Source organism: Marinovum algicola, assembly GCF_900109145.1.
In the GTDB taxonomy this organism is placed as follows: domain Bacteria; phylum Pseudomonadota; class Alphaproteobacteria; order Rhodobacterales; family Rhodobacteraceae; genus Marinovum; species Marinovum algicola.
On the sequence record NZ_FNYY01000003.1, the window covers coordinates 1 to 226,274 of the forward strand.

Consider the following 226,274-nt stretch of genomic DNA (forward strand, 5'->3'; position numbering starts at 1 on the left):
CACACTGATGAACATGTGGACATGGTCACGCGCCACGACGCCCTTGACGATGTGCACGTCGAGTTCTGCGCAGGTTTGGCGGATGATCTCGCGAAGACGTTCCCGCATCGTGCCTTGCAGAACCTTGAACCGATATTTCGTGGCCCAGACGACGTGATACCGATGGTAAAATGTGGTATGGCTGGCTGTAGAATAGCTCATGAGGGCTCCCCCGGGATTTGAGACTTCACCCTTCGGGCGGTCTCAAATCCCGGGGGAGCCCTCATTCGTCAGCTGAAGCGGACCGGCTGGAAGCCGGTGGCTTCGTTCCATTCAATGGATAGTGAAATGACCCCGGCCGAAGGGAGCCGGGGTCGAACTTTCTCAAGGGCCAAACGTGGTGTCGACGATGAATTCGCCGCCGCAAAAAGCGGCGTCAAACCCTTGCGCAGGAGACCAGTAACCTTTGATCCCGCCGCCGCATCCGGTCTTCCGGCCCGCCCTCAAAGAACACGCCGAATACCTGAAAACGACCCGGCATTCAGACCGGGAAGGCGGACACCAAAAGCAACGCTCCATACCAATAACTGCGCACGCCAACGGCTGTGCTGAAATTCGATTTTCGCTCTGCCCAAGTTGGCCTGCGCAGGGCGTAGGTAATGACTGGCGGTCAGGTTTCGAGGGCCGCGAAGTTCCTGGCCCGGTCAGGCGCATCAACTTCGGACGTGCCGCCGTCTGAGGGGCCCATGCTGGCAACGCGAACAGGGTTCACAGAGGTTATGATTGTCGTCTTCGGTGTGCGCATTCGACCTTCCTGGAATATTATGGCGTGTAATTAACAGCTTAGGCTTTCCGGCTACCATCACAGGCGAAGGTCGAACAACCTAGAGAAAACCCTATATTGACGATGCATTGCACCCGCTTGGTGCTGCGAATTAAACCTGTTCTGCGGGCGTTTGCTCGGCCACGATGTAACCGGTGGTGGAAGTTCGGGATTTTCCAGGACCGGCGCTATGCGCCTGCGCATGGCCGGAAACCTGTTTGAAACCTCTGGGCAACGCGACCCCTGCATCTGGCGCGCCAAGGCACCGCAGACCCGGCTCAATGCGAGGTCTGGTCAATGGGGGCCTGCGGCGCGGGGCAGGTGCGATTTTCGGACAACGCGGCCTGCTTTCCATCTTGAAGCCCCCTACGCGGGGCATTAGAAGCAGCGACCAAGGGTGATTAGCTCAGTTGGTAGAGCGCTTCGTTTACACCGAAGATGTCGGGAGTTCGAGTCTCTCATCACCCACCATCCTAACCCTTTGAAACTAAAATAAGCCCTTGCAAGTAGGGGTCTATGCCCGCTTCATGGTTACAACTTTGGCTACAGAAGGTGTTCCGGTGGCAGGCAAGGTTCGTCACCTCATCAACCGTTCCGAACGGTATCATGCGCGGCTGGTGGGTACCAAAGGATCTGCGCAAGATCGTCGGCAAGACGGAGCTGCGCAGCCCCTTGGATGGCGACTACCGGCATGCGCTCAAGTTGCTGTCCGGCGCTGTCGCCCAGCTTCAACACCAGATCGCACTGGCCGAACAGAAGCCCGGGGCAGGGAGGCCGCCGCATTGTTCAGCCAGCCGAGCGTGTCGTCGGTGTTGCCGCTAGGTTTGTATTCCGCGCCAAGCGGGGCGTCATAGCCAAGCCTGCGGGTGACCTCGAACACATGGGCGTAGTTGATCTCACCGTGATCGGGAGCGCCGCGATCCGGGACGGAGGCGAACTGGAAATGGCCGATCCACGGCAGGAGTGTCTCGATCCTGCGGGTGATATCGCCCTCCATCAATTGCACATGGTAGCAGTCGAACATCAGCTTGAGATTGGGCGCCTGCACCGTCTCGATGATCGCCAGCGCCTGGTCGGTCGTCGTCAGGAAATAGCCGGGCGCGTCGTATTTGTTCAGCGGTTCGATCAGGATGGTGATGCCATTCGGGGCGGCGTTTGTGCAGGCATAGGCGAGGTTTTCGGCGAATGTCGCCCGGGCCTCGGCGCCAGAGGCAAAACCCGCCATCACGTGGATGTTGGGGGTGCCGATCGCGGTGGCATAGGCGATGGCCTCGTCGATGGCGGCCCGTGCCTCGACGTCGCGTCCCGGTTTGGCCGACAGCCCGTTGTCACCCGCGCCGACATCGCCGCGCCGAGTGTTGAGGCCCACCATCGGCAGGCCGGTTTCGCGCATGGCGGCCTTCACCTCGTCGACAGGGGTCTCGTAAGGCCAGTGGCATTCCACCGCGTCGAAGCCGGCGGCCTTGGCGGCGCGGATGGCCTCGGGCAGCGGGCGGTCGTTCCAGAGAAAGCCCAAGTTGGCCGAAAACTTCATGCATCCCACTCCACGTCGAATTTCGTGACCAGCGCCTGCACCTGATCCTCGGTCAGACCGCGCGGCTGCATCCCGCGGGTCATCATCGCCAGCCTTGCGGTGTCTTCCAGCTCTTCGATGGCGTTACAGGCGGCCTCGATGTCGCGGCCGGCGACCACCGGGCCGTGGTTGGCCAGCATCACTGCCGTGCGTTTGCCGGCAAGGCCGCGCACCGCGTCGCCCATCGCAGGATCGCCGGGCAGGTAGAAGGGCAGGAGCTTTACCTTGCCGAGCTTCATGATGCCGTAGGGCGTGAGCGGCGGCAGGAAGTTGTCGGGGTCCACATCCGGCATCATCGACAGCGCGACGGAATGGCAGGAGTGCAGGTGCACCACCGCGCCGGCACTGCTGCGGGTGTCGTAAAAGGCGCTGTGCAGCGGCATTTCCTTGGTGGGCTTGTCACCGTCGATATGGCTGCCCGTGGCATCGAAGCGGCTGAGCCGGCCGGGATCGAGCCGGCCGAAACTGGTGCCGGTGGGCGAAACCAAGAGCCCGCCATCCTCGGTCCGGGCCGAGATGTTTCCGGTGCTGCCGCCGGTCAGCCCGCGATCGAACATCGATTTCGCCAGCAGGCAGATCTGCTCGCGCAATTGGCTTTCCGGGGTCATGCGGCCTCCAGTCGGGCCTGGGCGTCGGTAAAGAAGGTCTCGGTGCCGAAGTTGCCGGATTTCAGGGTCAGGGCGATCTGCTGGCCGCCCGACTGGCAATAGGTCCAGGGCACGCCCGGCGCGATCTCGGTGCCGATGTCGAGCTGGCTGACGCCAAGCGCCTTGGTCACCGCGCCCGAAGTCTCGCCCCCGGCGACGATCACCCGCCGCGCGCCGGCATCGCGGGCCGCCACGGCGCAGGCCGAGAGCGTCGCCTCGACGATCTCGCCGGCGCCGGCAACGCCGAGCTTCTCGTGCGCGGCGCGGACGCTGTCGGGATTGGCGGTGGCGTAGATCAGCGGGGCCGTGTCCAGATCCTGGCGCGCCAGCCAATCGAGCGCCTTTTGCGGGCCGTTCTCGGCCAGGGACAACGGGTCGAGCTGGAAGGCGGGGACGCCCCGGCTGATATAATCCGCCACCTGCTTGTTGGTCATGGCCGAGCAGCTGCCCGAGAGCACGATGGTGCCCCGCCCGAGCGTCGGGGCCTCTGCCTTGGGCGCATCCGCCGAGAGCGTACCATCGGCGAGGTAGAGTGCGGGCAAGGGCATGGCCACCGCGCTGCCGCCGGTCATCAAGGGCATGTCGCGGCAGGCCTCGGCGATAACATCGAGATCGGAGTTCGCCACCGCATCGACCACCACATGCGCTACGCCCTGCGTCTTGAGCGCGGCCAGTTCGGCCCGCAGCGCCTTCGGCCCCTGCGCCACGGTCAGCCGGTCGGCCAGACCCACGGCCTTGGTGACCTGCGGCTCCAGCAGGCGCATCAGGTTGCTGTCGCGCATCGGGGTCAGCGGGTGATCCTTCATCGGGCTTTCCGCCAGCGGCTGGCGGCCGACAAAGAGGTTGCCCATGAAGATCGACCGGCCGTTTTCCGGGAAGGCCGGGCAGTAGATCGTCTGGTCGGTGCCCAGATCGGCCATCAGCGCCTCGGCGACCGGGCCGATATTGCCTTCGGAGGTCGAGTCGAAAGTGGAGCAGTATTTCCAGAAAAACCTTTGCGCGCCGGCGGCCTGAAGCCAGCGCAGCGCCGCGCGGGTCTCGGCGAGGGCCTCACCCACCGGTGCAGTCCGCGATTTCAGGGCGATCACCTCGAAGGCGGCGGTGTCGCGGGGCGGGCCCTCGGGCACGCCGATGCGCAGCGAGACGCGGACGCCGGAGCGCGCCAGCAGGCCGGCGATATCAGTGGCGCCGGTGAAATCATCGGCGATGCAGCCAAGAACGGTGGTCATGCGGTCTCTCCCGGAAGTGTGAGCCCGGCGTTGCGGGCATAGACCTTGGCGACGGCGGCGTCATCCTCCTGTCCGTGGCCCATGCCGGCGGCGGCGAGGAATTGTTGCAGCGCGGCGGCGGTGATCGGGGCGCTGAACTGCGCGGTACGGGCGATGTCGAGCACGATGCCCAGATCCTTGGGCCAGATGTTGACCGAGCTGCGCGGGGTGTAATCACCCTCGACCACATGCGGCGCGCGGTTCTCGAGCATCCAGCTGGTGCCGGCGCATTTGCTGATCACCTCGACGAATTTCTCCGGCGTGACACCCTGGGTCATGCCGAAAGTCAGCGCTTCGGCCATGGTGGCGATATGCACCCCGGCGAGCAGCTGGTTGACCGCTTTCATGGCGCTGCCGGCGCCGGCTGTGTCGCCCAGGTCAAAGACCGTCTCGGCGATGCTGTCCAGCACCGGGCGAGCGGCGGCAAAGGCGGCGGGCGTGCCGGAGGCCATGATCGAGAGCTGGCCGTTGGCGGCCTTGGTGGCCCCGCCCGAGATCGGCGCGTCGAGGTAGAGCACGCCTTGGGCTGCGCAGCGGGTGGCCATGTCGCGGGCGAACTCGGGCGGCACGGTGGCGCAGGCCAGGACGACCGCGCCGGGCCGGAGCCGTGGCACGATGCCCGCGTCGCCGAACAGCACGCTTTCGGTCTGGGCGGCGTTCAGCACCACCACCGCAACCGCGTCAAGCGTATCGGCGGCATCGGCCAGGGCGGTCGGTTGGCCGCCCTCGGCCTGAAACCTGGCGATCCGGTCGGCGTCGATGTCGACGCCCCAGACCTTGTGTCCCCCGCGCAATGCCGAGGCGGCCATGCCGAAGCCCATGGAGCCCAGGCCGATGACGGCAACGTTTCGGGTGTCTTTGCTCATCTCAATTTCCTTTCAACCATTCCGGCAGCCAGAGTGCGACCTGCGGGAAGAACAACACGATGGCGAGCGCCACGACCTGAATGCAGATGAAGGGGATCAGCGCGCGGAAGATCTCCGACAGGCTCATGTCCTTGGGGGCGACCGATTTCAGATAGAAGGCGGCCGGGCCGAAGGGCGGCGAGAGGTAGCTCACCTGCATGTTCATCGCAAAGAGGATGCCGAACCAGACCGGATCCATCCCCAGCTTGATGATGATCGGGACGAAGATCGGCATGGTCAGCAGCGCGATGCCGATCCAGTCCATGAAGAGGCCCAGCACCACGAGAATGCCCATCATGATCAACACGATGACAATCGGCGAGGCGCCACTGCCCAGAATGGTGGCTTCGATGAAGCGGTTGCCGCCCATGAGGTTGTAGACACCCACCAGCGCCGCGGCGCCGAGGCCGATCCAGATGATCATGCCGCAGGTCTCCAGCGTCTGCTTCAGGCTGTCGCGGATCAGCGTCCAGGTCACCTCGCGCCGGATCGCGGCCGACAGGAACACGCCGACCACGCCCATGGCCGCGGCCTCGGTCACCGAGGCGATGCCGCCGTAGATCGAGCCCAGAACCGTCACCGCCACGCCGACCGGCAGGATCACGCCGCGCATCTTGCGCAGTTTCTCGGACATCGGAATGTCCAGCTCTGCGTCAGAGATCGGCGGGCCCATTTCCGGGTTCGCGTAGCAGCGGATGAGGATGTAGATGATGTAGAAGGAGGCTAGCATCAGGCCGGGGGTCACCGTGGCGAGGAAGAGGTCGCCGATCGAGACGCTGGCGGTCAGGCCATAGACGATCAGCACGATCGACGGCGGGATCATCGTGCCCAGCGAGCCACCGGCGCAGACGGTGCCGATGGCCAGCGCCCGGTTGTAGCCAAGCCGCAGCATTTGCGGCAGGGCGATCAGGCCCAGCAGGACGATCTCGCCGCCGATGATGCCGGAGATTGCGGCGAGAAAGACCGCCGCCACCAATGTCTGGACGGCGACGCCGCCCTTGATGCGGCCGGCAATGAGGCGCATCGCATCATAGAGATCGCGGGCCATGCCCGAGCGGTCGAGCAGCGAGGCCATGAGCACGAACATCGGAATGGCGACAAGCACGTATTCATTGACGAAGGAATAGATCCGCGACGAGACCAGCGGCACGCCCATCGGCCCGAACCAGGCGATGGTGAAGAGGATCGCGATCAGCCCGGTCACGAAGGCCAGCGGGATGCCGGTCAGGATCAGGATCATGATCGAGCCCACCAGCAGCAGCGACCCGGTCTCGATGCCGAGGTTCCGGCCTTCGCTGAACAGCAGATAGCCGCCGGCCAGAAGCAGGGCAAAGACCAGGCCGATGCCGGCCACGGCGAATTTGCCGGGCGCCTCGCCGGCGCTCTGCCGGAAGCCGGTGCCTTTCCAGGCGGTCCAGATATGCCCCACCGACTGGATCGCCAGCACGATGGCGGTGATCAGAAGCAGCATCTTGATGATCGCCGGCGTGATCGGGTTCCAGGCCGAGCCGGAGCGCTCAAGCCGGATATCGCCCTGGGGGCTCCACCAGGATTTCTCGACCATGGTATAGGCCGCGTAGGCAATCGCCACCGCGAAGAACAGCGTCAGAAGCCCGTTGACCACATCCAGCAGCCGGCGGGTGCCGCCGGAGGTGCCGAAATAGATCAGCCCGATGCGGATGTGCTTGTCGGCGGCAAGGCACTGCATGCCGCCATAGAGGTAACAGGCCGCGATCAGCGCGATCACCGTCTCATGCGCCCAGATCGTGGGCGCGTTGAAGAAATACCGCATGATGATCTCGTAGATCGAGATCACCGTTGCAATGGCAAACAGGAAGCTGAAGGCGGTGCCAACCGTCAGGATGCCGCGATCAAGCGCGTTCTGGGCACCGGCGCTGTCGTCTTCATGGGCGCGTTTGAGCGCCTCGAGCTGCGCTTCGATTTCGGCGTCGGTCATTGCCGCGTCTTGCTGTGCCATTGTCCCCTCCCGGAACGTGAGCTGGATGGTGTCAAAAGAAGGGGCCGTGGCCGGCCCCTTCCGGTCTTGCCGTCAGGTGGCAATCACTCGGCCAGAAGGCCCTTGTCGGTCAGGTAGGCGGTGACGCTCTCATAGGCCTTGCCTGCCATTTCGGAGCGGTCTGCCCATTTGGCCCATTGCGACTTGGCAATGCCGCGGAACTTCGCGCGCTCTTCGTCGGACCAGTCGATCACGGTGATCTCGGGATCGGCCTGTGCCTCGGCCACGGCGGCCTCATTCTGTTCGTCGAGCTGCGTGATCATGTCTTCGGCAAAGACCGAAACCGACTCGTTCAGGATGGTCTGGAGGTCTTCCGGCAGCCCGTCGTAGATCGCCTTGTTCAGGGACACGTCGATCACCGGCATCGAGTGGAAGCCGGGATAGAGCGGATACTTGGCGAATTCATGCATGCCCTGGGCGTGATTGGTCGAGAACACGGTATAGTCGGCCGCGTCGATCACGCCTTTTTCCAGCGCGGTATAGACCTCGGAGCCGGGCAGGTTCACCGGCGAGGCGCCGGCGGCGGCAAAGACTTCCTGCACCATGCCTTCGGGGGCGCGCATCTTGATACCCTTGAGGTCATCGACGCCATAGAGCGGCTTGGTCGAGAGGAAGGCCTCGACCCCGGTGGCCGAGGCGCCCAGGAACTGTAGCCCGTAGGGGTTCACCAGCTCGTTGAACAGCGCCTTGCCGCCGCCGTTTTCCATGTAGTCGAACATCTGCTCGGGCGCCGACCATGCGCCGACGAGGTTGCCCAGCATCGCGAAGGCCGGATCCTTGCCGGAGAAGTACGACGGGTCGGTAATGTGGCCTTGCAGGATGCCGGCGCCCACCGCGTCGAGGGTTTCATTGTGCGCCACCACGGTGCCAACCGGCACGACCGTGATTTCGATGCGTCCGTCGGACAGCTCCTTGACGCGGTCGGCCCAGGCTTCCTCGATCGGAAAGAAGTTGTCGCCGGCCTGTGCCGAGGTCTGGAACGTCCACTGGTACTCCTGCGCCAGAGCCGTGCTGGCCATCAGCGACGTGGCAGCAACGAGGCCGCTCAGAAGTGCGGATTTCAAAGTGTAAGCAGTCATGTTTCCTCCCGTCAGAACCCCTCGGGGCCCTGGTTCTTTGATAGGTGCGATCCTTGTGAGATCGCGGCTCCTCACCGGCGACGATGGCGCCGGTATCAATACCGGTATCGCTACCGGTATTGATACCAGTGCCGCATTCTGCCTATTCTGTCAACGTCCCGACCTCAGGATCGGGAGGCAACAGCATGCGGCGCACCGGTCTGGTCGGCGCGTCACGCTGCCCAACCAGGGCCCGGAGGGCGACAAGGCCATGAAAAAACGAAAGACCTTGGCCGATGTCGCGGCGGCGGCCGGCGTCAGCAAGATGACGGCCTCGCGGGCGTTGCGCGGGGACAAGGACGTGTCGAAGGCCAATATCGACAAGGTGAAACAGGCCGCGCGCGAGATCGGCTACTACGGGAATCACCTCGCGGCCTCGCTGTCGAGCAAGCGCACCGATCTGATCGGGGTGGTGGTGCCGAGCCTGTCGAACACCGTGTTTCCGCAGGTCATGTCGGGGGTGACCGACGCCCTGAAGGGCACGGCGCTGCAACCGGTCTTCGGCGTGACGGATTACGATCCTGAGGCCGAATACACCACCATCCGCAACATGCTGTCATGGCGGCCTGCCGGGCTGATCGTCACCGGGCTCGACCAGCCGGACGAATCGCGGAGATTGCTGGCCGACGCCGGTATACCCATCGTCCAGATCATGGATTGCGATGGCGATCCGGTGGATGCCTGTGTCGGGTTCTCGCAGTCCGGGGCCGGGCACGATATGGCGGCAGCCCTTCTCGCAACGGGCCGACGGCGCTTTGGATATGTCGGGCGCAACCTCGACAAGGATCTCAGGGCGGCCAAGCGGAAGAAAGGCTTCCTCGATGCTTTGCGCAGCCAGGGTCTCGATTTCATCGATGCGATCGACGGGGCTCACCGGGAAGGGGATGAGGTCACGCTACCGGCCATCGCCTGCGGGCGCCGCAAGACGGCCGAACTTCTGGCACGTCAACCTGACCTCGATTGCATCCATTTCTCCAACGACGACCTCGCCTTTGGCGGGTTGTGCCATTGTATCGCCGCAGGCATCGACGTTCCGGGCGAGGTCGCCTTGGCCGGATTCAACGGGTTGGGCCTCCTCGAAGGGTTCCCAGGGAAGATTGCCACGTCCCACACCGCTCGCCGCGCAATCGGCGAGACAGCTGCCAGGGTGATTTTGGAGACAGTCGAAAGCGGTGAAACAGACAGTGGCAAGATCCACATACTGGCCCCAACCATCTCACTCGGAGATTTGGCGGTCGCTGCGAAATGAACGGCCGCAAAGAATTCGGCCTCGCGGGTCCGCGTCGACAGGCCGTGCTGGCCGGCTGGGGCAGGGCAGACCGCTGCTCTTGCGGGGCAGAGCAAAAACCCGAGAAAATCTCGGCCAACCCGCTTGACGTCCCCCGCCGCTTCACTTAATCAGCCCCTCACGCGCGGTTGTAGCTCAGTTGGTTAGAGTACCGGCCTGTCACGCCGGGGGTCGCGGGTTCGAGCCCCGTCAACCGCGCCACTTTCCCTCCTTCATGCCCTGAAGAACATGCCCCAAACGGGGCCGCTGGCGCTGCCTTGGCGCGCCGCGCAAAGAGCCTTCTGTCGCACAGAATATCCGGTAAATGCCGCAGGTTGCGAGGCCGCGAAAAACTTCTGCCGGATCGCGATATTTGCCGTTGACGCCCCCCGCCGCTTCACTTAATCAGCCCCTCACGCGCGGTTGTAGCTCAGTTGGTTAGAGTACCGGCCTGTCACGCCGGGGGTCGCGGGTTCGAGCCCCGTCAACCGCGCCACTTTCTCCTTCGGATGAAAAATACCCCCCCCCTCGGGGGCCCGCGCGCAGAGCGTCGCGCCGCAGCTCAGTACGTATAGCCCATCGCCTCTTCGACCCCGAGGTCGAGCCGTTCGCGCATCCACGCCCGGTCCGCCTCGGGCATCTCGGCGGGGGTCTCCGGCCGGGTCATCACCGCAGGCTTGAACTTGGCGCCCAGGCGCTTGGTCACGGGCTTGTAGGCGGTGTCGGTCGCGGGCAGGGCAAGGCCCGCGCGCAGATCGGCGAGAAACGCCTCGGGCGCCGCCTGAACCGCCTCCATCCGCAGGAAAACGCAGGAGGAATGGCGGATGGCAAAACTCAGCAGCACCGCCATCTTGACCGCCCGCAATTCGAACAGATCGCGGAACATCGCGCCGGTGATCGGATGCCGGTCGGCCTGGAGCGGTTGGCCGCGGAACTCGGGCGCCTCGGCCCAGGGGAAATAGCGCGGCCGGTCGATGCGGCTGTCCCAGGGGGCGCGGATGAAGTCGGAGAACCCCAGCGCCTGAAGCGGCGGCCGGGCGTGCCAGGGCTTGGCATGCATCGACAGCGCCCAGGCATCGGCGGCGCGAAAGGTGCAGACCACGGTGAAATCCGCCGGGATCGCCAGCATCCCCGGCACCCCGTGTTTCCAGCCCAGCACCTCGGAATTGCCGAGCCAGGTGTTGCCGTCGATCAGCCGCTTGACGAAATTCGTCCCCGAGGACCGCTCGCCCATCACCTGAAACCGCTTCGGCGCGCTGCCGCTGTGACGGATGGCCCAGCCTGTGCCGGCCAGATCGGTGAGGATTGTGTCGCGCATGCAGGGCTTTCCGGCTAATCTGTGCAAAAGTGGTAACCGGGCCCAGAGACCCGCGCAAGAGCAGGACAAGTGACATGCAGACAACCGCCGCCGCGCTGACCATGGTGCGTGACGATGCCTTCTTCCTCAAGGCCTGGCTGAGGCACTACGGCGCGGCGCTGGGCCGCGAGAACTGCACCATCATCAACCATGGCCGCGGCGAGGAGGTGGTGCGCCTGGCCGAGGGCTGCAACATCATCGGCATCCCCGGCGACCCGCATCCCAATTTCGACATGAAGCGCTGGCGGCTGCTCAACAATCTGGTGCAGGGGCTGCGCTGCTACTACGACCATGTGATCGTGGGCGATGTCGACGAGCTGGTGGTGGTCGATCCCGCCGCCGGGGTCTCCTTGCTCGACGTCCTGCGCGAGCAGCCGATCCGGCGGGTGCTGACGCCGGTGGGGCTCGAGGTGGTGCACCGGGTGGCGGAAGAGCCCGCGCCGATCGAGGACCATATCCTCGGGCCGCGCCGCCACGTCCGCCTGGCGCCGCATTATTCCAAACCTTGCGTGGTGTCACAGGGCGTCAAGATCGCGCGGGGCGGGCATTTCACCCAGGCCGACAAGCTGCACACGCCGGACGAACTGCTGCTGCTGCACCTGAAGTTCTGCGACTTCGGCAATTACGTCGCGGTGATGAACCACCGCAACGCGGTGACCGAGGCGGTGGGGGCCTCGGTTAAACAGGCCTCGATCGGGCGGCACTGGTTCGCCGAGGCGCGGGGCGAGGACCGGGCGGTGTTCGAGGCCTTCAGCGCCGCGCCGGCCGCGCCCTTCGACCTGACCGGCGTGCGGCGGGGGATGCACCGCAGCTGGAAGCCGCGGGGCGACACCGGGTTCTGGCAGTTCGACCGCGAGGAGAGCGACCGGGTGATGGCGCTGCCGGAGCGGTTTTTGGGGGTGGTTTGAGGGTCCTCTAAAAATTAGTTTGTTGATATTTTCGACTATATCGGAAAAGGGTTGTCAGCCATTTCCAGTCTCATTCTCATGATATGCAATAATTCGGCGGTGCATTGCTAGCATGGCATCCCACCAAATTGGGCCGTTCGCCATGAACTCGGTAGCATAGAGTTTGAGCGCAACCTCATTTGCGATCACGAATTGGGTCAAGTATAGCCCGCCCACTGTATGCACCAAAAAGCCGCCGGGTGGCGCACTCGCAATGCTCCAGGTTTTCCTAGCAATCGACGCGATGAAGTTCCAAGTCCAATCTTCAATTTCTCCAAGCGCGGCGACTCCGGAAGGAGTATTTTCTGATGCAGTTTCGATGTTGACGCGAGCTGGTGCGGTGGCTTGGTCGGAAACGACGCTCGACTTGGTTGCTGCGTTAACGACTCCTACGGCGGCGTCGTATAACCTTTTGGGCTCTGCTCTGCGCCTATGATGAGAAGCCCGTGCTTCGACCTCTCTGGCGCCGGGGTGCCCCAGAAACCAAACTCTGTGGGTCTCAAGAAGATCGCTTAGGCAGGATGCAACACTTGGAGGCAGTTCATCGTTCGGCCTGTCTCTTTTGATCGCATTCTCATGTATTTCTAGAATGGACTCGAGGGTGTTAGCATGGGACCATACTGCACGAGCGCCTATTTCGGGGGCTTCACTGCTGACGACTTGAAGATATCTTTCAACTGCTCTGGGAAGCCTCGGTGCAGCATTACCCGCTAAGTTAGCAATCTGATTGAGATCTTCCGCTTTGGTTCTAATGTGTGAGAGCAACACGTTCTGATCACTATCGTCGCTTGAGCTCATCAGAGGATCAATCAATGATATTGGCGGGTTATCTCCGATGTGAAACTGTGGCCCCTTCTGCAGGAGCTCGGGAGGATCAGGGTCTGCCTTCTCAGAAAGCCAATCTAGCAATGCTTTGGTTCGCGCAGATGGATTCGGAACTTTCGCAATAGCGCTCAATTCCGAATCTTGTTCACACGCGGGTATTCCTTCAAATTGCACGTCTTTCAGCTGTTTCAGGCTAGCAAGGGGTGTCAAATCAGAAATTTTAGTTCCGCGTAGTTCAATGGAATTACATCTTGTTAAAGAAGATACTTCTGGCGGCAACTGTGTGAGATGGAGGAGCGGCTGAAAGCCGCTTCTTGGTTCGCCAGTTTCCAATACGTAAGGGCATAGATTAAGGAAGGGCCACCATTCTCGCTCGGCCCGTGACACAACCTCAGAAGCTAAGTCAAAGGCTTCTTTCTCTTCCGGTGTCATGAAATTCCCCAACAGCAATTAAGACCGTTAAATATCAGGAGGCGTTACATTCACTCTGGATTCTCCGTTAGTCGAACGCAACAGAGCATTATCGCGGACTTATGATTGTCTAGCCGCCCCCAACACCCTGACCCAGCTCCGCATCCCCTTGTGAAAGCTCGTCAGCGCATACTTCTCGTTCGGCGAGTGGATCTGGTCGTCGTCCAGACCAAAGCCGATCAGCATGGCCGGCATGTCGAGGTAGTCGCTGAAATACCCCGCGATCGGGATCGAGCCGCCGCAGCCGGCAAACACCGCCGGGTTGGGCCATTCGTCAGACAGCGCGCCGCGCGCGGCCTCGAAGAGCGGCGAGGTGGTGTCCATCGCCGCCGCCGGAGAGGCGCCATGCGCCTTGAATTCGACGCTGCAATCGGGCGGCAGCTGATCCTCGACATAGGCGCGAAAGGCGGCGCGGATGGCCTGCGGGTCCTGGTTGCCCACCAGACGGAAGCTCACCTTGGCATGGGCCTGGCTCGGCAGCACGGTCTTGAAGCCGGCGCCGGTGTAGCCGCCCCAGATGCCGTTGACGTCGCAGGTCGGCCGCGACCAGATCATCTCGAGCCCGGTGCGGGTGTTCTCGCCCGCCGGCTGCGACAGGCCCACGGCGCCGAGGAAGTCGCGCGCCATCTCGCCCGGATCGCCAAGCGCCGCCCATTGCTCGCGCAGCGCCGCCGGCAGCTCGGGCACGTCGTCGTAGAAGCCGGGCAGGGTGACCCGGCCGGTGTCGTCATGCAGCCCGGCCAGCACCTTGGTCAGCACCCGGATCGGGTTCATCGCGATGCCGCCGAACATGCCGGAATGCAGATCGCGCGACGGCCCGGTGATGGTGACCTCCTCGCCCATCAGCCCGCGCAGCATGGTGGTGATGCAGGGGGTTTCCGGGTCAAACATGCCGGTGTCGCAAATCAGCGCGATGTCGGATTTCAGCTCGGCGGCGTTCTCCTGCATGAAGGGGATGAGCGAGGGCGAGCCGCTTTCCTCTTCGCCCTCGAAGAAGAAGGTGATGCGGCAGGGCAATTGCCCATGCACCGCGATCCAGGCCCGGCAGGCCTCGACAAAGGTCATCAGCTGGCCCTTGTCGTCGCTGGTGCCCCGGCCGCGGATCACTTTTCCTTGAGGCGTGTCCTCGATCTGCGGATCGAACGGGTCCCGGTCCCAGAGCTCGAGCGGGTCGACCGGCTGCACGTCGTAATGGCCGTAGAACAGCAGATGCGGGCCGCCCTCGCCGATATGGCCCACCACCATGGGATGGCCCGGGGTGGGGCGCTTGCTGGCCTCGGCGCCCAGCGATTGCAGGTCGGCCACAAGCCAGTCTGCGGCCTGCTGGCACTGGGCCGCATAGGCCGGATCGGTGGAAATCGACGGGATTCGAAGAAGGTCTTTCAAGCGGTCAGATGCCGCATTGAGGTCATCATCGATTCGGGTCAGAACGGGCGAAATGTCCATCGGCAGGTTTCCTTTTTGCGTCAGACCCTAGCGAAGCGGAAATCCCTGTCCAGTGGGGTTTGACATGGATCAATGCTGCGGCCATGGGTCGCCGCTAGTAGAGGTTGCCAGACGGGATTTCCCGCTGTAAGTATTCAGGAACGTGAATTTGACCGCCTTTCGGGCGATCGGGTTCATACGCAGGGCCCGCGGCCCCACGCAAACGGAGGTGCCCCGGTGAGCCACAATCTGGATTATACCGCGAAACTCGACGCGGCGCTCGGCCGCCTGCACGACGAGGGCCGCTACCGGACCTTTATCGATATCGAACGCAAGCAGGGCCATTTCCCGCATGCCACCTGGCGCAAGCCCGACGGCAGCGAACAGCCGATCACCGTCTGGTGCGGCAACGACTATCTCGGCATGGGCCAGCACCCGGTGGTGCTCGAGGCGATGCACGAGGCGCTGGAGGCCACCGGCGCCGGCTCCGGCGGCACCCGCAACATCTCGGGCACCACGGTCTATCACAAGCGGCTCGAGGCCGAGCTGGCCGATCTGCACGGCAAGGAATCTGCGCTGCTCTTTACCAGCGCCTATATCGCCAATGACGCGACGTTAAGCACGCTGCCCAAGCTGTTTCCCGGTCTGATCATTTACTCGGACGCGCTGAACCATGCCTCGATGATCGAGGGCGTGCGGCGCAACGGCGGGGCCAAGCGCATCTTCCGCCACAACGACGTCGCCCATCTGCGCGAGCTGCTCGAGGCCGACGATCCGGCGGCGCCCAAGCTGATCGCCTTTGAATCGGTCTATTCGATGGACGGCGATTTCGGTCCGATCGAAGAGATCTGCGACCTGGCCGACGAATTCGGCGCGCTGACCTATATCGACGAGGTCCATGCGGTGGGCATGTACGGCCCGCGCGGCGCCGGCGTGGCCGAGCGCGACCGGCTGATGCACCGGCTCGACATCATCAACGGCACCCTGGCCAAGGCTTTTGGCGTGATGGGCGGCTATATCGCGGCCAGTCATAAAATGTGTGACGCCATAAGGTCTTATGCGCCGGGCTTCATCTTCACTACCTCGCTGCCGCCGGCGATTGCCGCCGGCGCCGCAGCCAGTGTGAAACACCTCAAGACCGATCAGGCGCTGCGCGAGCGGCACCAGACCCAGGCGAGCATCCTCAAGCTGCGGCTCAAGGGCATGGGCCTGCCGATCATCGATCACGGCAGCCATATCGTGCCGGTGATTGTCGGAGACCCGGTGCACACCAAGAAATTGTCGGACATGCTGCTCGAGACCTACGGCATCTATGTCCAGCCGATCAACTTCCCGACCGTGCCGCGTGGCACCGAACGGCTGCGGTTCACCCCGTCGCCGGTGCACGGTCCGCGCGAGATGGATGCCTTGGTGGGAGCAATGGACGATCTGTGGTCGCATTGTGCGCTGAATCGTGCCGACCTGAGTGCCTGAGCGGTTTTGACCCTGCCATTATGCGCGCTACATGCTAACCTCGTTACAAGCAAAGGGGCGACACGAATCGTCCTGAACCGTTGGGGAATGGTCAGGGCAACGAAAAACGGGGCAGATCGGCATGATAGGGCGCAAACTGAGGCGCGGCGAGGCGCCGGGCGAGGAAAACGTCGGCCCAAAGGGGTTTGACGACTTCGCATTGCGCCTTGGGGATGTCATGCGGGGCGAACGGGCCACCATGGGCAAATCCCTGCTCGACGTGCAGCGCGAATTGCGGATCAAGGCCTCCTATATCGCCGCGATCGAAAATTGCGATCCCGAAGCTTTTGATACTCCAGGATTCATCGCCGGATACGTGCGCTCCTATGCGCGCTATCTCAACATGGATCCGGATGTCACCTTTCAGAATTTCTGCATCGAAAGCGGCTTTACCACCGCGCATGGCATGTCGGCCGAAGCGTCCAGCCAGCAGCGCAAGCCGGGGCAGAAGCTGCCGCAGAAATCTCCGGCCGAACGGGATCTCTTCACCGATCCGAACATGCCTTTCGCCCCGCGCGGCGAAAGCTTCCTGGCCCAGATCGAACCCGGGGCCGTCGGCTCGATGCTGGTGCTGCTGACGCTGATCGCCGGGATCGGCTATGGCGGCTGGAGCGTGTTGCAGGAAATCCAGCGGGTGCAGCTCACCCCGGTGGATCAGACGCCGATCGCACTGGCCGAGCTCGACCCGCTGGAGGGCGCCGGCCGGATCGCGCCGGAAGAGGACAGCCTCGATCCCGACGAGACCCGCGCCGCCGGCGTGTTCAACCCGCCCTCGGGCGAACCGATGGACCGGCTCTATCGCCCGCAGGCGCTGGATGTGCCGGTGATGATCGCCCGCGACGCGCCGATTTCCACGCTCGATCCGTCACGCGTCGGCAGTTTTGCCAGGGCCTCGCGGGAACGCACCCCCTCGATTGTCACCGCGAGCGCCGCCGCCTCGGGCGATGTGCCGCTGGACAGGGTGATGGATCAGGTCGCCGAACAGGTGGCCGCCACCGCCTTGCCGCAGGTGCTGGAGCCTCCGAAACCCGGTGTGCAGCTGGTTGCCGTCCGCCCGGCCTGGGTGCGGGTGCGCGCCGCCGATGGCAGCGTGCTCTACGAGGCGGTGATGAACGCCGGCGATACCTTCGACGTGCCGCAGGGCGAAGAGCCGGCGACGCTGCGGGTCGGGGCCTCGGGCGCGGTCTATTTCGCCGTCAACGGCCAGACCTACGGCCCCGCCGGGCCGCGCGGCGCCGTGACCTCGAATGTGGCGCTGGCCGCGGCGAGCCTGACCGAGCGCTATCAGCCCGCCGATCCGGCCAGCGATGGCGACCTCGAGCGGATGGTGGCCGAGCTGAACCTGCGTGTCGCCACGCCGACGCCGGAGACCACGGCCGGCGAATAACCTCTGACGCATTGCATTGCCGGCCAGTCTGACTAGGTTGCGGGCAACATGCGTACAGCTTCGGGATACTTTCCATGAGCCTCAATCACGTCCGTCCGTGGCGCAATATCTATCGCCGCAAGAGCCGTCAGATCATGGTCGGCAATGTCGCCGTGGGCGGCGATGCGCCGATCTCTGTGCAGACGATGACCAATACCATCACCACCGACGTCAAGGCCACGCTCGACCAGATCATTCGCGCCGCCGAGGCCGGGGCCGATATCGTCCGGGTCTCGGTACCCGACGAGGCGTCGGCCAAGGCGATGAAGGAAATCTGCCGCGAGAGCCCGGTGCCGATCGTCGCCGACATACACTTCCACTACAAGCGCGGCATCGAAGCCGCCGAGGCCGGCGCGGCCTGTCTGCGGATAAACCCCGGCAATATCGGCTCCGAGGACCGGGTCAAGGAAGTGATCCGCGCGGCCCGCGATCACGATTGCTCGATCCGCATCGGCGTCAACGCCGGCTCGCTGGAAAAGCACCTGCTCGAGAAATACGGTGAACCGACCCCCGACGCCATGGTCGAATCCGGCCTCGATCATATCAAGGTCTTGCAGGACAACGATTTCCACGCGTTCAAGATCTCCTGCAAGGCATCGGATGTCTTCATGGCCGCCGCCGCCTATCAGGCGCTGGCCGAGGCCACCGATGCGCCGATCCACCTCGGCATCACCGAGGCCGGCGGGCTGACCTCGGGCACCATCAAGAGCGCTATCGGTCTCGGCAACCTGCTCTGGATGGGCATCGGCGACACCATCCGCGTCAGCCTCTCGGCCGATCCGGTCGAAGAGGTCAAGGTCGGCTTCGAGATCCTCAAGTCGCTCGGCCTGCGTCACCGCGGCGTGAACATCATTTCCTGCCCCTCCTGCGCCCGTCAGGGCTTCGACGTGATCAAGACGGTCGAAGTGCTGGAGCAGCGGCTGGAACACATCAAGACGCCGATGAGCCTGTCGATCATCGGCTGCGTGGTCAATGGCCCGGGCGAGGCGCTGATGACCGACGTGGGCTTTACCGGCGGCGGTGCCGGCAATGGCATGGTCTATCTCGCCGGCAAGGCCAGCCACAAGATGTCGAACGACCAGATGGTCGAACATATCGTCGAGGAAGTCGAAAAGAAGGCCGCCGAAATCGCGGCCCGCGAAGCCCAGGCGGCGGAATGACCCCGGGGCGCGGATGACAACGCCTGTCTTTCCTCTTGCACGAAATACCTCGGGGGAGGCCAAAGGCCGGGGGCAGAGCCCCCAGAAAAAACCCCGGGACCCGATCCCGCTCCCGCCCCGGACCTGATCCCGCCCCCGCCCCGGACCTGATCCGGGGCCTCCCGTTCCGCCCGGTGTCCCGGGCGCGGCCTCAGCCCTCGGCGCGTTCTTGCGCCACCACCTGGCGCATCGCGTCGAGCGGCAGGTAGCCGCGCAGCAGGCTGTCTTCCAGCACGAAGGTCGGCGTGCCGTTGATCTGAAGCCGCTGCGCCAGGGCGCGGGTCTCGGCGATCCGCTGCGCGACCCTGTCGCTCTCCATCTCCGCCAGAACCGCCTCGGCATCCAGCCCCAGCGTCTCGGCCAGCCGGCGCAGCGCGGTCTCGTTGACCGTGCCGCCAAGCTTGATCAGCGCGTCATGCGCGCTCTCATAAGCCGCGTCCCCGGCCACCTCGAGCACCGCAATGGCGAATTTCGAGCTCTCGAGGCTGTCCGGGCCGAGAATCGGGAACTCCTTGACAATAAAGCGGATATTGCCGTCGCTTTCGATCAGTTCCTTGACCTCTTCATGTGCCTTGCGGCAATAGCCGCAGCGATAGTCGATGAATTCCACCAGCGTGACATCGCCCTCGGGGTTGCCGCCGACATGGCTGAATCCGTCGTCGAAGATGTCACTGCGATTGGCGGCGATCAGGTCGAGATCGCGGTCGCCCCGCGCCGCCTGCTGCCGCCGCTCGAGCTCGTTGACCGCCTCGATGATGACCTGCGGGTTCTCCATCAGATAGGCCCGGACCGCCGCGCCAAAGGCATCACGCTCGGCCTCGGTCATTTCGGTCAGATCGGTGGCCAGCGCGGGCCCGGCACAGGCCAGTGTGGCGGCAAGGGCGGTGGCGGTAAGAAAACGGGTCATTGGCTATCCTGTATGTGCGCGCGCATCAGCGCAGGGTCTTGGTGGCAGAAAGCACATCCTCGGCGCGTCGCCAAGGGCCGGAGCCCCGCGGAAGCAGCCCCTCGGCGCGGGTGGCATGCAGCCTGGCGTCCTTCATCCGGCCTTGCAGCGCATAGCGCTCGGCGGTGACCAGCGAGGCCATGCCGTTCTGGCCGGTCTTGGCATAGGCAACCGCCAGGTCGCGCAGGATGCGCGGATCGCGAAAATCGCGGCTGCGGGCACGCTCCAGCACCTCGAGCGCGGATTTCGCATCCCCCGCCGCCATCTGCGCGCGGCCCAGGCCGCCCAGGATCAGCGCCTCGTTCGGGGCCATGGCGGCGGCCTGGCGATAGACCTGCACCGCCGGGCCGAACTGCCGGCCTTCCAGCAGGATCTGCCCCTTGAGTTCGAGGTAGAGCGCGTCCCGGGGCCGTAGCGCCAGCGCCTGGTCGATGGCCGCAACGGATTTGCGCAGGTCCGAGCTCCGGTGATAGGCCACCGCCTCGCGCATCAGGGCAATATCCTTGCTGACGCTGGCGCCCGCCCGCCGCAGGGTCCAGCCCGGCGCGCGCAGAAAGGCCGAGAGCTTGCCCTGGGCCCGGGCGAACCAATAGGCGGCGCCGGGATCGTCGCGGGCCGCCCCGGCGTTGCCGGCGACAAAGCCCTGGGCGGCGCGCATCCGGTCGCGGGTCAGCGGGTGCGAGCGCATGTAGGGATCCTGCCGGCCGGCGCTCAGGGCCTCCTGGCCGCGAAACAGCTCATGCACCTCGAGCGCGGCGCGCGGGTCGATGCCGGCGCGGACCAGGCTGCGCAGGGCGGTGGCATCGGCCGAGCTTTCCTCGGCGCGGGTATGGGCCAGGAACTGGCGCAGCGCCGCGCTCTGACTGCCGGCGGCGATGCCGGTGGCCACCGAGGGCGCGCCCGAGGCCGCGGCGGCGGCGGCCAGCACCATGCCGAGCCCGGCGGCGGTGCGCGCGGCGCGGGCATTGCCGGCGCGGCGGGCGAGGTGGCCGTTCGAGATATGCGCGGCCTCATGGGCGATGACATATTGCAGCGCCTCGACGCTGCCCAGCTTCATGATCAGGCCGGAGTTCAGGAAGATATGCTGGTTGTCGGCGACAAAGGCATTCAGTGCCGGATCGTCGATCACCAGAATCCGCAGGTTCGCCGGCACGCCGGCCGCCCGAAGCACCGGCGCGGCGATCTGCGCCAGCGCATATTCCACGTCGGCATCCCGGATCAATCCGGCCGCCTTGGCAGGCACGGCCACGAGCACCCAGAGCGCGAGCGTGGCCGCAAAGTGTCTCAGTATCCGCATTGACCTCCCCGTCTCGATCCCGGAAAACCGCCTCCGGGCAGAGCTTGGGAGAATAACATGCGAGACTCAAGGCGGGGGGACGTCGATCCTTTTATTGTGATGGATGTGATGGAGGCCGCGCGCCAGGCCGAGGCCGCCGGCCGCCACATCATCCACATGGAGGTCGGCCAGCCCGGAACGCCAGCACCACATGGCGCGCGCGCCGCCGTGGGTGCGGCAATGCAGAGCGATCCGATGGGCTATACCGTGGCGCTCGGCCTGCCGGCGCTGCGCGCACGGATTGCGCGGCTTTATGCCGATTGGTACGGCGTGACGCTCGATCCGGCGCGGGTGATCGTCACTCCGGGCTCCTCCGGCGCCTTCCTGCTGGCCTTCACCGCGCTCTTCGACGCCGGCGACCGGGTGGCGATCGGCGCGCCGGGCTATCCAAGCTATCGCCAGATCCTCAAGGGGCTGTCGCTGGAACCCATCGATCTCGAAACCCGCCCCGAAAACCGGCTGCAACCGGCCCCCGGGGATTTCGCCGATCTCGATATCCAGGGCCTGCTGGTCGCCTCGCCGGCCAATCCGACCGGGACCATGCTGGACCGGCCGGCGATGGCGGCGCTGATCGCGGCGGCGCAGGCCAAGGGCGCGGCCTTCATCTCGGACGAGATTTACCATGGCATCGAATATGAGGCCAAGGCGGTCACCGCGCTGGAGATCACCGACGACTGCTATGTCATCAACTCCTTTTCAAAGTATTTCAGCATGACCGGCTGGCGCGTCGGCTGGATGGTGGTGCCCGAGGGACATGTGCGCAAGATCGAGCGGCTGGCGCAGAACATGTTCATCTGCGCGCCGCATGTGGCCCAGGTGGCGGCGCTGGCGGCGATGGACTGCGACGACGAATTGCAGGCCAATCTCGCGGTCTATGCCGAGAACCGGCGGTTGATGCTCGACGGGCTGCCCAAGGCTGGGTTCGACCGGATCGCGCCGCCGGACGGCGCGTTCTACGTCTATGCCGACGTCAGCCACATCACCGATGACAGCCTGAGCTTCTGCCGCGAGATCCTCGACGAGGCCGGGGTGGCGGTGACGCCGGGGCTCGATTTCGATCCGGTGCGCGGCGGTGGCACCCTGCGGTTTTCCTATGCCCGCTCGACCGCGGATATCCGCGAGGGGCTGGAACGGCTGGCGCGGTTCATGGCCCGGCGCGGGCTGGCTGCGGGCTGAGCCGGGTGGGGGCGCTGCCCCCGTCGCCTGTGGCGACTCCCCCGAGGGTATTTTCGGCAAGAGGAAAGAGAGGCGGGGCGCGGTGCGGCTGCCGGGGCGCGCGATAGAGGGATGCAGGGGGCGGCGCGCCGTGGTAGATTGTGGCTCGAACGCGGGCGCGAGACCCGTGCAGCAAGGGTCATCGGCATGAGCAGACATCTCCTTTCCGCCTGCGCCTTCGCGCTGGCACTTTTCACCGCGCAAGCCCCGGCGCAGGAATTCGGCGCCCTGGCGCGGATCGATGCCGAGGACAGCGGCATCGCCCGCGGCGGCGATCTGACGCTGGAATTTGCACTCAGCCAGGGCGTGCCCTGGCGCGCCTATACGCTGACCGAGCCGGACCGGCTGATCCTCGACTTTCAGGAGGTGGACTGGACCGGGCTGACCGCAGAGGCCTTTGCGTCCAATCATCTCGCTGCGGTGCGTTTCGGGGCCTTGCGGCCCGGCTGGTCGCGCTTTGTCGCCGAACTGGCGGCGCCACTGGCGGTCAGGACCGCTGCGCTCGAAGTCGATGATGCCACCGCCGCCGCGACCCTGCGGGTGACGCTCGACCGGACCGACCGGGCCGATTTCGACGCCGCCGTCGGTGCCGTTCCAAGCGCGCGATGGGTGCTGCCGGAACCCGCGCTGCGCGCCGAGACGACCGGCGTGCCGGATGTGCTGACCGTGGTGCTCGATCCGGGCCATGGCGGCATCGATCCCGGCGCGCTGCGCGGCGGCTATCGCGAGTCGGATCTGGTGCTGCAACTGGCCCGCGACGTGAAGGAGGCGCTGTTGCGCGCGGGCGGCATCAACGTGGTGATGACCCGCGAAGAGGATCACTTCGTCTCGCTCGAGGCCCGCGTCGCCATCGCCCGCCGTGCCGGGGCGCATCTCTTCATCTCGCTGCATGCCGATGCGCTCGAAGAGGGCGTGGCGCATGGGGCCTCGGTCTACATGCTGTCGGACACCGCGACCGACGAAGCCACCGCCGCACTGGCCGAACGCCATGACCGCAGCGATCTCCTGGCCGGGGTCGACCTGACCGGGTCGGACGATGAAGTGGCCGAAATCCTGATGGATCTGGCGCGGCAGGACAATGGCCCGCGCTCGCATATGCTGGCCAAGGCGATGGTGCGCGCGATCGACGACTCGGTGGGCGAGATCCACAAGCGCCCCTTGCGCGAGGCCGGGTTCTCGGTGCTCAAGGCGGCCGATATTCCCAGCGTGCTGGTCGAGGTCGGCTTTCTCTCGACCGACCGTGACCTGGAGAACCTGCAAGACCCGGAATGGCGGGCGAAAATGGCGCGCGGCATCCGCGACGGCATCCTGGCCTGGTCGCTGGCTGACGCCACGATTGCCCCGCTCCGGCGCAAGTGACGCGACGCAATTGGCTGATTTCCGCAAGAGCGGATCATAACGGGGTTTGTGTTTTGACCGCCCGGGGCATCACGCCTATATAAGCCATCTAAACCAGCAGGAGCGCGTGGTGCTGAGGTTCATCCTTTCTTTCTTTGGTGGCATTTTCACCGTGGTCACCATGGGGGCCGCGGCCATCGCACTGTCGATCGGCGCGGTCTTCTGGGTCTATGGCCGCGATCTGCCCAGCCACGAATCGCTGGCCCAGTACAAGCCGCCGACAATCAGCCGGATCTATTCCGGTGAAGGCCGGATGATCGATGAATTCGCCCAGGAACGCCGGCTTTTCACCCCCGCCGAAGAGATCCCCGACCTGATCAAACAGGCCTTCATCTCGGCCGAGGACAAGAATTTCTACGACCACGCCGGCTATGACGCGCGCGGCATCATCGCCGCCGGTGTCGAGGCGGTGCAATCGCGCGGCCAGAACGTGCGCGGCGCCTCGACCATCACCCAGCAGGTTATGAAGAACTTCCTGCTCTCCGGCGACCGCCGGATCGAGCGCAAGATCAAGGAGATCATCCTCGCCACCCGGCTCGAGGAAACGCTCGACAAGGAGCGCATTCTCGAATTGTACATGAACGAGATCTTCCTCGGCCAGAACTCCTATGGCGTCACCGCCGCCGCCCAGACCTATTTCAACAAGACCCTGGGCCAGCTCGCCCCGCATGAGGCCGCCTTCCTCGCCTCGCTGCCCAAGGCGCCGTCGGATTTCCACCCGGTGCGCCGCAAGGAGCGGCTGCTGGAGCGGCGCAACTTCGTGCTCAAGGAGATGATGGAGAACGGCTATATCACCGAAGCCGTCTATCGCGACGAGGTTGCCCAGCCGCTGCGCTCGGTGCAGAACGGCGATTTCGAGAGCTTCAAGACCGCGCTGCCGCCGCGCGACTATTTCACCGACGAGATCCGCCGCCAGCTCTCCGAGGATTTCGGCGAGGGCGAGTTCTTTTCCGGCGGTCTGACCGTGCGCGCCACCATCGACCCCGAGATGCAGGTGATTGCCGCTCACGCGCTGCAAAGGCAGCTCGAGCTATATGATCGCGGGTTGGGCACCTGGCGCGGCACCGGCAAGAGCATCGATGCCGCCGAGATCGACAATTGGCGCGAGGCGCTGGCCGATGTGCGTGTCGCCCGCGACGTCACGCTCGAGAGCCCCTGGTATCCGGCCGTGGTGCTGGCGGTCGAGGATCAGCAATTGCGCATCGGCATCGAGGGTGTGGCCGAGGACGAGAACGCGCCGCATGTGGTGCCGCGTCAGGACATCGAGTGGCTTCGCGGCAACTTCTTCGACAATTTCGAAGTCGGCGACGTGGTGCATGTGCGCAGGATGACCGAAGGCGACAATGGCGCGGGCGCCTTTATCCGCTGGACCTTGCGGCAGGTGCCGGAAGTGCAGGGCGGCTTCATGGCGATGGACGTCAACACCGGCCGGGTTCTGGCAATGCAGGGCGGCTTTTCCTATCAGAATTCGGTGTTCAACCGCGCCACCCAGGCCCAGCGTCAGCCCGGTTCGTCCTTCAAGCCCTTTGTCTATGCCTCGGCGCTCGACAGCGGTTATACGCCGGCCACCATCATCGTCGACGCGCCGATCGAGATCGACACGCCGCAGGGCGTCTGGCGGCCCAAGAACGCCTCGAACCAGTTCTACGGCCCGACGCCGCTGCGCACCGGCATCGAACGCTCGCGCAACCTGATGACCGTGCGCCTGGCGCAAGAGGTCGGGATGGATGTGGTCGGCAGCTATGCCGAGCGCTTCGGCGTCTATGACCGGCTCAGCCCGGTGCTGGCCAATGCGCTGGGCTCGCAGGAATCGACCCTGTTCAAGATGGTCGCGGCCTATGCGATGTTTGCCAATGGCGGCGAGCGGGTGGAGCCGACACTGGTCGACCGGGTGCAGGATCGCTACGGCAAGACCGTCTATCGCCATGACGCCCGCGATTGCGTCGATTGCGACGACCCCTCGATCGCCGGCAGCCGCGGCCCGCGCATCGTGTCGAACCGCGAGCGGGTGATGGACCCGGTGACCGCCTATCAGCTGACGTCGATGATGCAGGGCGTGGTCGAACGCGGCACCGCCTCGAATTACGTCAACCTGCCGGTGCCCACGGCGGGCAAGACCGGCACCACCAACGACGCCAAGGATGTCTGGTTCGTGGGCTTCACCTCGAACGTGGTGGCCGGCTGCTACATCGGCTACGATCAGCCGCGCAGCCTTGGCCGGGGCGCCTCGGGCGGCGGGTTCTGCGGCCCGGTGTTCCAGCGGTTCATGAGCGAGGCGGTCGAGAAATACGGCGGCGGCAAGTTCCGCGTGCCCGAGGCCTGCCAGTTCATCAATATCGACCGCTTCACCGGGGCACGGCTGGGCGATGGGGCCTCGGGCGCCAATGTGGTCACCGAATGTTTCCGCGAAGGCGAAGAGCCGATCTTTGGCATCACCTTCGACGGCGGTTTTGCCATGGGCTCGAACTTCGAGCAGATCGCCCCGGGCAACAGCAGCAAGCAGGTCACCACCTCGACCGGCAAGAAGGCGGTTGTCGGCCCGAAGGCGAGCTTTGGCACGCTGTCCTCGGGCGGGCTGTATTAAGCGTGGCGGGTCGGCCCTTCGGGGCCGGAACCGCGCAGCGGGTGGCTTGTCCATGTCCCGGGGGCTTGATATCACGCAGGTCTGAAACGCCAGAAGCCGGGAAGAGACATGCGCGCGGAAATCCAGAACAAGGTTGCTGAAATCGAAAAGTCGCTGACGCTTCTCGCGCAGCGGATGGACTATGAGACCGCGCCGCACCGGCTGGAAGAATTCAACGCCATGACCGAGGATCCCGATCTCTGGAACGATCCCGAGAAGGCGCAGAAACTGATGCGCGACCGCCAGATCCTGATGGACAAGGTGGCCACTTACGAAAGCATGAAGCAGGAGCTTTCCGACAATCTCGAACTGATCGAACTGGGCGAGATGGAAGACGATTCCGAGGTGGTCAGCGATGCCGAGAGCGCAATCGTCGCGCTCCGGGACAAGGCGGCGCAGAAAGAGCTCGAGGCGCTGCTCGATGGCGAGGCCGACAGCAACGACACCTTTCTCGAGATCAACGCCGGCGCCGGTGGCACCGAGAGCTGCGACTGGGCCGCGATGCTGGCGCGGATGTATGTGCGCTGGGCCGAGGCGCATGGCTACAAGGTCGAGCTGCAATCCGAGAGCGCGGGCGACGAGGCGGGGATCAAATCCGCCGCCTACAAGATCTCCGGCCACAATGCCTATGGCTGGCTGAAATCGGAATCCGGTGTGCACCGTCTGGTGCGGATCTCGCCCTACGATTCCGCGGCCAAGCGGCACACCTCGTTCAGCTCGGTCTGGGTCTATCCGGTGGTCGACGACAATATCGAGATCGAGGTCAACCCGGCCGACATTCGCATCGATACCTACCGGTCCTCGGGGGCCGGCGGCCAGCACGTCAACACCACCGACTCGGCGGTGCGGATCACCCACAACCCGACCGGCATCGTGGTGACCTCGTCCGAGAAATCGCAGCACCAAAACCGCGACATCGCCATGAAGGCGTTGAAATCGCGCCTGTATCAGCTTGAGCTCGACCGCCGCAACGCCGACATCAACGCCGCGCATGAGGCCAAGGGCGATGCCGGCTGGGGCAACCAGATCCGGTCTTACGTGTTGCAGCCCTACCAGATGGTCAAGGACCTGCGGACCGGGCACGAGACCTCGGACACCAAGGGCGTGCTGGATGGCGATCTCGACGGGTTCATGGCCGCCACCCTGGCGATGGACGTCTCGGGCAAGAGCCGCGCCGAGGCCCAGGGCGAGGATTGACGCCGCAGCTTCCTCTTGCCGGAAATACCCTCGGGGGAGGCCGCAGGCCGGGGGCAGAGCCCCCATCCGCCGCCTGTCCCGGGAGCGCCGCGGGGCGTCTTAAGGCGTTCTGGGGCGCCCAGGCGCGCGGCGGACGGCGCTGAAAATCCCCATCGGAGATCTGCGCCGAGCAGACCGGCGAGGGCCACTCATGCGCTCCTCGCGTCAGTTGCGGCCGTGGCCGGCGAAACGCCCCGCTTCCTCGGCGGCCTTGCGGATCGCCTTGGACTTGTTGACCGTCTCCATGAACTCGGCCTCGGGGTCGCTGTCATAGACGACGCCGCCACCGGCCTGGATATAGAGCTTCTCGTCCTTCACCACCGCCGTGCGCAGCGCGATGCACATGTCCATGTCGCCACCGGCGCTGAAATAGCCGACGCCGCCGGCGTAGACACCGCGTTTCTCCGGCTCCAGCTCGTCGATGATCTCCATCGCCCGCACCTTGGGTGCGCCGGACACCGTGCCGGCGGGCATCCCGGCCAGAAGCGCCGACAGCGCGTCGTGATCCTCGGAGAGCTCGCCCACCACGTTGGACACGATATGCATGACGTGGGAATAGCGCTCGACGATGAATTCCTCGGTCGGGCGGACGGTGCCGATCTTGGACACCCGGCCGGTATCGTTGCGGCCGAGATCGAGCAGCATCAGATGTTCCGCCAGCTCCTTCTTGTCGGCCAGCAGATCGGCCTCGTAGGCGTTGTCCTCTTCCGGCGTCGCGCCGCGCGGGCGGGTGCCGGCGATCGGCCGGATGGTGACCTCGCGGCCAAAGACCCGCACCAGGATCTCGGGGCTGGCGCCGATCACCTGGAAACCGCCGAAGTTGAAATAGAACATGAAAGGCGAGGGGTTGGTGCGCCGGAGCGAGCGATAGAGCGCGAAGGGCGGCAGCGGAAACTCCTGGGTCCAGCGCTGCGAGGGCACCACTTGAAAGATATCGCCGGCGCGGATGTAATCCTTGGCCTTGTCCACTGCCGCCAGATAATCGGATTTGGAAAAGTTCGACACCGGCGCGCCGATCTCGGCGGCCTCGCCGAGATCGCGGCTGTCCGAGGGCAGGGCGCGTTCCAGATCGCGCACCGCATCCATCACCCGTTCCGCCGCCTGGGCATAGGCCGCCCTGGCCGATTGCCCTTCGCGCACCCAGGCCGGCGCCACCACGGTGACCTCGCCCTTCACGCCATCCAGCACCGCAATCACCGAGGGCCGGATCATCACCGCATCAGGCAGGCCCAGCGGGTCGGGATTGACGTCGGGCAGATGTTCGACCAGCCGGATCATGTCATAGCCGAGATAGCCGAAAAGCCCGGCGGCGGCCTGCGGCAGATCGGCGGGCAGGTCGATGTGGCTTTCCTCGATCAGCGCACGCAGCGAGGCCAGCGGATCGGCTTCGACCGGCTCAAAAGCGTCGCGGTCAAACCGGGCCTCGCGGTTGATGCGGGCCTGTTTGTCATGGCACTGCCAGATCACGTCGGGCTTCATGCCGATGATCGAATAGCGGCCGCGCACCTCGCCGCCGGTCACCGATTCCAGCATGAAGGCATCGCGGGCCGCGCCGGTCAGCTTGAGCATCAGCGAGACCGGCGTATCGAGATCGGCGGCCAGCCGGGTATAGACAACCTGGTTCTTGCCCGCCGCATGGCCTTGGGCAAAACCGTCGAAGTCGGGCGTCAGGGCCATCGGCAGCGTCCTTACTGGAAATTGGCGTGAACGGCGTTCAGCGCCTGCTGGTCGATCGAGATGCCGACGCGGGACTGGATGTCGCGGGCCAGCGCTTCGAACATGTCAGCGGCCAGGCTCGCGCCGACCTGTTGCTCGAGCGCCGAGAGGATCACCTGGTTTTCCTCGCTCTCGAAGTCCGGCGGCGTGATCTCGTCGAGCCTGAAGATGATCGCGCGGCCCTGATGCGGCAGGGTCAGCGTGCCGGGGGCGTCGAGTGCAAAGAGCGCTTCGAGCGCGTTGCCCGGCAGATTGGGTAGCTGGCCAGAGCGGGTCTGCCCGGTGACCGTGGTGGGCGCAAGGCCCAGGCCCGCGAAGGTCTTGCCCTCCGCCAGCTCGCCGGCCAAAGCCTCGGCCTGCGCCAGAAGCCGGGTTTCTGTCTCGGTGCGGGTCCAGTCGGCGGCCACCTGGTCGCGCACCTCATCCAGCGGTTGCGGGCTCGGCGGGTTCACGGCGTTGAGGCGCAGGGCAAAGATGCCGCCATCGCCCAGTTCGGCCACCTCGGGGAAATCCTCGGCGCTGACCGTGCCCGCCAGGTCGCGGAAATTGTCGTACCCGGCGATCTCGCTGTCGCTCTGCGGCGTCCAGTCGATCTGGCCCAGCACCATCTCGGTTTCCTGCGCCAGCTCTTCCAGCGTCGCGCCGCCGGCCAAAAGGTCGTCGATATCGGTGATCAGGCTGTCGATCACCCGCCGCGCGCGGTCCTGCACCAGCTGTTCGCGCAGGATCGGCTGCGCCTCCTCGAACGAGGTCTCCTGCGCCGGCAGCACGCCGTTGACGCGGTAGATCGCCGGGCCGAGATCCGAGGCGAAGGGGCCGACAACCGTGTCCACTTCGGCGGCAAAGACCGCATCGGCCGCGTCGCCCAGATCGCCACGGGTGACATCGCCCATGTCGACGTCGGGCAGGGCAAGGCCGCGATCGGTCACTTCGGCCTCGAAGCTGCCGTCGCCGCTTTCGATCCGTGCGATGGCGGCCTCGGCGGCCTCGGTGTCGGGCAGGACCAGCCGCTCGACCAGCCGGCGCTCGACCTGGTTGAAACGGTCGGATTGCGCGTCATAGGCCTTGCGCAGGGTCGCCTCGTCGATCTCGACGGTGTCGATCAGCATGTCGGGGGTGAGCCAAGCATAGGTGATGTCGCGGGTTTCGGGCAGGGTGTAGCGGGCAATGTTGTCCTGATGAAACTGCGCCAGCTCTTCCTCGGTGGGCGCCGGCACCGGCGCATCCAGGGCGCTGTCGTCGAGCGCGGCCCAGGTAAAGCTGCGGGTTTCGCCGACAAAGCCGAGCAGTGTCTCTATATAGGTGTCGGGCATCGGGTTGCCCGAGACAATGGCGGCCTGAAGCAGAGAGCGGGCGGTTTCCTCGCGCAGATCCTGCTCGAATTCGGACTCGTTGAGGCCGGCGTTCTGAAGCGCGAAGCGATAGGTGTCGCGGTCAAAGCTGCCGCCGGCGCCCTGAAAGGCGGAAATGCCCATCAACTCGCGCGCGACCGTCTCGTCGCCGACCGAAACACCAAGGTTCCGGGCTTCGTTGGTGATGGCGGTCGACGTGATCAGCTGGCTCAGCACGCGCTGGGGAATTTGCAGCGCCTGAGCCTGGGCAAAGGTCAGCCCCTGGCCGGTTTCGGCCTGAACGCTGCGGATTTCCTGCTGCAAGGCGCGGGCATAGTCATCCACGCTGATCGGCGTGTCGCCGACGGCGCCGACGCTGCGCACGGTGCCGGTCAGATTGGTCGCGCCAAACCCGGCCAGGCCCACGAAAAGCAGACCCATGAGAATCCAGACCAATGTCTTGGAGATGCTGTTGCCTTTGGCCATGACTGCCCCTGCTGTGTTCGCCTTTATTGCGAGACGTGTCTACGCGCAGGCCGGGGCAGGGGCAAGGGGGCGGCGGGCTGTTCGGTCGCCCTGCGGCGCCGGCCGGCCGCAGGGGCCGCGGGCGGGGCTGTCAGTCCTTGCCGCGATAGGGTTCGACGTATTGCAACGCCATGTCCCAGGGGAAGAAAATCCAGGTATCCTGGCTGACCTCGGTGATGAAGCTGTTGACCTGCGGCCGGCCCATCGGCTTGGCATAGACGGTGGCGATATGGGCGTTCGGCATATGGGTGCGCACCGCCTCGATGGTCTTGCCGGTGTCGACCAGATCGTCGATCACCAGAACCCCGGTGCCATCGCCGACCACATCCATGTCGGGCGACTTGATCACCTTGGGTTCGGTCTGTTCCTGGTGGTTGTAGCTCTTGACCGAGATCGTATCGACCATGCGGATATCAAGCTCGCGCGCGACGATCATCGCCGGTGCCATGCCGCCCCGCGTGATCGCCACCACGGCGCGCCAGGCGCCATCGTCGGGCCCGTGCCCGTCCAGCCGCCAGGCCAGCGCCCGTGCGTCCCGGTGCAACTGATCCCAGCTGACGTGAAAACCCTTTTCATGCGGCAGACGATCGTTCATCTCCGGCCCTCCGTTTTTCTCGCGTCTAGCCCAAAGCCCTGACAAAAGAAAGCTGGCCGTGTCATTTTGTTGCGTCAGCCGGAACGGCCCGGGCTAGCGCCCGAAGATCAGCCGCAGGCCCAGCATCCCGAGCACCAGGGCCGCGATCCGGTCGAACAGATGTTTCAGCCGGAGATAGCCGTCCCGCGCCCGCCGGGTGGAGAGTACGAGCGCAAAACCGGTATAGGCGACCCATTCCACCAGCAGGTGGTTGCCCACGATCAGCGCCTTGTCGGTCAGGCTCAGCGCGGGCGGAAAGATCACCAACAGCACCGCCGAGGCAAAAAGCACCGACTTGGGATTGCCGAGATTGACCAGAAAGCCGGTGCGAAACGCCTGCCGCCCCGGAACGACGGCGGCCTGTGTCAGAGGCTGGCGCGCATCGCGCCACATGCCCCAGGCGATGTACAGCAGATAGAGCGCCCCGGCGATCTTGATCGCCAGATAGGCCCAGGGCACCACCACGAAGACCGCCTCGAGCCCGAGAAGCGCCAGTGCCGTCCAGCCCGCCGCCATCGCGCCCAGCCCCAGCCCGGTGGCAATCCCCGCCCGTGGCCCGGCCACCAACGAGGTGCGCAATGCCAGAAGTAGCGCCGGCCCGGGCGAGGCCAGCGCCGCAAGCAGAGTCAGGTTGAAAGCCAGGAGATGGTCCCAGCCCATGGCTCAGCCCTTGGTGATGTCGGGGGCGTCGACCGCCTTCATGCCGACCACGTGATAGCCGGCATCCACATGCAGGTTCTCGCCGGTCACGCCGGAGCCCAGATCGGACAGCAGGTAGAGCGCCGAGCGGCCGACGTCTTCGGTGGTGACATTCCGGCGCAGCGGCGAATTGTATTCGTTCCACTTCATGATGTAGCGGAAATCACCGATGCCCGAGGCCGCCAGCGTCTTGATCGGGCCGGCCGAGATCGAATTGACCCGGATGCCATCCTTGCCCAGATCTTCGGCCAGGTAGCGCACCGAAGCCTCGAGCGCGGCCTTGGCGACCCCCATGACATTGTAATGCGGCATTACCCGCTCGGCGCCGTAATAGGTGAGGGTCACGGCCGAGCTGCCGGGTTTCATCATCTTTTCGGCGCGCTGCATCACGGCGGTGAAGCTGTAGACCGAAATGTCCATCGACAGGGTGAAATTGGCGCGGCTGGTTTCCACGTAGCGGCCGCGCAGCTCGTTCTTGTCGGAAAAGCCGATGGCGTGGACAATGAAATCCAGTTCGCCCCAGCGCTCCTTGAGCGCGTCGAACAGCCCGTCGATTGACGCCTCGTTGCCGACATCGCAGGGCAGGACGATATCGCTGCCCAATTGCGCCGCCAGCGGGCCGACCCGTTTCAACAGCGCCTCACCCTGGTAGGAAAACGCGAGTTCCGCGCCGGCGTCGGCCAGCGCCTTGGCAATGCCCCAGGCAATCGACTTGTCGTTCGCCAGCCCCATGATAAGGCCGCGTTTGCCGGCCATCAGCGTATTTGACATCTCGCATTCTCCGCTCAAGTGTCTCGAATGTCACGCTTATGGCAAAGAAAGCTAACCATCAAGAGCACGTGCTCTCGAATGCGCCGGCGACGGCATGCAATTAATCCGTTAGACTATCGTGAAAAGGAGCCGCTTATGTCGGAACGCACCGGGATTTTTGCCGGGGAGAGCCCGTTTGAAATTGCCCGCCAATGGTTGGCGGAGGCCGAGCAAACGGAAGCCAACGATCCCAACGCCATCGCGCTTGCCACGGTGGACGCACAAGGCATGCCCAATGCCCGGATGGTGCTGCTCAAGGATATCGAGGAAGGCAGTTTTGTTTTCTACACCAATTACGGGAGCGCCAAGAGCCAGGAAATCGAGGCCACCGGCACCGCCGCCTTCGTGATGCACTGGAAGAGTCTGCGCCGCCAGATCCGCGTGCGCGGCCATGTCACCCGCGAAGACGGGCCGCAGGCGGATGCCTATTACAAGTCGCGCTCGCTCAAGAGCCGGCTGGGGGCCTGGGCCTCGGATCAGTCCAAACCGTTGAAATCGCGCACCGCGCTGATGGCCGAGGTGGCCAAGATCACCGCGCAGAAGGGCAGCGACCCCGAGCGGCCGCCGTTCTGGGGGGGCTGGCGGATCACCCCGGTGGAAATCGAGTTTTGGGCGGACGGGGCGTTCCGCTTGCACGACCGTTTCGTCTGGCGGCGTCAATCAGAAGGAGAAAGCTGGCAGATTTCACGTCTGAACCCCTGAATTTTGCGTATCGTGAAATGCATTATCCCGAAAAATCAGGGATATGGGCTTGCATTTGACGTGGGCTTGGTTGCAAGTGTTAATCGGGATGAGAAAGAACAGAGAGCGTTTTGGAACAAGTAGAACAACAGCCCCGACGGGTTGAAGGCCGGGTAAAATGGTTCGACCCTCTCAAGGGCTTCGGATTTGTGGTTGCCGATGTTGGAGGACCGGACATCCTCCTGCATTCGAACGTGCTGCGCAACTATGGCCAAAGCTCAGTGGCCGATGGTGCGCATGTCGTTGTCGACATTCAGGAAACCCCGCGCGGCATTCAGGCCGTGGCCGTGGTCGAGATACAGCCGCCGGAAGATGACGGCACGCCGCCGCTGGCCGATTTCGAAGTGGTCGATCCCGCGGTGATCGCCGCCGCCGAGCTCGAGCCGGCGCGGGTGAAATGGTTTGACAAGGCAAAAGGCTTTGGCTTTGCCAATGTCTTTGGTAGACCCGAGGATGTGTTCCTGCATGTCGAGGTTCTGCGCCGTTCCGGCCTCTCTGACGTGCAATCTGGTGAAGCTCTGGGTCTGCGCGCCATCGAGGGCAAGCGCGGCCGGATGGCAGTTGAGGTATGTCCATGGGAAAGCGCATTGAAATCCGGTTGATCGCGGCGATCCTCGCCGTTTTCACGCTGACCCAGGCGGCCTTTGCCGCCTGCCAGCCGGGCAAGATCGAACTGGCCACCGAGAAGGGCCGGGTCAGCTTTGATGTTGCCGTCGCCGATGATTTCCAGGAGCGCGGCCGCGGGCTGATGTTCGTCAAGGAAATGGCCGACAGCCAGGGCATGCTGTTCATCTACGGTGTGACCCGCCCGGTGAGCTTCTGGATGAAGAACACCTACATCCCCCTCGACATGATCTTTATCGACAAGCGCGGCGTGGTGAAGAAGGTCCACGCCAACGCTGTGCCGCATGACACCACCAGCATCTCCAGCGACGTTCCGATTCGCAGCGTGCTCGAAATCAACGGCGGCCTGGCCGAGAAGCTGGGGATCGTGCCTGGCACGCTGGTGCGCCACGCCGAATTGCCGCAACAAGGCGCCGCCTGGCCCTGTTGAGCGGGCAGGCGACGCTTTCGGTCTGTTCCGGCGCCTTTGCGCTTTTCATTGTCGCGCGGGCGGATTATGAAGCCCTCGGTTTCGGGGCGTAGCGCAGCCTGGTAGCGCGACGGTTTTGGGTACCGTAGGTCGCAAGTTCGAATCTTGCCGTCCCGACCATCCTCTCATCACACACCAGATATTGTGGTCAGCTTTGCGGCAGACCCCGATCTCTGCCGTGTTTCTGGCGGCGTCCATGTGGCTTTTGCGCACGCGCGCGGGCGCGGAAAATATTTCTGCACATGCGAATAACTTTGCCTCCGAAGCGGCCCGCAGCCGGGGGATAAAATTGCCCTTCGGCACCCGCGCGCCCCGGTAAACATGCCGGAAAACACGAAAAAAAAGTTAACAGAGCCTGTGGGCAATCTTGTGCGTATTTCGGGGCTGAATCGAGGACATGTCGCTGGGCTCATCCGTCAAGGCATTTTTGCCCGCATTAAGTGAAATTTCGATGTTGACGGTCTATGCGCGAATACGTCAGATTGTGGGGGTCGCTAGAGAGCACACAACATGTTGTGGCGGTAGCGGCAAGACGGCAGCAACCTTCAGAACCACGGGCTGGGATGCCCGCCATAGGGCCCGGATGACGGGCCGATGCGCCGCCGGGCGTCTCCTGGCGGTTTGTGGAGCAGGGTTTGCGCAGAAAATTCAGGCGGCACCGCCGCGACGGCCCAGGGCCGGGACCATTGGTTAAGAGGCAAGACACAGATGAAAATCGAAAGACGGTTTACCAAGGCTGGGCAGGATGCCTACGCAGAGATCGATTTCGTGACCACCGCGTCAGAGATCCGCAATCCTGACGGCACCATTGTCTTCCGTCTCGACGATGTCGAAGTGCCGGCCGCCTGGAGCCAGGTGGCCAGCGACGTGATCGCGCAGAAATACTTTCGCAAGGCCGGCGTGCCGACCGAGCTGAAGAAGGTTCGCGAAAGGGATGTGCCCGAGTTCCTCTGGCGGTCGGTCCCCGCCAATGACGACACGCCGCGCACTGGTGAAATCTCGTCCAAACAGGTGTTCGACCGTCTTGCCGGCGCCTGGGCCTACTGGGGCTGGAAGGGCGGCTATTTCACCACCGAGGAGGATGCCCGCGCCTATTACGACGAGATGCGCCACATGCTGGCGACCCAGCGCGCCGCGCCGAACAGCCCGCAGTGGTTCAACACCGGTCTGCACTGGGCCTATGGCATCGACGGTCCGGGGCAGGGCCACTATTACGTCGATTACAAGACCGGCAAGCTAACCAAGTCGAAATCGGCCTACGAGCATCCGCAACCGCACGCCTGTTTCATCCAGTCGGTGGCCGATGACCTGGTCGGCGACGGCGGCATCATGGATCTCTGGGTGCGCGAGGCGCGGCTGTTCAAATACGGCTCCGGCACCGGCACCAACTTCTCGTCGCTGCGCGCCGAAGGTGAAAAGCTCTCTGGCGGCGGCAAGTCCTCGGGCCTCATGGGCTTTCTCAAGATCGGTGACCGGGCGGCCGGCGCCATCAAGTCGGGCGGCACCACGCGCCGCGCCGCCAAGATGGTGATCTGCGACGCCGACCACCCGGACATCGAGGAATTCATCAACTGGAAGGTCAAGGAAGAGCAGAAGGTCGCCTCGATCGTCGCCGGCTCGAAGATGCATGAAAAGATGCTCAACGGCATCTTTGCGGCCATCGGCACATGGGACGGCGCGGTGGAAGACGCCTATGACCCGGCCAAGAACGACGCGCTGAAAACCGCGATCCGCGCCGCCAAGAAGTCGATGATCCCCGAGACCTACGTCAAGCGGGTGCTGGATTATGCCCGCCAGGGCTATTCCTCGATCGAGTTCCCGACCTATGATACCGATTGGGACAGCGAGGCCTATGCCAGCGTTTCGGGCCAGAACTCGAACAATTCGATCCGCGTCACCAACGCCTTTCTCGACGCCGTCAAGAACGGCGAGAAATGGGCGCTGCTGAACCGCACCGACGGCGAGGTTGCCAAGGAAATCGACGCCAAGGAGCTCTGGGAGCAGGTCGGCCACGCGGCCTGGGCCTGTGCCGATCCGGGCATCCAGTACCACGACACCGTCAACCAGTGGCACACCTGCCCCGAGGATGGCGAAATTCGCGGCTCGAACCCCTGTTCCGAGTACATGTTCCTCGACGATACCGCCTGTAACCTGGCGTCGATGAACCTGCTGACATTCTATCAGGACGGCAAGTTCCAGGCCGAGGACTACGTGCATGCCACGCGCCTCTGGACCCTGACTCTGGAAATCTCGGTCACCATGGCGCAATTCCCCTCCAAGGAAATTGCCCAGCTGTCCTATGACTTCCGCACCCTGGGCCTCGGCTATGCCAATATCGGCGGCCTGCTGATGAACATGGGCTACGGCTATGACAGCGACGAGGGCCGGGCGCTCTGTGGCGCGCTGACTGCGATCATGACCGGCGTGGCCTATGCCACCTCGGCCGAGATCGCCGGCGAACTGGGCGCCTTTGCGGGCTACGAGCGCAATGCGCAGCACATGCTGCGTGTCATCCGCAACCACCGCACTGCCGCCTACGGCAAGACCGAAGGCTACGAGGCGCTGGCGATCAACCCGGTGGCGCTGGATCAGGTGAACTGCCCCGAGGCCGGTCTGGTTGAAATGGCCAAGACTGCCTGGGACGAGGCGCTGAGCCTGGGCGAGAAGCACGGCTATCGCAACGCCCAGACCACGGTGATTGCGCCCACCGGCACCATCGGGCTGGTGATGGATTGCGACACCACCGGCATCGAACCGGATTTCGCGCTGGTGAAGTTCAAGAAGCTCGCCGGTGGCGGCTATTTCAAGATCATCAACCGTTCGGTTCCGGCGGCACTGGAGAAGCTCGGATATTCCTCCTCCCAGATTGAAGAGATCATCTCTTATGCCGTCGGTCATGGCAGCCTCGGCAATGCGCCGGGCATCAACCACACCTCGCTGATCGGCCATGGCTTCGGCAGCAAGGAGATCGAGAAGATCGAGGCGGCGCTGGCCTCGGCCTTCGACATCCGCTTTGTCTTCAACCAGTGGACGCTGGGCGAAGCCTTCTGCCAGGACGTGCTGGGCATTCCCGCGGCACGGCTCAATGACCCGACCTTCGATCTGCTGCGGCATCTGGGCTATTCCCGGGCCGAGATCGAGGCCGCCAACGACCACGTCTGCGGCACCATGACGCTGGAAAGCGCGCCGCATCTGAAGTCCGAGCACTACGTGATCTTCGACTGCGCAAACCCCTGCGGCAAGAAGGGCAAGCGCTTCCTCTCGGTCAACAGCCACATCGACATGATGGCGGCGGCGCAGAGCTTTATTTCGGGGGCGATCTCCAAGACCATCAACATGGCCAATGACGCCACCATCGAGGATTGCCAGGCGGCATACGAACGCTCCTGGAAGATGGGCATCAAGGCCAATGCCCTCTACCGCGACGGCTCCAAGCTGAGCCAGCCGCTGGCGGCGGCGCTGGTGGCGGATGACGATGAGGCGGCCGAGGTGCTGGAAAGCGGCTCGCAGAGCGAAAAGGCGCAGGTGCTGGCCGAGAAGGTCGTCGAGAAGATCATCGTCAAGGAGATCATCAAATCTGAGCGCTCCAAGATGCCGGAACGCCGCAAGGGCTATACCCAGAAGGCGATTGTCGGCGGCCACAAGGTCTATCTCCGCACCGGGGAATATGCCGACGGCACGCTGGGCGAGATCTTCATCGACATGCACAAGGAAGGCGCCGGTTTCCGGGCGATGATGAACAACTTCGCCATCGCCGTCTCGGTCGGCCTGCAATACGGCGTGCCGCTGGAGGAATTCGTCGATGCCTTCACCTTCACCAAGTTCGAGCCTGCCGGCATGGTGCAGGGCAACGACTCGATCAAGAATGCCACATCCATCCTCGACTACATCTTCCGCGAGCTGGCGGTGTCCTATCTGGACCGCACCGACCTGGCCCATGTGAAGCCCGAGGGCGCCAGCTTTGACGATCTGGGCCGCGGCGTCGAGGAGGGGCAACCCAACGTCACCGAGGTCAGCGAAAGTGCGGCCACCAAATCGCTGGAAGTGCTGAAACAGATCAGCTCGACCGGCTACCTGCGCAAACGTCTGCCCCAGGAGCTGATCGTGCTCCGGGGCGGGCAGTCGGACGATCCGGTCATGGCCCTCCAGACCCTGGTCCCGGAAGTCCGCACAGGCGGCGGCACCGCCGCGACCACGGTGACGACGACAACGGCTGTAGCCAGCGGCTCCGTGTCGATGGACGCCCGCACCAAGGCCAAGATGCAGGGCTACGAAGGCGACCCCTGCGGCGACTGCGGCAACTACACGCTGGTGCGCAACGGCACCTGCATGAAGTGCAACACCTGCGGCGGGACGTCCGGCTGTAGCTAAAGAGATTGAGGGGTGGGGAGCGGTGCGCCAACACCACTCCCCGGCTCTTCCGGCAAACGGATAGCACGCTGCCGGAGAAACCAATTCGGCCCACTTGGGTCGACGAACTAGGAAGACCATTATTCGGACTGGGGATCAATAGCGTGCTGAGAAGCCCACAGGTTTGCCACCAACAAATGCTCGCAACCTGTGGATAAAGAAAGGTTAGCAAATGGCTGACAAAGACAACTTTTGGACTTCCCCACGCAAAGATGGTCGTTGGGAGGCTCAGCGCGAAGGTAGCCAACGGGCGTCTCGTGTCTTCGATACCCAGAGAGAAGCTTGGGATTATTCTCGGGACAGAGCACGCAACACCGGCGGCGAAGCGCTCTTGCAGGGGCGAAACGGGCAAATCCGTGAGCGCAACACCTACGGGCGCGATCCATATCCTCCCAAGGGATAATTGAGTCACGGGGGCGGGTGCGCTCGCCCCTTGCACAACCAGGCCGCAGGCAAAAAGCATCGAGCGGTGAAATGATGAGCTTGGTTTGTGAAACTGGGGCGCCTCGGCGCCCCATTTTGTTTGGAGTTCAGAGGATTGCCGCGCGAAGCTCACGCATTGCGCTACGGCGTCCGTAGGGTGGGTTTTCAACCCACCATTCCCGCCGCCAAAACACCCACATTTACCCCCGCAGAAAACATACCCACAGCCAAACGCACATTTACCCCATTGAGCAAGCCGCTGAAACGAAACGATTTCCGACATTCTGCCCCGATCGCACACATATCCATCCACAGAATTGTCCCGTCTTTCCACAGCGCCGCGGCCGGCCAATTCCATGCAACCGGCCATAAGGCCTTTTCTTTTCCCGGCCCCCGTGAAATAGGGAAGCGTCAAATGCTGCTACTGAAGAGGACCGCCGAATGGAGATTCGCGAGGCTCTGACATTTGACGATGTGCTGCTGGTTCCGGCTGCGTCCAATGTCCTGCCCAACACTGCCGACACCGCCACCCGGGTAACCCGCTCGATCGCGATGAACATCCCGCTGCTCAGCTCGGCGATGGACACCGTCACCGAAAGCCGCATGGCCATCACCATGGCCCAGGCCGGCGGCATCGGCGTCATTCACAAGAACCTCTCGGTTCAGGCCCAGGCGCGCGAGGTGCGGCGTGTCAAACGGTTCGAGAGCGGCATCGTCTACAACCCGGTGACGCTCAAGGTCGACCAGACTCTGGCCGATGCCAAGGCGCTGGTGGAGCGGTACAATTTCACCGGTTTCCCGGTGGTCGACGACGCCGGACATGTGGTCGGCATCCTGACCAACCGCGACATGCGCTTTGCCTCCAGTGACCAGACCCCGGTCAAGGTGATGATGACCTCGGACAACCTCGCCATGCTGGCCGAACCGGCCGACCTGGAAGAGGCGAAAAGCCTGATGAAGGCGCGGCGGATCGAAAAGCTTCTGGTGCATGACGGCAAGGGCCGGCTGACCGGCTTGCTGACGCTGAAGGACACCGAAAAGGCGGTGCTCAACCCCACCGCCTGCAAGGATGCGCTGGGCCGCCTGCGGGTGGCGGCCGCCACCTCGGTCGGGGATTCGGGGTTTGAACGGACGTCCGAGCTGGTCGATGCCGGTGTGGATATCGTGGTGATCGACACCGCCCACGGCCATTCCGCCGGGGTGATCGATGCCGTGAAGCGCGCCAAGCAGCTCTCGAACGAGGTGCAGGTGATCGCCGGCAATGTCGCCACCGCCGAGGCCACCCGCGCGCTGATCGACGCCGGAGCGGATGCGGTCAAGGTCGGTATCGGGCCGGGCTCGATCTGTACCACGCGGATGGTGGCCGGCGTCGGCGTGCCCCAGCTCACCGCGGTGATGGATTGCGCCAAGGCCGCCGGTGACGTGCCGGTGATCGCCGATGGCGGCATCAAGTTCTCGGGCGATTTCGCCAAGGCGATTGCCGCCGGCGCCTCCTGCGCCATGGTGGGCTCGATGATCGCCGGCACCGATGAAAGCCCGGGCGAGGTCATTCTCTACCAGGGCCGCTCGTTCAAGGCCTATCGCGGCATGGGCAGCCTTGGCGCCATGGCGCGCGGCTCGGCCGACCGCTATTTCCAGAAGGACGCCGCCAGCGACAAGCTGGTGCCCGAAGGCATCGAGGGGCAGGTGGCCTACAAGGGCTCGGCCGGCGCGGTGATCCACCAGCTGGTGGGCGGGCTTCGGGCGGCCATGGGCTATACCGGCTGCGCCACTGTCGAAGAGATGCGGAGCAACTGCAACTTCGTCAAGATCACCGGTGCCGGCCTGCGCGAAAGCCATGTGCACGACGTGCAGATCACCCGCGAGAGCCCGAACTACCGGATCGGCTGATGACACCGGCGGCGCGGATTCAGACGGCGGGTGAGCTGCTTGATGCCGTCCTGGCGGGGCAGGCGGCCGAACAGGCGCTGACCCGCTGGGCCCGGAGCAACCGTTATGCCGGCTCGAAGGACCGCGCCGCGATCCGCGATCTGGTGTTCGACGCGCTGCGCCGCAAACGCTCTTATGCCGCGCTTGGCGGGGCCGAGACCGGTCGCGGCCTGATGCTTGGCGCCCTGCGCGCCTCAGAAACGGCGATCGACGAGGTCTTTACCGGCGCGCGTTTCATGCCCGCCCCGGTGACCGAAGCCGAACGCGCCGCGTTCCGCAGCCCGTCCGAGGCCGAGGCCCGCGACCTGCCGGATTGGCTCTGGCCGGAGTTCGCCCGGTCGCTGGGCGACGCGGCCGAGGCCGAGGCGCGTCTCTTGCGCGAGCGGGCGGAGGTCTTTCTTCGGGTCAACCTGTTGAAATCCAACCTGGATACGGCCCAAGCCCGTCTCGCCGAAGAGGGCATCGCCACCGAGCCTCACGCGGTGTCGCCGACCGCGCTGCGGGTGACAGAGGGCGCGCGCCGGGTGCATCTTTCTGCTGCCTACGGCGACGGTCTGGTGGAATTGCAGGATGCCGCCTCGCAGGCAGTGGTGAATGCGCTGGCGCCGCAGCCCGGTCAGAGCCTGCTTGATTTCTGCGCCGGCGGCGGGGGCAAGGCCCTGGCCATGGCCGCGCAGGCCGGCGGCCCGGTGACCGCCCATGACATTGATCCGGGGCGGATGCGCGACATTCCCGCCCGCGCTGCCCGCGCCGGGGCCGAGATCACCGTGCAACCGGCGCCGCAGGGGGTGTTCGACATCGTGCTTTGCGATGCGCCCTGTTCCGGCAGCGGCAGCTGGCGCCGTGCGCCCGAGGCGAAATGGCGGCTGACCGAGGACCGCCTGGCCGAGCTCTGCACCATGCAGGATGCGGTGCTCGACGCCGCCGCGCCCTTCGTGGCCCCCGGCGGCTGGCTGGCCTATGCCACCTGTTCGCTGCTCGCACCGGAGAATTCCGCGCGCGTCTCGGCCTTTCAAGACCGGCATCCGGGGTGGGTCATGGACTTTGACCGGCAGTTCACGTTGCAGGACGGCGGTGACGGATTCTACCTTGCGCTGTTGAAACGCGGCTGATCCTGTGCTCCACTCAACCTGTGGGTGTTGAAGCGGTGAAATCGGTTAACCCACAATTAAGACTCACCGGGTTTTATGGGGTGAAACGCGACGAGCCTGGAGAGCCGAGTTGGCAGACACGATCAGCGCTGAACCGCCCGACGCGGCGCCCCCCCGGCCGGGGGGCCGCCGGCCGCTGTATCTGGTCGCCGTGTCGGTCGTTCTGATTCTCTTGTCCGGCTTTCTGCCCGCCGGCGTTCCGGCGCTTGGCACACTTGCGCTCGGGGTCGGCATTTTCGTGTCGGCGCTGGCGCTGCATGCCCGCCAGTTGCTGCACAGACGGGGGCAATTGCGGGTCTTGTTGCGGGTGTCGCATTTTCTCGCCGGTGATCCGGCGGTTTCGGTGGTGGCCGATGCCGAGGGCGACATTCACCACATCAACCCCGCCGGCCGCAGCCGGTTTCGCGATGCCGATGTATCGTCGAAGCAGGAAACCGGCGAAGGCGGCAGCGTCGTGGCGCTCTTGCGCGGGCTGATGGCCAATCCGGCCAGCGTTGTCTATCGGTTACAGAAACGGACCGAGGCCCAAGGGGTGGCGAGCGATACGGTCAGCACGCGAAGCGGGCAGGTGGCGCTTTCGGTGCATGACATCGGTGGCGGGTTGCGGCTCTGGCGGATCGAGGAAAACCGCGCGACGGCCACCGAACAGGCCGAAACCGGGCTGCTGCCGCGGCTGACGGTCGGGCGCGGCGGCACGATCCTGTTCATGAATGCCGTCGCCCGCAAACTGATCGGCAAGCGGGTTTCTTCGCTCGACCGGCTGAGCAGCGATCCGCTGGAAAACGGCAAGGTGATCTCGCTCGATACCGCCACCGGGCCGGTGGCGCGGCTGGTCAGCGAGGTGGCGCTCAACGGCGGGCGGCGCGAGCTGTTCTTTCTGCCGCCGCCGGCCGAAAATGAAGGCAGCACCAGCTTCGACCACCTCAGCGTGCCCTTGATGAAAGTGTCGCAGATGGGTGTGGTGACGCGGGCCAATCACGAGGCGCTCAAACTGCTCAACGCCGAAGAGGTCACCGGCAAGAAGCTCTCCGATCTGATGGAGGGACTGGGCCGGCCGGTGACCGACTGGTTGCGCGATGCCGCTGCCGGGCGGGGCCAGAAGCAATCGGAATTCCTGCGCATTTCGCGCCGCGACCGCGAGGTTTTCGTGCAGGTCGTGCTCAACCGCGTGTTCGAGGATGGCGAACCGTCGATCATCGCTGTGCTGAACGACGCCACCGAGCTCAAAACGCTCGAGGCGCAATTCGTGCAGAGCCAGAAGATGCAGGCCATCGGCCAGCTCGCCGGCGGCGTGGCGCATGATTTCAACAACCTGCTGACCGCGATTTCCGGCCATTGCGACCTGCTGCTTCTGCGCCACGATCAGGGCGATCCGAACTACGGCGACCTGGTGCAGATCAACCAGAATGCCAATCGCGCCGCCGCGCTGGTGGGCCAGCTGCTGGCGTTTTCCCGCAAGCAGACGCTCTGCCCCGAGGTGCTCGACCTGCGCGACACGCTGGCCGATCTGACCCATCTGCTCAACCGTCTGGTGGGCGAGCGGGTGGCGCTGGCGCTGGACCACGACCCGGTGTTGCGCACCATCCGGGCCGACAAGCGGCAACTCGAGCAGGTGCTGATGAACCTGGTGGTGAACGCCCGCGATGCCATGCCCGAGGGCGGCGAGATTCGCATCACCACCGAGGGGCTGACCCTGGACGCCCCGCTGAAACGCGACCGGGCGTCGGTGCCGCCCGGCGATTACGTGCTGGTCAAGGTGCAGGACCAGGGGGTCGGCATCGCGCCGGACATGCTGCAAAAGGTGTTCGAGCCGTTTTACACCACCAAGCGCACCGGTGAGGGCACCGGGCTGGGCCTGTCCACGGTCTACGGCATCGTCAAACAGACCGGCGGCTTCATCTTTGTCGATTCGGTGGTCGGCAAGGGCAGCTGCTTTTCGCTTCTGTTCCCGGTCCACAGCGAGAAACCGGCCACCGATGCCGCAAGCCTGGCCCTGGAGGACACCGGCGCCGGCGGCACCGGCCACGACGCGGTGATCCTGCTGGTCGAAGACGAGGCGCCGGTGCGCGCCTTTGCCAGCCGGGCGCTGCGGATGCGCGGCTTCAAGGTGCTCGAGGCGGCCTCGGCCGAGGAAGCGCTCGATCTGCTGCGCGACCCCGAAATCAAGGTGAACGTCTTTGTGACCGATGTGGTGATGCCGGGGCTCGACGGGCCAAGCTGGGTGCGGCAGGCGCTTGAGGACCGGCCGGAGGTCAAGGTGGTCTTTGTTTCGGGATATGCCCAGGAGAGCTTTCACGATGATCAGGCGGCCATCCCCAATTCCACCTTCCTGCCAAAGCCGTTTTCACTGGTCGAGCTGACCGACACGGTCCAGCGGCAATTGCATTGACATCCCGGTATTTCCCGGAAGGTCCGGGCGTCGTGACCGGACATGGCGGGCCGGGCTCAGCCGATCGACTCGTAAAGTGCAAATTCGGCCGCGCATTTGCGCCGCAGCTTGGCCTCGACCCGCGGCGACAGCGTCACCTCCAGGCGCGGCGAGACATTCTCCCGCGGCAGATCGAGCGTGACCGAGAGCCGGTCTTCGAGAAAGCCGATCAGTCGCGCCTGATCTTCGTAGCGAAACAGATGGGTGATCCGGGTGCCGTTCGGCCGCGGTTCGAGGAATTTCGCCTGGCTGCCGACATTGGCAAAGCCGGGACGCGCGCCCTTGCAATACCCCTCGACGAATTCGTCGAAACTCAGGTTTTTGGTGGAATTTGCCTTGCCCGTCATGAACGGCCGTTGCCGATAGCGATACCAGCTCGAGAGCCAGGAAACCGGTTCGCGCATCACCGCGAGAGTTTCCATGTCGGGCGCGCCCATCTTTTCGAACATCGGCCGAAAAAACCGGTTGTAACGATAAACCGGGGCATGTTTCAGATCCGGCGGATTGAGGATCGCCATGTCCGCGCGTGGCGCAAGCGCCTTTTCATAGGCCGATGTTCCGGTCTTGGGTACCGCCAGAAACGCCAGGTTTTCTTTCCAGAACACAAGCACTTGGGTGAACCTCTTCAGTTGGCGGATCAGGGATTTCGGGCAGCATAGGCGGGCGGTTCTGCGGCGTAAACCACTCTTTAAGGATTCTGCGAAACAGTGGGATCGAGCAAAAATCTCTTGAAATGTTCCCGTTTTGGTCGCATCTAGGAACAAGGCAAGAACATTTGGCAGCATTGCCGCTTCCGAGGCGGTGTGAAATAAGGGCCCGAAACGCATGGCAACGGCAGATCTTCTCTCGATGAGCAAAAAGAACAACCCCGACAAGCAAAAGGCGCTCGACAGCGCCCTGGCCCAGATCGAACGCCAGTTCGGCAAGGGGTCGATCATGAAACTCGGCGGCGAGAACCAGTTGCCGGATATCGAGGCCACCTCGACCGGTTCGCTCGGGCTCGATATCGCGCTTGGCATCGGCGGCTTGCCGAAAGGCCGGATCATCGAGATCTACGGCCCCGAATCCTCGGGCAAGACCACGCTGACCCTGCATTGCGTGGCGGAAGAGCAGAAAAAGGGCGGCGTCTGTGCCTTTGTCGATGCCGAACACGCGCTCGACCCGCAATATGCCCGCAAGCTCGGCGTCGATCTCGACGAGCTGCTGATCTCGCAGCCCGACACCGGCGAACAGGCGCTCGAGATTACCGATACCCTGGTGCGCTCCGGCGCGGTCAACATGGTGATCGTCGATTCGGTTGCCGCGCTGACCCCCAAGAGTGAGCTTGAGGGCGACATGGGCGACAGTTCGGTCGGCGTGCATGCCCGGCTGATGAGCCAGGCGATGCGCAAGCTCACCGGGTCGATCGCGCGCTCGAACTGCATGGTGATCTTCATCAACCAGATCCGCATGAAGATCGGCGTGATGTTCGGCAGCCCCGAAACCACGACCGGCGGCAACGCGCTCAAGTTCTACAGCTCGGTGCGTCTCGATATCCGCCGCATCGGCGCGATCAAGGACCGCGACGAGGTGGTCGGCAACGCCACCCGCGTCAAAGTGGTCAAGAACAAGGTCGCGCCGCCGTTCAAGCAGGTGGAATTCGACATCATGTACGGCGAGGGCATCTCGAAGATGGGCGAATTGCTCGATCTCGGGGTCAAGGCCGGCGTGGTCGACAAATCCGGCGCCTGGTTCTCCTATGGCGACGAGCGGATCGGGCAGGGGCGCGAGAATGCCAAGACCTTCCTGCGCGAGAACAAGCGCATGGCGCTGGAGATCGAAGACAAGATCCGCGCCGCCCACGGGCTCGAATTCGACATGCCGCCCGAGGACAAGGACGACGAAGACGTGATGGAGGCCTGAGGCCGCCGGTCCCGCCGGCGGGACCAAGACAACCCGGAACGGGGCGCAGCGCGGGCTGCGCCCCGTTTTGCGTCAGGCCCGTTTTGCGTCAGGCCCGGTTTCGGCCCAACCGGTTATGGACAGTGCCGGGGCGGGGCGATACACCTTCGCCGACCTTGAGAAGAAGATGACCTATGGCCACGCTGAACGACATCCGCTCCACCTTCCTCGATTTCTTTGCCAAGAACGGCCATGAGGTCGTGCCCTCGAGCCCGCTTGTGCCGCGCAATGACCCGACGCTGATGTTCGTCAACTCGGGCATGGTGCAGTTCAAGAACCTCTTCACCGGCGTCGAGACCCGCGACTACAAGCGTGCGACCACCAGCCAGAAATGCGTGCGCGCCGGTGGCAAGCACAATGACCTGGACAATGTCGGCTATACCGCGCGGCACCATACCTTCTTTGAAATGCTGGGAAATTTCAGCTTCGGTGACTATTTCAAAACCGAGGCGATCCCCTATGCCTGGGAGCTGATCACCCGTGATTTCGGCATCGATCCGACCCGGCTCCTGGCCACGGTCTATCACACCGATGACGAGGCCTTCGAGATCTGGAAAAAGGTCGGCGTGCCGGAAGACAGGATCATCCGCATCGCCACCTCCGACAACTTCTGGCAGATGGGTCCGACCGGCCCCTGCGGCCCCTGCACCGAGATCTTCTACGATCACGGCGAACATATCTGGGGTGGACCTCCGGGCAGCCCGGAAGAGGACGGCGACCGGTTCATCGAGATCTGGAACATCGTCTTCATGCAGAACGAGCAGTTCGAGGATGGCTCGATGGTGCCGCTCGACATGCAGTCGATCGACACCGGCATGGGGCTGGAGCGGATCGGCGCGCTGTTGCAGGGCAAACACGACAATTACGACACCGATCTGATGCGCAGCCTGATCGAGGCCAGCGCCGACGTCTCGTCGACCGATCCCGACGGGCCGGGCAATGTGCATCACCGGGTGATCGCCGATCACCTGCGCTCGACCTCCTTCCTGCTGGCCGATGGCGTCATGCCCTCGAACGAGGGCCGCGGTTATGTGCTGCGCCGGATCATGCGCCGGGCCATGCGGCATGCGCATTTGCTGGGCGCCAAGGATCCGATGATGCACCGTCTGGTGCCGGCGCTGGTGCGGCAGATGGGGGCGGCGTACCCCGAACTCGGCCAGGCGCAGGCGCTGATCGAAGAGACCCTGCGGCTGGAAGAGACCCGCTTCAAGGCGACGCTGGACCGCGGGCTGAAACTGCTCGATGACGAGCTCTCGGACCTGCCCGAGGATGCGCGGCTTCCGGGCGAGACGGCTTTCAAGCTTTATGACACCTATGGCTTCCCGCTCGACCTGACACAGGATGCGCTGCGCGAAAAGGGCCGCGAGGTCGACACCTCGGGCTTTGACGCCGCTATGGCCGAACAGAAGGCCAAGGCGCGCGCCGCCTGGGCCGGCTCGGGCGAGACAAAGGATGCCGAGATCTGGTTCGACATCGCCGACAAGCATGCCGCCACCGATTTCCTCGGCTACGATACCGAAGAGGCCGAAGGCCAGGTGCTGGCGCTGGTCAAGGACGGTGCCGAGGTCGGGCAGCTCGAAGCCGGTGAAGAGGGCTGGCTGGTGGTCAACCAGACGCCGTTTTATGCCGAATCCGGCGGCCAGGTCGGCGACAGCGGGCTGTATCTGAAATCCGGGGGCAAGGGCACGATCCGTGACACCCGCAAGATGGCCGGCGGGCTTTTCGCCCATCGGGTGACGCCGCAGGAAGGCACACTGTCCACCGGCGACGCGCTCGAACTCAAGGTCGACAATGCCCGGCGCACGGCGATCCGCGCCAATCACTCGGCGACCCACCTGCTGCACGAGGCGCTGCGCGAGGCGCTTGGCGATCACGTGGCGCAGCGCGGCTCGCTCAATGCCGACGACCGCCTGCGGTTCGACTTCAGCCACACCAAGGCGCTCTCGGCCGAGGAGCTGGCCCGGATCGACCGCGAGGTCAATGCCTTCATTCGGCAGAATGCGCCGGTCGAAACCCGGATCATGACGCCCGATGACGCCCGCGGCCTCGGTGCCCAGGCGCTCTTTGGCGAGAAATACGGGGACGAGGTGCGCGTCGTGTCGATGGGCCGCAAGCCGGGCTCGGGCAAGGGCAGCGACAAGGCAACCTATTCGATCGAGCTCTGCGGCGGCACCCATGTGCGCCAGACCGGCGATATCGGCGCCTTTGTCTGCCTGAGCGACAGCGCGTCTTCTGCCGGCGTGCGCCGGATCGAGGCGCTGACCGGCGAGGCGGCGCTGGATCACCTCAAGGCTCAGGGCGCGCGGCTTTCCGAGGCCGCCAGCCAGCTCAAGACACAGCCCGCCGAGGTGCCCGAGCGAGTGCGGGCGCTGCTGGACGAGCGCAAGGCGCTTCAGGCCGAGGTCGCCAACCTTCGGCGCGAACTGGCGATGTCGGGGGGCGCCACGGGCCCCGAGGCCGCGACCGAAGAGGTCGGTGGCGTGCCTTTCGTGGCGCAGGTGCTTTCGGGGGTGACCGGCAAGGATCTGCCGCCGCTGATCGACGCGCAAAAGGAAAAGCTGGGCTCGGCGGCGATCCTGCTGATCGCCGACACCGGCGGCAAGGCGGCGGTTGCGGCCGGTGTGACACGGGATCTGACCGACAAGGTCTCGGCGGTGGATCTGGTGCGCGCGGCGGTGGCGGAACTCGGCGGCAAGGGCGGCGGCGGCCGGCCCGACATGGCGCAGGGTGGCGGCGCCGACGCAGGGAATGCAACCAAGGCAATCGACGCGGCCAAAGCCGTGCTGGGAGGATAAGATGAGCGCATATTGGATCGCCCATGTGCATGTGACCGACGAAGAGGCCTATGGCCGGTATGCCAAGCTCGCCGGGGCGCCGATTGCCGCCCATGGCGGCGAGTTCCTGGCCCGCGGTGGCGCGCATGAGACGCTCGAAGGCACGGACCGCGCCCGCCACGTGGTGGCCCGGTTCCCCTCGCTTCAGGCGGCACACGAGTGTTACCATTCCGAGGCCTACCAGGAGGCTTTGAGCCATGCCAAGGGCGCTTCGGAACGCGATCTGATCATCGTCGAGGGTGTGTAGGCTGGGTTCCTGAAGCTGCGTAGGGTGGGTTTCTAACCCACCGCCCAAGCCAAGGGGGGTGAGACCAACGAAAACCCGGGGCCGTGAGCCCCGGGTTTTTTCACGACTGCCGTCGCGCGCCGGTGGGTCGCAAACCCACCCTACGCAAAAGGCCGGGCGTCATGCCCGGCCTTTGTTTTGTCACGAGAGACTGGGGCTCACCCCGCCTTCGCCATCCGCTTGCGCTCATGCGGATCGAGGAAGCGTTTGCGCAGCCGCACCGAGGACGGCGTCACTTCGACCAGCTCGTCGTCGTTGATATAGGCAATCGCCTCTTCCAGCGACAGCGTCACCGGGGTGGTCAGTCGCACCGCTTCGTCGGTGCCCGAGGCCCGCACGTTGGTCAGCTTCTTGCCCTTGAGCGGGTTCACTTCGAGGTCGTTCTCGCGCGAATGCTCGCCGATGATCATGCCCTGATAGACCTTGGCCTGGGCGCCGATGAACATCTTGCCGCGATCCTCGAGGTTCCACAGCGCATAGGCCACCGCCTCGCCGTTCTCCATCGAGATCAGCACCCCGGCGCGGCGGCCCGGGATCGGGCCCTTGTGTTCGGTCCAGCCGTGGAACACCCGGTTGAGCACGCCGGTGCCGCGGGTGTCGGTCAGGAATTCGCCGTGATAGCCGATCAGCCCGCGCGAGGGGACATGGGCGATGATCCGGGTCTTGCCGGCGCCGGCGGGGCGCATCTCGGCCAGTTCGCCCTTGCGGGTGCCGGTCAGCTTTTCGATCACCGCGCCGGAATATTCGTCATCGACATCGATGGTGGCCTCTTCGACCGGCTCCATCACCTTGCCGTCGACCTCCTTCATGATCACCTGCGGCCGCGAGATCGACAGCTCGAAGCCTTCGCGGCGCATGTTTTCGATCAGAACGCCCATCTGCAATTCGCCCCGGCCCGACACCTCGAAGGCCTCGCCGCCCGGCGTGTCGGCGATCTTGATCGCGACATTGCTCTCGGCTTCCTTCATCAGCCGCTCGCGGATGACGCGGCTCTGCACCTTCTTGCCGTCGCGGCCCGCCAGCGGGCTGTCGTTGATGCCGAAGGTCACGGTGATGGTCGGCGGGTCGATCGGCTGGGCGTCGAGCGGCTCGTCCACCGCCAGCGCACAGATGGTGTCGGCCACGGTGGCCTTGGACATGCCGGCGATCGAAACGATGTCGCCGGCCTGGGCCTCTTCGATGTCCTGCTGCGCCAGTCCGCGGAAGGCCTGGATCTTGGTGACGCGGAACTGTTCGATCTTCTGACCGATACGGCTCAGCGCCTGCACCGTGGCGCCGACCTTGAGCTTGCCGCTCTCCACCCGGCCGGTCAGGATGCGGCCGACAAAGGGATCGGCGCCCAGCGTGGTGGCCAGCATGCGGAAATCGTCGTCCTGCTTCTTGATCTGCTTCGGCGCCGGCACGTGGTTGACGATCAGGTCGAACAGCGCGGTCAGGTCCTTGCGCGGCCCGTCCAGCTCGTGATCGGCCCAGCCGTTGCGGCCCGAGGCGTACATATGCGGGAAATCCAGCTGGTCGTCGTTGGCATCGAGCGAGGCGAAGAGGTCGAAACATTCATCCAGCGCCCGGTCGGGCTCGGCGTCGGGCTTGTCGACCTTGTTGAGCACCACGATCGGACGCAGCCCCAGGGCCAGCGCCTTGGAGGTCACGAACTTGGTCTGCGGCATCGGGCCTTCGGCGGCATCGACCAGCAGGACAACACCGTCGACCATCGACAGGATGCGCTCGACCTCGCCGCCGAAATCGGCGTGGCCCGGGGTGTCGACGATGTTGATCCGATGCGTCTTCCATTCGACCGAAGTCGGCTTGGCAAAGATCGTGATGCCGCGCTCGCGCTCCAGATCGTTGCTGTCCATGGCGCGTTCTTCCACCGCCTGGTTGGCCCGGAAGGCGCCGGATTGTTTCAGAAGCTCGTCAACGAGAGTCGTCTTGCCATGGTCAACGTGCGCGATAATCGCGATATTGCGAAGGTCCATCGGGGATACCTTTATGTCGGAGTTGCGCGCCACCTATCGCCGCGCGCCCCGAAATGCCAGACCTAATGTGTCGCAGCGCCGGAAAACAGCTGGATCACGGCAATCCCGGCGATGATCATCGCCATCCCGAGGATCGCCGGCAGATCGAGTTTCTGGTGAAACACCAGCGTGCCGATCACCGCGATAAAGACGATGCCCAGCCCGGACCAGAGCGCATAGGCCACGCCGACCGGAATGGTCCTCAGCGTCAGCGCCAGCAGATAGAACGCCAGCGCATAGGCCACCACCACCAGCACCGAGGGCCAGAAGCGCGAGAACTGCTGGCTGGCCTGAAGCGCCGAGGTGCCGACGGTTTCCGCCGCGACGGCGAGGACAAGGGCCAGATAGGCGGGCATGGACGGAACTCCCCTCGAAACTTGTGACGCACCCCTGCTTCTTCTGTTTGAAAATACCGCGGGGTCCGGGGCAGAGCCCCGGTCCGACGTCTCACAAAAGCGCTAGGTCGGCAAGCGGATCGGCAAGCGCCGCCGGATCTCCCGGTCGATCTCGGCCGACAACCGCGCCGGGGCCCGATCCGCCAGGATCATCTCCTTGCGCGCCGTCGCGCGGGCCAGCAGGTCCGGCCGGCCCAGCTCCTCCCATTCCTTGGGCGAGGACCGGTCGCCCAGCGTCGGATAGACGTAATCAGTCTGCATCAGCCCCAGGGTCTGATCGGTGCCCAGGTAGTGTCCCGGTCCTTCGAGACAGACCTCGCGGATCACCTCGACCGAGATATTCTCGTCGGTGACCTCGATACCGCGCACGCAGCGCAGCGCCTGACCGATCAGGTCGTCGCCGAGGATCAGGCTCTCGTGGCAGAACCCCAGAAGCGAGGCATGCATCCCCGCCGCTTCGTAGACCATGTTGAGCCCCGACAGCCCGGCCATGACATTCGAGCACATCTGCTCCCAGCCGGCCTGCATGTCGGGCAGCTTGGCATCTGCGATCCCCGCTGCGGCGCCGCCCGGCAGGTCGTAGAAGCCATGCATCTGTGCGCATCCGGCGGTCAGCAGCGCCTGCTCGCCCGAGCCGCCCGACATCGCGCCGGTGCGAAGATCGCTGACAAAGGGCCAGGTGCCGAAGATCGCCGGATGGCCCGGCCGGATGGCGTTGACATAGACCAGCCCGGCCAGGCATTCCGCCGTGGCCTGCACGATGGCGCCGGCGATCGAGGCCGGGGCGGTGGCGCCGGCCTGACCGGCCGAGAGCAGCAGCACCGGCATGCCGCCGCGGATGCATTCCTCCATCACCAGGCAGCTTTCGGTGGCGAATTTCATCGGCGGCACCACAAAGCAATTGGTGTTCGACACGAAGGGCCGGGCCCGCCAGGCCTCCTCGCCGCCGGCCACCAGGTGCAGCATCTCCAGCGCCGGGCCGACAAAGGCCCCCTCGGTAAAGGAGGTGCCGATGTGTTTGCGGGTGCCGCTGACACAGGCATAGACGGTGTTGATGTCCATCTCGAAGGGATCGGGGATATCGCGCGGCACCATCGGCCGCTGGACAAAGTGGATATTGTCCAGCCTGTCGGCGATCCGTGCGGCATCGTGCAGATCCTGCAATGTGCTGTCGCGATAGCTGCGGCCGTCGACGTCGACCATGTGCACCGCGGCGCCGGCGGTGCCGTAATGCACACGGCTGCCGCCGAGGTGCAGGTCATGCGCCGGATCGCGGCCGCAGAGGGTGATCTCGCGATTGGCGCCGGCGATGGTCTCCTCGATCAGCGCCGGTGGAAAGCGCAGCCTGCCGTCGGCGCCCAGCTCGGCGCCGGCGGCGGTCAGCGCGGCAATGCCGCTGGCCGGCGCATCGGCCAGGCCGACGGTTTCGAGCAGCTCCAACGCGGCCGTGTGGATGCGGCGCATCTGCGCTTCGGTCAGCGGGCGAAAGGCGCCGCCGGTCAGCCCGGGACGGATCGGGCGCAGGTGGTCGGCGAGCTTGGCGGCACGGGCCGCACGGCGCGCGGCGCGACCGCCCATGCGGGCGGATTTCGGGTGTGTCTGGTCGTTCATCTCTGGCTCCGGCGGAAAGGGAAGGGGTCAGGTCTCAGACCCGGCCCGGCCTGCCGCGCGCGGCACGACCCCGGCCTGCGCCGATGGTCCTGCAAGTGATGATATGTAGGCAAACCCTGCCAGTCATCCGCGCGCTCCCGCCAAGTGACCCGAGCTTTGCCTGAGTCGCGCCTGCGGTCTGGCTCGTTTGCGACATCGCGTCGCTTTCGGAACGCGGAGCGGGAGCGCGAAGGCAACGAACCGCCGGCGCGGTTGTTGACCGATCCGCTTTCCGCAATAGTTTCTGAGCGGCAAGCGACCAGGACTCCCCGAAACCCTGCCACATGCCCCGAAGCCTCTGCGATGCGCGCGGCAGGATCTGGCCCGAACCGGAGCAAACGTTTTGATGTCTGTAGGTATTCTACCGGGAAGCTATTGCGGCGCCGCGCCCCTGCCGGCGCAGGCCCTGTCCGCCTGGAATCTCGATCCGCTGCTGCTGGTCGCTCTGCTGATCCTCGGCTTCGCCCTGCGGCGCAGCCCGGCGGGGCTGGCCGGGGTCATGGTGCTGGTGCTGGCCTTCGTCTCGCCGCTCTGTGCGGTTTCGGTGGCGCTGTTTTCGGCGCGGGTGGTGCATCACGTGCTGCTGGTGGCCGTCGCCGCGCCGCTTCTGGCCGCGGCCCTGCCGCGGGCCCGCGCGATGCCGACCGGGCTGGCATTCCTGATCTCGACCGCCGTGCTCTGGGGCTGGCATCAGCCGGCGGCCTACGACCTCGCGCTGGCCGACATGGCGGTCTATTGGGCGATGCAGTTGTCACTCCTCGGCTCTGCGGTCTGGTTCTGGCGCGCGGTGCTGGGCAGCCGCGGCGGCATCGCGGCGGTGCTCTGGTCGCTGGCCGGGCTGATGCAGATGGGCGCGCTCGGCGCGCTGCTGACCTTTGCGCCCGAGCCGCTTTATGCCGCCCATGCGCTGGCGCCGCTCGACTGGGGGCTAACGCCGTTGGCCGATCAGCAGCTTGGCGGGCTGATCATGTGGGTGCCGGCCATGCTGCCCTATCTGGCGATGATCGCGCTGGCCGGGCGGCAGAGCTGGCGCGCCACGGCCGGGCAGGGCGCCGCATGAGCTGGCTGGTCGGGGTGATCCCGCATCTCAAGGCACTGCATCTGGCGATGCTGCTGCTCTGGTGCGCCGGGCTCTTCGCGCTGCCGCTGATGCTGGCGCGGCACGATCCGGCCGTCGGCCAGAGCGACTACACCCGGATGCGGCAGGCGACGCATTTCGCCTATACGCTCTGCGTCACCCCGGCAGCGGTGATCGCCATTGCCTCGGGCACGCTGCTGATCTTCCTGCGCGAGGTCTTTGTCACCTGGATGTTTGCCAAGCTGGTGGCGGTGGCGCTGCTGGTCGGGTTTCACGTCTGGGTCGGCTATGCCGTCGTGGCCGTGGCCGAAACCCGCGGCGTGCCCAAGACACCCAAGCGGCTGGTCGGGGCGACGGTAGTACTGGTGGCCCTGATCGTGGTCATCCTGACGCTGGTTCTGGCCAAGCCCGAGCTGGGCGAGATACCGATGCCCGCCTGGCTGACCGAGCCGCGCGGTCAGCCGCTGCCTTTCGATGTGCCCAGACGATAATCGAAGACGAGTTTCCCGCCATGCCAGCCCGTGACCATCACCACCAGCACGTTGACCCCCGACAGCAGGATGCCATAGGGCAGGATCGCCGCCTCGTAGCCCTGCATCCGATATCCCCAGTTCAGCCCCAGCAGCGACAGCAGCATCACCGCGATGACGAAATGCGTCCAGGCCGGGGCACGGGCGCGGATGCCGGGCACCAGCAGCAATTCGGCGGTGCCGGTCGCCCCGGCGGCCAGGCCGAACAGAAAGGCGGTGCCGGCGGCCCAGACAGCGGCGCGTGCCCAGAACAGCTCGCCCGACCACCAGTACAGCGCGTCAGCGCCGAAGGTGCAGAAGGTGAGGGCCACCGGAAAGGCCACGCTCATCGCGTGGATCGGATGGCCCCAGATGCCGACATTGGTTTCGGTGTCGTCATAGCCCGGCGTCTGGGCGATCGGATCGAGCAGCTGGTCGACGTTGTCTTCGGCGGTTTTTTTCGGCATGCGCATGTCCTCTTGCGATGGGGAACTGCCGGGACAACGCTGCTGGCGCTGTCTGGTTGCGAAAATTCCTTGTCCACGGTGCATCCGGCCGGGCCGGCGGCCGCGGTGATTGCCACCTTGTGGTGGGTTCTGCTGATCGGCGCAACGCTGATCTTCCTGTTCGTGGCCGGGCTGTTTGCCTGGGCCTGGCGCCGTCCGGCCGGCCCCGCCGATGTGCGCCGCTACGTGATCGGGCTGGGGCTGGCCTTTCCGCTGACGGTGCTGGCGGCGCTTCTGGCGTATGGGCTGGTGGTGGGCGAGCGGTTGCTGCCGCGCGCCGCGCCCGAAGTCGTCTCGGTGACCGCCGAGGCGCGGCAATGGGCCTGGCGTTTCGGCTATGACGATGCGCCGGGGCGCGAGACGCAGGGCATCCTGCACATCCCGGCGGGCCGGCCGGTGGATGTGGCGATCACCACGGTGGATGTGGTGCATTCGTTCTGGGTGCCCAGGCTGGCCGGCAAGCTCGACGCGGTGCCGGGCCATGTCAACACGCTGCGGATCGAGGCCTTTGCGCCGGGCCGTTACGCCGGCGTGAGCGCCGAGTTCAGCGGCCCGGGCTATCGTGCGCATAGGTTCGAGGTGATCGCCCATGACGCCCAAGGCTGGCAGGCCTTTCTGACAGGAGAAACACCATGAACGCGCTGCGCCGCCACCGTGCCCTGACGCGCATCTGGGCTTCCGATCCCGGATGGAAAGGTTGGTTCACCACCGTCAACCACACCGACCTTGGCCGCATGTTCCTTGCCACAGCGGCGTTTTTTTTCGTGGTCGGCGGCATTCTGGCGATGCTGATCCGGGCGCAGCTGGCAACGCCGCGCTCGGCCTTTCTCGGACCGGAGCATTACAACCAGATCTTCACCATGCACGGGACGATCATGATGTTCCTCTTCGCGATCCCGTTTTTCGAGGGGCTCGCCGTCTATCTCTTGCCCAAGCTTCTGGGCACCCGTGACCTGGCGTTTCCGCGGCTCACCGCCTACGGCTTCTGGTGCTATGTCTTCGGTGGCGCGATGATGATTTTTGCGCTGCTGGCGGGCATCGCGCCCGACAGCGGCTGGTTCATGTATCCACCGCTGTCCTCGACCCTGGGGGCGCCGGGGATCAACCCGGATTTCTGGCTGATCGGCATCACCTTCGTCGAGATCTCGGCGATCTCGGCGGCGGTCGAGATCACCGTCACCGTGCTGCGCTATCGGGCGCCGGGGATGAGGCTGTCGCAGATGCCGATCTTTGCCTGGTATGCGCTGGTGACGGCGGTGATGATCCTGACCGGCTTTCCGCCGCTGATCCTCGGCTCGATCCTGCTCGAGCTGGAACGCGCCTTCGGCATGCCGTTCTTTCAGGTGGCGGCAGGCGGCGATGCGCTGCTCTGGCAGCATCTGTTCTGGCTCTTCGGCCACCCGGAAGTCTATATCATCTTTCTGCCCGCGGCCGGGGCGATCTCGACCATTCTGCCGGTGATGGCGCGCACCAGGTTGATGGGCTACGGCTGGATCGTGGCGGCGGCGGTCTCGCTGGCGGTTCTAAGCTTCGGGCTCTGGGTGCATCACATGTTCACCACCGGCATTCCGCATATGGGGCTGGCGTTCTTTTCCGCCGCCTCGACGCTGGTGGCGGTTCCGACGGCGGTGCAGATCTTTGCCTGGATTGGCACGCTCGCCACCGGCAGCCCGCGGCTGCATCTGCCGATGCTTTGGCTGCTGGCGTTTTTCGCCACCTTCGTGATCGGCGGGCTGACCGGGGTGATGGTGGCCATCGTGCCCTTCGACTGGCAGGTGCATGACACCTATTTCATCGTCGCCCATCTGCATTATGTGCTGGTTGGCGGCTTCGTCTTTCCGATGCTCGCCGCGCTTTATTACTGGATGCCGCATTTCACCGGCCGGCGGACGTATTTCAAACTGGGCACCACGGCCTTCTGGCTGGTCTTCACGGGCTTTCACGGCACCTTTCTGCTGTTGCACTGGGCCGGGCTGCTGGGCATGCGGCGGCGGATCGACAGTTTCGAGCCGGGGCAGGGCTGGGAGCTGATCAACCTGATCGCTTCGGTCAGCGGCTTTGTCATGGCGATCGGCTTTGCGCTGGTGCTGGTTGACGTGGTGGTCAACGCCATGGTGGCGATCCGCGGCTCGCGCGATCCCTGGGGGGCGGGCACGCTGGAATGGGCCATGCCGACCCCTTCGGCGGCCTATAATTTCGCCAGCCTGCCGCAGGTGAGCTCACGCGATCCGCTGTATGACACGCCCGATCTGCCGGCCCAACTGGCGCGCGGCGAAGGCTATCTGGGCGATCCCGCCCGCAACCGCCGCGAGACGCTGGCGATCGACGTCGCCAGCGCCGAACCGCGCCAAATCGTCGTCTTTCCGGGCAACACCCTCCTGCCGATCTGGATGGCGGCGATCACCGGGCTGTTCTTTCTCGGCATGCTGCTCAAGACCTATTGGCTGGTGCCGATCTCGGCCGTGGGGGTCATCACCTGCGCGCTGATCTGGGTCTGGAGCCTCGGACGTCGCCGGCCCGAAGGCCGTTTGCCGGTCGGGCGCGGGCTGTCGCTGGCCACTGCCGCCGAGGCGGCGGATCCGCCGGGCTGGTGGGGGTCGCTGTTTCTCTTGTTGGCCGATGGCACGTTTTTCGGCGCGCTGCTCTTTGGCTATGCCTTCCTCTGGACCGTGGCGCCGAACTGGCCGCCGCCGGCCTATGCCGAACCGGGGCCGGCGCTGCTCCTTCTGGTGGCGCTCGGCGCCGGCCTGGCGCTTGCCGGGCCGCGAGCGGGGCACTGGGTCGTGGCGGTGGGCAGTCTCTTGCTGGGCGCTGCCGGCATTGCGGCCCTGTTCCTGGTGCCGGACCCTTCGGCCCATGCCTATGACGCCACGGTCTGGGTGCTGGTGGGATACGGGCTGCTGCATCATGCCGTCTGTCTGTTGATGATCGCCGTGGTCGCCGCCCGCCGGCGGGCCGGGCATTCCGCCGCCACCACCCGGGGCGCCGAGCGCGTGTCGCACCTCTGGAGCCGCTACACGGCGCTGACCTCGCTGGTGATCGCGGCGGCAGTGGGGCTGCCGGGGGCGCTGACATGAGCAGTCTTCTGCGCATCGCCCTGCCGCTGACGCTCTGGCTGGCCAGCTTTTCGGCAATCTACGGGCTGCAAGGCCTGCTGTGTTCGAGCCGATGGGCGCTGGCCGGTGACAATCTGCCCGGACGCGGCCTGTTGATTGCCGCCGCCGCGCTGGCGATCCTGCTGCAAGTCGCGCTGATCCTGGCCCTGCGGGCCTCGGTCTGGCCCGAAAGCAACGCTGTGATCCGGCACATCAGCCTGGGATTGGGCGTGGTGGCGCTGGTCTCCACGCTCTGGACGCTGATCCCGGTGGTTGCGGTGTCTCATTGCCTGTGAGAGCCAGTCGCCCGCGTGGCATCGAATGACGCGCGGCCAGGCCGGGGAACTATCGGGATAAGTGTGCACTATCAGGAAGTAAATGGCGGAAAGACAGCCCGCCAAGGCGGCCATGCAATCTTATGCAGGCCCATGCATAGCACACTGAAATTGTTAAACTAATCATAACTTCCTGCGCGCGGCTGTATGCTATCTTGCGCAATCCTATGCACCCAATTACATTGTTTTTGTGGGGTAGGATGTGGGATAGATGAATGCCGAAGGTGACGCCTGAGTTGACCGCGCTGGATGTGAAGCGTCTTGTCCATCCCGGCGGCAATCGAAACGTCCTGTACTCTGTTGGTGGCGTTCCCGGCCTTCACCTGCAACTGACCCCGAAAAGGGGCCGTTCCTGGGTGCTGCGCGCCAAGGTGGGTACGGTACGGCGGGATATCGGCTTGGGTGGCTTCCCGGCTGTGACGTTGGCACAGGCCCGTGAAAGGGCGCGTGAGACACGCGAAAAGATCAGCCAAGGCATCGACCCTATCGAGGAACGCAAGGCCACCAAGGCGGCGTTGGCCGCTGCGCAAAACCGTGGCCTGACCTTCGCAGATGCAACCGACAAATACCTTGAGGCCAAGCTGGACGCGTTCAAGAATGCCAAGCATCGGCAGCAATGGCAGAACACGCTGGCAACCTATGCCAAGCCCGAACTTGGCAATATGCTGGTGCAGGATATCACGGTGCAGGACGTGCTGCGCGTGTTGCAGCCGATATGGACCGACAAGACAGAAACCGCGTCACGCGTCAGGGGGCGGATTGAGGCGGTGTTGTCATGGGCCACAGTGGCCGGGCATCGCACCGGCGACAACCCGGCGCGATGGGCGGGCAATCTGAAAGAACTGTTGCCCGCGCCGTCCAAGGTCGCGAATGAAACCAATCAACCCGCTCTGATGATCGATGATGCACCGCGCTGGTTTGACGCCCTGCGGGCGCGTGACGGTTTCGGCGCGCGGGCGCTGGAATTTCTGGTCCTGACGGCCACCCGGTCGCAAGAGGTTCGCGGCGCGCTCTGGGAGGAAATCGACTTGGACAAGGCGCTATGGATCATCCCGGCGGCGCGCATGAAAATGGACCGCGAACACCGCGTCCCGCTGTCGGCAGAGGCGGTGGCGATGCTGGAAACCTTGCCACGGATGGAAGGGAACCCGTTGGTGTTCCCGGCACCGCGCGGCGGGCAGTTGTCGGACGCGACGCTATCCGCAGCCATGAAGCGGATGCACAAGGCGGAAGTGGACGCGGGCGGCACGGGTTTTGTGGATCGCGCGTCGAAGCGCCCGGCGGTGCCGCATGGGCTACGCAGCACGTTTCGCGATTGGGTGGCCGAACGCACGAACTATCCCGGTGATATGGCAGAAGTCGCATTGGCGCACCGGATCAGCAATGCGGTGGAGGCGTCATATCGGCGCGGTGACATGATCGAGAAGCGACGCAGGATGATGGGGGATTGGGCAGGGTATTTGGTCGAAGCGAAAGCTGCGGTCAATATTGTGAGGGTCGGCTGATGTTTTCACCCGAAGGCTTCTTTCCTTTTGCATCATCTTTGCCATGGATACATGATCGCGCTGACGATTTTTATCGTAATTGTGCGCTGCCATGGGCGACCAAAGAAAAAACTGAATCCAATGTATCGGGAGAACGTAGATTATACCGCGCTGCATCTGCCGGAAGAATGCTTTACACCGCGTGGCTGATTGACGTTATTCTCGCATACCAACCGAAGCCGGTCTTTTTGTCTAGCCCCAACGGAAGGGTGATGCGGGCAGCGCCTGCCTTTTTCCAAGGCAACGACAACCTTTCTATTTACGATTTTGAGTGGCCGCTCTCGGACGACGAACTCAGGCCAATCATTGAGTATAAGAAACCTGAAGAGGCACTAAGCGCCAGGTTTGATTACTATTTCTTGGACCAGTTCTCATGGTGCATTACTCTCCCAGAGGAGGAGAGGTGTTCGCAACTGTATCCGCTGGGAAAGGATTTTTGAGGCTTGTAAAACCTTTCGATGGTTGGTCTGTTTGTTTGAAAGACGAGGATGGGGATGAACTCGAACAGTATTTAGTTTCAATGTTTGATTGGACGGGAAAGCAAAGCAATGAACGGCAGAGGGGCCGCCCGAGGAAACGGGAAACCGCTGCGAAGCTGTACAGATCACTGTACCCCGATGGTCACGAATCGAAGGGTTTGACCTGGTCACAAGTGGCTGATGAAGTTGGGGAAGCCGGGAAAATTTCCGTGGGCGTAGACACTTTGCGGAGAGGGTTGGCTGAGATATAGGCCGCAAAACACAACGCATTTGCAGCATAATACACGCAATATCCAGTGTCGCAATTTGCGTGTTCTGCTTGTGTTCTCTTATTAAGTCCTGTGTTGCATCGTGCACCCAATCGTAAATGATTGGAGTGCATCACATGCCAACCACCTATCTCACAGACCGGCAAATCGGCGCACGTTACGGCGTCCATCACCTGACCCCGCGCCGCTGGCTTAAGACTGACCCGACCTTTCCCAAACCGATCCGCCTAACGCCGGGCTGTACCCGCTGGAAACTGTCGGATATCGAGGCTTGGGAAGCCGAAAAAGCCAAAGCTGCATAACGAAAAACCGCCACCCATTTAAACGGGCAGCGGCTCTATTCATGTGGCGTCAGCAACCGCGAGAATATCCCCGTCCCGTTTTGGTTTCAACAAAGGAAACCGGACGATGACCAAAACTGAAAACTTCGACGAAAGACCCCCCGCAAACGCCCTGCGCGTCCAAGCCTGGCGCGACCTGCCAAGGGACCGTGGAGCCGCGCGCTACAAGATCACACGCGCCGATGGCGACTTTCACCTTATCACGCTTTCCAAGGGCAACCGGATCGTGCTGGACGCGCTGATACTGCAACCGCTGTTTTGCGCCAGCCCGGTGCGGATATCCGACCGCGTGTGCATCCTGCGCCATGACTACAACGTGCCGATCATCAAGCGGATGTACGGTAACGACGCTGCAACGGACCGCGCGAAGTTTGGCGTCTATTTTCTTGCCGCCAAGGTTGTGCGCCTTGGCAACGATGGGGGCGCAGCATGATGGCCCTGCGCATTGCCCGCATTTGCCGCGAACTCGGGGTTTCCCGGTCGGTGGCAAAGACCATTGCAGCCCTGGCCTATGGGGAGGGCAAGCAATGACAGCGGAACGGGTACCCAGCTTGCCCGACGTGATCCGCGACGAGGTGGCCCGCCTGAAAGGGGCGGGCTTCCCTCTGCTGCCCTTGGGTGGCGCGGATGGCAAGACGCCGCTGCTGCGCTCATGGGCGGGCGCGCATATGCCCCTGGCCCGAATATTCGCCCCCATGCACCGGACGGGATCGCGGGCTTATGGGGTGCGTCTGGATGGGCTGGCGGTGATCGACTGCGATTGTGACGACGCGGGCCTGGTTGCGCATTTAGAAGCCCGGTTCGGGCGCAGCCCGGTGCATGTCAAAACGCCACGGGGGCGGCACCTGTATTACCGCGCGGCGGGCATCATGCCGAACCTGCGCGGGGAAGGCTTGCCGGTGGATATCAAGACAGGGGCGCGCAGCTATGTTGTCGGGCCGTTGTCGCAACGCCCTGACGGCGGCGCGTATTGCCCGGTTCGGGGTTTGCTGGGGAAAGATGCTTTGCCGCTCTTGCGTGGCGCGTCACAGGCCAGGGCAGCGCCTATCCCAAGCGGCAATCGCCACGTTGAATTGGTAAAGGAGGCCATGCGCATGGTTGAGCTGGTGGACAGCGCAGAAGAATTGCAGGCCAATCTGGCGGGCATCCGTGACGACTGGTGCGAGGATCCTGCAACGATGCCAGACAGCGAATTGCGCGAAATTGCCGGATGGGCTTGGAAATGCCGGTTGGAAAACCGCGTCTATCGGGGCCGTGACAGCGCCTTTCCCATGCACCGGATGGCGGTGGATGCGCTGAAAGGGCAACCGAACGGTGCGGATGCAATCGCCTTGCTGGTGCTGTTGTTGGATCAGCACGGCCACAGCCCTGGCAAACGCTTCCCCCTGGCCTTTGACGCCATACGCGCGGCTGGATTGGTGAACATGTCCGCGGCCCGGCTGCGCGCGGCCCGGCGCACCCTTGAGGATGTGGGGTTGTTGCGGCTGGCCGGAAAACACCGGGCAGGATCACGGCGGCAAACCTTTGTCCTGACCCGGATGCGCCCGGACCTTGCCGATGCCGAACGCCTGCCGATCCGCAGCGCCACGGTGCAGGGTAAAGGCGGGGGGAAGGGCTAAGATTACTTATGACGCCTGTATTCACACCTACAAATTCACCGAAATCGAAAGGCCGCGGCATGAAGGACATATCTAAATCGCTCGAAGCGTTGAAGGCGATACCGCAAGCACAGCAGGACCGTATCAAGACGGTAGCCGACAAGCAGGTAGCTCGGGCCGATGGCCCGCCGATGAAACTGGCAATGAAAGATGGCGTGCTGCAAGTGAACTTCACCCATGCCGATCCTGATTTGGCGCACATTCTGATGATGGCAGACCTGGGTACATGTGACGCCCACTTCCTGGCGGGCATTCAAAGCCAAGTGGCGACCATCGGCGCAAATGGCCGTAGGCTGGACGAAACAGCCAGCAACTTCATCCTGTCGGTGGCGCGGGGCATCCAGCCGCGAGATGAGTTGGAGGCCATGCTTGCCGTGCAAATGGGCGCAATCCATCAGGCCACCATGATGATGGCGCGGCGGTTCAACCATGTTGAAAACATCCCGCAACAGGACTCTGCCGAAAAGGCTTTGAACAAGCTCGCCCGAACCTTCGCAACCCAGATGGAAGCGCTGAAACGCTACCGTACCGGCGGGCAGCAAAAAGTGACCGTCGAGCATGTGACGGTCAACGAAGGCGGGCAGGCCATTGTCGGGAATGTTGAAAAGTCCGGTGGGCGATAAGGGGGTACACCCTACTTTTCAATTGTGGAATTGCGCACGCGGCAGGAGGACAGGTTTCCAACTTGCAGGCCCGCAACTTTCGCGTCCCCCCGATAGCTACACCGCTTTAACTCGCGCTCGCCAATTCACAGGCATTTCAGATACGGAGGGGGCCACATGACAAAACCGGACACCAACCCCATGCACAGTGCGCCAAGATGCAGCGCAAAGTCAAAACGCACCGGCGACCCTTGCAAATCTCCGGCAGTGCGCGGTTGGACCGTATGCCGGATGCACGGCGCGCGTGGCGGTGCGCCCACTGGTCAGGCGAATGGATCGTGGCGACATGGCGAACGGTCAAAACACGCGGACCAATTCCGGCAGGCTTTGAAGGCGCTCGTAGGACTGGCACAGGATGGCATAAAGGTTTCGACTGACTGACCCGCGCCCGGACAGTTTGGAACCAACTGGCTACATCCGAAGCAACCGAAGCAGCCTGCCACCGAAATCTTTACTCGTTGGGTTCCTTGGCCGAGTGTGGCAGGTTCAGCTTAATCATCCCGTTGGTCCTGCGGAAAGAAAATCCAGCCCTCACTCTCAAGTACCTTTTCTACTGCACTAACGGCCTCTGACTTGTCCGCGGCGACGCCGACCCACCCGGGAAACGAATTAGAACTCGGCGACGACCTAGCGGTTTGAACCGTTTCGCGGATTGCTCCCGTATCAAGTGCAACGCGGTCCATCTTCGCTTCAATCCGCTCAAGAATGGCTGTGTTGCGCGCTACGCCCTCTTCGACCTCGTCAATCTTGGTGTATAGGAACCCAAGCACGCCAAGCCCCAGCACCACCACCGCACCGAACACTTTGGCATACGTGCCGAGCTGTTCCTTGATGCCCCCTATGGCGACACCTACTTCACGCAACGTTTCGAACGGTTCTGCCATCAAATAAAACCTCTCTGAGAGAAATGTATTGCTTCAACAGTTAACGGCAACTCAACATCGCGTGCTTTGCGCCACCTGACCAGTCGTCGGGCAGTCTAGAGCGGCGTCAGAACGTATTCCAAGCGCTATTTTTTTGTGGGGTATATTGTGGGGTAGCTATGCTACCTTGCCATTTTTTTCCTTTGAAAACAAAGGGAAGTGGCGGAGAGACAGGGATTCGAACCCTGGGTCCCCGTGAAGGGACAACGGTTTTCGAGACCGCCCCGTTCGACCACTCCGGCACCTCTCCGCGGGGGTCTGGGGGCTGCGTTTAATCCGACTTTTGGCCGGGTGCAAGCGGCAAACCGAACTTTTTCACCGCAATTTTTGCCGGCGGTTTCTTCGGCGGTGACCGGCATGTGAAGCCTTTGCCCCTCTGCCCGGCTTGGAAACCGGGCGGCCAGAGGTTAGATTCGCGCAAAGCCACTCATCGGAGCCTCCTTATGCTGCATCGCTTCCTGCCTCTTGCCACCGCTGCGGCGCTGACCCTGGCCACGCCGGTCTGGGCCCAGGCGACGCGGGCCACCGACGCGCTGCTCGACCAGCTCGGCCTGCCGGAAACGGTGGCGGTGATGCGCCAGGAGGGACTCGATTACGGCGAAGAGCTGGCGGACGAGATGCTGCCCGGCGGCGGCGGCCGCAGCTGGAGCGAGGTGGTGGCCCGGATCTACGACGTCGAGCGGATGGAGGTGACCGTGCGCCGCGGCTTTGCCTCGGCCTGGGAAGAAGAGGACATGCCGCTCGAGGCGATTGCCGGTTTCTTTGCCTCGGCGGAAGGACAGCAGGTGATCCGCCTCGAGATCTCGGCGCGCGAGGCGATGATCGATCCCGGGGTCGAAGAGGCCGCGCGCGATGCCTATCGCGACAGCCTCGACGCGGGCGCCGGCGATCCGCGGCTGCAATTGATCGCCGATTTCATCGAGGCCAACGACCTGATCGATGCCAATGTGGTCGGTGCGATGAATTCGAGCTATGAATTCTATGCCGGGCTGGTCGATGGCGGCGCCTTCGAGATGAGCGAAGAGGAGATCCTCGGCGTGGTCTGGGACAGCGAGGCCGACAACCGCAGCGACACCCGCGAATGGCTGTTCTCTTACATGATGCTGGCCTATCGGCCCCTGGAAGAGGCGGCGCTGCGCGACTATGTCGACCTTGCGTCGAGCGCGCAGGGCAGGGCGCTCAACCGCGCGCTGTTTGCCGGCTACGACCGGATGTATGCCGAGATCTCCTATGCGCTGGGCCTGGCACTGGCGCGGCAGATGACCGCGCAGGAGCTGTAGGGCGGCCCGCGCCGCAGGATTGCCGGGCGCCAGGGTGGGAAATCGCTTGACACGCGGGGCCATCCTCTGAATAAGGCCCACACCCCGCCGGGCCCAGGCCTCGCGGGGTTTGATATTCATGACGCTCCGGAAGGGGCGCGCTGTTCGCGGCGGCAGATGTGAAAGACAGACGCCACCAACGCCGGGCACCCGGGGCCACAGAACGCGGAAACAAAGGAAGACGAGAATGTTCGCAGTCCTCAAGACGGGCGGCAAGCAATACAAGGTTTCCTCGGGCGATACGCTTCGCGTCGAGAAACTGGCTGCTGATGCCGGCGAAAAGGTTCAATTCAACGACGTGCTGATGCTGGGCGGGGACACCACCGTGCTGGGCAGCCCGCTGGTCAGCGGTGCCGCCGTGCAGGCCGAAGTGATCGACCAGATCAAGGGTGACAAGGTCATCCACTTCGTCAAGCGCCGTCGCAAGCACAGCTCCAAGCGCACCAAGGGCCACCGTCAGCAACTGACGCTGATCCGCGTGACCGACATTCTGGCCGAAGGCGCCGACAAGTCGGGCGTCAAGGCCGCGATCGGCGCGGGCTCCGTCACCGGTGCGCCGGCTGCCGCAGCGCCCAAGGCCGAAAAAGCCGCCCCTAAGGCAGAGGCTCCGAAAGCCGACGCCGCTGCCGGCGACGATCTGACCAAGATCACCGGTGTGGGCCCCGCGGCCGCGAAAAAGTTGAACGATGCCGGGATCACCAGCTTCGCCCAGCTCGCAGAGGTTGACGTTGACAGCTTCGATGCCGTCAAGATCAAGCCGGAATGGACGCAACAGGCCAAAGAACTGGCCGGGAAATAAGGAGAGTACCCCATGGCACATAAAAAAGCAGGCGGCTCCTCCCGCAACGGTCGCGACTCTGCCGGACGCCGGCTGGGCGTGAAACTCTACGGTGGCCAGCGCGCCATCCCGGGTAACATCATCGTGCGTCAGCGCGGCAACAAGTGGTGGCCGGGTGAAGGCGTTGGCGAAGGCAAGGATCACACCATCTTTGCCACCGTCGAAGGCCAGGTCACCTTCCGCAAGGGCTTCAAGGGCCGCACCTTCATTTCCGTGCTGCCGGCCGCGGAGGCCGCCGAATAAGCCGACCTAAAGGTTTGCATGACAAACAACGGGGATCGGCGAAAGCCGGTCCCCGTTTCGTTTTGCTACCGGCAGGGCGCGGCGCCTGCGGCGATTTGGTGTTTCTGAATTGACGGCTTTTCGGATAGAAATACCAGATGAAGATCGACAAGTGGTCAGTGTTCCATTCGGCAGATGCCGCACCCGGGAGGAGGGTGGACCCCTTGCATGATCAACCGCCAATCGCCATGTCTCTGCCATGTTTTCGGAGTAATCTGAACGGGTTCTACTGCGGGCGGCTTGCCTCGCACCTGTCCGGACCGTGCTGAAGTAATCCCTTTTGGGCCTGACATCCGCCAATTTGGGCGCCTGTCACCGGCCCGATCCCGAGACTGCCGTTTTTGAGGAGGAACTGCATGACCGCCCAGCAATACCTGGTTGCCCAACCCCTGATCGAAACCGAGCGCGTGGATTTGCGCCCGCTGCGCCGGTCCGACATGGGGCTGATCGAAATGCATGCCTCCGACGAGCGGGTGGCCCGCATGACGACCTCGATCCCGCATCCGCTGCCGCCCGGGGTGACCGAAGCCTTTGTCACCCGCGCCATGGCGGCCGAGCGGGACGAAGATGTCTGGGCAATGGACGGCACGCGGCTGGACGGGCCGGAACTGATGGGGCTGATCTCGCTGGAGCGGATGGACCGCAACCAGTCGGAAGTGGGCTATTGGGTGGCGCCGGCCTTCTGGAACACCGGCCTGGCCTCCGACGCCGTGCGCGCGCTGGTCGAGGCCAACCCGATGGACCATGACACGATGTTCGCCTCGGTGTTCCAGGACAACCCGGCCTCGGCCAAGGTTCTGACCAACTGCGGCTTTGACTACATCGGCGACGCCGAGAGCTATTCGGTGGCGCGCGGCAGCCAGGTGCCGACCTGGACCTATCTGCGCAAGCTCAGGTAGGGCCTGGGGGGTCTGCCCCCGTCCTCGCGGGGGCAGACCCCCCGAGGGCATTTGAAAACAGAAGAAGCAGGGGATGCGCCAAGGCTTGAGGCCGGGGCGCATTTTCTTTATCGCCGGTGCAGCAATCAATGAGGCCCACGCCATGAAATTTCTCGATCTTGCCAAGGTCTATATCCGTTCCGGCGCCGGGGGCGGCGGCGCGGTGTCGTTCCGGCGCGAGAAGTACATCGAATACGGCGGGCCCGACGGCGGCGACGGCGGCAAGGGCGGATCGGTGATCATCGAGGCGGTCGAGGGGCTGAACACGCTGATCGACTTCCGCTATCAGCAGCACTTCTTTGCCAAGAACGGCCAGCCCGGCATGGGCAAGCAGCGCACCGGCAAGGATGGCGACGACATCATCCTGCGGGTTCCCGTCGGCACCGAGGTGCTGGACGAGGACGAAGAGACGCTGGTGGCCGAGCTGATGGCGGTGGGCGAGCAGGTGGTGCTGGCGAAGGGCGGCAACGGCGGCTTTGGCAACCTGCATTTCAAGACCGCCACCAACCAGGCGCCGCGCCGCGCCAATCCCGGCCAGCCGGGGGTGGAACGCACGATCTGGCTGCGGCTCAAGCTGATCGCCGACGCCGGGCTTCTGGGCCTGCCCAATGCCGGCAAATCGACCTTCCTGGCCGCCACCTCGAACGCCCGGCCGAAGATCGCCGATTACCCGTTCACCACGCTGCATCCCAATCTCGGGGTTGTCGGGGTCGATGGCGCCGAGTTTGTCGTCGCCGACATTCCCGGGCTGATCGAAGGCGCGCATGAGGGGAGGGGCATCGGCGACCGCTTTCTGGGCCATGTGGAACGCTGTTCGGTGCTGCTGCATCTGATTGATGGCACCTCCGAGACCGTGGCCGAGGATTACCGGACCATCATCACCGAGCTCGAGGCCTATGGCGGCCATCTGGCCGACAAGCCGCGGGTGACCGTGCTCAACAAGATCGACGCGCTGGATGACGAAGAGCGCGCCGAGGCCAAGGCCGCGCTCGAGGCCGAGGTCGGCGGGCCGGTGAGGCTGATGTCGGGTGTCGCGCGCGATGGGGTGACCGAGGTGCTGCGCGCGCTGCGCGCCGAGATTTCCGAGGACAAGCTGCGGCAGAAGGCGCAGGACGAGGAGCCCGAGACGTGGCAACCCTGAGCGACGCCCGCCGCATTGTCATCAAGATCGGCTCGGCGCTTCTGGTGGACAGGCGGACCGGCGCGCTCAAGGCCGATTGGCTGCGCGCCCTGGCCGAGGACGTGGCCTGGCTCAAGACCCGCGCCGAGGTGATCCTTGTCTCTTCCGGCTCGATCGCCCTGGGCCGCGGGGCGCTGGGGCTGGGGCTGTCCGAACTGGCGCTGGAGCAGAGCCAGGCCGCAGCCGCGGTCGGGCAGATCCGCCTGGCGCGCGCCTACGAGGAGGCGCTGGCGCCGCATGGGCTGACCACCGCACAGGTGCTGGTGACGCTGGAAGACAGCAGCGACCGACGGCGGTACCTCAATTCGCGCGCGACGCTGGAAACGCTGATTTCGCTCGGCGCGGTGCCGATCGTGAACGAGAACGACACCGTGGCAACGGATGAAATCCGCTATGGCGACAACGACCGGATGGCGGCACAGGTCGCCGCCACCGTGGGCGCCGACGTGCTGGTGCTGCTGTCGGATGTCGACGGCTTCTACAGCGCCAATCCGGCGGTCGATCCGCGGGCCCGGCGCTATGACGTGATCGACCAGATCACCCCCGAGATCGAGGCCATGGCCGGCGATGCCGGCTCGGGCCTGTCCAAGGGCGGCATGAAGACCAAGCTGATGGCGGCCAAGACCGCGACGGCGGCGGGCTGTGCCATGGTGATCACCCATGGCGAGGCGCTGCGGCCGCTCAAGGCGCTGGAAGAGGGCGCCAATGCCACCTGGTTCACCGCCCATATCGATCCGCAGGCGGCGCGCAAACGCTGGATCGCGGCGATGAAACCGCGCGGCGAGGTCACGCTCGACGCCGGCGCGGTGCGGGCGCTGCGCGCGGGCCGCAGCCTGCTGCCGGCCGGTGTTTCCGGCGTCAGCGGCACCTATGGCCGGGGCCAGCCGGTGGCAATTCTCGACGGGGCGGGCCATGTGCTGGGGCAGGGGCTGACGCGCTACACCGCGGCCGAGACCCGCACCATCAAGGGGCACCGCTCGGACGAGATCGAGGCGCTGCTGGGCTATCCGGGCCGCGCGGTGTTGATCCACCGCGATGACATGGCGCTGTGATCCGCACTTCTTCTGTTTGAAAATACCGCCGCCGGAGGCATAAAGTCTCTGGACCAAGGCCGAGAAAAGGCACCCGACATGAAAGACCTCGCAGATATCCCCGCCCTGATGGCCGACATCGGCGCCCGCGCCAAGGCGGCCAGCGCCGAACTGGCCTATGCCCCGGCCGAGGCCAAGCAGGCCGCACTGACCGCCGCGGCCGACGAGGTCTGGGCCGCCCGCGACGCGATCATCGCCGCCAACGAAAAGGACATGGAATTTGGCCGCGAAAAGGGGCTGAGCCCGGCAATGCTGGACCGGCTGAAGCTCGACGCGGCCCGCATCGGCAGCATTGTCGAAGGGCTGCGCGCGGTGGCCGAACAGGCGGATCCGGTGGGCGCGGTGCTCGAGGAATGGGACCGGCCGTCGGGGCTGCACATCCGCCGGGTGCGCACGCCGCTGGGCGTGGTGGGGGTGATCTACGAAAGCCGGCCCAATGTGACCGCCGATGCCGGCGCGCTCTGCCTCAAGGCCGGCAACGCGGTGATCCTGCGCGGCGGCTCCGAGAGTTTTCATTCCTCGGGCGCGATCCATGCGGCGATGGTTGCCGGCGTCACCTCTGCCGGGCTGCCGGCGGATGCGATCCAGCTGGTGCCCACGCGCGACCGGGCGGCGGTGAGCGAAATGCTGACGATGACCGATTTTATCGACGTCATCGTGCCGCGCGGCGGCAAGGGGCTGGTCGGGCTGGTGCAGCGCGAGGCGCGGGTGCCGGTCTTTGCCCATCTCGAGGGCATCGTGCATGTCTATCTCGACAAGGCGGCCGATCCGGTCAAGGCGCTCGACGTGGTGCTCAATGCCAAGACCCGGCGCACCGGCATCTGCGGCGCCGCCGAATGTCTGCTGATCCACCGCGAGATTGTCGACACCATCGGCCAGGGGGTGATCCGCGCGCTGATCGATGCCGGGGTCGAGGTGCGGGCCGATGCCACGCTGCGGAAGATCGCCGGCACGGTGGCGGCGGAAGAGGCGGATTGGGGCAAGGAATACCTCGATTCGATCCTGGCGGCGCGGGTGGTCGAGGATCTCGACGCGGCGATTGCCCATATCCGGCAGTTCAGCTCGTCGCATACCGAATGCATCCTCACCGAGGACGATGCCGCCGCCGAGCGCTTTTTCCAGCGGGTCGACAGCGCTATCCTGATGCGCAACGCCTCGACCCAGTTCGCCGATGGCGGCGAGTTCGGCATGGGGGCCGAGATCGGCATTGCCACCGGCAAGATGCACGCCCGGGGCCCGGTCGGCGCGGCGCAGCTCACCAGCTTCAAATATCTGGTCGACGGCAACGGCACCACCCGGCCATAAGCGCGCCGAAAGAGGGGCGTCAGACCGTCAGGGTGAGCCGCCCCTTGGCCTCTTCCACCGCCGGGCGGCGGCCGAGTTCGCGTGCGAGCAGCGGCAGCAGGACGAATTGCACGTGGTTCGGCGCCACCACCGGCTCTTCGCTTTCCGGCACCGGCGCGACGGCGATCCGCTCCATCTGCTGCCATTGGGCCGGGTCGGGGGCGATCCGGTCCGACAGGCCGGTGACCGACCAATGGCCGGGCTGGTATTCGATGCAGATCTCGCCGCCGCGCGGCAAGGCGGCCTCGACACATTGCAGCGCCAGCAGCGCAAGCTGCACCTCGCGCCGGGGCAAATCGCCGCCGGGGGCCCAGTCGTAGGACACCCGTCCCGCCGCGCCAAGGGTCTGAAGCACGGCCACAACCTCGTTGCGCGAGACCATCGCTTTGTCGGTCGCCGCGCCAAAGGCGATGCGAAAGAACCGGATGCGCGCGCTGGCGTAGTCGCAGCTCTCGGTCACCAGTGCCAGCTCCGGCCCGCCGTTGCTGGCGCCGCCCAGAGACATCAGCTCGAGCCCGTTGGCGATGGCGCCCACCGGCGAGATCAGGTCATGGCAGATGCGCGAGGCTATCAGGGAGGCGAGCTTTGCCGTATAGGAGGTCATCAATCTACTCCGGAGGTGCCACGGATGACCGACATGAACGCCTTGCTCGAACCGGGAAATCTGGTGCGCCACCCGGAGCGCCCGGATTGGGGCGTGGGGCAGGTGCAATCGAATATCGCAGGCAGGATCACAGTGAATTTCCGTGAAGCGGGTAAAGTTGTCATAGATGGCAACAGGATCGCTCTGGAACCTGTCTTCGAGACCTAGGCTACGCGGCCCGGGGTTAACGCCCTGTTAAACACGGTGCGGCAGGGCGGCGCAATCCGGGGCCACACGTTGTCTTTGCGCGGCGACGGCACTATGACACGCGCGACGGCCAAGCGAAGCGGGATATCCATGCGAACACCGGAGTTTTCTGTCAGGCTTGCGGACACAGAGGCCGAGATTCGCGCCGCGCAGGCCCTGCGCTATCAGGTCTTTGTCGAGGAACTGGGCGGCGGCGGCGCGCTGGTGGATCATGCGACCGGCCTCGAGAAGGACCGCTTCGACCCCTATTTCGATCACCTGTTGCTCTATGACCGGGCCCGCGACACGGCGCCGGTGGTGGGGGTCTACCGGGTGCTGCGCGACGATCAGGCGGCGGCGATCGGGCAGTTCTATTCCGACGAGGAATACGACCTCGCGCCGCTGCGCGCCTCGGGCCGGCGGCTGATGGAGCTGGGCCGCTCCTGCCTGCACCCGGACTATCGCGGCGGGGCGGCGATGTTTCACCTCTGGCAGGCGCTCGCCGATTACGTCGAGCGGCACGGCATCGAGGTGCTGTTCGGCGTGGCGAGTTTTCACGGCACCGATGCCGCGGCTCTGGCGCAGCCGCTGTCCTCGCTCTATCACAACCACCTGGCGCCGGAAGAGCTTCGGGTGCGGGCGCGGCCAGCGCAATATCAGCGCATGGACCTCTTGCCGCGCGACCGGATCGACCGCAAGCAGGCGATGTTGCAGACGCCGGCGCTAATCAAGGCCTATCTGCGGCTGGGCGGCACTGTTGGCGAGGGCGCCTGGATCGATCATGAGTTCAACACCACCGATGTCTGTCTGGTGATGGACACCGCCCGGATGAACAGCCGTCAGCGCCAGCTTTATGCCGGCTCGGGGGCGCGGCGATGACCCCGACCTGGACCGACGAGACGCCGGCGCCGCCGCTGGGCCGGCCGCAGGGCCTGGGCGACTGGCTGCGGGTGCTGCGGCGCGGGGTGCCGATCCTCGTGCTGCTGGGGCTCGGCCTGGCGCTGCTGTTGCTGGTGCGGCTGGTGGAATGGCCGCTTTTCGGGGCACGCCGCCCGGTCTCGCCCTATATCACCGTGGTGGTCTGTCGCGGTGTGCTGCGGCTCCTGGGGCTTGCCACGCGATTGCAGGGCGCGCCGATGCGCCACCATGGCGCCTTTGTCGCCAACCATGCCTCCTGGCTGGATATCTTCGTGCTGAACGCGGCGCGGGATGTCTATTTCGTCTCCAAGGCCGAGGTGGCGGGCTGGCCCGGTATCGGCCTGCTGGCGCGGGCCACCGGCACGGTCTTTATCGCCCGCGACCGGCGCGAGGCGCGGGCACAGACCGAGCTGTTCCGCACGCGGCTGATGGGCCGGCACCACCTGTTGTTCTTTCCCGAGGGCACCTCGACGGATTCGCGCCGCGTGCTGCCATTCAAGCCGACGCTGTTTGCCGCCTGTTTCGACCCGGCACTGCGCGACGCGCTGCATGTCCAGCCGGTGACCCTAGTCTATCACGCGCCCGCCGGCACCGACCCGCGATTTTATGGCTGGTGGGGCGAGATGGGATTTGGTGCGCATATGCTGGCGATGCTGGTGGCACGGCGGCACGGCTCGGCGGAGGTGATCTTTCACCCGCCGCTGAAGGTCGCGGATTTTGCCGATCGCAAGGCGCTGGCCAGGACGCTCGAAGAAACGGTGCGCGCGGCGCATCACTCGGCGCTGCGGGGATAGCGACGCTTCGGGATTGCGCCACGCCTGCGCGTGTCGACGGGGGGCCGGGGCTGCGCCCCGGCGGGACCGGAGGAGGGGGCCAGTTCTGCAAAAAGCCGGGCTTTGCCCGCGGGGTCGAGACAGGGGGGGCTTTGCCCGCAGGGTCGAGACAGGGGGGCTTTGCCCGCAGGGTCGAGATAGGGGGGCTTTGCCCCCCGGGCCTTCGGCCTCCCCCCAGGATATTTTTGGCCAGAAGAAGGACTGGGTGGGCGCTGTGTCGCGGCCTTTGGAGCTGTCAGCCGCCCATGGCCGCCAGGCAGGCGCGGGCGCGGGCGGCGGGATCCTCGGCAGACCAGAGCTCTTCGCCGAGGCCGAAGAAATCGGTCACCGGCGAGAGCGTGCGGATCAGGCTCTCGTCGAGCGCGCCTTCGGCGACCACCGGCAGTTCGATCATCTGCGACCACCAGTCGAAGAGATCGCGCTCGGCCAGGTCGCCATCGCCGAGACCGGCGGCGCCCACCGGGCCGAAACAGACGTAATCCGCGCCGGCCTCGCCGCCCGACATGCCGTCGTGGCGCGAGCTGCCGGCATGCAGCCCGACAATGGCATCCTCGCCCAGCGTCTTGCGCGCGGCACGGACGCCGTGGGCCTCCTTGAGGTGGACGCCATCGAGGCCCAGCCGTTCGGCCAGCAGCACGTGGGATTCGATCACCATGGCAATGTCGCGGCGGTGGGTGATCTCGCGCAGCATATCGGCGGCACGGGCGATCCGGTCTTCGTCGTGGCTGGCCATGGCGAGCCGCAGGCAGGCCACGGGCACGGCATCGAGGACCCGTTCCAACTCCTTGCCGAAGCTTGACAATTCAAAGCTGGCTGGAGTGATGAGGTAGATTTGCGGGTGCTCGATATCGGCCATTTCGGGCTCCATTCAGGTGGCTGCGCTCCCTATAGCGGCAAATTTCGGCCATGGCCATCACTGGCGAGACCCCCGGTCATTTCGGCGGCAGGGCATCGACGAAGTCGAGCGCCAGCGCCATCAGCCCCTGGCGGGTGGTGTCGCGGTCGAGGTCATCCTCGTAGAGTTCGATCATGCCGCCCATCGGCCGGCCTGTGAAGGCCATCGGGTGCGCGCCCTCGAGCGCCAGGGCGCGATCGGCATTGTCCTTGCCCACGCGGTACATCAGCCCGTCCCTGTGCACGCCGCAGAGCATGTTGCCGTTGAGCATGAAGCAGAGCCCGCCGAACATCTTGCGTTCGGACAGTTCCACCACGCGGGGGCCAAGCGCCTCGCCCATGTCCTCGCGCAGCAGGGTTTCATGTCCGGGATCATAGGCCATTGTCGGAACTCCGCGAAGGCGGGCGGCGGGGACGCCGTCAGGGTGCAGTTTATCGGCCAGGATGCAGCAGGGGAATTGCGCTTTTGCCGGCGGCGCCGTAACAGGGCGGCCATGAGTGAGAGCAACAGATACCGCCCGCAGCCCGCCATGGTGCTTGTCCGCCCCCAGATGGGCGAAAACATCGGTGGCGCCGCGCGGGCGATGTGGAATTTCGGGCTGGAGCGGATGCGCGTCGTGGCGCCGCGCGATGGCTGGCCCAACCAGAAGGCGGTGGCGATGGCCTCGGGCGCCGGGCGGCTGCTGGACGAGGCCGGGCATTTCGCCACGACCGCCGAGGCGGTGGGCGATTGTTCCTTTGTCTTTGCCACCACCGCGCGGCAGCGCGGGCTGACCAAGCCGGTGGTGAGCCCGGAACGCGCGATGCAGATGGCCGCCGAAAAGATCGCCGGTGGCGAAAAGGTGGCGGTGCTGTTCGGGCCGGAGCGCGCCGGGCTGGAAAACGACGATATCGCGCTGGCCAATGCAATCATCTCGGTGCCGGTGAACCCCGAGTTCGCCTCGCTCAACCTGGCGCAATGTGTGTTGTTGACCGCCTATGAATGGCGCCGCGCCGGCGCGGAAATCACCCATGAGACCGTGGAGATGGCCAAGACTGACTGGGCCAGCGGCATCGAGATGGAGAAACTGGCCGCGCATTACGAGGAGCGGCTGGAGGAGGCCGGTTTCTTCTTTCCGCCGACCAAGGCCGAGGGGATGAAGATCAACCTGCGCAATCTCTGGAGCCGGATGCGGCTGACCCGCGCCGATGTACAGATGCTGCACGGGGTGATGCGGCAGATGGTGCGCTGGAAAGAGACCGCCGAACGCAGCCCGCGCGACTGAAGGCGACCGCCGCGCCCTGCGGCAAAGGGTGGCGCTTGAAGCCCCTCGGGGCGCGCACTACTGTCCGCGCAAACGGAGAGGCCCATGGCAGAGAAACGCAAATTGTTCGAAGAGGTGGGCGAGGCCAAACGCCCCGAGACCCCGGCCCGGACCGGCATGATCGACCGCGGCCGGCGCGGCGCGCGTGGCGCGATCCGGGTCTGGCTGATGATGCTGTTCGCGCTGGTGGTGGCGATGATCCTGGTCGGCGGTTTGACCCGGCTGACCGACAGCGGGTTGTCGATCACCGAGTGGAAGCCGGTGACCGGGGCGCTGCCGCCGATGTCCGAAGCCGACTGGACCGCCGAATTCGAGAAATATCAGGCGATCCCGGAATACGAGCTGCAAAACCAGGGCATGACGCTTTCGGAATTCAAGGTGATCTACTGGTGGGAATGGGGCCACCGGCAGCTGGGCCGCTTTGTCGGGCTGGTCTGGGCGCTGGGCTTTGCGGGCTTCCTGATGCTGCGGAAAATCCCACCGGGCTGGACCGGGCGGCTGCTGATCCCCGGGCTCCTCGGCGGGGTGCAGGGTGCCGTCGGCTGGTGGATGGTCTCCTCCGGGCTGACCGGCACCATGCTCGACGTGGCGAGCTATCGTCTGGCGACGCATCTGGGGCTGGCCTTCGTGATCCTCGGGGTGCTGTCATGGTATATTTTCCTGCTCGGCTGCGAGGAACGCGAGCTGATGCAATGCCGCCGCAACCGCGAGGCGAAGCTGTTCTCGATGGGCACCGGGCTGACGCATTTCGCCTTCTTGCAGATCCTGATCGGCGCGCTGGTGGCCGGCATCGACGCGGGGCGCAATTATACCGATTGGCCGCTGATGGCGGGCGGGTTCTTTCCGCCGTTCCCCTTCGAGATCGAGCCGCTCTGGCGCAACTTCTTCGAGAACGATGGGCTGGTGCAGTTCATGCACCGGATGGCGGGCTATCTGCTGGCGATCTTCGGCGTGGTGGTCTGGCTTCGGGCGCGCAGATCGCCCCATGGCAAGACCCGTTTCGCCTTTAACGCGGTGCTGGCGATGATGGCGCTTCAGGTGGTGCTAGGCGTCGTCACCGTGCTCTATTCGGCGCAGCTGCATATCGCGATCACCCATCAACTTGGCGCGGTGGTGCTCTGGGTGCTGATCCTGCGGGCGCGATTCATTGCCGGCTATCCCACCGCCGACAGCATTCGGGGGTCGGTGCGATGAGCGCTTATGACGAGCTGATGACGTTCCAGCGCCAGACCGAGGCGCTGGCCCAGGTTGCCGGCCGGTTGGGCTGGGATCAGGAGACGATGATGCCGCCGGGCGCCGCCGAACAACGCGGCGAAGAGCTGGGCGCGATGGAAGAAATGCTGCATGCGCGGCGCACCGCGCCAGAGGTCGGCCAATGGCTGGCGGCGGTCGAGGATTCGACACTGGATGCGGTGGGCCGGGCGCAGATGCGCCACATCCGGCGCAATTACGAACGCGCGGTGCGGGTGCCGGCGGCGCTGGCGGCGCGGATCGCCCGCACCACGTCGGTGGCCTATGGCAAATGGGCGCGGGCGCGGGCTGACGAGGATTTCGCCGCCTTCGCCCCGGTGCTGTCGGAAATCGTGGCGTTGCGCCGCGAAGAGGCGGCGCATATCGCCGGCGCGGGGGATGCCTATGACGCGCTGCTCCAGGGCTATGAGCCGGGGGCGACGGGGGCCGAGGTGGCATCGCTGTTCGATGATCTGCGCCCCGGTCTGGTGGCGCTGCGCGCCGCGGTGCTGGACCGGCCGGCACCCGATCCGGTCTCGGGCAGCTTTGATCCGGCGGCGCAGATGGTGCTGTCACGTCGTCTGGCCGAGGTCTTTGGCTATGATTTCGATCGCGGGCGGATCGACAAGGCGGTGCATCCCTTCAGTTCGGGCAGCGGCGCCGATGTGCGGATCACCACCCGCACCGCGGCCGACGATCCGTTCAACTGCGCCTATTCCACCATCCACGAGGTCGGCCATGCCTGTTACGAACAGGGCATCGATGCGGGCTATGCGCTGAGCCCGCTGGGGCAGGGCGTGTCGCTCGGGGTGCATGAAAGCCAGAGCCGCATCTACGAAAACCAGCTGGGCCGCTCGCGTGCCTTCTGCCACTGGCTTTATGGCCAGATGCGGGATGCCTTTGGCGATCTGGGGGTCACCGGCGAAGAGGCGTTTTACAAGGCCGTCAACCGCGTCCAGCGTGGCTTCATCCGCACCGAGGCGGACGAGGTGCAGTACAACCTTCACATCATGCTGCGCTTTGACCTTGAACGCGACATGGCGCGGGGCAAGCTCGACGTGGCCGATCTCGAAGAGGCGTGGAACGCGCGTTTTGCCGAGGATTTCGGCTATCCGGTCGACAAGCCGTCGAACGGCGTGTTGCAGGATGTGCATTGGGCCGCCGGGCTGCTGGGCTATTTCCCGACCTATGCCCTGGGCAATGTCTATGCCGGCTGTCTCTATCTCGCGTTGCAGGACGATGTTGCCGACCTCGACGGGCAATTGGCGCGGGGCGATCTTTCAGGAGCCACCGGCTGGTTGCATGCCAATGTGCAGCGGTTCGGCGGGCTTTACGAGCCGCGTGCGGTGATCGAGCAGGCCTGTGGATTTGCCCCCTCGGAGGCGCCGCTGCTGGGCTATCTTGAGCAGAAGTTCGCCGATCTCTACGATCTCTGAAAAAACCCACCAATCAGGCGCCTGGCCCGTCTGACAGGCCGCTTTTGCGGCTCGGGAGCCGGTTGCGCCGATGGGCGTGGTAACCGGGCGGGATGTTGCGGGCCCGGATCATCAGACCGATAGCGCAAAGGCCGGAAACGGTGTAATCTTGTCCGACAGGCATTACGAAGAACGGGAGAGGATTGGACTATGAAAAAGTTATTACTTTCCGCGGGTGTCATTGCCGGTCTTGCCGGATCGGCGCTGGCGCAGGGTGCCGCACCGGGGCTGAGCCCTGACCCGGACTATCCGCTGTACGTGGAAGCCAACGGCATTCAATACTGGTGCCGCGACACCTTGACGACGCTGCCGGACGGCACACCAGCCCGGCTGTGCCGCAGGCTGAGTTCCTTCCAGACCAACGGCGGCGCGGCGCTGCCGGCGACCGTGGGCATCGCGCTGCTCGGGCTGGCCTTGCTCGGCGACGAAGGCGGGTCGAGCTCCGGCACCGACTGACAAAACAAAGCAGCCCCCGGAACATGCCATCGCCCGGCCGAGACCGGGCGATGGCCTTGTGCTTACGCGGTGGCCGTCGCCGATTTCCGGCCCAGCGCCGCATCGGCCGACCATTGGCCGGCGCCGACCAGCGCCAGCGCCAGATAGCCGCCGGCAAGCGCCAGGTTCTTCATGAAGATGGTCATCTGCATCTGGTCCGCCGGGACAAAGTGATAGAGCACGCCGGTCGCCACCGAGAACAGGCCCAGACCCAGCGCCGCCAGCCGGGTCTGAAAGCCGACCAGAAGCGCTAGGCCGCCGAGGATCTCCAGGACGATCACCGGCCAGGCGAGAAAGCCGGGCAGGCCGCCCGAGGCCACGTAGCCGGCAAAGCCCTGAACATCGCCCAGCTTGCCGATGCCCGCCAGAATGAACATTGCCGAGAGCAGGATACGCGCGACCAGCAGGCCGGCATTTTGAAGAGTGTGGGTCATGTGAAGTGTCCTTCCGAGTTTCTGTCGGAAGGACTATTCGATCTGTGCATCCACGATCAATTCAGGCAAACCACACAAGTCTTGTGCGAATTTGCAAGGCGCCTCAGCTCTCGGCCTCACCCTCGTCTTCGGCCTGTTCGGCGATCCAGGCCACGCTGACCACTTCCTCGCCCTTGCCGGTGTTGAACACCCGCACGCCACCGGCGCTGCGCGACCGGAAGGAGATGCCATCGACCGGCACCCGGATCGATTGCCCGCGCGAGGTGGCAAGCATGATCTGATCGTCCAGTTCCACCGGGAAAGAGGCCACCAGAGGCCCGCCGCGCATCGCCTTGTCCATCGCCGCCACGCCCTGGCCGCCACGGCCGCGCACCGGATAGTCATGCGACGACGACAGCTTGCCGGTGCCCTTGGCGGTGATTGTCAGGATCAGGTTCTCGGCCGCCGACATCTCGGCATAGCGCTCGGGCGAGAGCGCGCCGGGGGCGGCGGCCTCTTCGTCGGTCTCCGGGTCATCGGTGATCCCCGCCATCAGGCGACGCTGCTTCAGATAGGCGGCGCGTTCCTCCGCCTCGGCCTCGAAGTGGCGGATCACCGACATCGAGACGACCTTGTCGCCATTGTTGAGCCGGATGCCCCGCACCCCCACCGAATTGCGCGAATTGAACACCCGCACATCGGTGGTCGGAAAGCGGATGGCGCGGCCGGAATCGGTGACCAGCATGACGTCGTCGTCCTCGGAACAGATCCGGGCATTGATCAACGACATGCCTTCGTTCTCGTCCTCGAACTTCATCGCGATCTTACCGTTCGACTTCACGTTGGTGAAATCCGACAGCCGATTGCGCCGCACGGTGCCTTTGTCGGTGGCAAAGACGATTTGCAGATCGTCCCATTCGCCCTCGTCGCGATCGACCGGCATGATCGCCGCGATCGACACGCCGGTCGGGATCGGCAGGATGTTGACGATCGCCTTGCCCTTGGAGGTGCGCCCGCCCAGCGGCAACCGCCAGGTCTTGAGCTTGTAGGCCATGCCGTCGGTGGTAAAGAACAGAAGCTGCGTATGGGTATTGGCGACAAACAGCGTGGTCACCACGTCGTCATCCTTGAGCGCACCGCCCGACAGCCCCTTGCCGCCGCGCTTCTGCGAGCGGAAATCGGCCAGCGGCGTGCGCTTGATATAGCCGCCCTGGGTGACGGTGACGACCATGTCCTCGCGTTCGATCAGGTCCTCGTCGTCCATGTCACCGGCCCAGTCGGTGATCTCGGTGCGGCGCGGCACGGCAAATTGCTCTTTCACCTCGGTCAGTTCGTCCGAGATGATCGTCATGATCCGCTCGCGCGAGGACAGGATATCGAGGTAATCCTTGATCTTCGCCGCCAGTTCTTCGAGCTCGTCGGTGATCTCCTTGACGCCCAGCTGGGTCAGCCGTTGCAGCCGCAGCTCGAGAATGGCGCGGGCCTGCGCTTCGGAGAGGTTGTAGCTGCCGTCCTCGTTGATCGTATGGGTCGGATCGTCGATCAGCTTGATATAGGCGGCGATCTCCTGCGCCGGCCAGCGCCGGGTCATCAGCTTCTCGCGCGCTTCCGCCGCATCGGCCGAAGCGCGGATCGTCGCCACGACCTCGTCGACATTCGACACCGCGACCGCCAGACCACAGAGGATATGGCTGCGTTCGCGCGCCTTGCGCAGCAGATAGGCGGTGCGCCGCGCCACCACATCCTCGCGGAAATCGAGGAAGGAGGTCAGGAAGGCGCGCAGGGTCAGCTGCTCGGGCCGCCCGCCATTGAGCGCCAGCATGTTGCAGCCGAAATAGGTCTGCATCGGGGTGAAGCGGAACAGCTGGTTCAGCACCACCTCCGCCGTGGCATCGCGCTTCAGCTCGATCACCACCCGCACGCCGTTGCGGTCGCTTTCGTCCTGCACATGGGCAATGCCCTCGATGCGCTTTTCACGGGCAGCCTCGGCGATCTTTTCGATCATCGCCGCCTTGTTCACCTGATAGGGCACCTCGTCGACGACAATGGCATAACGGTCCTTGCGCAGCTCCTCGACGCGGGTCTTGGCGCGCACGATGACGCTGCCCCGACCTTCGAGATAGGCCTTGCGCGCGCCCGAGCGGCCGAGGATCAGCCCGCCGGTGGGGAAATCCGGGCCGGGGATATAATGGATCAGCTGTTCCGAGGTCAGATCGGCATCCTCGATCAACGCCAGGCAGGCGTCGATCACCTCGCCGAGGTTATGCGGCGGGATATTGGTCGCCATGCCGACGGCAATGCCGCCGGCGCCATTGACCAGCATGTTGGGAAAGCGCGCCGGCAGCACGCTGGGCTCGCGGTCCTTGCCGTCGTAATTGTCCTGGAAATCGACGGTTTCCTTGTCGATATCGGCCAGCAGATACGACGAGGGCTTGTCCATCCGCACCTCGGTGTAACGCATGGCCGCGGCATTGTCGCCATCCATCGAGCCGAAGTTGCCCTGACCGTCCAGAAGCGGCAGCGACATCGAGAAATCCTGCGCCATGCGTACCAGCGCGTCATAGATCGCGCTGTCTCCATGCGGGTGGTATTTCCCCATGACGTCGCCCACAGGGCGGGCCGACTTGCGATAGGGTTTGTCATGGCTGTTGCCGGTTTCATGCATCGCATAAAGAATGCGCCGATGCACCGGTTTCAGCCCGTCGCGCAGATCCGGGATCGCGCGGGACACGATGACCGACATCGCATAGTCCAGATAGGCCGACTGCATCTCGTCCGTGATCGAGACCGTGGGGCCGTGATGCTCGGGCCGGTCCGGTTTTTGTTCATCGTTCTCAGGGGGTTGGGGCGTGTCGCTCACGTCGTCTTCACCGCTTTTTGTCGGTTTCTATATATAGTTGAGGCAAACTATATCAGAGACAGGATATGGGGTGCAATCCTTGGATTCCGTCGATTTGGCAGCCATCATGCCAGGTGGCTAACAGATTGTATTTGTTGATTTTCAACAGATTTCTGGCACGATTCCCGCACAGCAAAAAAAGACGAGGTGCAAGATGCAGATGTCGGAGACCGAAATGATGCTGCGCGGCTACGGGCTGACCACGGCGGAATTCTTCTATCACATGCCGGATTACACCCATGTGCTCAACAGCTATATCTGGCAGGAATATGACACCGCGCCGGATCACCCCAAGCTCTTCCGCTTCATCGAGTTCTGGCAGGACGAGATCGAGGGCCCGCTGCATTCGGTGCGCTTTTCGCACCGCAAGATGCTGGCCTCCGGCGAATGGCAGAACCTGGTCGGCGAATTCACCTATCACTGACCGCTGTGGCCCTTGGCCCCCCGGTCGCAACCAGATCGCCCTGATCTTCCTCTTGCCGAAAATACCCTCGGGGGAGTCGCCCCGGGCGACGGGGGCAGCGCCCCCAGCCCGGCCTGCGCATCAACGCCCGGGCGTCAGGGAATGATCCGAGTGTATTTCACGCCTTCCAGCGTCGCGCCGACGCGCAGCCCGGCCTGGCCAAAGACCACGGCGATGATCGGCGCAAGCGAGGTGGTGGTCTCGGCGCTCAGATTGCCGCCGCTGTCGGGGATGGCATAGGTCGCGCCGGCGCCGGCGGCAAAACCGGGCGACCGGCGGAAATTCTGCAAGGCCTCGTCGGTCATGAAGAACAGCACATGCGCATATTGTTGCGCGCCGATCTGCAATCCGGTCGAGAGCTTGGTCATGGCATAGTAATCCACCGTCGCGCCATTGATGCGCATGGCGCCGCGGCCATAGCCGCCGCCCAGGCCCAGGCCGGCCTCGGTCACCAGCGGCATGATCAACATGCCGACGGATTTCTCGGCCACCTCGCGGGTGGCGGGAAAATCCGAATAGAGCTGCGCCAGGGTGCTGTCGACACGGGCGTCGATCGTGGCCGGGCCGCGCGACCCGACGCCGTTGCCGCAAGCGGCCAGCGTGGTTGCGGCAAGGCCGGAAAACACAAAGGATCGTCGGGGAAGCTGGGTCATCTTGGGTCTCTGCTCGCATTGCCTTGGGGGCCGGTCTTGTCGCCGGTCGCGCGCAGTATAGGCGCTTTGGCCCGGGGTGTCACGCCGCGAAAACCCGGCGCCGGGATTGTGGCAAAGCCGCGCCGGCGCGGGAGCGGCTCAGCCGTTGAGAAGCCGCGCCGCCGCCGGCGCGAAATAGGTCAGCACCCCGTCGCATCCGGCGCGTTTGAAGCCCATCAGGCTCTCCATCATCGCCTGTTCGCCGTCGATCCAGCCGTTTTGCGCGGCGCCCTGGATCATCGCGTATTCCCCCGAGACCTGGTAGGCATAGGTCGGCGCGCCGAAGCGGTCTTTCACCCGGCGGCAGATGTCGAGATAGGGCATCCCCGGCTTGATCATCACCATGTCGGCGCCCTCGCTCAGATCGCGGTCCACCAGCCGCAGCGCCTCGTCGGAATTGGCCGGGTCCATCTGATAGGTCTTCTTGTCACCCTTGAGCGCGCCGGAGGCGCCCACCGCATCGCGGAACGGGCCGTAAAAGGCACTGGCATATTTCGCCGAATAGCTGAGCAGGGCCACGTTGGGAAAGCCGCCGGCTTCCAGGGCGCCACGGATCGCGCCGATGCGGCCATCCATCATGTCCGACGGGCCGATGATGTCGGCCCCGGCCTCGGCCTGGCTCAGCGCCTGTTTCACCAGCGCGCCGACGGTGGCGTCGTTTACCACCTCGCCATCGACCACAAAGCCGTCGTGGCCGTTGATGTTGTAGGGGTCGAGCGCCACATCGGTCATCACCACCATTTCCGGCACCGCCGCCTTGATCGCCCGCGTGGCGCGGTTCGACAGGTTCTCGGGGTTCCAGGCCTCGGCGCAATCCTCGGTCTTGAGGCTCGGGTCGGTATAGGGAAAGAGGCAGATCGCCGGAATGCCCAGGGCATGGGCCTCGCGCGCCGCCTGCGCCACCAGGTCGACCGAGCGCCGCACCACGCCGGGCATCGAGGGCACTGGCTCTTCGATCCCCTCGCCATCGCGCAGGAAGATCGGCCAGATGAAATCGCCGGGCGTCAGGGTGTTTTCGCGCACCAGATCACGCAGCGCGGCGGATTTGCGGGTGCGGCGGAAGCGGGCGTCGGGAAAGGGGGCGAGGGGCATGGCGTTCTCCGAAATTCTCTCCCGTACCTGCCAAGCCTGTTGCGCCAAGTCCAGCCCGAAGCGCACCCGCAGGCCGCCGCGGCGGCGGCCTCTGGGCAATGCCCGGAGCTTGCGGTAAGGAGGCCCGAGATGCCTCAGGGGAACACGCGGTGACCGATCTGCAACTCGTCATTCTTGAACATATCGACATGCGGTCCTTCTCGAATCTCTGGTTCTGGATCGCGCTGGCGGTGATGTGGTCGACGGCGAGTCACTGGGTGATCGGCGTGCCGTTCGACATGGTCACCCACGCCCGCAAGTACGGCGGCCAGGCGCAGGGCGATCTCGAGGAACTGGTGCGGATCAACACCTCGCGGCTGCTCTATATCGGCCGGGTGGCGGGCATTTGGCTGCTGGGCCTGATCTGCTTTCTGCTCAGCGGGCTGGCGGTGCTGGGCTTTTTCTACTGGGTTGAATTCGCCCAGGCGGTCTTTTTGCTGCTCTTTCCGATGAGCCTCGTCGGCCTTCTCAGCCTTTCGACCTCGCGCCGGATCAATGACATGGGCCTGCATGGCGAGGCGCTGCAACGCCGGCTGATCCGCCACCGGTTCTATGTCCAGGTGATCGGCGTGCTGTCGATCTTTGTCACCGCCATGTGGGGCATGTACCAGAATTTCTCGGTTCAGGTTCTGGGACTCTGAGCCGCGCCATTGACCCGATCCTTCCGCTGCCGCAAGTGAGACGCCATGCCAGACCTTCAGACCCGCATCATCGGTGGCGCGCCGGAAGGCTTTGACGCCCGGTTGATCCTCGACGAGGCCGCCAGAAGCGGCGGCCCGGTGCTGCATGTCGCCCGCGATGACAAGCGGCTGGCGGCGATGCAGGCGGCGCTCGGCTTCTTTGCGCCAGAGATGCCGGTGCTGACCTTTCCGGCCTGGGATTGCCTGCCGTATGACCGGGTCTCGCCCCATGCCGATATCTCGGCCGCGCGGATGGCGACGCTGGCCGGGCTGGTACATGGCATGCCGCAGCAATTCGTGCTGCTGACCACCCTGTCGGCGGCGACGCAGAAGATCCCGGCCCGCGAGGTTTTGCGCGAGGCGGCCTTTACCGCCCGGGTCGGCCACCGGATCGACGAAAAGGCGCTGCGCGCCTTCCTGGTGCGGATGGGCTTCGTTCAGGCGCCGACGGTGATGGAGCCTGGCGATTACGCGGTGCGCGGCGGCATCATCGACATCTATCCGCCCGGAGAAGGCGGCCCGGTACGGCTCGACCTCTTTGGCGATACGCTGGACGGCGCACGCCGCTTCGACCCGGTCAGCCAGCGCACCACCGAAAAGCTCGACATGGTCGAGCTGGCGCCGGTCTCCGAGGTCATCCTCGACGAGGCGGCGATCACCCGCTTCCGGCAGAATTACCGCATCGAATTCGGCGCCGCCGGTTCCGACGATCCGCTGTACGAGGCGATCAGCGCCGGCCGCAAGCACCAGGGCGCCGAGCACTGGCTGGGCTTTTTTCACGAGCGGCTCGAGACGCTGTTCGACTATCTGCCCGAGGCCACCATCACCCAGGACGATCAGGTCACCCCCTCGCGGCTGGCCCGCTGGGAGATGATCGAGGATCAATACGAGACCCGCAAGATCGCGATGGCGAGCAAATCGCGGATGGACACGGTCTACAAACCCGCGCCCCCCGAGACGCTGTATCTCGACGATGCCGCCTGGCAGGCCGCCACCTCCGGCCGCCGGGTGTTGCAGTTCCATCCGCTGGCCCAGGCCTCGGGCCCCGGCGTCTCGGATGCCGGTGGCCGTATCGGGCGCAATTTCGCGCCCGAGCGGCAGCAGGAAAACATTAGCCTTTTCGGCGCATTGGCGGATCATATAAAGGCAAAACTTGAGCTTGGTCCGGTGGTGGTCGCCTCCTATTCCGAGGGCGCGCGCGAGCGGCTTTCCGGCCTGATCGAGGATGAGGGGCTGGCCGAGACGATCTTGGTCAAGGATGCCCGCAGCATCGGCCGGCACGGGCTGCATCTAGCAGTCTGGGCGCTGGAGCACGGGTTTGAAGGGCCTTGGGGCGGCGGCAAGACGGGGGGAGAAGCCCGGATCACCGTCGTGTCCGAGCAGGATGTGCTGGGCGACAGGCTGATCCGTGCACCGAAGAAAAAGCGCCGGGCCGAGAACTTCCTGACCGAAACGCAATCGCTCAGCCCCGGCGATCTGGTGGTGCATGTCGATCACGGCATCGGCCGCTATCTCGGGCTCGAGGTGATCACCGCCGCCGGCGCCGCGCATGAATGCCTGGCGCTGGAATATGCCGAGGCCTCCAAGCTCTATCTGCCGGTTGAAAACATCGAGCTTTTGTCGAAATACGGCCATGAGGCCGGTCTGCTCGACAAGCTGGGCGGCGGCGCCTGGCAGGCCAAGAAGGCCAAGCTCAAGGAACGCATCCGCGAGATGGCCGACCGGCTGATCCGCGTCGCGGCCGAGCGTGCGCTGCGCAAGGCGCCGGTGATGGACCCGCCGCATGGCGCCTACGAGGATTTCTCGGCGCGCTTCCCCTACGAGGAGACCGACGACCAGCTGCGCGCCATTTCCGACGTGATGGACGACATGCATTCCGGCCAGCCGATGGACCGGCTGATCTGCGGCGACGTGGGCTTTGGCAAAACCGAGGTGGCGATGCGCGCCGCTTTCGTGGCCGCCATGTCGGGCATGCAAGTGGCGGTGATCGCGCCGACGACGCTGCTGGCACGGCAGCATTACAAGAGCTTTGCCGAGCGCTTCCGTGGCTTCCCGGTCAATGTCCGGCCGCTGTCGCGCTTCGTCTCGGCGCGCGATGCGGCGCTCACCCGCGAGGGCATTTCCAAAGGCACGGCGGATATCGTCATCGGCACCCATGCGCTTTTGGCCAAGGGCATCCGGTTTCAGAACCTCGGGCTGCTGATCATCGACGAAGAGCAGCATTTCGGCGTCTCGCACAAGGAGCGGCTGAAGCAGCTGCGCACCGATATCCACGTGCTGACCCTGACCGCGACGCCGATCCCGCGCACCCTGCAATTGTCGCTCTCCGGCGTACGCGATCTCTCGATCATCGGCACGCCGCCGGTCGACCGGCTGGCGATCCGCACCTATGTCAGCGAGTTCGACGCGGTGACCATCCGCGAGGCGCTCTTGCGTGAACATTATCGCGGCGGCCAGAGCTTCTATGTGGTGCCGCGGGTCAGCGATCTGGGCGAGATCGAGCAGTTTCTCAAGGATCAGGTGCCCGAGGTCTCTTACGTGGTGGCGCATGGGCAGATGCCGGCAGGCGAGCTCGACGACAAGATGAACGCCTTTTATGACGGCAAATACGACGTGCTGCTGGCGACGACGATTGTCGAAAGTGGTCTCGATATCCCGACCGCCAACACCATGGTGGTGCACCGTGCGGACATGTTCGGCCTGTCGCAACTCTATCAGATCCGTGGCCGGGTAGGGCGGTCGAAGACACGGGCCTATGCCTATCTGACGACAAAACCCCGTGCCAGGCTGACCGCCACCGCCGAAAAGCGACTGCGGGTGCTGGGCTCGCTCGATACCCTAGGTGCCGGCTTTACCCTGGCGTCACAGGATCTCGATATTCGCGGCGCCGGCAACCTTCTGGGCGAGGAGCAATCGGGACAGATGCGCGACGTGGGCTACGAGCTGTATCAGTCGATGCTGGAGGAGGCGATTGCCAAGATCCGTGCGGGCGAAATGGAGGGGCTGACCGAGGCCGACGATCAATGGGCACCGCAGATCAACCTCGGCGTTCCGGTGCTGATCCCCGAGGACTATGTGCCCGATCTCGATGTGCGGCTGGGGCTGTACCGCCGGCTGTCCGAGCTGACGACGAAGGTCGAGCTGGAGGGGTTTGCCGCCGAGCTGATCGACCGTTTCGGCAAGCTGCCGAAGGAGGTCAACACCCTGCTGCTGGTGGTGCGGATCAAGGCGATGTGCAAACGCGCCGGCATTGCCAAGCTCGACGGCGGGCCCAAGGGCGCGACGATCCAGTTCCACAACGACAAGTTCGCCTCGCCGCAGGGTTTGGTGGAATTCATCAAGGATCAGAAGGGGCTGGCCAAGGTGAAGGACAACAAGATCGTCGTCCGCCGCGACTGGAAAAGTGACGCCGACAAGATCAAGGGCGCCTTTGCCATCGCCCGCGATCTGGCCGAGAAGGTCGTGGCGGAGAAGAAAAAGAAGAAGGCCAGGGCATGAGGTGAGCCGGTCGCCGGGCGGCGCCCGGCGCCGGGTGGTGTGCGATGCGAGATCGCCGGCAGTCGGGCTGTGGTGCGTGGCTCGGCGCGGTGGATCCTACCTGGCGCTGGCGTGACCGTCGCCCCGAAGCCGGTGTTCGTCGTCATCGCCATGATCCGGGACCGCCAATCCTTCAATGCTTGAACAGGATTGCCGGATCACCTCCGGAACCGAGAGGATTGGGGCCGATGCAGATGAAGAGAGGAATGCAGGTTTCTGTTGCCAGGTACCTGCGAACCCCGCCTAAAGCTGCTAGGCCCTAGGACTTAAGATTTCGGTAGATCCGACTGCTTACGCAGCCATTGCCACCGGAGCTTTGTTGTCGTTTGCAACTAGCTTAGTTGTACCGATAACGGTGGTAACTCACCGGGACAAAGCTAACCCCTTTAGACGTTCGTCGATCCTGTTTCGGCCCCATGATCCCCAAACGAAGGATGGTTGGTGGAGCCGCCGGGTACCGCCCCCGGGTCCGATCCGCTTATTACGAGCGCGTTTATGTCCATAGTCCCGAAGGACAAGGCTGAATATAGGGCGCACGGGCCGGGATGTTAAGGGGGCGCGGGCGCCGATCAGACAGGTTTTTTCGCCAGCGACACGGCGCCGCGCTGGCTTCGGTAGATGGTATAAAGCCCGCTTGCCACGATCACCGCGCTGCCCGCCCAGGTCATCAGGTCGGGTCGTTCGCCAAAGACCGCAATGCCGAGGATCATGGCAAAGAGCAGCCGGGTGTAGCGGAAGGGCACGGTGATCGAGACTTCGCCGACCCGCATCGCCGCGGTCAGGCTGGTATAGGCCAGCACGCCGACCGCCACCGCAAGCCCAAGCTCGACCGACGCCCGTGGCCCCGGCAGCGGCCCGGGGCCGGTCACCGCGATCATGATCAGACCGGCGATCACCAGCATCAGGAAACCGTAGACCCCGAGCTGCACATTCGACATCGACGGCGGGCTGGCCCGCGTCGCCAGATCACGCCCGGCAAAGCCCAGCATGCCCAGCACCGCAAAGATGCTGGTGGCGGCAAAGGCCTCGGTCCCCGGCCGCAGGATCATCAGCACGCCGACAAAGCCCAGGGCGATGGCCAGCCAGCGGCGCCAGCCGACCACCTCGCCAAAGAACACCACCGCGCCAAGCGCCACCACCAGCGGCGTCGCCTGGAGGATGGCCGACACCAGCGACAACGGGGCGAGAGCGAAGGCCAGGGTATAAAACAGCCGCCCCAGCACCTCGGACGTAGACCGCAGCAACAGCGGGCGGGTGACAATCGCCGGGTGAAACAGCCGCTGGCCACGCAGGCGCGCCCAGATCAGAAAGACGCTCATCCCGCCCAGTCCGAAGGCGCTGAGCGCCAGCCCGACGCTGATCTCCTGCATGGCGGATTTCAGAAACATGTCCTCGACCGCAAAGAGCGCCATCGAGACCGTCATCAGCAAGGGGCCGCTTCGCAACATCGGGCAGGATCCGGGTATGGGTGACAGGACTGTGCCCCCTATCGCGCGCCATTCGCCGGGTGACAAGCGCAGAGGGGGAAGGGCCGCCTGGTCGGGGCGCAAAAGCGGGGCCTGCCCGACGGAAAACCCCGGCTCCACCGAAAGAGGCGGAGCCGGGGTCTGCCACACCGGTGAGGTCGTTCAGTCGGGCTCAGGCCGCCTTGTCAGCGGCCAATCTGGCGCGGATCGCCGCCGGAACCAGACGCGGGGTGGAAATCCGCGGCCTGTCCATTTCGGCGATGGTGCGTTCTTCGCCGTACAGCGCCACATATTCCGAATAATTGTGGAAATGGCTGCGACCGATATAATCGATGTAGGTCTCGGCCGGGGTGCCCTCGGCCAGGATCACTTCGTGGTTTTCGGTCTCGATGTGATAGACGGTGTAGAATTCGCCCATCTCCTCGGCCGAGGCCCAGTCGATACTGGCACCATTGACCAGCGCGCCCGCGTTGATCAGCAGCCCGTCCACCACCAGCGCGTGATCGGCGGTCAGCCGCAGGTCACGCTTGGGCAAACCATCGCCAAGCGCCCCGGCGCTGACACGGACCGGGCGGAGGCGTTCCGGCGGGCGGAAGGCAGTATAGACGCGCTGCACGCCGATCCACCTGATGGCGATGGCCTCGCCCCCGGCGGTCAGGATCTCGTCGCCGATATTCAGCTCCTCGACCCGGCTTTCACCCTCGGGGGTGGCGATATGGGTGCCGGTGAGGAAGCATTCGGTGGTAGACGCAGTCGTCGCCGAGCTGAGATCGGCCGGCAGATTCGCAGCGGTGAAAAAACCTGTCGGGGTCACGAGGAAAAGCGCCGGATCTGCCAACGTGCCGGCATTTTCGTCGGAGAAGATCGGGTAAAGGGTGCCGCCGATATCAATGGAACCCACATAGGTTCCCAACCCGTCGCCAAAGAGGTTTCCGGTTCCGTCGTTGACGATCTCGCCGGCTGTGAATTCTGCATCTAGAAGGTTGTCGGCAATTGTCTCATTGTCAAAATTTGCAGCGTTGAGATTGCCGTTGAAGTAAAAGTGTACGTCACCGGTATATGTGGCCATGTTGAATTCCTTTTTCTAAGTCTACTAGTGAAACATCGTTACCTAAACGTTAAGCGATCCGCAGCTTTCGGTCGAGCAATATCCGACGTGGACAATCCGAAACGCGATTGCTCGCCCAAGGACAAAGTAAATATTCACATTATTGCTGTAACTCTTTACCATTCCCGAGGAATTGGGCCTACAGGGGAGCCGCATGACCATCGATATTGCCGCCGCCGCGCCGGAAGATTTCGATTCCCTTATAGGCGATATCTTCGCGGTCGATTCGCGTCCCGATCCGGTGCGCCTTGTGCTCGACAACGTGAAGCGTTTCGAGGGGTCGTCGATCCGCGACAACGAGGTCGAGATCGACGGACGCATCCTGCCGCCGCGCCAGGCCTTCGCCCTGACCTTTGAGGGGCCGCGCGAGCCGCAGCTCGACAGCCAGATGTTCGAAATCCGCCATCCGCAGCTTGGCGTATTGAGGCTCTTTCTCTCGCCGTTCCGGCAAGACCGGACCTGCATGCTGTATGAGGCGGTCTTCAACTGAGCCACGGTCAGACCTCCCGCGGGCCAAGCTGAGGCCGCCATTCCAGCGCCAGATGATGCCCGACCACGCCGGTCTGCACGAAGCCGTGGCGCAGGTAGAGCCGCTGCGCCGGATTGAGCCGCTCGACCTTGAGCCGGACCGGCACCTTGCCGCCATGGGCCTCGTTCAGCAGGCTGCGCAGGATGTCCGTGCCAATGCCGCGCCCTTGGTACTGCGGGAGCAACGAGAACTCGATGATGTAAAGCACGTCGTCCTGCCGGTCGAGATAGAGCCGGCCGATATCCACGCCATCGAGCGTGATGATATGGCGGTTGGCCTTGGGAAAGCTGCGCTGATAGCTCAGATCCTGCGCCTCGAATTGCTGTTTCAGGAAACGCGCCTTTTCCGTCTCTTCCCAAGTCACCAATTCGAATTCCCAAGCGCGCGTTGTCGCATGGAGATATTCCAGAAAAGGACGGTCGGTGTCGTGGATGAGGCGGAAAGCCACCTGTCCGCGGGGACGGTCGAGCATGTTGAAGTCCGGTTGGTTTGGGCCGGGGCGTGCTCTGCGCCCCGTACGGTGGATCAGTTGAGGACGATCTCGATCACGTCCGAGCCGTCGCGCTTGCGGGTCGGTCCGGCCATCAGCCGGGCAGCGCCGATGCGCGGCGCCGACACCCGATAGGTCTGGCTGCCGGCCTCGACCATTGGCACCTTGTCGTGCCCGTCGAAGACCGCGATGACGCCGCTGCTGCGCGGCAGGTCGGCGGGGCGATGCGGTCCGCTGTCTATCGGCTCCACCGCCACCAGTTTCAGCACGGCGGATCGGCCATCCTCGGTCTGAAACCGGAAACGGCGACCGATATGAGCCTTCAATTCGGCCGAACCGGAGCTGAGCCAGTTGAACGGACCGGCGGCCGGCGCGGACTCTGTCGTTGTCAGCAGGCCGGTGGCGGCGCTGGCGCCGGTCGCGGGCAAGGCGGCGACAACCGCGGCCCCGGCGACCTGGGTGGCCACAAAGCCGCGTCGGCTGATATCTGTGTCCGAACTCATGTGTGTTCTCCTGCGGGCATACCTGTGGAACGCATCAGTTGCGCGACGGGAAAAGCCCGACCAGGGCGATCTGATAGTTCATCACAAGAAAGGGCTGCATGTTGTTGATCGCCTGGTTTCCGCCGTTGTTGTTCACCACGATGGTTTCAGACGCCATTGTCCGGTTCGGCGCCGCGTTTGGCGCGATATAGATATTGGACAGACCCAGCATGTTGTCCTGCGGATTGGACTGGTCGGGTGCGCCCAGCTCGGCATGCAGGCTTGCGGTGTGGTTGTGGCTGGGCATCTGGTTGACGGTCAGAGTATTGGTCTCGCTGCCGCCCCTTTGCCCGATCCGCCGGTCGCTCAGACCGGGACCGCGGCCAAAGTGCATGGCCATTCGGCCGCGCAGATCCGGCAGGGCAAAGGTCGTGCGGCCATCGCCGCCATAGATCGTTCCGAGCAGTGAAAACAGCGCAGTGTTCTGAGAGATCGGCAGCAGCTGACCATCGCAAAGCGCATAGCCGCGGGCCGCGAAGTTCCAGCCCACCAGCTTGACCTCTCCAAGAAATGGTTCCGACATGAAAAATCCTCTCAATAGCGACGAAGCGTAGCGACATGCAGGCCGCCGTTTCGGTTAAAGATTTGGCGGGCATTGAAAAATTGTGCACCTCGACCCGCGAACAGAGTGCCGCTGAAACGCCAATCGGTCAAGAGATAAGAAAAGATGAATGTGAGCGGGCTCACGCTGCTTTATGGTTGTGAAGAAAGGGGAAATATACCGGCCTGCGGAGCTGAGACATGGCGCGGGGCGGCCGATCCGCGATGGCGCCCCGTCAGGCCAGTGGCCGGATCTTGAGCCGGGTCACGCGGTTGTCCTTGCGCCCGGTCACCTCGAAGCGAAAGCCGTGAAACGAAAACACCTGGCCCACCGCCGGAATGATCTGGGCCTCGTGGATGACCAGCCCGGCGACGGTATTGGCGGCCTCGTCGGGCAGGTTCCAGTCGGTGGCGCGGTTGAGGTCGCGGATCGTCATCGCGCCGTCGACATGGTAGTGGCCATCCTCGCCGCGACGCACCGAATGTTCGGCGTCGGGGTCGAATTCGTCGGTGATCTCGCCGACGATCTCTTCGAGAATGTCCTCGAGCGTGATCAACCCCTCGAGCGAGCCATATTCATCGACCACCAGCGCAAAATGGGTGCGGCGGCGCAGGAACTGCCGCATCTGATCGTCGAGCGAGGTGGTGTCGGGCACGAAATAGGGCTTCATCGCGATCGAGGTGATGTCAAAGGCTTCGAGCACGCCGGTCTGGTCCTCGCTGCCATCCACCAGCTTGTTCATGGCGCGCAGCAGGTCCTTGGCGTGGATCACGCCGATGATGTTCTCGGGGTCGTTCTTGAACACCGGCAACCGGGTGTGCCGGCTCTCCAGGCATTGCGTCAGGATCTCGCGCGGCGGAGTGTCGGCGTCGATCATCTCGATGCCGGAGCGGTGCAGCATGATCTCTTCCACCGTGCGCTCCGAGAGATCGAGTGCGCCCAGAATGCGGTCGCGGTCTTCCTTTTCCACCACGCCTTCGGAATGGCCCAGATGCAGCGCGCCGGCAATTTCCTCGCGCACGGCAAGGATATGGCTGTCGGGGTCGGTCTTGACGCCGAACAGGCTGAGAATGCCGCGCACCAGGATGCGCACGGCGCCGACCACCGGGGCGAAGACGCGGATCACAAGGGCGATCGGCGCGGCGACGAAGGCTGCGGCGCGTTCGGCATTGGTGATGGCAAAGGTCTTGGGCAGCACCTCGGCAAAGATCAGCACCAGCAGCGTCATGATCAGCGTGGCCAGCGCCACGCCGCTTTCGCCGAACAGCCGGGTGAACAGCGCCGTGGCCAGCGAGGTGGCCAGGATATTGACCAGGTTGTTGCCCAGCAGCACCGAACCGATCAGCCGCTCGTTGTCTTCGGTGATCGTCAGCGCCCGGTCGGCACCGCGGTTGCCCTTGTCGGCCTGTGCCCGCAGCTTGCCGCGCGAGGCGGCGGTGAGCGCGGTTTCCGAGCCGGAGAAGAAGCCGGAGAGGACAAGGAGCAGCAGGATGGCCGCAGAGGTGATCCAGAAGGCGCCGTCAAGCAGGCTGGGCGAGGGGTCCATTACGTCTGACTTTCATTTGAACTGCGCCGGGTTATGCGGCGGAACGGGCCGGTGATCAAGGCGATGACAGGGTGGGTGGGTGATCTCACTCGCGCGCCAGCGGATGATGCTCCAGCACCAGTTCGCGCAGGCGCTCTTCCAGCACATGCGTGTAGATCTCGGTGGTGGCGACATCGGCGTGGCCCAGAAGCGTCTGGATCGCCCGCAGATCGGCGCCGTTCTGCAACAGATGGGTGGCAAAGGCATGGCGCAGGGTATGCGGGGTGACATCCGCGGGCGTCAGGCCAGCTTCGACGGCCAGCGCCTTGATAAGATTGAAGAACCAATGCCGCGTCAGATGCCCGGCCTTGCCGCGCGAGGGAAAGAGGAAGGGCGAGGCGGGCTTGCCCTTGAGCCGCGCCTCCTCCTCGGCGGCATCGCGGATCGCCAGCCAGGCGGTCAGCGCCTCGCGCGCCGGCGGTGACAGCGGCACCATGCGTTCCTTGCCGCCCTTGCCGCGCACCAGGATCAGCCGCGGATCGCCGCGCACTGCCGCCACCGGCAGCGAGACAAGCTCGGTCACCCGAAGGCCGGTGGCATAAAGCACCTGCATCAGGCAGAGGTTGCGGGCGCGGTCGGCGGCCGTGCGGCCATGGCGCTCGGCGGCCTGCAACAACTGCTCGACATCATCCACCGACAGCGTCTTGGGCAGGCGCTTCTCCTTGCCGGGCCCGGCGATCTGGATCGCCGGGTTGTCCATCCGCCAGCCTTCCTCGAAGCCGAAGCGATAAAGCTGCTTGATCGCGGAGAGCCGGCGCGCCCGGGTCGCGCGGGCCAGCCCCTGCGCCTCGCAATGCACCAGATAGTTTTCGATGTCGGCGCGCGCGGCGGTCTCGAAGCTCCGGTCCTTGGCGGCGAGCCAGTCGGCGACATCGCGCAGGTCGCGGCCATAAGCCAGAAGCGTATTGTGCGCGGCCCCAAGCTCGGCGGCTTGGGCTTCGAGAAAGGCGGATATATGGGCGTCGTCCATCGGTGTCAGCCCTCGGCGGTCAGCAGCAGCGACTGAAGCGCGGCGCGCCGGGCGGTGTCCTCGAGTCCGACGGCGCGGAAGGTGGCCAGCGCCTCGGAGAGCGCCGTGTCATCACCGAGATGGCCCTGATAGGCCAGCGACATGGCGCGCAGGATCACCTCGCCCAGACGCCCGCCGTTGAGCAGCGCCTGAAGATGCGGCGGCGGCGGATTGACGAAGCCCTCGGCAATGGCACGAGCGTGGGGGTCGGGGGCGGTGGCCGCTTCCGGCGTGCCCTGGGCCAGCGCCACGGCGAATTCCTGGCTCAGGCCGCGCGGCTCGAGCCGTCGCGACAGACGTTCGTATTCGGGCGAGAGCAGCGCCGCCTGCATTTGCAGGCTGGCCCCTGTGCCGGCGAGGTCGACCTCGGCCAGCCGGGCGCCATAGGCCTTGGCAAAGGCCGTCGACAGCCCGACTTCGGCCATCACCGTCCAGACCTGGCGCAGCGCATTGTCGATCTCTTCGGGGTCGCCGCCGTCCAGCGCCCGCTCGAAGCGTTGCACGGCCGCCGCCCGGTCCCAGACCCCGCCCGAGGCCGAGGGCTGGTTGGCGACATAGAAGGCGAACAGCCGCTGTTCGGAGATCGCGCCGGCGCGGACCAGACGTTCCGCCGCCTCGATCTGCGCCTTCCAGCCGCTGTCGCCGGGCAGGTCGGCATTGGCGAAGGCGCGCGGCAGGGTATGCGTCGGCACCGGTTCGCCAAGCGCCTCGTACAGGCGGTATTCCAGCGGGCTCATGCGCAGCGAGGGCGGTGGTACGGCAAGCTCTCCGGCCAGTTCGGGATCGAGAAAGCCGAGCAGGAGGTTGACCTTTGTCGCGGGGATGTCGCCCAGGGCCTCGGCCGTGGTCAGCGTGGTCAGCGCCAGATCCCAATTGCCGGTCTGGGCCAGGCAATAGACCCGGTAATCGGTGCCGGGGGCGAGATTCGGCTGCCCGGCGAGCACTTCGCAGGCAGCGACGCCGGGCCCGGCCAGCAACGACAGGTCAAGCACCCGGGCAAACAGCGCCGGATCGGATTTGGCATCGGTCAGCGCAAGCAACTCGGCCGCCTGGGCAATCGCCCCCATGGCGATCAACCGGTCGATCCGCGCCAGCAGAAAGCCGCCGTCGGCCGGCTCGGGCGGCAGCGCCTCGGCCAGCAGCAGCGCAAAAAGCAGCGATTGCATCGCCGGCTGGCCATCGACGTTCTGCGCGATCAGCAGATCGGCAAGCTGCGCGGTGTCGCTGGCCTGCCAGAGCGTCTGCGGAAAGCCGGTGACATGCGGCGGCAGGAGGCCCACCGCATCGACGCTGGGCGCATCCAGCGGCCGAACGCTGACCTCGGGGCGGCTGGCGTCCCGGGTGACCGGCGGCTCCTGCTTTTGCGGTGCCAGTGCGGCGGCATCGGGGACCAGCCCGAAATCGGTGTCTTCCTGCGGCTGCTGGTCGAGCCAGTCGATCGCCGACAGCGGATCCTGCGCGGCCAGCGGCGCGGCCATCGCGACATGCAGCAGCACGGCAAGAAAAGCGCCGTCAGCCCGCATCAAGCACCACCGGTTTGCGAATCTCTTCGGCGGGCGGCGAAAAATCGGCGCCGAAAAACGGCCCGATGTAGGCATAGCCCACAAGCGCGATCCCTGCCAGAACCGCCAGATAAAAGAGGTATTTGATCAATCGGCCCATCGGGTGCTGCCTCTGCCTTGCTCTTCATCATACCCGCATTGGGGTGGTTTTTTTCCTCTTATATCTGGCCTTTTTTGCAAGTTCACGTCATTCACGTCCAAGATACAAACTTTTGAGCAGTTGAGACCGAAATCGGCAAGATCATGCAGTGGCAGGTGAAGAAGACCATAGTGATGGTCGGCATGATGGGGGCCGGCAAGACGGCCGTCGGCCGGGCCCTGGCGCAAAAGCTGGGTGTGTCCTTCCTCGACTCCGATGCCGAGATCGTCGAGGCGGCGCATATGAGCATTGCCGAGATCTTTGCCCGCGACGGCGAGCCGTTCTTTCGTGCCCGCGAGACCGAGGTGATCGGCCGGCTGCTGGAAACCGAGCGCTGCGTGCTCTCGACCGGCGGCGGCGCTTTCCTGTCGGGCACCAACCGCGAGATGATCGCCGACAAGGGCGTGGCGGTCTGGCTTGATGCCGATCTCGACCTGCTGTGGAGCCGGGTCCGGCACAAGGACACCCGGCCGTTGCTGCGCACCGCCGATCCCTTCGCGACGCTGAAAACGCTATTTGACAAGCGGGTGCCGGAATATGCCAAGGCCGAGGTGCATGTGACGGCCGATAAATCCTATTCGATCGACCAGATGGCGCGCCGGGTGATCGAAGAGCTCGAGGCGCGCCCCGACGTGTTGGAGAAGCTGTGATGCGCGAAACGGTCCATGTGCCCCTTGGCGACCGCGCCTATGACATCCGTATCGGGGGCGGGCTGCTGGCCCGCGCCGGCGAAGAGTTCCTGCCGTTCCTGGCGCGGCCCCGGGTGGCGGTGCTGACCGACGAGAACGTCGCGGCGGCGCATCTCGAAGCGCTGCGCGCCGGGCTTGCCGCCGAAGGCGTCGAGATGGTGGCGTTGGCGCTGCCTCCGGGCGAGGGCACCAAGGCCTGGCCACAATTTTCCCGCGCGGTGGAATGGCTGCTCGATCAGAAGATCGAGCGCCGCGATGTGGTGGTGGCGCTCGGCGGCGGGGTGATCGGCGATCTTGCCGGCTTTGCCGCGGCCGTGCTGCGGCGGGGGGTGCGGTTCATCCAGGTGCCGACATCGCTGCTGGCGCAGGTCGACAGTTCGGTCGGCGGCAAGACCGGGATCAATGCGCCGCAGGGCAAAAACCTGATCGGCGCATTTCACCAACCGTCGTTGGTGCTGGCCGACACCGATGTGCTGCACAGCCTGCCGGAGCGCGATTTCCTCGCCGGTTATGGCGAGGTGGTGAAATACGGGCTGCTCGGCGATCCGCATTTCTTCGACTGGCTGGAAGTGAACGGCCCGGCTCTGGCGACCGGCGACGAGAGCGCGCGGATCCACGCCGTGCGCCGCTCTTGCGAGATGAAGGCCGAGATCGTGGTGCGCGACGAAACCGAGCAGGGTGATCGGGCGCTTTTGAACCTCGGGCATACCTTTTGCCATGCGCTCGAGGCGGCGACCGGCTATTCCGACCGGCTGTTGCACGGCGAGGGCGTGGCGGTGGGCTGCGCGCTGGCCTTCGAGCTGTCGTCGCGGCTGGGGCTCTGTGCGCAGGAAGACCCGAGCCGGGTGCGGGCGCATATCAAGGCGATGGGGATGAAATGCGACCTCAAGGATATCCCTGGCGACCTGCCCTCGGCCGAGGCGCTGCTCGACCTGATGGGGCAGGACAAAAAGGTGGTGGACGGCGAGCTGCGGTTCATTCTGGCGCGCGGCATCGGCGAGGCCTTCGTGGCCACGGACGTACCCGGCGATGCGGTGCTCTCCGTACTGCGGGATGGATTGGCGGACCGCTGAGGGGACCGTTTCCCCGGGGCGATTTCTGCACCGTCTCCCTCGGGTCAGGCCCGAGGATGACGCCCTGAAAACACGCTGCCCAGGCCCTACCGCGAAATTCCGCCCAACGTCGTCGCCAGATCGCCATACCCGGTCAACCGGCGCTCGAAGGCCAGACCCAGCCGTTCCGCACAGGCGCGGGCCTTTTCGGTCAGCACCGGATCGTCGGTCTGGGCCTGATACACCAGCTTGTCGTAATTGCCGAAATACATGTTCAGCAGCTCGGGGTGGCGGTCGAGGCCCAGGGGCTGCCAGACAAAGGCGTCGAACTGGCGCACCAGGAAATCGGTCAGGTAGAAGGCGGTGAATTCTTCGCGTTCGGCAAAGGCGGCATTGCCCTCGAAGAAGCTGTAGCAATGCGGGCCGGGCACCATCTCGACCCCCATCTCCTCGCAGGCCGCCTGCAACTGGCCGCCGGTGCCGCAATCGGCATAGACCACGAAAAGCCGGTCATACTGCGCCCGGTGTTTGGCGACGGCGGCGCGCACCGCATCGGTGATCTTGTCCGGCGTGTTGTGCAGCTTGGCGGGCAGGCAGGCGAGATCGAGATGATCCCAGCCGTTGACCGCCTTCAGATCGAGGATCTCGCGCGCCAGGGCGCCGCAGGCGATCAGCAGGATGCGGCCCTGACCGCGGGGCGCGAGGCCGGCCTCGGTCAGGGTCGTGTCATTGAGCGGCCGCGCGGTCACCCGGCCATCTGGTTGTGACGGCGCGAGACCAGCGACTTGGCGGTTTCCACCGCGACAGCGGCATCGCGGCAATAGGCATCGGCGCCGATCGCCTTGCCGAACTCCTCGTTCAGCGGCGCGCCGCCGACCAGAACGATGTAATCGTCGCGGATGCCCATTTCGACCATCGTGTCGATCACCACCTTCATGTAGGGCATCGTCGTGGTCAGCAGGGCCGACATGCCGAGGATGTCGGCGCCCTCGGCCTTGGCCGCCTCGATGTAGCTTTCGACCGGGTTGTTGATGCCCAGATCGACCACCTCGAAGCCGGCGCCCTCCATCATCATCGATACAAGGTTCTTGCCGATGTCGTGGATGTCACCCTTGACCGTGCCGATCACCATCTTGCCCATGCGCGGCGCGCCGGTCTCGGCCAGCAGCGGCTTGAGGATGGCCATGCCGCCCTTCATCGCATTGGCGGCCAGAAGTACCTCTGGCACAAAGAGAATCCCGTCGCGAAAGTCCTTGCCGACAATCGTCATGCCACCGACCAGAGCCGTGGTCAGCACCTCGTAAGGCTGCCAGCCGCGCTCCAGCAGGATGTTCACGCCTTCCTCGATCTCTTCCTTGAGACCGTCGTAAAGATCGTCATGCATCTGCTGGACAAGTTCTTCGTCGTCCAGTTCGGAAAGGATGATGTCGTCTTCTTCGTCAGACATTGCGTGATTCCCTTGCTTGGGCATATGGGCCCGGTTTTTTCCAGCTATGGCCAGATTGCCGCAGGCCAAGTTGGCGGATTGCGACATCGACGGTCCTGTCACCGACGCATGCCGCGGCCGCGGCGCGCGCCTGTAGCGGCGAATTGCAAATGTTCCGCGTTCGTTCTAATCTGCGGCCATGGATGATTTGCCTTGCGAGATCGACCCGCGCCAGCGCCCCGGACGCGGCGCCAGCCGCAACCAGACCGGGCGGTTCGAGCGCCATGCGTGGGTGGGCACGCATGACGGCTGGGAGATCGAGGAGGATCTGCCGGTGCTGCGCACCGAGGTGCGCGAGGAACAGGCGCGCAGCCTGATCACCTACAACCGGTCGCCGGATCTGCCCTTCGACCGGTCGATCAACCCCTATCGGGGATGCGAGCACGGCTGCATCTATTGTTTCGCCCGGCCCAGCCATGCCTATCTGGGCCTGTCGCCCGGGCTGGATTTCGAGACCCGGTTGGTGGCGCGGCCCAATGCGGCGGCGGTGCTGCGGCGCGAGTTGCGGGCGCCGCGCTATCAGGTGGCGCCGCTGGCGATCGGCACCAATACCGACCCTTATCAACCGCTTGAGCGTGACCGCGGGTTGATGCGCGCCTGTCTCGGGGTCTTGGCCGATTGCAATCATCCGGTGGCGATCGTCACCAAGGGCACGCTGGTCGAGCGCGACATCGACATCCTGGCGCCGATGGCCGCGAAAGGCCTGGCGCGGGTCGGCCTGTCGGTGACATCGCTCGATGCCACGCTGTCGCGAAAGATGGAGCCGCGGGCGCCGGCGCCCAAGCGCCGCTTTGCCACCATCCGAAGGCTGACCGAGGCCGGCATCCCGGTGCGGCTCATGGTCTCGCCGGTGGTGCCCGCGCTCACCGATCCCGAGCTCGAGGCCATCCTCGAGGCTGGGGCGGAGGCCGGCGCCGATGCGGCGAGCTGGATCATGCTGCGGCTGCCGCGCGAGGTCTCGCCGCTCTGGCAGGCCTGGCTGGCCGAACATTACCCCGACCGCGCCGCCCGCGTCATGGCGCGGCTGCGCGAGATGCACGGCGGCAAGGATTACGACGCCCGCTGGGGCCACAGGATGCGTGGCGAGGGCGCCTATGCCGAGATCATCGCCGCCCGTTTCCGGCGCCAGGCGCGGGCGCTGGGCCTCGACCGAAAGGTTTCGCCGCTGTGCTGCGATCTCTTTGCCCGCCCCGGGCAGGCCGGCGACCAGCTCTCGCTGTTCTGAGCCCGGTGCCGGGAGACCGCTGTTTGCACGGGGAAGGCATGCCATGGGTGTGGCCGATCCAAGGTTGGTGATGAAAGGGGCCGGGCCGGGGCCCGGGCGGGCTCAGCCGCGCCGGCGCCGCCGGTTGCGGCTGGGCGCCTCGACCGCGTTCTCGCCGGAGCCGTCGCTTTCCGAGCTGAATCCGCCGATCGACGAAACGATCTGGTCCAGCGTCGGGCGCGGACCCTTGGGGCGGGATTCCAGCGCCGCGCGCATGGCGCGCAGGTGCTCCGGCATGGTGCCGCAGCAGCCGCCGATGATCGAGGCGCCGGCATCGCGCGCCATGACCGCGTAATCGCCCATCAGCTCGGGCGTGCCGTCATAATGAATGTGGCCGTCGACATATTTCGGAATGCCGGCGTTGCCCTTGGCGATCAGCGGCAGGTCGGGGCCTTGGGCGGCAAAGCTCAGCGTGGTGCGCAGGAGGTCCGAGGCGCCGGTGCCGCAATTGGCGCCGAAGGCCAGCGGCGGATTGGGCAGGCTCTGGGCCAGCTGCACCATGTCGGAGGCGGTGACGCCCATCATCGTGCGCCCGGCGGTGTCAAAGCTCATGGTGCCGCACCAGGGCATGCCGGCCAGGGCAAAGGCCTCGGCGGCGGCGCGAAACTCCTCGGGCGCGGAAATCGTCTCGACCCAGAGCACATCGGCGCCCCCGGCCTTGAGCCCCTCGGCCTGTTCGTGAAACATCTCGACCGCCTCGGCGTGGCTGAGTGTGCCGACGGGTTCCATGATGTCACCGGTGGGCCCGACCGAGCCCGCGACGACAATCGGCCGGCCGGCGGCATCGGCCACCTCGCGGCCGAGTTCGGCGGCGATGCGGTTGAGCTCACTCACCCGGTCCTGGGCCTCGTGCAGTTTCAGCCGCGAGGCATTGCCGCCGAAGCTGTTGGTCAGGAAGATGTCGGACCCGGCCTCGACCGCGCCGCGATAGAGCGCGCGGATCTTTTCGGGCTCGTCGACGTTCCACAGCTCGGGCGCATCACCCGACATCAGCCCCATGTTGAACAGGTTGGTGCCGGTCGCGCCGTCAGCGAGCAGCCAGTCGCGGTCTTGCAGCAGTTTGCTCAGCGCGTCGGTCATGGAGAGGGCCTTCCTGTCTTGATGTCTCGCGGCAGATGACACAGCCGGCACCTGTGCGCAAATTCATAATGTGCATGATCTTTATGAGGTTGGCGCGGTGTCGGCCGATCCGGGCCGGCGTCGCGCCGCGCGGCCGCAATCTCGGGGCCACCGCCGGGGGCGGGCGGCCCCGATGGCGGGGCGGCCCGTTGGAAACCATGGAACCGGGCTCAGGATTCCTTGACGATCTGGCCTTTGGCCTCGATCAGCATTTCCGCCATCTTGGCGCGGATTTCGGCCTCCTCGGCCTTGCCTTCGAGATCGGCCGCCACCTTGCGCACCACGTCTTCATGGCCGATTTCCTCGAAATCCGCCCTTACCACGTCGAGCGCATAGGCATTGGCCTCGTCACCGGATTTTCCCAGCAGAGCGGCCGCCCAGAGTCCGACCAGCTTGTTGCGGCGGGCCTCGGCCTTGAATTTCATTTCCTCGTCATGCGCGTACATGTTCTCGAATGCGCGCTCGCGGTCGTCGAAAGTTGTCATGGGCAGGTCCTCTGGTGCCGTATTCGTCATTCAGATATGCCGCCCCTCGGCCTTCGCCGCAAGAGGTGAGGTCCGCTTGCGACAATGCGGAGCATGGCGTAAGAGGGCGCACGCGCGGCGGGACTCGGCCCTGAGCCGCGCAAGACATGAAAGGCTGCGAGATGGCGCGTCGCAAGAAGATTTACGAAGGCAAGGCCAAGATTCTGTATGAAGGCCCCGAACCGGGCACCATCGTGCAATACTTCAAGGACGATGCCACCGCCTTCAACGCGCAGAAAAAGGATGTGGTCGACGGCAAGGGCGTGCTCAACAACCGCCTGAGCGAGTTCTTCATGACCGGTCTGAACGAGATCGGCGTGCCGACCCACTTCATCAAGCGGCTCAACATGCGCGAGCAGCTGGTCAAGGCCTGCGAGATCGTGCCGCTCGAGGTGATCGTGCGCAACTTTGCCGCCGGTTCGATGAGCCAGCGTCTGGGCATCGAAGAGGGCACCCGGCTGCCGCGTCCGATCGTGGAATATTGCTACAAGGACGACAAGCTGGGCGATCCGCTGGTCACCGAAGAGCATATCGCCGCCTTTGGCTGGGCCAGCCCGCAGGACATGGACGACATCCTGAGCCTGGCATTGCGGGTCAACGATTATCTGTCCGGGCTGATGTATGGCGTCGGCATCAAGCTGGTCGACTTCAAGATCGAGATCGGCCGGGTCTATGAAGGCGATTTCCAGCGCCTGATTGTCGCCGACGAGATCAGCCCCGACAGCTGCCGGCTGTGGGATATCGAAACCGGCAAGAAGCTGGACAAGGACGTCTTCCGCCGCGATCTGGGCAATCTGACTGACGCCTATACCGAGGTGGCGACCCGTCTGGGGGTCATGCCGCGCCAGGCGACTCCTATGGAAAAGCCGAAACTTATCAACTGAATGCGCCTCGGTCTTGCGGCAGAATTGCGTATTTGAAAAGAGAAGAAGACCCTTGGGGTGGGACGCCCCGGGGCGTGACAAGGACGAACGGCATGAAAGCACGAGTGCATGTGATGTTGAAAACCGGTGTGCTGGACCCTCAGGGCGAGGCGGTGCGCCATGCGCTTGGCGCGCTGGGCTTTGACGGTGTCGAAGGTGTGCGCCAGGGCAAGGTGATCGACCTCGAGCTGGCGGCGGGCACAACCGAGGCACAGGTCGCCGAGATGTGCGAGAAGCTGCTCGCCAACACGGTGATCGAAAGCTACCAGATCGAGATGCAGTAAGTGGCGTGAGCCATTGAAAACCAAGAGTTTTTCAGGAGTGTCCACATGAAAGCCGCAGTCCTCGTCTTTCCCGGATCGAATTGTGATCGCGACATGGCCAAGGCCTTCGAGGCGGCGGGTTTCGACGTTTCGATGATCTGGCACAAGGATCACGCGCTGCCCGAGGGGGTCGATATCGTCGGCGTGCCGGGCGGGTTTTCCTATGGTGACTACCTGCGCTGCGGCGCGATTGCCGCCAATTCGCCGATCTGCCGCGAGCTGAAACAGCACGCCGAGGCGGGCGGCTATGTGCTTGGGGTCTGCAACGGCTTTCAGGTGCTGACCGAAACCGGCCTGCTGCCCGGCGCGCTGCTGCGCAATGCGGGTCTCAAGTACATCTGCCGCACGGTGCCGCTGGTGGTGGGGACCGAGGACAGCGTCTTTACGCAAGACTATGAAAAGGGGCAGGAAATCCTGATCCCGATCGCCCATCACGATGGCAATTACTTTGCCGATGACGCGACGCTCGACCGGCTCGAGGCGGACGACCGCGTGGCCTTTCGCTATGGTCGCAATCCGAACGGCTCGGCGCGCGACATCGCCGGCATCCTGTCGGAGAACCGCCGGGTGCTGGGCATGATGCCGCATCCCGAACGCGCCGCCGAGGATGCGCATGGCAACACCGATGGCAAGCCGGTGTTCGATGCGCTGGCCACGGCGCTTGAGCGTGTCCTTGCCTGAGGTCGCAGGTCTGTTGCTTGAGCGGGCGGCTTCGGCGGCGTAGAGTCGGGCGATGAAACCTGAACGCCGCAGAAGCGCCCGTCCGGGCGAACGGTTGTTGCGCCGCAGCGGACCGCTGTCATGGCGCGTGCGGCTTGCGCTGTTCTCGCTTCTGCTGATGGCGGTGGCGACGGTCTGGTTCACCAACCGTCTGCTGAGCGACCGCTTCACCGAAACCACCCGCAACCGGGCCGAGCTTCGGCTGGCGCTCTATTCCGGCAACGTGCTGTCGGAACTGCGCCGCAATTCCATCGTGCCACAGCTTCTGGCGCGCGACCCGGCGCTGATCGGGGCGCTGAATTCCGCCGATTACTCGCAATCCACCCAGCGGCTGATTTCCTTTGTCGACGAGATCGGCGCCGCCTCGCTGATGCTGCTCGACAGCGGCGGCCGCGCGGTGGCCGCGACCGACCGCAATATCCTCGGGTCGACCCACCGGCAGGAACCCTATTTCATCGGCGCGCTGCGCTCGAACTCGACGGTGTTCTCGACCCTCCCGCGCGAGGCCGGCGGCTTTCGCTTTGCCTACAGCCGGCGGATCGAGAGCAATGGCGAGCTGATCGGCGTGATCGTCGTCGAGGTCGATCTGCAAAAATTCGAGCGTGCCTGGGTGGGGATCGCCGATGCGGTGCTGGTGACCGACAGCGAAGGGGTGATCATTCTGGCCACCGAGCCGCGCTGGCGCGGGCTGACCGAGGCCGATGCGCTGCGCCGCGAGCCGGCCGACAGCGCCATCGAACGTGCCATCCGCGCCACCTCGGACTGGACCCATGTGCCGGCCGATGCCTATCTCAAGGGCGAGGCGGTGATGCGGATGGAGGCCCGGATCGCCTTTCGCGGCTGGCGGATCGTGAGCTTCACGCCTTATGCCTCGGTGCGCGAGAAGGTGAACGCGGTTCTGGCGCTCGAGATCATGGGATTTGCCATGCTCTTTGCGCTGGCCTTCTATTTCCTCAGCCGCAAGACGGCGGTGCGCATGGCCCTGTTCCAGCGAGAATCGGCGGAATTGCGCGCACTTAACACCCGCCTTCAGCGTGAGATCGCCGAGCGTGAACGGGTGCAAAAGACCCTCGCCGTGGCCGAGCAGACGCTGGCGCAGAGCTCGAAACTGGCGGCGCTTGGCGAGATGTCGGCGGCAGTCAGCCACGAATTGAACCAGCCGCTGGCGGCGATGAAGACCTATCTGGCCGGCGCGCGGCTGCTGATCAACCGCAACCGTCCCGACGAGGCGCTGTCGTCTTTTGCCCGCGTTGACGACCTGCTCGACCGGATGGGCGCGATCACCCGGCAGCTCAAAAGCTATGCCCGCAAGGGCGGAGAGATGCTGAGCCCGGTCGATATGGGGGATTCGCTGTCCTCGGCGCTGGCGATGATGGAGCCGCAGCTCAAGCAGCGGCACGTCAACCTGACCCGGGTTCTGCCACCGCAGCCGGTGCGGGTGATGGCCGATCGGGTGCGGGTGGAACAGGTGATGGTGAATCTTCTGCGAAACGCATTAGATGCCACCAAGGGGCTGCGGGATCCCCAGATCGAGGTGATCCTGTCGGGCGGCGAGACCGCGACTCTGTCCGTGCGCGACAACGGTCACGGGATCGAGGATCTCGATGCGCTGTTCGAACCGTTCTATACCACCAAGCAGCCGGGCGAAGGCGTGGGGCTTGGATTGGCGATCTCTTCCGGGATCGTCAGCGATCTGGGCGGACGGCTGACCGCGCGCAACGGCGAAGACAGTGGCGCTGTGTTCGAGATGCAGCTGCCGATCCTGAACGAAGCCGCGGACCATCAGGCCGCGGAGTAGCAATATGAAGGTAAGGGCGTAAGACCATGGCCAAGCTCATGAAGATCGCGATTGTCGATGATGAACAGGACATGCGCCAGTCAATCGGCCAATGGCTGGCACTTTCGGGCTATGACACCGAGACATTTGCCAGCGCCGAAGAGGCACTGAAGGCGCTGACGCCGGATTATCCCGGCATCGTGATCAGCGATATCCGCATGCCCGGCATGGACGGCATGCAATTTCTGAAACGGCTGATGTCGACCGACAGCGCGCTGCCGGTGATCATGATCACCGGTCACGGCGATGTGCCGATGGCGGTCGAGGCCATGCGCCTCGGGGCCTTCGATTTCCTGGAAAAGCCGTTCCAGCCCGACCAGATGAGCCAGTTGGCGAAAAAGGCGGTGAATGCCCGCCGGCTGACGCTCGACAACCGGCAGCTGCGGCGCGAGCTCTCCGACGGCGGCCAGTTGATGAGAAAGCTGATCGGCGCCAGCCCGGTGATGGAGCGGCTGCGCGAAGACATCCTCGATCTGGGTCAGGCCGACGGCCATGTGCTGATCGATGGCGAAACCGGCACCGGCAAGACCCTGGTGGCCCATGCTTTGCATGCAGTGGGCTCGCGCGCCGGCAAGAAATTCGTGCTGGTGAGCTGTGCCGCCTATGAGGACGAGGCGCTGGCGCAACGGCTGTTCGGCCCGGTTCAGCCCGACGAGGCGCGGTTGCCGGCGATCGAAGAGGCCCGCGGCGGCACCCTGGTGCTCGAGGATATCGAGTCGCTCTCCGAGGCCAATCAGGCGCGGTTGCTGAATGCGATCAATGAACAGGGCACCCCGGCCGAAACCCGCATCGTGGCAATCTGCAACATGCAGGAGCAGAACCGCACGCCCGAGGATGCGATCAAGCCGAACCTGTTCTATCGTCTGGCGGCGCTCAGGATCACCGTGCCGCCGCTGCGCCAGCGGGGCGAGGATATCCTGACGCTCTTTACCCGGCTCAGCGAGCAATTTGCCGATGAATACGGCTGCGAAACGCCCGAGGTTTCGGCCCAGGAGGCGGCGCAGCTCTTGCAGGCGCCCTGGCCGGGCAATGTGCGCCAGCTGATCAACATGGCCGAGCGCGCGGTGCTGCAATCGCGCCGCGGCTCCGGCACCATCGCCTCGCTGCTGATGAGCGACCACGAGGAAATGCAGCCGGTGATGACCACCGAAGGCAAGCCGCTCAAGGAATATGTCGAAGCCTTCGAGCGCATGCTGATCGACAATACCATGCGGCGCCACAAGGGCTCGATTTCCAGCGTGATGGACGAATTGTGCCTGCCGCGGCGGACATTGAACGAGAAAATGGCCAAATATGGCCTGCAAAGGTCGGATTACCTCGGCTGACCGGGGCCGGAACGTGGTTTTCCACGGGTGAGACGGGACGACCGGGGACAAGCGATGCAGATCAGATTTGATCGGGGGCCGATGGGGGCCGGGGCCGAGTTCGCCCGGCCCGTAACGCGGATCGACGCCTGGCAGGCCGCCGATGTGCCGGCTGCGTTTGATGCCCTCGCGGCGGCGCAGAGCCAGGGGTTGTGGCTGGCGGGCTTTGCCAGCTACGAGCTGGGTTATGCGCTCGAGCCCCGGCTTGCCGGGCTGATGCCCGCTGGTCGGCGCATGCCGCTCTTGTCCTTTGGTGCCTTCACCGCGCCGGCGCCGGCGCGCGCCTTGCCCGAGGGTGTCGCCGGGCTGGCGCCGGTGCGCCCGGATTGGACGGCGGCGCGATATGCCGGCGCCTTTGGCAAGGTGCATGACTGGATCGGCGCCGGCGATATCTATCAGGCCAACCTGACCTTCCCGCTGCGGGCCGAGGCCCGGGGTGACCCGGCGGCGCTTTATGCCGCGCTCTGCGCCCGCCAGCCGGTGGCCCATGGCGCGCTGATCCTCGATCCCGGCCGGCCCGCGGTGCTGTCGCGCTCGCCCGAGCTGTTCTTTCGCACCGACGCCTCGGGCCGCATCGCCACCCGGCCGATGAAAGGCACGGCGCCGCGCGGCGCCACGCCGGCGCAGGACCGCGCGCTGCGCGACGCGCTGACCGGCGACGAAAAGACCCTGGCCGAAAACCTGATGATCGTGGACCTCCTGCGCAACGACCTGTCGCGGCTGGCAGAGCCGGGGACGGTCGCGGTGCCCGAGCTGTTCAAGATCGAGACCTATGCGACGCTGCACCAGATGGTCAGCCAGATCGAGGCGCAGCTCCGCCCCGAGATCACGCTGGCCGATATCTTCCGGGCGCTGTTTCCCTGCGGCTCGATCACCGGCGCGCCGAAGATCCGCGCCATGGAGATCATCCGAGCGCTGGAAGAGACCCCGCGCGAGATCTATTGCGGCGCCATCGGCTGGGCGGCGCCGGACGGGCGGGCCGAGTTCAACGTGGCGATCCGCACGCTGCTGGTCGAGGATGGCCAGGCGGTGCTCAATGTCGGCGGCGGTCTGGTCTGGGACAGCCGTGCCGAGCTGGAATACGAGGAAGCCCTGTGGAAAAGCCGTTTCGCGACGCCCCTGCCGGAACCCGTCTGATCGAGACCATGCTCTGGCAACCGGGCCAGGGCGTCGTCCTGGCCAAGCGCCACCGCGACCGCATGTGCCTGGCCGCAAAGGCGCTGGGATATCCGTTTGATCCCAAGGCATTCGACGCCGCACTTGATGCGATACCCGAAGCGGCGCCCATGCGCCTCCGGCTGACCCTCGACGCCAGTGGCCGGCTGGAAACGAGCCTTGCGCCCGCGCCGGCGCCGGCCGCAGGCTGGCGCATTGCCATCGCCCCCGACCAGCTCGACAGCGCCGATCCCTGGCGCGCGGTCAAATCCAGCAACCGCGCGCTCTACGACCGCACCCGCGCGCTGTTGCCGCAGCATCTCGACGAGGCGATCTTCCTCAATCAGGGCGGACGGGTCTGCGAAGGCACGATCACCAACCTGATGATCGATGCCGGGCAGGGCGTCTGGATCACCCCGCCACTCTCCGACGGCGTGCTGCCCGGGGTGATGCGCGCCGAGCTGCTTGCCGGCGGTGGCCTGCGCGTCGCCGGCATCACCGAGGCCGATCTCCGCGCCGCCCCGCGCATCCGCCTCTGCAACGCCCTGCGGGGCGTGATCGAGGTGTCCGCCCTGACCGCCTGGCCCGGCTGATCTTCCTCTTGCCGAAAATACCCTCGGGGGAGGCCGGCGCAGCCGGGCGGGGGCAGCGCCCCCAAGCGCCGACCCTCAGACCGACCGCATCAGCATGCCGAAGAGATCGCGCGGATCGTCGGGATCGGCCAGCAGGTCGAGATCGGTGTAATATTCCGTGCCCCGGATCCGGTCGCGCACGAAACGCAGGGCCGAGAAATCCTCGATCGCAAAGCCGACACTGTCGAACAGCGTCACCTGCTGGGCATCGCGGCGCCCCGGCGCGCTGCCGCTGACCACCTGCCAGAGCTCGGTGAACGGATGGTCCTCCGGCATCTGCTGCAATTCCCCCTCGATCCGGGTCTGTTCGGGATATTCCACGAACATCTCGGCCCGCGCGACGATGTCGCGGTGCAGCTCGGTCTTGCCCGGGCAATCGCCGCCGATGGCGTTGATATGCACCCCGGCGCCGACCATGTTGTCGGTCAGGATGGTGGCGTTCTGCTTGTCGGCGGTGCAGGTGGTCAGGATCTGCGCCCCCTCGATCGCCTCTTCCGCCGTGTCGCAGCAGACAACGGTCAGCCCGTGGCCCGCCAGGTTGCGCGCCACCTTCTCGGTGGCCCGGCTGTCGATGTCGTAAAGCCGCACGCTGTCGATGCCCAGCAGCGCCTTCATCGCCAGGGTCTGAAATTCCGCCTGGGCGCCATTGCCGATCATCGCCATGCAGTGGGCGCCCTTGGGCGCCAGGTATTTCGCCGCCATCGCCGAGGTCGCGGCCGTGCGCATCGCGGTCAGCAGCGTCATCTCGGTCAGAAGCACCGGATAGCCGGTATAGACATCGGCCAACAAACCGAATGCGGTGACGGTTTGCAGCCCCTCTTTGGTGTTTTTGGGATGGCCGTTGACGTATTTGAAGCCATAGGCCTCGCCGTCCGAGGTCGGCATCAGCTCGATCACCCCGACCTCGGAATGCGAGGCGACGCGCGGCGTCTTGTCGAAGAGCTCCCAGCGGCGGAAATCGGCCTCGATATAGCCGGCCAGGTCGCGCAGCATCGCCTCGACGCCGATATGGTGGATCAGCCGCATCATGTGATCGACCGAGACAAAGGGCACCAGCGCCTTGTCCGACGGCGCGAGTTCGGCGGGTTTCAGCGGTTTCACAGGGGGCTCCATCAGATATAGGACCGGGTCGGCCGGTCAAAGACGCGCCGGCCCAACGCCGAGGCGGCCAGGTCGACCATCGCCTGGGCGGTGCGGCCGCGTTCGTCGAGAAAGGGGTTGAGTTCGACCATGTCCATCGAGGTCATTCGGCCGCTGTCACAGATCAGTTCCATCGCCAGATGGCCTTCGCGGATCGTCGCGCCGCCGGGCACGGTGGTGCCCACCGCCGGCGCGATCGAGGGATCGAGGAAATCCACGTCGAGCGAGACATGCAGCGCGCCATCGGCCGCCTCGACCCGGCTCAGAAAGGCCGAAAGCGGCGTGGCGATGCCGGTCTCGTCGATCTCGCGCATGTCGTGGTAATGGATGCCGCTGTCTTGCAGCATCGCGCGCTCCGCCGGATCGACCGAGCGCAGCCCGATGATGCAGATGTTCTCTTCCGGCACCGGCGCGGTCACCTTGGGAAAGCCGGGAAAGCCCTTGCGGCCGGTGGCATAGGCCAGCGGCGTGCCATGGAGATTGCCCGAAGTGGTGGTCTCGGCAGTGTGGAAATCGCTGTGCGCATCGAGCCAGAGCACGAATTGCGGCCGGCCTTTCGAGGCGGCATGCGCCGCCACGCCCGGCACGGTGCCGAGCGAGATCGCGTGATCGCCGCCGAGAAAGATCGGCAGCCCGCGCGCCATCGCCTGTTCCGCCTCGCGGATCAGCCGATAGGTCCAGGCGATGGTTTCCTGCGGCCTGTGCAGCCGGCCGCTGGCATCGTCGGGGCTGTGGCTGGCCGGTGTCAGGTTGCCGTCGTCCACCACCTTGAGGCCCAGATCGCGCAGCGCCCGCGCCAGGCCGGCGGTACGATAGGCATCCGGCCCCATGAGACAGCCGTCGCGGCGTTTGCCGCTGTCCATTGGCGCGCCGATCAAAAGACAGGTTTTCGGTTTCATCCATCGCTCCCGGTGACTTGATCCACAGACACTATGACGGATAGAACGGACGGAGTGCAGCGCTCAAACTGCCCGGTTCGGGGGTTGATTTGACAGATCGACGGGAGAATTGACCGAAATGGATATAACCGATCAGCGGCTTATCGCGGCGTTGCGTCATGACGCCCGGGCCTCGCTCTCCGATCTGGCGGCGCGTCTCGGGCTGTCGCGTACCACCGTGCGCGCCCGGATCGAGCGGCTTCAGGCCCGCGGCGAGATCCTCGGCTTTACCGTGGTGCTCAAGGGGGATGCGGCGCGCGACCCGGTGCGCGGGCTGATGATGATCGGCATCGAGGGGCGCGGCACCGATCGTATCCTGCGCCAGCTTCAGGGGCTGACCGAGGTGCGGGCGTTGCATTCCACCAATGGCCGCTGGGACGTGATCGCCGAAATCGGCACCGAGACGCTCGAGGCCTTCGATGCGGTGCTGGCGCAGATTCGCCGGTTCGACGGCGTGGCCCGGTCAGAGACCAGCCTGCTGCTTTCGACGCGCAAATCCGGCTGAGGCGGCCGGTCCGATGGTCAGGCGGCGGCGCGCGCCGCCTTGAGCCAGACCAGAACCAGCAGCGCCGAGAACAAGGCGTTCCAATTGGCCATGGTCAGCCCGAACAGGAAAGGCGTGAAGCTATCGCAGAGCACCAGCGCCGGCGCCTCTGAACCGCCCGGCAGCAGATCGCCGCCGGTGAGGCTGCCAAGGTCTTCGCCGCTGCCGGTGCAGCTTGCCGGGCCTTGCCACCACTTGCGCTCGACGCCGCTGTGAAAGACGGCGATCCCGGCGGTGGTTGCCGCCGCCAGCGCCCCCAGAAGCGGCAGCAGGCGGCCGGGCAGGGCCAGCGCCAAGGCGCCGATCAGGACGGCGGCGGCATGCGGCCAGCGCTGCCAGAGGCACATGGCGCAGGGCGCCCAGCCCAGCGCCTGAAACAGGAAGGCCCCGGCCAGAAGCAGGAACGAGCCGCCGGCGGCGAGCAGAACAAGCGAAGTGCGGGTCATCAGAGATACCTCACTAGGACGAAGCCACCGATCAGGGTGACCATGAAGGCGCTGAGCGCGAGACCCAGCCGCCGTTCGATGAAATCGCGGATCGGAGCGCCGCAGAAATAGAGCAGCCCGGCGACCAGGAAGAAGCGGATGCCGCGGGCGATGACCGAAGTGACGAGGAAGGTCATCAGGGGCATGCCGGTCCAGCCCGACATGATGGTGATGACCTTGTAGGGAAACGGCGTGATCCCGGCAATCAGCACCGCCCAGAAGCCGAAATCGTTGAACCGGGTGTTGAAGGCCGCCATGGCGTCGCCCTTGCCCAGCGCCTCGAGGATCGGCTGGCCCAGCGCCTCGTAGAAAAAGGCGCCGATGGCATAGCCCAGAAGCCCGCCCAGCACCGAAGACACCAGCGCCACCAACGCGATCAGCCAGGCCCGCGACGGCCGTGCGATGATCATCGGAATCATCAGCACATCCGGCGGTATCGGAAAGACCGAACTTTCCACAAAGGACACGACGGCGAGCACCCAGAGGGCATTCGGATGTTCGGCCATGGCCAGGGTGCGGGTATAAAGCCTGTGCAGCATGCCAGCCTCAGAGCATGCGGCGCGGGCCGGGTCAAGAGCCCACAAAACCGCGATTTCCCCTCTGGACGCCCGCCGCGCGGGGCGATATGCGAGGGGAGCGTGCCCAAGTGGCGGAATGGTAGACGCAGGGGATTCAAAATCCCCCGGCTTAGCGGCCTTGTCGGTTCGAGTCCGACCTTGGGTACCATCTCATTCCAGTCAATCCGGTGCCGCGGCCGCGAATGCCGCGCGTTTTGCGGCTATTCGCTCCGGCAGATCAGGATGTCATCCGGGGGGGGCGGTCCCGGCTTCGGGATCCAGCACCGCGCGCAACTCTTTCTGGTTGCGGTATCCGATCAGGATACCGGCCTTGGCCTCGCCAAGGCTGGCGTTGCGAATTGCGCCGGGACCGGTCGAAGAACATGCTTTCGAGCCGCACCAGCACCTGCGCATGGGCCGGATCGCCGCTCAGAGCGGCAAGCTCGTCGGGATCGGTCTCGAGATCGAGAAGCATCGGCCGGACGCCTTCGGCAAAGATGTATTTCCACCGGCTGTCAAAGATCATCGTCAGCCGGGCGTGTTCGGCTGCAAGGCGTGGCCTTCGAGGATATGCGGCACCGCGGCGCCGCCAAAAAAATCTATCGGCCTCGGGGCTGGGGGCCACGATGATCAGCGGCCCCCGCGCCGAGGCGGCGTGAACCAGCTCTTTCTCGCCCAGCGAGTGATCGCCGAGATAATTGCCATGGTCCGAGGTGAAGATGATCATCGTGTCATCGGCGATGCCCTGATCCTCGACAAAGGCCATCAGCCGGCCGATCTGGTCGTCGCGCTGCTTGATGAGGCTTATACAGGCGGTCAGCACCCGGGTCCGGGCGGTGTCGTCGCAGTACGCCTGCGACATCCGTTCCTGCATGAAGGCGCCATCGACCGGATGCGGATCGGCCTTTTCCGCGGCGCGCACCATCGGCGCGTCATATGTGGAACAGGGCTGACCGGGCGCAGCCGGTCAGTCGGGCGTGTCCAGTTGCGACCGCATCGGCGCCAGCGGGTCGTCGTCCAGAACGGCGTGCAGCTTTTCGGCGATCTCGATGCACATGGCATGCTCTTCCGCGCTCAGCGCCTGAACCAGCCGGTCTTCGAACTCCAGCGCGGCCGGCAGGATTTCCCCCAGCACGGTCTGGCCTTTCTCGGTCAGCGAGATCTCGACCAGGCGACTGTCCTGCTTACCGGTGACCTTGCGCACCATCCCTGCGGCCTGAAGTTTCGCCACGGTGCGGCTAACCCTGGGTTTCTCGAGATTGGCATAGCTGTGGATCTCGCGGACCGAGGCCTGCTTGCTGCGCGCCAGATGCACAAGCACGCGCCATTCCGGCACCGAAATGCCGTGCGATCGACCATATTCCAACGCCAGACGCCGGCTGATCCGCTCGGACAGGATGGCGAGGCGGTAGGGAAGAAAGGTCGAAAGGTCAAAAGACTCCATGGGCATGGTCCAGCTTCAGGGTTGTTTCATGTGCAATGATATTGACATTCGTTTCGATTGCAACGATAAAGAATTTGTTTCGACTGCAACGATTCATCCGGGGCATTGTTCCGGCACGACATCGGCAGACCAGAGGTTCAAGGAGAGAGACATGGCCAAGGCATTCGCGTCCCAGGGCGACACCAGCGAAAAGGAGATTTCCTTTACCGAGATCGGCGAGGGGCTCTTTGCCTTTACCGCCGAGGGCGATCCGAACTCGGGTGTGATCATCGGCGACGACAGCGTGATGATCGTCGAGGCCCAGGCCACGCCGCGGCTGGCCAACAAGGTGATTGATTGCGTGCGCTCGGTCACCGACAAGCCGATCACCCATGTGGTGATGACGCATTATCACGCGGTTCGGGTGCTTGGCGCCTCGGCTTTCGATGCGCAGCAGGTCATCATGTCCGACAAGGCCCGCGCCATGGTGGTGGAACGCGGGCAAGAGGACTGGGACAGCGAATTCCAGCGCTTCCCGCGCCTGTTCGAGGGACATGAGAGCATTCCCGGCCTGACCTGGCCCACCACCACCTTCAACGACCAGATGACCGTCTACCTCGGCAACCGCAAGGTCGAGATCAAGCAGATCGGCCGCGCCCATACCGCCGGCGACAGCGTGATCTGGGTGCCGGACGCGCAATGCATGTTCACCGGCGACATCGTCGAGGACCACTCGGCCTGCTATTGCGGTGACGGCCATTTCGAGGATTGGGGCGGCACGCTGGACGCGGTCAAGGCCTATGATCCGCAAAGCATCGCCCCGGGCCGTGGCGGTGCGCTGATCGGGCGCGAGGCGGTGGATTCCGCCATCGCCTCGACCCGCGATTTCGTCGAGTCCACCTATCTGCCGGCCAAACAGGTCGCGGCCCGGGGCGGTAGCCTCAAGGATGCCTGGGATGCGGTGCGCGAGGCCTGCGACCCGAAGTTCAAGGACTATGCGATCTATGAGCATTGCCTGCCGTTCAACGTCTCGCGCGCCTATGACGAGGCCCGCGGAATCGACACGCCGCGGATCTGGACCGCCGAGCGCGACGTCGCGATGTGGGAAGCGCTGCAAGACTGACCGGCGGCGCGGTGCCGCCCGGCAATGCCCGACAGACCGGCGGGCGGCACCGCAAGACACCTCTTGCGGAGGAGACGAGAGACATGTTCGACGACAGATACACCGTGGCCCACAAGATCTATCCCTATGAACGATCGCCCGATCAGGACAAGGCAAGCGCGGTGCGCCACCCGGTGGTGATCGTGGGCGGCGGCCCGGTGGGCATCGCCACGGCGCTCGACCTCGGCCAGCAGGGCGTGCCGGTGCTGGTGCTCGACGATCACGAAGGCATCGGCCAGGGCAGCCGCGCCATCTGTTTTTCCAAGCGCAGCCTGGAAATTGCCGATCGCTATGGCTGTGCCGGGCCGATGATCGACAAGGGGGTGGTCTGGAACCTCGGCAAGGTCTTTCACCGCGATGAGAAGGTGTTCGAATTCAATCTCTTGCCCGAGGAAGGCCACAAGTATCCGGCCTTCATCAACCTTCAGCAGCCCTATTTCGAGCGGTTCATGGTCGACCGGTTGCGGCAATTGCAGGCCGCGGGTGCGCCGATCCAGCTGCGTGGCAAGAACCGGGTCGACGGGATCGAGGTGCATGACGATCATGTGGTGCTGGAGGTGATGACGCCGGACGGCCCCTACAGCCTCGAAGCCGATTGGCTGGTGGCCTGCGATGGCGCCAATTCGCCACTGCGCACCCGGCTGGGCTATGAGTTCACCGGTAAGGTCTTTCAGGACAGCTTCCTGATCGCCGACATCCGCATGACCGGCGACACCGAGTTTCCGACCGAACGCTGGTTCTGGTTCGAGCCGTCGCACGGGCAGGGCGCCTCGACCCTGCTGCACAAGCAGCCCGACGGTGTCTGGCGCGTCGATTTCCAGATCGGCTGGGACATCGACCGCAAGGAAGAGATGAAGGAGGACAACATCCGCCGCCGTCTCGATGCCTTTCTCGGCCCGGTCCGCTACGAGATCGTCTGGTCTTCGATCTACACCTTTCAGAGCAAGCGGATGGCGCGTTTTCGCCACGGGCCGGTGATCTTTGCCGGCGATGCGGCGCATCAGGTCTCGCCCTTTGGCGCGCGGGGCGCGAATTCGGGCATGCAGGACGCCGACAATCTCGGCTGGAAGCTGGGGCTGGTGGTGCAGGGCAAGGCGCCGGCCAAACTGCTCGACAGCTATTCGGATGAACGGGTGCACGGGGCCGACGAAAACATCCTGAATTCCACCCGCTCGACCGATTTCATCACCCCGAAATCCGAGATCAGCAAGATATTCCGCGATGCGGTGCTGGGGCTTGCGCGGACGGTGGCATTTGCCCGGCCGCTGGTGAATTCCGGTCGCCTGTCAGTGCCCTGCGTCTATGACGGGCTGTCACTGAACGGCCCCGACGCCCTGACCGGCGGCCCCGCGCGCACCCGCGTCGGCGCGCCGATGGTCGATGCGCCGGCGGGCGATGACTGGCTGCTGGGGCTGCTGGGGGGCGACTTCCGGCTAATGACCATCGATGCCGAGGCGCCGGAGCGCCTGGAGGTTGACAGGATTACCGTGACCCGCGTGGCGCTCTCGGCCAAGGGCAACCCCGATCTGGCGGCGCGCTATCTGGGCGATGCCACGTCGGCGGTCTACCTGATGCGGCCCGATCAACATGTCGCCGCGCGCTGGCCAGGGTTCGATGCGGCCGAGGTGACGCGCGCCCTGAAGATCGCAACCAGACGCGCCTGAGGAGAGACGATGATGACCCCCCTGAACACCGAGCCCAACATTGCCAACCCGGATGACTTCTATGCCAGGCTTCTGGCCGCGCATGAGGGTCGGAGCAAAGCGGAAAGCGACGCGCTGAACGCCCGGTTGGTGCTGATCCTGTGCAACCATATCGGCGATACGGACGTGCTGGGCCAGGCAATCGATCTGGCCGCCGAGGGCTGATCGGCCCCCGGCGCGCGCCGGCGGTTCAGAGCGTGACCACCGGGGCAAACCCGCCATAGATCAACCGCGTGCCGTCGAAGGGCATCGGGTTCTTTTCCGGGTCCATACGCGGATCGGCGGTGTCGGGATTCTCCATCCACTCGGTCATGGTCTTCATCGCCCGGTCGCGGGTCGGCTTGTCGGGCCATTCGATCCAGGAAAAGACCACGGTTTCCTCCGGCTCGGCCTTCACCGCCCCGCGGAAATCGGTGACCTTGCCCTCCGGCACGTCATCACCCCAGCATTCGACCACGCGGATTGCGCCCAGATCGATGAACACGCTGTCGGCGTGTTGCGCATGGTCGATGAACTTCTGCTTGTTGGCGGTGGGCACCGCGATCACGAATCCGTCGATATAACTCATTTTCTCTCTCCTCATTAAAGCTGGTCACTCACCCTCGGCCGCGGCTTCGAGGGCCGCGATATCGATCTTGCGCATGGTCATCATTGCCTCGAAGGCGCGGGCGGCCTTGTCGCTGTCGGCGCTGGTGGTCAGCTCGAGCAGCACCCTGGGGGTGATCTGCCAGGAAAATCCCCAGCGGTCCTTGCACCAGCCGCAGGCGCTTTCCTGGCCACCATTGCCGACAATGGCGGCCCAGTACCGGTCGGTCTCCTCCTGGTCCTCGGTCACCACCATGAAGCTGACCGCCTCGTCGGGGGTGAAGTTCGGACCGCCGTTCAGCCCGACGAACTGCCGCCCCAGAACGGTGAATGTCACCGTCAGCTCGCTGCCCTTGGTGCCGCCGGGAAAATCGGCCGGCGCGGTGTTCACCCGGTCGACATTGCTGTCCGGGAAGGTCGCGGCATAGAAATCGGCGGCCTTGCCGGCCTCGCCATGGTCAAACCACAGGCAGGTGACGAGATCGGTCATGACGGCATCCCCTGGGCCTTGGCCCCTTCAAAGCTGAGCATCCAGGGCGTGCCGTATCTGTCGGTGAACATGGCAAACCGCTCGGCCCAGAAGGTCTCGGCCGGCTCCATCGCCACCGCGCGCGCGTCCTGCGCCAGGGCGGCATGGATACGGTCGAACTCCTCCCGCGAGCTTGTCGCGATGGAGATGCGAAAGCCGGCGGGGGTGTCGTAGAACTCGTCGGTGTTGTCCGACGCCATGACCACGGCTTGGCCCAATGCCATGCTCATATGCATGATCATGTCGTCGCCGCCGGGCATGCGGCTCTCGGGATCGGGGATGTCGGCATTGCGAAACACGGTCTTGATCTCGCCGCCCAGCACGTCGGCATAATGGGTCATCGCCTGAAGGCAATCGCCCTTGAAGAAAAGATAGATCGTCGGGTCCATCAGAAGGTCTCCTTTCGCGGGTCAGTCGGTTTCCGGGGCAGTCGTCGATTGTTGTGCCGTGCCGCCGGTCCCACCGGTGCCGGCAATGATCAGGCCGACGCGCGGTGCTGCATCCGGGCACGGGCAAACCCGGGGACGGCCGGCGCCTCCGGGGCGGGCGGTCTGGCCATGGCTGCCGAGACTACAGCAACCGGCCGCCCGGCCTGTCAAGCGCGGGGCGATGGTTGGGCCGGTTGTCGCCTGATCGCTTTGGCCAATGCCGGTCCGGCAGGGGCAGGCGCCCCGGTCCTTTGTCGCCGAAGCCTCGGGTGCGCGCCATCTGTGGCAGATATGCCTCGGCTATGTATCATGTCGTCACGGCCCGCCGTCCCAGTCATCCGGCGGCAAACGACGCCGCGGCCCAGCCCGTGCGGGCTCTTGTTGCCGCGTGTCGGAATGCAGGACGTGTCAAGTATACAATACGTTACATTCCTCGCGCGGTTGTAACCTTGCCCCCCGGCGTATCGGGGGTATCTAGAGGCTCAAGAATGGCAATCTGGCAAGGAGCAGAATGATGTCCTCAAACGGCTCGAACACCTGGAACCGGCGCGGGGTAATCGCCGGCGCGGCGGCGCTGATCGCGGCGCCTGCGGTGCTGCGCGCGCAGGCGGCGGGGCAGGCGGATGGCGTGCGCCGCAATATCTCGTCGTTCCAGACCCATGACTGGCGCGATCATTTCGACCGGCTGGGCAAGGGCATCATTATCGCCGACACCAATTCGCGGATGCTGCAACATTGGACGTCGGACGGTGAGGTGCGGATTTATCCCACCTCGGTGCCGATCTCGGAAGAACTGACCAAGCGCGGCTATACCGAGGTGATCGAGAAAAAGGAAATGCCGGGCTGGGGCCCGACGCCCTCGATGCGCGAGCGCGACCCGACGCTGCCGGCCTATGTCAAGGGCGGCGATCCGCGCAACCCGCTGGGCACGCGGGCGCTGTACCTGTCCTGGACCTATTACCGCATCCACGGCACCCAGGATACGCGCAAGATCGGGCGGCGCTCCTCCAGCGGCTGCATCGGGCTCTACAATCCGCAGATCGAAGAGGTCTATGACCGGGCGCCGGTGGGCACGCAGGTCAAGCTGATCTGACGACCAGGGGCGCGCGACCGCCCTGAATCAAGAAACCATGGAAAAGGCCGGCCAGGATGTGCCGGCCTTTTCCGATTTGAAGGTCACGCCGCGGCGCGTGCGGCGCGGTGGTTGCGTGCCATGCGGGTGAGCAGGTTGAAGGCTTGCAGCGTCGCGCCGACATTGGCCTGCCGCTGGCCAGCGATGTCGAAGGCGGTGCCATGGGCCGGCGTGGCCACCGGGATCGGCAAGCCGCCCGCCACGGTCACGCCCCGATCGAACCCCATCAGCTTGATCGCGATCTGTCCCTGGTCGTGGTACATGGTGACCACGGCATCGACCTCGCCGCGTTGCGCCTTGAGGAATACCGTGTCCGAGGGCCAGGGGCCGGTGACATTTTTCTGCCGGGCCCGGGCGGCGTCGATCGCGGGTTGCAGGACGTCGATCTCCTCGCGACCGAATTTGCCATTGTCGCCGGCGTGGGGGTTGAGCGCGGCCACGGCGATATGCGGCCGGGTGTTGCCGGCGCGTTTCAGCGTGTCTTCGGCCAGGCCGATGGCCTTTTCCACCGCTTCGGTGGTGATCCGCTCGGCCACGTCGCGCAGGCCAATGTGGCTGGTGACGCGGGTGGTCATCAGATCCCCCAACACGTTGATTTCGCTGTGATATCCGTCAAACCCGATGTAGCGCGCCATGTAGCGGTGCTCATCCTCGGCGTCGAGGCCGGCGCTGGTCAGCGCCGCCTTGTTGAAGGGGCCGAAAAGCACGCCGTCGACCTTGTTTGCCAGCGCCAGATCGAGCGCCTTGTCGAGACAGCGCAGGCTGCATCTTCCGCCCGCTTGCGTCACCTCGGCAATCCGCACCTCGTCGGGTGTGATGGTTTGCATCGGCAGCCAGGCCAGCCCCTCCTGCGAGCCGATCTCGGTCTCGCCGGTTTCGATCAGATCCAGCGGAAGCCCTGCCTGTTCGGCGCCTTGTTGCCAGACATGGGCATCGCCGATCAGCAGGATCTCGGCGGCCGTGCGCACGCCGTCCTCGTTCAGCAAGCGGGCGATCAGTTCCGGCCCGATGCCCGAGGGGTCGCCGGGAATGATGGCGATGCGTGGTTTCGGATCGGTCATTGAATGAACCCCGTAAGAGCGAGTGACACCTGCGGCACATAGGTGACCAGCAGAAGGATGAAGGCGAGCACGCCGATGAAGGGCAGATTGGTGCGCGAGGTTTCCCAGATGCCCGCCTTGGCGATCGAGCACGATGTGATCAGCACCGAGGCCACGGGCGGCGTCTGTTGTCCGATGGCGAGGTTGAGCGTCACCATGATGCCGAAGTGGATCGGATCGATGCCCACTGCATTGACCAGCGGCATGACCACCGGCACCACCAGGATGATTGCCGCGGCTCCGTGCAGAAACATGCCCAGCACCAGCAGCAGCAGGTTCAGAAGCGCCAGCACGATCAGCGGATTGGTGGTCAGTTCGGTGATCTGCTGCGCCAGTTGCTGCGGCACCTGCGCCTGGGTCAGAAACAGCCCCAGCGCGGCCGAGGTGGCGACCAGCAACATGACCACGCCGGTCTGGCTGACCCCTTCGAGCATCACCTTGCGCAGGCGCGACACATCCAGATCGCGGTAGATGAAGATGCCGATCACCAGCGCCGCCAACACCGCCAGCCCGGCGCCTTCGGTCGCCGTCACTAGGCCGGAAAAGATACCGCCCAGGATGATGACCGGCATCATCAGCGCCCAGAGCGCCTCTTTGAACGAGCGCCAGACGTGGCCGAGGTCGAACCCTTCGGCGCGGGGCAGGTCGTAGCGCACGGCCATGATGTAGGTGACGGTCATCAACAACACGCCGCCCAGCACACCCGGCACGACACCGGCGATGAAGAGCTTGAGCACCGAGGTCTCGGCGATCGCGCCGTAGAGGATCATCGGGATCGACGGCGGGATGATGATCGCGAGCGAGGCCGAGGACGAGGTGATGGCCGCGGCCAGGGTGCGGGAATAGCCGCGTTTCTTCATCTCGGGGATCAGAACGGTGCCGGTGGCGGCCACATCGGCGACGGCCGAGCCCGAGATCTCGGCAAAGACCATCGAGACGCCGATGTTCACCATGCCCAGCCCGCCGCGGACAAAGCCGATCAGCGCGGTGACGAAGTTGATCAGGCGCACGGAAATGCCCGAGGTGTTCATCAGGTTGCCCGCGAGGATGAACAGCGGAATGGCGATCAGCGGAAACGACGTTGTGCCGGAGTAGAGCGCGATGGCCATGTCATACAGCGTGGCGCCGCCGGGGGTGAGCAGGAGGCCGCCCAGGGCGACAATGCCGATGGCAACGGCAATCGGCACGTTGATCAGGATCAGCCCGATCAGCGAAACCGTGGTGGCAAGAAGGATCATTTCGTCGTGTCCTTTCCGGACATTTTCTCGTTTTCGCGTTCGGCCTCGGCGATGGCCTGTTCAATCTCGGCGTGTTCGGCATCGATCCCCGAGGCGGCAAAGCGCAGCGCGCGCGGCATGGTCAGCAGGGTGCCGAGGATCATCAGCACAGCGGTGATCGGAATCACCGATTGCACGATGTCGAGCGTCATCCAGCGGATCGAGAGCAGCGAATCCCACTTCGCCACCGCCAGAACCGCATTGCCGTACCAGGCGACCACCGAGAAAAAGCCGATCACCAGCACCTCGGACAGCAGCGCCAGGGCTACGGCGGCCCGTTTCGGCAGCGCGGCGACAATGCCGCCAAAGCTCATGTGGTGGCGCAGGAACAGCGCATAGGTCGCGCCGAAATAGGTCAGCCAGGCCAGGAGAACGCTGGCGATCTCGTCATACCAGGACGGCGACGACCCGAGATACCGCATGGTGGTGGAATAGATCACCGCCACGGCCAGCGTGACGAGCAGGGCCAGGCAGATAGTTTCGATGATCCAGAGGATCACCTTTTCGAATTTCGCGACCATCGCGCAAATTCCCCTCAAGTCAAAAGCCGCCGGCCGGGGGAACCCGGCCGACGCTGTTGCGGTTGATCAGTTGGCCAGAGCCTGGGCGCTGTTCACCAGTTCGGCACCGCCCTCGACCTTGTTGGCAAAGGCCTCGTAGATCGGCGCCGAGGCCGCGATAAAGGCTTTCTTGTCCGCAACATTGACCTCCATGCCGGCTTCCTTGACCTTGTCGACCAGGGCATTGTCGGCGGCCTCACCCTGGGCCAGAGACCAGTCCTGCACTGTGGCGGCAACGCTGCTGACGGCGGATTTCACGTCGTCGGGCAGGGCGTTCCACGTTTGAAGCCCGGTGGTCAGATAGGTTGGCGAATAAACGTGGCCGGTCAGGCTCAGGTGTTTCTGCACCTCCTGGAAATTCGCCCCGGTGATGTTGGTCAGCGGGTTTTCCTGGCCGTCCATCGTGCCGGTCTGCAAGGCGACGAATACCTCGGAAAACGACATCGGCGTCGGGTTTGCACCCCATTCCTTGAACATGGCAACCCGCCATTCCGAGGACGGCGTGCGGATCTTCAGCCCGTCGAGATCGGCCGGCGTGTTGATCGGGCGCGAGTTGTTGGTGATCTGGCGGAAGCCGTTTTCCCAGGTCGACAGCACCTTGAGCCCGGCGTCTTCGGCCTTGGGCGCAAGCTGTTTCTGCACGATTTCGGCATCGATCGCCTTGAGATGCGTGCGGTCCTGCACCAGGAACGGCATGTCGAACAGGGCGAATTCCGGCGCGACGTTGGTCATGATCGAAGAGACCAGTGTGAACTGCACTGTGCCCAGCCGCAGCTTCTGCATCAGCTCCTTTTCATCGCCAAGCTGGCCGTCGGCATAGAATTCGACACTATGGGCATCCCCGAGCTCGGCCCGGAGGTCTTCGGCGAACTTGGCGGCGCTGCGCCCCTGAAGGCTGTTCGAGGCGGCACCCACCGCGACGATATAGGTCTCGGCGGCCACCGGGGCGCCGGCCAGCGCCGCAACACAGGCCATCAGGCTGGCAGTCATGCCGGTTCTGAGAATTTTCATTGATTGGTCTCCTCTCCCTTGCGGACAGCAAATCGCATATCCGTCCAATGTATTTTGTATACATGTCGCAAGTATGGACGAACAGGTTTTTTTTGGATAATATGAATCTGCCGCAAATTGCCGCGAATATTGCAGTTGAATCAAAGGACTAGTGGATGGGTTCCTCGCTTGCCATCACCAATCGCTCTCTCCATGACCAGGTCGTGAGCAAGGTGCGCGATCTGATTATTGAAGGAACATTGGAGCCGGGGAGCCGAATCGACGAGGCGCGTCTCATCGACGAGCTGGGGGTCTCTCGCACACCGTTCCGCGAGGCGTTGCGCACGCTTGCCGCCGAGGGGCTGGTGATCGTGCGGCCCTCGAAAGGCAGTATCGTGCGCAAGCTGACGCCGGATGACGTGTTTTCCATGCTCGAGGTGCTGGGCAATCTCGAAAAGCTGGCTGGCGAACTGGCCTGTGAACGGGCGAGCGATCCGGAAATCTCGGCCCTGATAGAACTTCATAACCGGATGATGGAATGTTACCGCACCGGCGAGCGGTTGCCCTATTACAAGCTGAACCAGGAATTTCACGCGCGGCTGGCGGAATTGTCGAAGAACGAAACGCTGGTGGAGATGCAGGCCAACATCCAGGCCCGGCTCAAGCGGATTCGTTACATCGGCAATCAGAAACCCGATTCCTGGTCCGGCGCGGTCGCCGATCACGAGGACATGGTGCGCGCGCTGAAGGACAGGGACGGGCCGCGCCTCGGCGAGTCCATGGCGAGCCACCTCAAAAAGACCTGGGATCGGGTCAAGGACAGCATCTAGCATGACGCCCGGGGCAAAGGCGGCACCGCGAAGGGTTGGAACAGGCAAGGCGATGCAGCGATGGTCAATCTGACGGCATGTCGGTATTTTCTCGAGGTCGTTCGGCTGGGGTCGATCCGGCTTGCGGCCGATCGGCTGCATGTTTCGCCGTCGGCGATCAGCCGGCAATTGGCCAAGCTCGAGCGCGAATTCGATGGCCAGCTGGTGGAGCGGCGCGCCAATGGGGTCGAGCTGACCGAGGCCGGCAAGGTCGCGGCCGAGCATTTCGCGGCAATCTTTGACCAGGTGGATCTGGTCAAGGGCGAAATCTCGGACCTGCTGAAGCTGAAGGCCGGCAGCGTCTCGATCGCCACCGTCGAGGGGATCTCCGATCCCTTCCTCTCGGAACAGATCCAGGCGTTTCGCCAGAAGTTTCCGGCAATCGATTTCCGGGTACGGATCCGCGGGCGCGAGCGGGTATTGGAGGCGCTGGAACAGCATCTTTGCCAGGTCGGCTTTGTCTACGACCATTTTACGCACCCGATGATCGAGATTGTCGGGCAGTGGCAGCAGCCGCTGCTGGCGCTGGCGCCGCCATTGCATCCGCTGGCCGACGGGCGGCGGCTGCACCTGGGCGATCTGGTCGAGGCGGCCTGCGTGCTGCCCGATGACAGTTTCGGCATTCATCACCTGATCAACCGCGCCTTTCGCAAGATCGCGGCGCGCCCGAAACCGATCATGGTGGCGGATCAGCTGCATTTCCTGATCCGGCACGCCGTCCGCACGACGTCGATTGTCTATGTGCCCTTGCAGGCCGCCCTGCGCGAGGTCGAGGCCGGCGAACTGGTGCCGCTGAACCTCGACTGCAAGGATTTCGACCACCGGTTCATCTATGCCATCGTGCGCCGCGACCAGCGCCGATCACCGGCCTGCGAGGCCTTTATCAATGCGCTGGTGTCCAATTTCCCGAAAAGCGAGAAACTGGACGCCAGGATATTGAAACGTCTGCGCGGGGCTCAGGCGTGAAGTTCGATCGTGATGTCGGCCTCGACCGGGGCGTTCAGGCCAAGCTCGTGCTGGGTCAGCGCAGCGCGGGCGTGTTTTCCGTTTTCCTCGCCCCATAGCGCGACAAAAAGGTCCGATGCGCCGTTCAGCACCCGATGCGGCTCGGTGAAGCCGGGGGCGCAGGAGATATAGCCGATCATCTTCACGATGCGCTTGACCCGGTCGAGATCGCCCAGAACCGCCTTCATCATCGCCAGGTGATTGATCGCCATCAGCCGGGCCGAGGCATATCCTTCCTCGATGGTCAGGTCAGAGCCGACCTTGCCCACATGGGGCAGCACGTCATTGTCGTTTTCATCCGGCTGGGTTCCCAGAGTGCCGGAGGTATAGAGGATATTTCCGACGACGACGCCGGGCAGGTAATTGCCAATCGGCTTGGGCCGGCGCGGCAGGATAATCCCCATTTCGTTCAGGCGGGCTTCGGTGGTGTGCGGCATCATGTGTCTCCAGTTTGAACGCTGCTGTCGCGTGCAAACTAGGCATTTTGAAAGCGTTGCGGCGTGCTGTGAGGTCAACGCTTTGTTGCCCTATCGGCAACGCATCGCCCGAATTTTCCGTGCTTTCGTTGTGAATAACGCAGCAAAAACAAATGGGTATGTGCACATCGTGATTTTCGTGGCCGGGCCATCCCCGGGGCCGGGTGCAAATCACGGCTATAGTGCGGATCGGATTAGCTCATATGGTCATCCCAGAATCGGAGGACGGAAGGAGCCACGCCGGTGAGCGCAAATTCACAGACAAGATCCCTGGCTGAAATCGCGGCCAAGCTGCGCGACGGCACGCTCAGATCGTCCGACCTCTTGCTGCAGGCGACGGCCCGGCATGACGCGACCGAGCCGCATCTCAATGCCTATCGCACCTGGTGCGGCGACCGGGCGCGCAAACAGGCCGGTGCGGTCGATACGCTGCTGGCCACCGGCATTGATCTCGGGCCCCTGATGGGGGTGCCGGTATCGGTCAAGGACCTGTTCGGCGTGCCGGGCCTGCCGACCTACGCGGGCACCGACGCGGCCTTTCCGGCGGATCGGGAAGTCTCGGGTCCGGTGGTCGGAGCGGTTCTGGCGCAATCGGGGATCGTCACCGGCAAGACGCATACGGTCGAATTTGCCTTTGGCGGCCTGGGCACGAACCCCCATGCCGGCACGCCGGTCAACCCCTGGTCGGCGCCCGATGCGCCGCGCGCGCCGGGCGGATCGAGCGCCGGGGCCGGCGTCTCGCTGGCACAGGGCTCGGCGCTCCTGGCCCTGGGCACGGATACCGCAGGGTCGGTCCGTATTCCGGCGGCGCTGACCGGTCAGACCGCCTTGAAGATCACCCATGGCCGCTGGTCGCTGGACGGGATCGTTCCGCTGTCTCCCTCGCTCGACACGCCGGGGCTTCTGGCGCGCAGCATTGCCGATCTCGCCTTTGCCTTTGCCGCGATCGATCCGCAGCGCCCGGAAGTTCCCGCCAATGGCGCGGTCACCGGGCTGCGCATCGGCGTCATCCAGAACACCGTCTGGGACGATATCGACCCCTCGATTGCCGAAAACACCCGGGCGGCGCTGCAAATGCTCGAAAAATCAGGCGCGTCCCTGACCCAGGTCACCTTGGCCTGCGTCGACGAGGTGCTGGCGATTTTCCGTGCCGGCGGGCTTGCCGCGCCGGAGCTGCGCGCCTTTCTCGACCGGAACTTTCCGGAGCGGATCGCGCGGCTCGACCCGACGGTCATGGCACGGGTCCAGGCGGCGGACGATGTCTCGGCGGCGGAGTACCTGCAACGCGCGGCCAGTCTGGCACACTGCGGCCGGAAAGCGGCAGAGGTCTTCGACATTGTGGATGTCCTTGTGTCGCCCACGGTGCCGATCACCGCGCCCAGGCTGGCCGATCTGGCGGATGGGGAAACCTATCGCCGGGCCAACATGATGGCGCTGCGCAATACTGCGCTGGTCAATCTCTTTGGCTGGTGCGCCGTGACCTTGCCGACCGGGCTCGACGCGCATGGCATCCCCTCGGGATTGCAGATCATTGCGCCGCCGATGCAGGAGGCCCGGCTGCTGGCCGCGGCCGTCGCGGTCGAGCGCGTCATCGGTTCGGGCCCCGAGATGCTGGGGGCCGCGCCGCTTTCGAATACCACCAATAACCCACCACTCACCAACAGGAGACCCCATGAAACTGTTTAGCAAAGCCATCGTTCTGGCGCTGGGCACCGCGCTTGCCGGCGCCGCCCATGCGGCGGAATACACCTTCACCTTTGCGCATGTCCTGACCGAGGACACGCCGAACGCCCGTGCCGCCGTTGTCTTCAAGGACGAGGTCGAAAAGAACTCGGACGGCCGGATCGCCATCAACATCCGCCCCGCCGCGCAGCTGGGGGGTGACGTCGAGATCATCGAGCAGACCCAGATGGGCCTTGTCCATATCGCCATCCCGCCGACCGGCAACCTCGCCAACTTCAACGAACAGATGTACCTCTTCGATCTGCCGTTCCTGCTGAGCGACGACGCGGCGATGAAGCGGGTTCTGGACGGCGAGGTCGGCACCGAGCTGCTGGGCACGCTGGGCAAGAACAATCTGCACGGCATCGCCATGTGGGGCGCGGGCTTCCGCAACATGACGAACAACATCCGCCCGATTTCCAGCCCCGACGATCTTTCGGGGATCAAGATGCGCACGCTTCAGGCGCCGACCATCCTGGCCACCTATCGCGCCTATGGCGCCAATCCGACGGCCATGGCCTATGTCGAGGTCTACAACGGGCTGCAACAGGGCGTGGTCGAAGGGCAGGAAAACCCGCTGGCCAATATCGCGTCGATGAAATTCTACGAGGTTCAGGACTACATGACCCTGACCCGGCACGCCTATCACACCTATGCGGCGGTGATGAACAAGCAGGCCTGGGACAGCCTGCCCGAAGACCTTCAGACCGTGATCAGCGATGCGATGATCGTCGGCCGTGATGCCGCCCGCATCTTCACCGATGAGGACGAGGCCAAGATCATCGACATGATCAAGGACCAGATCGAGATCCAGGAGCTTTCGCCCGAAGGCAAGGCCGCCTTTGTCGAAGCCTCGCAGCCGATCTATGACGAGTTCCGTGACAAGGTGACGCCCGCCCTGATGGACAAGGCGATCGCCACCGCCAAAGGCGAATAAGCAAAGCGAGGGGTGCGGACATGATCACCTGGTTAAATCGGATAGTCGACCTGATCGAGAACACGCTCGTCACGGGATTGATCATGACCGCGACCCTGGTCGCCATTGCCCAGGTCATTGCACGCTACGTGTTCAACAACTCGCTCTACTGGTCGGAAGAGGTCATCCTCTATTCGCTGATCACCATGAGCTTTCTGACCATGGGCATGGGGGTGCGCTATGCCTCGCATATCAGCGTCGAGGCGCTTTATGCCTTTGTCTCGCCCCGGGCGACGACCCTTCTTCAGATCGGGGCCACCTGCCTCGGTCTGATCTTTGCCGGGGTGCTGATCTGGTACGGCGGCAAGCTGGTGGTCAACACGTCGCGCATGGGCCAGCTTTCGCCGGCGCTGCGCATTCCGGTGGGCTACATCTACAGCGTCATCCCGATTTCCGGCGGCTTCATGGTGCTGAGATATCTTCTGGTGCTGCAAGACCTTGTGGCGGGGCGCAGCTATGCACCGCCCCAGGTCGACATCAAAACGAGCTGAGGATTCCCTATGGTTGGCGCTCTAGTCCCCGTCTTCTTCGCCTTTCTCATCTTCGGCCTGCCGATCTTTGCGGCGCTCGCGCTTGCGGTGGCGGCGGCCTTCTATTTCTGGGGCGGATTGGACCCGGTGCTTGTGCCGATGCGCATGTTCTCGGGCATGAACAACTTTTCGCTCATGTCGATCCCGTTCTTCATCCTCGCGGCGGAACTGATGCGGATCGGCGGGCTCTCGGACCGGCTGATCAACCTGGCCCGTGCCATCGTCGGCTGGCTGCCCGGCGGCCTGGCGGCGGCGGCGGTGGTGGCCTGTCTGATGTTCGGATCGATCTCGGGCTCGAGTCCGGCGACGGTCATCGCCATCGGGTCGATCCTCTATCCGGCCATGGTCAAGGCCGGCTATGACAAGTATTTCTCGATCGGGCTGATCACCACGGCCGGCACCCTCGGCCCGATCGTGCCGCCCTCGATCGCGCTGATCATCTATGGCTCGGTCACCGGCACCTCGGTGGGCAAGCTCTTTGCGGCGGGGCTGTTGCCGGCGATCCTGATCGGCGGCATCCTGATCGCCTATGCAAGCTGGTACTCGGCGCGCAAGGGATATCCGCGCGATGCCATGCCGACGCTTGCCGGCATTCTCGGTGCCCTCAAGAGCGCGGCCTGGGGGTTGGGCCTGCCGGTGATCCTGCTGGGTGGCATCTATTCCGGCGTGTTCACCCCGACCGAAAGCGCCGCCGCTGCTTGCCTTTATGGCTGGCTGGTCGGGGCGGTGATCTATCGCAGCATTTCGCTGCGCGAAACGCTTACGGTGCTGCGCAACACCGGGCTGATTTCGGGCCCGCTGCTGCTGATCACCGCCGGCGCCTCGGCCTTTTCCTGGCTGCTTGCCAGTTCCGGCACGCCGGCGCAGCTGGCCGGCTACATTCTCAGCGACACCAGCAACGGCTTCGTCGTCATGGCGCTGTTCAATCTGATCCTGCTGGTCGCCGGCTGTTTCCTCGACAGCGCCTCGGCGATCATCATCCTGGGGCCGTTGATGATGCCCATCGCGCAACAGGTCGGCGTGGACCCGATCCATTTCGGGGTGATCATGCTGGTCAACCTGTCGGTCGGCATGCTGACGCCGCCGGTGGGGCTGAACCTCTTCGTTGCCATGGGTGTGGCCAACATGAAGCTCGGCGAGGTATTCCGCGCCACGCTGCCGACGATCCTTCTGATGCTGCTCGCCCTGCTGATCCTGACCTATGTTCCGGTGATCAGCATGCTGCTGCCCGACACCATGTTCTAGGGCGCACGGCGCGGCGCATGTAAAATGCAATACTGCCCGGTCAGCCGAGCTGAGCCGGGCAGTCTGACCTACATGATGCCGGTGGCAAAGGAAATCAGGAAGGTGATCAGCGCCGCGACCCCAACCGCCCCGGCCACTTCCGGCCACCAGCCAAAGTCGTAAACCGGCAGGTCGTCATTGTCATCGGAGGTCTGCATGAGTGGTCCTTTCCGAAATTGTCAGTGGCTCAGGCTCGGAAGCCAAAGGGCGATTTGCGGGAAGATCAGGACGAGGGTCAGCCCGATCAGCTGCAATCCGATGAAGGGCAGCACGGCGAGGAAGATCTCTTGCAGCGTCACGTCCTTGGGCGCCACCGATTTCAGGTAGAAACAGGCCGGGCCGAAAGGAGGGCTCAGCATGTAGATCTGGATGTTCATGGCAAACAGGATGCCGAACCAGACCGGATCGTAGCCCAGTTCCACCACCACCGGGGCAAACACCGGCACGGTGATGAAGACGATGGCGATCCAGTCCATGAAGGTGCCCAGCAGCATGATGATCCCCATCATGATCAGGATCACCACGATCGGCGCCACGTCCATGCCGGTCAGCATTCCCTTGAGAAAGGCGGTGCCGCCCAGAAGATTGTAGATCCCCACGAGGCTCACCGCGCCGACCACCAGCCAGACGATGGAGCCGGTGGTGATCGTGGTGCTCCACAGCCCGTCGCGCAGGCCCGCCCAGGTCAGCTCGCGCCGCAGCACGGCCAGGACCACGGCCCCGGTGGCGCCAAGCGCGGCGGCCTCGGTGACGGTGGCGACGCCGGTATAGATCGAGCCCAGCACACCGCCGATCAGGATGAAGGGCAGGATCAGCCCGGTCATGTAGCGCAATCGCTGGGTGAAGGGCAGCTGTGCCTCGGGCGCATCATAGGCCGGCGCCAGCGCCGGGTTCAGCCGGGTGCGGATCAGGATATAGGCGATATAGAGCCCCGCCAGCAGAAAGCCGGGCAGGAAACCGGCCGAGAACAGGTCCTTGACCGAAACGCCGGCCTCGGAGCCATAGACGATCAGCACCACTGACGGCGGGATCAGCGTGGCCAGGGAGCCGGAGGCGGCAATGGTGCCGATCGACAGCTTGCGGTCATAGCCCAGCCGGAACATCTGCGGCAGGGCAATCAGACCCAGAAGCACGATCTCGCCGCCGACGATGCCCGACATGGCCGCCAGGATGACCGAGACAAAGACGGTCTGCACCGCCACGCCGCCACGCATCCGGCCGCCGAGAATGGCCATCGAGGTGAAAAGCTCGCGCGCCACACCGCCGCGTTCGAGAATATTGGCCATGAAGACAAAGAACGGCACCGCGACCAACGTGTATTTCTCGAACACATGGACAACGTTGGAACTGACCAGGATCAGCCCCGGCGCGCCGAATTTCAACAGCGCGGCGGTGAGCGAGACCAGCAGCGTCGAGGCACCCAGAGGGACGCCCACCGCCATCAGGAAGAACAGGCTCGCGATGATCAGGAGCGTGATGATTTCGATGCCCATAGGGTCAGTCCTTCATGTCCACGGTCAGATCCATGTGGCCTGTACCGTGGTCGTGTGTCTGGCGTTTTCGGTCCAGAAGGTTGGCAAGGATCTGAAGGGCATAGGTGATCAGCGCAAAGACGATCATGACCTTCAGGTAGGTCGGCAGGGGCGGGTTGAAGGCGCTGCCGGAGCGCTCGAGATGCGCGGTGGCGCGCAGGAAGGGCTGCCAGTTGGCCCATAGCAGGCCAACCACCGCCAGCAGGCTGACCGCCATCGCCACCCGGCGCATCCGCGTCCAGGTCTTGTGGCCGACCACGATCTCCATCACCGTGACGGTGATATGCCGGTGCTGCTGGGTCACGGCGGCGGCCGAGATCATCCAGGCAGTGGCGCACAGCGCCATCACCACTTCGGTGGTCCAGACGGTGGGCGCGTCCAGCGCATAGCGGGTGAAGACCTCCCAGACCGACAGGGCGATCGCGGCGATGTAAAACGGCCCGCAGGCCTTGCCCAGAAAGACGCTGAACTTGCCGACGGCGGTAACGAAGCGCTGTCTCATCGGGTCATGCCTCCTTTGCATGCTGGGGCGAACGGCCCGTTGGTCCGGGCCGTCCGCCTTGGGGCGTCGGATCAGTTCAGGAGCCCGATCTTTGTCATGAAGGCCAGATGCGCATCGAGCGCGGCGCTGGCCTCGGGCGATTTTGCGGCGGTCTCTTCCCAGGCTTCCACCGCCACCGCGCGAAAGGCGTCGCGGTCTTCCTGCGCCCAGTCGATCACCTCGATTTCGGGGTCGGCTTTGTCGCGTTCGACAAGCGACTTGTCCTCGGCATCGAGCGCGGCCAGAAGATCGGCGTAGGCGGCGTAATACCATTTCTCAAGCCCGGCCTGCGCCTCCGGGCTCAGCCCGTCCCAGAGCCGTTTGTTGATGGTGAACTGGTGCACCGCCATCGAGTGGATGCCGGGATAGAGCGGGTAGGGCGCGATCTGGTGAAAACCGTTCTGGTCGTTGTTGACGTAAGCCGACGCATCGGCGGCATCGACCACGCCCTTTTCCAGCGAGGTGAACACCTCGGCAAAGGGGATGTTCGACGGGCTGGCACCGGCCTTGCGGAAAACGGTGGCGGCGAGGCCCTCGGGCGAGCGGATCTTGAGGCCCTGAAGATCCTCGATGGACCGGATCGGAACGGTCGAGACCAGCGCTTCTTTCGATACCGCGCCACACCCGACGACATGGATCAGGCCGGGCAGGGTGGCATTCCAGAGCTCTTGCAGCGCCTCGGCACCGCCGCCTTCGCGGCAGAACTGCTGTACCTGCTGCGGCGTGTCGTAGCCGGCGATCAGGTCGCCCAGAATGGCAAAGGCCGGGTTGCGGCCCGAGAAATAGGCAATCGAGGTCAGATCGCCCGACAGCACACCGGCGGCCACGCCATCGGGTGTTTCGTTTCGCGGCATGACCGATCCGATGGGCAGGAATTCCACGGTCAATTCGCCGTTGGTCATCTCGGGCAGCTTCTGCGTCCAGTTGTCATTCATGTAGCCAAAGGAAAAGCCGCCCGACTGGGTCGAGGTCTGGACCTGAAGGTTCTGCTGCGCCGCCGCACCGCTGGCCAGCAGGCCGGCAATGGCGGCGATGATGAATTTCTGTGTCATGTCTTTCCTCCTCCGGCCCGATGCCAGGCCTCTCATTTGCTCCGGGCAGCGACTGCACAGAGCGAGTCGGGCCGGTTTCGACTACAAAGCATTTTTCGACGAACGCGTCAATGTATGCATTATTTTATTTGACGACGTATGCCAATATAAGTTAGCAGTGAGTCAGCGAAGGAGAGGCACCATGGCGCAATCGTCAAAACCGACACGGGTCAGCGACGCATACACGCAGATCAAGCAAGAGATCCGCTCCGCCCGGATGCCGCCCGGTTATCAGGTGCCGGAACCGGAGATTGCCCTGCGGTTGGGGATGAGTCGCACGCCGGTGCGCGAGGCGCTGATCCGGCTCGAGATCGAGGGGCTGGTGGAGTTGATCCCGCGGCGCGGTGCACGGGTGCTGCCGATTCAGGCCTCCGACATGGCCGAAATCTACGAGATCCTGACAGCGATGGAGCCGGAGGCGGCGGCGGCGCTGGCCGGGCGCAGGCCGACAGAGGCGGCGCTGAAGCCGCTGGAAGAGGCGACCGCCGAAATGGAGGCGGCGCTGGAAGCCAGGGATCTCGATGTATGGGCCGAGGCGGACGACCGGTTTCACCATCTTCTGCTGGAACTGCACGGCAACCGGCGGCTGATGGAATACATCGGCCTGCTCAACGACCAGGCGCACCGGGCCCGGATGGTGACGCTGCGCATGCGCCACCTGCCCGAGAAATCCACCGCCGATCATCGTGCCATCCTTGAACATATCCGCGCCGGCGACCCCGATGCCGCGCGCACCGCCTTCCGACAGCACCGACAGCGCGCCGCGCAGGAGCTATTGGCAATCCTGGAAAACTACCGGCTCGCAAATCTCTGACGGTCGGACGACACTGGAGCACTATACATGGGAACGACATTGAAAATCGCCCTTATCAAGGGCGATGGCATAGGTATTGATGTGTCCGACGCCACCGTCGAGGTGGTGGATGCCGCCCTGGCGCGGGCCGGCGCGCAGCCGCTGGAATATGACGAAATCCGCGCCGGGGCAGGGTGCTTTGCCGAGAGCGGCCAGGACATTGAGCCGGACGGCGAAGCCCGCGCCGGGGCCGCCGATGCGATCTTTCTTGGCGCCATCGGCCTGCCGTCGGTCCGCCATGCGGACGGCACCGAAATCAGCCCCCACCTGCGCCTGCGCGACCGCTTCGGGCTTTATGCCGGGGTGCGCCCGGTCAAGGCCTATCCCAATGCGCCGCAAAGGCTGGCCGATCCGCGTGCCGCCGGGATCGACATGGTGATCCTGCGCGAATCCACCGAAGGGCTGTTCTATTCCGCCGCCGCCCATGGCCGCAGCGACATTCGCGGCGACGAGGAGGTGCGCGATACCCTGCGCATTACCCGCGCGACGACCGAGAAGCTGCACCGATTTGCCTTTCGCCTCGCCGAAAAGCGGAAAGAGCGCGGCAAGCCCGGGCGCGTCACCTGTGTCGACAAGGCAAACGTTTTTGCTTCGATGGCCTTCTTCCGAAAGATCTTTGACGAGATTGCGCCGGAGTTTCCGCATATTCCGACCGGTTATCAATATGTCGACGCGCAGGCGCTTCACCTCGTCCGAGCGCCTTGGGAGGCCGATGTGCTGGTGATGGAGAATATGTTCGGCGACATCCTGTCCGATCTCGCCGGCGGGCTGGTCGGAGGGATGGGCATGGCCGCCTGCGCCGAGATCGGCGACGAGACCGGGTTGTTCCAGCCGGCCCATGGCTCGGCGCCCGACATCATCGGGCAGGACAAGGCCAACCCGCTGGCCGCCGTACTCTCGGGGGCGCTGATGTTGGATTACCTGGCCGAGAAATCAAACGACGCATCATATGCCCGCGCCGCCACGTTGATTGAAGGCGCGGTCGATGCGGGGTTTGCGGCCAACCGCCTGCGTCCGATGGAATTCGGCGGCGACATGGGCACCCGTGCCATGACCGACGCACTGCTCGAATGCGTCGCCGCCAAAGATCTGGCCGCCGGATAGGAGGCATCGAAATGCCCGTTTGCCTTGGCGCCATCGCCGAGGATTTCACCGGCGCGACCGATCTGGCCAACACCTGGGTCAAGGCGGGCGTGCGGGTCGCGCAGATCATCGGCGTGCCCGACGGTTCATCCGCTCACCCGATGCGCGAGGCGCGGCTGATGACGTTGATGGCGGCACAGAGCATCCAAGCGGCGGGACGTGTCACGCATCAGGCCGTGCGGCAGGGCGCTGCCGCGATCCGGGCGGCCATCGCGGCCTTTGCGGAGCCGGGCTGTCCCTATCCGGTGATCGACGCGCTGAGCGATGATGACCTGCGCGCCATCGGCCGCGGCGCGGGGCATGCCGCTGGTCACCGGCGGCTCGGGCCTTGGTATGGGCTTGCCCGAGGCCCTGCGGGAGGAAGGCCTGCTGGGCGCAGCCGCCGCGGCCAGCCTGCCCGACATCGAGGGAAGCGCGCTGGTGACTGCGAGCAGCTGCTCTGCCGCGACGCGGACGCGGATCGCCGAGGTGTCGGGCAAATGGCCGCTGCGCAACCTGTCGCCGGAGCGGCTTGCCGAAGGCAGTGCAGATAGAAATTGCCCGAGGGGCGTTTTTCGAAGTAGGGGGGGTGTGCGGCTCCGGCCATGGTATGTGCTCCGGAACGGGTTCCAGGGCATCAGGGAGTCGCGCTTGCGTACCGATGAGTGCACGGGTCTGTGCACCATTCTGGGCACGTGCACTTGTCGCTCCGACGCCGGTCGGGGCTCAACCAATGAAATCGACCCCTTAGGGAATTTTGGCTCCGGCGGTAGGGATCGAACCTACGACCAATTGATTAACAGTCAACTGCTCTACCGCTGAGCTACGCCGGAACACGAGGGGTGATATAACGAGGCCGGTTGGGGGCGTCCAGAGGGTTTTGGCAGAAAATTGCAGAAAAATTCATGACCCCGCGGAAAGGGTGAAACCACCGTCGAAGCCCAGCTCAGATTCCGGCGCCACGCGGGTTTTGCCGGTCAGATCAACGAGGTGCGCAAAGACATTGCGGCTGGCGGCGGGCAGCAGGGCGGCGGGGGTGTCGCGGTATATCCGCGCGGCAAGCTCGGTCGCGGTCAACGCGCCATCGGCCAGGGCGGCGAGGATTTCGGCCTCGCGGGCGTGGCGGTGCGATATCAGCCAGGCGAGCCGGCCGGCGGGATCGGCGATCGGGGCGCCGTGGCCGGGGTAGAACCGCTGCCAGTGGCGACTGGCGAGCCGCGCGCAGGAAGCCATGAAATCGGTCAGGTCGCCATCGGGCGGCGAAACCAGCGACGAGGCCCAGCCCATCACGTGATCGCCGGAAAACAGCGCGTCGCCCCAGGCCAGGCAGATGTGATTGCCCATGTGTCCGGGCGTGTGCAGCGCGGTCAGCTCCCATTCGCTTGTGCGGAGGCCGGCGCCGTCGGTCAGGATCTCATCCGGCACAAAGCCGCGGTCGACGCCTTCGCCGCCGCCGCTCAGCCCGCTGTCGGCCAGGGCGGCCATCACGGCGCTGCGGCCGGAGGTGGCGGGGCCGAAGGCATGAACGGGCGCGCCGGTGGCCTCGGCCAACGGCCGGGCCAGGGGCGAATGATCGCGATGCGCATGGGTGACGATGATATGGCGGACCCGCGCACCGGCGGGCAAGGCGCGCAGAAGCGCCTCGAGATGCGCCGGATCGTCGGGGCCGGGATCGATCACCGCGATCTCGCGGCGGCCGAGCAGATAGCTGTTGGTGCCCCAGAAGGTCATCGGCGAGGGATTGGGCGCAAGCACGCGAAGCAGACCGGGGGCAAGCGGCTCTGCAAGCCCCGGAACGGGCGGGTTTTCCTCGGCGGCCATGCGGGTTTTCCTTCTATGCGGCGGATTGTGCGGCTAAGCCTTACCCATGTCGTTCGAATGGCTCAAACGTTATATGCCGCGCAGCCTCTATGGCCGCGCCGCCTTGATTCTGGTGCTGCCGGTGGTGACCTTGCAGCTGGTGGTGACGGTGATCTTTGTTCAGCGTCACTTCGAAGGCGTGACCGAACAGCTCACCCGTTCGGTCCGCGACGAGATACGGCTGATCGTGGCGCAGGTCGAGACCGGAGACAGCCGCGATGCCGCGACGGCGGCCATGCAGCCGCTGGCCGAGGCGCTGGATTACACGCTGAGCTGGCAGGAAATCGCGCCGGAGCAGGACACCCGCCGCTGGTTCGATTTGTCGGGTCTGGTGGTGATCCGGGAATTGCGCAGCGAACTCGAGGGGATCGCCGCCATCGCGCTGCCCAATGATCGCGACACGCTGGTCTATATCGATCTGCCGCAGGGGGTGCTGGAGCTGCGGTTCGATCGCAAGGGGGTCTCGGCCTCGAACCCGCATCAATTGATTCTCAACATGATCCTGTTCAGCCTGATCATGACGCCGATTGCCTATATCTACCTGCGCAACCAGTTGCGGCCGATCACCCGGCTGGCGGATGCGGCCTCGGCTTTCGGCCGCGGACGGGTGGTGCCATATTCGCCTTCCGGCGCGGTCGAGGTGCGGGCGGCGGGGCATGCCTTTCTCGATATGCGCGCCCGGATCGAGCGGCAGATCGAACAGCGCACGCTGCTGCTCTCGGGGGTCAGCCACGATCTGCGCACGCCGCTGACGCGGTTGAAGCTGGGGCTGTCGATGCTGGAGGACGACGAGGTGACCGATCTTCAGCGCGACGTGCGCGAGATGGAGCGGATGCTGGACGAATTCCTCGATTTCGTGCGCGGCAATGCCGAAGAGAGCACGCCGGACCTGATCGATCCGATGCGGCTGATCCGACGGATCGTCGAGGATGCGCAGCGGGCGGAAAAACCGGTGACCCTGGGCCAGATCGAGGGGGAGGGACAGATCGCGCTGAGGCCGATTGCAATCCGGCGCGCAGTGGAGAATCTCATCGAAAATGCAACACGTTACGGGACGAAGTGCGAGTTGAGCGCGAGCTTGACGGCGACGTCCTTGCGCATTCGGGTCGAAGATGACGGCCCGGGCATTCCCGAAGACATGCGGCTGTCGGCGACGCGGGCCTTCGTGCGGCTCGACAGTTCCCGCAACCAGAACCGGGCGCCCGGGGTCGGGCTGGGGCTGGCCATTGCGACCGATATCGCCCGCGCCCATGGCGGGGTGCTGCGACTGGGGCACTCAGAGCGGCTTGGCGGGCTTCAGGCCGACATCGTGGTGGCAAGGTAGTATTCATTTCATAGGGATGCCGGGCAAACTTCACGCATTGCCTCAGCCTGATTCATTGTGGGGCCCGGCGGGTCTGTGCCGTCTTTTGCCAGGCCGCGGGGTCTTCGATCAGAAGGCCCATTTCAGGCAGATCGACCGGAGAAGAAACTGCCTCGGATGCGGGCGCAGGCGCGTCGTCAGGGGCGGTTTCCAACTCGCTGGTGGCGCGGGGCAGGAACATCTCGACCTGTGTGCCATGCCCCGGCTGGCTCTTGAGCGTGATATGGCCGCCGGATTGGATCACGAACCCATAGACCATCGGCAGCCCGAGCCCCGAACCCTTGTCGATTGGCTTCGTTGTATAAAACGGTTCGAACACCCGCTCCAGCGCCGTTTCCGAGATGCCGGTTCCTGTGTCGGCGACCGAAATGACGACATAGGTGCCCGCCTCCAATCCCGCGGTTGGCTCGGCCTCGGTGATCGTCTGGCTGCGGGTTGTCACAATAAGCTCGCCGCCGTCGGGCATGGCGTCGCGCGCATTGATAGCAAGGTTCAACAGCGCGCTTTCGAGCTGGGTGCGATCGGCCTTGACCGGGCCCAGATCGCGCCCCAACTGGGTTTCAACGCGGATCGTCGAAGGCAGGGTGCGCCGGAACAGCCCATCCAGCCGGTTGATCACGCGATTGGCGTCCAGCGCTTCTGGCGCCAGCACGGAACGGCGGCCAAAGGCCAGAAGCTGTTTCGTGAGCTTGGCCCCGCGGGCGGTAGCGTCAAGCGCCTGGGTCAGGAGCTCGCGTTGATCAGCGCTGTCGCTCTCCAGGCGGCACAGTTCGACGTTTCCTGTAACAACGGTCAGTATGTTATTGAAGTCATGGGCAATTCCAGCCGTCAAACGCCCGACGGCATCAAGCCGTTGCGCCTCGGCAAAAATGCGTTCGTTGGTCTTTTGCTCGGTAATGTCGAGCGAGGCGCAGACCTCTCGTACGACATTGCCGCAGTCGTCTGTCTGCGGTTCCACGCTGGCCCGGATCCATCGCGTCTCGTCGCCGACGGGAACACGGTATTCCAGCGTCACCGGCACGCCTTTCAATACCTCGCGGCAGCCTTCCTTCACCCGCTGCCGGTCGTCTGGATGCACCAGGCCGATTGCGCCCCCGACAGAGGCCGCGGTGGCCAGGAAGGCTTCGACGCTGGCGCCGTGATTGCGGGCGTGCTGTTCGGAGACCACCACCGGCAGGTCGTTTACGGTGTCCCAGATGTAATAGCCCATCCCGGCGACCTTGGCGGCCAGCAACAGGGGCTGTTCCTGGTCGCGGCGCTGCGCCTCCAGGCGTTTTTCCATCAGCGCATCGCGTTGATCGGCGATGCGGCCGACGAAATAGCCCATGGTAGCGAAAATCGCGATCGAGGCCAGGGTGAGCGGTAGCGAGGCGATGATCATCTGCGGTCCAAAGCCGCTGACATGCCCGTGCAGCAGCATCACGCTACAGATCGCCGCCGACAGCATGCCGCCGATCCGGCCTCCGGTGGTGCCGGCGTACATCATGCTTGCGATCAAGAGCAGAAACGGAATCGGCAACTGAAAGTTGCCAAGGTGACCGACCTCGATCGCCGCTGCCGTGGCCAGCGTCGGCGCCACGGACGGCAGGCGTTGGCGGATAATTGCGAGTTTCATGAAACGACAAACATCGTGCAAACCGCTTTGAGATGGTGCGGATGAATATATCAATCAGGAGGAGAAAAGGGAAAAAATCGTGCACGTCATGCGATTGACGTTACGACAACTCAGGCCACTCGCGAAAGCAAATATGGCAGCAGCAGGGGATCGGCGAAGGCAAGTCCATCAGCAAGACGGCTTGGTAGGCCCGGCAGGACTTGAACCCGCAACCAAAGCGTTATGAGCGCTCTGCTCTAACCAATTGAGCTACAGGCCCGCCTTGCGCTTGGAGTATCCAGCCACGCCGGCAGGGTCAAGGCTTTCAGATTGCGCCTGTCGACGCGATGTTTTAACCGGGCGCAGACCAAGTGACAGGACGGAGCGGGCGATGAGCGCTGAGACGGGCAAGAGCGGGCTGACCTACAGCCAGGCCGGTGTGGATATCGATGCGGGCAATGCCCTTGTCGAGCGGATCAAACCCGCCGCCAAGCGCACGGCGCGGCCCGGCGTGATGTCGGGGCTGGGCGGTTTTGGCGCGCTCTTCGATCTCAAGGCCGCGGGCTACGAAGATCCGATCCTTGTCGGCGCCACCGACGGCGTGGGCACCAAGCTGCGCATTGCCATCGACACCGGCGAGGTGGATGGCGTTGGCATCGACCTCGTTGCCATGTGTGTCAACGATCTGGTGTGCCAGGGGGCCGAGCCGCTGTTTTTCCTCGACTACTTCGCCACCGGCAAGCTCGAGACCGAAACCGCCGCGCGGATCATCGAAGGCATCGCCGAGGGCTGCGCGCTTTCGAGCTGCGCGCTGATCGGCGGCGAGACGGCGGAAATGCCCGGCATGTATCCAGAAGGCGATTTCGATCTCGCCGGCTTCTCGGTCGGCGCGATGGAGCGTGGCACGGCCTTGCCCGAGGGGGTAAAAGCGGGCGATGTGTTGCTGGGCCTGGCCAGCGACGGCGTGCATTCCAACGGCTACAGCCTGGTGCGCAAGATCGTCGAGGTCTCCGGTCTGGGCTGGGACGACGATTGCCCCTGGGGCGAGGGCACGCTGGGCGCGGCGCTGCTGCGGCCGACGCGGCTCTATGTCAAACAGGCGCTGGCGGCGGTGCGCGCGGGCGGCGTGCATGCGCTGGCGCATATCACCGGCGGCGGGCTGACGGAAAATCTGCCACGGGTGCTGAACGAGGGGCAGGGCGCCGAGATCGATCTCGATTCCTGGGATCTGCCGCCGGTGTTCAAATGGCTGGCCGAGACCGGCGGTCTGGCCGAGGCCGAGATGCTCAAGACCTTCAATTCCGGCATTGGCATGGTGCTGGTGGTCGAGGCCGACCGCGCCAGCGAGATCATCAAGGTGCTGATCGAGGCCGGCGAACAGGTGCATGCGCTGGGCCACGTCACCGAGGGCGCCGGCGTGACCTATCGCGGGGCGCTTGCATGAGCCTGCGCGTCGCCATCCTGATTTCCGGTGGCGGATCGAACATGGTGACGCTGGTCGACAGCATGACGGGCGATCATCCGGCGCGGCCCTGCCTTGTGCTGTCGAACCGGCCGGATGCCGGCGGGCTCGACAAGGCGCGGGCGCGCGGGATCGAGGTGGCGGTGGTCGATCATCGTCCCTTCGGCAAGGACCGGGCCGGATTCGAGACCGAGCTTCAGGCGGCGCTGGAGGCGGCCCGCCCCGACATCCTCTGCCTGGCTGGCTTCATGCGGGTGCTGACGGCGGAGTTCGTCACCCGCTGGCAGGGCCGGATGCTCAATATCCACCCTTCGTTGCTGCCGAAATACAAGGGGCTCGACACCCATGCGCGGGCGCTGGCCGCCGGCGATGCCGAGGCCGGCTGTTCGGTGCATCTGGTGACGCCAGAGCTTGATGACGGGCCGGTCCTGGGCCAGACAGAGGTCTCGATCGCGCCGGACGACACGCCCGAGAGCCTTGCGGCGCGCGTTTTGGTAGAGGAACACAGGCTTTATCCGGCGGTATTGCGCCAATTCTGCACGCAATTCCGTCGCGTATAAGCCGTCGCACGCTCTTTTCATCCCGGTTTTTAGCTCATATGCTGGCTTTGAGGGAGCGCGATAAAATAAAAAAGGGCGCCTATGCGTATTATTACGACGACCGCGGAATTGGCCGAATTCTGCACCGCCGCGCGTCAGGAACCGTATGTCACCGTGGATACGGAGTTCCTCCGGGAACGGACCTATTATTCCAAGCTGTGTCTTGTGCAGATGGCCATGCCGGGCAAGGACGACAGCAATGCCGTGCTGATCGATCCTCTGGTCGAGGGGCTGTCGCTCGATCCAATGTACGAACTGTTCCGGGATGGCAATGTCGTCAAGGTGTTCCACGCCGCACGGCAGGATCTCGAGATCTTCTTTGTCGATGCCGGGGTGATCCCGCATCCGCTGTTCGACACCCAGGTCGCCGCCATGGTCTGCGGCTTCGGCGAACAGGTGGGCTATGAAAAGCTGGTGCGGGCGATTGCCGGCAAGGGGCTGGACAAGACCTCGCGGTTTACTGATTGGTCGCGCCGGCCATTGACGGAGGCGCAGCAGAAATACGCGCTGGCCGACGTCACGCATTTGCGCACGATCTACGAATTCCTCGCCGCCAAACTGGAAAAGACCGGCCGGGCCCATTGGGTGGAAGAGGAAATGTCGATCCTGGAAGACCCGGAAACCTATATCATGCGGCCGGAAGAGGCCTGGCAGCGGGTGCGCACCCGCACCACGACGCCCAAATTCCTGGCCATCGTGCGCGAGCTGGCGCGGTTTCGCGAATCCTATGCCCAGACCAAGGACATTCCGCGCAACCGGGTGTTCAAGGACGATGCCATGCTCGAGCTGGCCTCGACCAAGCCGAGCTCGGTCGCCGATCTGGGCCGGTCCCGGCTGCTGCTGCGCGAGGCGCGGCGGGGCGAGATTGCCGAAGGCATCCTGGCCGCGGTGCAGGCCGGGTTGAACTGTCCGCCCGACAAGATGCCGCAGATCGATCGCTCGCGCGAAAAGCTGCAAGTCAATCCGGCGCTGGCTGATCTGTTGCGGGTGCTGCTCAAGGCCAAGACCGAGGCCAGCGACGTGGCTTCGCGGCTGGTGGCGCCATCGGCGGATCTCGACGCACTTGCCGCCGGGCTGCGCGACGTCCAGGCGCTGCGCGGCTGGCGGCACGAGGTCTTTGGCCGGGATGCGCTGCGGCTGTGCGCCGGTCAGGTCGCGCTGACGGTGCGCGGCAACGATGTGCAGATCGTCGAACTCTGACAATCACCGGGCAAGGGGGCGGCGCCCCCTGATCCCGTGACCCCCCGGGATTAACGGCTGGCGCTGCGGATGTTGTCGCGGGCCACCACGCGGATTGTCCGAATGCCGGCAAGCTCTTGTTCCGTCAGGCGAATGGCGGCGGTGACGGCGCGCGCATGGGCATTGCCCACGCCCTCGCCATAGCGCGGCTGGACGGCGCGGAACTCATAGCTCAGGCTGCCGGCTTCGGCCTCCTCGAGCGCGACGAGACGCACATCATAGCCTTCGATCGAGGTCAGCACGCCCGAAACTTCGACCACGGCGCCACCCGCCACCTGGCGGATATGCAACTCGGTCACCTGTTCCACCAGCGCGCCTTCATAGGGCGGTGCGTCGCGTTTGCCAAAGAACGCCCGCCGCTCGGGGATCAGCGTGTTCACCTCGCTCTCGGCCGGCGGGGTGGCGACGGTCTCGCTGCGCCCGAACCAATTGGCCGGATTCACCCGGGAGTCGCGCACCGCGGCACAGCCCGCCAGCGACGTCGCCACCACCAGTGATGCCAGAACCAGTTTGCGCATGGGCCACTCCCTTTGTCGTTGCCTTGGGTTAGCGCATTGGCCGCGGGTTGAAAAGCGATTGCGACTGGACCTTTGGCATTTGGCTGCATAGGTGAGGAACAGTTGCATCGGAGGGGTTATGGCCAGCGCTGCATTTGAAGAGATTGTCGAGGATTTTGAATTCCTCGAGGACTGGGAAGACCGGTATCGCTACGTCATCGAGAAGGGCCGCGACATGGCCCCGCTCGACGAAGCGCTCAAGGTGCCCGCCACCAAGGTCGAGGGCTGCGCCAGCCAGGTCTGGCTGCACATCCGCCCCGAGGGCGGGGCGTTTCATTTCGATGGCGACAGCGATGCGATGATCGTGCGCGGTCTGATTGCCGTGCTGCGGTCGCTTTACAACGGGCTGCCGGTGTCCGAGGTGCCGGGCGTCGACGCCGGAGGCGAGCTGGCGCGGCTGGGGCTGAACGATCACCTGTCGGCGCAGCGCTCGAACGGGCTGCGGGCGATGGTGGAGCGTATCCGGGACCGGGCGGCGGAAGTCGCCTGAGACACCGGCGGCGGTTTGCCCGCCGGAACGCCGCGGGCGCTCGGTCGGAAGCGCGGTGCAGGCGGCCGAGACTGCTGCAAAAGAAGCTGCAAAAGAAAAGGGCCGGCGCTTGGCCGGCCCCGGTGTCAGAACGGGATTTCGTCGTCGATGTCGCGGCTGGGCGGGTTTCCGCCGCCCTGGCTGCCGCCACCGCCATAGCCCTGATCCTGCGGGCCGCTGTCATAGCCGCCGCCGTAGTTGCCCTGGCCGCCGCCACCAAAGCCGCCGCCACCGCCGCCGCCCTCGCGACCGTCGAGCATGGTCAGGGTGCTGCCAAAGCCCTGCAATACCACCTCGGTGGAATAGCGGTCCTGGCCGGATTGGTCCTGCCATTTGCGGGTCTGGAGCTGACCTTCGAGGTAAACCTTTGATCCCTTGCGCAGATATTGCTCTGCGACGCGCACCAGCCCTTCGTTGAAGATCGCGACCGAATGCCATTCGGTGCGCTCGCGGCGTTCACCGGTGTTGCGATCCTTCCAGGTTTCGGAGGTCGCGATGCGCAGATTGCAGACCTTACCGCCATTCTGAAAGGTCCGCACTTCCGGGTCGCGCCCGAGATTTCCGATGAGAATGACTTTGTTGACTGACCCGGCCATATTGCCCCCAAATTGCACGTTCTGATTGCGCCGAATTCCGAATCCGGCGGCGAAGTTCGGCGGAGCCTACCTCACCTGATCATGATTGATAAATGGCAAACGGGTGCCGGTCTGGCCGAATCCGGAATTTTGGGTATATTGCGCCAAAACGACGTGGGGACAGTGTGTATGCGCAAGGTGCTATGCGTAGCTTTTGCGGCGGCTCTTCTGCCGCTCGCCGGCCAGGCCGAAACGATCTCGACCAAGGGCCAGGCCAATCTCTTCAAATCCAAGACCGGCGTGCTCGACCGTCGCGCCGCCCAGCAATACAACAATTCGGTCAGGTTGCAGCCGCCCAAGGTGGTGACCCCGACCAAATGGGATGACGCGGGGCAGGGACCGAACCAGCGCTACACCGGCACGTACAAGGGGGTCTATTCCGGCTTGGCCCGCGATGCGGCGCGCGCCCATGGCGTCCCCGAGGATCTGTTCCTGCGGCTGGTGCAGCAGGAAAGCGGCTGGAACCCCGAGGCACTGAGCCACAAGGGCGCCTATGGGCTGGCGCAGCTGATGCCCGGCACCGCCCGCAGGCTCGGCGTGAACCGCGAGGATCCGGCGCAAAACCTCAGCGGCGGCGCGCGCTATCTCAAGCAGCAATATGATGCCTTTGGCTCCTGGCGGCTGGCGCTCGCCGCTTATAACGCCGGGCCGGGTGCGGTGCTGAAATACGGCGGCGTTCCGCCCTACCGGGAAACCCGGAACTACGTGAAAGTGATCTGGGGCAGCTGAGTGCCTCAGAGATCGGCCCAGCCGTCGGGCAGGGGCCGGAAGGGATAGACGGCCAGATCGTCATAGACCGGCGCGCCGCCGCCCAGGGTCGACCGGGTGAGGGTGATGCCCTGCGCCACAAAACCCGGGATCTCGGCCCGCGCTGTGTCTGACAGGTAGCGCTGCACCTCGTCGGCCAGCCCGGCGGGCGGTCGCGCGCCAAAGCGCGCCAGCGTCACATGCGGCTTGAACTTCTGGCGCTCGGGGCGAAGCCCGGCCAGCCGCGCCGCGCCCTGCACCGCGCGGTGCAGCGTTTCCAGCTCTGGCGAAGGCCGCACCATGGCGGCCACAAGGCGCGGTTTGCTGCCGCCAAAGATATCCACCCCGGAAAACGCCACGTCGAAGGGCCAGGCGCGGATCTCCTCGAGCGCCGCGTCCAGATCGGCGAGCTGCTGCGGCGCGACCTCGGCAAAGAAGGCCAGGGTGACGTGAAACTGATCCGCCCCCACCTGCCGGCCCACCCGCAGGCCCGTTTGCAGATCGCTCAGCGCATCGCGGGCCTCCTCGGGCAGGGGCAGTGCCACGAACAGCCGCATCGGCGGCTCAGCCTCCGCCGCTGTGGTGACGGAACAGCGGCCCCGGCGCCGGTTTCGGACGCGGGCCGCCCTCGTGCAGCGCGGTGCGGCGCAGCGCCGACGGCGGCTGCCCGGTGTGATGCTGGATGAAGCGCGAGAAATAGGCGGCGGAGCCAAAGCCAAGATGTCCGGCCACGTTCTGCACCGGCGGCTCCGGCCGCATCAGCAGCATCCGCGCCTCATGCAGCACCCGCTGGGTTATCATGTCGGCGGCGGTCAGCCCGGCATTTTCGCGGCAGACCCGGGTCAGATGGGTGGGCGTCACCTCGAGCAGGGTGGCGTAATCGGCCATGTTGCGACCGCTGCGGAATTCGGCCTCGAGCAGATCGGCAAAGCGGCGCGACAGGCGCTGCCCGGCGGTTTCGCGCCCCATCAGCGCCGGCGAGACCTTGTCGCCCTCGTCGTACATCGCCAGCATCTGCCGCCGCAGCCAGACGGCCGCCAGATTGAAGCGGGCAACCAGCGCCTCGGCCTGTAGCGGCTGCTGCGAGGCCAGCTCGCGTTGCAGCATTTCGACGATGCCCGTCAGATCGCCCTGCGCCTGGACATCGCGGAGCCGCAGGTGCTGCGGCGCGTCGGGTAGAAGCGGATAGTCGCCATCTTCGATCAGGATTGCCTGGCCGAAACACTGCGGCCCGGTTTCCAGCGCGAATTGCGTGCCACGCGGCAGATACAGCACGTTGTTGGCGCCGATGCCGCGACGGATGCCGCGGATCGTGGCGCGGCCCTGACCGCGGGTGATCCAGACCAGCAGGTGATCGTCGCGCGCATGGGGCAGGCTGGCCTGCCAGCTGCCGCCCGGTGTCATCTGGGCAAGCGTCACCACGCGAAGCGGCAGGGCCGGCTTCGCGGTCTGCGCCTCGACAGGCTCTGATCGTTGCATCGTCACGCCACGCCGGTCCTTTCGGTCACTGGAGGCTTTCAGGTCAGACACCTGTTGATGCCGCGCCGCAGCGCCATTCGCAAGGGAAATCCCGTTTCTCAGCACAAAGCCGCCGCCTCCACTCCCTGCCACGCTTTCATGCGCGAGCGTAGCCATGTGCGCTGGCGTTTTGCAAACTGACAGGTGGCGATTGTGGCCTTTTCCCGCGCATCTTCCAGCGGAATTTCGCCGTGCAGATGCGCAATCAGCTCCGGGGCGCCAATCGCCTTGAAGCTGAGCAGCGCCGGATCCCAGCGGGCCAGGTTGGCGCGGGCCTCGTCAAGCGCCCCCTGCGCGAGCATCAGGTCGAAACGCCGCGCGATGCGGGCATTGAGCCAGTCACGTTCGACATCGACGCGCAGCGCCTGGGCCTGCGCCAAGGGCAGCAGCGGCTCCGGCGTGGCGTCCTGCCAGCTTGCCAACCCCCGGCCGGTGGCTCGCTGCACCTCCCAGGCGCGCTGCACCCGCATCGGGTTGCGGGTATCGAGCCGCGCACGGGTCTCGGGATCGATCTCGGGCAGGAGCGCGTCATGCCCCTGGTCCAGACGTCGGGCATCGGCTTCGGCGCGCACCTCGGGCGGGGTGGCGGGAATCTCGGCCAGCCCCTCGGTCAGCGCCGCGAAATAGAGCCCGGTGCCGCCGATGATGATCGCCCGTTCGGGCCCGCTCAGCAGGGGCGCCACCTCGCGCAGCCAGTGGCCGACGGAATAGGCCGCGTCCCAGGCGACATGGCCGTATAGCACATGCCGGGCACGGGCCAGATCCTCGGCCCCCGGGCGCGCGGTCAGCACGCGCCAGTTCTCGAACACCTGAATCGCATCAGCATTGACGATCACGCCGCCCTGGCGCTCGGCGATCTCCAGCGCCAGGGCCGATTTGCCGCTGGCGGTGGGGCCGGCGATCAGAACCGAGCGCTCGGGCGAGAGATTGGCAAGGTCAAGGCGCATGCAAGGGCCCCGCTGATGCAAGAGAGGTGCAAGGGATCTGTCTTTCCCCCGAATGCTGCATTGAACTGCCCCGTGTTTTCCGACATTTTGCCGCCAATTTAGCCAGCCGCCTCACCGGAGTACACCATGTCTGCTGCCACCGACACCGATGCCCGCGCCACCAAGTACAAACGCGTCCTTCTGAAAATTTCCGGCGAGGCGCTGATGGGCGACCAGGGCTACGGGTTGCACCCGCCCACCGTCGAACGGATCGCCCGCGAGGTGCAATCGGTCCATGCCCTGGGGGTCGAGATCTGCATGGTGATCGGCGGCGGCAACATTTTCCGCGGGTTGCAGGGAAGCGCCCAGGGGATGGAACGGACCACGGCCGATTACATGGGCATGCTGGCGACGGTGATGAACGCCCTGGCGATGCAATCGGCGCTCGAGGGTCTCGGCGTCTTTACCCGCGTCATCTCGGCGATTCCGATGGATCAGGTCTGCGAGCCCTACATCCGCCGCCGCGCCGTGCGCCACCTCGAGAAGAAGCGGGTCTGCATCTTTGCCGCCGGCACCGGCAACCCCTATTTCACCACCGACACCGCCGCCACCCTGCGCGCCAACGAGATGTCCTGCCAGGCGATCTTCAAGGGCACCAAGGTCGATGGCGTCTATGACAAGGATCCGGTCAAGCACGACGACGCGGTGCGCTATGACCAGGTGAGCTATGACGAGGTGCTGCAAAAACATCTCGGCGTGATGGATGCCTCGGCAATCGCGCTGGCACGCGACAACTCGCTGCCGATCATCGTCTTTTCGCTGGACGAGCCGGGCGGCTTCCGCGGCATCCTCGCGGGCGAGGGCACCTATACCAAGGTCGGCCCCTGAGGCCGGCGCCGACATGCGGCGGGGGGCCGGGACAGCCCCCCTTGCAGCTCACGCCCAGGACCAGCCAAAGATCTCGCTGCTGACGTCGTCGATCGAGAAATCCTCGAGCACGATCCTCTGGGTGAACCGCTGGTCCGGTTCCCAGACGTCGGTCCATTCCAGGGTCAGAACCACGTCGTCGCCCACCTGCGCGGCCCGGTCGAGCGTGCCGCCGACATAACCGGTGAACTCGTCATACCGCAGGTGAATCTGGTCTTCGCCGAGCTCGAAATCGGTGATCACAGAGGTGCCGGTGCCAAAGCCGAAATAGAAATGATCTTCGCCGGTGCCGCCCGAGGCGGTATCGCTGTCGCCGACATAGAGGCTGTCGTCGCCGGAAAAACCGCTCAGGTAGTCGGCGCCGCCGCCACCCGAGAGATCGTCGTCGCCGCTGTTGCCGTAAAGCGAGTCGTCGCCCCAGTCGCCGGTGATCGTGTCGTTGCCGAGACCGCCCAGCACGAAATCATCGCCATAGCCGGCATTGATGGAATCATCCAGCGATCCGCCGTTGATCCAGTCGTCGCCGGCATGGCCGTAGATCCGGTCGTTGCCACGCCCGCCCAGGATGGTGTCGTCGCCGCTGTGGCCGAGTAGCAGGTCGTGGCCGTAATGCCCGCTGATGTAATCGTCGCCGGCGCCGGCTTCGATGGTGTCGCGGCCGGTATTGCCATACAGCGTATCGTTGCCGAAGCCGCCTGACAAAAAGTCGTTGTCGCGCCCGCCAGAGAGCCAGTCGTGATCGTCGCCGCCAGACAGATCGTCGGCCCCGTCGCCGCCCCGCAGGGTGTCATTTCCGGCCGCGCCGAATATCTCGTCGAATCCGGAGTAGCCGCTCAGGAAATCGTTCCCCGGACCGCCAAACAGCGTGTCGTTGCCGCTGTTGCCGTACAGGTTGTCGTTGCCGCCAAGGCCGTAGAGCATGTCATCGCCCAGCCCTCCGGCATAGGTGTTGTCATAGCCGTTGCCGGTCCAGGTGGTATTCCCGGGCCCGCCGACATGCGCATATGGAAGAGGGGAGAATTGAAACAGCCCGTCAAGGCCAATTGACTCGGTTGCGAATATCGTCGCCATTGGAGACCTCAAATTGTCAAAACAAGGGATAATAGAAATTCGGTGTCGTGCCGGAATAATGCGGAGCCGGGTCCGACCTGTCAATCGCGCCGGCGGTGCCGGGCGCGTCGCGATGGCCGGCCAAGAGCGCTATACATCGGCGATCCAATGTCTTATGACCCGGGAAATATCGCCTGAACCCAAGGGGAATGAGCAGAATGTCCGATGATTTCATTCTTGATACCGACGATCTCGAGCGCCGCATGGACGGTGCCATGGCCAATCTCAGGACCGAGTTCGCCTCGCTGCGCACCGGTCGGGCCTCGGCCTCGATGCTGGAGCCGGTGATGGTCGATGCCTATGGCAGCCCGACCCCGATCAACCAGGTCGGCACCGTCAACGTGCCCGAGCCGCGCATGGTGACGATCAACGTCTGGGACAAGGGCCTTGTCGGCAAGGTCGAAAAGGCCATCCGCGAAAGCGGCCTCGGCATCAATCCGCAGCTCAACGGCACCATCATCATGCTGCCGATCCCCGAGCTCAACGAGGAACGCCGCCGGGATCTGACCAAGGTGGCCGGCCAATATGCCGAACATGCCCGCGTCTCGATCCGCAACGTGCGCCGTGACGGCATGGAGCAGATCAAGAAGGCCAAGTCCGACGGTATTTCGGAAGACGACCAGAAATTCTGGGAAAATTCCGTTCAGGAGCTGACGGACACCTATGTTAAGAAGGTGGACGAAGCGCTTGAGACCAAGCAAGCCGAGATCATGCAGGTCTGAGCGACCTTGCCGCCTCGTCACCGGGGCCGGTTTGACACCGACGGAGGATCAATGGCGCGCGACGCAAACCATTCGGAGACGCACCGCGGCCCGCGCCATGTGGCGATCATCATGGACGGCAACGGCCGCTGGGCGCAATTGCGCCACCGGCCGCGGCTGTTCGGTCACCAGGCAGGCGCCCGCCGGGTGCGCGAGATTGTCGAGGCCTGCCCGGAATTCGGGGTGAAATACGTCACCATCTTTGCCTTCTCGACCGAGAACTGGAAGCGGACTCAGACCGAGGTGGCCGGGCTGATGAGCCTGTTCCGGCGCTACATCCACAAGGAGATGGAGGCCTTCCGGCGCGACAATGTCCAGGTTCGCTTCATCGGCGACCGGGTGCGGCTTGATGCCAAGCTGCGCGCGCTGATGGACGAGGCCGAAGAGACGACGCGGGAATGCACCGGCACCAATCTGACCATCGCGCTGAATTACGGCGGCCGCGACGAGGTGGCCCGCGCCACCAAGCGGCTGGCCCGTGACGTGCGCGACGGCAAGCTCGATCCCGAGAGCGTCGATGAGGAAACCCTGCCGAGATACCTCGATACCTGCGTGCTGCCCGATCCCGACCTGGTGATCCGCACCAGCGGCGAGGCCCGGGTGTCGAATTTCCTGCTCTGGCAGTCGGCCTATGCGGAATATGAATTCATCGACACGCTTTGGCCGGATTTCACCCGCGAGGAATTTGGACGGCTGGTCGGGGCCTATGGCAAACGCGAGCGCCGGTTCGGCGCGGTAAAGGTCTGAGTACATGGCAGACAGCAGCGGCAAATGGGATGATCTGATCGTCCGCCTGGTCTCGGCGGTGGTGATGATCGGCGTCGGGCTGGTGGCGATCTGGTTCGGCGGCTGGGTCTTTGGCGGTCTGGTGGCACTGATCGGCGGCGCCATGATCTGGGAACTGGTGCGGCTGATCGGCGGCGGGTCGCAACAGGCGCTTTTGCTGGCCGGGTTGGCCGGGCTGTGCCTGTTGATCGGCACGCTGATTCCGCCGGGCTTTGCCCTGCCGCTGATGATGGCGCCGGCGTTTGTCGGGCTGAGCCGGCTCAAGGCGCATCGCACGGTTTTCATGACATTTTCGGCGGCGATCCTGCTGGCCTCCTATGGCATGGTGGCGCTGCGGCAGGATTACGGTATGGCCTGGCTGATGTGGCTGGTGCTGGTCGTGGTGGTGACCGATGTGGCGGGCTATTTCGCCGGGCGGATGATCGGCGGGCCGAAATTCTGGCCCCGCGTCAGCCCCAAGAAGACCTGGTCGGGCACGGTTGCCGGCTGGCTCGGCGCCGGGAGTGTCGGCGTGATCTACTGGCTTTCGGGCGCCTCGGGGCCGGATGTGATCGGCGTCAGCATCGCCGTTTCCATGGCCTCGCAGATGGGCGACATTGCCGAAAGCGCTGTCAAGCGGCGAGTGGGCGTCAAGGACGCCTCGACGCTGATCCCGGGCCATGGCGGGCTGCTCGACCGGTTTGACGGCATGCTGGGCGGGGCGCTGTTTCTGCTGCTGGTGGCGCAGGTGCTGGTATTCCCCGCCGGGGGAACGCCATGACCCGACGCGTCTCCATTCTTGGCGCGACCGGTTCTATCGGACAGAACACCATCGACCTGATTGCCCGCGATCCGCAGGGCTATCAGGTCGAAGTGCTGACCGGCGGCCACAATATCGCACAATTGGCGGTCGACGCCCGGCGTCTGGGCGCCCGGCTGGCGGTGACGGCGCATGACGACAAGCTCGGCGCGCTGCGCGATGCGCTGGCGGGCTCCGGTATCGAAGCGGCCGCCGGCGAGACCGCGCTGATCGAGGCGGCGGCGCGGCCGGTCGATTGGGTGATGTCGGCGATTGTCGGCGCGGCGGGGCTGGCGCCCGGGCTCAAAGCGCTGGAGCACGGCGCGACACTGGCGCTGGCCAACAAGGAAAGCATGGTCTGCGCCGGCGCGCTGGTCAGCGCCACGGCCAAGGCCCACGGTGGCCGGGTGCTGCCGGTGGACAGCGAGCATTCGGCGGTATTCCAGGCGCTGATCGGCGAGGATATCGAGGCCGTCGAACGGGTGATCATCACCGCCTCGGGCGGCGCCTTCCGCGACTGGCCGCTGGAGCGGCTGCGTGAGGCCACGCCGGAACAGGCGGCCACCCATCCCAACTGGGACATGGGCCAGCGGATCACCATCGACAGCGCGTCCATGTTCAACAAGGCGTTGGAGGTCGTTGAAACAAAAGAGTTCTTCGGGTTGTCACCTGACAAGATCGAGGTGCTGGTGCATCCCGAAAGCCTCGTTCACGCGCTGGTGGGGTTCTGCGACGGCGGCTTGATGGCGCATGTCGGCCCGGCGGACATGCGCCACGCCATCGGCTTCGCGCTACATTACCCCGAGCGCGGCGCGGTGCCGGTCGAACGCCTCGATCTGGCCCAGATCGCCACGCTCAGCTTCCGCGCGCCGGACGAGACCCGTTGGCCGGCGCTGCGGCTGGCGCGCGAGGTGATGGAGACGGGCGGGCTGTCGGGTGCGGCCTTCAACGCCGCCAAGGAACGCAGCCTCGACCGGTTCATCGCGCGGGACATCGGTTTTACCGAGATGGCCGAGGTGGTCGAAGAGGTGCTCACCCGATTGTCAGGCCAGCCGGGCCTCATTGACGCCGCAATGACCCTTGATAACGTCGCGCGCGTAGACCATTTGGCACGGGAAGAAGCAGACCGGGTCATCCGGGACAGATCAAAAAGGTAGGGCGGCTTGGAAATTTCGCAGTTGATTCCGCAATTTGGCGGTACGTTGTTCACATTGGCGGCCTTTGTGGTGGCGCTGTCGATCATCGTCGCCATCCACGAATACGGCCATTACATCGTGGGCCGCTGGTCGGGGATCAAGGCGGATGTCTTCTCGCTCGGTTTCGGGCCGGTGCTGTTCAAGCGCACCGACAAGCACGGCACCGTCTGGCAGGTCGCGGCGCTGCCGCTGGGCGGCTACGTCAAGTTCCGCGGCGATGCCGATGCGGCCTCTGCCGGCACCGACGAGGCAGCGATTGAGGGGCTTTCCGAAGACGAGAAACGCACCACCATGGCCGGCGCGCCGCTCTGGGCGCGCACCGCCACGGTCGCGGCCGGGCCGATGTTCAACTTCGTGCTGGCCTTCGTGCTGTTTTCGGCGCTGTTCCTGACCCGCGGCGTGATCTCCGAGCCGCTGACGGTGGGTGAGCTGCGCCCGATGCCCAGCGTGCAGGAATTGCAGGAAGGCGATGTGCTGCTGTCGATCGCCGGGCAGGAGGTGCCGGATTTCAGCGACGCCGAGGGATTTGCCGCCTTTGCCGAGGCGCTGCCGCCGGAGAACGATCTCGATTACCGCATCCTGCGCGACGGCCAGGAACTGACCGTCACAGGGCCTTATCCCTATCCGCCGAATGTCACCCGGCTGGTGCCGCGCTCGGCCGCCTATGACGTCGGGCTTGCGCCCGGCGACGTGATCCTGAGCGTTGATGGCAATGAGATCGCGACCTTCGACCAGATCAAGGAAGCGGTGGAAACCTCGGAGGGCAGGGCGCTGCTGCTCGACGTCTGGCGCGATGGCGAGGTGCTGGAATTTGCCCTGGCGCCGCGCCGGGTGGACGAGCCCGGCGCCGAGGGTGGCTTTGTCACTTATTGGCGCGTCGGCGTGGTTGGCGGGCTGTTCTTTGAACCCGCCACCTCGACCCCGGGGTTCGGCCAGGCACTTCAGGGCGGGGTGCGACAGACCTGGGCGATCATGGAGGGCTCGGTCTCCGGGTTGTGGCACATCATCACCGGCCAGATCTCGAGCTGCAATCTCTCGGGCCCGGTGGGCATCGCAGAAACGTCGGGCCAGATGGCGGCGCAGGGCACTTCGAATTTCCTGTGGTTCGTGGCAGTGCTCTCTGCGGCGGTGGGGCTGCTCAATCTGTTTCCGATCCCGGTGCTCGATGGCGGCCACCTGGTGTTTTATGCCTATGAGGCCGTGGTCGGCCGGCCGCCGCATGACAAGGTGCTGGGCGTGCTGATGACCATCGGGCTTGGCATCGTGCTCTCCGTCATGGTGTTCTCGCTCTCGAACGATCTGATCCTCTGCCCGTAGGCAGAGGATCGCCGATTGCGCGCGCCCGGCGGAAAATTTTGCGGCCCCGGGGCGCCCGCCGGCCCGGGCAGTTGCCCTAATCTTGCCAAGATCCGCTGCTAGGTTGATCTGCGTAACGCCCGATAAAGAGCGAGAAAATGCAGACACTGACAGATGGATACCGCGGCCTGCGCCTGATCGCGCACCTCAATTCCGACCGGATTCTGTTTGTCGGCACGATGGCGGGCGCCTTGGTGCTGAGCGGATATCTGGCGACTTTCCTCTGAACACTCCCATATTTTGTGGCCACACCGGAAAAATTCCTGCTTTTGCGGGCTTGCATGGTTTTGACAACCCGGCATGATCCCGATACTCACCAAGGCGTGGGAAGATAACGGATTGGCTCATGAAAAATCGAGTGGGAACGCGCGCCAATGAACGTGCGGCAGTAAAAGCGGTCAAATCTGTCCTGTTTGCCAGCGCGGCGGCCCTTGCGGTTCAGGCGGCGGTTCTGCCGCAGCCGGCCCTGGCGCAGAGCTATACTTTCACCGAGGTTTCCATCGAGGGCTCGCAGCGTATCGAGCCGGCCACGATCCTGAGCTACGCCGGCATTGCCCGCGGCCAGACGGTCACGGCCGCCGAATTGAACGATGCCTATCAGCGCATCCTGGCCTCCGGCCTCTTCGAAGAGGTCGAGATCGTGCCGGTTGGCAACAAGCTGGTGATCCGCGTGGTGGAATATCCCACCATCAACCGCGTGGTGTTCGAGGGCAACCGCCGGATCAAGGATGAGGATCTGGCCGGGCTGGTGACCTCTGAATCGCGGCGGGTGTTCAACCCCGCCACCGCCGAACGCGACGCCGGGATCATCGTGCAGGCCTATGCCGAGCAGGGCCGCGCCGCTGCCCGGGTGACGCCCAAGCTGATCCGCCGTTCCGACAACCGCGTCGATCTCGCCTTCGAGATCCTCGAGGGCGGGGTGATCGAGGTCGAGCGGGTGTCGATCGTCGGCAACAATGTCTATTCCGACCGCCGGTTGCGCCGGGTGCTGGGCACCAAGCAGGCCGGTCTGTTCCGTGCCATCATCCGCCGGGACAGCTTTGTCGAGGATCGTATCGAATTCGACAAGCAGGTGCTGACCGATTTCTATCAGTCGCGCGGCTATGTCGACTTCCGCATCAATTCGGTCAATGCCGAGATCGCCGAAGAGCGTGACGGCTATTTCGTCACCTTCAACGTGCAGGAAGGCCAGCAGTTCACCTTTGGCGAAGTCACCGCCACCTCCGATCTGGCGGATGTCGATCCGGCCGAATTCGCCGAGATTCTGCGCGTGCGTCCCGGCGTGGTCTATTCGCCGGCGCTGGTCGAGAACGAGATTGCGCGGATGGAGCGGCTGGCCAACCGCCGGGGGCTGAATTTCATCCGCGTCGAGCCGCGGATCACCCGCAACGACCGGACGCTCGAACTGGATGTGGAATTCGTGCTGTCGCGCGGTCCGCGGATCTTCATCGAGCGGATCGATATTGAAGGCAACACCACCACGCTCGACCGGGTGATCCGGCGCCAGTTCAAGGTGGTCGAAGGCGATCCCTTCAACCCGCGCGAGATCCGGCAATCGGCCGAACGCATCCGCGCGCTGGGCTTTTTCGGCAATGCCGATGTCAACGCCCGCGAAGGTTCGACGCCGCAGCAGGTGATCGTGGATGTCGATGTCGAAGAGGCGCCCACCGGCTCGATCGGCTTTGGCGGCACCTATTCGACCGACGGCGGCTTTGGCCTCAACCTGTCGTTCAACGAGCGCAATTTCCTGGGCCGTGGCCAGGCACTCGGGGTCGAGCTTTCGACCGCCTCGGGCACCCGGAGCTACGGGTTCACCTTCGCCGAGCCGGCCTTTCTCAACCGCGATCTGCGGTTCGGCATCGGGCTGAACTATTCGGAAACCGACAACCAGTACGACGACAGCTATGACACGGCGATTGGCCGGTTCACCACCAGCCTGACCTTTCCGGTGGCCGAATACAGCACGCTTCAGGGCCGCTATACCGCGCGCTATTCCGAGATGCTCAACGCCGGCAGCGATCTGGGCGATATCCTGACCGCCGAGGTCGATCAGGGCGCGCTGTTCTCCAGCGGGCTGGGCTATACCTATACCTTTGACACGATCGACACCGGGCTTGATCCGACCGCCGGCGTGCGGCTGCAATTCAGCCAGGATTTCGCCGGCCTGGGCGGCGATGTCACCTCGGTCACCACGGTGGCCCGCGCGGTGGGCCAGAAGAAGGTGCGCAACGAGGAAGTCACCCTGCGCGCGGTTGTCGAGGGCGGCGCGCTCTGGACCGGCAGCAACGACAGCCGGGTGATCGACCGCTTCAACCTCGGGTCGTCGCGGATGCGCGGCTTTGAGCCCGGCGGCATCGGCCCGCGCGAAATCGGCAGTGGTGGCGTCAATGATGCGCTCGGCGGCAATTACTTTGCCGTCGCCCGTTTCGAGGCGGAATTTCCGCTTGGTCTGCCCGAGGAATATGGCCTGACCGGCGGTCTGTTTTACGACGTCGGCTCGCTCTGGGGGCTCGACAATACCTCGACCACCACCGCCGGCAATTCGGTGGTGCAGGACGACCCGGCGGCGCGCCACGTGATCGGCGCCTCGCTGTTCTGGACGACCGCCATCGGCCCGCTGCGGTTCAACTTCACCAAGGCGCTGCAAAAAGAAGAGCATGACGAAGACCGCTTCTTCGAATTCACACTTGCCACAGATTTCTGATCCGGGCCGGCTTGGCCGGGGCCTGAGACAGGCCCTGGCGCGTGGGCTTCTGGCCCTCTTGCTGGTCTTGCCCGGCGCGCTTGCGGCGCAGGATCAGGCGCCGCGCAGCCCGGTGCTTGTGGTGGATTTCGATGAGGTCTTTCGCCTGTCGCAACGCGGCCAGGAAATCCTGGAGGAATTCGAGCTTCGAAGCCGCGAACTGGCCGATGAAATCGCCCGGATCGATCTCGAGATGGCGGCCGAGGAAAAGGCGCTGACCGACAAGCGCGCGACGCTCTCGGCCACGGAATTCCGCAAGCTGGCCGATGCCTTCGACGACAAGGTGCAGGCCCTGCGGGCCGAGCAGGACCAGCGCGCCCAGGCGTTGAACCGCGATCAGGCCAATGCCCGGCTCGAATTTCGCCAGACCGCCTTTCCGATCCTGGGGCAACTGATGCTCGACGCCGGCGCCGTGCTGGTGGTGGAAAAGCGCAATGTCCTGGTTTTCAATGATGCCATCGACGTCAGCGGCCTGACCGCGCAACTGCTCGACGCGAATTATGCCGAGCGTGACGCCGCCGATCAGCCCGCGCCGGATGCCCCGCAGGAGACCCCGGCCCGGCCCGAGCCCGCGCCTGATACCGGCGACGCGCCGGAAGCGGCGCCCGTGACGCCCGTGACGCCAGGGCCAGAGCCCGAGTGAGCGGCTGCGGAACGCTTGCCGTGGCGCGCCCCGGTTGCTAGGGACAAGACAACAGCCGCGCGTCAAGGCCCGCACGGGACGGAAGAAGGACAAGAGCAATGACCGAGCCACTCAAAACTGCGGATATCCAGCTGATTCAGCGGATTTTGCCGCATCGCTATCCGTTCCTGCTGGTCGACAAGGTGGTCGATATCGATGGCTATTCCTCGGCCAAGGGTATCAAGAACGTCACCATGAACGAGCCGCATTTCCAGGGCCATTTCCCCGGCACACCTATCATGCCCGGCGTGACCATCGTCGAGGCGATGGCGCAGACTTCGGGGGTGATGATCGGCGTGGCGATGGATCTGGCCGACAAGGATCTGCTGATCTATTTCATGGCGATCGACAAGTGCAAGTTCCGCCGCAAGGTGATCCCCGGCGACGTGCTCGAGATGAACGTCAAAACCGAACGCGGCAAACCCGGCGGCAAGGTCTGGAAGTTCTCGGGCGTGGCCACGGTCGATGGCGAGATGGCGGCGGAATGCGAGTTCACCGCGATGATGGATCTCTGATGGCTGACACCTTCATTCACCCCAGCGCGGTGATCGAGGATGGCGCCGAAATCGGCATCGGCTGCCGGATCGGCCCGTTCTGTCATGTCGGCCCCAAGGTGGTGCTGGGCCCGCGGGTCGAGCTCAAGAGCCATGTGGTGGTCTCCGGTCAGACCGAGATCGGCGAAGAGACGGTGATCTTTCCCTTCGCGGTGATTGGCGAGATCCCGCAAGACCTCAAGTTCGCCGGCGAAGAGACCCGGCTGGTGATCGGCAAGCGCAACCGCATCCGCGAACATGTGACGATGAACACCGGCACCGCCGGCGGCGGCGGTGTGACCCGGGTGGGCGATGACGGGCTGTTCATGGCCGGCTGTCACGTCGCGCATGACGTCCAGGTCGGCAACAAGGTGATCGTGGTCAACAATGCCGCGCTGGCCGGCCATTGCATCATCGAGGACGAGGTGATCATCGGCGGGCTCGCCGGCGTGCATCAGTTTGTCCGCATCGGCCACGGTGCGATCATCGGCGCGGTGACCATGGTGACCAATGACGTGATCCCGCATGGTCTGGTACAGGCGCCGCGCGGCAAGCTCGACGGGCTCAACCTCGTCGGTCTCAAACGTCGGGGTGTGGCCCGCGCCGATATCACCGCACTGCGCGCGGCCTTTCAGATGCTGGCCCAGGGCGAGGGCGCCTTTGTCGAACGCGCCAAACGGCTGGGCGCCGAGACCCAGAGCGCCTATGTGCGCGAGATCGTCGATTTCATCCTCGGCGACAGCGATCGCCACTACCTGACCCCCGGAGGCTGAGCGCCATGACCGGAAAACTGGCGATCCTGGCCGGGCGCGGCGCCATGCCCAAGGCGCTGGCCGAGGCCTATCCCGACGCGGTCTGCGTCTCCTTCGACGGCGTCGAGACACCGGTGCCGCGGGTTGATGCCCATCACCGCTTCGAGGCCTTCGGCGCGCTGCTCGACGATCTCAAGGAACGCGGCGTGGAACGGCTGGTGCTGGCCGGTGGTGTCGGCCGGCCGCCGCTCGATCCGCAGAGCTTCGATCCTTTCATGCAGTCGCTGGCGCCTCGGCTGCTCGCCGCGCTTCAGGGCGGCGACGATGCGCTGGTGCGGCTGGTGGTCTCGATCTTCGAAGAGGCCGGGTTTGCGGTGATCGGGGCGCATGAGCTGCTGCCCGAGCTGACCGCCGCGCCGGGCCTGCTGGCCGGCGACGCACCCGATGCGGCGGCCCGCGCCGACATCACCCGGGCGAAACAGATCCTGACCGCGCTCTCGCCGCTCGATGTCGGGCAGGCGGCGGTGGTCGACACCGGCATCGCCCTTGGCATCGAGACCCAGCAGGGCACCGACGAGATGCTGCGCTTTGTCTCCGAGGCGTCGCAGACGCTGCGCGGTAAGGGCGGCGTTCTGGTCAAACGCCCCAAGATCGGCCAGGATCTGCGCGTCGACATGCCCGCGATCGGCCCAGAGACGGTGCGCGCCGCCGCCAGGGCCGGGCTGCAAGGCATCGTGATTGCCGCAAATCAGGTGGTATTGATCGACCGCGCGGCGCTGATCGCGGCGGCCGGCGAGACCGGGGTGTTCCTTCTCGCGGAAGCGGAGTGATGCGGGTCTTCGTCATTGCCGGCGAACCATCCGGCGACAAACTCGGTGCGGCGTTGATGGCGGGCCTGCGCAGCCTTCTGCCCGATACCGAGGTCGAGTTCATCGGCATCGGTGGGCCGCGAATGACGGAAGAGGGGCTCTCGAGCATCTTTCCCATGGACGACATCAGCGTCATGGGGCTGACCGAGATCCTGAAGCAATATCCCGCGCTGAAACGCCGGGTGACCGAGGCTGCCGAGGCGGTGATCGCGGCGCGGCCGGACGTGCTGATCACCATCGACCTGCCGGAGTTCTGTCTGCGGGTGGCGAAGATCGTCAAGGCGCGCAGCAACATCCGCACGGTGCATTACGTCGCCCCCACGGTCTGGGCCTGGCGCCCCGGCCGCGCCGCCAAAATGGCGCGGCACATCGATCAGGTGCTGGCGCTGCTGCCTTTCGAGCCGCCTTATATGGAAGCCGCCGGCATGCGCTGCGATTTTGTCGGCCATCCGGTGGTGACCGATCCTCAGGCCAGCGCGGCCGAGGCTCTGGCGTTCCGGTCCCGTCACGGTCTGGCCGATGCGCCGCTGCTGCTGGTGCTGCCCGGATCGCGGCGCAGCGAGGTCACGCGCATGGGGCCGATCTTTGGCGAGGTCTTGCGCGAGGTCTGTGCCCGTCGCCCGGACATGCGGCTGGTGGTGCCCGCGGCGGGCCCGGTGGTGCCCCTGGTTCAGCAGGCGGTGGCGGATTGGCCCGGCGCGCCGCTGGTGCTCGACGGTGCGGCCGAGGGCGCCCAGGCCGAAAAGCGCGCGGCTTTTCGTGCCGGAGACCTGGCGCTGGCGGCCTCGGGCACGGTCTCGCTCGAATTGGCGGCGGCGGGCACGCCGATGGTGATCGCCTATGACATGAACTGGCTGTCGCGGACCCTGATCATGCACCTGCTGCGGGTCGATACGGTGACGCTGGTCAACCTGGTGTCCGACACCCGCGTCGTGCCGGAATATGTCGCCAAGGCCTGTGTGCCGGCTGACATCGCCGCGGCGGTGTTGCGGCTGGCGGAGGCGCCAGAGAGCCAGAAGGCCGCCATGGCGCTGGTCATGGAGCGGCTGGGGCAGGGGCAGGAGCCGCCGGGCATCCGGGCCGCCCGTGCCGTGCTTGACGGATTGGCCCGGTCCTGAAGCGAAAAACGCCGCCCCTGTGAGGGCGGCGTCTTGGTGTTCGGGCCTGGTGCGGCGCTTACTGGTTGATCACGCTGGCCTTGTCATAGCCGGCGGTGAAGCCGGTCAGCGACATGGTGGAGGTCACCACCTGATCGGGGGCCGCGAAGGGGCGGATCATCACCTTGGCTTCGGCGCCGCGCTTGAAGGCGGCGATATCCTCGGCGGTCAGGCCGATCCGCGCGTAACAGCCCTGGCGGTTGCAGAAGGAAAACGGATAGCTCTTGGGCTGGCCGCCATCGACCGAAATGCCCAGTTGGCCGGTAAGCAGCGTCTCGAGCGGCACGATCACCGTGGCGCCGGCCGGCAGCTTGGCTTCTTCCGGCAGACGGAACAGCGAGATCTCGGCCAGCGCGTTGCCGTCGCCTTCCTTGAGCAGCTGGTACAGCTGACAGGGATCGTCGGCGGGCGTTTCGGTGCGGATGCAGCGCAGCTCCCAGTCGCCAACCTCTTCCTTTACATAGGTCTGGCCAAGCGCCGGTTCGCCGTCGGACGGCACCGTATCGCCGGTGGCGGGTTCTGCGGTTTCCCCGGCCGGCGTTTCGCTCTCGGTCGCTGTGGCGTCGCCGTCTGCGGTCTCCTGTGCCATGACCGGGGCCGACAGGGCCAACAGGGCGATCACGGGCATGAAGGAAAGAAATCTGGGCATCTTGCCCCCCTCTGATTGAGATGTCATCGGTCGGATGGTTCGGCTTCATCCTCGGTGCAGCGCTTAGCACGCCCGTCCGGGCCTGTCAGGCGATCTTCGCCATCCGTTTGGCCCATATCGTGCATATATCCGTGAAGGGATGTCAACGCACCGGAGGCAAGCCTTTGGCGGAAAAAGAAAAGAGGCCGGGAAACCGGCCTCTCCTCGAATTTTTTTGCTCCCCGTCGGACTGGCCGACTTAGTCATTGACGGGACGCTACGAAGAATTTTGCCTTCGGTCAACAGGCAAGTTTTCACTTTTTCGGGGTTGGCTTCGAAAGCGCTTTGACCCCGCAAGGTCCAAGACGCGAAAAAAGGGCCGCACCTTCTCAGGCACGGCCAGTCTGACAGGGAGGAAGTCAATCCGGCCGTCAGGCAAGAGCCCTGCGCCGGACATTGCCGAGACTGATACAGAAAGGTTAAGTTAAGGTTGCCCGGCGCGATTTTTTCGCGCCGGGCGTGGTTTTACCGGGGCGGAGCAGGGCATGACAGAGATTTTCATCGGCGGCGGCGGGCCGGAGTATGGCGCGCGTCAGGGCCTCAGGCTGGGCTATGCCAACCGCCATGGTCTGATTGCCGGCGCCACCGGAACCGGCAAGACGGTGACGCTGCAAATCCTCGCCGAAGGGTTTGCGAAGGCCGGGGTTCCGGTGTTCCTGTCGGACGTCAAGGGCGACCTGTCCGGGCTGGCCGCCGCCGGGCGCGCGGATTTCAAGCTGCACGCGGCGTTCATGGAGCGCGCCGCCCGGATCGGCCTTGACGACTACACCTATGAGAGTTTCCCGGTCACCTTCTGGGATCTGTTCGGCGATCAGGGCCATCCGGTGCGCACCACGGTCTCCGAGATGGGGCCGCTGCTGCTGGCCCGGCTGCTCGAGCTGACCGAGGCGCAGGAGGGCGTACTCAACATCGCCTTCCGACTGGCCGATGAAGAGGGGCTGCCGCTGCTCGACCTCAAGGACCTGCAAGCGTTGCTGGTCTGGGTCGGTGAGAGCCGCAGGGATCTGTCGCTGCGGTACGGCAATATCTCCACCGCCTCGATCGGTGCGATCCAGCGCCGCCTGCTGGTGCTCGAAAACCAGGGCGGCGCGCGGCTCTTTGGCGAACCGGCGCTCGATCTCGGCGATCTGATGACCCGGGATGCCGAAGGCCGGGGGCGGATCAACATTCTCGCCGCCGACCGGCTGATGGGGGCGCCGCGGCTCTATGCCACCTTCCTGCTCTGGTTGCTGTCGGAGCTCTTCGAAGAGCTGCCCGAGGTCGGCGACCCCGACAAGCCGAAACTGGTGTTCTTCTTCGACGAGGCCCATCTCCTGTTCGACGGCGCACCGCCGGCGCTGGTCGACAAGGTCGAACAGGTCGCCCGGCTGATCCGCTCCAAGGGGGTCGGCGTGTACTTCATCACCCAGAACCCCGATGACGTGCCCGAGGATATCCTCGGCCAGCTCGGCAACCGCATCCAGCACGCGCTGCGCGCCTTTACCGCCCGCGATCGCAAGGCGCTGCGGATGGCGGCCGAAACCTACCGCGACAACCCCCGCTTCGACATCGAAGCGGCGATCCGCGAGGTCGGCGTCGGCGAGGCGGTGACCTCCCTGCTGGAGAACAAGGGCGTGCCGAGCATGGCGGAACGCACGCTGATCCGCCCGCCTTCTTCCCGGCTCGGGCCGATCGACGCCGCGACCCGGGCGCAGGTGATGGCCGCCTCGCCGGTGGCCGGCAAATACGAACATGCGCAGGACCGCCAGTCGGCTTATGAAATCCTCGCCCAACGCGCCGAAGAGGCGGCAACCGCCGCCGAAGCGGCCGAGCGCCGGGAGGAAGAGGCCGAGGTGGCAGAGCGGGAATACCGGGCGGGCCGGCGCTATTCCGGCACCCGGGTGCCCCGCTCGACCGCGCGCCGGCAATATTCACCGGGCGCGCGCATCGGCGAGGCGATGACCCAGGCCGTGATCAAGGAGCTCAAGGGCACCACCGGCCGCCGCATCGTCCGTGGCATCCTCGGCGGGCTGTTCAAGGGGCGTTAGGCAGGCGCCCCGGACAGCAGGCCCGAAGCCCGTCTGGCCTACCGTTCCGGCAGCAAGCCCCGCGGCGCAAACCGCAGCACCAAGAGCAGGATCACCCCCATGGTCAACAGCCGCATGTGCTGGACCGAGCCTTGCAGATGCGCCTTGAGCCAGGACCCGTCGGCCATCCCGGAGGTCACCAGATCGATCACCGCCGCGCCGATCGGCTCGACCTGCACCCAGAGGAACCAGATCAGGAAGCCGCCCAGCACCGCACCGAAATTATTGCCCGATCCGCCGACGATCACCATCACCCAGATCAGAAAGGTATAGCGCAGCGGCTGGTAGGAGGCCGGCGTCAGCTGGCCGTCCAGCGTCGTCATCATCGCCCCCGCGACGCCGCAGATAGCCGATCCCAGGACAAAGACCTGCAAGTGCCGCGCGGTCACATCCTTGCCCATGGCCCGCGCCGCCACCTCGTTGTCGCGGATGGCGCGCATCATCCGTCCCCAGGGCGAGCTCAGCGCCAGTTGCGCCAGCACCAGCACGCCGATCAGCACCACGGCGAACATCAGCCCGTAGCCCAGCTTGACATAAAGCGTCGAGGCGGTGGTCACGTCGATCCCCAGCCCGGTGGCGCGCTCAACAAAGGCCGGATCGTTTTGCAGATCGATCTCATAAGGCACCGGCCGCGGCAGGCCGATCACGTTCTTGACGCCACGCGCCAGCCAATCCTCGTTCTTGAGCACGGCGATGATGATCTCGGCAATGCCCAGCGTCGCAATCGCCAGGTAGTCCGAGCGCAGCCCCAGCGCGGTCTTGCCGATCACCCAGGCCGCGCCGGCGGCCAGCAGCCCGCCCACCGGCCAGGCCAGCACCACCGGCAGGCCCAGCCCGCCGAGATAGCCGGTCAGCGCCGGGTCGATCCGCTCGATCTCCGCCACCGCCGGATCAAAGAGCGCCCGGTAGATCACGAAGCCCGCCACCAGCACACTCAGAGACACCAGGGCGCGCGGCCAGCCTCGGGCCATCCTGCGCGTCACCCAGACCGCGAGCGCCAGCGTCAGAGCGCCCACCGCCAGCGCCGCCAGAACACCGCTGGCGCCAGCCGCCCAGGCTGCGCGCACCGGCGGCATGGCGATCACCACGGTTGCCAGCCCGCCCAGCGCCACGAAGCCCATAACACCGACGTTGAACAGCCCGGCAAAGCCCCATTGCAGGTTGACCCCCAGCGCCATCAGCGCCGAAACCAGCCCCATGTTGAGAATGAGCAGCGCCGAATTCCAGCTCTGGACAAAGCCGGTGCCAAGGATCAGCAAGGCCACAAGGCCGAACAGGCCGAAGGTTTTCACGGATTGGCTCATACCGATTTCCCCTTGAAGAGCCCGGTGGGCCGGATCAGCAGCACGATCACCAGAATGACAAAACTCACCGCGAATTTGTAATCCGTGCCCAGAAGTTGCAGCAGGCTGTCAGGCTCCCAGGCCTCGGGCAGCAGGTATTCCGCCACCTTCTTCCAGGCATAGGTGATGCCGACCTCGGAAAAGGCGATGACAAAGCCACCGGCAATAGCGCCCACCGGGCTGCCCAGACCGCCGACGATGGCGCTGGCAAAGACCGGCAGCAGCAGCTGGAAATAGGTGAAGGGCTTGAAGGTCTTGTCGAGCCCGTAAAGCGTGCCGGCAATGGTCGCCAGGGTCGCCACCAGCAGCCAGGTGATCATCACCACACGTTCCGGATTGATGCCCGAGAGCAGGGCGAGATCCTCGTTGTCGGAATAGGCCCGCATCGACTTGCCGGTGCGGGTGCGGTTGAGGAACCAGAACAGCAGCGCCACGGTGATCACCGCCGTCACCACCGTCAGACCCTGGGTCGTGCGGATCCCCAGGCCTTCCTCCAGCCCGGTCAGCGCCTTGAAATCCCGGACCGAAATGATGAACCGCTCGCCATCGGCAAAACGCTGGTCGTCGGCGCCGATGACAAAGCGCACCACGCCGTTATAGACGAACATCACCCCCATCGAGACGATCACCAGGATCACCGGCTTGACGCGCTGCGCCCGGTAGAAGCGATAGACCAGGCGGTCGGTCAGCAGCACCAGCGCCATGCAGCCGAGAATGCCGAAGGGCAGGGCGAGCAGCGCGGTGGGTAGCGGCCCGAGGCTCACGCCCCAGCCCTGCAAGGCCCAGGTGACCAGAATGGTGACCATGGCGCCAAAGGCCATGGTGTCGCCATGGGCAAAATTGGAAAACCGCAGGATACCATAGATCAGCGTCACCCCCAGCGCGCCCAGCGCCAGCTGCGCGCCATAGGCGATGGCCGGGATCAGGACAAAATTGGCCAGCACCACCAATGCGTTCAGAATGTCCATCTCAGCCCCCCAGAAAACTGCGCCGGACCTCGGGGTCGGCCAGCAGGTCCTTGCCGCTGCCGGTATGGGCATTGCGCCCCTGCACCAGCACATAGCCCTTGTCGGCGATCTCGAGCGCCTGGCGGGCGTTCTGCTCCACCATCAGGATGGAGATGCCTGTGCGCGCCACCTCGATGATCCGGTCGAACAGCTCGTCCATCACGATCGGGCTCACCCCGGCGGTCGGCTCGTCGAGCATCAGCACCTGCGGCTGGGTCATCAGCGCCCGGCCCACCGCCACCTGCTGGCGCTGCCCGCCCGACAATTCGCCCGCCGCCTGGTGACGCTTGTCGCGCAGGATCGGAAACAGGTCATAGACCTGCTCCATGGTGCCGCGGATGTCGTCGCGCCGAATAAAGGCGCCCATCTCGAGGTTTTCCTCGACCGACATCGCGCCAAAGATATTGCTGGTCTGCGGCACGAAGCCCATGCCGCGGGCCACCCGGTCCTGCGGGCTGAGCGCGGTGATCTCGCGTCCGTCCAGCCGCACCGCGCCGGAGCGCACATCGAGCATGCCGAAGACCGCCTTCATCGCGGTCGACTTGCCGGCGCCGTTCGGCCCGACGATCACCGCGATCTCGCCCTTGTCGACCGCGATGGTGCACTCGTGCAGGATGTCCGGCCCCTTGCCATAGCCGCCGGTCATCGCCTCGCCGATCAGAAAGGGGTCAGCCATGCGCCGCTCCTTCCTCTTGCTGGAAATACCGCGGGGGTGTGGGGGCTGGCCCCCACCTGCGCAGCGCTGCCGCCATCACACCGTTTCCTTGTTCTTCAGACCGGTGCCGAGATAGGCCTCGATCACCTGGTCATCGGCCTTGATCTCGTCGATCGTGCCCTGGGCCAGCTTCTTGCCCTCGGCCATGACGATCACCGGATCGCAGAGCCGGGCGATGAAATCCATGTCGTGCTCGATCACGCAGAAGGTATAGCCGCGTTCCTTGTTGAGCCGCAGGATCGCGTCGGCAATGGTGTTCAGAAGCGTCCGGTTCACCCCGGCGCCGACCTCGTCGAGAAAGACGATGCGCGCGTCGACCATCATCGTGCGGCCCAGTTCGAGCAGTTTCTTCTGCCCGCCCGAGATGGCCCCGGCCGGGTGATCGGCCAGATGCGAGATGGTCAGGAATTCCAGCACCTGATCGGCCAGGGCGCGCAGGGCGCGTTCCTCCTCGGCAATCCGCCTGCGGCCGAACCAGGTGTTCCAGAGCGTTTCGCCGGATTGCCCGCCGGGCACCATCATCAGGTTCTCGCGGCAGGTCATCGAGCCGAATTCATGGGCGACCTGAAAGGTCCGCAACAGACCCTTGGAAAACAGCACATGCGGCGCCAGGCCGGTGATGTCCTCATCCTCCATGAAGACCTTGCCCGAGGTCGGCGGCAGCACGCCGGCGATCACGTTGAACAGCGTCGTCTTGCCGGCGCCGTTGGGGCCGACCAATGCGGTGACCGAGCCTTTCTCGATCTCCAGCGTCGCGCCGTCCACGGCGTGAAATCCGCCGAAATGTCTGTGCAGGTTCTCAACCCGGATCACGCCATCTGCCCCCCTTTTGGCAAAACAGCCCGGGACCGCCGGGCTGTTTCCATCTCATGACTGCAAAGCTCTTATCAGCGGTAACCGATCGCTTCCAGCTTGCCGTTCTTCATTTCCATCTCGGCATAGCCGCCCGAGGCTTCGCCCGGCTCGATCAACTCTACCGAAGAGGCGCCGACATAATCGATGTCGGTGCCGGCCGCGATCAGTTCGATCGCCTTGGCCAGTTCGCCGGCATAGATCTTCTCGCCCGGGGCATTGGCCAGCTCCATCACCTTGGCCGCCGCATCGGCGCCATTGGTCGACCCCGCCGCCGCCATCGACAGCAGGATCAGCGCCATCGAATCATAGGCTTCCTTGGCATAGACCGATGTGCCGTCGAAACCGGCCGCTTCGGCCATGGCCAGGAACTCGTCGCCGCGTTCATTCTCGACGCTGGGGTTCTGCCCAAAGCTGCCGTCGATGTCGCTGCCGAAGTTGTTTTCAAGCGCGGTGCCGATCATGCCGTCGGGCAGCACGAAGGTCTCGAACGCCCCGGTGTCGAGCGCCGCCTGGATCACGCCGGAGCCGCCCTGGTCGACATAGCCGATCACCACCAGCGCATCGCCGCCGGCCGAGGCCAGCGAGCCGACTTCGGCCGAGTAATCCGCCTTGCCGTCCTCATGGCTGGCCGAAAGGGTGACGCTGCCGCCGGCCGCCTCGAAGGCCTGCTGGAACGACGAGGCGAGGCCCGAGCCGTAATCGTTGTTGGTATAGGTCACGGCGACCTCGTCGATGCCGCGTTCCATGATGATCTCGGCCATCACCTCGCCTTGACGCGCGTCGGAGGGCGCCATGCGGAAGAACAGCCCGTTGTCCTCGATCGACGACAGGCCCGGCGAGGTCGCCGACGGCGAGATTTGCAGGATGCCATTGGGCAGCGACACATTGGTCAGCACCGCGCCGGTCGCGCCCGAGCACATCGCGCCCAGGATGGCCGAGACGCCGTCCGAGGTGACCAGACGTTCGGCCGCAGCGGTAGCTGCTGCCGCATCGGCACAGGTGCCGTCGCCGCGCACCGCTTCGGCCATCATGCCGTCGAGAATGCCGCCGGCCTCGTTGACCTCGGCCAGCGCCATTTCGCCACTGTCCGCCATCGCCGGAGCAAGGGTTTCGAGCGGGCCGGTAAAGCCCAGGATGATTCCCACCTTGACCATCTCGGAGTGGCTCGCCGCTTGAGCGGTCATTGCCCCCAGGCCGGTCAGCGCTGTTGCCAGCAAAAACTTTTTCATCGTGATGTCTCCCTGATTGGATAACACTATCCGGCGGCCAGCCTATGCGCGGTTTCTGGCAAAGAAAAGACCGATTGCCGCCGGGTCAGGGGTGGTTGATCACGAAAACATCAGGCGGATGGCCGGCCGGTCCTGGTGCACTATCGTATTGACGGCAAACAGGAGGATCCCATGCTGCGTCTCGTTCTGACATTCCTGCTGGCCGCGAGCGGGCTGGCGGCCGCGCCGCTCGACACATCCGTTGGCCGGGTCGAGGTGGCCCCGGTAGTGCGCGGTCTCGACGAGCCCTGGTCGGTGGGCTTCCTGCCCGGTGGCGGGCTGCTGATCACCGAGCGCGACGGCAGGCTGCTGCATGTGGGCCGGGGCGGCAAGCATTCCGAAGTCGCCGGGCTGCCGCCGATCGCGGCGGTGGGCCAGGGCGGGCTGCTCGACGTGCTGGTGCCGCGCGATTTCCGCCAGAGACGCGAAATCTTCCTCTCTTACGCCAGGCCCGAGGGCCGCAGCGCCGGCACTGCGGTAATGCGCGGCCGGCTGAGCGAGGACGGCGGGCAGCTTACCCAGGTCAAGACGATCTTTTCGATGACCGCGCCCAGCCGCAAAGGCCAGCATTTCGGCTCGCGGCTGGTCGAGGCCCGCGACGGCACGCTGTTTCTGACCATCGGCGACCGGGGCGACCGGCCGTCGGCGCAGGATGTGACACGCCACAACGGATCTGTCCTGCATCTCACCCGCGACGGCGCCCCGGCGCCGGGCAACCCCGATCTCGGCCCCGATGCGCAGCCCGAGATCTGGTCTTATGGCCACCGCAACCCGCAGGGCGCGGCGCTCGATCTGCAAGGCGACCTCTGGGTCAACGAACATGGCGCGCGCGGCGGAGATGAGGTCAACCGGATCCGGCGCGGCGCCAATTACGGCTGGCCGGTCATCGCCTATGGCCGGCATTATTCCGGAGCCAAGATCGGCGAAGGCACCGCCAAGTCCGGCATGGAACAGCCCGAGCATTACTGGGATCCCTCGATCGCCCCCTCGGGCATGATGTTCTATTCCGGCAAGCTCTGGCCCGCATGGCGCGGCGATCTCTTTGTCGGCTCGCTGAAGTTCGATTACATCTCGCGGCTCGACGGCGAGCCGTTGCGCGAGCGCGAGCAGATCAAATCCGCCGCCACCGAACGGGTACGTGACATCCGCGAAGCGCCGGACGGCTCGATCTGGTTTCTCAGCGTCGGGCAGGGGACGCTCTATCGCATGACGCCGGCCAACTGAGGCCTCTGGACGCAACGCCCGCAAGCCGCCAAACTCCCGGTATCACCCGGGAGTTTTTCCATGACCCTCTTGCCCCGCCTTGCCCTCTGCCTCGCGCTGCTGCTGCCGATCGCGGCGCCGGCCCAGAACGCGCAGGCCTTTTTTGACAATTACCTCGCGATGCGCGCCCGTCTCGACACGCTGGTCAAGAACCGCGATTTCGCTGAGGTCATGCCGGTTTTTGGGGATCAGACCGATCCGGCCGAGCTGGAGGCGCTGGAACGGCGCGTGCGTGAGATCTATCCGCGCGATTTCGAAAATGTCGCCTTGATCCGTCGGCAGGACATGGATCACGGCTTCCGGCAAGAGCTCATCGCCTATTGGGAAGGCACGCAATACATCTACATCTATATCGTGCTGCATGACCGCGACGACGGCATCGTCGCGCTGGTATTCAACTTCAACAGCGAATTCGACGAGCTGAACGCCAAGTTCTAGGATCCCTGGCGCGAGCCATGGGTGCCGCGCTCGCGATAAGGCGTGGTGTCGTAATGCGCGCGGTAGCATTTCGAGAAATGCGACGGCGAGGCAAATCCGCAGGCCAGCGCCACGTTGATCACGCTCATGTCGGTCTGCATCAGCAGGTTGCGCGCCTTTTCCAGCCGCAGCTCCATGTAATAGCGCTTGGGGCTCCGGTTGAGATAGCGCCGGAACAGCCGCTCGAGCTGACGGGTCGACATGCCCACATCCTTGGCCAGGATCGACGGGCTGATCGGCTCTTCGATATTGGCCTCCATCTTCTGGATCACCATGCTCAGCTTGGGATGGCGCACGCCGATGCGGGTGGGCACCGAAAGCCGCTGGCTGTCCTGATCGGTGCGGATCGAGGAATAGATCATCTGGTCCGCCACCGCATTCGCCAGCTCGGGCCCGTGATCGTCGGCCAGCACCTTGAGCATCATGTCGAGCGACGAGGTGCCGCCGGCGGTGGTGATGCGCGGGCCGTCGATGGCAAAGATCATCTTCGACAGGCCGACATCCTCGAATTCCTCGGAGAAGCTGTCGTAGTTTTCCCAGTGGATCGTCGCGCGCCGCCCGTCCAGAAGCCCGGCGCGCGCCAGAACATAGCTGCCGGTGCAGAGCCCGCCGATCACCGGCCCCTTGCGCGCCTCGCGGCGCAGCCAGTTGAGCAAGCGCTTGGTAGTGGCATGCTGGATCTCGATGCCGCCGCAGACCAGGATTACGTCGTCGCGCTGCATATCCTCGAGATCGCCCTGAAGCTGGAAAGAAGTGCCGGCCGAGCAGGTCTGGCTTTCGCCGCCTTCGCCGAGAATGCGCCACGAATACAGCGCCTTGCCCGACATGCGGTTGGCCAGCCGCAGGCATTCGAGGGCCGCCGAGAAAGGCAGCAGCGAGAAGTTCTCGAGCAGGACAAAGACAAACCGGCGCGGTTTGGCCGGTGCGGTCACCTGAACGTCTTCGGTCTTGGAATTCATAAGCAGCGGACCCTTGAAGTGGAGGTCTCTTTTCGACTTTCCCTGTGTCGCAAAAGGACAGATGGCGCCAGTTGGACCCAAGCCCCCGGCAAGGTCAAGCCCCGCCGCAAATCGCATATGGTCACTCTGGGCCCGAGTTTGTATAAGCGGGCCGTTCCGATATCGCTAACCACCGGAGATGAGAGATGAGCGAGTGGCAAAAATCTGACTGGCGCAACAAGCCCCGGATTCAGATGCCGGAGTATACCGACGCGGAGGCCCTGCATGCCGTCGAGGCGCAACTGGCCAAATATCCGCCGCTCGTCTTTGCCGGCGAGGCCCGCACGCTGAAGGCCCGGCTGGCCGATGCCTCGCGCGGCGAGGCCTTTTTGTTGCAGGGCGGCGATTGCGCCGAGAGCTTTCAGCAGTTTTCGGCCGACGGCATCCGCGACACGTTCAAGGTGATGTTGCAGATGGCGATGGTGCTGACCTTTGGCGCCAAGGTGCCGGTGGTCAAGGTCGGCCGCATGGCCGGCCAGTTCGCCAAACCGCGCTCGGCGCCGACCGAGGTCAAGGATGGTCAGGAGCTGCCCAGCTACCGTGGCGACATCATCAACGAGCTTGAGTTCACCCCCGAAAGCCGCATCCCCGATCCGTCGAAGATGCTTCAGGCCTACACCCAGGCGGCGGCAACGCTGAACCTGCTGCGCGCCTTTTCGACCGGCGGCTATGCCGATGTGCATCAGGTCCACCAGTGGACGCTGGGCTTTACCGACCGCGAGGAGAGCGAGAAATACCGCGCCATGGCCGGGCGGATCACCGATGCGCTCGACTTCATGATTGCCGCCGGCGTCACCAGCGACAACAACCATGCGCTTCAGACGGTGGATTTCTACACCAGCCACGAAAGCCTTCTGCTGGAGTACGAAGAGGCGCTGACCCGCAAGGACAGCACGTCGGGCAAATGGCTCGCAGGCTCCGGCCACATGCTCTGGATCGGCGACCGCACGCGCCAGCCTGATGGTGCGCATGTGGAATTTGCCAGCGGCGTGCAGAACCCGATCGGGTTGAAATGCGGCCCGACCACAACGGCCGAGGATCTCAAGGTGCTGATGTCCAAGCTGAACCCGGAGAACGAGGCCGGCAAGCTGACGCTGATCGCGCGTTTCGGCGCCGGTTCGGTGGGCGAGCACCTGCCGCGGCTGATCAAGGCGGTGCAGGAAGAGGGCGCCAATGTGGTCTGGTCCTGCGATCCGATGCACGGCAACACGATCAAATCGGCCACCGGCTACAAGACCCGGCCGTTCGACAGCGTGCTGCGCGAGGTCAAGGAATTCTTTGCGGTGCACAAGGCCGAGGGCACGATCCCCGGCGGCGTGCATTTCGAGATGACCGGCCAGGACGTGACCGAATGCACCGGCGGCGTGCGGGCGGTGACAGAAGAGGATCTATCTGACCGCTACCACACCGCCTGCGACCCGCGGCTGAACGCCTCGCAGTCGCTCGAACTGGCCTTCCTCGTGGCCGAGGAACTGGTGGCGCGGCGCGATGCAAACGCCTCGAGCCTGGCGGGCTGATCGTCCGACATCGCCGGTGACACATCAACGCCCTCGCGCAACTTCGCGGGGGCGTATTTTTTGGGGGCACGCTGTTGCGGCCCGCCAAGCGCCGTCAGCGGTCGCTTTTGACCACCCGCAGATGCGGCACCTTGTGCGGCCGGAACCCGGCCCGAGGATCACCAAAGCCCGCCACGGGCTGAGGCTGGGTTGGCTGGCGCGGGCGGTCGGCGAGCGCCGAGATATCCGCCTGCACGATCTCGAAGCGGCGCGGAGCGCGGCCGATCGGGCCATCGGTGACAAAACACCCGAGAGCCCGGTTCACATCGCCGAAATCATCGGCCAGCGGCAAGAGCAGCAGCCGCCCGCTCAGCGCGGGCTTGCCCAGCCGTTTTTCCGCGATGAGCGAAAGCTCGGCCCGCGCGGGCGTGGCAAAGACCTCTTCCAGCGCGGGGGCCAGACGTGCGCGCGAGACCGGGACGATCATCGCCGAAAGCGGCATGCCGCGCACCTCCATGCCCATCAGATCACACAGATGGGTGCCGCCGATCCGAAGCCGGGCATGGGTCGGCGCCACCTGTTCGGCGATAAAGGCAAACTCCAACGCGGTCTCGATGCCGCGCGGATCGATCTCTGATCGCGGCGGCACGGTGCGCCCACCGCGCATCGCCTCCCAATAGGCCTCGACCTGTTGCAGGGGCCGGCACCACTTGGCGCGCAGTTTGTCGGCCAACGGCAGAATGTCCGCCGGGCCGCCAAGATCCCGGAATGCCCCGAGGGTGACCCCGGGCTTTCTGTCACCTGAAGACATGGTTTCTCCCTCAATCGCCGCCCTTTCATTGTCGCCCGAAAGGTTACGCCTCTCACTCTGCGCGACAATGGTTACCCAATTCCTAATATGTCACGGTTATCTAGAATTGTGGGGATTTTCGGCCCGGTTGGTTAACCCGGAGCCCGTTGGCCGGTCGCGCTCCGCATGGCATTTCGGCTTGCCCGGACCGCGGGGATTGCCTATTCCGGTTGATAAATCATGCGGATAAGGGCCCTTGCGTTGCAAGATATTGTGCGTCCGGGACGGGGGAATGTGATGCTGCAATCGATGACGGGTTTCGCCGCCGGGCAAGGCGCCAAAGGCGACTTCAGCTGGACCTGGGAAATCCGGAGCGTCAACGCCAAGGGGCTCGACCTGCGCATTCGCGTGCCTGACTGGATCGATGGGTTGGAAGCCGAGTTGCGCAAGCAGGTCTCCGGCGCGTTGAAACGGGGCAATGTGACGGTCAATCTGCGCCTCTCGCGCGAGGACACCGCCGGCGCCCAACGGCTCAACAGCCAACAGCTGGACCAGGTGCTCACCGCGCTGGCCGAGATCGAACAACAGGCAATCACCCGCCACGTATCGCTCGCGCCGTCGACCGCCGCCGAGATCATCGCTCTGCGCGGCATGATGGAACAGGACGAGGAGGCCACCGATACCGCGCAGCTCCGATCCACGCTTGTCGAGGATTTTCAATCGGTTCTGGCTTCTTTCTGCGACATGAGGTCAGGTGAGGGCGCGACGCTTCGGAGCGTTCTTGCCGCCCATCTCGACGAGATCGAAACGCTGGTCATCGCCGCCCAGGCCGCAGCCGAGGCGCGTCGGCCCAAGGCCCGCGAAACGCTCAGGCTGGCGCTGGCCGCAGTGCTGGACGGCGCCGCCGAGGTCGACGAAGACCGGATTGCGCAAGAGCTTGCGCTTCTGGCTGTAAAATCGGATATAACAGAAGAAATCAATCGCTTGCACGCCCATGTAAAGGCAGCACGTGAACTTGTGGCCGCGCAATCGAGCGTCGGGCGCAAGCTCGATTTCCTGATGCAGGAGTTCAACCGCGAGGCCAATACGCTCTGCTCGAAATCCGGCGACAGCGCGCTCACCTCCGTGGGGCTCGACCTCAAGGCGGTGATCGACCAGATGCGTGAGCAGGTTCAGAACGTGGAGTGAGAAACATGGCGGACAGCAAGCGACGCGGGCTCTTGATCATCCTGTCCTCGCCGTCGGGCGCGGGCAAATCGACGCTCGCCAAACGGCTGCGGGCCTGGGACAATTCGATTGTCTTCTCGGTGTCGGCCACGACCCGAAAACCGCGCCCGGGCGAGGTGAATGGCGTCGATTATCACTTTGTTTCGGAGCCGGAGTTCAAGAAAACAGTGGCCGAGGGCGGGATGCTCGAACATGCCCATGTCTTCGGCAATTTCTACGGCTCGCCCAAGGCGGCGGTGGAAGAGGCGATCAACGCCGGCAAGGATGTGCTGTTCGACATCGACTGGCAGGGCGCGCAGCTGATCGAGAATTCCGATCTCGGCCGCCACACGCTTTCGGTCTTTCTGCTGCCGCCCTCGATCACCGAGCTGCGCCGCCGGCTCGAGACCCGCGCCCAGGACAGCGAAGAGGTGATCTCGAAGCGGATGCAGAAAAGCTGGGACGAGATAAGCCATTGGGGCAGTTACGATTTCGTTCTGGTAAATGACGATCTGGATCACACCGAAGCCAAGCTCAAGACCATCGTGACCGCCACTCGCCTGCGCCGGCTGCAACAGCCCGATCTGACAGATCACGTGCGCAAACTGCAATCGGAATTCGAGGATTTGCCATGACGCTTTATGCCCTTGACGGCCTTCGCCCGGAGATCGCCGAAGACACCTGGATCGCCCCCGATGCCAATCTGATCGGCCGGATCGTGGTCGAGACGGGCGGTTCTGTCTGGTTTGGCTGCACCCTGCGCGGCGACAACGAGGAAATCCGCGTCGGCGCCGGCAGCAATGTGCAGGAAAACGTTGTATGTCATACGGATCCGGGCTTTCCCTTGCGTATCGGATCAGGCTGCACCATCGGCCACAAGGCGATGCTGCATGGCTGTGTGATCGGCGAAAACTCCCTGATCGGCATGGGGGCCACGGTGCTCAACGGCGCCCGGATCGGGCGCAACTGTCTGATCGGGGCCGGCGCGCTGATCACCGAAGGCAAGGAGATCCCCGACGGCAGCCTGGTGATGGGCACGCCGGGCAAGGTGGTGCGCCAGCTTGACGATGCGGCGATCGAAGGCCTGCGGAAATCGGCGCGGCATTATCAGGACAACATGCGCCGGTTCCGCGCCGGGCTGGAGGCGCTTTAGATGCGCAATGACAAGGGCACTTTGATCCGCCCCGAGATCCTGTCCGAAGGCATCAGCCGGCCGGTGGTAACACCTCTTTCACCTTCCGTGGTCTATGCTTCGGACACGCCTGATACGCTGGATTCGCAATATGAGGGGCGGGCGCAGGGCTATACTTACGCGCGTGAGGGGCATCCCAACGCCGATCTTCTGGCGCGGCGGATTGCGGCGATGGAGGGTGTTGACGACGGGCTGATGCTGGGCTCGGGCATGGCGGCGGTGACGGCGGTGCTGCTGGGGCTGTGCAAGAGTGGCGACCATGTGATTGGCGGCGATCAGCTTTACGGTCGCTCGCTGCGCATGATGCGGGAGGATCTGCCGCGGCTGGGCATCGCCACCAGCCTCGCCGATCCGACCGACCCGGAGGCCTTTCGCAAGGCGCTGCGGCCGGAAACGCGGCTGATCCTGCTCGAGGTGGTGTCGAACCCGACCTTGCGGGTCGCCGATGTCCGGGGCATTGCCGCGGTGGCGAAAGAGGCGGGCGTGCTGCTGGTGGTCGACAACACCTTTACCACCCCGAGCGGCATCCGGCCGTTCGAGCTGGGCGCGGATGTGGTGCTGCATTCGGTGACCAAGCTTCTGGCCGGGCATTCCGACGTGACCCTGGGCTGGGTCGCGGCACGCGATGCCGCGCTGCAAAAGGCGATGTATGATTTCGCGGTGACCACCGGCATGACGCCGAGCCCATTCGACTGCTGGCTGGCCGAACGCGGGATGATGACCTTCGATCTCCGCTTCGAAAGGGCGCAGGCCACGGCGGCGGCGCTGGCCGAGGCGCTGGCCGGCATGGAGGGCGTGCGGCGGGTGCTCTATCCGACGCGCGCCGATCACCCCGATCGCGCGCTGGCCGGGACATTGCTGACCGGCGGCTGCAACATGGTCTCGTTCGAGATCGCGGGCGGACGGGCGCAGGCGAATGCGCTGACCGAGGCCGCAAGGGGCGTGGCCTTTGCGCCGACTCTGGGCGATGTCGGCACGACATTGTCGCATCCGGCCTCGTCCTCGCATCGCGGCCTGAGCGAAGAGGCCCGTGCGGCATTGGGCATCACCGAAGGCTTCTTCCGGGTCTCGGTCGGGCTCGAGGAACCGGGGGCGCTGATTGCGGAATTCACCCGCGCGGTGGCAGCGGCGCGGGCGATCTGACGATGACGGATGCGCGCGAACTCCTGCAATCGGTGGTCGATGCCTTGCCGCAGCCGATGGTTGTGATTGGCGACGACGAGCGCATCCATCACGTCAATGGGCCGGCCCTGCGGTTGGTCGGCAACAATGCGGTGGGCCGGCATTTCATCACCGCGCTGCGCCAGCCGTCGCTGCTGGATACGGTCGAGGCAACGCTGCGCGACCACGCGCCGCGCCAGACCAGTTTCCTGACCCGCGAAGACGGGCAGGACGTGACCTATGCGATCCGCTGCGCCGCGATACACCGCGGCGACCGGCATGGTGTTCTGCTCAGCTTCGAGGACGTCACCGACGTGGAGGCGGCCAGCCAGATGCGGCGCGATTTCGTGGCCAATGTCAGCCATGAGCTGAAAACCCCGCTGACCGCGCTCCTGGGCTTTATCGAGACCATTCTGCATGGCCCGGCGCGCGAGGATGCCGCCGCCCGCGACCGGTTTCTCGGCATCATGGAGGCCGAGGCCGAACGGATGAACCGGCTGGTGGGCGATCTGCTGTCGCTCAACCGGGTCGAGGCGACCGAGCGGATGCGGCCTACCAGCCGGATCGACCTGGCGGTGCTGCTGACTTCGGTGGTCAAGAGTCTGAGCGGGATCGCCGGGGATGCCGGGCTCGAGATCCGGGCGGATGTGCCCGAGCCGCCGGTGTCGGTGCCGGGCGACGCCGATCAGCTGCGGCAGGTGCTGACCAACCTGATCGAGAACGCGATCAAATATGGCGCCGAGGGCAAGCGGATCGATGTGCGCCTGACGCCGCCGGCCTATCATCCGCGCATGCGCTGCGATGCGGTGGAACTCGTGGTGCGCGATTTCGGGCCGGGCTTTGACCCGGTGCATATTCCGCGGCTGACCGAGCGGTTCTATCGCGTCGACAGCCACCGGTCGCGCCAGATGGGCGGCACCGGGTTGGGGCTGGCGATCGTCAAACACATCATCGGCCGGCATCGCGGCCGCATCCAGATCGAATCCGAGCCGGGGCAGGGCGCGGCCTTCCGGGTGCTTCTGCCCGCCTGACCCTGCGTGACGTAACAGCCTGGCGAATCTCCGGGTGTCACAATCGGCGGACAAGCCGGTTTTGGCCCCGTGGGTGCAGCGCCGCGCCCTGGCTGATGGTGCTCTGCAAACCAGATAGTCACCAGACACATGCAGATTTTTTATTAAGCAATATCAGATAGATATTTTCTTATCTTCGGGAGAGCTCCGCGAATGTGGCCGGGATACTGCACTGTCTTCTGCACTGTCATAAAACCGTTACGTAAGTGTCACAAAAGCATTGCCGACGGCCTCTAGCAGTGCCCGCAGCGGACGCCACGACGCTGTAACCCCGGCGTCCCGATACGAGACAACAGGAGCTCTTCCATGAACTTTGTGAAACTGACCGCCTCTACCCTGGCGATCGCTGCCGTTTCCGCAACTGCCGCTTCCGCGCGCGACCAGATCCGCATCGTCGGCTCGTCGACCGTGTTTCCGTTCTCCACCGCCGTGGCAGAGCAATTCGGCAAATCCACCGATTTCGCCACGCCGGTCGTTGAATCCACCGGCTCGGGCGGTGGCGTGAAGCTCTTCTGCGCAGGCGTCGGCGAAGAGCATCCTGACATCACCAACGCGTCGCGTCGCATCAAGCAGTCCGAAGTCGAGACCTGCATCGAGAACGGTGTGAGCCTGACCGAGGTTGTCGCCGGTTACGACGGCATCGTCATCGCCAACGCGAAATCCGGCCCCGATTTTGAACTGACCCTCGGTCAGGTCTGGGAAGCGCTGGCGGCCAATGGCCCGATGCCCACCACCTGGGACGAGATCGACCCGGCGCTGCCCGCCGTCGAAATCGAGGTTCTCGGCCCCCCGCCGACCTCCGGCACTCGCGACGCCTTTGAAGAGCTGGCGATGGCGGCTGGCTGTGAAGAGGCCGGTGGCGACGATTGCGAAGGCGAAGGCCTGCACATCCGCGAAGACGGAAAATACATCGAATCCGGCGAAAACGACAACCTGATCGTGTCGAAGCTGGAAGCCAACGATCGCGCCCTGGGCGTCTTCGGCTTCTCTTTCCTCGACCAGAACGCCGACGCCCTGAAAGGCGCCGTCGTCAATGACGTCGAGCCGACCTTCGAAGCCATCGCCGCCGGTGACTATCCGGTGTCGCGTTCGATGTATTTCTACATCAAGCACGCGCATGTCGGCGTCATCCCCGGTGTCATCGAATATGCCACCGAGTTCGTGAACGCCAATGGCGACGACGGCTATCTGATCGATCTCGGCCTGATCCCGGTCGACGAAGACCTGATGGCCAAGAACCAGGACGCCGTGGCAAACCTGCCCGAGCTGACCGCGGAAAACTACTGATCGCTTTTGGCGATTGACGATACACCGGGGGCGGGTTACCGCCCTCGGTTCATTTTTCCGGGCAGGGAGCGATCCCGTCAGGCCCGGAGCGACCCGCCGTATCCCGGAGCCTGACTGATGGTATTCACCCTGACACTGGCCATTTTCGCGCTGGCAATCGCGGCCTATCTGCTGTCCAGCCGCCGCGCCGCCAAGGTGGCCGCAACCGATGACGTGCATCTGCATTCCCGCCCGTCCTACCACGGTCTGCACAGCTTCCTCTGGGTGCTGATCAGCGGCTGGGGCATTCTTCTTTTCCTTGTCATCTTCGGCAACTGGTGGGTCACCTCCAGCCTGATGTCCCAGATCGCCGAGGCCGCGCCCGACGCCGCGATCATCGAACGCCAGCTGATCCTGTCCGACGCCCGCGCCATCGCCGAAGGGCGGATTTCCTCGGAAAGCGGCGAATTGCGCCAGGCGCTGGCCCTGCGGTTCGCGCGGCTCGATGCCATCCACAGCTGGGCGCTGATCGTGCTTGGCCTGGGCGGCGCCTTTCTCGCCGGACTTTATTCCTATGGCCGTGTGGCGCCGGAATGGCGCGCCCGCAACCATTCGGAAAAGGTGATCCGCGCGGTGCTTCTGGTGATGGCCGGGATCGCCATCCTGACCACCATCGGCATCGTGCTGTCGCTGATCTTCGAGACGATGCGCTTTTTCAGCGCCATCGACTGGCAGATCCACAAATATCTCTTCGGCACCACCTGGAGCCCGCTCTCGGGCGTGTTCGAGGGCAAGATGGACGCCGACAAGGTGGGGGCGCTGCCGCTCTTTGCTGGCACGCTGCTGATCACCCTGATCGCCATGATCGTGGCGGTGCCGGTGGGATTGTTCGCGGCGATCTATCTGTCGGATTTCGCCTCGGCGCGGGTGCGTGCCTTTGCCAAGCCGATGCTGGAAATTCTCGCCGGCATTCCGACGGTGGTCTACGGCTTCTTTGCCGCGATCACCTTGGCGCCCTTGCTGCGCGACGGCGGCGAGGCGATCGGTATCCGCGTCGCCTCGGAATCGGCCTTGGCGGCGGGGATCGTGATGGGGGTGATGATCATTCCCTTCATCTCGTCGCTGTCGGACGACGTCATCAACTCGGTGCCGCAATCGCTGCGCGACGCCTCGCTCGGCCTCGGCGCGACCAAGGCGGAAACCATGCAGCAAGTGGTTCTGCCGGCGGCGCTGCCGGGGATCGTCTCGGCGGTTCTGCTGGCGGTGAGCCGCGCCATCGGCGAGACGATGATCGTGGTGATGGCGGCCGGGCAGGGCGCCAACCTGACGGCCAACCCGCTCGAGGCGGTGACCACCGTGACGGTGCAGATCGTGGCACTGATCACCGGCGACACCGAGGCCGAAACCGCGGCCGGTCCGGCCTTTACCCTGGGGTTCACGCTCTTCGTGCTGACCCTGATCATGAACATGGCGGCGCAGCGGCTTGTCGCGAAGTACCGTGAAAAGTACGACTGAGAAGGCATTGAGACATGGCTGATATCTCCACCAATCCCCAAGGCGGTCGCGGCTTCGATCACGGCAGCATCACCGCCGGCTCGTCGCGCCTGAAACGTCGGCGCTGGGCCGAACTGCGGCTCAAGGCCTACGGCATCGCCGCCATCGGCATCGCCGGCTTCGCCCTCGTCGCGCTGCTCAGCTCGGTCGTGGCCCAGGCTTCCCGGGCAATGACCGAACATTACATCACCGCCGAGGTGACGCTCGACCCCGAGGCGCTTGGCATTTCCGCAGACGCCACCGGCAACGAGATCCTGCGCGCGGATTTCGACGGTCTGACCACACAGGTCATGCGCGACGCCTTTCCCGAGGCCAGCGGCCGCACCGAACGGCGGGCCCTGGGCAACCTGATCTCCGGCGGTGCGCCCTTTGAGCTTGCCGACAAGATCACCGCCGAACCCGGGCTTCTGGGCGAGACGATCACCTATGATTTCCTCGCCTCCGACGTGACCGATCTCTATCTCAAGGACGAATACGGCACGCTGAACCAGGAGCCGGTCAGCGGCAGCCTGAGCGTGCAGGAGAGCGACGATGGCGATCTGATCCTGACCAGCACCGCCGAGGATTTCTCGGGCGCGCTGACGCAGGTGAAGGCGCGGCTGTTTACCGACGCCGAGGATCTGCGCGTCAAGGCGGCGCGTCAGACCAATGCCGTGGCGGTCTATACCGAACGCGCCAAAGCGGCCGAAACCGAAGAGGATCGCACCGAACAGCTTGAAAAGGCCGAAAAGGCCCGAGCCAACGAACAGGAGCTGCTGGACGAAGCCGCCGCCATCGAGGCGCGGGCCCGTGCAGCAGGCGGCACCGAAGAGGTGGACGACGAGAACATCTCGCTTCTGGTCAAGGCCGGCGGCGGCTGGATCCGGCTGACCGAGGTCAGCCTGACCCGAGCGCGTGGCGAGGTCATGACCCGGACCGCGCTGCCGATCGAGGCCAGCACCGACTGGGGGTTCTATACCACCAGCCAGCCGGAATCCTCGCGCAAGGTCACGGATCACCAGATCGTCTGGATCGAGACGCTCAAGGACCGGGGCCAGATCAAGGAAACCTTCAACTGGCGCTTCTTTACCTCGGCCGACAGCCGGGCGCCGGAACTGGCGGGTATCCGCGGTGCGCTGGTGGGCTCGCTGCTGACCATGGCCGTGACCTTCGGGCTGGCCTTTCCGATCGGCGTTCTGGGCGCGATCTATCTTGAGGAATTCGCCCCCAAGAACCGCTTCACCAACTTCCTCGAGGTGAATATCAACAACCTCGCTGCGGTGCCCTCGATCGTCTTTGGCCTGCTGGGTCTGGCGGTCTTTCTCAACGTCTTCGGCGTGCCACGCTCGGCGCCCTTGGCCGGCGGGATCGTGCTGGCGCTGATGACCCTGCCGACGATCATCATCGCCGCCCGCGCCGCCATTCAGGCGGTGCCGCCCTCGATCCGCGAAGCGGCCCTGGGTGTGGGTGCCTCCAACGTGCAGGCCAGCTTTCACCATGTTCTGCCGCTGGCGATGCCCGGCATCCTGACCGGCACCATCATCGGCATGGCGCAGGCGCTGGGGGAAACCGCACCGCTGATCATGATCGGCATGGTGGCCTTCATCGTCGATGTGCCCACCGGCATCACCGACAGCGCGACCGTTCTGCCGGTGCAGGTCTACCGCTGGTCCGACTTTCCCGAACGCGCGTTCGAGGCGCGCACAGCGGCGGCGATCTGCGTCCTGCTTCTCTTCCTGGTCCTCATGAACCTTCTGGCCATTGTCCTGCGCCGCCGGTTCGAGCGCCGCTGGTAACGAAAGGAACCCCGATGTACGATACCCCGAAAGCGGAGACCGCAGTGACGAGCAACGAGATCAAGTTCTCGGCGAACAATGTCGACGTCTATTACGGCGACACCCACGCCATCAAGAATGTCGACGTCCAGATCGAAGCCAATACCGTGACCGCCTTCATCGGCCCGTCAGGCTGCGGCAAGTCGACCTTCCTGCGGTGCCTCAACCGGATGAACGACACCATCGATATCTGCCGCGTCGAAGGCGATATCCGTCTCGATGGCGAAGACATCTACGACAAGAAGGTCGATCCGGTGCAGCTGCGCGCCAAGGTGGGCATGGTGTTCCAGAAGCCGAACCCCTTCCCGAAGTCGATCTACGACAATATCGCTTATGGCCCGCGCATCCACGGCCTGGCCAAGAACAAGGCCGATCTCGACGTGATCGTCGAAAAATCGCTCCGCCGCGGCGCCATCTGGGATGAGGTCAAGGACCGGCTGCATGCACCCGGCACCGGGCTTTCCGGCGGCCAGCAGCAGCGGCTCTGCATCGCCCGCGCGGTGGCGACGGAACCGGAAGTCCTGTTGATGGACGAACCCTGTTCGGCGCTTGACCCGATTGCCACCGCCCAGGTCGAAGAACTGATCGACGAGCTGCGCTCGCAATATTCGGTGGTGATCGTGACCCACTCGATGCAGCAGGCCGCGCGGGTCAGCCAGAAGACCGCCTTTTTCCACCTCGGCAACCTGGTGGAATTCGGCGATACCTCGAAAATCTTTACCAACCCCGAAGATCCCCGCACCGAAAGCTACATCACCGGTCGGATCGGGTAAGGAGCATATCATGCAAGAGCACATCGTAAGTTCCTTCGACCGCGATCTCGAAGGCATCCAGGCGCGGATCATGAAGATGGGCGGGCTGGTCGAACAGGCGATCCTCGACGCCGCCGAAGCGCTCGAGACCCGCGACGAAGAGCTCAGCGACAAGGTGCGCCGTGGCGACAAGGTGATCGACGAGCTTGACGAGCTGATCCACGAAGAGGCCGCCCGGGTGATCGCCCTGCGCGCGCCGACGGCGGTCGACCTGCGGGTGATCCTCTCGGTGATGAAGACCTCGAACGATCTGGAGCGGATCGGCGATCTGGCCAAGAACATGGCCAAGCGCAATTCGGTCCTGATGCAGCTGACCCAGATCGACGGCGCCACCGCCGCCCTGCGCCGCATGGCCCGCGCGGTCGAGGTGATGCTCAAGGATGCGCTGGACAGCTATATCCAGCGCGACGCGGCACTGGCCCGCGACGTCATCCTGCGCGACCGCGACGTCGATCAGATGTACAATGCCACCTTCCGCGAATTCCTCACCTTCATGATGGAGGATCCGCGCAACATCACCGCCTGCATGCACCTGCATTTCATCGCCAAGAACCTCGAGCGGATGGGCGACCATGTGACCTCGGTGGCCGAGCAGGTGGTGTTCCTGGTCGAAGGCGCCATGCCCGACGAACGGCAGAAAGGTGACAAGACGTCCTTTGACAAGTCGCTTTCGCCGGAGCCGGGAGCCTGAGCCATGTCGGTCGAACAACCCACGGTGCTGGTCGTCGAGGACGAGCCGGCCCAGCGTGAAGTGCTGTCCTACAATCTCGAGGCCGAAGGCTTTCGGGTGAGCCGCGCCGAGGATGGCGAACAGGCGCTGCTGCTGGCCGAAGAGGAATCGCCGGACATCATCGTTCTGGACTGGATGCTGCCCAATGTGTCGGGCATCGAAGTATGCCGCCGGCTCAAATCCCGGCCCGAAACCCGCGCGGTGCCGGTCATCATGCTCTCGGCCCGAGCCGAAGAAGTGGACCGGGTGCGGGGGCTGGAAACCGGCGCCGACGATTATGTGGTGAAACCCTATTCGGTGGTCGAACTGATGGCCCGGGTGCGCGCGCAATTGCGCCGCACGCGGCCGGCCAGCGTCGGCGAGCGGCTGGAGTACGAGGACATCGTGCTCGACAGCGAGACCCACCGGGTGACCCGCGCCGAACAGCCGCTGAAGCTGGGGCCGACCGAGTTTCGTCTGCTGACCACCTTCATGGAGAAACCCGGCCGGGTCTGGACGCGCGAGCAGCTGCTTGATCGGGTCTGGGGCCGCGACATCTATGTCGACACCCGCACCGTCGATGTCCACATCGGCCGGCTGCGCAAGGCGCTCTGCCAGCATGGCGGCGGAGATCCGCTGCGCACCGTGCGCGGCGCGGGCTACGCGCTGGGCTGACGGGCCTGTGCCGGGGCAGGGCGGTCGCGCCTGCCCCGGAGTATATTCGCGAGATCATTTGATCAAATCGCGGTTTCCTTCTTCCCCGGCGATGCGGTACTCTTTGCGCAATTCACCGGGAACTACGGGAGGCCCGCCGATGTCTGCACTAGATGTGACCCCACTGAAGCCCAAGGATGCGCCCGATCTTGGCCGGTTCGACTGGTCCGATCCGCTGCGCCTGTCAGATCAGCTTACCGAGGAGGAGCGCATGGTGGCCGAGGCCGCCCGCGCATACGCCGACGAGAAGCTCGCGCCACGGGTGATCGACGCCTATGAAAACGAGACCGTCGCGCCGGAGCTTTTTGCCGAGATGGGCGAGATGGGCCTGCTTGGCACCACCATCCCCGAGACCTATGGCGGCATCGGCGCCGGCTATGTGACCTACGGCCTCGTCGCGCGCGAGATCGAGCGGATCGACAGCGGCTATCGTTCGATGATGTCGGTGCAATCCAGTCTGGTGATGTATCCGATCTATGCCTACGGCACCGAGGAGCAACGGCGCAAGTACCTGCCGGGGCTTGCAAAAGGCGAGCTGATCGGCTGTTTCGGCCTGACCGAGCCGGACGCCGGCTCCGACCCCGGCGGCATGAAGACCCGGGCGCAGAAGATCGACGGGGGCTATCGGCTGACCGGCTCCAAAATGTGGATTTCGAATGCGCCGATCGCCGATGTCTTTGTCGTCTGGGCCAAATCCGATGCCCATGACGGCAAGATCAAGGGCTTTGTGCTCGAGAAAAGCGCCAAGGGGCTTTCGGCCCCGAAAATCGGCAACAAGCTGTCGTTGCGCACCTCGGTCACCGGCGAGATTGTGCTTGATGGTGTCGAGGTCGGCGAAGACGCGCTTCTGCCCAATGTCTCGGGCCTCAAGGGGCCGTTCGGCTGCCTCAACCGGGCGCGCTATGGCATTGCCTGGGGCGCCATGGGGGCGGCCGAGTTCTGCTGGCACGCGGCGCGGGGCTACGGACTCGACCGCAGCCAGTTCGGCAAGCCGATTGCCGGCACCCAGCTTTTCCAGAAAAAGCTGGCCGACATGCAGACCGAGATCACCCTCGGCCTTCAGGCCGCGCTTCAGGTCGGACGGTTGATGGACGAGGCCAATGCCGCGCCCGAGATGATCAGCCTGATCAAACGCAACAACTGCGGCAAGGCGCTGGATATCGCGCGTCTGGCCCGCGACATGCACGGCGGCAACGGCATCTCCGGCGAATTCCAGGTGATCCGCCACATGGTCAACCTCGAGACGGTGAACACCTACGAGGGCACCCATGACGTGCATGCGCTGATCCTCGGACGGGCACAGACCGGGCTTCAGGCGTTTTTCTGAACCACGGCCCGGCGATCACCGCCGGGCGCGCTGTGCCGGCCCGTCAAAAGTCGAGGAAGTCAAAAGTCGAGGAACTTGGCGCTGGCAAAACCGGTCTCGCCCGCGGGACCGGTGATCTCCCACCACATCCAGTTCTCGTCCACGCAGGTGGCAAGCGCCGCGCGGTCGAAGCTCGTGCCGGCATTGGCGGCAACACAGAGCGCGGCACAAGCCGCGTGATCGTCATGATCGGTATTGGCGGCAAAGCTGTCGCCGATCGCAAAGGTCGCGCCCAGGGGAAGCTCGTCGATCTTTTCAGCCTCTACCGTAGGTTCGGCGCGCAAGGATGTGTAATTGTTGACGTTTACAACCTCTGCCTCACCATCTATGGACCGGCAGGGCGTGGGTCTTGTCAAGTGGCCATTGTCGGCAGAGGCGGGCAGGGCCCGGCCTTCGGCTAGCGCGGTCAGGCTGGTGTCAGCCGGCACCATCGCCAGCGCGGGGATCGGCGCCCAGAGGTACATCAGGTCCGGATCGCCGCAATCCTCGGGCCCGATGCCGGTGTTTTCGGAACCATCTATGCCACAGATCAGCGGCAAGGGCGTGCCATCGCTTGTGGCGGTCACGGTGGCAGCGCATTCATGCACGTCCTCGCTGGCGAATTGCAGCTCGTAGCGGTCGCGCACGGCGCCGCCCGCCGTCCAGCTCGAGACCGAAAGCTGAAAGACATCATCGTTGCGCTCGAACGCGACCTGACTTTGCGCAAGACGTGAGGGCCATGCGGTAAGATTCTGACATGCATGGAAAAAGCCGCGATCCGATAACGCCGGAGCATCGAAGCCCGTGAGGCCGATATCCCAGCGTCCAGCCTTGTTTACCGTATCGATCGTCAGATTTGCCGACGCGCCGCGCAGCGCCGCCACCAGATCGGCGTCAAGGAAGGGCCGCGGCACATCGGGACGTGGTTGCGCCGCGAGGGCATAGAAGCCAAGAAGAAGATCGCTGGTGGCGGTATCGCCGATCTCGGGCGCGTCAAAGCGCAATGTGCCGCCGACATGCAGAATACGATGCGTCAGCCCCGGCGCCGCACCCTGGGCGGCGGTGCCGAACATGAAGATCAGGCCGCAGGTGCCGGTACAGGCCGCATCTCCGGCAATCGCCGTTCCGATCCTGTTATCAAGCAGATATCGCGCAATCTGAAGGCTTTCGGTGAAGTCTCCGCCGGCGCTGTCGAGGCAGAGCGTCTTCCAGCGTCCGTCCTCGTTCGATGGCCAGGGCAGCGGCTGCTCGAGCGTCAGCGTGCTGAGCAAGTCGGCATCGCCGGGCGCAATCTCACCGCGCAGCGTGGCCTGGCAAAGACCCAGCGTGCCTGAGGTAATCTCCAGTGCCGCCGCGGGCGGTGCCAGAAACGTCGCCGTCAGAAGCGCGGCACTGCATCTCTTGAGGTAACCGGTCACTGGAAACACTCCCGAGTGGTCCTTGAGCCAAGCCTACAGTGAGAGGAAGGCATCGATCAAGGGCGGATCAAGGGGGTGGAATCGCGGCAGGTCAATATTCGTATAATCGGTATTATGTATAAACTTGACAAGTATCCATCCACCGAACACGGGGATTTGCCCAGGCCGCTCTTGCCTTTGCCGGCTGAATATTGTTCCTGTTCACAAAGGAAAAGGAAGCCGATATGCCACATTACCGATCCAGAACTTCGACCCATGGACGCAATATGGCCGGCGCGCGCGGGCTCTGGCGCGCAACGGGCATGACTGACGATGATTTCGGCAAGCCGATCGTCGCCATCGTCAACTCCTTTACCCAGTTCGTGCCCGGTCACGTGCACCTCAAAGACCTCGGCCAGATGGTCGCCCGCGAGGTCGAGACCGCCGGTGGCGTTGCCAAGGAATTCAACACCATCGCCGTCGACGACGGGATTGCCATGGGCCACGACGGCATGCTCTACAGCCTGCCGTCGCGCGAAGTGATTGCCGACAGTGTCGAGTACATGGTCAACGCCCATTGCGCCGATGCCATGGTCTGCATCTCGAACTGCGACAAGATCACCCCCGGCATGCTGATGGCCGCGATGCGGCTCAACATCCCGGCGATCTTTGTCTCTGGCGGTCCGATGGAAGCCGGCAAGATCGACATCGAAGAACTCGACATGAAGAAGATCGACCTTGTCGATGCCATGGTCGCCGCGGCCTCGGACACGATGACCGACGAACAGGTCCAGCATATCGAGGAAAACGCCTGCCCGACCTGCGGCAGCTGCTCAGGCATGTTCACCGCCAACTCGATGAACTGCCTCGCCGAAGCGCTGGGCCTGGCGCTGCCGGGCAATGGCTCGACCCTGGCCACCCATGCCGACCGAAAGAACCTGTTCCTGCAAGCCGGCCGCCAGATCGTCGAGATCACAAAGCGCCACTATCAGCTTGAAGAAAAAGGCTTTCTCCCGCGTGAGATTGCCACGTTCGAAGCGTTTGAGAACGCCATGAGCCTCGATATTGCCATGGGCGGATCGACCAATACGGTGCTGCACCTGCTGGCCATCGCCCATGAAGGCGGCGTCGATTTTACCATGCAGGACATCGACCGGCTGAGCCGCAAGGTGCCGTGCCTGTGCAAGGTGGCGCCCAATATCGAGAATGTCCACATGGAGGACGTGCACCGCGCTGGCGGGATTTTCTCAATCCTCGGAGAGCTTTACAGGGCGAACCTCCTGCATGGCGAGACCTGCACCGTGCACAGTTCGACCATGGCCGAGGCGATTGGCCATTGGGACATCAAGATCGCCAACAACCCCGAGGCCGAGCAGCTGTTCAAGGCCGCGCCCGGTGGCGTGCGCACGACCCAGGCCTTCAGCCAGTCGAACCGCTTCAAGGATCTCGACACCGACCGCCAAGGCGGTGTGATCCGATCGAAGGAACATGCCTTCAGCCAGGACGGCGGGCTTGCGGTGCTGTTCGGCAATATCGCCGAGGACGGCTGTATCGTGAAAACCGCCGGCGTCGATGCCAGCATCCTGAAATTCACCGGCAACGCCTATGTCTGCGAAAGCCAGGACCAGGCGGTCAGCGACATCCTGACCGGCAAGGTCAAGGCCGGCGATGTGGTGGTGATCCGCTATGAAGGCCCGCGCGGCGGCCCCGGCATGCAGGAAATGCTCTATCCGACGAGCTATCTGAAATCCAAGGGTCTGGGCAAGGATTGCGCCCTGCTGACCGATGGTCGCTTTTCCGGCGGCACCTCGGGGCTTTCGATCGGCCACGTCTCGCCCGAAGCGGCCGAAGGCGGCACCATCGGCCTGGTCGAACAGGGCGACAAGATCGAGATCGACATCCCGAACCGCACCATTCACCTGGCGGTCGACGATGCCGAACTGGCGGCGCGGCGCGAAACCCGCGAGGCCGAAGGCTGGAAGCCAGCCCAGCCGCGCAAGCGCAAGATCTCGACGGCGCTCAAGGCCTATGCGGCGCTGACCACCTCGGCCGCGCGCGGCGCGGTGCGCATGGTCGATTAATCACGGCGGGGCCGGCCTCCGGCCCCTGCCCGTCTATTTTTCTGGACAGAAATGCCCGATGCTGTCTAATTCATCAGACAGTTGTTATGTTGCCTGTCCGGCCCGGCCCGCTGCTTCCAGTTCCGGATGGCACTGAAGGAGCCCGCCCAATGAGCCGTAACCGCAACAGATACCTGTTGGATCTGACCAACGCGCCATCAATCGAAGCGCTGTGGGACATGCACAGCCGCAAGATGGCGGACTACGGGTTCGACCGGCTGCTCTACGGGTTCACCTATTACCGCACCGCGACCTCGCTGGGCGATCCCAACGATTTCCTTCTGCTGACCAATCACGATCCGAGCTACACCGACGCCTTCCTGGGCGGCGAACTCTACAAGAACGCACCGATGACCCGTTGGGCCATGGGGCACGAAGGTGTCTCGAGCTGGCGGCTGGTGGACGATCTCGCCCGGCAAGGCGCGCTGAGCGATGCCGAGCTGGCGGTTGTCGAGTTCAATCGCAAGATGGGCGTGACCGTCGGCTACACGATCTCCTTCAAGGCGGTGTCGCAGCGTTCGAAAGGGGCGATTGCCCTGACGGCGCGCAACGGCATCAGCCAGGACGAGGCCGATGCGATCTGGGCCGAACATGGCGACGACATCATCACGATGAACAATGTGGCCCATCTCAAGATTCTCACCCTGCCCTTCATCGGCCTTCCCAAACCGCTGACCCCGCGCCAGCGTGAGGCGCTCGAATGGGTTGGCGATGGCAAGACAACCCAGGACATCGCGCTGTTGATGGGGCTCACCGCCGCGACGGTAGAGAAACACCTTCGCCTTGCGCGTGAGGCACTTAACGTCGAGACGACGGCCCAGGCGGTGCTCAAGGCCGCGTTTCAGAACCAGATGTTCGTTCTCGATCTCTGATCCGTCGGTCTCGTTTACCGCTTTACGTTTTTTTCACGTTCCAAAGCGATTTGAATGAGACGGATTCCGCTTAGTATGGAAAACCCCACTTCATTACCCTGCGGAAATGGGGCACTCTGAAGACGTTCCGTGAGTGGTGGCAATTCAGCCAGGGAACGTCAGGACAGCGCCCCTTGTGATTTCTAGGCTCCGCTGTTCTGCCCGGGTAACCGGAGGTCGGTTTGAGGCGAATTTCGCGTCTCAAATCGGCCACTCGGGCCGCACCGTCTCATCCCCATTAGTCCGGGGTGGTCCGTAAAAAAGCGGAGCTGGCCGTCGCAGCCAGCTCCGCATTTTTTTGCAGCGATGCTGCGCGTGGCCCCGCGCGCGGCGGGGCCGAACAAGATCAGCCCTGAGCGGCCTTGGCCACTTCGGCGGCGAAATCTTCTTCCTTCTTCTCGATGCCTTCGCCCACTTCCAGACGGACATAGCCGGTGATCTCGACACCTGCGTCCTTGGCGGCTTCGGCAACGGTCTTGTCGGGATCGACGACAAAGGCCTGGCCCAGCAGGGTGACTTCGCTCATGAATTTCTTCATCCGGCCGACGATCATCTTTTCGATCACGGCATCGGGCTTGCCCGATTCCTTGGCGATGTCGATCTGCACCGAACGCTCTTTCTCGACCACGGCCGGGTCGAGATCGGCTTCGGACAGGGCCGCCGGGTTGGCCGCCGCGATGTGCATCGCGACCTGCTTGCCAAAGGCGTCGTTCTCACCCGAAAGCGCGACCAGAACACCGATCTTGCCCATGCCGGGGGCGGCGGCATTGTGCACGTAAGACACCACCGAAGCGCCTTCGAGGCGCGCCATGCGGCGCAGCGACATGTTCTCGCCGATGGTGGCGATCTTGTCGGTGATCGTGTCGGCCACGGTCTTGCCGCCCAGATCGGCAGCAGCCAGCTCATCCAGGCTCGAGGCGCCAAGCGCTGCCTTGGAGATATCGGAGACCATGCCCTGGAATTCGGCGTTCTTGCCGACAAAGTCGGTTTCCGAGTTCACTTCGATGGCAACACCAGTGCCACCGTCGACATTCACGGCCACCAGGCCTTCGGCGGCGGTACGGCCGGATTTCTTGGCCGCCTTGGCCAAACCCTTGGTGCGCAGCCAGTCGATCGCCGCTTCGATGTCACCGTCGGTCTCGGTCAGCGCCTTCTTGGCGTCCATCATGCCTGCGCCGGTCATTTCGCGCAGTTCTTTCACCTGCTTGGCAGAAATCGCCATGTTGGCTCTCCTTGAAAGATTTGGGCCGGGGGCAACCCGGAAAGTTCGGGGCCGGGAGCGGCCGGGAAAGTTAGGGGCCGGGGGCAGCCCGGGCCGCCCCCTCCTGTCTCAAAAGCGTGACGCTGGCGTGACGCTCAGCTGTCGGCTTTCTCGGTCTTGGCTTCCGGCTGGTCGAGATCGTAGGGCGCGTCCTTGGCGATCGCGTCGTCCTTGGCGGTCTCGGTCGAGGCGTCGCCGACCGCGGTCTCGGTCACGGCGTCCTCTTCCGGGGCTTCTTCCATGGCGCCGATGTCGACACCGGCGGCGCCGAGCTGGGCGGACATGCCGTCAAGCGCCGCGCGCGAGGCCAGGTCGCAGTACAGCGCGATGGCCCGGGCCGCGTCGTCGTTGCCGGGGATGATGTAGTCGACGCCATCGGGCGAGCAGTTGGTGTCGACGATCGCCACGACCGGGATGCCCAGCTTGTTGGCTTCGGCCACGGCCAGCGCTTCTTTCTTGACGTCGATGACAAACAGCAGGTCGGGCACGCCGCCCATTTCGCGGATCCCGCCGAGCGAGGCCTGAAGCTTCTGCTGGTCACGTTCCATGCCGAGGCGCTCTTTCTTGGTGAGGCCTTCGAAGCCGCCTTCCATCTGCTCGTCGATGTTCTTCAGACGGCTGATCGATTGCGAAACGGTTTTCCAGTTGGTGAGCGTGCCGCCCAGCCAGCGGTGGTTCATGTAATATTGCGCGCAGCGCTCGGCGGCGTCCGCCACCGGTTGCGCCGCCTGGCGCTTGGTGCCGACAAACAGAACCCGGCCGCCCTTGGCGACGGTTTCGCGGATCACGTTCAGAGCCTGATCCAGCATCGGGACGGTCTGGGTGAGGTCCATGATGTGGATGCCGTTGCGCGCGCCATAGATGAACTCGCCCATGCGGGGGTTCCAGCGTTGCGTCTGGTGGCCAAAGTGAACGCCAGCTTCAAGCAGCTGACGCATGGAGAACTCGGGAAGAGCCATGCTTCTTTTCCTTTCCGGTTTACGCCTCGGTGCGGGGTGAGAAGCTCTTGCTTCAACCGGTGGACGCCCGGGGATGTCTCCCCCGAAAGGCCCGCCCACACCTGCGGATTAGTGGCGCGCGTATAAACGGGTTGCCTTCCGGGCACAAGCGCTTTTTCCCGGCACGCCCCCGCGCCTGCTTCCTCTTGCCGGAAATACCCTCGGTGGAGGCCGCAGGCCGGGGGCAGCGCCCCCTGCCCCGCCGGCCCCGCGCTCAGCGATAGAGCAGCGAGACCCCGTTGGCAAAGAGATGCACCTTGGCGGGATCGGCGGTCAGCCGCACCGCCTGGCCGCGCACATCGGTGTGGATGCCCTGCAACTTGCCGATCACCGCATCGGCCGCGCCCTGCTTCTCGAAATAGAGCAGCGTGACCTCGCCCAGGGCCTCGATGATGTCCACCTTGCCCTCGAAGATCGCCGCGTCCTCGGTCTCGACGAAATCCTCCGGCCGCACACCGACATTGACCATCATGCCCATGTCGGCCTCCTGGGTCGGGTAATCCGACAGCGCCATGCCGCCATCGGCCATCTGCACCCGGGTCTGCGCCCCGGTGCCCACCACCTGCCCCGGCAGGAGGTTCATGGCCGGCGAACCGATAAACTGCGCCACGAACTCGCTGTTGGGCCGTTCATAGAGCTCGAGCGGGCTGCCGACCTGGGCAATGCCCTTGTTGGCCAGCACCACGATCCGGCTGGCCAGCGTCATCGCCTCCACCTGATCGTGGGTGACATAGATCATCGTCGAATTGGGCATCTGCTCCTTGAGCTTGGCGATCTCGATCCGGGTTGCCACCCGCAGCGCGGCGTCGAGGTTCGACAGCGGCTCGTCGAACAGATAGACCTTGGGGTCGCGCACGATCGAGCGGCCAATCGCCACCCGCTGCCGCTGGCCGCCCGACAGCGCCTTGGGCAGCCGGTCGAGATAGGCATCGAGCTGCAACAGCTTGGCGGCGCGATCCACCGCCGCGTCGATCTCGGCCTGCGGCTTCTTGGCGATCCTGAGCGCAAAGGACATGTTCTCGCGCACCGTCATATGCGGATAAAGCGCATAGGACTGGAACACCATGGCAATGCCGCGCTGGCTCGGGGGCACGTCATTGACCACCTGGCCGTCGATCTTGAGCGTGCCGCCGGTGATCTTTTCCAGCCCGGCGATCATCCGCAAGAGCGTGGACTTGCCACAGCCCGACGGCCCGACAAAGACAACCAGTTCGCCGGTCTGAATATCGAGGTCGATGTGGTTGAGCACGTTGACAGCGCCCGCATAGGTCTTTTCCACATCGGTCAACTTGAGATTGGCCATCGGTCGGTTTCCTTTCGGGCGTTAGTGGTGAAGCGCCAAGGCAGATTGCCACGGCCCCAGGTGCAGCTTGCCCTCCGCCTGCGGCGCCGCCGCGCCAAGCTCGGCGCCGATCTGCCGCCAGTCGCCCTCGGGCATGTCGATCACCGCCGGCGTGTCGCTCAGGTTGAAGGCACAGAAGACCGTCTCGTCCGCATGGCTGCGTTCGAAACTCAGCACCTCCCCCTCGGCGCGCAGCTTGCCATGGGCGCCTTTCATCAGCGCCTTGTGGCTGTGGCGGAAGGACAGCGCCTTGCGGTAATGGTGCAACAGCGCCTCCGGCGCGTCCTCCTGCGCCGCCACCGACAGCTGAAAATGCCCGCGGCCCACCGGCAGCCAGGGCGTGCCCTCGGAAAAGCCGCCGTTCCGGTTCGCCCCGTCCCAGACCATCGGGGTGCGGCAGCCGTCCCGGCCCTTGAATTCGGGCCAGAACTCGATGCCATACGGATCCTGCAAGTCCTCGAAGGCAACTTCGGCCTCGGGCAGACCCAGCTCCTCGCCCTGATACAGACAGACCGAGCCGCGCAGGCAGTGAATCAGCGTGGCATAGGCCTTGGCGGCCTGCGGCGTCAGCCCCCAGCGGCTGACATGGCGCGGAACGTCGTGATTGGAAAACGCCCAGCAGGGCCAGCCATCCGGCGCCGCCGCATCGACGGCGGTCAGCACGTCGACCACCCGCTGCGCTGTCAGATCCTTGCCCGAAAGGAAATCGAAGGCGTAACACATATGCGCCTTGTCGCCGCCCGAGGTGTATTCGCCCATGATCTCGAGCCCGCGCTGCGCATCGCCGACCTCGCCCACCGAGGTGGTGCCGGGATATTCGTTCAGAAGCGCGCGGAACCGTTGCAGGAATTCGAGGTTCTCGGGCTGGTTCTTGGAATGGATGTGAAGCTGATAATTGTAGGGGTTCACCGACGGCGCGATCGAGGCATTGCGCATTTCTTTCGGCAGCGGCGGGTTGTCGCGCAACTGCTTGTCGTGGATGTAGAAATTGATCGTATCCAGGCGGAACCCGTCGACCCCGCGGTCCAGCCAGAAGCGCACCGTTTCGAGCAGCGCATCCTGCACCGCCGGGCAGTGGAAATTCAGGTCGGGCTGCGTCGTCAGGAAATTGTGCAGGTAATATTGCTCGCGCCGCGTGTCCCATTGCCAGCCCGAGCCGCCGAAGATCGACAGCCAGTTGTTCGGCGGCGTGCCGTCATCCTTGGGATCGGCCCAGACATACCAGTCGGCCTTGGGATTGTCGCGGCTGGCGCGGCTTTCCTGAAACCAGGCATGCTGGTCGGAGGAATGCGACAGCACCTGATCGATCATCACCTTGAGACCCAGCGCATGCGCCGTCTCGATCAGCGTGTCGAAATCCGCCAGCGTGCCGAACATCGGATCGACATCGCAGTAATCGGCGACGTCATAGCCGAAATCCTTCATCGGCGAGGTAAAGAACGGCGAGATCCAGATGCCATCCACCCCCAGCGAGGCGATATGCGGCAGGCGCTGGGTGATACCGTTGAGATCGCCGATGCCGTCGCCGTTGCTGTCCTGGTACGAGCGCGGATAGATCTGGTAGATCACCCCGCCGCGCCACCAGTCCTGATCCTGTTCCCGAGAGGGTTTCATAGCGATGTCCGTATGTTGGTTCATTATTTCACCGATCCGGCCAGGAGGCCGCGTACGAGGTATTTCTGCATTGCGAAGAAGACGATCAGCGGCACCACGATCGAGACGAAGGCCGATGTCGCGAGGATTTCCCACTGCCCGCCGCGCGAGCCCATCAGATTGACGAGCCGGCCGGTCAGCACCAGCGTCTCGTCATCGGTGCCGAGGAAGACCAGCGCCACCAGCAGGTCGTTCCAGGTCCAGAGAAACTGGAAGATGGCGAAGGAGGCCAGCGCCGGAAAACTGAGCGGCAGGATGATCTTGACGAAGATCTGAAACTCCGAGGCGCCATCGACCCGCGCGTTTTCGATGATGTCGCGCGGCAGGCCGACCATGTAGTTTCTGAGCAGGTAGATCGCCAAAGGCAGGCCAAAGCCGGTATGCGCCAGCCAGACCCCGAGATAGCCCTTGCCGATGCCGATCTGGTTGTGCAGCTGCAACAGCGGGATCAGCGCAAGCTGCAAGGGCACAACCAGCAGCCCCACCACCGCCGCGATCAGCAGCGAGCGGCCGGGAAAATCCATCCAGGCCAGGGCATAGGCGGCAAAGGCGGCGACAAGGATCGGGATCACCGTCGCCGGGATCGCCACGGTCAGCGTGTTGATGAAGGAGCGGCCGATCCCTGCCCCGGCGGTGTCCGAAGTCAGCACGTTGACATAATTGCCCAGGGTAAATTCCGGCGGCGAGGAGGCGGTGGTAAAGACCCGCGGCAGGCGCTTGCCGTCCCAGCTTTCCGGCCCGGAAAGACGGAAATTGCCTGTTTCGTCCAGGCTCAGCGTCTCGCCGTCGCCGAGATCGGCGGTATGGCCCGCCTCAAAGGCCTCCGGTGCCCGCGACGAGGTGCCCCATGCGGTGACCGTGCTTTCGCTCTCGGGAAAGAGGTTGCCCTCGATCACGTAGAGATCGGCGTCCCGGAACTCGTCTCCCGACAGGCGGATGGCAGGCAATTGCCGCTCCTGGGTGGTGAGCGAGGCCCACCAGCCCGACGACGAGATCTGATCCGAGGTGCGGAACGAGCTGACGAACAGCCCCAGCGTCGGAAACACCCATGCCAGTACCAGCACCAGCACCGAGATATGCACGGCCCATGTCAGGGTCGATTTCTGTCCTGCGATATTGTCCATGACGTGGCCCCCTCAGCGCATTTCGCGGCGCGCATTGCGCACGTTCCAGACCAGGATCGGTGTCACCAGCAGCATGATCACCATCGCCGAGGCCGAGCCGACACCCCAGTCGAAGGCGCGGAACAGCTTGTCGTACATGTAATTGGCCAGCACCTGTGTCTCCCACTGGCCGTTGGTCATGGCGAGCACGATGTCAAAGACCTTGAGCACCACCAGCGTGATCGTCGTCCAGACCACCACGATGGTCGGCATGATCTGCGGCACCTTGATCTTGAAAAAGATCTGCGTCGGGCTGGCGCCATCGATGATCGCCGCCTCGATGGTTTCCTCGGGGATGCCGCGCAGCGCCGCCGACAGGATCACCATGGCAAAGCCGGTCTGGATCCAGACCAGCACGATCATCAGCAGAAAGTTGTTCCACGGGATGATCGTCAGCCATTGCTGCGGTGCGCCGCCCATCGACACCCAGAGCGCGTTGAGCACGCCGATCTGGTCGGTGCCTTCGGGGCGGGTGTCATAGATCAATTTCCAGATCACCGAGGCGCCGACAAAAGAGATCGCCATCGGCATGAAGATCAGCGACTTGGCGAAATTGCCCCAGGAGATCCGGTCGGTGAGCTGCGCCGCCAACAGGCCGAACCCGGTCGACATCGCCGGCACCACCACCAGCCAGAACATGTTGTTGCGCATCGCCTCCCAGAACTTGTCTTCCGACATCATCTGGCGGTAATTCGCGAGGCCCACGAAGGCGCCGCCCTGGTCGCGGTCGGTCAGCGACAGCCAGAGCGTGGCAAAGACCGGATAGGCGAGATAGAGGCCGAGCGCGAAGAGTGCCGGAAACAGAAACAGCCAGGGCCGGATCATGTTGGCCCGGTTGATGTTGCGCCCCGCGTTCGGGCCGCTGGGCGGAAACAGCACCTTGTCGAGCAGCATGTTCGAGAAATAGAAGTAGCCGATACACCCCCCGACACCCACAACGATGGTAATCAACCCCATGATGGCTGGATGCATCTCCGCCTCCCTCTCCCGACGTGACTTTGGTTGCGCATATTCAATGGGTGCCCGGCCGGTCCGGCCGGGCACCGGGGTCGCCTATTTCAGCGCGTTCCAGCTGTCCTGGATGGACTTGGCCACATCCTCGGCCGAGGTGCCGCCGGCGTAATCCACCATGCCGGTCCAGAACGACCCGGCGCCAACCCCCGTGGGCATCAGATCGGAGCCGTCGAAACGGAAGGTGGTGGCGTCGAGCAGGATGTCGCCCTGCTTCTTGAGCACGTCATTGGCATAAAGCCCGGTGTCGACACCCGTGTGCGGCGTCAGGAAACCGGATTGCGCCATCCACAGCTCATGCGCGATCGGGGTCTTCAGAAACTCGATGAAGGCCTGCGCGCCGGGGCTGTCCTTGGTGATGAAGGCCAGGGTGCCCGCGCCCAGAACCGGCTTGCCCAGGTCCTTTTCCTCATAGGCCGGGAAATAGAAGAAATCGGCGTCCACGCCCAACTGAATGCCTTCGGGAAAGAAGGTCGGGATGAACGAGGCCTGACGGTGCATGTAGCACTGCGGCGGCGAGGCAAAGATGCCATCGGGGCTGTCACGGAAGTCGGTCGAGGCCACGGCCCCTGCTCCGCCGGCAACCTTGGCGTCATCGCGGGCGAAATAGCCGAATTCCTCGATCGCGCCGATCACCGCCGGATCGTCGAACTTGATTTCGTTCGACACCCATTTGTCATAGGTCTCGGGCGGTTGCGTGCGCAGCATCAGGTCTTCGACCCAGTCGGTCGCCGGCCAGCCGGTGGCGCCACCCGATCCCAGTCCGATGCACCAGGGGGTTTCGCCGTCGGCCACGATCTGTTCGGTCAGCGCCTTCAGTTCTTCCATGGTCTCGGGCACTTCATAGCCCGCGTCATCGAAGTTGTCGGGCGAATACCAGACCAGCGATTTCAGGTCGATCTTGTAGGGAAAGGCATAAAGCCGGTCTTCGCCGTCAGGCCCGGTAAAGGTGCCAAGCGAGACCCAGCTTTCGCCGGCGGCGTAATTCTCTTTCAGCCAGGCCTGGGTGTCATCGCTCAGCGGCTCGACAAAGCCCTTGGACACCAGGTCCTGGATCAGGCCGGGCTGCGGCAGAACGGCGACATTGGGCGGCGAGCCGGCCTCAGTGTCGATCACGATCTGCTGTTCGTAGGATTCCGACGAGGCATAGCTGACCTCGGCGCCGGTGGCCTCTTCGAAATAATCGATGATGCTCTCGACCAGCCCCTGGTCATCGCCGCGCCAGGGCCCGAAGATGCTGATCTCTTCACCGTTGAGATCGTGCTCGGCGGCAAAGGCGTCGAGGCTCTCCCAGTTGAAATCCCCCTCGCCCTTGGCAAAGGGCAAATGGGCCTCGGCCTGCGCCAGCGATGCCGTCATGGCAAAGGCGGCAACACTCGCATAAAGCGAAAACTTCATTTCTTATTCCTCCCGGTGCGTTTGTTCGCACGTTCCATCGAACACCTTGCGGCTTACCATTGCAAGAGCCTCCTCCGGCCTTGCCAAAGCGCTTTGGTAGCGCTAACCTTGACCTAAGGGACGCTAAAAGTCAATCGGAGAATATTTAACAAAACCAGTGATTTCGCCGCGGCGCAGAAAGTCGGCCCCGTGCAAATGGAAGTTTGCCTTGGCTCGCAGTACATGTAAAACAATATCGCCCGGTGCCACCTGAAAGGCCAAAGACTGTCATGAACCTAAAGCAGCTATCCGAACAATTGGGACTCTCGCAAACAACGGTCAGCCGGGCGCTAAACGGCTACCCGGAGGTGAGCGAGAAAACCCGCGAGCGGGTGCGCCAGGCGGCGCTGGATTTCAACTACAAGCCGAACACCCGGGCGCGCTCGCTGGCCACCGGACGGGCCATGGCGATCGGTCATGTGATCCCGGTCTCGACCCAGCAGGAGATGGTCAACCCGATCTTCGGCGATTTCGTCACCGGCGCCGGCGAGGTCTATTCCGAACATGGCTATGACATGATGCTGTCGCTGGTGCCCGACAGCGACGAGGAATCCTTTTACCGCGATCTCAAGATCAAGGGGAACGTCGACGGCATCGTGGTGCATAGCCCCAGCATGGACGATACCCGCATCGCCCTGCTCAACGAATTGCAACTGCCCTACGTGGTGCATGGCCGCGCCAGCGCGATCGAGGCGCCATATTCCTGGGTCGACGTGGCCAATGTCAGGGCCTTCGAGGCGCTGACCGGCCATCTGACCGGTCTGGGCCACCGCCGCATCGCGCTGTTCAACGGGATCGAATCTCTGGATTTCGCCCATCGCCGGCGGACCGGTTTTCTGAATGCGCTGACCGAAGCCGGGCTCGAGGCCGATCCCGAGCTGATGCTGTCCTGGGACATGACCGAGAGCTACGGCTTCGACGAAGCCAGCCGCATGCTGGCCCGGTCCGAGCCGCCGACCGCCTTTGCCGTCTCGTCGCTGATCACCGCGCTTGGCGTGCGCCGCGCGGTCGAACAGGCCAGGCTGACCGTCGGCCGCGATGTTTCGGTTGCCACTTTCGACGACGACCTGTCCTACCTGCGCAACGGCACCCCGGAGGCGCCGGTGTTCTCCGGCGTGCGCAGTTCGGTGCGCGAGGCCGGTCGCCGCGTCGGTGCGATCCTGCTGTCGCAGATCTCCACCCCCGGGGCGCCGCCCGCCTCCGAGATGATCCCCTTCGAACTCGTCGTCGGCACCACCAGCGGCCCGGCCCGCATCTGACACCCCCATCCCATTTCCCCGGCGCACTGCTCGGGTGCGCCCAGAGAGACCGTTATGACCCAGACCCTCGACCTCACCCTCGTTGCCGACATCGGTGGAACGAACACCCGCGTGGCGCTTGCCTCCGGGCCCACGTTGCAGCCCGGTTCGATCCGGCGCTACCGCAATGCCGAGGCCGGGTCGCTCTCGGAGGTGTTTCAGAGCTATCTGGCCGAGACCGGCGCGCGCCCTGTCGCCGCCTGCGTCGCCGGGGCAGGCCCGGTGATGGACGGTGTGCTGCGGATGACCAACCTCTCCTGGGTGATCGACGAGGCCTGCGTGCGCGAGGCCTCCGGTGTCGGCCGGGTGGCGGTGCTCAACGATCTTCAGGCCCAGGGCCATGCGCTCAGCCATCTGGGGGGTGACGATCTGCGCCCGCTGCTGAATGAAGGCCAGGGCGCGGGCAGCACCCGGCTGGTGATCGGGCTGGGCACCGGCACGAACATTGCGATGGTCTTCGAACACGGCGGCATCACCCTGGTCCCGCCCTCAGAGGCCGGGCACATGAGCCTCGCCCTGCGCCGGCCGGACGAGCTGGGGCTGGCGGAGTTTCTGCGCAGCGAAGGCGAGTTTGCCTCGGTGGAAGAGGCGCTGTCGGGGCGCGGCTTGCAGGCGCTCTATCGCTGGCGTCGCGCCGAGGCCGGCGATCCCGGTGCCAAACCGCCGGCCGAGATCATGGCGGGCGTGGCCGATGGCAGCGATGCCCAAGCGGTTGAGGCGGCGGAATATTACGTTCGTTTCACCGGCCGTGTGGCGGGCGATCTGGCGCTGGCGCAACTGCCTTTTGGCGGCATCTATTTCATTGGCGGGGTCAGCCGCTCGCTGGCGCCCTATTTCGACAAGATGGGCTTTGGCGCCTCGTTTCGCGACAAGGGCCGGTTTTCCGAGTTCATGGACCAGTTTCCGGTCTGGCTGATCGAGAATGACGAGGCCGCGCTCCTAGGCTGCGCCTCGCATATGGCCGAGATCATGGCTCTGGCCCCGGCCTGACATTCGGCGGCAATTCTGCCCCCATGGCGCGATTTCATTTGACCGCCGGGCGGCTTCTCTTCGAGATGACGGCAGGCGATCACGGGAGAACGGCGGAATGAACATCGGGTTTGTCGGACTGGGCAATGTCGGCAGCAAATTGAGCGGCAGCCTGCTGCGCAATGGTCATGACCTGGCGGTGCATGATCTCAACGGCGCGCTGGTGGCCGGGTTCACGGCGCGCGGCGCACGTGACGGCGGCTCGCCCGAGCAGATCATGCGAAGCTGCGACACGGTGATCACCTGCCTGCCCTCGCCCGCCGCCTCGGCCGCTGTGGTGCAGCAGATGCTGCCCGAGGTCGGCCCCGGCAAGGTCTGGATGGAGATGTCGACCACCGACGAGGCCGAGGTCAAGCGGCTTGGCGCCGAGGTCATCGCGCGCGGCGGCGCGGCGGTGGATTGCCCGGTTTCGGGCGGCTGTCACCGCGCCGACACCGGCAATATCTCGATCTTCGCCGGCTGTGACCGCGCCACCTTTGACCGGGTTCTGCCGCTTCTGACGACAATGGGCCGGCGGGTGCTGCACACCGGCGATCTGGGCTCGGCCTCGGTGCTGAAGGTGGTGACAAACTACCTGGCCACCGCCAACCTGATCTCCTGCGCCGAGGCGCTGGTGACCTGCAAGGGCGCCGGCATGGACCTGGCCACCGCCTATGAGGCGATCGCCATCAGCTCGGGCACCAGCTTCGTGCATGAGACCGAAAGCCAGGTGATCCTCAACGGCTCGCGCGACATTTCCTTTACCATGGACCTGGTGAAGAAGGACATCGGGCTGTTTCAGGAGGTGGCCGACCGCGCCGGGGTGCCGCTCGAAGTCAATCCGCTGATGATGCGCATCATCGACGACGGAATCGCGCGGTTCGGTTCGCGCGAACTGTCGCCCAACATCATCCGGCGGCTGGAAGAGGCCACCGGGCTGGAAATCCGCGCGCCGGGCTTCCCGGCCGAGATGTGTGACGAAGAACCGGAAGAGCCGGGCTACGAGGTGGTGCCGCGCGGAAGGTGAGCCCTGGCCGGCGGCGGCCCGCCCCTGGAAGATCCGCGCGCCGGACCTGATCCGGCGCCTCGTTCTCGAGGTTCTCCGAGAGGTCCCGGGTCATGCCCGGGACGGATGCCACCGGAGCCCGGAACAAGGGCGCAGCCCGCCGGGACGGCGGAGGACGCAAGGAATATCCGCCCGATCCGCCGCCGCATCAAAGGAAATATTTCCTAACCCCAAGCTTTTATGCCAACGTCCTTCCTGAATCGCACAGAGGTCAGGACACAGCGCATGACAGGCAGCCCCGAGATCGAGACCAGCGCCCCCGTCGGCGACGAGATGAAGCAGACCACCTGCTACATGTGCGCCTGCCGCTGCGGGATCAACGTGCATCTCAAGACCGGCCCCGACGGCAAACAGGTGGTCCGCTACATCGAGGGCAATCGCAACCACCCGGTCAACAAGGGCGTGCTCTGCGGCAAGGGCAGCGCCGGGATCATGCAGCATTATTCTCCGGCCCGGCTGCGCGCACCGATGAAACGCGTGGGCCCGCGCGGCTCCGGCCAGTTCGAGGAGATTTCCTGGGACGAGGCGCTGGAGATCGCCACCGGCTGGCTCGGCAAGGTGCGCAAGACCGATCCCAAGAAACTCGCCTTCTTCACCGGCCGAGACCAGAGCCAGAGCCTGACCGGCTTCTGGGCGATGAAATACGGCACCCCGAATTTCGCCGCTCACGGCGGTTTCTGCTCGGTCAATATGGCCGCCGGCGGGCTGTACACCTTTGGCGGGGCGTTCTGGGAATTCGGCGATCCGGATTGGGATCTGACCAAGTATTTCATGCTCTTCGGCGTCGCCGAGGACCATGCCTCGAACCCGATCAAGATCGGCATCGGCAAGCTCAAGAAACGCGGCGCCAAGGTGGTCTCGGTCAACCCGGTGCGCACCGGCTACAACGCCGTGGCCGACGAATGGGTCGGCATCCGCCCCGGCACCGACGGGCTGTTTGTCGGCGCGCTGATCCACGAGCTGTTCCGCACCCAGCAGATCGACCTCGACTACCTGGTGCGCTACACCAACGCCCCCTGGCTGGTGATCAAAGACCCCGGCGCGGCCGATGACGGGCTGTTCGCCCGCGACGGCGACGGCAATCCCATGGTCTGGGATGAGGCGGCGGGCGCCTTCGGCAATGGCAAGGCCGCCGAAATCCGGCCGGCGCTCACCGGCACCCGCGAGTTGCCCGACGGCTGCACGGCGCGGCCGGTCTTCGAGCTGATGGCCGAGCGCTACCTTGGCGACAACTACGCCCCCGAGGCGGTGGCCGAGCGCACCGGCGTGCCCACCGAGCAGATCCGCCAGATCGCGGCGGAACTGGCGCATGTCGCCTTCAAGGAGGAGATCGTGCTCGACCGCCCCTGGACCGACTGGGCCGGGCGCAAGCATGACAAGATGATCGGCCGCCCGGTCTCGATGCACGCCATGCGCGGCATCTCGGCCCATTCCAACGGCTTCCAGACCTGCCGGATGATCCATATCTTGCAAATCCTGCTGGGTTCGATCGATACGCCCGGCGGCTTTCGCTACAAGCCGCCCTACCCCAAGCAGACCCCACCAAACCTGCTGCCCCACGGCGCCGCCGGTGACATCAAGCCCGAACTGCCGCTGGGCGGCCCGCATCTGGGCTTTCCGCATGGGCCCGAGCATCTGTTGCTGGATGGCGAGGGCCAGCCCAACCGGCTCGACAAGGGGTTTTCCTGGGATGCGCCGATCTCGGCCCATGGGCTGATGCATATGGTGATCAACAACGCAGCCACCAAGGATCCCTACGGCATCGACGTGCTCTTCATGTATATGGCCAACATGGCCTGGAACTCGTCGATGAACGTACCGGGCACGCTGGATGCGCTGACCGCCAAGGACGACAACGGCGATTACGTGATCCCCAAGATCATCTATTCCGACGCCTATTATTCTGAAACCGTGCCCTTTGCCGACCTGATCCTGCCGGACACCACCTATCTTGAGCGTTACGATTGCATCTCGCTGCTGGACCGCCCGATCTCCGAGCCGGAATTGGTGGCCGATGGCATCCGCCATCCCGTGGTCAAGCCCGATCGCGACGTGCGCGGTTTTCAGGAGGTGCTGATCGATCTTGGCGCGCGGCTGAAACTGCCGGGGTTCGTCAAGGAGGATGGCAGCCCGATGTATCCCGGCGGCTATCCCGACTACATCACCAACCACGAGCGCAAGCCCGGCATCGGCCCGCTCGCCGGCTGGCGCGGCGAGGACGGTGACAAGTCCTGCGTCGGCGCGCCCAACTCCGACCAGATCGACCGCTATATCGAGAACGGCGCATTCTTCGGCCTGCATCTCGACCCGAGCCATGCCTATTTCCGTTTCGCCAATCGCGGCTATCTCGACTGGGGCATCGAAAAGGGCATCCGCCTGTCGCCGGAGCCGACGATAATGCAGCTCTATTCCGAACCGATGCAGAAGTTCCGCCTGGCCGCCCTGGGCCATGGCGAACGCCAGCCGCCGGATCGCGCGCGCGACCGGATCAAGACGCACTTCGATCCGCTGCCCTTCTGGTACGCGCCCTTCGAGGAACAGCTGACCACAGGCTTCCCGCTGCACGCGATCACCCAGCGGCCAATGCACATGTATCATTCCTGGGGCTCGCAGAACGCCTGGCTGCGCCAGATCACCGCGCAGAACCGGCTTTACGTGCATACCTCGGTGGGGGTCGAGATCGGGGTGCAGGATGATGATTGGGTCTGGCTGACCTCGCATATCGGACGGGTGAAATGCCAGATCAGGCTGATGGAGGGGGTCAACCGGCACACGGTCTGGACCTGGAACGCCATCGGCAAGCGGCGCGGCGCCTGGGGGCTGTCGCATGACGCGCCCGAGGTGAAGGAGGGCTTCCTGCTCAACCACCTGATTTCCGAACTCTTGCCAAAGGGCGGCGGCGGCTATCGCTATTCCAACTCCGATCCGCTGACCGGCCAGGCGGCCTGGTTCGACCTGCGGGTGAAGATCGAGAAAGCCGAGAGCGCCGGAACCTCGCCGCTGTTCGAGCCGCTGGGCGAGGATGCCTGGCCGGAACGACCCGAGACGCTGGCCTTTGGCAGGCAGTGGAAGGAGCCGGCGGAATGAGCGCGCGACATCAGCCCCGGAGGGCGCGCCGCCTGGCTCCCGCCGCCCCGCAACACCCGACCCAGGGAGACATAGAATGACCACCCTCCCCGAAAAGACCGACAAGAGCCTCGGCCTGGTCATCGACCTCGACATCTGCGTCGGCTGCCATGCCTGCGTCACTTCCTGCAAGGAGTGGAACACCGGCGGCTATTCCGCGCCGCTCACCGATCAGGAGCCTTACGGCGCCGATCCGCACGGCGCCTTCCTGAACCGCGTCCACAGTTACGAGGTCGACAACGACCACTGGAAAGGCACCGTCCATTTCCCCCGCTCCTGCCTGCATTGCGAGACACCCGATTGCGTCACCGTCTGCCCCACCGGCGCCAGCTACAAGCGCGAGGAGGACGGCATCGTTCTGGTCAACCCGGATACCTGCATCGGCTGCAAGCTCTGCTCCTGGGCCTGCCCCTATGGCGCGCGGGAATACGATTACGACGAAGGCGTGATGAAGAAATGCACGCTCTGCGTAGACCGGATCTATAACGAGACCATCCCCGAGGAGGATCGGGTGCCGGCCTGCGTCAAGGCCTGCCCCACCGGCGCCCGCGCCTTTGGCGATCTTGCCGATCCCAACAGCGCGGTGTCGCAGAACGTCGCCGCGCGCGACGGCTTCAACCTGCTCGACGAGTTTGGCTACAAGCCGGTCAACAAGTACCTGCCGCCGCGCAAGGCCTCGGACCGCACGCCGCAGATCGCCGCCGAACCGCAGGCCGAAACCACCGGCTCCGCCCTCGAGAAACTCTTTGCCTGGGCCGACCGCGCCCTCAGCCGCTAAGGACGAACATGCATCCCGCCTATTCGGTCATCCTCTTCACCACCTCCTCCGGCGCCGGATACGGCCTGCTGTTCTGGCTCAGCCTGGCCCATGTCATCGGCGCCCAGCCGGTCGCCGGCTGGGGCTTCTTCGCCGGCCTGTTCATCGCGCTCGGGCTGATTACGCTGGGGCTGCTCAGTTCCACCTTTCACCTCGGCCGCCCCGAGCGCGCCTGGCGGGCGCTGTCGCAATGGCGCTCGTCCTGGCTCTCGCGGGAGGGCGTGGCGGCCCTGGCCACCTATGTGCCGGCCGGGGTGCTCTGGCTGATGTCGCTCCTCGGGATCGCGGGCTGGCTGACCCTGCCGCTGGCCCTGCTCAGCGCCATCGGCGCCGTGGCGACGGTCTGGTGCACCGGCATGATCTATGCCTCGCTGCGCACCATCCGCGAATGGCATATGCCGCAGGTGCCTTATGTCTATCTTGCCAATGCCGCCGCCTCGGGCGCGCTGCTGCTGGTGCTGCTGCATGCCTTCGCCGGTCGCGACATCCGCCTTGTCAGCCTGATCGCGCTGCTGGCGCTGGGTCTGGCCGGCGCGCTCAAGCTGATCTACTGGCGCCGGATCGACGCCGAGCCGGGCGCTTATACCGCCGACATGGCGCTGGGCCTCAAGGGCGTCAAACGCCAGCTCGAGCCGCCGCATAGCCGGCCGAACTACGTGATGCGCGAAATGGGCTATGACGTCGCCCGCAGACACGCCGAGACGCTGCGCCGCTCGGTGCTGCTCTGGGGCTTCCTGCTGCCCGGGCTGATGCTGGCCTTTCAGGCACTGACCGGCGGGCTCGGGCCGGTCTTGATGCCGGTCGCGGTCACCGCCGCCGCCGCCGGGCTGGTGACGGAACGCTGGCTGTTCTTCGCCGAGGCAACGCATCTCTCGACGCTCTACTACGGCAACCAGCGCGCCTGAGCCGGGCCGCGCGGGTGACGCCTATTCCGCGAAGTGACAGGCCACCCGGGTGCCGCCGATCTGCCGCAGTCGTGGCCGATCGCGCTTGCAGATATCCTGCGCCAGCGGACAACGCGGATGAAAGGCGCAGCCGGGCGGCGGATTGATCGGATCGGGGATCTCGCCTTCGGGGGGCTGGATCTCGCGGCCAAAGGCATCCATTTTCGGCGCCGCTTCCAGCAGCATCTGGGTATAGGGGTGCTTCGGATCGTCGAACAGCCGCCCCGGCACCGCCTCTTCCACCAGCCGGCCCAGGTAAAGCACGCCGATCACATCGGCCATGTGCCGCACCACGGTCAGATCGTGGCTGATAAAGACATAGGTCAGCCCGAAATTTTCCTTCAGGTCGCTCATCAGGTTGAGCACCTGCGCCTGAACCGAGACATCCAGCGCCGAGGTCGGCTCGTCACAGACGATCAGCCGCGGCTCGCTGGCCAGCGCCCGGGCAATGCAGATCCGCTGCCGCTGGCCGCCCGAGAATTCATGCGGAAACTTGCCCGCGTCCTTGACCGACAGCCCGACCTGTTCCAGCAGCTTCTCGGCCATCCCCTCGGTCTTGCCGCCGCGCGAGGCGACCGGCTCGACGATGATGTCCTTGACCCGCCAGCGCGGGTTGAGCGAGGCATAGGGATCCTGAAAGATCATCTGGATGTCGGCGCGCACCGCGTCGACCTTGGCGGCGTCCGGCTCATTGGCCAGATCGACCCCCTCGATCTCGACATGGCCATCCGAAGGTGACAACAACCCCACCAGCATCTTGCCGATGGTCGATTTGCCCGAGCCGCTTTCGCCCACCAGCGCATAGGTCGAGCGTTCGGCGACGTCGAAACTCACCTCTGACACCGCCGTCAGATATTCCTTTTCCCGCCGCTCCAGCACCCGGTTCAGCCAGGGTTTCGAGACGTCGAACACGCGGCTGAGATTATCGACTTTGACCAGCGCCATTCAGGAAACCTTTTCTTCGACGTCTTCGACAAGCGGGTGCCAGCAGGCGGCCATGCCGTCCTTGACCCTGGGCGGCGGCGGCGTGCGGCAGACCTCGGTGGCGCGCGGGCAGCGCGGGTTGAAGGCACAGCCATCGGGCACCGCATCCAGCCGCGGCATGGCGCCGGGGATCTGGTGCAGCCGCGCCTTGCCCTCCGAGGCCAGCGGGGTCGAGGCCATCAGCCCGTGAGTATAGGGGTGCTGCGGCCGGGTCAGCACCTGTTCGACGGCACCCAGCTCGGCCAGGCGACCGGCATACATCACCGCCACGCGGTCGGTCGCCTCGGCGATCACGCCCATGTCGTGGGTGATCAGCATGACCGCGGTGCCCCGCTCGCGGCAGAGCCGCTTCAAAAGCGCGATGATCTGCGCCTGGACCGAGACATCGAGCGCGGTGGTCGGCTCGTCGGCGATCACCAGCGAGGGTTCGGCGCAGAGCGCCAATGCAATCACCACCCGTTGCCGCATGCCGCCGGAGAACTCGTGCGGGTAGGAATTCACCCGGCTGGCCGCGCCGGGAATGCCGACCTCTTCCAGCGCCGCCACGGCGCGTTTCTCGGCCTCTTTCTCGCTGATCTTCAGATGCGTGCGCATGGTCTCGACCAGTTGATCGCCGATCCTGAGAAGCGGGTTGAGCGAGGTCAGCGGATCCTGAAAGACCATGCCGATCTCCTTGCCGCGCAGCCGGCGCATCGCCTCGCCGCGCAGCTGGTCGATCCGCTTGCCGTTCAGCCAGATCTCGCCCGAGGCGATATGCGCCGGCGGGCTCAACAGGCCGATTACCGCGTTGCCGGCCATGGATTTGCCGGCGCCGCTTTCGCCGACCACGCCAAGGATCTCGCCGGCGCGGATGTCATAACTCACCCCGTCGACCGGCTTGACGATACCGTGGCGGGTGGGAATCTCGACCGAGAGGTCGCGGATGGAAAGCACGGGTTCAGCCATCAGCGCAGCCTCGGGTTCAATGCGTCGCGCAGCCAGTCGCCCAGCAGGTTGACGGACAGCGCCAGCGCCAGGAGCGTGCAGGCGGGAAAGAACAGGATCCACCACTCACCCGAGAACAGGAAGCCCTGGCCGATACGGATCAGCGTGCCCAGCGACGGCTGGGTCGGCGGCGCGCCGACACCGAGAAAGGACAGCGTCGCCTCGGCGATGATCGCCAGTGCCAGCGAGATCGTGGCGATCACCAGCACCGGCGACAGCACATTGGGCAGGATGTGGCGCAGCATGATGGCGCCGGGTTTCCGCCCGATCAGCCGCGCCGCCTGAACGTATTCCTTGTTTTTCTCAACCAGCGTGGCGCCGCGCACCACGCGGGCGAACTGCACCCAGTCCGACAGGCCGATGGCGAGGATCAGCACCCAGATCGCCATCTGGTCGCGGTACTCCACCGGCGTGATCCCCTTGGCGATGCCAAAGATCAGCATGGCCACCAGGATCGAGGGAAAGGTGAGCTGCACGTCGGCGACGCGCATGATGATGGTTTCGACCCAGCCACCGACATAGCCCGAAATCAGCCCCAGCGTGATGCCCAGCACCATGGCAAAGGCCACCGCCGCCACCCCGACAAAAAGCGAGATGCGCATGCCGTAGAGGATGGTGGAAAACACGTCGCGGCCCTGATCGTCGGTGCCCAGCAGGAAGCTGTCGCCGGTAAAGGCATTGGGCTCCAGCGGCGGGGTGAAACCGTTCATCAGATTGAGCGAGGCCGGGTCGAAGGGGTTGGTCGAGGCGATCCAGGGCGCGAAGATCGCCGAGACCAGCAGCACCAGCACCACCAGCGCCGAGATCACCGCAACCGGCGAGCGGCGGAAGGTGTAGAAGACATCGCTTTCCAGCGCCAGACGAAGCCGCGATTTCGGCGGCGGCGCGACGGGGATATCGGTCATCAGTGGCCTCCCGTGCGGTCCGCGCGCAGGCGCGGATCAATGAAGAAATAAAGGATGTCCACGGCCAGGTTGATCCCCACGAACATCACCGAGATCAGCATCAGGTAGGCCGCCATCACCGGGATGTCGACGAACTGGATCGCGTTGATGAACAGCAGGCCGACGCCCGGCCACTGGAACACCGTCTCGGTGATGATGGCAAAGGCAATGATCGCGCCAAGCTGAAGCCCGATCACGGTGATCACCGGCACCATGGTGTTTTTCAGCGCGTGGCGGAAGTTCACCGCCCGGTCCCTGAGCCCGCGCGCGCGGGCGAAACGGATGTAATCCTGCCGCAGAACCTCGAGCATTTCCGAGCGTACCAGCCGCATGATCAGCGTCATCTGATAGAGCCCCAGGGTGATCGACGGCAGGATCAGTGCCTTGAGGCCGCTTTCGGTCAGAAAGCCGGTCTTCCAGCCGCCGACCGTCACCACATCGCCGCGCCCGAAACTGGGCAGCCAGCCGAGTTCGACCGAGAAGACATAGATCAGCAGGATGCCGATCAGGAAGGTCGGCAGCGAGACGCCGATCAACGAGGCCGACATGATCGCATGCGCCCAGATGCCATCGCGGCGGATCGCGGTGAACACGCCAAGCGCGATGCCGAAGAGGATGGCCAGCACCCCCGAAACCGCCGCCAGCTCCAGCGTCGCCGGCGCGCGTTCCAGCAGGATGTCGGTTACCGGACGACCCTGACGATAGCTGACGCCGAAGTTGCCCTGAAGTGCCTCTTGCAGAAAGCGGAAGTATTGCACGAAGAACGACCGGTCGAGGCCGAGCTGCTCGCGCAATCGCGCGATATCTTCGGCGGTGCGTTCCTGACCGAGCATGTTGTCGATCGGGTCACCCACGAAATTGAACATCGAAAAGGCGACAAGCCCCACGATCAGCAGGACAAGCAGGGATTGGCCGACACGGCGGATGATGAAAGCAAGCATGCCCGCCAAGAGATAACGGCGGGTTTTTCGGGTCAAGGGCAAAAGCGTTCGGGTGACGTGCCGTTCAAGGGCTTTACACCCCCGACTCTCAAGGCAAATCGGGCCCAAGGGCCCGGCGCGGCCCCGCGTCAGCCGGGGGTCGCGGGCTGCCGTCGGGGCCGGCATCCTCTGCCGGCCCCGACATGTCTCAGCTCACTGTCACCCAGCGCAGGATGAAGAAATTGTCGGGCCGCTGGGTCAGCTCGATATTGGCCCGCGTGCCCCAGACTAGCGGCTGCACATAAAGCGGCACGTAAGCCTGCTCGTCGGCCATGATCTGCGCCACCTCGTCAAGCATCGCCTGACGCTCGGCCGGATCGATCTCGGACTGGATCATCGGCAGCAGCGTGTCGATGCGCGCGTTGGAAAAGCCGCCGAAGTTCCAGCTTCCCAGCTTCTTCTCCTCGTTCGGGGTGGCGACAAGAAAGCGGATCGGGTGTTCGGCGTCGAAGGTGCCGGGCGACCAGCCCAGCAGATACATGTCGAAATTGTCGGCCCTGAGCTCGGGCCAGTAGTTGTTGACTGGCATTGCCTCCAGAGTCGCATCGATGCCGACCTGCGCCAGCATCCCGGTCACCGCCTGACAGACCGCCTCGTCGTTGAGATAGCGGTTGTTGGGGCATTTCAGGCCAAAAGAGAACCCGTCGGCATACCCCGCTTCGGCCAGCAGCGCGCGGGCCTTCTCAGGGTCATAGGCCGGGGCCGCGCCAAGCGCCTCGGAATAGCCGCTCATGGCCGCGCTGACCAGTTGGTTCACCGGTTCGGCATTGCCGCGCATGATGGTCTGAAGGATCGCCGGCACATTGATCGCATGCGCCACGGCCTGGCGTACGCGGACATCGGCAAAGGGGTTTTCGCCGTCGATGTCGGACGAGAACTTCAGCGCCTCCGCCTCATGCGGAAAGCCCAGCATGATGACTCGCGCCTCGATACCCTGCACCACCTTCACGTCGGGGTTCGAGGCCAACCGCGCCACATCCTGGATCGGCACAGGGTTGATGAAATCCACGTCGCCCGAGAGCAGCGCCGCCAGCGCCGTCGCCGGATTCTGGATCGGCGTCAGCTCGGCGCGGGTGATGTTGTGCTCGGCCTCGCCCCACCAGCCCTCGAAGGGTTCGAGCACGGTGCGCAGCCCGGGCTCGCGTGTGGTGACCTTGAAAGCACCGGTGCCATTTGCGTTGAGCGTGGCGTGATTGCCGGCCTCCTTGTCGGGACGGGTGGCATTGTTGGCCTCGGCCCAGCCGCTGTCCATGATCATCCAGTTGGCGATCGACGAGGGAAACAGCGGGTTGGGTGCGGTGGTCATGAAATCGACGGTATAGGCGTCGATCACCTTGACCTCCGACACCGGCGCGAACCAGCTCGCGGTGTCCGACTCCGGGCTCGAGGCACGCTGGTAGGAAAACAGCACATCCTCGGCGTCAAAGCTGCTGCCGTCGTGGAAGGTCACGCCCTCGCGCAGGGTAAAGCGCCAGCCCTCGCCTTCGCCGATCGGCTCCCATCCCGTGGCGAGCGCCGGCTCCACCGACATGTCCTTGCCCCGGCGCACCAGCCCTTCGTAGGTATTGTTGAGAAAGCCCAGCACCGGCGTCGAATTGACCGCATGGGGGTCCATCGTCTGGGGATCGGTGGTCACCGCCCATTTGAATTCTTCGGCCGCCGCGGGCGCGGCAAGGGCCACCCCGAGCGCGGCTGTGGCCGCGCATATCATTCGTGACATTGGATAATCTCCCCTGTTGGATTTGGCTCAGCCTAGCACATGCGGGCACAGGGTCCATTCACAAGCCTCTGTGCGGGGATGCGCAGACCGAGCATCTCACCCTGAGCCCGATCTACGGAATTCCGCATCTGGATTGGATGCGCGCAATGAGAGACATTGACGACCACTCGGGGTATGGGTCGCTTTATGGAGAATCAATTCAACGCAGCATTGTTCCAACCGCTCGAATTGCCTTGCGGGACTGTCTTGAAGAACCGGGTTGCCAAGTCGGCCATGTCGGATTCGCTGGGCAATGGTCGCGGCGATCCCACGGATGCACAAATCCGGCTCTACGAGCGCTGGGCAGAAGGCGGATTGGCCGTGTCGATTGTGGGCGAGGTGCAGGGCAATCCCTGTTTCGCCGAAAAGCCCGGAAATCTTGTTCTGAGAGCGGATTCCGATCTGCGCCGTTTCCGAACGCTCGCCCACCGGGGATCCGCCAATGGCGCGCAGCTGTGGCTACAGCTTGGCCATGCCGGCGCAATGGCACATCCTCCGATCAGTGATCCAAAAGGTCCGAGCGCGCTCGATATTCCCGGCCTGATCTGTTCGGCCCTGACCCGGGACGAGCTGCGCGCCCTGCCGTCCGAGTTTGCCCGGACAGCGCGCCTCGCCATGGATCTTGGTTTCGGCGGCGTTCAGATCCACGCAGCCCACGGATTCCTGTTGAGCCAGTTTCTCTCGCCTCTGTTCAACAAACGGGACGACGAGTATGGCGGGTCCATAACGAACCGGATGCGGCTGTTGCTTGACGTCGTTGATGAGGTGCGCGGCGCAGTCGGCCCCGGCATTCCAATCGCCATCAAGCTGAACGCCACCGACCAGTTGGAAGGGGGCCTTGACAGGCAAGACGCCCTTGCAGTGATTGCCGCGTTGGACGGGACCGCGATCGATCTGATCGACATCAGCGGCGGAACCTACTTTCCCGGTGCACGATCCGCCTCAGACAGTGCTGGAACGGGGCCCTATTTCCTGGATTTTGCCGAACATGCCCGGCCCCTGACCCGCAAGCCGCTGATGGTGACCGGTGGGTTCAAGACCCTTCAGCACGCGGCGGATGCCCTTGCCCGCGGAAACGTTGACATGGTCGGCCTCGCGCGGGCACTCGTCCTCGACCCCGCGCTTCCGAATGGCTGGCGGTCGGGCACGGGGAATGACCCCAAGTTCCCGAAGTTCGCCAATCCGCCCGAAGGCGGGGTCACGGCATGGTACACGATGCGTTTGACAGCGCTGGGCGAAGACCGTGCCCCATCAGACTCGACGGAACTTGAGGCGTCGATCAGAGAATACGAGGAGCGGGACAGCGACCGCATTTCCATATGGAACGCCCGTTTTCGCCCATAAAACGAGCCTCGACCCCAGGTCCGGCCAAGCAAAGGACCGGTCATCCAGCTTGCTCAATGAAAGCCCGCCCCGGCGCATATTGCGAGGGCATTCGTGATGTTTGAGGTCTATCGTGTGGCTCCTCTTCCCACCGCGACCGACTCCCGAAAAAAAGGGCGGCCCTCGCAGGACCGCCCCCCTTCATTTCCTGAGCAACCACCTCAGTTCATGGTGAAATATTTCACCTTCGGCTGATCTTCCGGGTCGACTTCGATGCCGACGTTTTCGGCCATGCCCCAGTTCAGCACCTGGTGGTGGATCGGGATGTAGAGCTGTTCATCCTGCACCACCCGCCAGATATCGGCGATGTCCTGGTTGCGGGCTTCGAGATCGGTGTTCGAGGCCAGCGACTCGATCTTGGCATCCAGCTCGTCATTGTCGAAACCGGTGCCGTTCCAGGTGCCGATGTCGGATTCGCGGCCGTGCACAAGGAAGTTGAAGATATACTCGGAATCGTAGGTCGGCACGCCCCAGCCCAGCATGTAGAAATCGGTCTTGCTGTCGGTGATCAGCGGGAAGTGCTGCGCCTTGGGCTTGGCGTCGAGGTTCACGGTCACACCGATCTGGCCCAGCATGCCGACGGCCGCCTGACAGATCGCTTCATCGTTGATGTAGCGGTCGTTCGGGCAGTCGAGACGGATCGAGAAACCGTCGCCGTAGCCGGCCTCTTCCATCAGCGCCTTGGCGCCTTCGATGTCGGTGGCGCTTTCGGCGTCCATCGCCTCGGTCCAGCCGTTGACAAAGGGCGGCGCGATCATGCCGGCCGGGATCGACTGGCCACGCATCACCACCTGCTGGATCGCATCGCGGTTGATCGCCATCGACATCGCCTTGCGCACGCGCACGTCGGCGAGCGGGTTCTTGCCCTCGACATTGTCGGCCTCGATGTCATCGGCGCCCTGGTTCATGCCGAAAAAGATCACCCGGTTCTGCGGCGCCTTCTTGACGGTCAGACCGTCGGCATTATTGACCCGCTCGAGATCCTGCACCGGCATGTCCTGAAGGAAATCGACCTCGCCCGAGAGCATGGCGGCCACCCGGGTGGCCGCGTTCTGGATCGGGGTATAGACGATCTCGGTCACTTCCATCGGGAACTGGTCGCGGCCCCAATACTCCTCGTTGATCTCCATCACCGTCTTGACGTCGGGCTCGCGGCTGACCAGCTTGTAGGGCCCGGTGCCGTTGGCGTTGGTGGTGGCATAGGTGATCTCGCCGCCTTCGAAATCCTGCACGTTGACGGTGTCGTTTGCCTCGGCCCAGCCCTTGTCAAGGACGAACAGGTTGGTGAGGTTCGACGGCAGGATCGGGTTCGGGCCGTCGGTGACCATCTCGATGGTGTAATCGTCGACCGCGCGGACCTCGGTGATCGAGCCGATAAGCTCTTTCATGTCCGAGTTCGGTTGTTTGGCGCGCTCGAAGCTGAACACCACGTCCTCGGCGGTGAAATCGGCGCCATCGTGGAATTTCACGCCTTGGCGCAGGTTGAAGACCCAGACGTTCGGGTCGTCTTCCTTCGGCGCCCAGTCGGTGGCCAGCGCGGCCTCGAATTCGCCGGTCACGTCGCGGATGATCAGCGGCTCGTACATCTGGTGGCGGATGGTGTGGGTCGGGCCCTCGTTCTGGGCATGCGGATCAAGCGTCAGCGCGTCACCGGCGCGCGCCCAGCGAAGGGTTTCGGCACTCAGCGACGCTGTGGTGGCCAACAGCGCACCGATCACTGACAAAGCGAATGTCGTCTTCATTGGTTTTCCCTGTCTTTTGTGTGATTGTCGTTTTCGACATGGCGCCAGTCTTTGACACCTTTGGCAAAATGACAAGGCCCGACTTGGCATTACGTCGCGGGGGCAGTTTGGCGGCTAAGCCATGCCGGCCGCTCGATAATTTCTTGCAGCGCTAACGCCGCACCGCAGTATCCGTATCCGCCCGCCGGGCCCGGCGCAGCGCCCCGGGCGGGGTGCCGAACCACCGGCGGCAGGCCCGCGAGAGCGCCGATTGTTCCGGAAAACCAAGCATGCCAGCCAGTTGATCCAGCGTCACATCTGTCTCTGTCAGATGCTTCAGCGCCAGATCGCGGCGCGCGCTGTCCTTGATCTCCTGAAAGCTGGTGCCCTCGGCCCGCAACTGCCGGTGCAATGTCCGCGGTTCGATTGCCAGCATATGCGCGATATCGGCGCGGTTGGCCTGCGGCGTGCCGATCAGCGGCCGCAGCGCGGCACGCACCCGGTCGCTGAGCCGCTGCGCCGGGACCGGAAAATTGCGCTCCAGGTGATCCTCCATCAGGCGCTGAAACCGCGGATGGCTGTTGGGGTCCGGCACATGCCAATCGCGCGCATCCATGTGCAGCGCCGCGGATGTCTGGTTTTCATGCACCGGCACGCCGAAGAACCTGCGATGCGGCTCGCCGGCGGTGCCTAGCCCATGCGGCAGCGATACAGCCCGCACCTTGTGGGCCCAGGGATCGCGCATCCGGCCGACCTGAAACCCCATGCCGAGGATCAACTCGATGATCTGCCGCTGCCGGTTCGGGGCGATGCCGTCGATCTCGAGCACCATGGCCACGGTATCGGGCACCAGCCGTCCCGGCACCTCGGCCCGCATCCGAAGCGCGGTGCCCTGAAGAAATATGAAGCGCGAGATGATCTTGGAGGCCTCCGCCGGGGTGGCGGCGGTCTGGATGGCGAGGCCCAGAATGCCCAGCACCGCCAGATCCTGATGCCGCGCGATGCGCAGCCCGAGGTCAGGGCATTGCGCCGCCAGGCTCGAGGCCTCGAGCAATCCGCAGACCGCCTCCATCGGCAACAGCGCATCGTCATCCGCCAGGTCCTCGGGGCACAGCCCGTGGTCTGCCAGCAAGGGGCGCGCCGGAACCCCGCAATCGCGCATCACCTCCTGATAACCTTTGAGCGCGGCGGCGCGGATCACATGGGTCATGTCCTCAAATGACAAATTTTTGTCCTCTAATGTCAAGACATCATCTGGCAACGCCCATAGGTAAGCGACCCGTGCCGATGTTGCAGCGCAGCAAAACGGCATCTCCGAATATCAGATCAAGGAATTGGCACAGGTGAAACGTCAACTGGTCCGCATGCTCGCATTGGTTCTCTCAGCCGCAGCAGTCCTGCCGCAGGCCGCGAGGGCCGAGGCGCCGATCGTCAAACTCGAAACGGCGAAGAGCACGGCCGGCGGGCTGAGCCGCGTGTTCTTTGGCCATGTGGTGGCGCGCGAAACCGTCGACCTGGCTTTCCAGGTCTCTGGCCAGATCGTCGAGTTTCCGGTCGAGGAAGGCGCCATCGTGCCCCGCACGGGGCTTGTCGCCAGGCTCGATCAGGAGCCTTTCGAGCTCTCGCTCGAAGAGGCGCGTGCGCGCAGTGAACAGGCGGTGCGCACGGTTGACCGCTATCGCCAGCTTCAGGGCAGCGCGGTCAGCCAGACCGCGGTGCAGGACGCCGAAACCGATGTCGAACTGACCCGCGTCGCCCTGCGCAATGCCGAACGCGCGCTTGACAAGGCAACGCTCTTTGCGCCTTTCGATGCGCTGGTGGCGTCGCGGCTGGTGCCGAATTACTCCACCATCAACGCCGGAACGCCGGTGGTGCGCCTGCACGACATGTCCGAGCTTCGGATCGAGATCGACGTGCCCGAAGTGCTTTTCCATCAGGCCGGCCAGAAACCCGATCTGGAGATTCTCGCGCAGTTCCCGGCCAGCCCCAGGACCTATCCGGTGGAGCTACGGGAATTCAACGCCGAGACGGCCTCGGTCGGCCAGACCTATTCGATCACCCTGGGAATGTTTCCGCCCAAGGATCTGACCGTCCTGCCCGGCTCCTCGGCCAAGGTGACGGCCACGCTGGACACCGGCGACAGCCGCATCGAAGTGCCGGCTTCGGCGATTGTCACCGGCAATGATGGCGCGACCTACCTGATGATCTTTACCCCCACCGGCGGGCGCGAGGGCACGGTGACCCGCACCCCGGTCGAGATCAGGCCGACCGAAAGAGGCAAGGTCGAGGTGATCGCGGGCCTCGAAGCCGGACAGGAATACGTCGTTGTCGGCGCCTCGACCCTCACCGACGGCGAAGACGTGCGCCGCTTTACCGGCTTCGGCAACTGAAGGCCCCGACGATGGACATTGCGCGCTTTTCGATCAACCGCCCGATCTACACCTGGATCGTGATCCTGACCTGCCTTCTGGGCGGCATCTGGGGCTTTTCCTCGCTCGGCCGGCTGGAAGACCCGGCCTTTACCATCAAGATGGCCGTCGTGGTCACGCAATACCCCGGCGCCACCGCCCAGGAAGTGGCGACCGAGGTCTCCGAACCGATCGAATCCGCGATCCAGAAGATGGGCGAGGTCAAGCGCATCGAGACCATGAACCAGCCCGGCCTGTCCTGGATCACGGTCGAGATGCAGGACACCTATGATGGCACCGAGCTTCCGGCGATCTGGACCAAGCTGCGCAACCGCGTGGGCGAGTCCGCCCTGCCCTCCGGCACCACCGAGCCGTTCATCAACGACAGTTTCGGCGATGTCTACGGGCTTTATTACGCCGTCACCGCGCCCGGTTTCTCGGACAGTGAAGTCAACGACCTGGCCGATTTCCTGCGCCGCGAGGTGCTGTCGGTCGATGGCGTGGCCGATGCGGTGATCTCGGGCCAGCCGAACGAACGCATCTATGTTGAGCCGGACCTCGCCCTGACCAATTCGCTCGGCATCTCGCCGGGCATCATGCAGGCCGCGATCGCCACCGCCGACGAGATCGTCGACGGTGGCTCGATCCAGAATGAAAACGGCCGGACGCTGGTGCAGCGGCCGGCGGGGTCCGACACCGTGTCGGCGATTGCCGCGCTCTCGGTGGGGGTCGGCGGACAGGTGGTGAACCTCGCCGATTTCGCCGATGTCTACCGTGGCCGCGAGGCCAATCCAAACCTGATCCTGCGCCACAATGGCGTCGAGGCCTTCAGCCTCGGCGTTGCCGGCCTGTCGACCGAGAATATCGTCGAGGTCGGAAAGGCGGTCGATGCCAAGATCGAAACGCTGAAGACGGCGATCCCGGTCGGTGTCACGATCGCGCCGATCTATCAGCAACATGTGGTGGTCGAAGAGGCGTCGAACGCCTTTCTCGTCAACCTCGCCATGTCGGTCAGCATCGTGATCGTGGTACTCGCCGTCTTTATGGGCTGGCGCGCTGCGGTGGTGGTGGGGGCAACCCTGCTGCTCACGGTGGTGGGCACGCTCTTTTTCATGGCGCTGGGCTCGATCGAGATGGAGCGCATCTCGCTCGGCGCGCTGATCATCGCCATGGGCATGCTGGTGGACAATGCCATCGTGGTCGCCGAGGGCATGCAGATCAACATGAGGCGCGGCCAGACCTCGCGCGAGGCCGCGACGGAGGCGGCCAGCAAGACGCAGATCCCGCTGCTTGGCGCCACCATCATCGGCATTATGGCTTTTGCCGGCATCGGTCTCAGCCCGGATGCCACCGGTGAATTCCTGTTCTCGCTCTTTGCGGTGATCGCGATTTCGCTGTTGTTGTCCTGGGTGCTGGCCATCACCGCCACGCCGCTGCTGGGCCATTACTTCTTCCGCCAGGGCACCACGGGGGACGCCGACGGCTATGACGGCTTTCTGTTCCGTGGCTATGCCGGCCTGCTGAGGATCAGCCTGCGCCTGCGCTGGCTGGTGATCGTGGCGCTGATCGGGGTGACCGTTATCTGTTATGGCCTCTTCGGCCAGATCAAGCAGCAGTTCTTCCCCGACAGCAACACGCCGCTCTATTTCGTCAACTACAAGCTGCCGCAGGGTGCGTCGATCCACCAGACCTCGGAGGATCTGACGGTGCTCGAAGACTGGCTGGCCGGGCGCGACGAGGTGGTGGCCTT

Annotated in this window: 210 protein-coding genes, 8 tRNA genes, 1 other RNA gene and 3 pseudogenes (1 of these 222 running past the window's edge); 125 read left to right on the top strand and 97 right to left on the bottom strand. The window is 64.7% G+C overall.

Going from position 1 to position 226,274, the window contains the following annotated elements:
* Positions 1-201: IS200/IS605 family transposase (tnpA, locus tag BMW90_RS05480; RefSeq protein WP_139211233.1), on the bottom strand; the 201-nt coding region annotated here is incomplete at its 3' end.
* 996 nt (positions 202-1,197) lie between these two features.
* Here tnpA and BMW90_RS05485 point away from each other — a divergent pair.
* Positions 1,198-1,273: transfer RNA gene (locus tag BMW90_RS05485), tRNA-Val, on the top strand.
* A 226-nt stretch (positions 1,274-1,499) separates the two neighbouring features.
* Here BMW90_RS05485 and BMW90_RS05490 read toward each other — a convergent pair.
* The 7 genes and pseudogenes from BMW90_RS05490 to BMW90_RS05515 all read right to left on the bottom strand — a co-directional run bounded on the left by BMW90_RS05490 (position 1,500) and on the right by BMW90_RS05515 (position 8,291).
* Positions 1,500-2,336 carry a hydroxypyruvate isomerase family protein gene (locus tag BMW90_RS05490; RefSeq protein WP_083415970.1) on the bottom strand — a complete coding sequence of 279 codons (837 nt, stop codon included), beginning with the start codon at positions 2,334-2,336 and terminating at the stop codon, positions 1,500-1,502.
* A complete protein-coding gene (otnC, locus tag BMW90_RS05495; RefSeq protein WP_074835460.1) occupies positions 2,333-2,983 on the bottom strand; it encodes a 3-oxo-tetronate 4-phosphate decarboxylase in 651 nt (216 codons plus the stop codon). The genes BMW90_RS05490 and otnC overlap by 4 nt, the downstream gene beginning before the upstream one ends.
* On the bottom strand, positions 2,980-4,251 hold the full coding sequence (otnK, locus tag BMW90_RS05500; protein ID WP_074835461.1) for a 3-oxo-tetronate kinase: 1,272 nt from the start codon (positions 4,249-4,251) through the stop codon (positions 2,980-2,982). Before otnK ends, otnC begins: the two co-directional genes overlap by 4 nt.
* Positions 4,248-5,156, bottom strand: a complete 909-nt coding sequence (gene ltnD / locus BMW90_RS05505; protein WP_074835463.1) for an L-threonate dehydrogenase — start codon at positions 5,154-5,156, stop codon at positions 4,248-4,250. Before ltnD ends, otnK begins: the two co-directional genes overlap by 4 nt.
* Position 5,157: 1 nt before the next feature.
* The gene (locus BMW90_RS26955; RefSeq protein WP_244526446.1) at positions 5,158-6,435 is read right to left on the bottom strand and encodes a TRAP transporter large permease; all 1,278 of its coding nucleotides are present in this window, start codon (positions 6,433-6,435) and stop codon (positions 5,158-5,160) included.
* 174 nt (positions 6,436-6,609) lie between these two features.
* Positions 6,610-7,173 (bottom strand): annotated as a pseudogene (locus tag BMW90_RS27175) (TRAP transporter small permease subunit); the annotation flags it as partial.
* Between the two features lie 83 nt (positions 7,174-7,256).
* Complete coding sequence (locus BMW90_RS05515) at positions 7,257-8,291, bottom strand: TRAP transporter substrate-binding protein (RefSeq protein WP_074835466.1); 1,035 nt, start codon at positions 8,289-8,291, stop codon at positions 7,257-7,259.
* Positions 8,292-8,541: 250 nt separating this feature from the next.
* On the opposite strand from BMW90_RS05515, the gene BMW90_RS05520 reads away from it, so the two are divergent.
* The 3 genes from BMW90_RS05520 (at position 8,542) to BMW90_RS05530 (ending at position 10,093) form a co-directional block, all read left to right on the top strand.
* Complete coding sequence (locus tag BMW90_RS05520; RefSeq protein WP_074835468.1) at positions 8,542-9,579, top strand: LacI family DNA-binding transcriptional regulator; 1,038 nt, start codon at positions 8,542-8,544, stop codon at positions 9,577-9,579.
* 163 nt (positions 9,580-9,742) lie between these two features.
* A tRNA-Asp gene (locus BMW90_RS05525) sits at positions 9,743-9,819 on the top strand.
* Positions 9,820-10,016: 197 nt separating this feature from the next.
* Positions 10,017-10,093, top strand: a tRNA-Asp gene (locus BMW90_RS05530).
* 66 nt (positions 10,094-10,159) lie between these two features.
* Here the strand turns inward: BMW90_RS05530 and BMW90_RS05535 are convergent.
* The gene (locus BMW90_RS05535; RefSeq protein WP_074835470.1) at positions 10,160-10,915 is read right to left on the bottom strand and encodes a hypothetical protein; all 756 of its coding nucleotides are present in this window, start codon (positions 10,913-10,915) and stop codon (positions 10,160-10,162) included.
* 74 nt (positions 10,916-10,989) lie between these two features.
* Here BMW90_RS05535 and BMW90_RS05540 point away from each other — a divergent pair, with 74 nt between their 5' ends.
* Positions 10,990-11,862, top strand: a complete 873-nt coding sequence (locus tag BMW90_RS05540) for a glycosyltransferase family 2 protein (protein WP_074835471.1) — start codon at positions 10,990-10,992, stop codon at positions 11,860-11,862.
* Positions 11,863-11,916: 54 nt separating this feature from the next.
* Here the strand turns inward: BMW90_RS05540 and BMW90_RS26295 are convergent, their stop codons facing one another.
* Together BMW90_RS26295 and BMW90_RS05545 are read right to left on the bottom strand one after the other, a co-directional pair.
* Entirely contained in the window at positions 11,917-13,158 is a 1,242-nt protein-coding gene (locus BMW90_RS26295) for a hypothetical protein (protein ID WP_139211235.1), read from the bottom strand.
* A 99-nt stretch (positions 13,159-13,257) separates the two neighbouring features.
* Positions 13,258-14,643: a M20/M25/M40 family metallo-hydrolase gene (locus BMW90_RS05545; protein ID WP_074835473.1), complete on the bottom strand. Its 1,386-nt coding sequence runs from the start codon at positions 14,641-14,643 to the stop codon at positions 13,258-13,260.
* A gap of 228 nt (positions 14,644-14,871) precedes the next feature.
* Here BMW90_RS05545 and hemA point away from each other — a divergent pair, with 228 nt between their 5' ends.
* The 3 genes from hemA (at position 14,872) to ispG (ending at position 18,720) form a co-directional block, all read left to right on the top strand.
* Complete coding sequence (hemA, locus tag BMW90_RS05550; RefSeq protein WP_074835793.1) at positions 14,872-16,095, top strand: 5-aminolevulinate synthase; 1,224 nt, start codon at positions 14,872-14,874, stop codon at positions 16,093-16,095.
* A 121-nt stretch (positions 16,096-16,216) separates the two neighbouring features.
* Complete coding sequence (locus tag BMW90_RS05555) at positions 16,217-17,521, top strand: helix-turn-helix domain-containing protein (protein ID WP_074835474.1); 1,305 nt, start codon at positions 16,217-16,219, stop codon at positions 17,519-17,521.
* A gap of 74 nt (positions 17,522-17,595) precedes the next feature.
* A complete protein-coding gene (gene ispG, locus BMW90_RS05560) occupies positions 17,596-18,720 on the top strand; it encodes a flavodoxin-dependent (E)-4-hydroxy-3-methylbut-2-enyl-diphosphate synthase (protein ID WP_074835476.1) in 1,125 nt (374 codons plus the stop codon).
* 190 nt (positions 18,721-18,910) lie between these two features.
* On the opposite strand, the gene BMW90_RS05565 is transcribed toward ispG, so the two are convergent.
* Positions 18,911-19,666, bottom strand: coding sequence for a DsbA family protein (locus BMW90_RS05565; protein WP_074835477.1), 756 nt, complete (start codon positions 19,664-19,666; stop codon positions 18,911-18,913).
* A gap of 25 nt (positions 19,667-19,691) precedes the next feature.
* Positions 19,692-21,002 (bottom strand): M48 family metalloprotease, encoded by a 1,311-nt coding sequence (locus BMW90_RS05570; protein ID WP_083415971.1) that lies wholly within the window; start codon positions 21,000-21,002, stop codon positions 19,692-19,694.
* Positions 21,003-21,059: 57 nt separating this feature from the next.
* Here BMW90_RS05570 and BMW90_RS05575 point away from each other — a divergent pair, with 57 nt between their 5' ends.
* The 4 genes from BMW90_RS05575 (at position 21,060) to prfB (ending at position 27,474) form a co-directional block, all read left to right on the top strand.
* Positions 21,060-22,217: a pyridoxal phosphate-dependent aminotransferase gene (locus BMW90_RS05575; protein WP_074835480.1), complete on the top strand. Its 1,158-nt coding sequence runs from the start codon at positions 21,060-21,062 to the stop codon at positions 22,215-22,217.
* A 186-nt stretch (positions 22,218-22,403) separates the two neighbouring features.
* Entirely contained in the window at positions 22,404-23,615 is a 1,212-nt protein-coding gene (locus BMW90_RS05580) for an N-acetylmuramoyl-L-alanine amidase (RefSeq protein WP_074835482.1), read from the top strand.
* 109 nt (positions 23,616-23,724) lie between these two features.
* Positions 23,725-26,238 (top strand): penicillin-binding protein 1A, encoded by a 2,514-nt coding sequence (locus tag BMW90_RS05585; protein ID WP_074835483.1) that lies wholly within the window; start codon positions 23,725-23,727, stop codon positions 26,236-26,238.
* Between the two features lie 108 nt (positions 26,239-26,346).
* Positions 26,347-27,474, top strand: a complete 1,128-nt coding sequence (gene prfB / locus BMW90_RS05590) for a peptide chain release factor 2 (RefSeq protein WP_074835485.1) — start codon at positions 26,347-26,349, stop codon at positions 27,472-27,474.
* A gap of 204 nt (positions 27,475-27,678) precedes the next feature.
* Here the strand turns inward: prfB and trpE are convergent, their stop codons facing one another.
* The 5 genes from trpE to fabI all read right to left on the bottom strand — a co-directional run bounded on the left by trpE (position 27,679) and on the right by fabI (position 33,189).
* Positions 27,679-29,190, bottom strand: coding sequence for an anthranilate synthase component I (gene trpE, locus BMW90_RS05595; protein WP_074835487.1), 1,512 nt, complete (start codon positions 29,188-29,190; stop codon positions 27,679-27,681).
* A gap of 11 nt (positions 29,191-29,201) precedes the next feature.
* A complete protein-coding gene (locus BMW90_RS05600) occupies positions 29,202-31,046 on the bottom strand; it encodes a peptidylprolyl isomerase (protein WP_074835489.1) in 1,845 nt (614 codons plus the stop codon).
* 130 nt (positions 31,047-31,176) lie between these two features.
* Positions 31,177-31,680 carry a xanthine phosphoribosyltransferase gene (gene gpt / locus BMW90_RS05605; protein ID WP_048531412.1) on the bottom strand — a complete coding sequence of 168 codons (504 nt, stop codon included), beginning with the start codon at positions 31,678-31,680 and terminating at the stop codon, positions 31,177-31,179.
* A 93-nt stretch (positions 31,681-31,773) separates the two neighbouring features.
* On the bottom strand, positions 31,774-32,379 hold the full coding sequence (locus tag BMW90_RS05610) for a LysE family translocator (protein ID WP_074835490.1): 606 nt from the start codon (positions 32,377-32,379) through the stop codon (positions 31,774-31,776).
* Positions 32,380-32,382: 3 nt separating this feature from the next.
* Positions 32,383-33,189 (bottom strand): enoyl-ACP reductase FabI, encoded by an 807-nt coding sequence (gene fabI, locus BMW90_RS05615; RefSeq protein ID WP_048531415.1) that lies wholly within the window; start codon positions 33,187-33,189, stop codon positions 32,383-32,385.
* A gap of 135 nt (positions 33,190-33,324) precedes the next feature.
* On the opposite strand from fabI, the gene pdxH reads away from it, so the two are divergent.
* From pdxH to BMW90_RS05660, 9 genes are all read left to right on the top strand, one after another.
* The gene (gene pdxH / locus BMW90_RS05620; protein ID WP_074835491.1) at positions 33,325-33,930 is read left to right on the top strand and encodes a pyridoxamine 5'-phosphate oxidase; all 606 of its coding nucleotides are present in this window, start codon (positions 33,325-33,327) and stop codon (positions 33,928-33,930) included.
* 110 nt (positions 33,931-34,040) lie between these two features.
* Positions 34,041-34,571 (top strand): cold-shock protein, encoded by a 531-nt coding sequence (locus BMW90_RS05625; protein ID WP_048533757.1) that lies wholly within the window; start codon positions 34,041-34,043, stop codon positions 34,569-34,571.
* Positions 34,544-35,023, top strand: coding sequence for a DUF192 domain-containing protein (locus BMW90_RS05630; RefSeq protein WP_074835794.1), 480 nt, complete (start codon positions 34,544-34,546; stop codon positions 35,021-35,023). Before BMW90_RS05625 ends, BMW90_RS05630 begins: the two co-directional genes overlap by 28 nt.
* A gap of 82 nt (positions 35,024-35,105) precedes the next feature.
* Positions 35,106-35,182 (top strand) — tRNA-Pro (locus BMW90_RS05635).
* Between the two features lie 588 nt (positions 35,183-35,770).
* Positions 35,771-39,433, top strand: coding sequence for a vitamin B12-dependent ribonucleotide reductase (locus BMW90_RS05640; protein WP_074835493.1), 3,663 nt, complete (start codon positions 35,771-35,773; stop codon positions 39,431-39,433).
* Between the two features lie 211 nt (positions 39,434-39,644).
* Positions 39,645-39,875, top strand: a complete 231-nt coding sequence (locus BMW90_RS05645) for a DUF2188 domain-containing protein (protein ID WP_074835494.1) — start codon at positions 39,645-39,647, stop codon at positions 39,873-39,875.
* Positions 39,876-40,336: 461 nt separating this feature from the next.
* Positions 40,337-41,785 (top strand): IMP dehydrogenase, encoded by a 1,449-nt coding sequence (gene guaB / locus BMW90_RS05650; protein WP_074835496.1) that lies wholly within the window; start codon positions 40,337-40,339, stop codon positions 41,783-41,785.
* Positions 41,785-42,936: an RsmB/NOP family class I SAM-dependent RNA methyltransferase gene (locus BMW90_RS05655; RefSeq protein ID WP_074835497.1), complete on the top strand. Its 1,152-nt coding sequence runs from the start codon at positions 41,785-41,787 to the stop codon at positions 42,934-42,936. The genes guaB and BMW90_RS05655 overlap by 1 nt, the downstream gene beginning before the upstream one ends.
* Before the next feature lie 190 nt (positions 42,937-43,126).
* The gene (locus BMW90_RS05660) at positions 43,127-45,364 is read left to right on the top strand and encodes an ATP-binding protein (RefSeq protein ID WP_407657377.1); all 2,238 of its coding nucleotides are present in this window, start codon (positions 43,127-43,129) and stop codon (positions 45,362-45,364) included.
* Positions 45,365-45,420: 56 nt separating this feature from the next.
* Here BMW90_RS05660 and BMW90_RS05665 read toward each other — a convergent pair whose 3' ends face one another.
* Positions 45,421-46,014, bottom strand: a complete 594-nt coding sequence (locus tag BMW90_RS05665; RefSeq protein WP_074835499.1) for a gamma-glutamyl kinase — start codon at positions 46,012-46,014, stop codon at positions 45,421-45,423.
* A 214-nt stretch (positions 46,015-46,228) separates the two neighbouring features.
* Between BMW90_RS05665 and recA the strand changes: the two genes are divergently transcribed.
* The 3 genes from recA (at position 46,229) to BMW90_RS05680 (ending at position 50,425) form a co-directional block, all read left to right on the top strand.
* On the top strand, positions 46,229-47,305 hold the full coding sequence (gene recA, locus BMW90_RS05670; RefSeq protein ID WP_074835501.1) for a recombinase RecA: 1,077 nt from the start codon (positions 46,229-46,231) through the stop codon (positions 47,303-47,305).
* Between the two features lie 173 nt (positions 47,306-47,478).
* Complete coding sequence (gene alaS / locus BMW90_RS05675; RefSeq protein WP_074835503.1) at positions 47,479-50,139, top strand: alanine--tRNA ligase; 2,661 nt, start codon at positions 47,479-47,481, stop codon at positions 50,137-50,139.
* 1 nt (position 50,140) lies between these two features.
* Entirely contained in the window at positions 50,141-50,425 is a 285-nt protein-coding gene (locus tag BMW90_RS05680) for a DUF1330 domain-containing protein (protein ID WP_048531431.1), read from the top strand.
* A 197-nt stretch (positions 50,426-50,622) separates the two neighbouring features.
* On the opposite strand, the gene typA is transcribed toward BMW90_RS05680, so the two are convergent.
* From typA to BMW90_RS05695, 3 genes are all read right to left on the bottom strand, one after another.
* Entirely contained in the window at positions 50,623-52,440 is a 1,818-nt protein-coding gene (typA, locus tag BMW90_RS05685; RefSeq protein ID WP_048531433.1) for a translational GTPase TypA, read from the bottom strand.
* A 62-nt stretch (positions 52,441-52,502) separates the two neighbouring features.
* Complete coding sequence (locus BMW90_RS05690) at positions 52,503-52,835, bottom strand: DMT family transporter (protein WP_048531435.1); 333 nt, start codon at positions 52,833-52,835, stop codon at positions 52,503-52,505.
* Between the two features lie 102 nt (positions 52,836-52,937).
* Positions 52,938-54,485 carry a trimethylamine methyltransferase family protein gene (locus BMW90_RS05695; protein ID WP_074835504.1) on the bottom strand — a complete coding sequence of 516 codons (1,548 nt, stop codon included), beginning with the start codon at positions 54,483-54,485 and terminating at the stop codon, positions 52,938-52,940.
* Between the two features lie 385 nt (positions 54,486-54,870).
* Between BMW90_RS05695 and BMW90_RS05700 the strand changes: the two genes are divergently transcribed.
* A complete protein-coding gene (locus BMW90_RS05700; RefSeq protein ID WP_074835506.1) occupies positions 54,871-55,584 on the top strand; it encodes a cytochrome c oxidase assembly protein in 714 nt (237 codons plus the stop codon).
* Complete coding sequence (locus BMW90_RS05705; RefSeq protein ID WP_048531441.1) at positions 55,581-56,093, top strand: CopD family protein; 513 nt, start codon at positions 55,581-55,583, stop codon at positions 56,091-56,093. Before BMW90_RS05700 ends, BMW90_RS05705 begins: the two co-directional genes overlap by 4 nt.
* Here BMW90_RS05705 and BMW90_RS05710 read toward each other — a convergent pair.
* Positions 56,060-56,578: a DUF2231 domain-containing protein gene (locus tag BMW90_RS05710; RefSeq protein ID WP_048531443.1), complete on the bottom strand. Its 519-nt coding sequence runs from the start codon at positions 56,576-56,578 to the stop codon at positions 56,060-56,062. The two genes, BMW90_RS05705 and BMW90_RS05710, sit on opposite strands and share 34 nt — an antisense overlap.
* 78 nt (positions 56,579-56,656) lie before the next feature.
* Between BMW90_RS05710 and BMW90_RS05715 the strand changes: the two genes are divergently transcribed.
* The 9 genes from BMW90_RS05715 (at position 56,657) to BMW90_RS05755 (ending at position 64,961) form a co-directional block, all read left to right on the top strand.
* Positions 56,657-57,253, top strand: a complete 597-nt coding sequence (locus BMW90_RS05715) for a cytochrome c oxidase subunit II (protein WP_244526447.1) — start codon at positions 56,657-56,659, stop codon at positions 57,251-57,253.
* On the top strand, positions 57,250-59,694 hold the full coding sequence (ctaD, locus tag BMW90_RS05720) for a cytochrome c oxidase subunit I (protein WP_074835509.1): 2,445 nt from the start codon (positions 57,250-57,252) through the stop codon (positions 59,692-59,694). Before BMW90_RS05715 ends, ctaD begins: the two co-directional genes overlap by 4 nt.
* Positions 59,691-60,008 carry a hypothetical protein gene (locus tag BMW90_RS05725; RefSeq protein ID WP_074835511.1) on the top strand — a complete coding sequence of 106 codons (318 nt, stop codon included), beginning with the start codon at positions 59,691-59,693 and terminating at the stop codon, positions 60,006-60,008. The genes ctaD and BMW90_RS05725 overlap by 4 nt, the downstream gene beginning before the upstream one ends.
* Positions 60,009-60,262: 254 nt before the next feature.
* A complete protein-coding gene (locus BMW90_RS05730; RefSeq protein WP_074835512.1) occupies positions 60,263-61,552 on the top strand; it encodes a tyrosine-type recombinase/integrase in 1,290 nt (429 codons plus the stop codon).
* Entirely contained in the window at positions 61,552-62,031 is a 480-nt protein-coding gene (locus BMW90_RS05735; RefSeq protein WP_139211237.1) for a hypothetical protein, read from the top strand. The genes BMW90_RS05730 and BMW90_RS05735 overlap by 1 nt, the downstream gene beginning before the upstream one ends.
* A 424-nt stretch (positions 62,032-62,455) precedes the next feature.
* Positions 62,456-62,641, top strand: a complete 186-nt coding sequence (locus BMW90_RS05740; protein ID WP_074835515.1) for a helix-turn-helix transcriptional regulator — start codon at positions 62,456-62,458, stop codon at positions 62,639-62,641.
* A 106-nt stretch (positions 62,642-62,747) separates the two neighbouring features.
* Complete coding sequence (locus BMW90_RS26635; RefSeq protein WP_074835517.1) at positions 62,748-63,113, top strand: hypothetical protein; 366 nt, start codon at positions 62,748-62,750, stop codon at positions 63,111-63,113.
* Between the two features lie 94 nt (positions 63,114-63,207).
* Positions 63,208-64,299, top strand: coding sequence for a bifunctional DNA primase/polymerase (locus BMW90_RS05750; RefSeq protein ID WP_074835519.1), 1,092 nt, complete (start codon positions 63,208-63,210; stop codon positions 64,297-64,299).
* 59 nt (positions 64,300-64,358) lie between these two features.
* Complete coding sequence (locus tag BMW90_RS05755; RefSeq protein ID WP_074835521.1) at positions 64,359-64,961, top strand: hypothetical protein; 603 nt, start codon at positions 64,359-64,361, stop codon at positions 64,959-64,961.
* A gap of 530 nt (positions 64,962-65,491) precedes the next feature.
* On the opposite strand, the gene BMW90_RS05765 is transcribed toward BMW90_RS05755, so the two are convergent.
* A complete protein-coding gene (locus BMW90_RS05765; protein ID WP_074835524.1) occupies positions 65,492-65,884 on the bottom strand; it encodes a hypothetical protein in 393 nt (130 codons plus the stop codon).
* A 199-nt stretch (positions 65,885-66,083) separates the two neighbouring features.
* Positions 66,084-66,173, bottom strand: a tRNA-Ser gene (locus tag BMW90_RS05770).
* A gap of 193 nt (positions 66,174-66,366) precedes the next feature.
* Here BMW90_RS05770 and BMW90_RS05775 point away from each other — a divergent pair.
* The 7 genes from BMW90_RS05775 (at position 66,367) to BMW90_RS05805 (ending at position 72,876) form a co-directional block, all read left to right on the top strand.
* A complete protein-coding gene (locus BMW90_RS05775) occupies positions 66,367-67,203 on the top strand; it encodes a DUF2059 domain-containing protein (protein ID WP_074835526.1) in 837 nt (278 codons plus the stop codon).
* Positions 67,204-67,429: 226 nt separating this feature from the next.
* Positions 67,430-68,041 (top strand): 50S ribosomal protein L21, encoded by a 612-nt coding sequence (locus tag BMW90_RS05780; RefSeq protein WP_048531452.1) that lies wholly within the window; start codon positions 67,430-67,432, stop codon positions 68,039-68,041.
* Between the two features lie 12 nt (positions 68,042-68,053).
* On the top strand, positions 68,054-68,323 hold the full coding sequence (gene rpmA, locus BMW90_RS05785; RefSeq protein ID WP_074835527.1) for a 50S ribosomal protein L27: 270 nt from the start codon (positions 68,054-68,056) through the stop codon (positions 68,321-68,323).
* 395 nt (positions 68,324-68,718) lie between these two features.
* On the top strand, positions 68,719-69,261 hold the full coding sequence (locus tag BMW90_RS05790) for a GNAT family N-acetyltransferase (protein WP_074835529.1): 543 nt from the start codon (positions 68,719-68,721) through the stop codon (positions 69,259-69,261).
* A gap of 142 nt (positions 69,262-69,403) precedes the next feature.
* Complete coding sequence (gene obgE / locus BMW90_RS05795; RefSeq protein WP_074835797.1) at positions 69,404-70,441, top strand: GTPase ObgE; 1,038 nt, start codon at positions 69,404-69,406, stop codon at positions 70,439-70,441.
* Complete coding sequence (gene proB / locus BMW90_RS05800) at positions 70,429-71,532, top strand: glutamate 5-kinase (RefSeq protein WP_074835530.1); 1,104 nt, start codon at positions 70,429-70,431, stop codon at positions 71,530-71,532. The genes obgE and proB overlap by 13 nt, the downstream gene beginning before the upstream one ends.
* A gap of 78 nt (positions 71,533-71,610) precedes the next feature.
* Complete coding sequence (locus BMW90_RS05805) at positions 71,611-72,876, top strand: glutamate-5-semialdehyde dehydrogenase (RefSeq protein ID WP_074835532.1); 1,266 nt, start codon at positions 71,611-71,613, stop codon at positions 72,874-72,876.
* Between the two features lie 19 nt (positions 72,877-72,895).
* Here BMW90_RS05805 and BMW90_RS05810 read toward each other — a convergent pair whose 3' ends face one another.
* Positions 72,896-73,519, bottom strand: a complete 624-nt coding sequence (locus tag BMW90_RS05810) for a histidine phosphotransferase family protein (RefSeq protein ID WP_074835533.1) — start codon at positions 73,517-73,519, stop codon at positions 72,896-72,898.
* 24 nt (positions 73,520-73,543) lie between these two features.
* On the opposite strand from BMW90_RS05810, the gene BMW90_RS05815 reads away from it, so the two are divergent.
* The 3 genes from BMW90_RS05815 (at position 73,544) to BMW90_RS05825 (ending at position 75,456) form a co-directional block, all read left to right on the top strand.
* The gene (locus BMW90_RS05815; RefSeq protein ID WP_048531461.1) at positions 73,544-73,726 is read left to right on the top strand and encodes a DUF3553 domain-containing protein; all 183 of its coding nucleotides are present in this window, start codon (positions 73,544-73,546) and stop codon (positions 73,724-73,726) included.
* A 129-nt stretch (positions 73,727-73,855) separates the two neighbouring features.
* Positions 73,856-74,623, top strand: coding sequence for an L-ornithine N(alpha)-acyltransferase (locus BMW90_RS05820; protein ID WP_074835535.1), 768 nt, complete (start codon positions 73,856-73,858; stop codon positions 74,621-74,623).
* Positions 74,620-75,456 (top strand): lyso-ornithine lipid O-acyltransferase, encoded by an 837-nt coding sequence (locus BMW90_RS05825; protein ID WP_074835537.1) that lies wholly within the window; start codon positions 74,620-74,622, stop codon positions 75,454-75,456. Before BMW90_RS05820 ends, BMW90_RS05825 begins: the two co-directional genes overlap by 4 nt.
* A gap of 274 nt (positions 75,457-75,730) precedes the next feature.
* Here the strand turns inward: BMW90_RS05825 and BMW90_RS05830 are convergent, their stop codons facing one another.
* Both BMW90_RS05830 and BMW90_RS05835 read right to left on the bottom strand, forming a co-directional pair.
* The gene (locus BMW90_RS05830) at positions 75,731-76,351 is read right to left on the bottom strand and encodes a thiamine phosphate synthase (protein ID WP_048533762.1); all 621 of its coding nucleotides are present in this window, start codon (positions 76,349-76,351) and stop codon (positions 75,731-75,733) included.
* 76 nt (positions 76,352-76,427) lie between these two features.
* Positions 76,428-76,772 carry a TfoX/Sxy family protein gene (locus tag BMW90_RS05835; RefSeq protein ID WP_074835538.1) on the bottom strand — a complete coding sequence of 115 codons (345 nt, stop codon included), beginning with the start codon at positions 76,770-76,772 and terminating at the stop codon, positions 76,428-76,430.
* Positions 76,773-76,883: 111 nt separating this feature from the next.
* On the opposite strand from BMW90_RS05835, the gene BMW90_RS05840 reads away from it, so the two are divergent.
* The 4 genes from BMW90_RS05840 (at position 76,884) to BMW90_RS05855 (ending at position 80,854) form a co-directional block, all read left to right on the top strand.
* Complete coding sequence (locus tag BMW90_RS05840; protein ID WP_074835540.1) at positions 76,884-77,654, top strand: RNA methyltransferase; 771 nt, start codon at positions 76,884-76,886, stop codon at positions 77,652-77,654.
* Between the two features lie 84 nt (positions 77,655-77,738).
* Positions 77,739-78,887 (top strand): heme A synthase, encoded by a 1,149-nt coding sequence (gene ctaA, locus BMW90_RS05845; RefSeq protein WP_074835541.1) that lies wholly within the window; start codon positions 77,739-77,741, stop codon positions 78,885-78,887.
* Entirely contained in the window at positions 78,884-80,359 is a 1,476-nt protein-coding gene (locus BMW90_RS05850) for a carboxypeptidase M32 (RefSeq protein ID WP_074835543.1), read from the top strand. Before ctaA ends, BMW90_RS05850 begins: the two co-directional genes overlap by 4 nt.
* Positions 80,360-80,548: 189 nt before the next feature.
* Positions 80,549-80,854, top strand: coding sequence for a hypothetical protein (locus BMW90_RS05855; RefSeq protein WP_048531473.1), 306 nt, complete (start codon positions 80,549-80,551; stop codon positions 80,852-80,854).
* A 62-nt stretch (positions 80,855-80,916) separates the two neighbouring features.
* Here the strand turns inward: BMW90_RS05855 and BMW90_RS05860 are convergent, their stop codons facing one another.
* Together BMW90_RS05860 and gyrA are read right to left on the bottom strand one after the other, a co-directional pair.
* Entirely contained in the window at positions 80,917-81,327 is a 411-nt protein-coding gene (locus BMW90_RS05860) for a DoxX family protein (protein WP_074835544.1), read from the bottom strand.
* Positions 81,328-81,430: 103 nt separating this feature from the next.
* A complete protein-coding gene (gyrA, locus tag BMW90_RS05865; protein ID WP_048531475.1) occupies positions 81,431-84,166 on the bottom strand; it encodes a DNA gyrase subunit A in 2,736 nt (911 codons plus the stop codon).
* 193 nt (positions 84,167-84,359) lie between these two features.
* Between gyrA and BMW90_RS05870 the strand changes: the two genes are divergently transcribed.
* Entirely contained in the window at positions 84,360-84,629 is a 270-nt protein-coding gene (locus BMW90_RS05870; protein ID WP_048531477.1) for an usg protein, read from the top strand.
* A gap of 134 nt (positions 84,630-84,763) precedes the next feature.
* Here the strand turns inward: BMW90_RS05870 and BMW90_RS05875 are convergent, their stop codons facing one another.
* Both BMW90_RS05875 and hemB read right to left on the bottom strand, forming a co-directional pair.
* Positions 84,764-85,321: a lipid-binding SYLF domain-containing protein gene (locus BMW90_RS05875; RefSeq protein WP_048531479.1), complete on the bottom strand. Its 558-nt coding sequence runs from the start codon at positions 85,319-85,321 to the stop codon at positions 84,764-84,766.
* A gap of 138 nt (positions 85,322-85,459) precedes the next feature.
* Positions 85,460-86,452 carry a porphobilinogen synthase gene (hemB, locus tag BMW90_RS05880; protein WP_074835546.1) on the bottom strand — a complete coding sequence of 331 codons (993 nt, stop codon included), beginning with the start codon at positions 86,450-86,452 and terminating at the stop codon, positions 85,460-85,462.
* A 188-nt stretch (positions 86,453-86,640) separates the two neighbouring features.
* Here hemB and BMW90_RS05885 point away from each other — a divergent pair, with 188 nt between their 5' ends.
* Together BMW90_RS05885 and mfd are read left to right on the top strand one after the other, a co-directional pair.
* The gene (locus tag BMW90_RS05885) at positions 86,641-87,132 is read left to right on the top strand and encodes a component of SufBCD complex (protein ID WP_139211247.1); all 492 of its coding nucleotides are present in this window, start codon (positions 86,641-86,643) and stop codon (positions 87,130-87,132) included.
* A 45-nt stretch (positions 87,133-87,177) separates the two neighbouring features.
* A complete protein-coding gene (gene mfd / locus BMW90_RS05890; protein WP_074835549.1) occupies positions 87,178-90,669 on the top strand; it encodes a transcription-repair coupling factor in 3,492 nt (1,163 codons plus the stop codon).
* Positions 90,670-90,913: 244 nt separating this feature from the next.
* Here mfd and ssrA read toward each other — a convergent pair.
* From ssrA to BMW90_RS05905, 3 genes are all read right to left on the bottom strand, one after another.
* Positions 90,914-91,264, bottom strand: a transfer-messenger RNA (tmRNA) gene (gene ssrA / locus BMW90_RS05895).
* A gap of 13 nt (positions 91,265-91,277) precedes the next feature.
* Complete coding sequence (locus BMW90_RS05900) at positions 91,278-92,156, bottom strand: DMT family transporter (protein ID WP_048531483.1); 879 nt, start codon at positions 92,154-92,156, stop codon at positions 91,278-91,280.
* A 190-nt stretch (positions 92,157-92,346) separates the two neighbouring features.
* Positions 92,347-93,243, bottom strand: coding sequence for a Hint domain-containing protein (locus BMW90_RS05905; RefSeq protein WP_074835551.1), 897 nt, complete (start codon positions 93,241-93,243; stop codon positions 92,347-92,349).
* A 193-nt stretch (positions 93,244-93,436) separates the two neighbouring features.
* Here BMW90_RS05905 and BMW90_RS05910 point away from each other — a divergent pair, with 193 nt between their 5' ends.
* A complete protein-coding gene (locus BMW90_RS05910; RefSeq protein ID WP_048531487.1) occupies positions 93,437-93,772 on the top strand; it encodes a DUF6916 family protein in 336 nt (111 codons plus the stop codon).
* Between the two features lie 7 nt (positions 93,773-93,779).
* On the opposite strand, the gene BMW90_RS05915 is transcribed toward BMW90_RS05910, so the two are convergent.
* The 7 genes from BMW90_RS05915 to BMW90_RS26640 form a co-directional block, all read right to left on the bottom strand.
* Positions 93,780-94,283: a GNAT family N-acetyltransferase gene (locus BMW90_RS05915; RefSeq protein WP_074835552.1), complete on the bottom strand. Its 504-nt coding sequence runs from the start codon at positions 94,281-94,283 to the stop codon at positions 93,780-93,782.
* 53 nt (positions 94,284-94,336) lie between these two features.
* Complete coding sequence (locus BMW90_RS05920) at positions 94,337-94,804, bottom strand: hypothetical protein (RefSeq protein ID WP_074835554.1); 468 nt, start codon at positions 94,802-94,804, stop codon at positions 94,337-94,339.
* A gap of 34 nt (positions 94,805-94,838) precedes the next feature.
* Positions 94,839-95,366, bottom strand: coding sequence for a phage tail protein (locus tag BMW90_RS05925; protein ID WP_074835555.1), 528 nt, complete (start codon positions 95,364-95,366; stop codon positions 94,839-94,841).
* 253 nt (positions 95,367-95,619) lie between these two features.
* Entirely contained in the window at positions 95,620-96,930 is a 1,311-nt protein-coding gene (locus BMW90_RS05930; protein ID WP_048531494.1) for an HlyC/CorC family transporter, read from the bottom strand.
* An 85-nt stretch (positions 96,931-97,015) separates the two neighbouring features.
* Positions 97,016-97,939, bottom strand: a complete 924-nt coding sequence (locus tag BMW90_RS05935) for a site-specific tyrosine recombinase XerD (RefSeq protein WP_074835557.1) — start codon at positions 97,937-97,939, stop codon at positions 97,016-97,018.
* A 5-nt stretch (positions 97,940-97,944) separates the two neighbouring features.
* Positions 97,945-99,501: a hypothetical protein gene (locus BMW90_RS05940; protein ID WP_074835559.1), complete on the bottom strand. Its 1,557-nt coding sequence runs from the start codon at positions 99,499-99,501 to the stop codon at positions 97,945-97,947.
* Positions 99,491-99,640, bottom strand: a complete 150-nt coding sequence (locus BMW90_RS26640; protein WP_170850513.1) for a hypothetical protein — start codon at positions 99,638-99,640, stop codon at positions 99,491-99,493. The genes BMW90_RS05940 and BMW90_RS26640 overlap by 11 nt, the downstream gene beginning before the upstream one ends.
* A 143-nt stretch (positions 99,641-99,783) precedes the next feature.
* Between BMW90_RS26640 and BMW90_RS05945 the strand changes: the two genes are divergently transcribed.
* Entirely contained in the window at positions 99,784-100,329 is a 546-nt protein-coding gene (locus BMW90_RS05945) for a shikimate kinase (protein ID WP_048531500.1), read from the top strand.
* Entirely contained in the window at positions 100,329-101,441 is a 1,113-nt protein-coding gene (gene aroB, locus BMW90_RS05950; protein ID WP_074835560.1) for a 3-dehydroquinate synthase, read from the top strand. Before BMW90_RS05945 ends, aroB begins: the two co-directional genes overlap by 1 nt.
* A gap of 86 nt (positions 101,442-101,527) precedes the next feature.
* Here the strand turns inward: aroB and BMW90_RS05955 are convergent, their stop codons facing one another.
* On the bottom strand, positions 101,528-102,169 hold the full coding sequence (locus BMW90_RS05955; protein WP_074835562.1) for a DUF1638 domain-containing protein: 642 nt from the start codon (positions 102,167-102,169) through the stop codon (positions 101,528-101,530).
* On the bottom strand, positions 102,166-102,867 hold the full coding sequence (locus tag BMW90_RS05960) for a corrinoid protein (RefSeq protein WP_048531506.1): 702 nt from the start codon (positions 102,865-102,867) through the stop codon (positions 102,166-102,168). Before BMW90_RS05960 ends, BMW90_RS05955 begins: the two co-directional genes overlap by 4 nt.
* 178 nt (positions 102,868-103,045) lie before the next feature.
* Here BMW90_RS05960 and BMW90_RS05965 point away from each other — a divergent pair, with 178 nt between their 5' ends.
* Positions 103,046-104,131: a PA0069 family radical SAM protein gene (locus BMW90_RS05965; protein WP_074835563.1), complete on the top strand. Its 1,086-nt coding sequence runs from the start codon at positions 103,046-103,048 to the stop codon at positions 104,129-104,131.
* Between the two features lie 102 nt (positions 104,132-104,233).
* On the opposite strand, the gene bmt is transcribed toward BMW90_RS05965, so the two are convergent.
* Positions 104,234-105,250, bottom strand: coding sequence for a betaine--homocysteine S-methyltransferase (bmt, locus tag BMW90_RS05970; RefSeq protein ID WP_048531509.1), 1,017 nt, complete (start codon positions 105,248-105,250; stop codon positions 104,234-104,236).
* A gap of 209 nt (positions 105,251-105,459) precedes the next feature.
* Positions 105,460-105,774 carry a DUF1476 domain-containing protein gene (locus BMW90_RS05975; protein WP_048531510.1) on the bottom strand — a complete coding sequence of 105 codons (315 nt, stop codon included), beginning with the start codon at positions 105,772-105,774 and terminating at the stop codon, positions 105,460-105,462.
* Between the two features lie 161 nt (positions 105,775-105,935).
* On the opposite strand from BMW90_RS05975, the gene purC reads away from it, so the two are divergent.
* The 7 genes from purC to BMW90_RS06010 all read left to right on the top strand — a co-directional run bounded on the left by purC (position 105,936) and on the right by BMW90_RS06010 (position 112,728).
* A complete protein-coding gene (purC, locus tag BMW90_RS05980) occupies positions 105,936-106,697 on the top strand; it encodes a phosphoribosylaminoimidazolesuccinocarboxamide synthase (protein WP_074835799.1) in 762 nt (253 codons plus the stop codon).
* Between the two features lie 92 nt (positions 106,698-106,789).
* Entirely contained in the window at positions 106,790-107,020 is a 231-nt protein-coding gene (gene purS, locus BMW90_RS05985) for a phosphoribosylformylglycinamidine synthase subunit PurS (protein ID WP_048531514.1), read from the top strand.
* A gap of 45 nt (positions 107,021-107,065) precedes the next feature.
* Positions 107,066-107,740 carry a phosphoribosylformylglycinamidine synthase subunit PurQ gene (gene purQ, locus BMW90_RS05990; RefSeq protein ID WP_074835565.1) on the top strand — a complete coding sequence of 225 codons (675 nt, stop codon included), beginning with the start codon at positions 107,066-107,068 and terminating at the stop codon, positions 107,738-107,740.
* A gap of 52 nt (positions 107,741-107,792) precedes the next feature.
* Positions 107,793-109,577, top strand: a complete 1,785-nt coding sequence (locus BMW90_RS05995; protein WP_048531518.1) for a sensor histidine kinase — start codon at positions 107,793-107,795, stop codon at positions 109,575-109,577.
* A gap of 26 nt (positions 109,578-109,603) precedes the next feature.
* Positions 109,604-110,941, top strand: a complete 1,338-nt coding sequence (locus BMW90_RS06000; RefSeq protein WP_048531520.1) for a sigma-54-dependent transcriptional regulator — start codon at positions 109,604-109,606, stop codon at positions 110,939-110,941.
* A 54-nt stretch (positions 110,942-110,995) separates the two neighbouring features.
* Positions 110,996-112,117, top strand: a complete 1,122-nt coding sequence (locus tag BMW90_RS06005) for an aminodeoxychorismate synthase component I (RefSeq protein ID WP_074835566.1) — start codon at positions 110,996-110,998, stop codon at positions 112,115-112,117.
* Positions 112,075-112,728 (top strand): aminotransferase class IV, encoded by a 654-nt coding sequence (locus BMW90_RS06010; RefSeq protein ID WP_074835568.1) that lies wholly within the window; start codon positions 112,075-112,077, stop codon positions 112,726-112,728. The genes BMW90_RS06005 and BMW90_RS06010 overlap by 43 nt, the downstream gene beginning before the upstream one ends.
* A 75-nt stretch (positions 112,729-112,803) precedes the next feature.
* Here the strand turns inward: BMW90_RS06010 and BMW90_RS06015 are convergent, their stop codons facing one another.
* Complete coding sequence (locus BMW90_RS06015; protein WP_275937319.1) at positions 112,804-113,868, bottom strand: ornithine cyclodeaminase; 1,065 nt, start codon at positions 113,866-113,868, stop codon at positions 112,804-112,806.
* An 11-nt stretch (positions 113,869-113,879) separates the two neighbouring features.
* Positions 113,880-114,806 carry an arginase gene (gene rocF / locus BMW90_RS06020; protein ID WP_074835571.1) on the bottom strand — a complete coding sequence of 309 codons (927 nt, stop codon included), beginning with the start codon at positions 114,804-114,806 and terminating at the stop codon, positions 113,880-113,882.
* Between the two features lie 118 nt (positions 114,807-114,924).
* Here rocF and BMW90_RS06025 point away from each other — a divergent pair, with 118 nt between their 5' ends.
* Entirely contained in the window at positions 114,925-115,350 is a 426-nt protein-coding gene (locus tag BMW90_RS06025; RefSeq protein WP_074835573.1) for an Lrp/AsnC family transcriptional regulator, read from the top strand.
* A 17-nt stretch (positions 115,351-115,367) separates the two neighbouring features.
* Here BMW90_RS06025 and BMW90_RS06030 read toward each other — a convergent pair whose 3' ends face one another.
* Together BMW90_RS06030 and BMW90_RS06035 are read right to left on the bottom strand one after the other, a co-directional pair.
* Positions 115,368-115,835, bottom strand: coding sequence for a disulfide bond formation protein B (locus tag BMW90_RS06030; RefSeq protein WP_048531529.1), 468 nt, complete (start codon positions 115,833-115,835; stop codon positions 115,368-115,370).
* Positions 115,835-116,413 carry a YqaA family protein gene (locus tag BMW90_RS06035; RefSeq protein ID WP_048531531.1) on the bottom strand — a complete coding sequence of 193 codons (579 nt, stop codon included), beginning with the start codon at positions 116,411-116,413 and terminating at the stop codon, positions 115,835-115,837. Before BMW90_RS06035 ends, BMW90_RS06030 begins: the two co-directional genes overlap by 1 nt.
* A gap of 101 nt (positions 116,414-116,514) precedes the next feature.
* On the opposite strand from BMW90_RS06035, the gene BMW90_RS06040 reads away from it, so the two are divergent.
* Positions 116,515-116,600: transfer RNA gene (locus BMW90_RS06040), tRNA-Leu, on the top strand.
* 69 nt (positions 116,601-116,669) lie between these two features.
* On the opposite strand, the gene BMW90_RS06045 is transcribed toward BMW90_RS06040, so the two are convergent.
* Positions 116,670-117,356 carry a sulfatase-like hydrolase/transferase gene (locus BMW90_RS06045; protein ID WP_074835574.1) on the bottom strand — a complete coding sequence of 229 codons (687 nt, stop codon included), beginning with the start codon at positions 117,354-117,356 and terminating at the stop codon, positions 116,670-116,672.
* 42 nt (positions 117,357-117,398) lie between these two features.
* Positions 117,399-117,875 carry a MarR family winged helix-turn-helix transcriptional regulator gene (locus BMW90_RS06050; RefSeq protein ID WP_244526437.1) on the bottom strand — a complete coding sequence of 159 codons (477 nt, stop codon included), beginning with the start codon at positions 117,873-117,875 and terminating at the stop codon, positions 117,399-117,401.
* 151 nt (positions 117,876-118,026) lie between these two features.
* Between BMW90_RS06050 and BMW90_RS06055 the strand changes: the two genes are divergently transcribed.
* From BMW90_RS06055 to BMW90_RS06065, 3 genes are all read left to right on the top strand, one after another.
* A complete protein-coding gene (locus BMW90_RS06055) occupies positions 118,027-118,977 on the top strand; it encodes an MBL fold metallo-hydrolase (RefSeq protein WP_074835575.1) in 951 nt (316 codons plus the stop codon).
* A gap of 83 nt (positions 118,978-119,060) precedes the next feature.
* Entirely contained in the window at positions 119,061-120,680 is a 1,620-nt protein-coding gene (locus BMW90_RS06060; RefSeq protein ID WP_074835576.1) for an FAD-dependent oxidoreductase, read from the top strand.
* A gap of 9 nt (positions 120,681-120,689) precedes the next feature.
* Positions 120,690-120,884 (top strand): DUF2783 domain-containing protein, encoded by a 195-nt coding sequence (locus BMW90_RS06065; protein WP_074835578.1) that lies wholly within the window; start codon positions 120,690-120,692, stop codon positions 120,882-120,884.
* A 25-nt stretch (positions 120,885-120,909) separates the two neighbouring features.
* Here the strand turns inward: BMW90_RS06065 and BMW90_RS06070 are convergent, their stop codons facing one another.
* Genes BMW90_RS06070 through BMW90_RS06080 form a run of 3 tightly spaced genes read right to left on the bottom strand, consistent with a single transcriptional unit; the run spans position 120,910 to position 122,222 of the window.
* Positions 120,910-121,287 carry a DUF1428 domain-containing protein gene (locus BMW90_RS06070; RefSeq protein ID WP_048531613.1) on the bottom strand — a complete coding sequence of 126 codons (378 nt, stop codon included), beginning with the start codon at positions 121,285-121,287 and terminating at the stop codon, positions 120,910-120,912.
* 24 nt (positions 121,288-121,311) lie between these two features.
* The gene (locus BMW90_RS06075) at positions 121,312-121,794 is read right to left on the bottom strand and encodes a VOC family protein (RefSeq protein WP_074835579.1); all 483 of its coding nucleotides are present in this window, start codon (positions 121,792-121,794) and stop codon (positions 121,312-121,314) included.
* Positions 121,791-122,222, bottom strand: a complete 432-nt coding sequence (locus BMW90_RS06080; protein WP_074835581.1) for a VOC family protein — start codon at positions 122,220-122,222, stop codon at positions 121,791-121,793. Before BMW90_RS06080 ends, BMW90_RS06075 begins: the two co-directional genes overlap by 4 nt.
* A 553-nt stretch (positions 122,223-122,775) precedes the next feature.
* On the opposite strand from BMW90_RS06080, the gene BMW90_RS06085 reads away from it, so the two are divergent.
* Positions 122,776-123,354: a L,D-transpeptidase gene (locus BMW90_RS06085; protein ID WP_048531618.1), complete on the top strand. Its 579-nt coding sequence runs from the start codon at positions 122,776-122,778 to the stop codon at positions 123,352-123,354.
* Between the two features lie 83 nt (positions 123,355-123,437).
* Here BMW90_RS06085 and BMW90_RS06090 read toward each other — a convergent pair whose 3' ends face one another.
* The 4 genes from BMW90_RS06090 to BMW90_RS06105 all read right to left on the bottom strand — a co-directional run bounded on the left by BMW90_RS06090 (position 123,438) and on the right by BMW90_RS06105 (position 127,341).
* On the bottom strand, positions 123,438-124,454 hold the full coding sequence (locus BMW90_RS06090; protein ID WP_074835582.1) for a 4-hydroxythreonine-4-phosphate dehydrogenase PdxA: 1,017 nt from the start codon (positions 124,452-124,454) through the stop codon (positions 123,438-123,440).
* Positions 124,451-125,731, bottom strand: coding sequence for a TRAP transporter large permease (locus tag BMW90_RS06095; protein WP_048531621.1), 1,281 nt, complete (start codon positions 125,729-125,731; stop codon positions 124,451-124,453). The genes BMW90_RS06090 and BMW90_RS06095 overlap by 4 nt, the downstream gene beginning before the upstream one ends.
* Positions 125,728-126,291 carry a TRAP transporter small permease gene (locus tag BMW90_RS06100; RefSeq protein ID WP_074835584.1) on the bottom strand — a complete coding sequence of 188 codons (564 nt, stop codon included), beginning with the start codon at positions 126,289-126,291 and terminating at the stop codon, positions 125,728-125,730. Before BMW90_RS06100 ends, BMW90_RS06095 begins: the two co-directional genes overlap by 4 nt.
* Before the next feature lie 66 nt (positions 126,292-126,357).
* Positions 126,358-127,341 (bottom strand): TRAP transporter substrate-binding protein, encoded by a 984-nt coding sequence (locus BMW90_RS06105; protein ID WP_048531623.1) that lies wholly within the window; start codon positions 127,339-127,341, stop codon positions 126,358-126,360.
* Between the two features lie 155 nt (positions 127,342-127,496).
* On the opposite strand from BMW90_RS06105, the gene BMW90_RS06110 reads away from it, so the two are divergent.
* Positions 127,497-128,150, top strand: a complete 654-nt coding sequence (locus BMW90_RS06110; protein ID WP_074835585.1) for a GntR family transcriptional regulator — start codon at positions 127,497-127,499, stop codon at positions 128,148-128,150.
* A 60-nt stretch (positions 128,151-128,210) separates the two neighbouring features.
* The gene (locus tag BMW90_RS06115; protein ID WP_074835586.1) at positions 128,211-129,155 is read left to right on the top strand and encodes a LysR family transcriptional regulator; all 945 of its coding nucleotides are present in this window, start codon (positions 128,211-128,213) and stop codon (positions 129,153-129,155) included.
* Here BMW90_RS06115 and BMW90_RS06120 read toward each other — a convergent pair.
* Entirely contained in the window at positions 129,146-129,631 is a 486-nt protein-coding gene (locus BMW90_RS06120) for a RidA family protein (RefSeq protein WP_074835802.1), read from the bottom strand. The two genes, BMW90_RS06115 and BMW90_RS06120, sit on opposite strands and share 10 nt — an antisense overlap.
* 282 nt (positions 129,632-129,913) lie before the next feature.
* On the opposite strand from BMW90_RS06120, the gene BMW90_RS06125 reads away from it, so the two are divergent.
* Genes BMW90_RS06125 through BMW90_RS06140 form a run of 4 tightly spaced genes read left to right on the top strand, consistent with a single transcriptional unit; the run spans position 129,914 to position 134,143 of the window.
* A complete protein-coding gene (locus tag BMW90_RS06125; protein WP_074835588.1) occupies positions 129,914-131,356 on the top strand; it encodes an amidase in 1,443 nt (480 codons plus the stop codon).
* Positions 131,343-132,329, top strand: a complete 987-nt coding sequence (locus tag BMW90_RS06130) for a TRAP transporter substrate-binding protein (RefSeq protein WP_048531632.1) — start codon at positions 131,343-131,345, stop codon at positions 132,327-132,329. The genes BMW90_RS06125 and BMW90_RS06130 overlap by 14 nt, the downstream gene beginning before the upstream one ends.
* Positions 132,330-132,349: 20 nt before the next feature.
* The gene (locus BMW90_RS06135; protein ID WP_048531633.1) at positions 132,350-132,859 is read left to right on the top strand and encodes a TRAP transporter small permease; all 510 of its coding nucleotides are present in this window, start codon (positions 132,350-132,352) and stop codon (positions 132,857-132,859) included.
* Positions 132,860-132,868: 9 nt separating this feature from the next.
* Positions 132,869-134,143 carry a TRAP transporter large permease gene (locus tag BMW90_RS06140; RefSeq protein ID WP_048531635.1) on the top strand — a complete coding sequence of 425 codons (1,275 nt, stop codon included), beginning with the start codon at positions 132,869-132,871 and terminating at the stop codon, positions 134,141-134,143.
* Between the two features lie 68 nt (positions 134,144-134,211).
* On the opposite strand, the gene BMW90_RS27180 is transcribed toward BMW90_RS06140, so the two are convergent.
* The 4 genes from BMW90_RS27180 to dctP form a co-directional block, all read right to left on the bottom strand.
* Positions 134,212-134,340: a hypothetical protein gene (locus BMW90_RS27180; protein ID WP_274565440.1), complete on the bottom strand. Its 129-nt coding sequence runs from the start codon at positions 134,338-134,340 to the stop codon at positions 134,212-134,214.
* A 21-nt stretch (positions 134,341-134,361) separates the two neighbouring features.
* Positions 134,362-135,675: a TRAP transporter large permease gene (locus BMW90_RS06145; protein WP_074835589.1), complete on the bottom strand. Its 1,314-nt coding sequence runs from the start codon at positions 135,673-135,675 to the stop codon at positions 134,362-134,364.
* Between the two features lie 4 nt (positions 135,676-135,679).
* On the bottom strand, positions 135,680-136,216 hold the full coding sequence (locus tag BMW90_RS06150) for a TRAP transporter small permease subunit (protein WP_074835591.1): 537 nt from the start codon (positions 136,214-136,216) through the stop codon (positions 135,680-135,682).
* Between the two features lie 71 nt (positions 136,217-136,287).
* On the bottom strand, positions 136,288-137,307 hold the full coding sequence (dctP, locus tag BMW90_RS06155) for a TRAP transporter substrate-binding protein DctP (RefSeq protein WP_074835592.1): 1,020 nt from the start codon (positions 137,305-137,307) through the stop codon (positions 136,288-136,290).
* Positions 137,308-137,488: 181 nt separating this feature from the next.
* Between dctP and BMW90_RS06160 the strand changes: the two genes are divergently transcribed.
* The 3 genes from BMW90_RS06160 to BMW90_RS06170 are packed head-to-tail and all read left to right on the top strand — an operon-like array spanning position 137,489 to position 139,875.
* Positions 137,489-138,160 (top strand): GntR family transcriptional regulator, encoded by a 672-nt coding sequence (locus tag BMW90_RS06160; RefSeq protein WP_074835594.1) that lies wholly within the window; start codon positions 137,489-137,491, stop codon positions 138,158-138,160.
* Between the two features lie 39 nt (positions 138,161-138,199).
* Complete coding sequence (locus BMW90_RS06165) at positions 138,200-139,303, top strand: isocitrate/isopropylmalate dehydrogenase family protein (protein WP_244526438.1); 1,104 nt, start codon at positions 138,200-138,202, stop codon at positions 139,301-139,303.
* A gap of 11 nt (positions 139,304-139,314) precedes the next feature.
* Entirely contained in the window at positions 139,315-139,875 is a 561-nt protein-coding gene (locus BMW90_RS06170; protein ID WP_074835597.1) for a four-carbon acid sugar kinase family protein, read from the top strand.
* 204 nt (positions 139,876-140,079) lie between these two features.
* Here BMW90_RS06170 and BMW90_RS06175 read toward each other — a convergent pair.
* Positions 140,080-140,154 (bottom strand) — tRNA-Asn (locus tag BMW90_RS06175).
* A gap of 70 nt (positions 140,155-140,224) precedes the next feature.
* Complete coding sequence (locus BMW90_RS06180) at positions 140,225-141,142, bottom strand: MBL fold metallo-hydrolase (RefSeq protein ID WP_074835599.1); 918 nt, start codon at positions 141,140-141,142, stop codon at positions 140,225-140,227.
* Positions 141,143-141,188: 46 nt separating this feature from the next.
* Between BMW90_RS06180 and BMW90_RS06185 the strand changes: the two genes are divergently transcribed.
* Complete coding sequence (locus tag BMW90_RS06185) at positions 141,189-142,505, top strand: ATP-binding protein (protein WP_074835601.1); 1,317 nt, start codon at positions 141,189-141,191, stop codon at positions 142,503-142,505.
* A gap of 52 nt (positions 142,506-142,557) precedes the next feature.
* On the opposite strand, the gene BMW90_RS06190 is transcribed toward BMW90_RS06185, so the two are convergent.
* Together BMW90_RS06190 and BMW90_RS06195 are read right to left on the bottom strand one after the other, a co-directional pair.
* The gene (locus BMW90_RS06190) at positions 142,558-144,159 is read right to left on the bottom strand and encodes a two-component system sensor histidine kinase NtrB (protein ID WP_074835602.1); all 1,602 of its coding nucleotides are present in this window, start codon (positions 144,157-144,159) and stop codon (positions 142,558-142,560) included.
* A gap of 182 nt (positions 144,160-144,341) precedes the next feature.
* A tRNA-Ile gene (locus tag BMW90_RS06195) sits at positions 144,342-144,418 on the bottom strand.
* Positions 144,419-144,529: 111 nt separating this feature from the next.
* On the opposite strand from BMW90_RS06195, the gene purM reads away from it, so the two are divergent.
* The 3 genes from purM to rnd all read left to right on the top strand — a co-directional run bounded on the left by purM (position 144,530) and on the right by rnd (position 147,399).
* A complete protein-coding gene (gene purM / locus BMW90_RS06200; RefSeq protein ID WP_074835604.1) occupies positions 144,530-145,582 on the top strand; it encodes a phosphoribosylformylglycinamidine cyclo-ligase in 1,053 nt (350 codons plus the stop codon).
* Positions 145,579-146,160, top strand: coding sequence for a phosphoribosylglycinamide formyltransferase (gene purN / locus BMW90_RS06205; protein ID WP_048531694.1), 582 nt, complete (start codon positions 145,579-145,581; stop codon positions 146,158-146,160). Before purM ends, purN begins: the two co-directional genes overlap by 4 nt.
* 81 nt (positions 146,161-146,241) lie before the next feature.
* Positions 146,242-147,399, top strand: a complete 1,158-nt coding sequence (rnd, locus tag BMW90_RS06210; protein WP_074835605.1) for a ribonuclease D — start codon at positions 146,242-146,244, stop codon at positions 147,397-147,399.
* A gap of 50 nt (positions 147,400-147,449) precedes the next feature.
* Here the strand turns inward: rnd and BMW90_RS06215 are convergent, their stop codons facing one another.
* Positions 147,450-147,956: a hypothetical protein gene (locus BMW90_RS06215; protein ID WP_048531698.1), complete on the bottom strand. Its 507-nt coding sequence runs from the start codon at positions 147,954-147,956 to the stop codon at positions 147,450-147,452.
* A gap of 118 nt (positions 147,957-148,074) precedes the next feature.
* On the opposite strand from BMW90_RS06215, the gene BMW90_RS06220 reads away from it, so the two are divergent.
* Entirely contained in the window at positions 148,075-148,485 is a 411-nt protein-coding gene (locus tag BMW90_RS06220; protein WP_048531699.1) for a SufE family protein, read from the top strand.
* Positions 148,486-148,610: 125 nt separating this feature from the next.
* Here BMW90_RS06220 and BMW90_RS06225 read toward each other — a convergent pair whose 3' ends face one another.
* A complete protein-coding gene (locus tag BMW90_RS06225; protein ID WP_048531701.1) occupies positions 148,611-149,120 on the bottom strand; it encodes a single-stranded DNA-binding protein in 510 nt (169 codons plus the stop codon).
* A 168-nt stretch (positions 149,121-149,288) separates the two neighbouring features.
* Between BMW90_RS06225 and BMW90_RS06230 the strand changes: the two genes are divergently transcribed.
* Positions 149,289-149,888: a lytic transglycosylase domain-containing protein gene (locus tag BMW90_RS06230; protein ID WP_074835607.1), complete on the top strand. Its 600-nt coding sequence runs from the start codon at positions 149,289-149,291 to the stop codon at positions 149,886-149,888.
* A gap of 5 nt (positions 149,889-149,893) precedes the next feature.
* Here BMW90_RS06230 and thpR read toward each other — a convergent pair whose 3' ends face one another.
* From thpR to miaA, 3 genes are all read right to left on the bottom strand, one after another.
* Positions 149,894-150,463 (bottom strand): RNA 2',3'-cyclic phosphodiesterase, encoded by a 570-nt coding sequence (gene thpR, locus BMW90_RS06235; protein ID WP_074835608.1) that lies wholly within the window; start codon positions 150,461-150,463, stop codon positions 149,894-149,896.
* Between the two features lie 7 nt (positions 150,464-150,470).
* Complete coding sequence (locus tag BMW90_RS06240; protein ID WP_074835610.1) at positions 150,471-151,385, bottom strand: AraC family transcriptional regulator; 915 nt, start codon at positions 151,383-151,385, stop codon at positions 150,471-150,473.
* Between the two features lie 98 nt (positions 151,386-151,483).
* Positions 151,484-152,371, bottom strand: coding sequence for a tRNA (adenosine(37)-N6)-dimethylallyltransferase MiaA (miaA, locus tag BMW90_RS06245; RefSeq protein ID WP_074835611.1), 888 nt, complete (start codon positions 152,369-152,371; stop codon positions 151,484-151,486).
* 126 nt (positions 152,372-152,497) lie between these two features.
* Between miaA and pyrH the strand changes: the two genes are divergently transcribed.
* Positions 152,498-153,238 carry a UMP kinase gene (pyrH, locus tag BMW90_RS06250; RefSeq protein ID WP_074835613.1) on the top strand — a complete coding sequence of 247 codons (741 nt, stop codon included), beginning with the start codon at positions 152,498-152,500 and terminating at the stop codon, positions 153,236-153,238.
* 48 nt (positions 153,239-153,286) lie between these two features.
* Here the strand turns inward: pyrH and BMW90_RS06255 are convergent, their stop codons facing one another.
* On the bottom strand, positions 153,287-154,348 hold the full coding sequence (locus BMW90_RS06255; RefSeq protein ID WP_074835614.1) for a calcium-binding protein: 1,062 nt from the start codon (positions 154,346-154,348) through the stop codon (positions 153,287-153,289).
* Positions 154,349-154,545: 197 nt separating this feature from the next.
* Here BMW90_RS06255 and frr point away from each other — a divergent pair, with 197 nt between their 5' ends.
* From frr to lpxB, 12 genes are all read left to right on the top strand, one after another.
* Entirely contained in the window at positions 154,546-155,109 is a 564-nt protein-coding gene (gene frr, locus BMW90_RS06260) for a ribosome recycling factor (protein ID WP_074835616.1), read from the top strand.
* 51 nt (positions 155,110-155,160) lie between these two features.
* The gene (locus BMW90_RS06265; protein ID WP_048531712.1) at positions 155,161-155,895 is read left to right on the top strand and encodes an isoprenyl transferase; all 735 of its coding nucleotides are present in this window, start codon (positions 155,161-155,163) and stop codon (positions 155,893-155,895) included.
* A 4-nt stretch (positions 155,896-155,899) separates the two neighbouring features.
* Complete coding sequence (locus BMW90_RS06270; protein ID WP_074835618.1) at positions 155,900-156,694, top strand: phosphatidate cytidylyltransferase; 795 nt, start codon at positions 155,900-155,902, stop codon at positions 156,692-156,694.
* Positions 156,691-157,869 carry a 1-deoxy-D-xylulose-5-phosphate reductoisomerase gene (gene dxr / locus BMW90_RS06275; protein ID WP_074835619.1) on the top strand — a complete coding sequence of 393 codons (1,179 nt, stop codon included), beginning with the start codon at positions 156,691-156,693 and terminating at the stop codon, positions 157,867-157,869. Before BMW90_RS06270 ends, dxr begins: the two co-directional genes overlap by 4 nt.
* Before the next feature lie 6 nt (positions 157,870-157,875).
* Complete coding sequence (rseP, locus tag BMW90_RS06280; RefSeq protein WP_074835621.1) at positions 157,876-159,225, top strand: RIP metalloprotease RseP; 1,350 nt, start codon at positions 157,876-157,878, stop codon at positions 159,223-159,225.
* 137 nt (positions 159,226-159,362) lie between these two features.
* The gene (locus tag BMW90_RS27185) at positions 159,363-159,491 is read left to right on the top strand and encodes a hypothetical protein (RefSeq protein ID WP_274565446.1); all 129 of its coding nucleotides are present in this window, start codon (positions 159,363-159,365) and stop codon (positions 159,489-159,491) included.
* 119 nt (positions 159,492-159,610) lie between these two features.
* The gene (gene bamA / locus BMW90_RS06285; protein ID WP_048531717.1) at positions 159,611-161,968 is read left to right on the top strand and encodes an outer membrane protein assembly factor BamA; all 2,358 of its coding nucleotides are present in this window, start codon (positions 159,611-159,613) and stop codon (positions 161,966-161,968) included.
* On the top strand, positions 161,952-162,650 hold the full coding sequence (locus BMW90_RS06290; protein WP_074835622.1) for an OmpH family outer membrane protein: 699 nt from the start codon (positions 161,952-161,954) through the stop codon (positions 162,648-162,650). The genes bamA and BMW90_RS06290 overlap by 17 nt, the downstream gene beginning before the upstream one ends.
* A gap of 98 nt (positions 162,651-162,748) precedes the next feature.
* Positions 162,749-163,204, top strand: coding sequence for a 3-hydroxyacyl-ACP dehydratase FabZ (fabZ, locus tag BMW90_RS06295; protein WP_048531719.1), 456 nt, complete (start codon positions 162,749-162,751; stop codon positions 163,202-163,204).
* A complete protein-coding gene (gene lpxA, locus BMW90_RS06300) occupies positions 163,204-163,995 on the top strand; it encodes an acyl-ACP--UDP-N-acetylglucosamine O-acyltransferase (protein ID WP_074835624.1) in 792 nt (263 codons plus the stop codon). Before fabZ ends, lpxA begins: the two co-directional genes overlap by 1 nt.
* A 5-nt stretch (positions 163,996-164,000) precedes the next feature.
* Positions 164,001-164,804 carry an LpxI family protein gene (locus tag BMW90_RS06305; RefSeq protein ID WP_074835625.1) on the top strand — a complete coding sequence of 268 codons (804 nt, stop codon included), beginning with the start codon at positions 164,001-164,003 and terminating at the stop codon, positions 164,802-164,804.
* Complete coding sequence (gene lpxB / locus BMW90_RS06310) at positions 164,804-165,961, top strand: lipid-A-disaccharide synthase (RefSeq protein WP_074835627.1); 1,158 nt, start codon at positions 164,804-164,806, stop codon at positions 165,959-165,961. The genes BMW90_RS06305 and lpxB overlap by 1 nt, the downstream gene beginning before the upstream one ends.
* A gap of 58 nt (positions 165,962-166,019) precedes the next feature.
* Here the strand turns inward: lpxB and BMW90_RS06315 are convergent, their stop codons facing one another.
* On the bottom strand, positions 166,020-166,649 hold the full coding sequence (locus BMW90_RS06315) for an invasion associated locus B family protein (protein ID WP_074835628.1): 630 nt from the start codon (positions 166,647-166,649) through the stop codon (positions 166,020-166,022).
* Positions 166,650-167,173: 524 nt separating this feature from the next.
* Between BMW90_RS06315 and BMW90_RS06320 the strand changes: the two genes are divergently transcribed.
* Positions 167,174-168,715 carry a helicase HerA-like domain-containing protein gene (locus BMW90_RS06320; RefSeq protein WP_074835630.1) on the top strand — a complete coding sequence of 514 codons (1,542 nt, stop codon included), beginning with the start codon at positions 167,174-167,176 and terminating at the stop codon, positions 168,713-168,715.
* A 38-nt stretch (positions 168,716-168,753) separates the two neighbouring features.
* Here the strand turns inward: BMW90_RS06320 and BMW90_RS06325 are convergent, their stop codons facing one another.
* From BMW90_RS06325 to BMW90_RS06345, 5 genes are all read right to left on the bottom strand, one after another.
* Entirely contained in the window at positions 168,754-170,058 is a 1,305-nt protein-coding gene (locus BMW90_RS06325) for a branched-chain amino acid ABC transporter permease (protein WP_048531729.1), read from the bottom strand.
* The gene (locus tag BMW90_RS06330; RefSeq protein WP_074835631.1) at positions 170,055-171,065 is read right to left on the bottom strand and encodes a branched-chain amino acid ABC transporter permease; all 1,011 of its coding nucleotides are present in this window, start codon (positions 171,063-171,065) and stop codon (positions 170,055-170,057) included. The genes BMW90_RS06325 and BMW90_RS06330 overlap by 4 nt, the downstream gene beginning before the upstream one ends.
* A gap of 1 nt (position 171,066) precedes the next feature.
* Complete coding sequence (locus tag BMW90_RS06335; protein WP_048531731.1) at positions 171,067-171,780, bottom strand: ABC transporter ATP-binding protein; 714 nt, start codon at positions 171,778-171,780, stop codon at positions 171,067-171,069.
* 75 nt (positions 171,781-171,855) lie between these two features.
* Positions 171,856-172,632, bottom strand: a complete 777-nt coding sequence (locus tag BMW90_RS06340; RefSeq protein WP_048531732.1) for an ABC transporter ATP-binding protein — start codon at positions 172,630-172,632, stop codon at positions 171,856-171,858.
* Positions 172,633-172,706: 74 nt separating this feature from the next.
* Positions 172,707-173,903 carry an ABC transporter substrate-binding protein gene (locus tag BMW90_RS06345; RefSeq protein ID WP_048531733.1) on the bottom strand — a complete coding sequence of 399 codons (1,197 nt, stop codon included), beginning with the start codon at positions 173,901-173,903 and terminating at the stop codon, positions 172,707-172,709.
* Between the two features lie 171 nt (positions 173,904-174,074).
* Between BMW90_RS06345 and BMW90_RS06350 the strand changes: the two genes are divergently transcribed.
* Together BMW90_RS06350 and BMW90_RS06355 are read left to right on the top strand one after the other, a co-directional pair.
* Complete coding sequence (locus BMW90_RS06350) at positions 174,075-175,166, top strand: PQQ-dependent sugar dehydrogenase (protein ID WP_074835633.1); 1,092 nt, start codon at positions 174,075-174,077, stop codon at positions 175,164-175,166.
* 60 nt (positions 175,167-175,226) lie between these two features.
* Positions 175,227-175,643 carry a hypothetical protein gene (locus tag BMW90_RS06355; protein WP_048531736.1) on the top strand — a complete coding sequence of 139 codons (417 nt, stop codon included), beginning with the start codon at positions 175,227-175,229 and terminating at the stop codon, positions 175,641-175,643.
* On the opposite strand, the gene BMW90_RS06360 is transcribed toward BMW90_RS06355, so the two are convergent.
* On the bottom strand, positions 175,640-176,641 hold the full coding sequence (locus tag BMW90_RS06360; RefSeq protein ID WP_074835634.1) for a GlxA family transcriptional regulator: 1,002 nt from the start codon (positions 176,639-176,641) through the stop codon (positions 175,640-175,642). The genes BMW90_RS06355 and BMW90_RS06360 overlap by 4 nt on opposite strands.
* Positions 176,642-176,826: 185 nt before the next feature.
* Here BMW90_RS06360 and BMW90_RS06365 point away from each other — a divergent pair, with 185 nt between their 5' ends.
* Positions 176,827-178,197, top strand: a complete 1,371-nt coding sequence (locus tag BMW90_RS06365) for a class II 3-deoxy-7-phosphoheptulonate synthase (RefSeq protein WP_074835636.1) — start codon at positions 176,827-176,829, stop codon at positions 178,195-178,197.
* A gap of 94 nt (positions 178,198-178,291) precedes the next feature.
* Here BMW90_RS06365 and BMW90_RS06370 read toward each other — a convergent pair whose 3' ends face one another.
* Positions 178,292-178,987 (bottom strand): PAS domain-containing protein, encoded by a 696-nt coding sequence (locus BMW90_RS06370; RefSeq protein WP_074835637.1) that lies wholly within the window; start codon positions 178,985-178,987, stop codon positions 178,292-178,294.
* 276 nt (positions 178,988-179,263) lie between these two features.
* Between BMW90_RS06370 and BMW90_RS06375 the strand changes: the two genes are divergently transcribed.
* The 13 genes and pseudogenes from BMW90_RS06375 to BMW90_RS06430 all read left to right on the top strand — a co-directional run bounded on the left by BMW90_RS06375 (position 179,264) and on the right by BMW90_RS06430 (position 191,791).
* Complete coding sequence (locus tag BMW90_RS06375; RefSeq protein ID WP_244526439.1) at positions 179,264-180,154, top strand: YicC/YloC family endoribonuclease; 891 nt, start codon at positions 179,264-179,266, stop codon at positions 180,152-180,154.
* A gap of 5 nt (positions 180,155-180,159) precedes the next feature.
* Positions 180,160-180,807 carry a guanylate kinase gene (gene gmk, locus BMW90_RS06380; protein ID WP_074835640.1) on the top strand — a complete coding sequence of 216 codons (648 nt, stop codon included), beginning with the start codon at positions 180,160-180,162 and terminating at the stop codon, positions 180,805-180,807.
* The gene (locus BMW90_RS06385) at positions 180,804-181,325 is read left to right on the top strand and encodes a gamma carbonic anhydrase family protein (protein WP_074835642.1); all 522 of its coding nucleotides are present in this window, start codon (positions 180,804-180,806) and stop codon (positions 181,323-181,325) included. Before gmk ends, BMW90_RS06385 begins: the two co-directional genes overlap by 4 nt.
* Positions 181,326-182,507, top strand: coding sequence for a trans-sulfuration enzyme family protein (locus BMW90_RS06390; protein ID WP_074835643.1), 1,182 nt, complete (start codon positions 181,326-181,328; stop codon positions 182,505-182,507).
* Between the two features lie 2 nt (positions 182,508-182,509).
* Complete coding sequence (locus BMW90_RS06395; RefSeq protein WP_048531746.1) at positions 182,510-183,556, top strand: sensor histidine kinase; 1,047 nt, start codon at positions 182,510-182,512, stop codon at positions 183,554-183,556.
* Between the two features lie 345 nt (positions 183,557-183,901).
* Complete coding sequence (locus BMW90_RS06400; RefSeq protein WP_048531747.1) at positions 183,902-184,882, top strand: substrate-binding domain-containing protein; 981 nt, start codon at positions 183,902-183,904, stop codon at positions 184,880-184,882.
* Positions 184,883-184,999: 117 nt separating this feature from the next.
* Positions 185,000-186,376, top strand: coding sequence for a phosphate ABC transporter permease subunit PstC (gene pstC, locus BMW90_RS06405; protein WP_048531748.1), 1,377 nt, complete (start codon positions 185,000-185,002; stop codon positions 186,374-186,376).
* A gap of 14 nt (positions 186,377-186,390) precedes the next feature.
* A pseudogene (locus BMW90_RS27350) lies at positions 186,391-186,879 on the top strand (DUF3333 domain-containing protein); the annotation flags it as partial.
* Between the two features lie 609 nt (positions 186,880-187,488).
* Positions 187,489-188,190, top strand: a pseudogene (pstA, locus tag BMW90_RS27355) (phosphate ABC transporter permease PstA); the annotation flags it as partial.
* Between the two features lie 14 nt (positions 188,191-188,204).
* Positions 188,205-189,002 (top strand): phosphate ABC transporter ATP-binding protein PstB, encoded by a 798-nt coding sequence (pstB, locus tag BMW90_RS06415; RefSeq protein WP_048531750.1) that lies wholly within the window; start codon positions 188,205-188,207, stop codon positions 189,000-189,002.
* A gap of 10 nt (positions 189,003-189,012) precedes the next feature.
* Positions 189,013-189,732, top strand: a complete 720-nt coding sequence (phoU, locus tag BMW90_RS06420) for a phosphate signaling complex protein PhoU (protein WP_170850514.1) — start codon at positions 189,013-189,015, stop codon at positions 189,730-189,732.
* A 3-nt stretch (positions 189,733-189,735) separates the two neighbouring features.
* Positions 189,736-190,425: a phosphate regulon transcriptional regulator PhoB gene (gene phoB, locus BMW90_RS06425; RefSeq protein ID WP_048531753.1), complete on the top strand. Its 690-nt coding sequence runs from the start codon at positions 189,736-189,738 to the stop codon at positions 190,423-190,425.
* Between the two features lie 139 nt (positions 190,426-190,564).
* Positions 190,565-191,791, top strand: a complete 1,227-nt coding sequence (locus BMW90_RS06430) for an acyl-CoA dehydrogenase (RefSeq protein WP_074835648.1) — start codon at positions 190,565-190,567, stop codon at positions 191,789-191,791.
* Between the two features lie 59 nt (positions 191,792-191,850).
* Here BMW90_RS06430 and BMW90_RS06435 read toward each other — a convergent pair whose 3' ends face one another.
* The gene (locus BMW90_RS06435) at positions 191,851-193,227 is read right to left on the bottom strand and encodes a hypothetical protein (protein WP_074835649.1); all 1,377 of its coding nucleotides are present in this window, start codon (positions 193,225-193,227) and stop codon (positions 191,851-191,853) included.
* Between the two features lie 224 nt (positions 193,228-193,451).
* Here BMW90_RS06435 and ilvD point away from each other — a divergent pair, with 224 nt between their 5' ends.
* Positions 193,452-195,287, top strand: coding sequence for a dihydroxy-acid dehydratase (ilvD, locus tag BMW90_RS06440; RefSeq protein WP_074835651.1), 1,836 nt, complete (start codon positions 193,452-193,454; stop codon positions 195,285-195,287).
* Positions 195,288-195,436: 149 nt separating this feature from the next.
* On the top strand, positions 195,437-196,198 hold the full coding sequence (locus tag BMW90_RS06445) for a LuxR family transcriptional regulator (protein ID WP_048531760.1): 762 nt from the start codon (positions 195,437-195,439) through the stop codon (positions 196,196-196,198).
* Positions 196,199-196,583: 385 nt separating this feature from the next.
* Here BMW90_RS06445 and tsf read toward each other — a convergent pair whose 3' ends face one another.
* The 7 genes from tsf to BMW90_RS06480 all read right to left on the bottom strand — a co-directional run bounded on the left by tsf (position 196,584) and on the right by BMW90_RS06480 (position 205,063).
* The gene (gene tsf, locus BMW90_RS06450) at positions 196,584-197,459 is read right to left on the bottom strand and encodes a translation elongation factor Ts (RefSeq protein ID WP_074835652.1); all 876 of its coding nucleotides are present in this window, start codon (positions 197,457-197,459) and stop codon (positions 196,584-196,586) included.
* A 134-nt stretch (positions 197,460-197,593) separates the two neighbouring features.
* Positions 197,594-198,457 (bottom strand): 30S ribosomal protein S2, encoded by an 864-nt coding sequence (gene rpsB / locus BMW90_RS06455; RefSeq protein ID WP_048531764.1) that lies wholly within the window; start codon positions 198,455-198,457, stop codon positions 197,594-197,596.
* 253 nt (positions 198,458-198,710) lie between these two features.
* Positions 198,711-199,799 carry an ABC transporter ATP-binding protein gene (locus BMW90_RS06460; protein ID WP_074835654.1) on the bottom strand — a complete coding sequence of 363 codons (1,089 nt, stop codon included), beginning with the start codon at positions 199,797-199,799 and terminating at the stop codon, positions 198,711-198,713.
* Between the two features lie 21 nt (positions 199,800-199,820).
* The gene (gene bglA, locus BMW90_RS06465; protein WP_074835655.1) at positions 199,821-201,476 is read right to left on the bottom strand and encodes a beta-galactosidase BglA; all 1,656 of its coding nucleotides are present in this window, start codon (positions 201,474-201,476) and stop codon (positions 199,821-199,823) included.
* The gene (locus BMW90_RS06470) at positions 201,476-202,615 is read right to left on the bottom strand and encodes a carbohydrate ABC transporter permease (protein ID WP_074835657.1); all 1,140 of its coding nucleotides are present in this window, start codon (positions 202,613-202,615) and stop codon (positions 201,476-201,478) included. Before BMW90_RS06470 ends, bglA begins: the two co-directional genes overlap by 1 nt.
* Positions 202,616-202,627: 12 nt before the next feature.
* Positions 202,628-203,626: a carbohydrate ABC transporter permease gene (locus BMW90_RS06475; protein WP_048531772.1), complete on the bottom strand. Its 999-nt coding sequence runs from the start codon at positions 203,624-203,626 to the stop codon at positions 202,628-202,630.
* A gap of 81 nt (positions 203,627-203,707) precedes the next feature.
* Positions 203,708-205,063, bottom strand: a complete 1,356-nt coding sequence (locus BMW90_RS06480) for an ABC transporter substrate-binding protein (protein ID WP_074835658.1) — start codon at positions 205,061-205,063, stop codon at positions 203,708-203,710.
* A 269-nt stretch (positions 205,064-205,332) separates the two neighbouring features.
* Here BMW90_RS06480 and BMW90_RS06485 point away from each other — a divergent pair, with 269 nt between their 5' ends.
* From BMW90_RS06485 to BMW90_RS06510, 6 genes are all read left to right on the top strand, one after another.
* Positions 205,333-206,361 (top strand): LacI family DNA-binding transcriptional regulator, encoded by a 1,029-nt coding sequence (locus BMW90_RS06485; RefSeq protein ID WP_074835660.1) that lies wholly within the window; start codon positions 205,333-205,335, stop codon positions 206,359-206,361.
* 54 nt (positions 206,362-206,415) lie between these two features.
* On the top strand, positions 206,416-207,390 hold the full coding sequence (locus tag BMW90_RS06490; RefSeq protein WP_074835661.1) for a glucokinase: 975 nt from the start codon (positions 206,416-206,418) through the stop codon (positions 207,388-207,390).
* Between the two features lie 97 nt (positions 207,391-207,487).
* Positions 207,488-208,435: an NAD(P)-dependent oxidoreductase gene (locus BMW90_RS06495; protein WP_074835663.1), complete on the top strand. Its 948-nt coding sequence runs from the start codon at positions 207,488-207,490 to the stop codon at positions 208,433-208,435.
* Positions 208,436-208,699: 264 nt separating this feature from the next.
* A complete protein-coding gene (locus BMW90_RS06500) occupies positions 208,700-211,561 on the top strand; it encodes a molybdopterin oxidoreductase family protein (RefSeq protein ID WP_074835664.1) in 2,862 nt (953 codons plus the stop codon).
* A 76-nt stretch (positions 211,562-211,637) separates the two neighbouring features.
* Positions 211,638-212,378 (top strand): 4Fe-4S dicluster domain-containing protein, encoded by a 741-nt coding sequence (locus BMW90_RS06505; RefSeq protein ID WP_074835666.1) that lies wholly within the window; start codon positions 211,638-211,640, stop codon positions 212,376-212,378.
* 8 nt (positions 212,379-212,386) lie between these two features.
* Positions 212,387-213,322, top strand: coding sequence for a dimethyl sulfoxide reductase anchor subunit family protein (locus tag BMW90_RS06510; protein ID WP_074835668.1), 936 nt, complete (start codon positions 212,387-212,389; stop codon positions 213,320-213,322).
* Positions 213,323-213,343: 21 nt separating this feature from the next.
* Here BMW90_RS06510 and BMW90_RS06515 read toward each other — a convergent pair whose 3' ends face one another.
* The 5 genes from BMW90_RS06515 to BMW90_RS06535 form a co-directional block, all read right to left on the bottom strand.
* Positions 213,344-214,306: an ABC transporter ATP-binding protein gene (locus tag BMW90_RS06515; protein ID WP_048531784.1), complete on the bottom strand. Its 963-nt coding sequence runs from the start codon at positions 214,304-214,306 to the stop codon at positions 213,344-213,346.
* Positions 214,307-215,290: an ABC transporter ATP-binding protein gene (locus tag BMW90_RS06520; protein ID WP_048531785.1), complete on the bottom strand. Its 984-nt coding sequence runs from the start codon at positions 215,288-215,290 to the stop codon at positions 214,307-214,309. It lies immediately after the preceding gene.
* Positions 215,290-216,234 (bottom strand): ABC transporter permease, encoded by a 945-nt coding sequence (locus tag BMW90_RS06525; protein ID WP_048531787.1) that lies wholly within the window; start codon positions 216,232-216,234, stop codon positions 215,290-215,292. Before BMW90_RS06525 ends, BMW90_RS06520 begins: the two co-directional genes overlap by 1 nt.
* Positions 216,234-217,214, bottom strand: coding sequence for an ABC transporter permease (locus BMW90_RS06530; protein WP_074835669.1), 981 nt, complete (start codon positions 217,212-217,214; stop codon positions 216,234-216,236). The genes BMW90_RS06525 and BMW90_RS06530 overlap by 1 nt, the downstream gene beginning before the upstream one ends.
* Before the next feature lie 187 nt (positions 217,215-217,401).
* A complete protein-coding gene (locus BMW90_RS06535; RefSeq protein ID WP_074835671.1) occupies positions 217,402-218,973 on the bottom strand; it encodes an ABC transporter substrate-binding protein in 1,572 nt (523 codons plus the stop codon).
* 186 nt (positions 218,974-219,159) lie between these two features.
* Between BMW90_RS06535 and BMW90_RS06540 the strand changes: the two genes are divergently transcribed.
* On the top strand, positions 219,160-220,356 hold the full coding sequence (locus BMW90_RS06540; RefSeq protein ID WP_074835803.1) for an NADH:flavin oxidoreductase/NADH oxidase family protein: 1,197 nt from the start codon (positions 219,160-219,162) through the stop codon (positions 220,354-220,356).
* Between the two features lie 200 nt (positions 220,357-220,556).
* Here the strand turns inward: BMW90_RS06540 and BMW90_RS06545 are convergent, their stop codons facing one another.
* Together BMW90_RS06545 and BMW90_RS06550 are read right to left on the bottom strand one after the other, a co-directional pair.
* A complete protein-coding gene (locus BMW90_RS06545; RefSeq protein ID WP_074835672.1) occupies positions 220,557-222,137 on the bottom strand; it encodes an ABC transporter substrate-binding protein in 1,581 nt (526 codons plus the stop codon).
* 151 nt (positions 222,138-222,288) lie between these two features.
* Positions 222,289-223,341: an AraC family transcriptional regulator gene (locus tag BMW90_RS06550; protein WP_158499027.1), complete on the bottom strand. Its 1,053-nt coding sequence runs from the start codon at positions 223,339-223,341 to the stop codon at positions 222,289-222,291.
* Between the two features lie 118 nt (positions 223,342-223,459).
* Between BMW90_RS06550 and BMW90_RS06555 the strand changes: the two genes are divergently transcribed.
* Entirely contained in the window at positions 223,460-224,506 is a 1,047-nt protein-coding gene (locus tag BMW90_RS06555) for an efflux RND transporter periplasmic adaptor subunit (RefSeq protein ID WP_244526441.1), read from the top strand.
* Positions 224,507-224,517: 11 nt separating this feature from the next.
* A protein-coding gene (locus tag BMW90_RS06560; protein WP_074835675.1) for an efflux RND transporter permease subunit crosses the window boundary here: on the top strand, positions 224,518-226,274 show its 5' portion. Its footprint extends 1,297 nt past the window's final position; 1,757 of the gene's 3,054 nt are visible here — the first part of the coding sequence; its start codon is at positions 224,518-224,520; its stop codon lies beyond the right edge, outside the window.

Excerpts from the sequence above, each read along its gene's own strand:
- BMW90_RS05490 (WP_083415970.1), bottom strand. The coding sequence starts at position 2,336 with ATGAAGTTTTCGGCCAACTTGGGCTTTCTCTGGAACGACCGCCCGCTG.
- otnC (WP_074835460.1), bottom strand. The coding sequence starts at position 2,983 with ATGACCCCGGAAAGCCAATTGCGCGAGCAGATCTGCCTGCTGGCGAAA.
- otnK (WP_074835461.1), bottom strand. The coding sequence starts at position 4,251 with ATGACCACCGTTCTTGGCTGCATCGCCGATGATTTCACCGGCGCCACT.
- ltnD (WP_074835463.1), bottom strand. The coding sequence starts at position 5,156 with ATGAGCAAAGACACCCGAAACGTTGCCGTCATCGGCCTGGGCTCCATG.
- BMW90_RS26955 (WP_244526446.1), bottom strand. The coding sequence starts at position 6,435 with ATGATCCTGATCCTGACCGGCATCCCGCTGGCCTTCGTGACCGGGCTG.
- BMW90_RS05515 (WP_074835466.1), bottom strand. The coding sequence starts at position 8,291 with ATGACTGCTTACACTTTGAAATCCGCACTTCTGAGCGGCCTCGTTGCT.
- BMW90_RS05520 (WP_074835468.1), top strand. The coding sequence starts at position 8,542 with ATGAAAAAACGAAAGACCTTGGCCGATGTCGCGGCGGCGGCCGGCGTC.
- BMW90_RS05535 (WP_074835470.1), bottom strand. The coding sequence starts at position 10,915 with ATGCGCGACACAATCCTCACCGATCTGGCCGGCACAGGCTGGGCCATC.
- BMW90_RS05540 (WP_074835471.1), top strand. The coding sequence starts at position 10,990 with ATGCAGACAACCGCCGCCGCGCTGACCATGGTGCGTGACGATGCCTTC.
- BMW90_RS26295 (WP_139211235.1), bottom strand. The coding sequence starts at position 13,158 with ATGACACCGGAAGAGAAAGAAGCCTTTGACTTAGCTTCTGAGGTTGTG.
- BMW90_RS05545 (WP_074835473.1), bottom strand. The coding sequence starts at position 14,643 with ATGGACATTTCGCCCGTTCTGACCCGAATCGATGATGACCTCAATGCG.
- BMW90_RS05555 (WP_074835474.1), top strand. The coding sequence starts at position 16,217 with ATGATAGGGCGCAAACTGAGGCGCGGCGAGGCGCCGGGCGAGGAAAAC.
- ispG (WP_074835476.1), top strand. The coding sequence starts at position 17,596 with ATGAGCCTCAATCACGTCCGTCCGTGGCGCAATATCTATCGCCGCAAG.
- BMW90_RS05565 (WP_074835477.1), bottom strand. The coding sequence starts at position 19,666 with ATGACCCGTTTTCTTACCGCCACCGCCCTTGCCGCCACACTGGCCTGT.
- BMW90_RS05570 (WP_083415971.1), bottom strand. The coding sequence starts at position 21,002 with ATGCGGATACTGAGACACTTTGCGGCCACGCTCGCGCTCTGGGTGCTC.
- BMW90_RS05575 (WP_074835480.1), top strand. The coding sequence starts at position 21,060 with ATGCGAGACTCAAGGCGGGGGGACGTCGATCCTTTTATTGTGATGGAT.
- BMW90_RS05580 (WP_074835482.1), top strand. The coding sequence starts at position 22,404 with ATGAGCAGACATCTCCTTTCCGCCTGCGCCTTCGCGCTGGCACTTTTC.
- prfB (WP_074835485.1), top strand. The coding sequence starts at position 26,347 with ATGCGCGCGGAAATCCAGAACAAGGTTGCTGAAATCGAAAAGTCGCTG.
- trpE (WP_074835487.1), bottom strand. The coding sequence starts at position 29,190 with ATGGCCCTGACGCCCGACTTCGACGGTTTTGCCCAAGGCCATGCGGCG.
- BMW90_RS05600 (WP_074835489.1), bottom strand. The coding sequence starts at position 31,046 with ATGGCCAAAGGCAACAGCATCTCCAAGACATTGGTCTGGATTCTCATG.
- gpt (WP_048531412.1), bottom strand. The coding sequence starts at position 31,680 with ATGAACGATCGTCTGCCGCATGAAAAGGGTTTTCACGTCAGCTGGGAT.
- BMW90_RS05610 (WP_074835490.1), bottom strand. The coding sequence starts at position 32,379 with ATGGGCTGGGACCATCTCCTGGCTTTCAACCTGACTCTGCTTGCGGCG.
- fabI (WP_048531415.1), bottom strand. The coding sequence starts at position 33,189 with ATGTCAAATACGCTGATGGCCGGCAAACGCGGCCTTATCATGGGGCTG.
- pdxH (WP_074835491.1), top strand. The coding sequence starts at position 33,325 with ATGTCGGAACGCACCGGGATTTTTGCCGGGGAGAGCCCGTTTGAAATT.
- BMW90_RS05630 (WP_074835794.1), top strand. The coding sequence starts at position 34,544 with ATGGGAAAGCGCATTGAAATCCGGTTGATCGCGGCGATCCTCGCCGTT.
- BMW90_RS05640 (WP_074835493.1), top strand. The coding sequence starts at position 35,771 with ATGAAAATCGAAAGACGGTTTACCAAGGCTGGGCAGGATGCCTACGCA.
- BMW90_RS05645 (WP_074835494.1), top strand. The coding sequence starts at position 39,645 with ATGGCTGACAAAGACAACTTTTGGACTTCCCCACGCAAAGATGGTCGT.
- guaB (WP_074835496.1), top strand. The coding sequence starts at position 40,337 with ATGGAGATTCGCGAGGCTCTGACATTTGACGATGTGCTGCTGGTTCCG.
- BMW90_RS05655 (WP_074835497.1), top strand. The coding sequence starts at position 41,785 with ATGACACCGGCGGCGCGGATTCAGACGGCGGGTGAGCTGCTTGATGCC.
- recA (WP_074835501.1), top strand. The coding sequence starts at position 46,229 with ATGGCAACGGCAGATCTTCTCTCGATGAGCAAAAAGAACAACCCCGAC.
- alaS (WP_074835503.1), top strand. The coding sequence starts at position 47,479 with ATGGCCACGCTGAACGACATCCGCTCCACCTTCCTCGATTTCTTTGCC.
- BMW90_RS05680 (WP_048531431.1), top strand. The coding sequence starts at position 50,141 with ATGAGCGCATATTGGATCGCCCATGTGCATGTGACCGACGAAGAGGCC.
- typA (WP_048531433.1), bottom strand. The coding sequence starts at position 52,440 with ATGGACCTTCGCAATATCGCGATTATCGCGCACGTTGACCATGGCAAG.
- BMW90_RS05690 (WP_048531435.1), bottom strand. The coding sequence starts at position 52,835 with ATGCCCGCCTATCTGGCCCTTGTCCTCGCCGTCGCGGCGGAAACCGTC.
- BMW90_RS05695 (WP_074835504.1), bottom strand. The coding sequence starts at position 54,485 with ATGAACGACCAGACACACCCGAAATCCGCCCGCATGGGCGGTCGCGCC.
- BMW90_RS05700 (WP_074835506.1), top strand. The coding sequence starts at position 54,871 with ATGTCTGTAGGTATTCTACCGGGAAGCTATTGCGGCGCCGCGCCCCTG.
- BMW90_RS05705 (WP_048531441.1), top strand. The coding sequence starts at position 55,581 with ATGAGCTGGCTGGTCGGGGTGATCCCGCATCTCAAGGCACTGCATCTG.
- BMW90_RS05710 (WP_048531443.1), bottom strand. The coding sequence starts at position 56,578 with ATGCCGAAAAAAACCGCCGAAGACAACGTCGACCAGCTGCTCGATCCG.
- ctaD (WP_074835509.1), top strand. The coding sequence starts at position 57,250 with ATGAACGCGCTGCGCCGCCACCGTGCCCTGACGCGCATCTGGGCTTCC.
- BMW90_RS05725 (WP_074835511.1), top strand. The coding sequence starts at position 59,691 with ATGAGCAGTCTTCTGCGCATCGCCCTGCCGCTGACGCTCTGGCTGGCC.
- BMW90_RS05730 (WP_074835512.1), top strand. The coding sequence starts at position 60,263 with ATGCCGAAGGTGACGCCTGAGTTGACCGCGCTGGATGTGAAGCGTCTT.
- BMW90_RS05735 (WP_139211237.1), top strand. The coding sequence starts at position 61,552 with ATGTTTTCACCCGAAGGCTTCTTTCCTTTTGCATCATCTTTGCCATGG.
- BMW90_RS05740 (WP_074835515.1), top strand. The coding sequence starts at position 62,456 with ATGCCAACCACCTATCTCACAGACCGGCAAATCGGCGCACGTTACGGC.
- BMW90_RS26635 (WP_074835517.1), top strand. The coding sequence starts at position 62,748 with ATGACCAAAACTGAAAACTTCGACGAAAGACCCCCCGCAAACGCCCTG.
- BMW90_RS05750 (WP_074835519.1), top strand. The coding sequence starts at position 63,208 with ATGACAGCGGAACGGGTACCCAGCTTGCCCGACGTGATCCGCGACGAG.
- BMW90_RS05755 (WP_074835521.1), top strand. The coding sequence starts at position 64,359 with ATGAAGGACATATCTAAATCGCTCGAAGCGTTGAAGGCGATACCGCAA.
- BMW90_RS05765 (WP_074835524.1), bottom strand. The coding sequence starts at position 65,884 with ATGGCAGAACCGTTCGAAACGTTGCGTGAAGTAGGTGTCGCCATAGGG.
- BMW90_RS05775 (WP_074835526.1), top strand. The coding sequence starts at position 66,367 with ATGCTGCATCGCTTCCTGCCTCTTGCCACCGCTGCGGCGCTGACCCTG.
- BMW90_RS05780 (WP_048531452.1), top strand. The coding sequence starts at position 67,430 with ATGTTCGCAGTCCTCAAGACGGGCGGCAAGCAATACAAGGTTTCCTCG.
- rpmA (WP_074835527.1), top strand. The coding sequence starts at position 68,054 with ATGGCACATAAAAAAGCAGGCGGCTCCTCCCGCAACGGTCGCGACTCT.
- BMW90_RS05790 (WP_074835529.1), top strand. The coding sequence starts at position 68,719 with ATGACCGCCCAGCAATACCTGGTTGCCCAACCCCTGATCGAAACCGAG.
- obgE (WP_074835797.1), top strand. The coding sequence starts at position 69,404 with ATGAAATTTCTCGATCTTGCCAAGGTCTATATCCGTTCCGGCGCCGGG.
- BMW90_RS05805 (WP_074835532.1), top strand. The coding sequence starts at position 71,611 with ATGAAAGACCTCGCAGATATCCCCGCCCTGATGGCCGACATCGGCGCC.
- BMW90_RS05810 (WP_074835533.1), bottom strand. The coding sequence starts at position 73,519 with ATGACCTCCTATACGGCAAAGCTCGCCTCCCTGATAGCCTCGCGCATC.
- BMW90_RS05815 (WP_048531461.1), top strand. The coding sequence starts at position 73,544 with ATGACCGACATGAACGCCTTGCTCGAACCGGGAAATCTGGTGCGCCAC.
- BMW90_RS05820 (WP_074835535.1), top strand. The coding sequence starts at position 73,856 with ATGCGAACACCGGAGTTTTCTGTCAGGCTTGCGGACACAGAGGCCGAG.
- BMW90_RS05825 (WP_074835537.1), top strand. The coding sequence starts at position 74,620 with ATGACCCCGACCTGGACCGACGAGACGCCGGCGCCGCCGCTGGGCCGG.
- BMW90_RS05830 (WP_048533762.1), bottom strand. The coding sequence starts at position 76,351 with ATGGCCGATATCGAGCACCCGCAAATCTACCTCATCACTCCAGCCAGC.
- BMW90_RS05835 (WP_074835538.1), bottom strand. The coding sequence starts at position 76,772 with ATGGCCTATGATCCCGGACATGAAACCCTGCTGCGCGAGGACATGGGC.
- BMW90_RS05840 (WP_074835540.1), top strand. The coding sequence starts at position 76,884 with ATGAGTGAGAGCAACAGATACCGCCCGCAGCCCGCCATGGTGCTTGTC.
- ctaA (WP_074835541.1), top strand. The coding sequence starts at position 77,739 with ATGGCAGAGAAACGCAAATTGTTCGAAGAGGTGGGCGAGGCCAAACGC.
- BMW90_RS05850 (WP_074835543.1), top strand. The coding sequence starts at position 78,884 with ATGAGCGCTTATGACGAGCTGATGACGTTCCAGCGCCAGACCGAGGCG.
- BMW90_RS05855 (WP_048531473.1), top strand. The coding sequence starts at position 80,549 with ATGAAAAAGTTATTACTTTCCGCGGGTGTCATTGCCGGTCTTGCCGGA.
- BMW90_RS05860 (WP_074835544.1), bottom strand. The coding sequence starts at position 81,327 with ATGACCCACACTCTTCAAAATGCCGGCCTGCTGGTCGCGCGTATCCTG.
- BMW90_RS05870 (WP_048531477.1), top strand. The coding sequence starts at position 84,360 with ATGCAGATGTCGGAGACCGAAATGATGCTGCGCGGCTACGGGCTGACC.
- BMW90_RS05875 (WP_048531479.1), bottom strand. The coding sequence starts at position 85,321 with ATGACCCAGCTTCCCCGACGATCCTTTGTGTTTTCCGGCCTTGCCGCA.
- hemB (WP_074835546.1), bottom strand. The coding sequence starts at position 86,452 with ATGCCCCTCGCCCCCTTTCCCGACGCCCGCTTCCGCCGCACCCGCAAA.
- BMW90_RS05885 (WP_139211247.1), top strand. The coding sequence starts at position 86,641 with ATGCGGTCCTTCTCGAATCTCTGGTTCTGGATCGCGCTGGCGGTGATG.
- mfd (WP_074835549.1), top strand. The coding sequence starts at position 87,178 with ATGCCAGACCTTCAGACCCGCATCATCGGTGGCGCGCCGGAAGGCTTT.
- BMW90_RS05900 (WP_048531483.1), bottom strand. The coding sequence starts at position 92,156 with ATGTTGCGAAGCGGCCCCTTGCTGATGACGGTCTCGATGGCGCTCTTT.
- BMW90_RS05905 (WP_074835551.1), bottom strand. The coding sequence starts at position 93,243 with ATGGCCACATATACCGGTGACGTACACTTTTACTTCAACGGCAATCTC.
- BMW90_RS05910 (WP_048531487.1), top strand. The coding sequence starts at position 93,437 with ATGACCATCGATATTGCCGCCGCCGCGCCGGAAGATTTCGATTCCCTT.
- BMW90_RS05915 (WP_074835552.1), bottom strand. The coding sequence starts at position 94,283 with ATGCTCGACCGTCCCCGCGGACAGGTGGCTTTCCGCCTCATCCACGAC.
- BMW90_RS05920 (WP_074835554.1), bottom strand. The coding sequence starts at position 94,804 with ATGAGTTCGGACACAGATATCAGCCGACGCGGCTTTGTGGCCACCCAG.
- BMW90_RS05925 (WP_074835555.1), bottom strand. The coding sequence starts at position 95,366 with ATGTCGGAACCATTTCTTGGAGAGGTCAAGCTGGTGGGCTGGAACTTC.
- BMW90_RS05930 (WP_048531494.1), bottom strand. The coding sequence starts at position 96,930 with ATGGACCCCTCGCCCAGCCTGCTTGACGGCGCCTTCTGGATCACCTCT.
- BMW90_RS05935 (WP_074835557.1), bottom strand. The coding sequence starts at position 97,939 with ATGGACGACGCCCATATATCCGCCTTTCTCGAAGCCCAAGCCGCCGAG.
- BMW90_RS05940 (WP_074835559.1), bottom strand. The coding sequence starts at position 99,501 with ATGCGGGCTGACGGCGCTTTTCTTGCCGTGCTGCTGCATGTCGCGATG.
- BMW90_RS26640 (WP_170850513.1), bottom strand. The coding sequence starts at position 99,640 with ATGGGCCGATTGATCAAATACCTCTTTTATCTGGCGGTTCTGGCAGGG.
- BMW90_RS05945 (WP_048531500.1), top strand. The coding sequence starts at position 99,784 with ATGCAGTGGCAGGTGAAGAAGACCATAGTGATGGTCGGCATGATGGGG.
- aroB (WP_074835560.1), top strand. The coding sequence starts at position 100,329 with ATGCGCGAAACGGTCCATGTGCCCCTTGGCGACCGCGCCTATGACATC.
- BMW90_RS05960 (WP_048531506.1), bottom strand. The coding sequence starts at position 102,867 with ATGTCTGACGAAGAAGACGACATCATCCTTTCCGAACTGGACGACGAA.
- BMW90_RS05965 (WP_074835563.1), top strand. The coding sequence starts at position 103,046 with ATGGATGATTTGCCTTGCGAGATCGACCCGCGCCAGCGCCCCGGACGC.
- bmt (WP_048531509.1), bottom strand. The coding sequence starts at position 105,250 with ATGACCGACGCGCTGAGCAAACTGCTGCAAGACCGCGACTGGCTGCTC.
- BMW90_RS05975 (WP_048531510.1), bottom strand. The coding sequence starts at position 105,774 with ATGACAACTTTCGACGACCGCGAGCGCGCATTCGAGAACATGTACGCG.
- purC (WP_074835799.1), top strand. The coding sequence starts at position 105,936 with ATGGCGCGTCGCAAGAAGATTTACGAAGGCAAGGCCAAGATTCTGTAT.
- purS (WP_048531514.1), top strand. The coding sequence starts at position 106,790 with ATGAAAGCACGAGTGCATGTGATGTTGAAAACCGGTGTGCTGGACCCT.
- purQ (WP_074835565.1), top strand. The coding sequence starts at position 107,066 with ATGAAAGCCGCAGTCCTCGTCTTTCCCGGATCGAATTGTGATCGCGAC.
- BMW90_RS05995 (WP_048531518.1), top strand. The coding sequence starts at position 107,793 with ATGAAACCTGAACGCCGCAGAAGCGCCCGTCCGGGCGAACGGTTGTTG.
- BMW90_RS06000 (WP_048531520.1), top strand. The coding sequence starts at position 109,604 with ATGGCCAAGCTCATGAAGATCGCGATTGTCGATGATGAACAGGACATG.
- BMW90_RS06005 (WP_074835566.1), top strand. The coding sequence starts at position 110,996 with ATGCAGATCAGATTTGATCGGGGGCCGATGGGGGCCGGGGCCGAGTTC.
- rocF (WP_074835571.1), bottom strand. The coding sequence starts at position 114,806 with ATGAAACCGAAAACCTGTCTTTTGATCGGCGCGCCAATGGACAGCGGC.
- BMW90_RS06025 (WP_074835573.1), top strand. The coding sequence starts at position 114,925 with ATGGATATAACCGATCAGCGGCTTATCGCGGCGTTGCGTCATGACGCC.
- BMW90_RS06030 (WP_048531529.1), bottom strand. The coding sequence starts at position 115,835 with ATGACCCGCACTTCGCTTGTTCTGCTCGCCGCCGGCGGCTCGTTCCTG.
- BMW90_RS06035 (WP_048531531.1), bottom strand. The coding sequence starts at position 116,413 with ATGCTGCACAGGCTTTATACCCGCACCCTGGCCATGGCCGAACATCCG.
- BMW90_RS06045 (WP_074835574.1), bottom strand. The coding sequence starts at position 117,356 with ATGGTGCGCGCCGCGGAAAAGGCCGATCCGCATCCGGTCGATGGCGCC.
- BMW90_RS06050 (WP_244526437.1), bottom strand. The coding sequence starts at position 117,875 with ATGGAGTCTTTTGACCTTTCGACCTTTCTTCCCTACCGCCTCGCCATC.
- BMW90_RS06055 (WP_074835575.1), top strand. The coding sequence starts at position 118,027 with ATGGCCAAGGCATTCGCGTCCCAGGGCGACACCAGCGAAAAGGAGATT.
- BMW90_RS06060 (WP_074835576.1), top strand. The coding sequence starts at position 119,061 with ATGTTCGACGACAGATACACCGTGGCCCACAAGATCTATCCCTATGAA.
- BMW90_RS06065 (WP_074835578.1), top strand. The coding sequence starts at position 120,690 with ATGATGACCCCCCTGAACACCGAGCCCAACATTGCCAACCCGGATGAC.
- BMW90_RS06070 (WP_048531613.1), bottom strand. The coding sequence starts at position 121,287 with ATGAGTTATATCGACGGATTCGTGATCGCGGTGCCCACCGCCAACAAG.
- BMW90_RS06075 (WP_074835579.1), bottom strand. The coding sequence starts at position 121,794 with ATGACCGATCTCGTCACCTGCCTGTGGTTTGACCATGGCGAGGCCGGC.
- BMW90_RS06080 (WP_074835581.1), bottom strand. The coding sequence starts at position 122,222 with ATGGACCCGACGATCTATCTTTTCTTCAAGGGCGATTGCCTTCAGGCG.
- BMW90_RS06085 (WP_048531618.1), top strand. The coding sequence starts at position 122,776 with ATGTCCTCAAACGGCTCGAACACCTGGAACCGGCGCGGGGTAATCGCC.
- BMW90_RS06090 (WP_074835582.1), bottom strand. The coding sequence starts at position 124,454 with ATGACCGATCCGAAACCACGCATCGCCATCATTCCCGGCGACCCCTCG.
- BMW90_RS06095 (WP_048531621.1), bottom strand. The coding sequence starts at position 125,731 with ATGATCCTTCTTGCCACCACGGTTTCGCTGATCGGGCTGATCCTGATC.
- BMW90_RS06100 (WP_074835584.1), bottom strand. The coding sequence starts at position 126,291 with ATGGTCGCGAAATTCGAAAAGGTGATCCTCTGGATCATCGAAACTATC.
- BMW90_RS06105 (WP_048531623.1), bottom strand. The coding sequence starts at position 127,341 with ATGAAAATTCTCAGAACCGGCATGACTGCCAGCCTGATGGCCTGTGTT.
- BMW90_RS06110 (WP_074835585.1), top strand. The coding sequence starts at position 127,497 with ATGGGTTCCTCGCTTGCCATCACCAATCGCTCTCTCCATGACCAGGTC.
- BMW90_RS06115 (WP_074835586.1), top strand. The coding sequence starts at position 128,211 with ATGGTCAATCTGACGGCATGTCGGTATTTTCTCGAGGTCGTTCGGCTG.
- BMW90_RS06120 (WP_074835802.1), bottom strand. The coding sequence starts at position 129,631 with ATGCCGCACACCACCGAAGCCCGCCTGAACGAAATGGGGATTATCCTG.
- BMW90_RS06130 (WP_048531632.1), top strand. The coding sequence starts at position 131,343 with ATGAAACTGTTTAGCAAAGCCATCGTTCTGGCGCTGGGCACCGCGCTT.
- BMW90_RS06135 (WP_048531633.1), top strand. The coding sequence starts at position 132,350 with ATGATCACCTGGTTAAATCGGATAGTCGACCTGATCGAGAACACGCTC.
- BMW90_RS06140 (WP_048531635.1), top strand. The coding sequence starts at position 132,869 with ATGGTTGGCGCTCTAGTCCCCGTCTTCTTCGCCTTTCTCATCTTCGGC.
- BMW90_RS27180 (WP_274565440.1), bottom strand. The coding sequence starts at position 134,340 with ATGCAGACCTCCGATGACAATGACGACCTGCCGGTTTACGACTTTGGC.
- BMW90_RS06145 (WP_074835589.1), bottom strand. The coding sequence starts at position 135,675 with ATGGGCATCGAAATCATCACGCTCCTGATCATCGCGAGCCTGTTCTTC.
- BMW90_RS06150 (WP_074835591.1), bottom strand. The coding sequence starts at position 136,216 with ATGAGACAGCGCTTCGTTACCGCCGTCGGCAAGTTCAGCGTCTTTCTG.
- dctP (WP_074835592.1), bottom strand. The coding sequence starts at position 137,307 with ATGACACAGAAATTCATCATCGCCGCCATTGCCGGCCTGCTGGCCAGC.
- BMW90_RS06160 (WP_074835594.1), top strand. The coding sequence starts at position 137,489 with ATGGCGCAATCGTCAAAACCGACACGGGTCAGCGACGCATACACGCAG.
- BMW90_RS06170 (WP_074835597.1), top strand. The coding sequence starts at position 139,315 with ATGCCCGTTTGCCTTGGCGCCATCGCCGAGGATTTCACCGGCGCGACC.
- BMW90_RS06180 (WP_074835599.1), bottom strand. The coding sequence starts at position 141,142 with ATGGCCGCCGAGGAAAACCCGCCCGTTCCGGGGCTTGCAGAGCCGCTT.
- BMW90_RS06185 (WP_074835601.1), top strand. The coding sequence starts at position 141,189 with ATGTCGTTCGAATGGCTCAAACGTTATATGCCGCGCAGCCTCTATGGC.
- BMW90_RS06190 (WP_074835602.1), bottom strand. The coding sequence starts at position 144,159 with ATGAAACTCGCAATTATCCGCCAACGCCTGCCGTCCGTGGCGCCGACG.
- purM (WP_074835604.1), top strand. The coding sequence starts at position 144,530 with ATGAGCGCTGAGACGGGCAAGAGCGGGCTGACCTACAGCCAGGCCGGT.
- purN (WP_048531694.1), top strand. The coding sequence starts at position 145,579 with ATGAGCCTGCGCGTCGCCATCCTGATTTCCGGTGGCGGATCGAACATG.
- rnd (WP_074835605.1), top strand. The coding sequence starts at position 146,242 with ATGCGTATTATTACGACGACCGCGGAATTGGCCGAATTCTGCACCGCC.
- BMW90_RS06215 (WP_048531698.1), bottom strand. The coding sequence starts at position 147,956 with ATGCGCAAACTGGTTCTGGCATCACTGGTGGTGGCGACGTCGCTGGCG.
- BMW90_RS06220 (WP_048531699.1), top strand. The coding sequence starts at position 148,075 with ATGGCCAGCGCTGCATTTGAAGAGATTGTCGAGGATTTTGAATTCCTC.
- BMW90_RS06225 (WP_048531701.1), bottom strand. The coding sequence starts at position 149,120 with ATGGCCGGGTCAGTCAACAAAGTCATTCTCATCGGAAATCTCGGGCGC.
- BMW90_RS06230 (WP_074835607.1), top strand. The coding sequence starts at position 149,289 with ATGCGCAAGGTGCTATGCGTAGCTTTTGCGGCGGCTCTTCTGCCGCTC.
- thpR (WP_074835608.1), bottom strand. The coding sequence starts at position 150,463 with ATGCGGCTGTTCGTGGCACTGCCCCTGCCCGAGGAGGCCCGCGATGCG.
- BMW90_RS06240 (WP_074835610.1), bottom strand. The coding sequence starts at position 151,385 with ATGCAACGATCAGAGCCTGTCGAGGCGCAGACCGCGAAGCCGGCCCTG.
- miaA (WP_074835611.1), bottom strand. The coding sequence starts at position 152,371 with ATGCGCCTTGACCTTGCCAATCTCTCGCCCGAGCGCTCGGTTCTGATC.
- pyrH (WP_074835613.1), top strand. The coding sequence starts at position 152,498 with ATGTCTGCTGCCACCGACACCGATGCCCGCGCCACCAAGTACAAACGC.
- BMW90_RS06255 (WP_074835614.1), bottom strand. The coding sequence starts at position 154,348 with ATGGCGACGATATTCGCAACCGAGTCAATTGGCCTTGACGGGCTGTTT.
- frr (WP_074835616.1), top strand. The coding sequence starts at position 154,546 with ATGTCCGATGATTTCATTCTTGATACCGACGATCTCGAGCGCCGCATG.
- BMW90_RS06265 (WP_048531712.1), top strand. The coding sequence starts at position 155,161 with ATGGCGCGCGACGCAAACCATTCGGAGACGCACCGCGGCCCGCGCCAT.
- BMW90_RS06270 (WP_074835618.1), top strand. The coding sequence starts at position 155,900 with ATGGCAGACAGCAGCGGCAAATGGGATGATCTGATCGTCCGCCTGGTC.
- dxr (WP_074835619.1), top strand. The coding sequence starts at position 156,691 with ATGACCCGACGCGTCTCCATTCTTGGCGCGACCGGTTCTATCGGACAG.
- BMW90_RS27185 (WP_274565446.1), top strand. The coding sequence starts at position 159,363 with ATGCAGACACTGACAGATGGATACCGCGGCCTGCGCCTGATCGCGCAC.
- bamA (WP_048531717.1), top strand. The coding sequence starts at position 159,611 with ATGAAAAATCGAGTGGGAACGCGCGCCAATGAACGTGCGGCAGTAAAA.
- fabZ (WP_048531719.1), top strand. The coding sequence starts at position 162,749 with ATGACCGAGCCACTCAAAACTGCGGATATCCAGCTGATTCAGCGGATT.
- lpxA (WP_074835624.1), top strand. The coding sequence starts at position 163,204 with ATGGCTGACACCTTCATTCACCCCAGCGCGGTGATCGAGGATGGCGCC.
- BMW90_RS06305 (WP_074835625.1), top strand. The coding sequence starts at position 164,001 with ATGACCGGAAAACTGGCGATCCTGGCCGGGCGCGGCGCCATGCCCAAG.
- lpxB (WP_074835627.1), top strand. The coding sequence starts at position 164,804 with ATGCGGGTCTTCGTCATTGCCGGCGAACCATCCGGCGACAAACTCGGT.
- BMW90_RS06315 (WP_074835628.1), bottom strand. The coding sequence starts at position 166,649 with ATGCCCAGATTTCTTTCCTTCATGCCCGTGATCGCCCTGTTGGCCCTG.
- BMW90_RS06320 (WP_074835630.1), top strand. The coding sequence starts at position 167,174 with ATGACAGAGATTTTCATCGGCGGCGGCGGGCCGGAGTATGGCGCGCGT.
- BMW90_RS06325 (WP_048531729.1), bottom strand. The coding sequence starts at position 170,058 with ATGAGCCAATCCGTGAAAACCTTCGGCCTGTTCGGCCTTGTGGCCTTG.
- BMW90_RS06330 (WP_074835631.1), bottom strand. The coding sequence starts at position 171,065 with ATGGACATTCTGAACGCATTGGTGGTGCTGGCCAATTTTGTCCTGATC.
- BMW90_RS06335 (WP_048531731.1), bottom strand. The coding sequence starts at position 171,780 with ATGGCTGACCCCTTTCTGATCGGCGAGGCGATGACCGGCGGCTATGGC.
- BMW90_RS06345 (WP_048531733.1), bottom strand. The coding sequence starts at position 173,903 with ATGAAAAAGTTTTTGCTGGCAACAGCGCTGACCGGCCTGGGGGCAATG.
- BMW90_RS06350 (WP_074835633.1), top strand. The coding sequence starts at position 174,075 with ATGCTGCGTCTCGTTCTGACATTCCTGCTGGCCGCGAGCGGGCTGGCG.
- BMW90_RS06355 (WP_048531736.1), top strand. The coding sequence starts at position 175,227 with ATGACCCTCTTGCCCCGCCTTGCCCTCTGCCTCGCGCTGCTGCTGCCG.
- BMW90_RS06360 (WP_074835634.1), bottom strand. The coding sequence starts at position 176,641 with ATGAATTCCAAGACCGAAGACGTTCAGGTGACCGCACCGGCCAAACCG.
- BMW90_RS06365 (WP_074835636.1), top strand. The coding sequence starts at position 176,827 with ATGAGCGAGTGGCAAAAATCTGACTGGCGCAACAAGCCCCGGATTCAG.
- BMW90_RS06370 (WP_074835637.1), bottom strand. The coding sequence starts at position 178,987 with ATGTCTTCAGGTGACAGAAAGCCCGGGGTCACCCTCGGGGCATTCCGG.
- BMW90_RS06375 (WP_244526439.1), top strand. The coding sequence starts at position 179,264 with ATGCTGCAATCGATGACGGGTTTCGCCGCCGGGCAAGGCGCCAAAGGC.
- gmk (WP_074835640.1), top strand. The coding sequence starts at position 180,160 with ATGGCGGACAGCAAGCGACGCGGGCTCTTGATCATCCTGTCCTCGCCG.
- BMW90_RS06385 (WP_074835642.1), top strand. The coding sequence starts at position 180,804 with ATGACGCTTTATGCCCTTGACGGCCTTCGCCCGGAGATCGCCGAAGAC.
- BMW90_RS06390 (WP_074835643.1), top strand. The coding sequence starts at position 181,326 with ATGCGCAATGACAAGGGCACTTTGATCCGCCCCGAGATCCTGTCCGAA.
- BMW90_RS06395 (WP_048531746.1), top strand. The coding sequence starts at position 182,510 with ATGACGGATGCGCGCGAACTCCTGCAATCGGTGGTCGATGCCTTGCCG.
- BMW90_RS06400 (WP_048531747.1), top strand. The coding sequence starts at position 183,902 with ATGAACTTTGTGAAACTGACCGCCTCTACCCTGGCGATCGCTGCCGTT.
- pstC (WP_048531748.1), top strand. The coding sequence starts at position 185,000 with ATGGTATTCACCCTGACACTGGCCATTTTCGCGCTGGCAATCGCGGCC.
- pstB (WP_048531750.1), top strand. The coding sequence starts at position 188,205 with ATGTACGATACCCCGAAAGCGGAGACCGCAGTGACGAGCAACGAGATC.
- phoU (WP_170850514.1), top strand. The coding sequence starts at position 189,013 with ATGCAAGAGCACATCGTAAGTTCCTTCGACCGCGATCTCGAAGGCATC.
- phoB (WP_048531753.1), top strand. The coding sequence starts at position 189,736 with ATGTCGGTCGAACAACCCACGGTGCTGGTCGTCGAGGACGAGCCGGCC.
- BMW90_RS06430 (WP_074835648.1), top strand. The coding sequence starts at position 190,565 with ATGTCTGCACTAGATGTGACCCCACTGAAGCCCAAGGATGCGCCCGAT.
- ilvD (WP_074835651.1), top strand. The coding sequence starts at position 193,452 with ATGCCACATTACCGATCCAGAACTTCGACCCATGGACGCAATATGGCC.
- BMW90_RS06445 (WP_048531760.1), top strand. The coding sequence starts at position 195,437 with ATGAGCCGTAACCGCAACAGATACCTGTTGGATCTGACCAACGCGCCA.
- tsf (WP_074835652.1), bottom strand. The coding sequence starts at position 197,459 with ATGGCGATTTCTGCCAAGCAGGTGAAAGAACTGCGCGAAATGACCGGC.
- rpsB (WP_048531764.1), bottom strand. The coding sequence starts at position 198,457 with ATGGCTCTTCCCGAGTTCTCCATGCGTCAGCTGCTTGAAGCTGGCGTT.
- BMW90_RS06460 (WP_074835654.1), bottom strand. The coding sequence starts at position 199,799 with ATGGCCAATCTCAAGTTGACCGATGTGGAAAAGACCTATGCGGGCGCT.
- bglA (WP_074835655.1), bottom strand. The coding sequence starts at position 201,476 with ATGAACCAACATACGGACATCGCTATGAAACCCTCTCGGGAACAGGAT.
- BMW90_RS06470 (WP_074835657.1), bottom strand. The coding sequence starts at position 202,615 with ATGGACAATATCGCAGGACAGAAATCGACCCTGACATGGGCCGTGCAT.
- BMW90_RS06475 (WP_048531772.1), bottom strand. The coding sequence starts at position 203,626 with ATGCATCCAGCCATCATGGGGTTGATTACCATCGTTGTGGGTGTCGGG.
- BMW90_RS06480 (WP_074835658.1), bottom strand. The coding sequence starts at position 205,063 with ATGAAGTTTTCGCTTTATGCGAGTGTTGCCGCCTTTGCCATGACGGCA.
- BMW90_RS06485 (WP_074835660.1), top strand. The coding sequence starts at position 205,333 with ATGAACCTAAAGCAGCTATCCGAACAATTGGGACTCTCGCAAACAACG.
- BMW90_RS06490 (WP_074835661.1), top strand. The coding sequence starts at position 206,416 with ATGACCCAGACCCTCGACCTCACCCTCGTTGCCGACATCGGTGGAACG.
- BMW90_RS06495 (WP_074835663.1), top strand. The coding sequence starts at position 207,488 with ATGAACATCGGGTTTGTCGGACTGGGCAATGTCGGCAGCAAATTGAGC.
- BMW90_RS06500 (WP_074835664.1), top strand. The coding sequence starts at position 208,700 with ATGACAGGCAGCCCCGAGATCGAGACCAGCGCCCCCGTCGGCGACGAG.
- BMW90_RS06505 (WP_074835666.1), top strand. The coding sequence starts at position 211,638 with ATGACCACCCTCCCCGAAAAGACCGACAAGAGCCTCGGCCTGGTCATC.
- BMW90_RS06510 (WP_074835668.1), top strand. The coding sequence starts at position 212,387 with ATGCATCCCGCCTATTCGGTCATCCTCTTCACCACCTCCTCCGGCGCC.
- BMW90_RS06515 (WP_048531784.1), bottom strand. The coding sequence starts at position 214,306 with ATGGCGCTGGTCAAAGTCGATAATCTCAGCCGCGTGTTCGACGTCTCG.
- BMW90_RS06520 (WP_048531785.1), bottom strand. The coding sequence starts at position 215,290 with ATGGCTGAACCCGTGCTTTCCATCCGCGACCTCTCGGTCGAGATTCCC.
- BMW90_RS06525 (WP_048531787.1), bottom strand. The coding sequence starts at position 216,234 with ATGACCGATATCCCCGTCGCGCCGCCGCCGAAATCGCGGCTTCGTCTG.
- BMW90_RS06530 (WP_074835669.1), bottom strand. The coding sequence starts at position 217,214 with ATGCTTGCTTTCATCATCCGCCGTGTCGGCCAATCCCTGCTTGTCCTG.
- BMW90_RS06535 (WP_074835671.1), bottom strand. The coding sequence starts at position 218,973 with ATGTCACGAATGATATGCGCGGCCACAGCCGCGCTCGGGGTGGCCCTT.
- BMW90_RS06540 (WP_074835803.1), top strand. The coding sequence starts at position 219,160 with ATGGAGAATCAATTCAACGCAGCATTGTTCCAACCGCTCGAATTGCCT.
- BMW90_RS06545 (WP_074835672.1), bottom strand. The coding sequence starts at position 222,137 with ATGAAGACGACATTCGCTTTGTCAGTGATCGGTGCGCTGTTGGCCACC.